The sequence below is a fragment of the Paenirhizobium cremeum genome (genome assembly GCF_047553425.1).
Classification (GTDB): domain Bacteria; phylum Pseudomonadota; class Alphaproteobacteria; order Rhizobiales; family Rhizobiaceae; genus Allorhizobium; species Allorhizobium cremeum.
Map to the genome: position 1 here is coordinate 2,511,990 of NZ_CP180217.1, position 228,139 is coordinate 2,740,128.

General features: G+C 62.1%; 209 protein-coding genes, 2 tRNA genes, 1 other RNA gene, 4 pseudogenes and 1 CRISPR repeat array (2 of these 217 only partly in view). Of the genes and pseudogenes, 118 read left to right on the forward strand and 98 right to left on the reverse strand.

The features are described from left to right. The 15 genes from ACLBKR_RS12455 to ACLBKR_RS12525 form a co-directional block, all read right to left on the reverse strand. Nucleotides 1-1,188: the 5' portion of a M24 family metallopeptidase gene (locus ACLBKR_RS12455; RefSeq protein ID WP_414899384.1), read on the reverse strand. It extends 3 nt beyond the left edge of the window; 1,188 of the gene's 1,191 nt are visible here — the first part of the coding sequence; it begins with the start codon at nt 1,186-1,188; the stop codon falls past the left edge of the window. Beyond that, nucleotides 1,185-2,042: an ABC transporter permease gene (locus ACLBKR_RS12460; protein ID WP_112828558.1), complete on the reverse strand. Its 858-nt coding sequence runs from the start codon at nt 2,040-2,042 to the stop codon at nt 1,185-1,187. Before ACLBKR_RS12460 ends, ACLBKR_RS12455 begins: the two co-directional genes overlap by 4 nt. 11 nt (nt 2,043-2,053) lie before the next feature. Continuing rightward, on the reverse strand, nt 2,054-2,971 hold the full coding sequence (locus tag ACLBKR_RS12465) for an ABC transporter permease (RefSeq protein WP_113447571.1): 918 nt from the start codon (nt 2,969-2,971) through the stop codon (nt 2,054-2,056). A 34-nt stretch (nt 2,972-3,005) separates the two neighbouring features. Further along, nucleotides 3,006-4,493: an NAD(P)-binding domain-containing protein gene (locus tag ACLBKR_RS12470; RefSeq protein WP_414901786.1), complete on the reverse strand. Its 1,488-nt coding sequence runs from the start codon at nt 4,491-4,493 to the stop codon at nt 3,006-3,008. Then, on the reverse strand, nt 4,493-5,464 hold the full coding sequence (locus ACLBKR_RS12475; RefSeq protein ID WP_244710063.1) for a LysR family transcriptional regulator: 972 nt from the start codon (nt 5,462-5,464) through the stop codon (nt 4,493-4,495). The genes ACLBKR_RS12470 and ACLBKR_RS12475 overlap by 1 nt, the downstream gene beginning before the upstream one ends. A gap of 265 nt (nt 5,465-5,729) precedes the next feature. Then, nucleotides 5,730-6,614 carry a LysR family transcriptional regulator gene (locus ACLBKR_RS12480; RefSeq protein WP_244710115.1) on the reverse strand — a complete coding sequence of 295 codons (885 nt, stop codon included), beginning with the start codon at nt 6,612-6,614 and terminating at the stop codon, nt 5,730-5,732. Between the two features lie 185 nt (nt 6,615-6,799). After that, nucleotides 6,800-8,293, reverse strand: a complete 1,494-nt coding sequence (locus ACLBKR_RS12485; RefSeq protein ID WP_113340590.1) for a carboxylesterase family protein — start codon at nt 8,291-8,293, stop codon at nt 6,800-6,802. A 7-nt stretch (nt 8,294-8,300) separates the two neighbouring features. After that, nucleotides 8,301-9,095 (reverse strand): ABC transporter permease, encoded by a 795-nt coding sequence (locus ACLBKR_RS12490; RefSeq protein ID WP_112828564.1) that lies wholly within the window; start codon nt 9,093-9,095, stop codon nt 8,301-8,303. A gap of 8 nt (nt 9,096-9,103) precedes the next feature. Next, entirely contained in the window at nt 9,104-9,985 is an 882-nt protein-coding gene (locus tag ACLBKR_RS12495; RefSeq protein WP_113340591.1) for an ABC transporter permease, read from the reverse strand. After that, complete coding sequence (locus tag ACLBKR_RS12500) at nt 9,982-11,049, reverse strand: ABC transporter ATP-binding protein (protein ID WP_113340592.1); 1,068 nt, start codon at nt 11,047-11,049, stop codon at nt 9,982-9,984. The genes ACLBKR_RS12495 and ACLBKR_RS12500 overlap by 4 nt, the downstream gene beginning before the upstream one ends. A 24-nt stretch (nt 11,050-11,073) precedes the next feature. After that, nucleotides 11,074-12,156, reverse strand: coding sequence for an ABC transporter substrate-binding protein (locus ACLBKR_RS12505; RefSeq protein ID WP_113340593.1), 1,083 nt, complete (start codon nt 12,154-12,156; stop codon nt 11,074-11,076). 131 nt (nt 12,157-12,287) lie between these two features. Further along, entirely contained in the window at nt 12,288-13,289 is a 1,002-nt protein-coding gene (locus ACLBKR_RS12510) for a dipeptidase (protein ID WP_414899385.1), read from the reverse strand. After that, nucleotides 13,289-13,924, reverse strand: a complete 636-nt coding sequence (locus ACLBKR_RS12515) for a 2-hydroxychromene-2-carboxylate isomerase (protein WP_113447574.1) — start codon at nt 13,922-13,924, stop codon at nt 13,289-13,291. The genes ACLBKR_RS12510 and ACLBKR_RS12515 overlap by 1 nt, the downstream gene beginning before the upstream one ends. Next, nucleotides 13,917-15,398 (reverse strand): flavin-containing monooxygenase, encoded by a 1,482-nt coding sequence (locus ACLBKR_RS12520; protein WP_113447575.1) that lies wholly within the window; start codon nt 15,396-15,398, stop codon nt 13,917-13,919. The genes ACLBKR_RS12515 and ACLBKR_RS12520 overlap by 8 nt, the downstream gene beginning before the upstream one ends. 490 nt (nt 15,399-15,888) lie before the next feature. Beyond that, nucleotides 15,889-16,521, reverse strand: a complete 633-nt coding sequence (locus tag ACLBKR_RS12525; protein ID WP_162757819.1) for a TetR/AcrR family transcriptional regulator — start codon at nt 16,519-16,521, stop codon at nt 15,889-15,891. Nucleotides 16,522-16,642: 121 nt separating this feature from the next. Here ACLBKR_RS12525 and ACLBKR_RS12530 point away from each other — a divergent pair, with 121 nt between their 5' ends. Then, the gene (locus ACLBKR_RS12530; protein ID WP_414899386.1) at nt 16,643-17,866 is read left to right on the forward strand and encodes a multidrug effflux MFS transporter; all 1,224 of its coding nucleotides are present in this window, start codon (nt 16,643-16,645) and stop codon (nt 17,864-17,866) included. On the opposite strand, the gene ACLBKR_RS12535 is transcribed toward ACLBKR_RS12530, so the two are convergent. Genes ACLBKR_RS12535 through ACLBKR_RS12550 form a run of 4 tightly spaced genes read right to left on the reverse strand, consistent with a single transcriptional unit; the run spans nt 17,849 to nt 22,913 of the window. Next, on the reverse strand, nt 17,849-18,403 hold the full coding sequence (locus ACLBKR_RS12535) for a sarcosine oxidase subunit gamma (RefSeq protein ID WP_414899387.1): 555 nt from the start codon (nt 18,401-18,403) through the stop codon (nt 17,849-17,851). The genes ACLBKR_RS12530 and ACLBKR_RS12535 overlap by 18 nt on opposite strands. Nucleotides 18,404-18,414: 11 nt before the next feature. Next, entirely contained in the window at nt 18,415-21,372 is a 2,958-nt protein-coding gene (locus ACLBKR_RS12540) for a sarcosine oxidase subunit alpha family protein (protein WP_414899388.1), read from the reverse strand. Further along, entirely contained in the window at nt 21,369-21,650 is a 282-nt protein-coding gene (locus tag ACLBKR_RS12545) for a sarcosine oxidase subunit delta (RefSeq protein ID WP_112828573.1), read from the reverse strand. Before ACLBKR_RS12545 ends, ACLBKR_RS12540 begins: the two co-directional genes overlap by 4 nt. 9 nt (nt 21,651-21,659) lie before the next feature. Continuing rightward, nucleotides 21,660-22,913 carry a sarcosine oxidase subunit beta family protein gene (locus tag ACLBKR_RS12550; RefSeq protein ID WP_112828574.1) on the reverse strand — a complete coding sequence of 418 codons (1,254 nt, stop codon included), beginning with the start codon at nt 22,911-22,913 and terminating at the stop codon, nt 21,660-21,662. 239 nt (nt 22,914-23,152) lie between these two features. On the opposite strand from ACLBKR_RS12550, the gene cysQ reads away from it, so the two are divergent. From cysQ to ACLBKR_RS12565, 3 genes are all read left to right on the forward strand, one after another. After that, the gene (gene cysQ, locus ACLBKR_RS12555) at nt 23,153-23,929 is read left to right on the forward strand and encodes a 3'(2'),5'-bisphosphate nucleotidase CysQ (protein WP_414899389.1); all 777 of its coding nucleotides are present in this window, start codon (nt 23,153-23,155) and stop codon (nt 23,927-23,929) included. A gap of 158 nt (nt 23,930-24,087) precedes the next feature. Beyond that, nucleotides 24,088-25,113, forward strand: coding sequence for a DUF2793 domain-containing protein (locus ACLBKR_RS12560; protein ID WP_113447581.1), 1,026 nt, complete (start codon nt 24,088-24,090; stop codon nt 25,111-25,113). Between the two features lie 414 nt (nt 25,114-25,527). Further along, entirely contained in the window at nt 25,528-26,205 is a 678-nt protein-coding gene (locus ACLBKR_RS12565) for a sugar transferase (RefSeq protein WP_112828577.1), read from the forward strand. 255 nt (nt 26,206-26,460) lie between these two features. Here the strand turns inward: ACLBKR_RS12565 and ACLBKR_RS12570 are convergent, their stop codons facing one another. Then, a complete protein-coding gene (locus ACLBKR_RS12570) occupies nt 26,461-27,198 on the reverse strand; it encodes a LuxR C-terminal-related transcriptional regulator (protein WP_113447582.1) in 738 nt (245 codons plus the stop codon). 408 nt (nt 27,199-27,606) lie between these two features. Between ACLBKR_RS12570 and ACLBKR_RS12575 the strand changes: the two genes are divergently transcribed. After that, entirely contained in the window at nt 27,607-27,882 is a 276-nt protein-coding gene (locus tag ACLBKR_RS12575) for a DUF1153 domain-containing protein (RefSeq protein WP_006725852.1), read from the forward strand. 81 nt (nt 27,883-27,963) lie between these two features. Here ACLBKR_RS12575 and ACLBKR_RS12580 read toward each other — a convergent pair whose 3' ends face one another. Beyond that, nucleotides 27,964-28,422: a paraquat-inducible protein A gene (locus tag ACLBKR_RS12580; RefSeq protein ID WP_113424565.1), complete on the reverse strand. Its 459-nt coding sequence runs from the start codon at nt 28,420-28,422 to the stop codon at nt 27,964-27,966. 109 nt (nt 28,423-28,531) lie between these two features. On the opposite strand from ACLBKR_RS12580, the gene ACLBKR_RS12585 reads away from it, so the two are divergent. Further along, nucleotides 28,532-28,822 carry a GNAT family N-acetyltransferase gene (locus ACLBKR_RS12585; RefSeq protein WP_113447583.1) on the forward strand — a complete coding sequence of 97 codons (291 nt, stop codon included), beginning with the start codon at nt 28,532-28,534 and terminating at the stop codon, nt 28,820-28,822. Nucleotides 28,823-28,934: 112 nt separating this feature from the next. Here the strand turns inward: ACLBKR_RS12585 and ACLBKR_RS12590 are convergent, their stop codons facing one another. Beyond that, nucleotides 28,935-29,285 carry a flagellar export protein FliJ gene (locus ACLBKR_RS12590; RefSeq protein WP_112828581.1) on the reverse strand — a complete coding sequence of 117 codons (351 nt, stop codon included), beginning with the start codon at nt 29,283-29,285 and terminating at the stop codon, nt 28,935-28,937. Between the two features lie 443 nt (nt 29,286-29,728). Between ACLBKR_RS12590 and ctrA the strand changes: the two genes are divergently transcribed. Continuing rightward, entirely contained in the window at nt 29,729-30,430 is a 702-nt protein-coding gene (gene ctrA, locus ACLBKR_RS12595; RefSeq protein WP_112828582.1) for a response regulator transcription factor CtrA, read from the forward strand. 143 nt (nt 30,431-30,573) lie between these two features. Here the strand turns inward: ctrA and gyrA are convergent, their stop codons facing one another. Continuing rightward, nucleotides 30,574-33,381 carry a DNA gyrase subunit A gene (gene gyrA / locus ACLBKR_RS12600; RefSeq protein WP_112828583.1) on the reverse strand — a complete coding sequence of 936 codons (2,808 nt, stop codon included), beginning with the start codon at nt 33,379-33,381 and terminating at the stop codon, nt 30,574-30,576. A 188-nt stretch (nt 33,382-33,569) separates the two neighbouring features. On the opposite strand from gyrA, the gene ACLBKR_RS12605 reads away from it, so the two are divergent. Further along, entirely contained in the window at nt 33,570-34,196 is a 627-nt protein-coding gene (locus ACLBKR_RS12605) for a MarC family protein (RefSeq protein ID WP_112828584.1), read from the forward strand. An 8-nt stretch (nt 34,197-34,204) separates the two neighbouring features. On the opposite strand, the gene ACLBKR_RS12610 is transcribed toward ACLBKR_RS12605, so the two are convergent. After that, nucleotides 34,205-34,822, reverse strand: coding sequence for a TetR/AcrR family transcriptional regulator (locus tag ACLBKR_RS12610; protein WP_280519919.1), 618 nt, complete (start codon nt 34,820-34,822; stop codon nt 34,205-34,207). A gap of 236 nt (nt 34,823-35,058) precedes the next feature. Between ACLBKR_RS12610 and ACLBKR_RS12615 the strand changes: the two genes are divergently transcribed. Then, nucleotides 35,059-36,015: a homocysteine S-methyltransferase family protein gene (locus tag ACLBKR_RS12615; RefSeq protein WP_112828586.1), complete on the forward strand. Its 957-nt coding sequence runs from the start codon at nt 35,059-35,061 to the stop codon at nt 36,013-36,015. A gap of 51 nt (nt 36,016-36,066) precedes the next feature. Here ACLBKR_RS12615 and ACLBKR_RS12620 read toward each other — a convergent pair whose 3' ends face one another. Both ACLBKR_RS12620 and chpT read right to left on the reverse strand, forming a co-directional pair. Then, nucleotides 36,067-36,429, reverse strand: a complete 363-nt coding sequence (locus tag ACLBKR_RS12620; protein ID WP_162708212.1) for a response regulator — start codon at nt 36,427-36,429, stop codon at nt 36,067-36,069. Between the two features lie 164 nt (nt 36,430-36,593). Beyond that, nucleotides 36,594-37,238, reverse strand: a complete 645-nt coding sequence (gene chpT / locus ACLBKR_RS12625; protein WP_112828588.1) for a histidine phosphotransferase ChpT — start codon at nt 37,236-37,238, stop codon at nt 36,594-36,596. A 191-nt stretch (nt 37,239-37,429) separates the two neighbouring features. Here chpT and ACLBKR_RS12630 point away from each other — a divergent pair, with 191 nt between their 5' ends. Beyond that, nucleotides 37,430-38,017, forward strand: coding sequence for a DUF1134 domain-containing protein (locus tag ACLBKR_RS12630; RefSeq protein ID WP_112828589.1), 588 nt, complete (start codon nt 37,430-37,432; stop codon nt 38,015-38,017). Between the two features lie 145 nt (nt 38,018-38,162). After that, nucleotides 38,163-39,365 carry a hypothetical protein gene (locus tag ACLBKR_RS12635; RefSeq protein ID WP_113340605.1) on the forward strand — a complete coding sequence of 401 codons (1,203 nt, stop codon included), beginning with the start codon at nt 38,163-38,165 and terminating at the stop codon, nt 39,363-39,365. Nucleotides 39,366-39,393: 28 nt separating this feature from the next. Here the strand turns inward: ACLBKR_RS12635 and ACLBKR_RS12640 are convergent, their stop codons facing one another. Further along, nucleotides 39,394-40,227 carry a TrmH family RNA methyltransferase gene (locus ACLBKR_RS12640; RefSeq protein ID WP_414899390.1) on the reverse strand — a complete coding sequence of 278 codons (834 nt, stop codon included), beginning with the start codon at nt 40,225-40,227 and terminating at the stop codon, nt 39,394-39,396. Nucleotides 40,228-40,236: 9 nt separating this feature from the next. Further along, nucleotides 40,237-40,626, reverse strand: coding sequence for a hypothetical protein (locus tag ACLBKR_RS12645; RefSeq protein ID WP_414899391.1), 390 nt, complete (start codon nt 40,624-40,626; stop codon nt 40,237-40,239). A gap of 178 nt (nt 40,627-40,804) precedes the next feature. Here ACLBKR_RS12645 and ACLBKR_RS12650 point away from each other — a divergent pair, with 178 nt between their 5' ends. After that, on the forward strand, nt 40,805-41,845 hold the full coding sequence (locus tag ACLBKR_RS12650) for an RluA family pseudouridine synthase (RefSeq protein WP_414899392.1): 1,041 nt from the start codon (nt 40,805-40,807) through the stop codon (nt 41,843-41,845). 22 nt (nt 41,846-41,867) lie between these two features. On the opposite strand, the gene ACLBKR_RS12655 is transcribed toward ACLBKR_RS12650, so the two are convergent. Beyond that, nucleotides 41,868-42,740 carry a DMT family transporter gene (locus ACLBKR_RS12655; protein WP_414899393.1) on the reverse strand — a complete coding sequence of 291 codons (873 nt, stop codon included), beginning with the start codon at nt 42,738-42,740 and terminating at the stop codon, nt 41,868-41,870. A gap of 154 nt (nt 42,741-42,894) precedes the next feature. On the opposite strand from ACLBKR_RS12655, the gene ACLBKR_RS12660 reads away from it, so the two are divergent. Both ACLBKR_RS12660 and rpoH read left to right on the forward strand, forming a co-directional pair. Further along, nucleotides 42,895-43,578: a helix-turn-helix transcriptional regulator gene (locus tag ACLBKR_RS12660; RefSeq protein ID WP_414899394.1), complete on the forward strand. Its 684-nt coding sequence runs from the start codon at nt 42,895-42,897 to the stop codon at nt 43,576-43,578. Nucleotides 43,579-43,746: 168 nt separating this feature from the next. Beyond that, nucleotides 43,747-44,649, forward strand: coding sequence for an RNA polymerase sigma factor RpoH (rpoH, locus tag ACLBKR_RS12665; RefSeq protein WP_112828596.1), 903 nt, complete (start codon nt 43,747-43,749; stop codon nt 44,647-44,649). An 85-nt stretch (nt 44,650-44,734) separates the two neighbouring features. On the opposite strand, the gene ACLBKR_RS12670 is transcribed toward rpoH, so the two are convergent. Next, on the reverse strand, nt 44,735-47,110 hold the full coding sequence (locus ACLBKR_RS12670) for a hypothetical protein (RefSeq protein ID WP_414899395.1): 2,376 nt from the start codon (nt 47,108-47,110) through the stop codon (nt 44,735-44,737). A gap of 61 nt (nt 47,111-47,171) precedes the next feature. After that, nucleotides 47,172-48,470, reverse strand: a complete 1,299-nt coding sequence (locus ACLBKR_RS12675) for an adenylosuccinate synthase (protein WP_414899396.1) — start codon at nt 48,468-48,470, stop codon at nt 47,172-47,174. A gap of 194 nt (nt 48,471-48,664) precedes the next feature. Between ACLBKR_RS12675 and ACLBKR_RS12680 the strand changes: the two genes are divergently transcribed. After that, on the forward strand, nt 48,665-49,555 hold the full coding sequence (locus ACLBKR_RS12680; RefSeq protein ID WP_112828599.1) for a DMT family transporter: 891 nt from the start codon (nt 48,665-48,667) through the stop codon (nt 49,553-49,555). 104 nt (nt 49,556-49,659) lie between these two features. On the opposite strand, the gene ACLBKR_RS12685 is transcribed toward ACLBKR_RS12680, so the two are convergent. Further along, nucleotides 49,660-50,235, reverse strand: coding sequence for a transglutaminase-like cysteine peptidase (locus ACLBKR_RS12685; protein ID WP_113340611.1), 576 nt, complete (start codon nt 50,233-50,235; stop codon nt 49,660-49,662). Nucleotides 50,236-50,546: 311 nt separating this feature from the next. Here ACLBKR_RS12685 and ACLBKR_RS12690 point away from each other — a divergent pair, with 311 nt between their 5' ends. Then, nucleotides 50,547-51,344: a creatininase family protein gene (locus tag ACLBKR_RS12690; RefSeq protein ID WP_414899397.1), complete on the forward strand. Its 798-nt coding sequence runs from the start codon at nt 50,547-50,549 to the stop codon at nt 51,342-51,344. Here ACLBKR_RS12690 and ACLBKR_RS12695 read toward each other — a convergent pair. Continuing rightward, nucleotides 51,332-52,324 (reverse strand): LysR family transcriptional regulator, encoded by a 993-nt coding sequence (locus ACLBKR_RS12695; protein ID WP_112828803.1) that lies wholly within the window; start codon nt 52,322-52,324, stop codon nt 51,332-51,334. The two genes, ACLBKR_RS12690 and ACLBKR_RS12695, sit on opposite strands and share 13 nt — an antisense overlap. Before the next feature lie 182 nt (nt 52,325-52,506). On the opposite strand from ACLBKR_RS12695, the gene ACLBKR_RS12700 reads away from it, so the two are divergent. The 8 genes and pseudogenes from ACLBKR_RS12700 (at nt 52,507) to ACLBKR_RS12735 (ending at nt 60,358) form a co-directional block, all read left to right on the forward strand. Next, nucleotides 52,507-53,523, forward strand: coding sequence for an ABC transporter substrate-binding protein (locus ACLBKR_RS12700; protein WP_112828602.1), 1,017 nt, complete (start codon nt 52,507-52,509; stop codon nt 53,521-53,523). A 249-nt stretch (nt 53,524-53,772) separates the two neighbouring features. Continuing rightward, nucleotides 53,773-54,603, forward strand: coding sequence for an ABC transporter ATP-binding protein (locus tag ACLBKR_RS12705; protein ID WP_414899398.1), 831 nt, complete (start codon nt 53,773-53,775; stop codon nt 54,601-54,603). Beyond that, complete coding sequence (locus tag ACLBKR_RS12710) at nt 54,603-55,451, forward strand: ABC transporter permease (RefSeq protein WP_113447592.1); 849 nt, start codon at nt 54,603-54,605, stop codon at nt 55,449-55,451. Before ACLBKR_RS12705 ends, ACLBKR_RS12710 begins: the two co-directional genes overlap by 1 nt. Continuing rightward, nucleotides 55,451-56,770, forward strand: coding sequence for a cytosine deaminase (locus ACLBKR_RS12715; protein WP_113447593.1), 1,320 nt, complete (start codon nt 55,451-55,453; stop codon nt 56,768-56,770). The genes ACLBKR_RS12710 and ACLBKR_RS12715 overlap by 1 nt, the downstream gene beginning before the upstream one ends. Before the next feature lie 32 nt (nt 56,771-56,802). Beyond that, nucleotides 56,803-58,209 (forward strand): FAD-binding oxidoreductase, encoded by a 1,407-nt coding sequence (locus tag ACLBKR_RS12720; RefSeq protein WP_113447594.1) that lies wholly within the window; start codon nt 56,803-56,805, stop codon nt 58,207-58,209. 301 nt (nt 58,210-58,510) lie between these two features. Continuing rightward, nucleotides 58,511-59,092 carry an NAD(P)H-dependent oxidoreductase gene (locus ACLBKR_RS12725; RefSeq protein WP_113340617.1) on the forward strand — a complete coding sequence of 194 codons (582 nt, stop codon included), beginning with the start codon at nt 58,511-58,513 and terminating at the stop codon, nt 59,090-59,092. Between the two features lie 112 nt (nt 59,093-59,204). Then, a pseudogene (locus tag ACLBKR_RS12730) lies at nt 59,205-59,936 on the forward strand (low temperature requirement protein A); the annotation flags it as partial. A gap of 113 nt (nt 59,937-60,049) precedes the next feature. Next, a complete protein-coding gene (locus ACLBKR_RS12735) occupies nt 60,050-60,358 on the forward strand; it encodes a hypothetical protein (protein WP_414899399.1) in 309 nt (102 codons plus the stop codon). Nucleotides 60,359-60,440: 82 nt separating this feature from the next. Here the strand turns inward: ACLBKR_RS12735 and ACLBKR_RS12740 are convergent, their stop codons facing one another. The 6 genes from ACLBKR_RS12740 to ung all read right to left on the reverse strand — a co-directional run bounded on the left by ACLBKR_RS12740 (nt 60,441) and on the right by ung (nt 66,089). Next, nucleotides 60,441-60,839, reverse strand: a complete 399-nt coding sequence (locus ACLBKR_RS12740) for a DUF1236 domain-containing protein (protein WP_113340619.1) — start codon at nt 60,837-60,839, stop codon at nt 60,441-60,443. Nucleotides 60,840-61,001: 162 nt separating this feature from the next. Continuing rightward, nucleotides 61,002-61,391: a RidA family protein gene (locus ACLBKR_RS12745; protein ID WP_113447597.1), complete on the reverse strand. Its 390-nt coding sequence runs from the start codon at nt 61,389-61,391 to the stop codon at nt 61,002-61,004. Then, the gene (locus ACLBKR_RS12750) at nt 61,388-62,296 is read right to left on the reverse strand and encodes a DMT family transporter (protein ID WP_414899400.1); all 909 of its coding nucleotides are present in this window, start codon (nt 62,294-62,296) and stop codon (nt 61,388-61,390) included. Before ACLBKR_RS12750 ends, ACLBKR_RS12745 begins: the two co-directional genes overlap by 4 nt. A gap of 143 nt (nt 62,297-62,439) precedes the next feature. Then, nucleotides 62,440-63,867, reverse strand: coding sequence for an aldehyde dehydrogenase family protein (locus ACLBKR_RS12755; RefSeq protein ID WP_414899401.1), 1,428 nt, complete (start codon nt 63,865-63,867; stop codon nt 62,440-62,442). Between the two features lie 117 nt (nt 63,868-63,984). Next, nucleotides 63,985-65,271 carry an NAD(P)/FAD-dependent oxidoreductase gene (locus ACLBKR_RS12760; RefSeq protein WP_414899402.1) on the reverse strand — a complete coding sequence of 429 codons (1,287 nt, stop codon included), beginning with the start codon at nt 65,269-65,271 and terminating at the stop codon, nt 63,985-63,987. A 113-nt stretch (nt 65,272-65,384) separates the two neighbouring features. Then, nucleotides 65,385-66,089 carry a uracil-DNA glycosylase gene (ung, locus tag ACLBKR_RS12765; RefSeq protein WP_112828613.1) on the reverse strand — a complete coding sequence of 235 codons (705 nt, stop codon included), beginning with the start codon at nt 66,087-66,089 and terminating at the stop codon, nt 65,385-65,387. Between the two features lie 239 nt (nt 66,090-66,328). Between ung and ACLBKR_RS12770 the strand changes: the two genes are divergently transcribed. Next, nucleotides 66,329-67,528, forward strand: coding sequence for a ceramide glucosyltransferase (locus tag ACLBKR_RS12770; protein WP_414899403.1), 1,200 nt, complete (start codon nt 66,329-66,331; stop codon nt 67,526-67,528). 109 nt (nt 67,529-67,637) lie between these two features. Here ACLBKR_RS12770 and ACLBKR_RS12775 read toward each other — a convergent pair whose 3' ends face one another. The 3 genes from ACLBKR_RS12775 to ACLBKR_RS12785 all read right to left on the reverse strand — a co-directional run bounded on the left by ACLBKR_RS12775 (nt 67,638) and on the right by ACLBKR_RS12785 (nt 70,372). Further along, entirely contained in the window at nt 67,638-69,209 is a 1,572-nt protein-coding gene (locus ACLBKR_RS12775; protein WP_112828615.1) for a GMC family oxidoreductase, read from the reverse strand. A gap of 105 nt (nt 69,210-69,314) precedes the next feature. Continuing rightward, entirely contained in the window at nt 69,315-69,845 is a 531-nt protein-coding gene (locus ACLBKR_RS12780) for a gluconate 2-dehydrogenase subunit 3 family protein (RefSeq protein ID WP_113340626.1), read from the reverse strand. 131 nt (nt 69,846-69,976) lie between these two features. Beyond that, on the reverse strand, nt 69,977-70,372 hold the full coding sequence (locus ACLBKR_RS12785; protein WP_113340942.1) for a VOC family protein: 396 nt from the start codon (nt 70,370-70,372) through the stop codon (nt 69,977-69,979). 214 nt (nt 70,373-70,586) lie between these two features. On the opposite strand from ACLBKR_RS12785, the gene ACLBKR_RS12790 reads away from it, so the two are divergent. Then, the gene (locus ACLBKR_RS12790; protein ID WP_113340627.1) at nt 70,587-70,895 is read left to right on the forward strand and encodes a ribbon-helix-helix domain-containing protein; all 309 of its coding nucleotides are present in this window, start codon (nt 70,587-70,589) and stop codon (nt 70,893-70,895) included. An 81-nt stretch (nt 70,896-70,976) separates the two neighbouring features. On the opposite strand, the gene ACLBKR_RS12795 is transcribed toward ACLBKR_RS12790, so the two are convergent. After that, on the reverse strand, nt 70,977-72,308 hold the full coding sequence (locus tag ACLBKR_RS12795) for a dicarboxylate/amino acid:cation symporter (protein ID WP_112828618.1): 1,332 nt from the start codon (nt 72,306-72,308) through the stop codon (nt 70,977-70,979). A 246-nt stretch (nt 72,309-72,554) separates the two neighbouring features. On the opposite strand from ACLBKR_RS12795, the gene ACLBKR_RS12800 reads away from it, so the two are divergent. Next, nucleotides 72,555-74,384 (forward strand): sensor histidine kinase, encoded by a 1,830-nt coding sequence (locus ACLBKR_RS12800; RefSeq protein WP_113437104.1) that lies wholly within the window; start codon nt 72,555-72,557, stop codon nt 74,382-74,384. A gap of 4 nt (nt 74,385-74,388) precedes the next feature. Beyond that, complete coding sequence (locus ACLBKR_RS12805) at nt 74,389-75,738, forward strand: sigma-54-dependent transcriptional regulator (protein WP_113437105.1); 1,350 nt, start codon at nt 74,389-74,391, stop codon at nt 75,736-75,738. 21 nt (nt 75,739-75,759) lie between these two features. Here ACLBKR_RS12805 and ACLBKR_RS12810 read toward each other — a convergent pair whose 3' ends face one another. Both ACLBKR_RS12810 and hpaR read right to left on the reverse strand, forming a co-directional pair. Next, nucleotides 75,760-76,230, reverse strand: a complete 471-nt coding sequence (locus ACLBKR_RS12810; protein WP_113340629.1) for a MarR family transcriptional regulator — start codon at nt 76,228-76,230, stop codon at nt 75,760-75,762. Nucleotides 76,231-76,346: 116 nt separating this feature from the next. Further along, entirely contained in the window at nt 76,347-76,889 is a 543-nt protein-coding gene (hpaR, locus tag ACLBKR_RS12815; protein ID WP_113340943.1) for a homoprotocatechuate degradation operon regulator HpaR, read from the reverse strand. 647 nt (nt 76,890-77,536) lie between these two features. Here hpaR and ACLBKR_RS12820 point away from each other — a divergent pair. The 10 genes from ACLBKR_RS12820 (at nt 77,537) to ACLBKR_RS12865 (ending at nt 88,215) form a co-directional block, all read left to right on the forward strand. Continuing rightward, nucleotides 77,537-78,208 carry a spermidine synthase gene (locus ACLBKR_RS12820; protein WP_414899404.1) on the forward strand — a complete coding sequence of 224 codons (672 nt, stop codon included), beginning with the start codon at nt 77,537-77,539 and terminating at the stop codon, nt 78,206-78,208. 68 nt (nt 78,209-78,276) lie between these two features. Then, nucleotides 78,277-79,230 carry a sugar-binding transcriptional regulator gene (locus ACLBKR_RS12825; RefSeq protein ID WP_112828623.1) on the forward strand — a complete coding sequence of 318 codons (954 nt, stop codon included), beginning with the start codon at nt 78,277-78,279 and terminating at the stop codon, nt 79,228-79,230. 153 nt (nt 79,231-79,383) lie between these two features. Continuing rightward, nucleotides 79,384-80,697 (forward strand): ABC transporter substrate-binding protein, encoded by a 1,314-nt coding sequence (locus tag ACLBKR_RS12830; RefSeq protein WP_112828624.1) that lies wholly within the window; start codon nt 79,384-79,386, stop codon nt 80,695-80,697. Between the two features lie 208 nt (nt 80,698-80,905). Then, nucleotides 80,906-81,778, forward strand: a complete 873-nt coding sequence (locus tag ACLBKR_RS12835; protein ID WP_113457614.1) for a carbohydrate ABC transporter permease — start codon at nt 80,906-80,908, stop codon at nt 81,776-81,778. Nucleotide 81,779: 1 nt separating this feature from the next. After that, complete coding sequence (locus ACLBKR_RS12840; RefSeq protein ID WP_112828626.1) at nt 81,780-82,610, forward strand: carbohydrate ABC transporter permease; 831 nt, start codon at nt 81,780-81,782, stop codon at nt 82,608-82,610. A gap of 11 nt (nt 82,611-82,621) precedes the next feature. Continuing rightward, on the forward strand, nt 82,622-83,620 hold the full coding sequence (locus ACLBKR_RS12845) for an ABC transporter ATP-binding protein (RefSeq protein WP_112828627.1): 999 nt from the start codon (nt 82,622-82,624) through the stop codon (nt 83,618-83,620). Beyond that, nucleotides 83,617-84,393, forward strand: a complete 777-nt coding sequence (locus ACLBKR_RS12850; protein WP_113487446.1) for an L-iditol 2-dehydrogenase — start codon at nt 83,617-83,619, stop codon at nt 84,391-84,393. Before ACLBKR_RS12845 ends, ACLBKR_RS12850 begins: the two co-directional genes overlap by 4 nt. A 46-nt stretch (nt 84,394-84,439) precedes the next feature. Further along, entirely contained in the window at nt 84,440-85,924 is a 1,485-nt protein-coding gene (locus ACLBKR_RS12855; RefSeq protein WP_113487448.1) for a mannitol dehydrogenase family protein, read from the forward strand. Between the two features lie 7 nt (nt 85,925-85,931). After that, entirely contained in the window at nt 85,932-86,609 is a 678-nt protein-coding gene (locus ACLBKR_RS12860) for an HAD family hydrolase (RefSeq protein ID WP_113487450.1), read from the forward strand. Nucleotides 86,610-86,634: 25 nt separating this feature from the next. After that, the gene (locus ACLBKR_RS12865; protein ID WP_113487452.1) at nt 86,635-88,215 is read left to right on the forward strand and encodes an FGGY-family carbohydrate kinase; all 1,581 of its coding nucleotides are present in this window, start codon (nt 86,635-86,637) and stop codon (nt 88,213-88,215) included. 13 nt (nt 88,216-88,228) lie between these two features. On the opposite strand, the gene dgcA is transcribed toward ACLBKR_RS12865, so the two are convergent. After that, complete coding sequence (gene dgcA, locus ACLBKR_RS12870) at nt 88,229-89,215, reverse strand: N-acetyl-D-Glu racemase DgcA (RefSeq protein ID WP_113439429.1); 987 nt, start codon at nt 89,213-89,215, stop codon at nt 88,229-88,231. 202 nt (nt 89,216-89,417) lie between these two features. On the opposite strand from dgcA, the gene mnmA reads away from it, so the two are divergent. From mnmA to ACLBKR_RS12890, 4 genes are all read left to right on the forward strand, one after another. Then, on the forward strand, nt 89,418-90,614 hold the full coding sequence (mnmA, locus tag ACLBKR_RS12875; RefSeq protein ID WP_113439394.1) for a tRNA 2-thiouridine(34) synthase MnmA: 1,197 nt from the start codon (nt 89,418-89,420) through the stop codon (nt 90,612-90,614). 135 nt (nt 90,615-90,749) lie between these two features. Continuing rightward, a tRNA-Met gene (locus ACLBKR_RS12880) sits at nt 90,750-90,826 on the forward strand. A gap of 101 nt (nt 90,827-90,927) precedes the next feature. After that, entirely contained in the window at nt 90,928-91,221 is a 294-nt protein-coding gene (locus ACLBKR_RS12885; RefSeq protein ID WP_113439393.1) for a hypothetical protein, read from the forward strand. A gap of 125 nt (nt 91,222-91,346) precedes the next feature. Beyond that, nucleotides 91,347-91,931, forward strand: coding sequence for a transglycosylase SLT domain-containing protein (locus ACLBKR_RS12890; protein WP_113439392.1), 585 nt, complete (start codon nt 91,347-91,349; stop codon nt 91,929-91,931). Between the two features lie 231 nt (nt 91,932-92,162). Here ACLBKR_RS12890 and ACLBKR_RS12895 read toward each other — a convergent pair whose 3' ends face one another. The 6 genes from ACLBKR_RS12895 to ACLBKR_RS12920 all read right to left on the reverse strand — a co-directional run bounded on the left by ACLBKR_RS12895 (nt 92,163) and on the right by ACLBKR_RS12920 (nt 101,149). Continuing rightward, on the reverse strand, nt 92,163-93,161 hold the full coding sequence (locus ACLBKR_RS12895) for a Tim44 domain-containing protein (protein WP_414899405.1): 999 nt from the start codon (nt 93,159-93,161) through the stop codon (nt 92,163-92,165). A gap of 291 nt (nt 93,162-93,452) precedes the next feature. Next, nucleotides 93,453-95,048, reverse strand: coding sequence for a phosphoglycerate dehydrogenase (serA, locus tag ACLBKR_RS12900; protein WP_414899406.1), 1,596 nt, complete (start codon nt 95,046-95,048; stop codon nt 93,453-93,455). Between the two features lie 87 nt (nt 95,049-95,135). Then, entirely contained in the window at nt 95,136-96,314 is a 1,179-nt protein-coding gene (locus ACLBKR_RS12905; protein ID WP_113340640.1) for a phosphoserine transaminase, read from the reverse strand. Nucleotides 96,315-96,530: 216 nt separating this feature from the next. Then, on the reverse strand, nt 96,531-97,361 hold the full coding sequence (locus ACLBKR_RS12910) for an outer membrane protein (protein WP_113340641.1): 831 nt from the start codon (nt 97,359-97,361) through the stop codon (nt 96,531-96,533). A 291-nt stretch (nt 97,362-97,652) separates the two neighbouring features. Then, entirely contained in the window at nt 97,653-99,974 is a 2,322-nt protein-coding gene (locus ACLBKR_RS12915; RefSeq protein WP_414899407.1) for a methyl-accepting chemotaxis protein, read from the reverse strand. Nucleotides 99,975-100,147: 173 nt separating this feature from the next. Further along, nucleotides 100,148-101,149, reverse strand: a complete 1,002-nt coding sequence (locus tag ACLBKR_RS12920) for an LLM class flavin-dependent oxidoreductase (RefSeq protein WP_113340945.1) — start codon at nt 101,147-101,149, stop codon at nt 100,148-100,150. A gap of 196 nt (nt 101,150-101,345) precedes the next feature. Between ACLBKR_RS12920 and ruvC the strand changes: the two genes are divergently transcribed. From ruvC to ACLBKR_RS12960, 8 genes are all read left to right on the forward strand, one after another. Continuing rightward, nucleotides 101,346-101,858, forward strand: a complete 513-nt coding sequence (gene ruvC / locus ACLBKR_RS12925) for a crossover junction endodeoxyribonuclease RuvC (RefSeq protein WP_113442235.1) — start codon at nt 101,346-101,348, stop codon at nt 101,856-101,858. A gap of 55 nt (nt 101,859-101,913) precedes the next feature. Continuing rightward, nucleotides 101,914-102,177, forward strand: coding sequence for an AbrB/MazE/SpoVT family DNA-binding domain-containing protein (locus ACLBKR_RS12930; protein ID WP_112828638.1), 264 nt, complete (start codon nt 101,914-101,916; stop codon nt 102,175-102,177). Next, on the forward strand, nt 102,158-102,574 hold the full coding sequence (locus ACLBKR_RS12935) for a type II toxin-antitoxin system VapC family toxin (protein ID WP_113447609.1): 417 nt from the start codon (nt 102,158-102,160) through the stop codon (nt 102,572-102,574). Before ACLBKR_RS12930 ends, ACLBKR_RS12935 begins: the two co-directional genes overlap by 20 nt. 12 nt (nt 102,575-102,586) lie before the next feature. Then, the gene (ruvA, locus tag ACLBKR_RS12940) at nt 102,587-103,204 is read left to right on the forward strand and encodes a Holliday junction branch migration protein RuvA (protein WP_112828640.1); all 618 of its coding nucleotides are present in this window, start codon (nt 102,587-102,589) and stop codon (nt 103,202-103,204) included. Between the two features lie 93 nt (nt 103,205-103,297). Next, nucleotides 103,298-104,338 (forward strand): Holliday junction branch migration DNA helicase RuvB, encoded by a 1,041-nt coding sequence (gene ruvB, locus ACLBKR_RS12945; RefSeq protein ID WP_113424532.1) that lies wholly within the window; start codon nt 103,298-103,300, stop codon nt 104,336-104,338. After that, nucleotides 104,339-105,271, forward strand: coding sequence for a metallophosphoesterase (locus tag ACLBKR_RS12950; RefSeq protein ID WP_113439389.1), 933 nt, complete (start codon nt 104,339-104,341; stop codon nt 105,269-105,271). Between the two features lie 31 nt (nt 105,272-105,302). After that, nucleotides 105,303-105,869: a DinB family protein gene (locus tag ACLBKR_RS12955; RefSeq protein WP_113340648.1), complete on the forward strand. Its 567-nt coding sequence runs from the start codon at nt 105,303-105,305 to the stop codon at nt 105,867-105,869. 196 nt (nt 105,870-106,065) lie between these two features. After that, nucleotides 106,066-106,401: an RcnB family protein gene (locus ACLBKR_RS12960; protein WP_112828644.1), complete on the forward strand. Its 336-nt coding sequence runs from the start codon at nt 106,066-106,068 to the stop codon at nt 106,399-106,401. Nucleotides 106,402-106,499: 98 nt separating this feature from the next. Here the strand turns inward: ACLBKR_RS12960 and ACLBKR_RS12965 are convergent, their stop codons facing one another. From ACLBKR_RS12965 to ACLBKR_RS12975, 3 genes are read right to left on the reverse strand one after another with little or no spacing between them, the layout of a single operon-like run. Next, nucleotides 106,500-107,384 carry an NAD-dependent epimerase/dehydratase family protein gene (locus ACLBKR_RS12965; protein ID WP_113439387.1) on the reverse strand — a complete coding sequence of 295 codons (885 nt, stop codon included), beginning with the start codon at nt 107,382-107,384 and terminating at the stop codon, nt 106,500-106,502. Then, on the reverse strand, nt 107,381-108,250 hold the full coding sequence (locus ACLBKR_RS12970; protein ID WP_113439386.1) for a glycosyltransferase: 870 nt from the start codon (nt 108,248-108,250) through the stop codon (nt 107,381-107,383). The genes ACLBKR_RS12965 and ACLBKR_RS12970 overlap by 4 nt, the downstream gene beginning before the upstream one ends. After that, nucleotides 108,247-109,467, reverse strand: a complete 1,221-nt coding sequence (locus ACLBKR_RS12975) for an NAD-dependent epimerase/dehydratase family protein (RefSeq protein WP_112828647.1) — start codon at nt 109,465-109,467, stop codon at nt 108,247-108,249. Before ACLBKR_RS12975 ends, ACLBKR_RS12970 begins: the two co-directional genes overlap by 4 nt. A gap of 124 nt (nt 109,468-109,591) precedes the next feature. On the opposite strand from ACLBKR_RS12975, the gene ybgC reads away from it, so the two are divergent. The 11 genes from ybgC (at nt 109,592) to ACLBKR_RS13030 (ending at nt 121,100) form a co-directional block, all read left to right on the forward strand. Continuing rightward, entirely contained in the window at nt 109,592-110,032 is a 441-nt protein-coding gene (gene ybgC, locus ACLBKR_RS12980; protein ID WP_414899408.1) for a tol-pal system-associated acyl-CoA thioesterase, read from the forward strand. A gap of 254 nt (nt 110,033-110,286) precedes the next feature. After that, nucleotides 110,287-111,006, forward strand: coding sequence for a protein TolQ (gene tolQ, locus ACLBKR_RS12985; RefSeq protein WP_112828648.1), 720 nt, complete (start codon nt 110,287-110,289; stop codon nt 111,004-111,006). Nucleotides 111,007-111,032: 26 nt separating this feature from the next. Then, a complete protein-coding gene (gene tolR, locus ACLBKR_RS12990; protein ID WP_112828649.1) occupies nt 111,033-111,485 on the forward strand; it encodes a protein TolR in 453 nt (150 codons plus the stop codon). A gap of 10 nt (nt 111,486-111,495) precedes the next feature. Continuing rightward, nucleotides 111,496-112,611, forward strand: a complete 1,116-nt coding sequence (locus ACLBKR_RS12995; RefSeq protein WP_414899409.1) for a hypothetical protein — start codon at nt 111,496-111,498, stop codon at nt 112,609-112,611. 22 nt (nt 112,612-112,633) lie between these two features. Then, on the forward strand, nt 112,634-113,941 hold the full coding sequence (gene tolB, locus ACLBKR_RS13000) for a Tol-Pal system beta propeller repeat protein TolB (RefSeq protein ID WP_113340947.1): 1,308 nt from the start codon (nt 112,634-112,636) through the stop codon (nt 113,939-113,941). 156 nt (nt 113,942-114,097) lie between these two features. Next, nucleotides 114,098-114,631, forward strand: coding sequence for a peptidoglycan-associated lipoprotein Pal (gene pal, locus ACLBKR_RS13005; RefSeq protein WP_414899410.1), 534 nt, complete (start codon nt 114,098-114,100; stop codon nt 114,629-114,631). Between the two features lie 160 nt (nt 114,632-114,791). Then, on the forward strand, nt 114,792-115,757 hold the full coding sequence (ybgF, locus tag ACLBKR_RS13010; RefSeq protein WP_112828653.1) for a tol-pal system protein YbgF: 966 nt from the start codon (nt 114,792-114,794) through the stop codon (nt 115,755-115,757). Nucleotides 115,758-115,783: 26 nt separating this feature from the next. Then, nucleotides 115,784-117,100 (forward strand): tRNA lysidine(34) synthetase TilS, encoded by a 1,317-nt coding sequence (gene tilS / locus ACLBKR_RS13015; RefSeq protein WP_414899411.1) that lies wholly within the window; start codon nt 115,784-115,786, stop codon nt 117,098-117,100. 109 nt (nt 117,101-117,209) lie between these two features. After that, on the forward strand, nt 117,210-119,144 hold the full coding sequence (ftsH, locus tag ACLBKR_RS13020) for an ATP-dependent zinc metalloprotease FtsH (protein WP_112828655.1): 1,935 nt from the start codon (nt 117,210-117,212) through the stop codon (nt 119,142-119,144). Nucleotides 119,145-119,362: 218 nt separating this feature from the next. Then, entirely contained in the window at nt 119,363-120,718 is a 1,356-nt protein-coding gene (gene glmM, locus ACLBKR_RS13025; protein WP_414899412.1) for a phosphoglucosamine mutase, read from the forward strand. Nucleotides 120,719-120,794: 76 nt separating this feature from the next. Further along, complete coding sequence (locus tag ACLBKR_RS13030) at nt 120,795-121,100, forward strand: hypothetical protein (RefSeq protein ID WP_112828657.1); 306 nt, start codon at nt 120,795-120,797, stop codon at nt 121,098-121,100. A gap of 79 nt (nt 121,101-121,179) precedes the next feature. On the opposite strand, the gene ACLBKR_RS13035 is transcribed toward ACLBKR_RS13030, so the two are convergent. From ACLBKR_RS13035 to ACLBKR_RS13050, 4 genes are all read right to left on the reverse strand, one after another. Then, nucleotides 121,180-121,926, reverse strand: a complete 747-nt coding sequence (locus ACLBKR_RS13035) for a YebC/PmpR family DNA-binding transcriptional regulator (RefSeq protein ID WP_112828658.1) — start codon at nt 121,924-121,926, stop codon at nt 121,180-121,182. 125 nt (nt 121,927-122,051) lie between these two features. Next, nucleotides 122,052-122,894 (reverse strand): MBL fold metallo-hydrolase, encoded by an 843-nt coding sequence (locus ACLBKR_RS13040; RefSeq protein ID WP_113447823.1) that lies wholly within the window; start codon nt 122,892-122,894, stop codon nt 122,052-122,054. Between the two features lie 131 nt (nt 122,895-123,025). Next, entirely contained in the window at nt 123,026-123,850 is an 825-nt protein-coding gene (locus ACLBKR_RS13045; RefSeq protein WP_113447615.1) for a TIGR00282 family metallophosphoesterase, read from the reverse strand. Nucleotides 123,851-123,869: 19 nt separating this feature from the next. Beyond that, a complete protein-coding gene (locus tag ACLBKR_RS13050) occupies nt 123,870-124,442 on the reverse strand; it encodes a 5-formyltetrahydrofolate cyclo-ligase (protein WP_112828660.1) in 573 nt (190 codons plus the stop codon). Between the two features lie 182 nt (nt 124,443-124,624). Between ACLBKR_RS13050 and ACLBKR_RS13055 the strand changes: the two genes are divergently transcribed. The 3 genes from ACLBKR_RS13055 (at nt 124,625) to ACLBKR_RS13065 (ending at nt 128,779) form a co-directional block, all read left to right on the forward strand. Further along, entirely contained in the window at nt 124,625-126,646 is a 2,022-nt protein-coding gene (locus ACLBKR_RS13055; RefSeq protein ID WP_112828661.1) for a methyl-accepting chemotaxis protein, read from the forward strand. 189 nt (nt 126,647-126,835) lie between these two features. Continuing rightward, nucleotides 126,836-128,080: an SAM-dependent methyltransferase gene (locus ACLBKR_RS13060; RefSeq protein WP_112828662.1), complete on the forward strand. Its 1,245-nt coding sequence runs from the start codon at nt 126,836-126,838 to the stop codon at nt 128,078-128,080. Between the two features lie 69 nt (nt 128,081-128,149). After that, nucleotides 128,150-128,779, forward strand: coding sequence for a LysE family translocator (locus ACLBKR_RS13065; RefSeq protein ID WP_112828663.1), 630 nt, complete (start codon nt 128,150-128,152; stop codon nt 128,777-128,779). 17 nt (nt 128,780-128,796) lie between these two features. Here the strand turns inward: ACLBKR_RS13065 and ssrS are convergent. The 3 genes from ssrS to ACLBKR_RS13080 form a co-directional block, all read right to left on the reverse strand. Next, nucleotides 128,797-128,955: non-coding RNA, 6S RNA (gene ssrS, locus ACLBKR_RS13070), on the reverse strand. Nucleotides 128,956-129,031: 76 nt separating this feature from the next. Continuing rightward, on the reverse strand, nt 129,032-129,406 hold the full coding sequence (locus ACLBKR_RS13075; RefSeq protein ID WP_112828664.1) for a cell division protein ZapA: 375 nt from the start codon (nt 129,404-129,406) through the stop codon (nt 129,032-129,034). Between the two features lie 61 nt (nt 129,407-129,467). Continuing rightward, nucleotides 129,468-129,740: a DUF4164 domain-containing protein gene (locus tag ACLBKR_RS13080; RefSeq protein WP_112828665.1), complete on the reverse strand. Its 273-nt coding sequence runs from the start codon at nt 129,738-129,740 to the stop codon at nt 129,468-129,470. A 338-nt stretch (nt 129,741-130,078) separates the two neighbouring features. Here ACLBKR_RS13080 and tkt point away from each other — a divergent pair, with 338 nt between their 5' ends. From tkt to ACLBKR_RS13115, 7 genes are all read left to right on the forward strand, one after another. Then, nucleotides 130,079-132,061, forward strand: a complete 1,983-nt coding sequence (gene tkt / locus ACLBKR_RS13085) for a transketolase (protein ID WP_113487463.1) — start codon at nt 130,079-130,081, stop codon at nt 132,059-132,061. 81 nt (nt 132,062-132,142) lie between these two features. Next, the gene (gene gap, locus ACLBKR_RS13090) at nt 132,143-133,153 is read left to right on the forward strand and encodes a type I glyceraldehyde-3-phosphate dehydrogenase (protein WP_112828667.1); all 1,011 of its coding nucleotides are present in this window, start codon (nt 132,143-132,145) and stop codon (nt 133,151-133,153) included. Nucleotides 133,154-133,421: 268 nt separating this feature from the next. Beyond that, nucleotides 133,422-135,257 carry a potassium/proton antiporter gene (locus ACLBKR_RS13095; protein ID WP_113340663.1) on the forward strand — a complete coding sequence of 612 codons (1,836 nt, stop codon included), beginning with the start codon at nt 133,422-133,424 and terminating at the stop codon, nt 135,255-135,257. A 77-nt stretch (nt 135,258-135,334) separates the two neighbouring features. Then, on the forward strand, nt 135,335-136,537 hold the full coding sequence (locus ACLBKR_RS13100; protein ID WP_113466512.1) for a phosphoglycerate kinase: 1,203 nt from the start codon (nt 135,335-135,337) through the stop codon (nt 136,535-136,537). 292 nt (nt 136,538-136,829) lie between these two features. Next, nucleotides 136,830-137,726 carry a fructose bisphosphate aldolase gene (locus tag ACLBKR_RS13105; RefSeq protein WP_112828669.1) on the forward strand — a complete coding sequence of 299 codons (897 nt, stop codon included), beginning with the start codon at nt 136,830-136,832 and terminating at the stop codon, nt 137,724-137,726. A 178-nt stretch (nt 137,727-137,904) separates the two neighbouring features. Next, entirely contained in the window at nt 137,905-138,345 is a 441-nt protein-coding gene (locus ACLBKR_RS13110; RefSeq protein ID WP_113487465.1) for a PACE efflux transporter, read from the forward strand. Between the two features lie 30 nt (nt 138,346-138,375). After that, the gene (locus ACLBKR_RS13115; protein ID WP_113447619.1) at nt 138,376-139,284 is read left to right on the forward strand and encodes a PhzF family phenazine biosynthesis protein; all 909 of its coding nucleotides are present in this window, start codon (nt 138,376-138,378) and stop codon (nt 139,282-139,284) included. 6 nt (nt 139,285-139,290) lie between these two features. On the opposite strand, the gene ACLBKR_RS13120 is transcribed toward ACLBKR_RS13115, so the two are convergent. Then, the gene (locus ACLBKR_RS13120; protein WP_162708209.1) at nt 139,291-139,449 is read right to left on the reverse strand and encodes a hypothetical protein; all 159 of its coding nucleotides are present in this window, start codon (nt 139,447-139,449) and stop codon (nt 139,291-139,293) included. Nucleotides 139,450-139,629: 180 nt separating this feature from the next. Between ACLBKR_RS13120 and ACLBKR_RS13125 the strand changes: the two genes are divergently transcribed. The 3 genes from ACLBKR_RS13125 (at nt 139,630) to ACLBKR_RS13135 (ending at nt 141,996) form a co-directional block, all read left to right on the forward strand. Then, on the forward strand, nt 139,630-140,925 hold the full coding sequence (locus ACLBKR_RS13125; RefSeq protein WP_112828672.1) for an MFS transporter: 1,296 nt from the start codon (nt 139,630-139,632) through the stop codon (nt 140,923-140,925). Beyond that, the gene (locus ACLBKR_RS13130) at nt 140,922-141,116 is read left to right on the forward strand and encodes a DUF1192 domain-containing protein (RefSeq protein WP_112828673.1); all 195 of its coding nucleotides are present in this window, start codon (nt 140,922-140,924) and stop codon (nt 141,114-141,116) included. Before ACLBKR_RS13125 ends, ACLBKR_RS13130 begins: the two co-directional genes overlap by 4 nt. A gap of 364 nt (nt 141,117-141,480) precedes the next feature. Then, the gene (locus ACLBKR_RS13135; RefSeq protein ID WP_112828674.1) at nt 141,481-141,996 is read left to right on the forward strand and encodes a DUF1465 family protein; all 516 of its coding nucleotides are present in this window, start codon (nt 141,481-141,483) and stop codon (nt 141,994-141,996) included. A 132-nt stretch (nt 141,997-142,128) separates the two neighbouring features. Here ACLBKR_RS13135 and rpmE read toward each other — a convergent pair whose 3' ends face one another. After that, nucleotides 142,129-142,350: a 50S ribosomal protein L31 gene (gene rpmE / locus ACLBKR_RS13140; protein ID WP_003497640.1), complete on the reverse strand. Its 222-nt coding sequence runs from the start codon at nt 142,348-142,350 to the stop codon at nt 142,129-142,131. Between the two features lie 65 nt (nt 142,351-142,415). Between rpmE and ACLBKR_RS13145 the strand changes: the two genes are divergently transcribed. Beyond that, nucleotides 142,416-144,344 (forward strand): ABC transporter transmembrane domain-containing protein, encoded by a 1,929-nt coding sequence (locus tag ACLBKR_RS13145; RefSeq protein WP_414899413.1) that lies wholly within the window; start codon nt 142,416-142,418, stop codon nt 144,342-144,344. A gap of 2 nt (nt 144,345-144,346) precedes the next feature. Here ACLBKR_RS13145 and ACLBKR_RS13150 read toward each other — a convergent pair whose 3' ends face one another. From ACLBKR_RS13150 to ACLBKR_RS13180, 7 genes are all read right to left on the reverse strand, one after another. Further along, nucleotides 144,347-145,990 carry an FAD-binding dehydrogenase gene (locus ACLBKR_RS13150; protein ID WP_113487467.1) on the reverse strand — a complete coding sequence of 548 codons (1,644 nt, stop codon included), beginning with the start codon at nt 145,988-145,990 and terminating at the stop codon, nt 144,347-144,349. 198 nt (nt 145,991-146,188) lie between these two features. Then, nucleotides 146,189-147,220, reverse strand: coding sequence for a peptidoglycan -binding protein (locus tag ACLBKR_RS13155; protein WP_113447622.1), 1,032 nt, complete (start codon nt 147,218-147,220; stop codon nt 146,189-146,191). Between the two features lies 1 nt (nt 147,221). Beyond that, nucleotides 147,222-148,262 carry a flagellar motor protein MotA gene (locus ACLBKR_RS13160; RefSeq protein ID WP_113447623.1) on the reverse strand — a complete coding sequence of 347 codons (1,041 nt, stop codon included), beginning with the start codon at nt 148,260-148,262 and terminating at the stop codon, nt 147,222-147,224. A gap of 87 nt (nt 148,263-148,349) precedes the next feature. Continuing rightward, nucleotides 148,350-149,150, reverse strand: coding sequence for an inositol monophosphatase family protein (locus ACLBKR_RS13165; protein WP_112828679.1), 801 nt, complete (start codon nt 149,148-149,150; stop codon nt 148,350-148,352). 144 nt (nt 149,151-149,294) lie between these two features. Further along, a complete protein-coding gene (locus ACLBKR_RS13170; protein WP_414899414.1) occupies nt 149,295-150,578 on the reverse strand; it encodes an MgtC/SapB family protein in 1,284 nt (427 codons plus the stop codon). Nucleotides 150,579-150,607: 29 nt separating this feature from the next. Then, nucleotides 150,608-151,750, reverse strand: a complete 1,143-nt coding sequence (locus tag ACLBKR_RS13175) for a tetratricopeptide repeat protein (protein WP_414899415.1) — start codon at nt 151,748-151,750, stop codon at nt 150,608-150,610. Nucleotides 151,751-151,758: 8 nt separating this feature from the next. Beyond that, on the reverse strand, nt 151,759-152,412 hold the full coding sequence (locus tag ACLBKR_RS13180; protein ID WP_113424512.1) for a thiamine phosphate synthase: 654 nt from the start codon (nt 152,410-152,412) through the stop codon (nt 151,759-151,761). A 238-nt stretch (nt 152,413-152,650) separates the two neighbouring features. On the opposite strand from ACLBKR_RS13180, the gene ACLBKR_RS13185 reads away from it, so the two are divergent. Next, the gene (locus tag ACLBKR_RS13185) at nt 152,651-152,911 is read left to right on the forward strand and encodes a metalloregulator ArsR/SmtB family transcription factor (protein WP_113424511.1); all 261 of its coding nucleotides are present in this window, start codon (nt 152,651-152,653) and stop codon (nt 152,909-152,911) included. A 169-nt stretch (nt 152,912-153,080) separates the two neighbouring features. Here ACLBKR_RS13185 and ACLBKR_RS13190 read toward each other — a convergent pair whose 3' ends face one another. Then, nucleotides 153,081-153,257, reverse strand: a complete 177-nt coding sequence (locus ACLBKR_RS13190; RefSeq protein WP_112828683.1) for a YdcH family protein — start codon at nt 153,255-153,257, stop codon at nt 153,081-153,083. Between the two features lie 235 nt (nt 153,258-153,492). Here ACLBKR_RS13190 and ACLBKR_RS13195 point away from each other — a divergent pair, with 235 nt between their 5' ends. The 5 genes from ACLBKR_RS13195 (at nt 153,493) to ACLBKR_RS13215 (ending at nt 156,322) form a co-directional block, all read left to right on the forward strand. Further along, nucleotides 153,493-153,696: a YdcH family protein gene (locus ACLBKR_RS13195; RefSeq protein ID WP_112828684.1), complete on the forward strand. Its 204-nt coding sequence runs from the start codon at nt 153,493-153,495 to the stop codon at nt 153,694-153,696. Nucleotides 153,697-153,716: 20 nt separating this feature from the next. After that, nucleotides 153,717-154,217 (forward strand): 5-(carboxyamino)imidazole ribonucleotide mutase, encoded by a 501-nt coding sequence (purE, locus tag ACLBKR_RS13200; protein ID WP_112828685.1) that lies wholly within the window; start codon nt 153,717-153,719, stop codon nt 154,215-154,217. Continuing rightward, nucleotides 154,214-155,281, forward strand: coding sequence for a 5-(carboxyamino)imidazole ribonucleotide synthase (locus tag ACLBKR_RS13205; RefSeq protein WP_113437124.1), 1,068 nt, complete (start codon nt 154,214-154,216; stop codon nt 155,279-155,281). The genes purE and ACLBKR_RS13205 overlap by 4 nt, the downstream gene beginning before the upstream one ends. A gap of 176 nt (nt 155,282-155,457) precedes the next feature. Further along, entirely contained in the window at nt 155,458-155,583 is a 126-nt protein-coding gene (gene ykgO / locus ACLBKR_RS13210) for a type B 50S ribosomal protein L36 (protein WP_003497670.1), read from the forward strand. 121 nt (nt 155,584-155,704) lie between these two features. After that, on the forward strand, nt 155,705-156,322 hold the full coding sequence (locus tag ACLBKR_RS13215) for a hypothetical protein (RefSeq protein WP_113340673.1): 618 nt from the start codon (nt 155,705-155,707) through the stop codon (nt 156,320-156,322). Nucleotides 156,323-156,417: 95 nt separating this feature from the next. Here ACLBKR_RS13215 and pyk read toward each other — a convergent pair whose 3' ends face one another. Together pyk and ACLBKR_RS13225 are read right to left on the reverse strand one after the other, a co-directional pair. After that, nucleotides 156,418-157,857, reverse strand: a complete 1,440-nt coding sequence (gene pyk / locus ACLBKR_RS13220) for a pyruvate kinase (protein WP_112828688.1) — start codon at nt 157,855-157,857, stop codon at nt 156,418-156,420. Beyond that, nucleotides 157,857-158,249, reverse strand: a complete 393-nt coding sequence (locus ACLBKR_RS13225) for a DUF1036 domain-containing protein (RefSeq protein WP_112828816.1) — start codon at nt 158,247-158,249, stop codon at nt 157,857-157,859. The genes pyk and ACLBKR_RS13225 overlap by 1 nt, the downstream gene beginning before the upstream one ends. A gap of 287 nt (nt 158,250-158,536) precedes the next feature. Here ACLBKR_RS13225 and ACLBKR_RS13230 point away from each other — a divergent pair, with 287 nt between their 5' ends. The 3 genes from ACLBKR_RS13230 (at nt 158,537) to ACLBKR_RS13240 (ending at nt 160,058) form a co-directional block, all read left to right on the forward strand. Further along, on the forward strand, nt 158,537-159,331 hold the full coding sequence (locus tag ACLBKR_RS13230; RefSeq protein WP_113447825.1) for an N-formylglutamate amidohydrolase: 795 nt from the start codon (nt 158,537-158,539) through the stop codon (nt 159,329-159,331). Between the two features lie 17 nt (nt 159,332-159,348). Then, nucleotides 159,349-159,654, forward strand: a complete 306-nt coding sequence (locus tag ACLBKR_RS13235) for a DUF1244 domain-containing protein (RefSeq protein WP_113447626.1) — start codon at nt 159,349-159,351, stop codon at nt 159,652-159,654. Nucleotides 159,655-159,794: 140 nt separating this feature from the next. Next, nucleotides 159,795-160,058 carry a DUF2312 domain-containing protein gene (locus tag ACLBKR_RS13240; protein WP_112828817.1) on the forward strand — a complete coding sequence of 88 codons (264 nt, stop codon included), beginning with the start codon at nt 159,795-159,797 and terminating at the stop codon, nt 160,056-160,058. 82 nt (nt 160,059-160,140) lie between these two features. Here the strand turns inward: ACLBKR_RS13240 and ACLBKR_RS13245 are convergent, their stop codons facing one another. Both ACLBKR_RS13245 and ACLBKR_RS13250 read right to left on the reverse strand, forming a co-directional pair. Further along, nucleotides 160,141-162,033, reverse strand: coding sequence for a DUF882 domain-containing protein (locus ACLBKR_RS13245; protein ID WP_414899416.1), 1,893 nt, complete (start codon nt 162,031-162,033; stop codon nt 160,141-160,143). A 213-nt stretch (nt 162,034-162,246) separates the two neighbouring features. Continuing rightward, a complete protein-coding gene (locus tag ACLBKR_RS13250; RefSeq protein WP_113424508.1) occupies nt 162,247-163,797 on the reverse strand; it encodes a sigma-54-dependent transcriptional regulator in 1,551 nt (516 codons plus the stop codon). A gap of 235 nt (nt 163,798-164,032) precedes the next feature. Between ACLBKR_RS13250 and ACLBKR_RS13255 the strand changes: the two genes are divergently transcribed. The 12 genes from ACLBKR_RS13255 (at nt 164,033) to ACLBKR_RS13310 (ending at nt 176,323) form a co-directional block, all read left to right on the forward strand. Next, complete coding sequence (locus ACLBKR_RS13255) at nt 164,033-165,886, forward strand: M3 family oligoendopeptidase (RefSeq protein ID WP_414899417.1); 1,854 nt, start codon at nt 164,033-164,035, stop codon at nt 165,884-165,886. Nucleotides 165,887-165,906: 20 nt separating this feature from the next. After that, entirely contained in the window at nt 165,907-167,067 is a 1,161-nt protein-coding gene (locus ACLBKR_RS13260; protein WP_414899418.1) for an aminodeoxychorismate synthase component I, read from the forward strand. Beyond that, complete coding sequence (locus ACLBKR_RS13265) at nt 167,052-167,681, forward strand: aminotransferase class IV family protein (protein WP_112828695.1); 630 nt, start codon at nt 167,052-167,054, stop codon at nt 167,679-167,681. The genes ACLBKR_RS13260 and ACLBKR_RS13265 overlap by 16 nt, the downstream gene beginning before the upstream one ends. Then, on the forward strand, nt 167,681-167,965 hold the full coding sequence (locus tag ACLBKR_RS13270) for a YciI family protein (RefSeq protein ID WP_112828696.1): 285 nt from the start codon (nt 167,681-167,683) through the stop codon (nt 167,963-167,965). Before ACLBKR_RS13265 ends, ACLBKR_RS13270 begins: the two co-directional genes overlap by 1 nt. Next, nucleotides 167,962-168,309, forward strand: coding sequence for a hypothetical protein (locus tag ACLBKR_RS13275; protein WP_112828697.1), 348 nt, complete (start codon nt 167,962-167,964; stop codon nt 168,307-168,309). Before ACLBKR_RS13270 ends, ACLBKR_RS13275 begins: the two co-directional genes overlap by 4 nt. Before the next feature lie 69 nt (nt 168,310-168,378). Next, the gene (locus ACLBKR_RS13280) at nt 168,379-169,272 is read left to right on the forward strand and encodes a heme-dependent oxidative N-demethylase family protein (RefSeq protein ID WP_414899419.1); all 894 of its coding nucleotides are present in this window, start codon (nt 168,379-168,381) and stop codon (nt 169,270-169,272) included. Between the two features lie 206 nt (nt 169,273-169,478). After that, nucleotides 169,479-170,921 carry a homospermidine synthase gene (locus ACLBKR_RS13285; protein WP_113340681.1) on the forward strand — a complete coding sequence of 481 codons (1,443 nt, stop codon included), beginning with the start codon at nt 169,479-169,481 and terminating at the stop codon, nt 170,919-170,921. A gap of 207 nt (nt 170,922-171,128) precedes the next feature. Beyond that, nucleotides 171,129-171,494, forward strand: a complete 366-nt coding sequence (locus ACLBKR_RS13290; RefSeq protein WP_112828700.1) for a hypothetical protein — start codon at nt 171,129-171,131, stop codon at nt 171,492-171,494. 210 nt (nt 171,495-171,704) lie between these two features. Next, nucleotides 171,705-173,552 carry a 5'-nucleotidase C-terminal domain-containing protein gene (locus ACLBKR_RS13295; RefSeq protein WP_113447633.1) on the forward strand — a complete coding sequence of 616 codons (1,848 nt, stop codon included), beginning with the start codon at nt 171,705-171,707 and terminating at the stop codon, nt 173,550-173,552. A 126-nt stretch (nt 173,553-173,678) separates the two neighbouring features. Then, entirely contained in the window at nt 173,679-174,713 is a 1,035-nt protein-coding gene (hemH, locus tag ACLBKR_RS13300; protein WP_113447634.1) for a ferrochelatase, read from the forward strand. A gap of 131 nt (nt 174,714-174,844) precedes the next feature. Then, complete coding sequence (locus ACLBKR_RS13305) at nt 174,845-175,861, forward strand: SPFH domain-containing protein (RefSeq protein WP_113447635.1); 1,017 nt, start codon at nt 174,845-174,847, stop codon at nt 175,859-175,861. Between the two features lie 3 nt (nt 175,862-175,864). Continuing rightward, the gene (locus ACLBKR_RS13310) at nt 175,865-176,323 is read left to right on the forward strand and encodes an NfeD family protein (protein WP_112828704.1); all 459 of its coding nucleotides are present in this window, start codon (nt 175,865-175,867) and stop codon (nt 176,321-176,323) included. A 56-nt stretch (nt 176,324-176,379) separates the two neighbouring features. Here ACLBKR_RS13310 and ACLBKR_RS13315 read toward each other — a convergent pair whose 3' ends face one another. Next, nucleotides 176,380-177,375 (reverse strand): KpsF/GutQ family sugar-phosphate isomerase, encoded by a 996-nt coding sequence (locus ACLBKR_RS13315; protein WP_112828705.1) that lies wholly within the window; start codon nt 177,373-177,375, stop codon nt 176,380-176,382. Nucleotides 177,376-177,528: 153 nt separating this feature from the next. Between ACLBKR_RS13315 and ACLBKR_RS13320 the strand changes: the two genes are divergently transcribed. Next, nucleotides 177,529-179,031, forward strand: a complete 1,503-nt coding sequence (locus tag ACLBKR_RS13320; RefSeq protein ID WP_113447636.1) for an outer membrane beta-barrel protein — start codon at nt 177,529-177,531, stop codon at nt 179,029-179,031. A 7-nt stretch (nt 179,032-179,038) separates the two neighbouring features. On the opposite strand, the gene galU is transcribed toward ACLBKR_RS13320, so the two are convergent. Continuing rightward, the gene (gene galU, locus ACLBKR_RS13325) at nt 179,039-179,926 is read right to left on the reverse strand and encodes a UTP--glucose-1-phosphate uridylyltransferase GalU (protein ID WP_112828707.1); all 888 of its coding nucleotides are present in this window, start codon (nt 179,924-179,926) and stop codon (nt 179,039-179,041) included. A 199-nt stretch (nt 179,927-180,125) separates the two neighbouring features. Here galU and ACLBKR_RS13330 point away from each other — a divergent pair, with 199 nt between their 5' ends. Then, entirely contained in the window at nt 180,126-181,337 is a 1,212-nt protein-coding gene (locus ACLBKR_RS13330; protein ID WP_414899420.1) for a lytic murein transglycosylase, read from the forward strand. A 74-nt stretch (nt 181,338-181,411) separates the two neighbouring features. Further along, nucleotides 181,412-182,605, forward strand: a complete 1,194-nt coding sequence (locus tag ACLBKR_RS13335; RefSeq protein WP_113447638.1) for a DUF459 domain-containing protein — start codon at nt 181,412-181,414, stop codon at nt 182,603-182,605. 53 nt (nt 182,606-182,658) lie between these two features. Here the strand turns inward: ACLBKR_RS13335 and ACLBKR_RS13340 are convergent, their stop codons facing one another. Genes ACLBKR_RS13340 through gltB form a run of 3 tightly spaced genes read right to left on the reverse strand, consistent with a single transcriptional unit; the run spans nt 182,659 to nt 189,178 of the window. Next, the gene (locus tag ACLBKR_RS13340) at nt 182,659-184,113 is read right to left on the reverse strand and encodes a glutamate synthase subunit beta (protein ID WP_112828710.1); all 1,455 of its coding nucleotides are present in this window, start codon (nt 184,111-184,113) and stop codon (nt 182,659-182,661) included. Nucleotides 184,114-184,124: 11 nt separating this feature from the next. Further along, a complete protein-coding gene (locus ACLBKR_RS13345; protein ID WP_112828818.1) occupies nt 184,125-184,451 on the reverse strand; it encodes a heavy metal-binding domain-containing protein in 327 nt (108 codons plus the stop codon). 5 nt (nt 184,452-184,456) lie between these two features. Further along, on the reverse strand, nt 184,457-189,178 hold the full coding sequence (gene gltB, locus ACLBKR_RS13350) for a glutamate synthase large subunit (RefSeq protein ID WP_414899421.1): 4,722 nt from the start codon (nt 189,176-189,178) through the stop codon (nt 184,457-184,459). Between the two features lie 422 nt (nt 189,179-189,600). Between gltB and ACLBKR_RS13355 the strand changes: the two genes are divergently transcribed. After that, nucleotides 189,601-190,656 carry a threonine aldolase family protein gene (locus tag ACLBKR_RS13355; protein ID WP_113424496.1) on the forward strand — a complete coding sequence of 352 codons (1,056 nt, stop codon included), beginning with the start codon at nt 189,601-189,603 and terminating at the stop codon, nt 190,654-190,656. On the opposite strand, the gene ACLBKR_RS13360 is transcribed toward ACLBKR_RS13355, so the two are convergent. After that, entirely contained in the window at nt 190,653-191,516 is an 864-nt protein-coding gene (locus ACLBKR_RS13360; RefSeq protein WP_414899422.1) for a LysR substrate-binding domain-containing protein, read from the reverse strand. The genes ACLBKR_RS13355 and ACLBKR_RS13360 overlap by 4 nt on opposite strands. A 99-nt stretch (nt 191,517-191,615) precedes the next feature. Between ACLBKR_RS13360 and ACLBKR_RS13365 the strand changes: the two genes are divergently transcribed. Continuing rightward, nucleotides 191,616-192,614: a bile acid:sodium symporter family protein gene (locus tag ACLBKR_RS13365; protein WP_414899423.1), complete on the forward strand. Its 999-nt coding sequence runs from the start codon at nt 191,616-191,618 to the stop codon at nt 192,612-192,614. Between the two features lie 34 nt (nt 192,615-192,648). Here the strand turns inward: ACLBKR_RS13365 and ACLBKR_RS13370 are convergent, their stop codons facing one another. After that, nucleotides 192,649-193,116, reverse strand: a complete 468-nt coding sequence (locus ACLBKR_RS13370) for an Hsp20 family protein (RefSeq protein WP_112828714.1) — start codon at nt 193,114-193,116, stop codon at nt 192,649-192,651. Nucleotides 193,117-193,528: 412 nt separating this feature from the next. Here ACLBKR_RS13370 and ACLBKR_RS13375 point away from each other — a divergent pair, with 412 nt between their 5' ends. Further along, nucleotides 193,529-194,545: an alpha/beta hydrolase gene (locus tag ACLBKR_RS13375; protein ID WP_113466499.1), complete on the forward strand. Its 1,017-nt coding sequence runs from the start codon at nt 193,529-193,531 to the stop codon at nt 194,543-194,545. A gap of 3 nt (nt 194,546-194,548) precedes the next feature. Here the strand turns inward: ACLBKR_RS13375 and hisN are convergent, their stop codons facing one another. Beyond that, the gene (gene hisN / locus ACLBKR_RS13380; RefSeq protein WP_113447640.1) at nt 194,549-195,325 is read right to left on the reverse strand and encodes a histidinol-phosphatase; all 777 of its coding nucleotides are present in this window, start codon (nt 195,323-195,325) and stop codon (nt 194,549-194,551) included. A gap of 316 nt (nt 195,326-195,641) precedes the next feature. Next, nucleotides 195,642-196,517: an N-formylglutamate amidohydrolase gene (locus ACLBKR_RS13385; RefSeq protein ID WP_112828717.1), complete on the reverse strand. Its 876-nt coding sequence runs from the start codon at nt 196,515-196,517 to the stop codon at nt 195,642-195,644. Nucleotides 196,518-196,714: 197 nt separating this feature from the next. On the opposite strand from ACLBKR_RS13385, the gene cpdR1 reads away from it, so the two are divergent. The 5 genes and pseudogenes from cpdR1 to ACLBKR_RS13410 form a co-directional block, all read left to right on the forward strand. Beyond that, complete coding sequence (gene cpdR1, locus ACLBKR_RS13390) at nt 196,715-197,077, forward strand: response regulator CpdR1 (protein WP_112828718.1); 363 nt, start codon at nt 196,715-196,717, stop codon at nt 197,075-197,077. A 94-nt stretch (nt 197,078-197,171) separates the two neighbouring features. After that, nucleotides 197,172-197,246, forward strand: a tRNA-Val gene (locus ACLBKR_RS13395). A gap of 227 nt (nt 197,247-197,473) precedes the next feature. Further along, complete coding sequence (locus tag ACLBKR_RS13400; protein WP_113447641.1) at nt 197,474-197,818, forward strand: tyrosine-type recombinase/integrase; 345 nt, start codon at nt 197,474-197,476, stop codon at nt 197,816-197,818. A gap of 13 nt (nt 197,819-197,831) precedes the next feature. Further along, nucleotides 197,832-198,071, forward strand: coding sequence for a site-specific integrase (locus ACLBKR_RS13405; protein ID WP_113447642.1), 240 nt, complete (start codon nt 197,832-197,834; stop codon nt 198,069-198,071). A gap of 74 nt (nt 198,072-198,145) precedes the next feature. After that, nucleotides 198,146-198,562, forward strand: a pseudogene (locus ACLBKR_RS13410) (IS3 family transposase); the annotation flags it as partial. Between the two features lie 1,047 nt (nt 198,563-199,609). Here ACLBKR_RS13410 and ACLBKR_RS13415 read toward each other — a convergent pair. Next, nucleotides 199,610-200,131, reverse strand: a pseudogene (locus ACLBKR_RS13415) (IS3 family transposase); the annotation flags it as partial. 595 nt (nt 200,132-200,726) lie between these two features. Between ACLBKR_RS13415 and ACLBKR_RS13420 the strand changes: the two are divergent. Next, nucleotides 200,727-201,692 (forward strand): annotated as a pseudogene (locus ACLBKR_RS13420) (CRISPR-associated endonuclease Cas3''); the annotation flags it as partial. Between the two features lie 106 nt (nt 201,693-201,798). Further along, a CRISPR array of direct repeats spans nt 201,799-202,096; the repeat unit is 32 nt; unit sequence GTCGCCTCCCTCGCGGAGGCGTGGATCGAAAC. Nucleotides 202,097-202,217: 121 nt separating this feature from the next. On the opposite strand, the gene ACLBKR_RS13425 reads toward ACLBKR_RS13420, so the two are convergent. From ACLBKR_RS13425 to ACLBKR_RS13465, 9 genes are all read right to left on the reverse strand, one after another. Then, complete coding sequence (locus tag ACLBKR_RS13425; RefSeq protein ID WP_414899424.1) at nt 202,218-202,835, reverse strand: tyrosine-type recombinase/integrase; 618 nt, start codon at nt 202,833-202,835, stop codon at nt 202,218-202,220. A gap of 133 nt (nt 202,836-202,968) precedes the next feature. Further along, nucleotides 202,969-203,187 (reverse strand): hypothetical protein, encoded by a 219-nt coding sequence (locus tag ACLBKR_RS13430; protein ID WP_162708215.1) that lies wholly within the window; start codon nt 203,185-203,187, stop codon nt 202,969-202,971. 116 nt (nt 203,188-203,303) lie between these two features. Then, the gene (locus ACLBKR_RS13435) at nt 203,304-203,726 is read right to left on the reverse strand and encodes a hypothetical protein (RefSeq protein ID WP_113447646.1); all 423 of its coding nucleotides are present in this window, start codon (nt 203,724-203,726) and stop codon (nt 203,304-203,306) included. 56 nt (nt 203,727-203,782) lie between these two features. Beyond that, nucleotides 203,783-204,958, reverse strand: a complete 1,176-nt coding sequence (locus ACLBKR_RS13440; protein ID WP_414899425.1) for an iron-containing alcohol dehydrogenase — start codon at nt 204,956-204,958, stop codon at nt 203,783-203,785. A 28-nt stretch (nt 204,959-204,986) separates the two neighbouring features. Further along, nucleotides 204,987-205,823: an ABC transporter permease gene (locus tag ACLBKR_RS13445; RefSeq protein WP_414899426.1), complete on the reverse strand. Its 837-nt coding sequence runs from the start codon at nt 205,821-205,823 to the stop codon at nt 204,987-204,989. Next, nucleotides 205,820-206,698, reverse strand: coding sequence for an ABC transporter permease (locus ACLBKR_RS13450; protein WP_113487483.1), 879 nt, complete (start codon nt 206,696-206,698; stop codon nt 205,820-205,822). The genes ACLBKR_RS13445 and ACLBKR_RS13450 overlap by 4 nt, the downstream gene beginning before the upstream one ends. Further along, nucleotides 206,695-207,798, reverse strand: a complete 1,104-nt coding sequence (locus tag ACLBKR_RS13455; protein WP_113447650.1) for an ABC transporter ATP-binding protein — start codon at nt 207,796-207,798, stop codon at nt 206,695-206,697. Before ACLBKR_RS13455 ends, ACLBKR_RS13450 begins: the two co-directional genes overlap by 4 nt. Nucleotides 207,799-207,982: 184 nt before the next feature. Continuing rightward, complete coding sequence (locus ACLBKR_RS13460) at nt 207,983-209,140, reverse strand: ABC transporter substrate-binding protein (protein ID WP_162759208.1); 1,158 nt, start codon at nt 209,138-209,140, stop codon at nt 207,983-207,985. Between the two features lie 53 nt (nt 209,141-209,193). Beyond that, nucleotides 209,194-210,537, reverse strand: a complete 1,344-nt coding sequence (locus ACLBKR_RS13465; RefSeq protein WP_414899427.1) for a glutamine synthetase family protein — start codon at nt 210,535-210,537, stop codon at nt 209,194-209,196. A 125-nt stretch (nt 210,538-210,662) separates the two neighbouring features. On the opposite strand from ACLBKR_RS13465, the gene ACLBKR_RS13470 reads away from it, so the two are divergent. Beyond that, nucleotides 210,663-211,451, forward strand: coding sequence for a helix-turn-helix domain-containing protein (locus ACLBKR_RS13470; RefSeq protein WP_113340733.1), 789 nt, complete (start codon nt 210,663-210,665; stop codon nt 211,449-211,451). Nucleotides 211,452-211,481: 30 nt separating this feature from the next. Here ACLBKR_RS13470 and ACLBKR_RS13475 read toward each other — a convergent pair whose 3' ends face one another. Then, on the reverse strand, nt 211,482-212,060 hold the full coding sequence (locus ACLBKR_RS13475; protein ID WP_414899428.1) for a TetR family transcriptional regulator C-terminal domain-containing protein: 579 nt from the start codon (nt 212,058-212,060) through the stop codon (nt 211,482-211,484). Between the two features lie 146 nt (nt 212,061-212,206). After that, entirely contained in the window at nt 212,207-212,905 is a 699-nt protein-coding gene (locus tag ACLBKR_RS13480) for a fumarylacetoacetate hydrolase family protein (RefSeq protein ID WP_113424494.1), read from the reverse strand. Nucleotides 212,906-213,145: 240 nt separating this feature from the next. On the opposite strand from ACLBKR_RS13480, the gene ACLBKR_RS13485 reads away from it, so the two are divergent. Next, complete coding sequence (locus tag ACLBKR_RS13485) at nt 213,146-213,604, forward strand: MarR family winged helix-turn-helix transcriptional regulator (protein WP_112828728.1); 459 nt, start codon at nt 213,146-213,148, stop codon at nt 213,602-213,604. Nucleotides 213,605-213,619: 15 nt separating this feature from the next. Here ACLBKR_RS13485 and ACLBKR_RS13490 read toward each other — a convergent pair whose 3' ends face one another. Next, on the reverse strand, nt 213,620-214,603 hold the full coding sequence (locus tag ACLBKR_RS13490) for a zinc-dependent alcohol dehydrogenase family protein (protein ID WP_113424493.1): 984 nt from the start codon (nt 214,601-214,603) through the stop codon (nt 213,620-213,622). 115 nt (nt 214,604-214,718) lie between these two features. Between ACLBKR_RS13490 and mgtA the strand changes: the two genes are divergently transcribed. From mgtA to ACLBKR_RS13530, 8 genes are all read left to right on the forward strand, one after another. Further along, nucleotides 214,719-217,352, forward strand: coding sequence for a magnesium-translocating P-type ATPase (gene mgtA, locus ACLBKR_RS13495; RefSeq protein WP_113466599.1), 2,634 nt, complete (start codon nt 214,719-214,721; stop codon nt 217,350-217,352). A gap of 395 nt (nt 217,353-217,747) precedes the next feature. Beyond that, nucleotides 217,748-219,175 (forward strand): mannose-1-phosphate guanylyltransferase/mannose-6-phosphate isomerase, encoded by a 1,428-nt coding sequence (locus tag ACLBKR_RS13500; RefSeq protein ID WP_113424492.1) that lies wholly within the window; start codon nt 217,748-217,750, stop codon nt 219,173-219,175. 149 nt (nt 219,176-219,324) lie between these two features. Next, entirely contained in the window at nt 219,325-222,651 is a 3,327-nt protein-coding gene (locus ACLBKR_RS13505) for a DUF2126 domain-containing protein (RefSeq protein ID WP_112828731.1), read from the forward strand. An 8-nt stretch (nt 222,652-222,659) separates the two neighbouring features. Further along, nucleotides 222,660-225,068, forward strand: coding sequence for a circularly permuted type 2 ATP-grasp protein (locus ACLBKR_RS13510; RefSeq protein ID WP_112828732.1), 2,409 nt, complete (start codon nt 222,660-222,662; stop codon nt 225,066-225,068). A 4-nt stretch (nt 225,069-225,072) separates the two neighbouring features. Beyond that, a complete protein-coding gene (locus ACLBKR_RS13515; protein ID WP_112828733.1) occupies nt 225,073-225,951 on the forward strand; it encodes a transglutaminase-like domain-containing protein in 879 nt (292 codons plus the stop codon). Between the two features lie 183 nt (nt 225,952-226,134). Beyond that, entirely contained in the window at nt 226,135-227,340 is a 1,206-nt protein-coding gene (locus ACLBKR_RS13520; protein WP_414899429.1) for a vWA domain-containing protein, read from the forward strand. A gap of 2 nt (nt 227,341-227,342) precedes the next feature. Then, entirely contained in the window at nt 227,343-227,618 is a 276-nt protein-coding gene (locus ACLBKR_RS13525) for a hypothetical protein (protein ID WP_162757835.1), read from the forward strand. Beyond that, on the forward strand, nt 227,614-228,139 hold the beginning of the coding sequence (locus tag ACLBKR_RS13530) for a glycogen/starch/alpha-glucan phosphorylase (protein WP_244710110.1). It continues 1,934 nt past the right edge of the window; 526 of the gene's 2,460 nt are visible here — the first part of the coding sequence; its start codon is at nt 227,614-227,616; the stop codon falls past the right edge of the window. The genes ACLBKR_RS13525 and ACLBKR_RS13530 overlap by 5 nt, the downstream gene beginning before the upstream one ends.

The window sequence follows — 228,139 nt, forward strand, 5'->3', positions numbered from 1 at the left end:
GACCTCCAGGTAACCGCCGGCGGAGCGGGTCAGGTATTCACGGCCGGTCTCGGTTATGAGTACCGTGTCGGAAATCTGCGTGGCGCAAATGCCGGGCACACGGATATTGGGCTCGAAGGTGAAGATCATGCCCGGCTCCAGCACCAACGACGAATTGGCATCGAGCGATGAGTGCTCGTGGGCGCCGAGCCCGATGCCGTGACCGATGCGGCCGGGAATATTGGCGCCGTAGCCGCGTTTCGTCAGGCCTTCGCGGGTTTTTTCGAACAGATCTCTGTAGCGGACGCCGGGCCTGATGATCGCGTCAACCTCCTCGCGGATTTCGAGGATGGCGTCGAGCGCCCGACGGTTGACCTCCGGCAGCGGTCCCATGGCCACGGTCCGCTCGTTTTCCGCATGGATGCCGTTGGCGATCGTCCAGATAAGGACTGAGACAGCTTCGCCTCGCTGCGGCTTGCGCTGGGTGGGGTTGTCGCAATTGAAGAACATGCGCGGGCCGGAGAGTACCCAGGTCCAGAGGCCGTTCTGAGCGCCGCCCTCCAGGGAGCCGAAATCGCAGACTTCCACATCGGGATAGTTTTCCGCCCAGAACCTGTTCATCGCATGCATCGAGGCGATCGCGACGTCCCGCTCCGTTCCGCCTGCCGCCAGCGTCTCGACCGCCGTATCCATGCCAAGGTCGGCGATCTTCGCGGCGATGCGCGCCTGTGCGATCTCGTCGGGGTCCTTGATAAGCCGGCAATGGTCTATGAGAGGGCTGACATCGGTGAACGCCGCGTCCGGCAGGGCCTTGCGAAGCTGAGCGAGCCGCTGGATCGAAATGAACTCCTCCTCGATCCCGACAGTCTTCGCGGCAACACCCAGATCGCCGAGAATGGAGGCGAGCGCATCCTGCCAGTTCGGCCCCATTGTCACCTTGGTGGACCATGCGCCGTAGAGGCGGATGTCAGGCACCCAGGCGCTCGCCCGGCCATGATCGTCGCGCAGCGCATGCACGAGCATGATCGGGTCTCGGTCGCGCGCAAGGATGGCGATCACCGGATGCGAATAGATGATCGGGTTGAAGCCGGTGAAATAGAAGCTGTTCTCCGGCTTGAAGGACACGATGACATCGACGTCCTGCTTCGCCATGCCCGCATTGAGGCGTCCGACGCGGGGCGGCAGGCTGGATGGGGATATCTTGTTCATCGCATGGTCCTCAATTTCGGATCGAAATAGTCACGCAGCCAATCTCCCAGGAGGTTGACGCTCAGCACGGTCAAAAGGATCGCCAGGCCCGGAAAGGTGACGATCCACCAGGCCGTCGAGATGTAGACGCGGCCATCGGCCAGCATGCGGCCCCAGCTTGGGTTCGGCGGCTGGACGCCGAGGCCGAGGAAGGACAGCGCCGCATCCATGATGATGATGCGGGCAAGCTCCAGCGTCGCGACCACAAGCGCCGGCGTCAGGACGTTCGGCAGGAGATGCTTAATCATGATGCGCCAGGTCCCGGCCCCGATCGCATGCGCGGAAAGGATGAATTCCCTCTCTCTGAGCGCCAGAACCTGGCCGCGGATGATGCGCGCGTAGCGCAGCCAGCTTGTCAGCGCGAGCACGACGACAAGGTTGGTGGTGGATGGTCCCAGCGCCGCGATCACCAGAAGCGCGAGCAGCATGAGAGGCAGGGCGAGCTGGATATCGACGATGCGCATCAGCACCCGATCGACCATGCCGCGATAATAGCCGGCGACGATGCCGAGAAGCGTGCCGACGATGCCGCCGAGAACGACAGCGGCCGTGGCGATCGTCAGCGTCACCCGGCTCCCGTACACGATGCGCGAGAGGATATCGCGGCCGAGTTCGTCGGTGCCGAACGGATGGGCGCCCGGCGAAAAAAGCCCCGTCCAGGTGGGTGGCGCCATGCGGGCGACGAGGTTGGAGCGCGTCGGGACCGGCAGGCCGAGATAGGGCGCAAACAGCGCGGCCAGAACGAAGACGACGACGAGTACGAAGCCGAACAGTCCGGCGCGGCTTTTCAGGAGGGCGAGGAAGAAGGACTTCATGGACAGCCCCCTTATTGCCGGCTGATGCGCGGATCGAGCACGCCGTAGAGCAGGTCGACCAGCAGATTGATGAGGATGAAGATGGCGGCGACGAGAGCGACGCCCGCCTGGATGACCGGGAAATCCTGGGCCTGGATCGCCTGCATGATGATGCGCCCCACACCCGGCCAAGCGAACACCGTCTCGATGACCACTGAACCGCCGAGCAGCTCGCCGGCGATGATACCGATCATCGTGACAACAGGGATCAGCGCGTTCCGCGCGATATGCCAGAAAAATACCGTGCGCGGCATAAGGCCCTTGGCGCGGGCGGTACGGACGTAGTCCTCGCGCATGATATCGAGCAACGACGACCGCAAAAGCCGGGCAATGGAGGCGGAGACGAACACCGCAAGCGTCAGCCCCGGCAGGACCAGATGGGCGATCGTGCCCGAGCCGCCGGTCGGCAGCCAGCCGAGATCAACCGAGAAGACGAGGATCAGCATGATGCCGAGCCAGAAGACGGGCGTCGCCTGCCCCAGCAGGGCAGCAATCATCACGATGAATTCGGAGATGGTGCCGCGCCTTAGGGCAGCCACCGCGCCGGCGGCGGCGCCGATCAGCGTGCCGAACAGCAATGCGGTCCCGGCAAGCTCGACGGTCGCCGGCATGCGTTCGAGAACGACGTCCATGGCGGGACGGCTATGCTGGAAGGAGATGCCGAAGTCTCCGCGCAACATCGCGAACATGGACAGGGCGTATTGTTCGAGGATCGGCCGGTCGAGACCGAGGGAGACCCGCAGGGCGTCGATCTCCTGCTGGTCGGCTCCGACCGGAAGCAGCAGCACCGCAGGGTCGCCCAGCACGCGGCTGACGAAGAATACGATGGTCACCACCCCCCATATGGCGAGCAGCGCTTCTCCGAGCTTGACTGCCAGGTAGCGGTTCATGGGCAAGGCCCCGCAGCGCTAGGAACCGTGTCTCTCATTCCGCTGCACCCTTTGCGAGATCGTCGAGCATCGAGGCGGAATCGGTCCACTCGTCGCCGAGCAGTTCCGGCGTCTCGTAGGCCACGAGATTGGCGAAATGGGTTTCGCGGTCCGCAACGAAGAGGCTGCGGGCGATGCCGCGCGCCAGCCGGCGTCCGCCGTCGCTGACGGCCGGGATATCGCCCGACAGCTTGCCGTGGCTGAGCGAGGCCGGGTAGTTGAAGCAATGAACAAGACGCAGCGACGGGCAGCTTCCGGGAACCTTTTCAAGAAACTCGAAATCGGGACCGAGATAGGGCGACGTCGCGAGTTCGCCGTTTTCCATGCCCTCTGCGGGAACGTATGTGTCCTGCCAGAATTGGATGAAGGGTGCGAAATGGTGAAGCTCCGGCCGCGCATTAAGGTCCACACGGAAACCGGTCGCGAAGATCACGAAGTCGTATTCCAGGTCCCCGCGGCTGGTCTCGACGACCACCCGGCCGCCCTTCTCATGCAGACCGCGCACCCCCGTCGCCAGGAAGAAACGGCCATTGGGATGGCGCGAGACCCGCAGCGTGGAGTCCCGCGGCGGCGGCGTCTGGGCTCCCAGCACATAGTCCATGAATTTCCACTTCCAGTCGTCGCTCAGGCCCGCAAATCCCTGCACGACGCCCTGGCTTGAAATGCCGGTGAACTTGTTGACGCGCGGCATCTCCTTGCGGCGGATAATCATGTCGACACCGGCGGCCCCTGCTTCGAGAGCCGTCGCGGCATTGTCCATGGCCGAAGCGCCGGCACCGATCACGGCGACGCGCTTTCCCTTCAGTGCCTCAAAGTCGATGGCGTCGGCCGAATGCGCCCAGAACTTGCGGTCCACACCGTTTGCGAAGTCCGGCACGTAGCCACCGCCGAGACCGTCGCGGCCGGTCGCAAGGACGACATGCCGGGCGTATATCCGCTCATTCTCTCCATCGGACAGGTTGGTGGCATCGAGGGCGATCAGTTCGTCGTTGACCGGCGCCATGCCGGTGACGGCGATGCGGTTTCGAACGGGCAGGTCGAGCACCTTGCGATACCAGACCAGGTAATCCATCCATTGTTCTTTCGGGATCTTGCCAAGCGCTTCCCAGGCCTCCGCGCCGAACTGCGCCACATACCAGGCGCGGAAAGTCAGCGACGGCAGGCCGAGGGCCGGGCCCGTCAGTTGCTTTGGCGAGCGCAGCGTCTCCATGCGCGCGAACGTGACCCATGGCCCTTCGAGCCCCTGCGGAGCCCGGTCCAGGCAGACGACGTTGTGGATACCGAGCATCTTCAGCGATGCGGTCGCCACCAGCCCGCACATGCCGGCGCCGATGACGACGGCGTCATAGACACGCTTGCCATCGTATTCGGTCGCCGGCACCCACTCCTTGGGAGGAAGCTCGAGGAGCGAAAGGTCGTCGGCGAGTCTGCTTTCGAGACCTGCGAGACCCGTCGCCGGCTGCTTGGCTTGGACGTTCAAGATCAATGCTCCTGTGCCTGTTGGCCGGCGCCGAACGTGGCATCGGCAACGCGTTCGATATGACCCGGATCATGCGCGATAAAACCGGGCATGCGGGCGGCTGAAATCCTGATAATCAACTGGATGAGTTCGAGGACACCATCCGGAAGCGGCCTGGAGGCCGCCGAGAAAATCCCCCAGAGAAACGGGACATTCATGTCCAGGGGGCGAATTTCGACATTCTTCAGCTCGACGCCGTAGGCGGTCGCGGGCTCGACGATCGCGATGCCGAAGCCTGTCGCCGCGAGCTGCAACGCATTGAGCGCGGCATTGGTGTCCACGATGCGCGACGGCCGGACAGCGGCAACCTCGAGCGCATGGTTGACGCGGCGGCGCAGGCGGAAGGGATTCGCCATGGTAATCAGGCAGCGATCGGCGAAATCATCCATGGAAATCGTCGCCTTCGCGGCCAGAGGATCGTCCACCGCGACCGCCGCCACGCAAGGCGACTGGAAGAGGCCATGCACCTCGAGACCGGGATGCTCGACCGGCAGCGACGCAACACAGAGATCAGCCGTCCGGGCAAGGACGGACTGGACCGCGGCCTCGGCCGAAACGCTGCGCAGATGGATGTTGCGGGGAAGCAGGCTTTCCGGCATCTCGGCCAGCGCCAGGGGAAGAAGGCCGCTCGCGAAAGCCGGGATCGCGGCAATCTCGATGGGCCCCAGCTCCGCGGACGCAATCGTCTTCGCCCGCTCCTGCAACTGGCCGATGCCGGTCAGGAAACGTTCCGCATCGGCATGGAAGGCAATGGCCTTGGACGTCGGCGTGATGCGCGGGCCGTTCCGTTCGAAGAGCGGAAACCCGACGGAAGCCTCCAGTTCCTGGACAAGCCGTGTCACCTGGGATTGCGAACGGTCCAGAAGGCGCGCCGCGGCAGTGATGCTGCCCGCCGACATGACCGCAAGAAAGACTTCGAGCTGCTTGATTTCCATCGCCAACCCATAATGCGCAAATTGCAGCATTGATCTATATCAATTCGTTTAATGCATAATGGAGTTTGAGGCAATAGAAAATCCTGCCTAAAAAAGGTGCTTCGGGATTCGATATTCGGACGCCGGCCTGGCTTTCGGAGCCTCCGTGGATCGGTCAACGCGCTCAAACCAACGAAAGATGCCGGACGCAACCATTGGTTACGCCCGGCATCTAGCGTCGGTTTCAAAGTTGGATGTCACCGTCTGGCGGCAACCATCGTCACGCCTATAGGCTCGGCAGGCTGTCGTACTTGATAAATCTGGTCAGCTTCGATGCCTGATGCTCGATCGCATCGATCAATCGCTGGACGGTCGCAGAGAGCGGAAGTCCCGTCGCCGTAATCACGCCCCAATGGAACGGGACATGGAAGCTCAGGGGGATGACGGAGACGTCCTTGATCGGCAGCCCGCTCAGGGTAACCGATTCGACGATTGCCACTCCAAGCCCCCCGCGCGCCAGCGAAAGCGAGACATAGGTGGCGTTGCTGTCGATGATACCGCCCGGCTGGATGCCATGTTCGGCGAATGCGCGATCGATCCGCATCCGCAGCCGGTACGGATTTGCCGAGGCGATCAGCCGGCGGCCGTGCAGGTCGGCCGGTTGCAGCACGTCCTTCCCCGCCAGTTCGTCGCCAGCGGCCACGATGGCCACGCACGGCACCTCCCCTATCCAGTGGACATCGATCCCCGGATTGTCGAGCGGCAGGCTGGCGACGCCCACATCGGCCGTGCGCGCCAGAACCGCCTGGACGACATTCTCCGAAGCGATGCTCTGCACATGGACATGTTCGGGAAAGAGTTCCGCTGGCAACTCCTGCAACGCAAGCGGGATCACGCTCGCGGCGATCGCCGGGATCGATGCAAGTTCCACCGCCTTCGCCTGGGCCGTCTCGATTTGCCTGGCCCTTTCGCTGATGGTGCGCAGCCCGCTGAGGAACAGCTCTGCCTGCGAGAAGAAGGCGACCCCCTGTTCTGTCGGTGCGATCCGCGGCCCGTTGCGATGCAGGACCGGAAAACCCAGTTCCTGCTCCAGTTCCTGGATAAGCCTCGTCACCACCGGCTGGGATTTTCCAAGCGCCCTGGCGGCACCCGTCATACTGCCGATGGACATCACGGCCACAAAAGCCTCCAATTGCCGCGTATCAAGATATTCCGGAGGCATAGGGTTTCCCGTCTTCGCTCTTACGAGTGACATTCCAGCATTCGTCAACGTGGTTGGTATAGCCATGTTATCCCTGGCAGACCAGTCCGGTTGAGAACGGGCGCTTCTCGGTTTGAGCGGTCGTGCGATCCTTTTCACGCGCTCGCCGTGCTCCAAAGCGCGATACGCCCATCGAAGGGGTCGGAGACGACACGAAAATCCCCGCTATCCATATGGAGCACCTCTGGCTGCAAGGCGGAATAGCAAGGCCAGTCACCGGCCGGCGACTGCGGCAGCTCGTCGCGAATGAAGGAAACCCAGACATCGTGAACAGCCGTCGCGAAATCCGGTTGGGTGACGGCCTGCCGCATTGGCAGATGGCTGACGTCCATGCCGCGCCGGTACCAGACCTCGCCGACTTCGGCGCCGTGCGGCGCCCCGAGCTCATCCGGCTCGATCGGCCCGTATAGGTATTTGTAAACGGGCTGGCGGATCGCATGCAGCCGTGCGAAGCGCGTCGCCGGGTTCTGGAAGACAAGATCGCCTCCGACGGCCCTCCAGATGCCGCGTGGAGAATGATCCGGAAGCGCCTGACGGTAGCGCTCGACGATTTCGGTGCCAGTCAGCCCCATCGGTCGTACGCGTTCGTGCAGCAGGCCTGCGGCGAACTCGAAATCCATGTCTGGCTGCGCCGTCGCATGGGTCACGTATTCGCCGGTCGTGCAGCCGATCATCACCGGCACAGCGACCGTTTCGCCGCCCGCCGCTGCTGCTTCCGGATGCCGAGGAAGCGAGACGCCGTCGATGACCGGGACGAAGGGTACGCCCAGCATCGACGCGGAACCATCGCGATCGAAATCGTGTCGCTCGTAGGATTCGTTGCAGAGATCGCGCTGCGCAACCAGCAGGGCCTCGAAGGAGAGTTCGTGAAGCTCGGCCTCGGTCACCCGCAAAGAGTCGAGCATGCGACGATTGAGCTTCTGCGCATCGTCCATCGTGGAAATGCCGGTGCTCGCTCCGCTTTGCGGCATCGCCTTGGCGAAGAGGCCATGCGCCGCCGGCATGGCCATAACCGCGGCAATCGCGAAGCCACCGGCAGAGCGGCCCGCGAAGGTGACACGCCTCGGGTCGCCGCCGAAGGCCTCGATGTTGTCGCGCACCCATTGAAGTGCGGCGATCTGGTCGAGCAGGCCGCGATTGTCCGGCGAACCGTCGTTCAGATGCAGGAAGCCGAGCGCGCCCAGCCGGTAGTTCACGGTGACCTCGACGACGCCACTGGCCGCAAAGGCGCCGCTTTGCAGAACGGCCTCGTTCGCCGAACCGACGGCGTAGCCGCCGCCATGGATCCAGACGAGGACAGGAGCGGAGCCGGTAACGGACGGCGTCCGGATATTGACCGTCAGGAAGTCCGTGCCGAATTCCAGTCTCGATGCGGCCGCCTTGCCCACGGGACCGTAGGTCGGGATCTGCGGACAGACTGCGCTGAGTGTCGTTGCCGAGCGGATGCCGGACCATCGGGGCACCGGCTGCGGCGCCGCGAAGCGCCGTTCAGGCGTGACAGGCGCAGCATAGGGAACCCCGAGAAAGACGTGATATCCGTTTTCCCGAAACCCCTCGACCGGACCGCCCGTTGTTTCGACAATTGTCACTGCGACCTCATATCGCCCTGCGCAGGCCGACCAGTCTTTCGACCGCGACCACGACGCCAATCGAGATGAGGATCAGGATGACGGAAAGGGCGGCGATCTGCGGGTCGGTCGAATATTCCAGATAGTGATAGATCTCGGTCGGCAGCGTGGACGCCTTGACCGAGACGATGAAGAGCGAAATCGTCGCCTCGTCGAAGGAGATGAGGAACGCGATCACGGCACCGGCGATCAGGCCGGGACGCACCAGCGGCAGGGTGACGCGCCAGAATACCATGGCCGGAGAGGCCCCGTGCACCAGCGCCGCCTCTTCCACCCGCGTGTCGACCGCCATCAGGCTCATGGTGATCGTTCGTACCGTGTAGGGGATCGTGATGCCAAGATGGGCGAGTATGATGCCGGGATAGCTGTCGAGCAGGCCGATCGGCGCGATCACCAGCATGATGCCGACGGCCAGCACGATGTGCGGCACGAGGAAGGGCGCGAGGATGAGGAAATTCACCGCCGCCTTGCCGCGGAACGTGTAGCGCACCAGCGACAACGACAGGAGCATGCCGGCCGAAACCGACACGATGCCGACAATCGCGCCGATCGCCAGGCTCCGCCAGAAGGCCGAGATGAACTTCGCATTCTCGAAGACCTTCACATAGGATCCGAACGAGAAGCTCTCCGGCGGAAAAGCGAGATACTGGCGCGTGTCGAATGAGATGATGAAGACGATGACGATCGGCGCCAGCAGGAAAAGATAAAGCAGCGCGATCAGCGTGTTCCAGGCGACGCGACCGAGGATCGAGGAGTTCTGCATGGCCAGCCTCACACTTCGAGCGCGCGCAGCGCACGTTGGTAGAGAAGGATAATGCTGCTGAACAGCAAGAGCAGCATGACCGAAAGCGCCGCGGCCAGCGGCCAGTTGAGCGTCACCGTCGCCTCGTTGAAGACTTCCGTGCCGAGCACGAAGACGCGCCCTCCCCCCATCAGCCGAGGCGTCACGAAGGAGGAGATCGCCAGCACGAAGACGAGGAGCGCCGCCGTCAGCACGCCGGGCAGGCTGAGCGGCAGGACGATGCGTGTGAACACCTTGAGCCGGTTGGCCCCGAGCATCGCGGCCGCCTCCTCCAGTTGAACGTTCAATCGGCCGAAGCCGCTGAGCATGGCGAGGATCGCATAGGGCATCAGGATTTCGATCAGCGCGACGGTAGCGCCGAAGCTGTTGTTGGTGAGGCGGATGACGCCATCGGTGAGCGAAAGCGACTGCAGCGTGCTGTTGATGACGCCCCGGTCTCCGAGGATCACCATCCAGCCATAGGTCCGCACGACCGACGATGTCAGCAGGGGGGCCACAGCAAGCGCCGTCAGCACACCCCGAAAGCGGCTTTGGGTCCGGACAAGGAAAAGCGCGATCGGATAGGACAGGATCACGGCGAAGATCGCGACATTGAAGCCGAGAACCAGAGTATTCCAGGCTACCCGCCAGTAGAACGGATCGAACAGGACGGTGGTGTAAGCTTCCCATGTCCAGTCGCCGCCGCTCAACGCTCCGACGGCCGAAGAGGCGAATGAGGCGCGCAATAGCCAGAGGAGCGGCAGCAGGAAGGTGATGACCAGCGCGACGAGGCCGGGCAGAAGCAGAAGCAGCAGGATGCCCCGCGAGGTGGTCGGCGCGCCGCTCGCAGGCGCTGTCACGGCGGCGCTCATGCGGCCTCCCGACCGATCAGGGTCACGTCGTCGGGCGCGACGGTCAGGGTGACATCGTCGCCCTTCCTTGGCAGGATACCCGCATGCGTCGGCAGATCGGCCTGCAGCAAGCGCCCGCCGCAGCGCACACTCAGCGTCAGGATCTGGCCGCGATAGACGACATGCTCGACCACGCCGCTGAAGCTGTTCGGCTGGCTGGTATCTCCCGCAAGCAGCAATCGGTGGGGCCGCACCATCAATTTGATCGATGATCCAACCGCGGCTTCACCGGCGAAATGAATCGGAGGCAGGCCGTCGACCTCCGCAAGGCCCGGTCCGGCGACTTTGCCCTTGAAGAATGTTCCCCCACCGATGAAGGACGCGACGAATTCAGTCTGCGGCCGGTCGAAGATGTCGAGCGGGGTTCCGATCTGTTCGAGTTTTCCGGCCGACATGACCGCCAGTCGGTCGGCCATCGAAAGCGCCTCGTCCTGGTCATGGGTCACGAAGATGGAGGTCACGCCGGTGCGTGCCTGGATGTCGCGGATTTCATCGCGCATCTCGTCGCGCAGTTTCGCATCGAGGTTCGACAGCGGCTCGTCGAGCAGCAGGAGCTCCGGCTCGATCACCAGCGAACGAGCAATCGCCGCGCGCTGCTGTTGGCCGCCGGAAAGCTGGCTGACCTTGCGCTCGCCCAGACCGGCAAGCTTGACGAGGTCGAGCGCCTTCCTGACGCGCTCTTCCCGCTCGGCCCTGCCGACCTTTCGCATTTCGAGGCCGAAGGAGATGTTTTCTGCGACCGTCATGTGGGGAAACAGGGCATAGGCCTGGAAGACCATGCCCATGTTCCGCTTGTAAACGGGGATGGAGGAAACGTCCCTGCCATCGAGCCTGATCGTACCCGAGGTGGGAGCGATCAGGCCGGCGATCATGCGCAGGATCGTCGTCTTGCCGCAGCCGGAAGGCCCGAGCAGTGCCAGCATCTCGCCGCGCGGCAGCGAGAAGCTGACGTGATCCACGGAAGGCTTCTGGGCGCCTGGATAGGTCTTCACGAGATTTTCGATGATGACGTGATGATCAGCCATGACGGCCACTTCCCTCAAGATAGATCAGTTGAGCGCGATGACTTCGCGGTTGATGCGCTGGATCCAGGCGGAATATTTGTCCGCAACGAAATTCCAGTCGAGCGACATCTGGGCGGCCTGGGCCTCCTTGGAGCCGTAGATGCGCGCGGCAACCGCGTCCGTCAGGGTCACCTTGGTATTGACCGGTCCGTAGAAGCTCTTCTCGGCGAACGTCGCCTGTGCTTCGGTGCCCAGAGCATAGTTGATGAAGAGCTGTGCCGCCTCGGCATTCCTGGAGTTTTCGACGAGACCGATTGTGTTGGTCTGGCCGATCGAGCCTTCCTTCGGCGCGGCAACAGCGATCTTGCCGCCTTGCGTGTCGTGCAGGTATTGCGCGCGGCCGTTCCAGCAGATGGAGAGATCCACCTCGCCGCTCTGGACGACGGCGTAGCAATCCGGCGCCGGCTCCCAGGTCGAGACGTTCGGGGCGATTTCCTTGAGCATGTCGATCGCCGGATCGACGGTGTCCTTGTAGTCGGCTCCCTTGAGCTTGTCGAGGATCGGCAGCAGGATGACGCCGCGCGTATCGCCGAGTTTTGCAGCGATCTTCCCCTTGTATTTCGGGTCGGTCAGGTCGTTCCAGCTCGTCGGCGGTTCTTTCACATTGTCGGTATTGTAAAGGATCGCGAGATTGTCCTGAGAGAAGGCGATAGCCTTGTCGCCATCGAGGCGGGCCCAGTCCGGCATCTCGGCAAGGCTCGGGACCTTGGCCGGATCGAGCTTGGCGAAAATACCGCTCTTGTTCGCCTTGATGGCGACCGAGACGTCGATCAGGGCCACATCGATCTTCGGGGCGGCCTGCTGAAGCGTCAAAAGGGCGAGCGTCTCTGCGGAATTCTTGCTCTGCTGATAGGTCACCTCGATGCCGGGATATTTCTCCTTGAAGGCCGCGATGATGAACTTCTGATAGTTGTCGGCAAAGACGCCAGAAAAACCGACGATGTTCACCGTTCCCTTGATTGAGGCGTCCTGGGCCTCGGCCGCGCCGGCAAAAGCGGCAAGGCCAGCGGCAAGAATGCCGGCGCGGAGGAAGATCCGCAAAATTCCATTTTGCATGCGTATCGTCATGTCCGTCTCTCCAGTTTGAGGCATGGCATTTGTTCTTTTGTCGCCATGCAGTTCCCTGTTCCCGCAAACGCGGCCTCCTGCTCGATTAGCCGAGGCCGTTTCTTCCCGCCGACAATCCATGTCGGAGAAGATCAGGCCATCGGCGTCCAGGCCGCGTCGAGCACACGCAGCCAGTTCCTGCCGAGAAGCTTGAGCACCAGTTCCTCGCTCCAGCCGCGTGCCAGCATGCGGGCCGTCAGGTTCGGCATCTCGGTCATCCGCTGGATTCCCTTCGGCTTCGATATCTTCACGGAGCCGAATTCGGTCAGCGTCCGCGCAGTGCCCTTGTCCTTGTTGGCCCAGAGCAGCCAGGGGCCGGGCCGCGGCCGGTCGAGCGAGAAGTCCGTGCCGATCCCGACATGATCCTCCCCGACAAGGTCGATCACATAGGCCATGGCATCCAGGTAATCCTCGACCGTCGCGTCGTTGCCGGCCGCGAGGCCCGGCGCAAACAGGCTGACCCCGATCAGGCCGCCCTTTTCCGCGCAGGCGAGAAACAGGTCGTCCGGCTTGTTCCGTTTGACGTCCCGCAGCGCCCGCGGCAGGACATGCGAGATGCAGACCGGCTTTTTCGAATAGGCAATGACGTCGGCGCTGGTCTTGTCGCCCACGTGGCTGAGGTCGCAGAGCACGCCGACACGGTTCATTTCCGCCAGCACTTCCCTGCCGAACCCGGTGAGCCCGCTGTCGACCTCTTCCAGATAGCCCGCGCCGGAATAGTTCTGGGTATTGTAGGTGAGCTGCATGATGCCGACACCGAGATCCTTGAAGATCTCCACGTAGTCGAGCTTGTCTTCCAGCGGCGAGGTGTTCTGCCAGCCGATGATGATACCGGTCTTGCCTTCCGACTTCGCAGCGTGGATGTCGGCGACGGTGCGGACCGGCCGGATGATGTCGTCGTTCTCGCGCAGAAAGCGCTTCCACTCGGAAACGTAACCGATCCCTTCGCGGAAACTCTCCCAAAGAAGGGAGGAGACATTGACGGCTGTCAGCCCCCCGGCACGCATTTCCTCGAAGATCGACCGGCTCCACTGGCAGGTCTGAAGGCCATCCACGATGATCGCCTCGTCATGCAGTTTTCTTGCGTCGGTCATCACGCCTTTTCCTCACGCATATCAGTGGTGTTGCTGGCCTTCAGGGCGCGGTCGACGAATTCCAGGCGATCCTGGCCCCAGAAAAGCTCCGTGCCGACAACGTAAGTCGGCGTCCCGAAGATGCCGAGCCGCTCTGCTTCCGCGAGATTTCCGTGCCACTCCGCGACGATGTCATCCGCCTGCGGATCGGCGACGAGCCCGGTGGCCGCCTCGCCGGCCGTTGCCCGCGCGATCTCGCGGAGCGTGGAAAGGTCGGCGATATCGCGGTCCTCGGCCCAAAGCGCCCGCTGCACGGCGAACGAGAAGGAGATTGCGTCAAGACCCGCCTTCTGGATCGCGATCACCGCCTGCGCGGCGGGCTCGATCGTCCGGCAAGGGTAGAATTTCGGCTTCGGGTTAAGCGGCATGCCGAGATAGTCCCGCCAGCGGCGCAATTCGACCTCGTGGTAGAGCTGGCGCGCATCGGGACGCTTGCGCAGCGGAATGCCGCCATTGGCCTCGATGATGCGGATCGGCCTGAGCCGCACGGCCGCGCCGTTCTCACCGGCAATTGCAACGGCCCGCCGGGCGCCGAAATAGGCCCATGGCGACGAGATGCCGTAGAAAATCTGAAGCTCCGGGCGTCGTTCATCCATTCGCAATGCTGATGTCCTCGTCAATATCCGCATCCGTCCATTCGTCGCCCAGAAGTTCCGGCGTGTCGAAGGAGAGAAAGCGATCGAGATGGTATGTCCGGTCCTCCACGAAGAGCGAGCGCGCGAGGCCCGTCGAAAGGCGCAGCGCACCATCACTGATCGAAGGAATCCCGCTGGTGATCTTCCCGTGCGAGGGAACCGCCGGATAGGCGAAGCAGGCGATCCGCGAGACCGAGGCGGCAACAACGGGATCGAGCCCCGGCTTTGGCAGGAATTCGAAGGAAGGCCCGAGATAGGGCGTGGAACCGATCCCTTCATGCTCCCAGCCGGCAGGCGAAGTATAAGCATCGCGCCAGAGCAGGATCTTGCCGGCGAGCGCAGAAAATTCCGGCCGCTTGCCGAAATCGACCGAAAAGCCGGTCGCGAAGATCACCAGATCGGTCCGGTAACGCCCTTTCGGCGTTACCACGTCCACTGCATCGCCAGCCTCAACGAGATCGTTTATCGGGCTCGCCAGATGAAAGAAGGCGTTCGGATGGCGCGAGACGCGCAGCACGCTGTGGCGCGGCGGCGGAATCTGGGCCCGTTCTCCGGCGACCATATAGGTCCACTTGTCCGCATCCGGCAGGCCGACATATCCGTGCGTCATCCCCTGGCTGCCGACCCCGGTGAACTTGTCGACACGGGGGATATCGGCACGACGCACGAAGATGTCGACGCGCGCCGCGCCCGCCTCCAGGGCGGCCGCGGCGTTGTCCATCGCCGATGCGCCGGCGCCGACGACCGAAACGCGCTTGCCCTTCAAGGATGCCATATCGATGAGATCGGCGCCGTGCCTCACGAAGCGCGACGGTATACGCATGGCGACATCCGGAAGCGTCGGAGCGCCGAGCCCGTCGAGGCCGGTCGCCAGAACCACGCGGCGGGCGAGAACCTGCTCCGTCGTTCCGGCCCCGTCGAAGTCAAGAGCGATCAGGCCATCGTCGCGAAAGCCGATCGCCGACAGGGCGGCGTCGTTGACCACGTCGAGTTCAAGGACCCGCCGGTACCAGACGAGATAATCCATCCACATGGGACGCGGGATGAGGCCCATGTCTAGATAGGCCTGCGGACCGTATTGCGCCTCGAACCAGGCGCGGAAAGTCAGGGAAGGGATGCCAAGCGCCGGCCCTGAGGCATCCTTGCGAGTGCGAAGCGTCTCCATCCGCGCATAGGTGATCCAGGGGCCTTCCCGGCCTTCCGGAGCGCGATCGAAGGCGCGGGCATTGCCGATGCCGATTTTCCTCAAGGCGGCGAGCGTCACCAGCCCGCAGAGACCGGCCCCGATGACAGCGACGTCCAGAACCTCTGCACCGGCGACTTCGTTCCGGGGAAGCCAGGACTTGGGCGGCTGGTTGAGCCAGAGCAAGTCGAGCGCAAGGCGCTTTTCCAGCGCTTCAAGAGAAGCCGGACGGGTTGGATCGTTTGTTCCCACTTGATCGTCTCATTATTTTAAAACGACATTATAGATAGATTATAATGCAAAAATAGAAATGTAAATGGACAAGGTTCAAAATCGATCGGGGCGAGTTGCGGCTCCCCCTCCGCAGTCCGCAAAGGTCGACGGTGTCGGGAGGTCGCTGTCTTCCTGCCCTTCTGGACAGGGACACATGCCGTTGCTTGAGAAGACGCTGTTCATTGCAGCAGCGCTCGCGGCGCCGTGCGCCCCTGGGCCATCTGCGACCGACATGCATGACGCTGCGATGCTGGCATGGCGGGTGACCTCGCCAAGACCGACACCAAGATCCGGCTCGACATGATGACGTATTTCGTCGGCTTCGCCCTCGGCGAGTGGTTCCGCAGTCCGGTCTCGGAGCGTACCGGCAGAAAACCCTTGATCTATGTGGTGCTTGCGATCTTTGTCGTGCCGGCCCTGCTCGGCCTTCTGGCGATCTTCGCCGTGCTACCCCCGCAGCCCAGGCCGGCTATGGATGTTCCACAACGCCCTTCAGCATCGCCGACACGATCTCGACTCGGGCAGCGAGCTCGCGCCGGAGGCTATCCTGATCCATATCCAGCATGAGCGCGCTGATTTGGGCGACGCCGAGCGTCGCCCCAATGAACATATCCGCAATGCGACGGGCCTCCTGCGGGCTTCGTCCGGCAAGGAGCACGCCCTGCCTCAGTTCATGCGTCGCGAAGGCAATGGTCTTTTCCATGCACTCCTTGTGGAAACGCTGCGCGAGATCCGGAGACTTGCGCGCCTCGGCGATGACAAGACGTGTCAGCGCAAGCTGCCGCGGAGAAAGGATGAAGGCGGATAGCTCCAGCAACAGTTGGCGAAATTGCTCCTCCGCCGTCATTCCCTCGCGCGACCGGCTGCTCCAGTCGTCGATCAGCGTATCGTGGCTATCGATCAGGGCGCTGAACAGAGACGCCTTGTCGGGAAAGAACTTGTAGACCGTCTTCTTGGCCATGCCGCATTCGCGCGCCACCTCCTCCATCGTCGCAGCACCATAGCCGAACGCGTCGAAGACACGCTCCGCTGCCTGGAGGATCAGGCCCCTACGCTCCTCGTCCGGCAGAAACGGCGGACGGCCGACGGCAGATGTGTTCACGAAAGCCTCCCTGACGAATTCATTTGACAAAAGGAAACGAATGCGTTTCCTCTCACGATAAGGAAACGATATCGTTTCCAAATATCGATTACAACTATTCCATCTTTCACGGAACCCGTTCATGAACAAGAAGACCCTGTCCATCGCCGCGGCACTTGGGGCGCTGTGCGCCCTCGGGCCATTCGCGACCGATATGCATGTCGCTGCGATGCCACGCATGGCGGGTGACCTCGCCACAACCGATGCCACGATCCAACTCAGTATGATGACCTATTTCGTGGGGTTCACCCTTGGCCAGCTTTTCTACGGTCCGGCTTCTGACCGTACCGGCCGAAAACACATGATCTATCTGGCGCTTGCCGTCTTCATCGCAGGCTCGACCGGCTGCGCCGTTGCCGCCGACGCCACCCAGTTCCTCGCCTTTCGCTTCCTCCAGGGGATCGGCGGCTCGATCGGAATGGTCATAGCAACAGCAACGATCCGCGACCTCTACACGGGCCACGAAGCCGCAAAACTGATGTCGCTGGTCATGCTGGTCCTCGGAATAGCACCGGTCATTGCACCCCTTGCCGGCAGCCTGATTATCCAGACGGGACACTGGCGGACAATCTTTATCGTACTGATCCTGCTCGGCTTTCTCGTGGTCTTCGTCGTGCTGTCGCTGATGCCGGAGACGCGGATGCCGGAACTGCGCGCCAACAGCCGGCCTGTGTCAGCACTGCACTGGTATGGGCGCCTGCTCTTTACCCGCAGCTTCATCCCCTATGCCGGTGCGCTCGCCTTGGCACAAGGCGGCTTTTTCGCCTATATCGCCGGCTCTTCCTTCGTGCTGATTAACGTCTACGGCATGTCGCCGGTGGAATACGCGCTGGTTTTCAGCCTCAACGCGATCGGTATCGGCATCGGAACGCAGATCGGTCCGAGGCTTGCCCGCCGCATCGGCATTCGCGGCCTTGTGAAGGCGTCTTCGGCGATCTATGCGCTCGCCGCCCTCCTGATGCTGGCTCTGGAACTCTCCGGAAACGGCAATCCCCTCTCCATCTGCACACTGCTCTTCGTCATGGTCGTCGCGCTTGGCGCCATCATGCCCTCGTGCAACATCCTGGCAATGGAAGCCCATGGCGCCATATCGGGAACGGCCGCCGCGCTGATGGGCGCGCTCGGTTTCGGCGCCGGCGCGCTCGGCAGTTTCGGCATAGGCCTTCTCGCCGACGGCACTGCGCTGCCGATGCTCTCCATCATCGCGGTCTGCGCCATCGCCACCACCCTGACGACCCACCTGACCTTCGGGCCGTCACGGGTCGCTCATGAAGCGGCCATCCGATCATCAGGCGGAAAGCCCTGATGACATGGCGAACTCGCGACCCATCTCCATCAGTTCGTCGAACACATAACCCGCATAGGAGCGCATCACGACGATCTCGAACTCGTCGTCACCGGTGCGGGCAACATTCGCGCTCACATGGCAGCATAGCATGTTGGCGGATTGCCCGTGCAGGAAGACCTCCGGATGAAGGTCGACGGCAACGCACTTGGCCAGGATCTGGCGGACCTTCGGCCCGGCGATGCGCATGACGACGCGACCGTCGCTCTGCTCGACAAAGGAGGCCCGCCCGGAGCCCAGCGCCGCGAGATCGCGGGCAAGCGCCTCGGCCCCGATGATTTCCGAGACCACAAGCCACTCGCCCGGAGAGACGAAGCGGGCGGAAATCTCCTCCATGGCATCGAGCGCGCCGGCGACATCCGTCTCATGCCCGGCGCACGCCAGCACGGAAAACACCGTCGGCCGCGTCAGAACCGTGAGATGATGGGGATTGGCGTCTCCTTCGAAACCCGCGATGTGGTCCTCGAGCGCATGCCGGTAGGCGAAGGTCGTTGGCATGGTGGCAATCCTCAAAGGTGGAGCTTCTTGTTTTCTGGATCGATGAAGACCGGGCTGCAGACCTCCGCCAGCACTTCCGTGCCGCGCAGGCCGTCCCAGACGACGATCTTCTCGCCCATGCGCTCGCGGCCGGATTTCAGCATGGCGAGCGCGATGAAATGGCCGAGCGACGGCGAGAAGCAGGCCGACGAGACATGTCCCTGGTCATTGGTCATCGACGGCTTGGCGCCTTCCTTCAGAAGATGCGCACCCGCCTTGATTTCCTTGTCCGTCTCCACCGGCTTCAGGCCGACAAGCTGCGGCCGGTCCGCGGCCGTCAGACCAAAGCGGCTCGACATGCGCTTGCCGATGAAATCCGGTTTCTGGGTTGAGAACATGCGGCCAAGGCCGACATCGTCGGGCGTCGTGCGCCCATCGAGTTCGTTATGGGTGACATGACCCTTCTCGATACGCAGCACGTTGAGCGCCTCGACGCCATAGGCGCAGATGCCGTGCGGCTTGCCCGCCTCCATGATCGCATCCGCGACCGCCTCGCCGAAACCGGCGGGCACAGCGACCTCATAGGCGAGTTCGCCGGAGAAGGAGATGCGGAAGAGCCTCGCCTTCAACCCGCCCCTGAGCAAGACCTCGCGGGCGGAGAGGAACGGAAACGCTTCGTTCGAAAGATCCTCGTCCACGAGCTGATCGAGGATCAGCCGCGCCTTCGGTCCGGCTAGCGACATCTGCGCCCACTGGTCGGAGGAGGAGACGAAGCGCACGTCGAGATCGGGCCAGAAGGTCTGGGCGGCGAATTCCATATGCGTCATCACCTCGCCGGCATAGGCCGTCGTGGTGGTGACGAAGAAGTGATCCTCCGAAAGCCGGCTGGTCGTCCCGTCGTCATAGACCATCCCGTCTTCCCTGAGCATCAGGCCGTAACGGGCCTTACCGACGGGAAGCTTGAGGAAGGCGTTGGAATAGAGCCGGTTCAGGAATTCGGCCGCATCCTTGCCGAACACCTCGATCTTGCCGAGCGTCGACACATCGCAGAGGCCGGCATTGGAGCGGACGTTCATGACCTCGCGGTCGACGCTTTCGCGCCACGACTTCTCGCCATTCCTCGGGAACCAGGAGGAACGGTACCAGAGCCCGGCCTCGACGAAGACCGCGCCGTTCTTCTTGGCCCAGCCATGCAGCGGCGACTGGCGCACGGGGCGGGAATGCTCCGCCCGGCTTGCGCCCGCCATCGCGCCGAAAGATACCGGCGTATAGAAAGGCCGGAACGTCGTCGTGCCGATCTCTGCGGGCGAAACCCCGCGCATGCCGGCGATGATGCCGGCCGCGTTCACATTGCCGAGCTTGCCCTGGTCGGTCGCCATGCCGCCCGTGGTATAGCGCTTGGTATGCTCGACATGGCCCATGGCCTCGCGCTGGGAAAGGCTCAGATCCTTGACGTGCACGTCGTTCTGGAAATCGATGAAGGCCTTCTGCTTGGCGCCGGCGACATACCAGAGAGGCGCGAAGGAAGCGTCGTACTCGCCCTCGACCTCGGGCAGTTCTATCGAACCGACCAGCCGACCCTGTGCGGCAATGATGGTATGGGCCCTGTCGGCACCGTCCTTCAGGCATTCCGACAAGGAAGTAAGACCGGCTGCCGAGCCCGCGACCGCAAGGCCCGATCCGACGTCAGGGGCGAGGAAGGCCTGATGCGCATCCGACCAGACCGGCTTCGACCCGCGCTGGCAGGCGAGATGAATGACCGGGCTGAAGCCTCCGGACATCGCCAGCGCATCGCAGGCGATCTCTTCCTGATGCCCGGAACGCTCGACGATCAGGCCGGAAATGCGCCTGCCACCCTTCGTCGCGACAACGGCGCCACCTCGAATGACGCGGACACCGGCCGGTGCCTCATCCGAAGACGCCGCACGTCCGTCGATCACCACCGAAACCCCGATCCCGGCGGCAATCAGATCCTGCGCCGTGCGATAACCGGCTCCGCCATTGGTGAACACGGCCACTTCATGGCCGGGCGCCACGCCGTAACGGTTGAGGTAGGTGCGCACGGCGCCCGCCGTCATCACGCCTGGCTTGTCGTTGCCGCCGAACACCAGAGGACGCTCTTCCGCCCCTGTCGCAAGGATGGCGTTGCGCGCGACAATGCGCCAGAGCCGCTCGACCGGCAGTTCGGGCAAGGGCTGCGCCACATGCTTCTGCACCTTCTCGACAGCGCCGAAGACATTGTCGTCATACCAGCCGAACACGGTGGTGCGCGGCATCAGCGTGACGTTCGGCAGGCGACTCAGCTCGTCCACGACGCGCTGCGCATAATCGACCGCCGAAACGCCGCCGACAGAAAGCTTTTCGGAAAGGAGCGAGCCGCCCAGCCGGAAGCCTTCATCGGCGAGGACGACGCGCAGTCCGGCGCGGCCGGCGGCGAGCGCCGCCGTCAGGCCGGTGGGACCGGCGCCGATCACCAGCAGGTCGCAATGCGCCCAAGACTTCTCGTAGCGGTCCGGATCGGCCTCCATAACCGCCTTGCCGAGACCGGCGGCCTTGCGGATCAGCGGCTCGTAGACCTTTTCCCAGAAGCTCTTCGGCCACATGAAGGTCTTGTAGTAGAAGCCCGCGCCGAGGAAGGGAGACAGCAGGCTGTTGACCGAGCCGATATCGTAGTTCAGCGAGGGCCAGCGGTTCTGGCTCACCGCTTCCAGCCCGTGATACAGTTCCGCAACCGTCGCTCTTGTATTCGGCTCGGTGCGGCCATCCTTGCCGATCGTCACCAATGCGTTCGGTTCGGCCGAACCGGCAGTCACGATGCCGCGCGGGCGGTGATACTTGAAGCTGCGGCCAACCAGCATCTGGTCGTTAGCGATCAGCGCCGAGGCGAGCGTGTCGCCCTCGAAGCCCTTGAATTCACGACCGTCGAAACGGAAGGAAATGGCGCGGCTGCGGTTGACGATGCCGCCGCTCGACAGACGGTAACCGGTCATCGGCCAGCCTCCTTCGCCTTTTCGGCCGCATCGGTCACGGAATAAACCTCATGGCTCATGGCATTGTCGCGCTCGACCACCAGCCAGCGCCGGCAGCCGGCACTGTGATGCCAGTATTCCTGGATACGCCCCTTGGGATTGTCGCGCACGAAGACGTAGGAATACCACTCTTCATCGGAGGCCGCGGGCGACGGACGGGCAACAGAGGCATCGCCACGGATGGAAAACTCTTCCTTCGGACGGACCCCGCAATGCGGGCATTTGATAAGGCTGGCCATGGTCTTGTCTCAGTGAAGATTGGGTTGCGGGCCCTTGCCGCCCTCGTCGATGGCAAAGCCGCGACGGAAACGGTCAAGACGCAGCAGCCGTGCGACGGGATGCGGCTCGTTCTTCGCGATCAGGTGCGCGTAACAGAACCCCGATGCGGGCGTCGCCTTGAAGCCGCCATAGCACCAGCCGCAATTGAGGTAGAGATTGTCGATCGGCGTGCGGTCGATGATCGGCGAGCCATCCATGCTCATGTCCATCACGCCGCCCCAGGCACGCAGCACCCGGACACGCGACAGGCCGGGGATCAGCGAAACGCCTTCCTCGATGGTGTGTTCGACCGTCGCCAGATTGCCGCGCTGGGCATAGGAGGAGTAGTAGTCGATATCCGCCCCGAACACGAGCCCGCCCTTGTCGGACTGGGATATATAGAAGTGTCCGGCGCCGTAGGTGATGACATTGTCGATCACCGGCTTGATGCCTTCCGACACAAAGGCCTGCAGCACATGAGTCTCGATCGGCAGTTCGAGGCCGGCCATGCGGCCGACGGTCGTTGTGTTACCGGCGGCGGCCAGCGCCAGCTTGTTGCAGCCGATGAAGCCTTTGGTCGTCTCGACGCCCAGAACCTTGCCGTTTTCGTCACGCCGGATGCCGGTGACCTCGCAATGCTGGATGAGATCGACCCCACGACTGTCGGCACCGCGTCCATAGCCCCAGGCAACCGCATCGTGGCGGGCCGTGCCCGCCCGCCGCTGAAGGAGACCGCCGAGGATAGGAAAGCGGGCGTGATCGAAATTGAGGTAAGGCATCATCCTGCGCACCTGCTCCCGGTCGAGCAGTTCCGCGTCGACGCCGTGAATGCGCATGGCGTTGCCGCGCCGCGCATAGGCGTCGCGCTGTCCGTCCGAATGGAAGAGATTGATGATGCCGCGCTGGCTCACCATGGCGTTGTAGTTGAAGTCCTGCTCCAGCCCTTCCCAGAGCTGCATCGACAGCTCGTAGAACGGCTCATTGCCCTCGAGCATGTAGTTGGAGCGGATGATCGTCGTGTTGCGGCCGACATTGCCCGAGCCGAGATAGCCCTTTTCAAGGACGGCGACATTGGTGATGCCGTGTTCCTTGGCGAGATAATAAGCGGTCGAAAGCCCGTGGCCGCCGCCACCGACGATGATGACATCGTAATGCGGCTTGGGCGTGGGTTCACGCCACATCGGCGCCCAGTTCCTGTTTCCGGAAAGAGCCTGCCTGAAAATCGAAAAAGCGGAATAACGCATCGGGCACCCTGTCGAGATTTCGATGCACATTCGCATACGCCAGCCAAAGAGCAAGCCAGAATAGGACAGGAAACAACAAGATTGGGACCCGACACATCTTGTTTCCGACCCAACCTTCTCCCGAGCGAAACGTCGGGTTCACCTTTCAGCGGAAAAGCATGAAGAACCATTGGCATGAGCGCGCGCCTGCCGCATAAGCAACGCGACACCAAGCGAATACGGAGCCATTAGAGAGAGGCATGCTGGAAATCTTCGAGAAGGCGGCGCTGGATGCCGGCCGCGCGATCATGGAAATCTGTCGCGCCGGGCCTGAGGTCCGCATGAAGCCGGATCATTCGCCCGTCACCGAGGCGGACGAGTGCGCCGAGCGGATCATTCTCGCCGAGCTCTCCGAAAGTCTTGGTGCGATCCCGGTCGTCGCCGAGGAATCCGCCGCCGCCGGCCATATACCGGAAACCGCCGGCCGTTTCCTGCTTGTCGATCCGCTGGATGGCACCAGGGAATTTGTCGGCGGGCACTGCGACTTCACTGTCAACATCGCGCTCATTGAGGCCGGCCGGCCCGTTGCGGGCTTCGTCTATGCTCCAGCTCTTGGCGTCGCTTACGCTGGATCGGCGGAAGGCGCATTCAAGCTGACCGTCGATGAAGATTTCCGCGTGAGCGAACGGAAGACCATCGCCTCCCGCATCGCTCCGGCGAGCCCCAAGGCACTAATCAGCCGCTCGCATAACAGCCCGGCGACGCTGGAATACCTCGAAGCGAACGACATCGCCGACCGCAGCGTGGTCGGTTCTTCTCTCAAGTTCTGCCTGCTGGCGGAGGGAAGCGCCGATCTCTACCCCCGCTTCGGCTACACAATGGAATGGGATACGGCGGCCGGCGATGCCATATTGAGAGCGGCCGGAGGCATCACGCTGACGCTCGATGGACTGCCACTGAGCTACGGCAAACGGGGCCGTCCGGACCTTCGCGATTTCGCCAATCCCGATTTCATCGCCTGGGGAAAACGGTCGTAAACGTCGGAAGAAATCCCGAAAACTCCAAGCCTTTTCAAGGTCGGGACACCTGTTTCGTCCCCCTCCGCCGCGCCTGCTTCAGGATGGCTCCATAAACGTCGCACCGGCCCCTTGCACAGACGGGGAGCCGGCAAGCAGCCAAGCGGAGCCCCGAACCCATGTCCGATATCACCAGCAATCTCGCCCTGCCCTATCTCCTGCCGTCCCAGGCGCAGAAGCATGTCACCCATAACGAGGCACTTCAGAGGCTGGATGCGATCGTCCAACTGGCCATCGCCGGCAGCCTGCACGAGCCTCCGGCGGAAGTCGCGGAAGGCGAGTGCTATTGGGTTCTAGCGCCGGCATCCGGTGCATTTTCCGGCAAGGACGAACGGCTCGCCTTCCGGCAGGATGACGCCTGGATCTTCATTGCGCCGAGAGCCGGCTGGCGCGCCACCGATCTCTCCGACGGTCGTCTCAAGCTGTTCGCCGAAGGCGCCTGGCAGGATGCACCGCTGCCCGCCGAGACCGAATTTTCCATTCTCGGCGTTTCCACCGCAGCCGATACGACGAATCGCCTCTCGGTCGCCGCCCCGGCCAGCCTGTTCAATCACGTCGGCGGCGACCACCGCATGAAGATCAACAAGGCCGCATCCGGCGACACCGCATCGCTCCTTTTCCAATCCGGCTGGCAGGGCAAGGCGGAAATGGGGCTTGCCGGTGACGACGGCTTCTCGGTCAAGGTGAGCGACGACGGCGCGGACTGGAAAACGGCGCTCGCGGTCTCGCCGGACGGGATCGTCAGGATGAATCATCGCCCCGTCGCACGCGCCGCCCGGTCGGCGGCCACGCTGACGATAGCCGACGGGACCGTGACCGGCTTTCACGACCTATTTCTTTCGGCCGGCGGTTTCGCACTCGGCATGCCCCTTTCTTCCGGCCATGGCAGCGGCCTCGTCCTGCCTGCCTCAGGCCTTTACCTGATAGCGCTCGCGGTCACCGTCCTGTCCGAAACCAGCCATGCCGTTGCCCTCCGTCGCAACGACGCCGAGACGCTGATCGTGGCGACAGGGGCCGCCGGAAGTCGCGCGGCGGTCGCAATCGCAAACCTTGCCGCCGGAGACGTGCTGACGCTGCACCACGCAGGCACCGCCCAACTGCAATTCGGCCCCGCGGCAACCGAGGTGTCCGTCTTCATGCTCTGACGGGCGAATCGCGGCAGACGGAGGACGGCCGCTCCCGCGAGCGTTCCAATTGCCGGCCATGAACGAGGGGAAGCGCAACGCACCGGAAACCGGGCGACGGCGCCCCTCCTGTTTCGGAATGGGACGAAGGGCCGTAGCAGTCATGAAGCCGTTGCATGGCTGCTCCATAATGAGACCAAATTTAGTCGATATCAAATTTCCGCTGGAAACCGGCACCTTATCGACGACCGGTTTAATTCCTGCGTCCAAGAACTGCGACGAGGTTAACCAACAGTTAAAAACAGTAATGACAATGTCGCCAAGCTGTACTATTTATAGGTTCGCGACATCGAGCTGCAATCGAAACTAACGAGCCGGGTAAAGATTTTGAGTTTCCCCCAAGCCCAAAACGACCATGCATCCCGCCGTTTCGCCATGGCGAATCCCGCTATACTTCTCGATGACTACTATCGGGAAGTAGAATTCCTGCCATCAAAAAAGGCAGGACGTGCACATTATTTCATCAAGCGTTGCACGGATATCGCCATTTCCGCAACGGCTCTGATCGTGCTGCTGCCGTTTTTGCTGGCAGTGGCAGCGCTTATTCGCCTCGATAGCCCCGGTCCGATCCTGTTCACCCAGCAGCGTTGGGGAATGGGTTGCCGGAAGATCCGGGTCTACAAGTTCCGCTCCATGCGGACGGACCTCTGCGATGTGACGGGTGTGAACCAGACCGTTGTCGGCGATCCGCGCATCACCAAGATCGGCGCCATTATCCGCCGCACCAATATCGATGAACTGCCGCAACTGCTGAACGTGCTGAAGGGCGACATGTCGCTCGTCGGTCCCCGCTGCCATGCCATCGGCATGCTCGCAGCCGGCATGCCCTATGAGCAGCTGGTGCCGGAATATCACCGCCGCCACGTGATGCGTCCGGGCATGACGGGACTTGCGCAGATGCGCGGCCTGCGCGGTCCGACGGACAAGCCCGGAAAGGCGCGCGCACGAATCGCCTGCGACCTCTATTATGTCGAGAACTTCAATTACTGGCTCGACCTGCGCATCATCGTCGGCACGGTCCTATCCGAACTTAAGGGCGGCAAGGGCTTCTGACGGCACAGAACCGTTTCAGTCTGCCGTGGAAAATGGCAGGCTAATCTTCTCACAGCAGATCGGCGAATTGAGCGGGAAACGGCTCGCGTAAAGGCACGTGTCCTGGAAAAGACCAACGGTCCTTACCCCTGCTGGTTAAAGTCTGCCGCGCAAAAGCGTTGAGCGCTTTTGCGGCTCCGACATGCGATGAAAAGCATACGGAGCGCGCCCGGAAGAACTCGATACGCTTGAGGAAACGATCAGGGGAACCCGGTTTCAAAGCAGACGGAAGCGGCAGGCGCGAGCGACCGCCTGCATGCGATTGACCGAATCGAGCTTGCGCATCGCGCTTTTCAGATAGCTGACGACCGTGTGGCTTGAAATATTGAGGATGATGGCGATCTCGTCACTGCTCTTGCCTGCGGCCGACCAGCGGAGACATTCCAGTTCCCGCGCCGAGAGTTTTTCGCGCGGACCGTCCTGCGGTACCAGCTTGCCGAAACAGCTATCGACCAGCTCCACGCAATCGTAGTGAATCGAGGCGAGCTCCGCTCTTTCCGGCGCCCTCCTCTCTCCGGAGAAGGCAATGAGATAATGCGCCAATGCACGGTCATGCAGGCTGAAAGCCAGAGTTGCGTTCAGGCCGTATCCGCGAAACGAATCCCCGAGCGCGCCTTTCGTATCGTCCAGGACGGCGGAAAAAACTGCGTCGGCGGAAAAGACCGGAACGATCGTCGACTTGAGCCGCGACACAAGGACGCTGGAGGCGAAGACATCGCTCGCACCATAGAGAGCGACAAGTTCGCCGGGCCAGTTGTTGAGCAGGAGGTTGGGAGCAAAGCCCGGCTTGTCGGCATTCGGAAAGGTCGTCACCAGAAAATACGGCAGACCGTGCTCCCGTCCGAGGGCAGCAAATCGCTGGCCGAGCGCGCAAAGGCCGCTTTCATCGGCGGGCACAAGCTTTGACGCCCCGTCATCACCGTCACGACAGACGGCTTCGTTCACCCTGAACATCGCGCTCCTTTCGAGCGATTTACCCTCGCCCGTCCGCTAAAGAATTCTGATCAAACGAGTTTCGCCAGCCAAGCAGGAAACGGGCCATATCCCGGTCCCCCGATCTATCCAGGGTCGCCGATTGACTGTCCTCACTGACGGTGCATAAAAAACGAGCGCGCAGAACTGCTCGGTCCAACGCGGCTTCTACAGCAAATTGAGATCGAATAAATTCCTGAATCAGCATAACTCCTATGCAGATGCCGCAACTTTACGCTGCGTGAACCTGCGTCGACAGGATAACCGCCCCGCATGCCGCGTGGCAACCTGCGAAAATTATTATCAAATGCTTACAATGGGCTTAGGCAAATTTTAAAGGTGGGGAGCTAGGATGCGCTCCTGTGGTCTTGAGTTTGTATAGAGAGTCCAATGACCGAAATGATCCGCCCCCGAGTGAAATATGTCATCGGCCCCGATGGCAGCCCGCTGACCATTGCCGATCTTCCGCCGGCCAATACGCGCCGTTGGGTGATCCGCCGGAAAGCCGAGGTTGTCGCTGCGGTGCGCGGCGGCCTGCTGAGCCTCGAGGAAGCCTGCGAACGTTACACCCTAACGGTCGAGGAGTTCCTTTCCTGGCAGTCCTCCATCAACGATCACGGTCTCCCGGGCCTGCGCACGACGCGCATCCAGCAGTACCGCCACTGACCGGATCGAACGGGGGTGACCCCGCCTTCGACACACGGAACGCTTTAAACGGGCCGCCGCATCGGCCCGTTTCGCATGTCGTCAGGGACTTTGCGAGCGCTTCAGCAGCGCGTGCAAAATCCCAGCCAGCATGGCCGAAGCCGCGTAAAACCACAGGCCCGGCTGGGTGAAAGCCTCCGCCAGCCCGCTGGTTTTCGCCGCGACGATGACGAGGGCGACGAGCAGCACGTCCATCATCGACCACCTGGACAGAAGCGGCACCAGCCTGCGCAACAGGCCACGTTGCTCGGGCGAGGAAACGGGGGCGAGCGCCTCGAGCGCAAGCCCAAGAAGCTTCAACACCGGAAAGACAATGGAAAACAGCGCCACCAGCACAGCGAGAGCGCCGTCTCCCCCTTGCCAGAGCGAAACGACGATATCGATGAGCGACGGCGTCTCGTTGAAAAAATAGAGCCTCTCAAAGCGGACGAGAGGCAGGATCAGGCCAAGGGCGAGCGAAATCGGCGCCGCCACCAGAACGATCGCTTTCAGCCAAAGCATCCCGAAACTCTCTTTCCCGGTAACCGGGCGCGTTGAAACGGCATGCGCTTTGGCTATCATCGCGCAATCGTCCCGCGCAAGGGACCGAAACCGAGGAAGGGTCCGGAAAATGAATATCGTCCATGAAGAGGAGCGGTCCGGCGGCCGCTATGTCGCGCGCGTAGACGGCGTGGACGAACCTGCCCTGATGACCTATTCGCGCGCAAGCCCGAAGCTCATTATTATCGATCATACCGAGGTCCCCGACAGCATGCGCGGCCAGGGCGTCGGCCAGGCCTTGGCCAAACACGCGGTCGAGGAAGCCAGACGCGGCGACTGGCAGATCATTCCGCTCTGCCCCTTCTTTCGGGCGCAGACACTGCGCCATCCCGAATGGAGCGACGTCATCAAGCAGGGCTGACGCAGCCGCCTCCGGAAATCCACGCTGTCGGAAAACGAAAACGGCCGGCAACGGTCGCGGATGACCCGCGCCGTTCCGACCGATCTCCTTCTCGATACGAATGCGGCTTGCCTTACGCCCGCGCCCGCATCTGGCCGTCCCGCTCTTCCAGAGCCGCAGCCTTTGCATATTCGGCCTCGGCTTCCTCAAGCGCGAGTTCCGCAGCCTCCTGCTGAACCCTGAGTTCTCGGATGGAAACCTGAAGGTTGTCCGCCCGCTGGCGCGCCGCCTTGGCAAATGTTGGATAGGCAAAATGACTTGGATCGCTGATCCCGGACTTCTTTTCCTCGATGGCGATCTGGCTTTCCAGCTCCTTCGCCATACGCTCGAATTCCGACATCATTGACTGCAACTGCTGCAACTGCCGACGCTTTTCTGTGACCTGAAATCCTTTCAGGCGCACTAGGCTCTCACGCGACTTCATACGCAATACTCCCGTGATGCGAGACCCCCCGCCACACATTTTAACAAATGCCTTTGCCGCCTTTTCGACGAATCATTCCCGAAAAAAAACGGCGGCGTTAACAAAAAACTACCGTTGGTAACCTTTCGTTTACGGGCATCGTTAATGATAAGGACGATCGTTTAAGGGTCAGTAAATGCCAGGGCCTAAAAAAGCTCATGACAATGATGAGTCAAATGAATCAGTTACGGGTATTTCCTGAAGTTCTGATTCAACAGTGGCGATGCCGGAAACTTGTGAAAAATCAGGAGACTGCAAAAAATGTTTAATGAATTCGATATTCCTTGCCAGAAGGAATCAGAATTTGTTAACCATTTGGTGGCAGCCTTCAAATCAGGCAACGACTGGATCCGTATCGCGTAGGGGGCCAACTCGACCTTTCGGCGGCGGTAAAGGGGATAATTATGCGGGTTCTACTCATTGAAGACGATAGCGCCACGGCGCAGAGCATCGAACTGATGCTCAAATCGGAAAGTTTCAACGTCTACACAACGGATCTCGGCGAAGAAGGTGTCGACCTCGGCAAGCTCTACGACTACGACATCATTCTGCTCGACCTGAACCTGCCCGACATGTCGGGCTACGAGGTACTGCGTACGCTGCGCCTGTCCAAGGTCAAGACGCCCATTCTCATTCTGTCCGGCATGGCCGGCATCGAGGACAAGGTTCGCGGTCTCGGCTTCGGCGCCGACGACTATATGACCAAGCCCTTCCATAAGGATGAACTGGTCGCACGCATCCACGCGATCGTTCGCCGTTCCAAGGGCCACGCCCAGTCGATCATCGTCACCGGCGAACTGATCGTGAACCTCGACGCCAAGACCGTCGAAGTGGGCGGCCAGCGCGTTCACCTCACCGGCAAGGAATACCAGATGCTGGAGCTTCTTTCGCTCCGCAAGGGTACGACGCTGACCAAGGAAATGTTCCTGAACCACCTCTATGGCGGCATGGACGAGCCGGAACTCAAGATCATCGACGTGTTCATCTGCAAGCTTCGCAAGAAGCTCGCAAACGCCGCAGGCGGCGCGAACTACATCGAGACCGTCTGGGGCCGCGGCTACGTGCTGCGCGAGCCCGATGGTGCGGAGTACATGGAAACGGCATAAGCCCTTCCCTACCCGCTGCCTATCCCCCAAAAATCCCGACCTGCCCTTTCCAGGGCAGGTTTTTTATTGTCCGGAAGTCAGAACACAAAAAAGCGGCGGTGCCGTCCCGCACCGCCGCTTTTCCCCTTTATTCTCCAGACTTCCTATTCTCCGGAAGCGTCGGGCGCGTCGGTGACGGCGTCCTGCTCTTCGCCAAGCGGCGCCTCTCCGTCCTCGTCGGATTCCGGTTCGGAGATCCGCTCGACGGAAACGACCTTCTCGTCCTTGGCGGTGGAGAAGATGGTAACGCCCTTGGTGGCGCGGCTCGCAATACGAATGCCGTCCACCGGCACACGGATAAGCTGCCCGCCATCGGACACCAGCATGATCTGGTCGTTGTCTTCTACCGGGAAGGCGGCGACCAGTTCGCCGATCTCGCCGGTTTTCGACGTATCGGTGGCGCGGATGCCCTTGCCGCCGCGACCGGAGATGCGGAAATCATAGGACGAAGACCGCTTGCCATAGCCCTTTTCGGAAACCGTCAGCACGAACTGTTCGCGTGCCTTGAGTTCCTGGTAGCGCTCCTCCTTCAGTTCGCCCTCTTCGGCGACCTCCTCGCCGACCAGCGCGATATCCTCTTCATCGACACCGCTGGCGCGACGCTCGGCGGCCGAGCGCTTCAGATAGGCGGCACGCTCCCATGGCTCTGCATCGACATGGCTGACAATGGTCATCGAGATGATGCGGTCACCATCGGCCAGCGAAATGCCGCGGACACCGATCGAATTGCGGCCCGCGAACACGCGGACTTCATCGACAGGGAAGCGGATCGCCTGACCAAGCGCGGTCGTCAGCAGGACGTCGTCACCGGGGATACCCAAATCATGGTTCGGCGCCGTGCAGGTCTCGACGGAGAGGATCTCATCACCCTCTTCCTCGAGCTTCATCGCGATCTTGCCGTTGCGGTTGACCTGAACGAAGTCGGACAGCTTGTTGCGGCGCACCGTTCCACGCGTGGTCGAGAACATCACGTCGAGATTGTCCCAGGTGCTCTCGTCCTCGGGCAGCGGCATGATGGTGGTGATGCGTTCGCCGGGCTCCAGCGGCAGCATGTTGATAAGGGCCTTGCCCCGCGATGTCGGCGTGCCGATCGGCAGACGCCAGACCTTCTCCTTGTAGACGATGCCGCGTGAGGAGAAGAACAGGACCGGCGTGTGGGTGTTTGCAACAAACAGCCGGGTCACGAAATCCTCGTCGCGGGTCGCCATGCCCGAGCGGCCCTTGCCGCCGCGGCGCTGCGCGCGGTAGGTGGTCAGCGGCACGCGCTTGATGTAGCCGAGATGCGAGACCGTCACCACCATGTCCTCGCGGGCGATCAGGTCCTCGTCGTCCATCTCCGGACCGCCATCGACGATCTGGGTGCGGCGCGGCGTGCCGAATTCGTCGCGAACGGCCGCAAGTTCCTCCTTGACGATGCTCTGGATGCGAAGGCGCGAAGACAGGATATCGAGATAATCCGTAATTTCCGCGCCGATCTTGTTGAGTTCCTCGTCGATTTCGTCGCGACCGAGGGCCGTCAGGCGGGCCAGACGCAGCTCGAGAATGGCGCGGGCCTGCTCTTCCGAGAGGTTATATGTATTGTCGTCGTTGATGCGGTGACGCGGATCGTCGATCAGGCGGATCAGCGCCTCGACGTCATGCGCCGGCCAGCGGCGCTCCATCAACTGTTCGCGCGCCGTCTGCGGATCGGGCGCACGGCGGATCAGATTGATGACCTCGTCGATATTGGCGACCGCAATCGCGAGACCGACCAAGACATGCGCACGGTCACGAGCCTTGCGCAGCAGGTATTTCGTTCGCCGGCTAACGACATCTTCGCGGAAGGCGACGAAGGCGCGCAGCATGTCGAGCAGCGAGAGCTGCTCGGGCTTGCCGCCGTTCAGCGCCACCATGTTGCAGCCGAAGGAGGTCTGCAGCGGGGTGTAGCGGTAAAGCTGGTTCAGGATGACATCTGCATTGGCATCGCGCTTGAGTTCGATAACGACACGATAGCCCTCCCGGTCGGACTCGTCGCGCAGGTCGGAGATGCCTTCGATGCGCTTGTCGCGCACCAGTTCGGCCATCTTCTCGATCATCGTCGCCTTGTTCACCTGATAGGGAATCTCGCTGATGATGATCTGCTCGCGATCGCCGCGCATCGGCTCGATGCGGGCAACACCGCGCATGATGACCGAACCGCGTCCCGTCTCATAGGCAGACTTGATGCCTGCACGTCCGAGGATCAGGGCGCCGGTCGGAAAGTCCGGCCCCGGAATGATCTGCATCAGTTCCGGCAGTTCGATCGCCGGATTGTCGATGACCGCAATACAGCCATCGACGACTTCCGAAAGGTTGTGCGGCGGTATGTTGGTCGCCATGCCGACGGCGATACCGCCCGCGCCATTGACGAGGAGGTTCGGGAACTTGGCGGGGACGACGACCGGCTCCTGCAGGGTGCCGTCATAGTTCTCGCGGAAATCGATGGTTTCCTTGTCGAGATCATCGAGAAGGGCGTGAGCCGCCTTCTCCAGACGGCATTCCGTATAACGCTGCGCGGCCGGCGGATCGCCGTCGACGGAGCCGAAATTGCCCTGGCCGTCGATCAGCGGCAGGCGGAGCGACCAGTCCTGCGCCATGCGGGCGAGCGCGTCATAGATGGCGGCGTCGCCGTGCGGATGGTATTTACCCATCACGTCGCCGGTAACGCGCGCCGATTTCACATATTTCTTGTTCCAGTCGATCCCCATCTCGCTCATGGAGAAGAGGATGCGCCGATGCACCGGCTTCAGTCCGTCTCGGACATCGGGAAGGGCGCGGCTCACGATTACGCTCATCGCGTAGTCGAGATACGACCGCTGCATTTCTTCCATGATGGAAATCGGCTCGATGCCTTGCGGGAACTTGCCGCCGCCGGGAGTGCTTTGCTCAGTCAAATCAGGTCACGATCTCTGTTCGGAATCACTTGGAAGTTTATAGCCGAAAGGGCGCCGCAGCGCCAATTTCACCCCGGGTTTTGAACAGTTTTTAAGGCGACGGAAAGGCAAAACGATCAAGAACTTGCCCTATCGCTTGCCAGTCGCCATCGCCTCACCCTAAAGTTTGCAAAAAAGGAGGACGAAGCATGGCAAACGCAGACGCTCTCGTGAGCGCCTTCACGACGCTGCTCGTCACTGTCGATCCGCCGGGGCTGGCTCCGCTTTTCCTCGGCCTTACCCAGGGGATGAGCGCGCCGCAGAGGCGACAGGTGGCGATTAGAGGCTCGGCGATTGCGTTCGGCATCCTTACCGTCTTCGCCCTCTTCGGCGCAAGCATCCTCGGAGCGCTCGGCATTTCCATGGGCGCCTTCCGCATTGCCGGCGGGCTGATGCTGTTTGCCATTGCCTTCGAGATGATCTTCGAGAAGCGGCAGGAGCGCAAGGAAAAGACCACCGACACCGCGATCACCAAGGATCACATCCACAATCTGGCGGTGTTTCCCCTGGCGATCCCGCTGATCGCCGGCCCCGGCGCCATCTCCGCCACCGTGCTGATCGGCGGAACGCTTGACGGCTGGATCGGCAGGCTTCAACTCATCAGCGTGATCGGCGTCGTACTGGCGCTGGTCCTGCTGTCGCTCGCGATCGCGCAACCGCTCAACCACTTCCTCGGCGTCACCGGTCGGGCGCTGCTGACCCGCCTGCTCGGAGTCCTGCTCGCCGCGCTTTCCGTCCAGTTCGTGGTCGACGGCGTGAAATCGGCGTTCGTTTGAAGCCGGTATCAGGTGCGGCCGAAGCTCGATCTGACAAGGGATCGGTAGGACAGGATCTGCCGTTCCAGGACCGCAGGATCGTGAAGCACCTTGGACATGATGATCGCACCGTCGATGATGCAGGACAGCATGACGGCCAAATCGGCGACCGTGATGCCCGGATTGAGCGGATGAACGGTTTCGATCTCCTCCAGATATGCCTGAAAACGCCCGTTCCAGGAGCGGACGGAATCGGCGCTTAGCTCCCTCACCTGCCGGTCGAAAAGGCGTTCCTGGTAGCAGACCGCGGAAACCAGGCAGCCCGGATGCACGCTCGGCAATTCGCGCATGAGTTCCGCCAAAAGTTTCAGGCCGATCAGGAACGCCTCGAGCGGGTCGTCGCTGAGCTGGCGACCACGTCCGAAAATATCGTCGAAGATCGCGTCGTTCTCCGCGACGTAGCGGCGCAACAGCGCATGCGCCAGTTCGTTCTTGTCACGGAAATGATAGAAGAATCCGCTCTTGGTCAGTCCGGCCTCGGCGATGATCTCCTCAATCGAGGTCGCAGCGAAGCCCTTGGACAGAACCGCGGCCTGCGCAATGTCCAGGATGCGTTCGCGCGTCGCAGCGCCCTTCTTGAGTTCCAGTCGTTCCACGAACTGTACCTGCGGTCTGGTTTTCCCTTCGACAATACCGGTCCACGCGCATGTCCGGGTCTTCACTTCCGTCGATAACATTTTGTATTAAAAAGATTTTTATAAGCCAAAGGAGCGCCGGTACCGCAAGTTCACTGGAAGGCGACATCCCGGATCTGCGACAAGAGGGCCCTCTTGCGGCTGCGCAAACGGCCGCTCGAGACCCAATCTAGCACCGGAGATTTCCAATGGCAAAATACAGGCAGAACCTACCTCAGTTGACCGGCGGCGACTTCCTCGCCGATGGCGGAATGGAAACCACGCTGGTTTTCCACCGGGGGCTCGACCTGCCCCACTTCGCGTCCTTCCCTCTCGTCGATTCCGAGAGCGGACGGGAAGAACTGGTCCGCTATCTCGAGCCCTACATCGCCCTTGCCCATCAACGTGGCGTCGGTTTCGTGCTCGACACGCCGACGTGGCGGGCGAACCCGGACTGGGGCTTGAAACTCGGTTACGACCTTGCCGCCCTCGATGGCCTCAACAGGCGTGCGGTCGACTTCGCCGAACAGTGCCGCGCCCGCTGGGAGACGCCCGGCACGCCGATCGTCATCAACGGCGTGATCGGCCCACGCGGCGACGCCTACAAGCCCGGCCGGTCCTCCGCGCTCGAAGCCATGGACTACCACGGCAGGCAGGTTCGGGCCTTTGCCGCCTCGACCGCGGACATGGTTTCCGCGATCACGATCAACACGGTGGAGGAAGCGACCGGCATCGCCTGGGCGGCGAAAGCGGCATCCATGCCCTGCGTCATCTCCTTCACCGTGGAAACCGATGGCCGGCTGATCGGCGGCACGACGCTGCGGGAGGCGATCGAACGGACGGACGAGGAGACCGGCGGGTCGCCCGTCTACTACATGGTCAATTGCGCTCATCCCACGCATTTCGAGGAGGCCCTCAAGGCCGGAGAAGCGTGGGTGTCGCGGATCGGCGGCATTCGTGCCAACGCCTCGACGAAGAGCCATGAGGAACTCGATGAATCGACGACGCTCGACCTCGGCGATCCACTGGATCTCGGCCGGCGCTACAGCGCTCTTCGCGCCGCATATCCCGCAATCCGGATTCTCGGCGGATGCTGCGGCACCGACCATCGCCACATCGCGGCGATCTGCGAAGCCTGCACGCCGTCTTCGAGCCTCGCCGCCTGAAAAAAAGCCCCGCGGAAGCGGGGCATCATTCGGGGAGGAGTGCTTCGGAGCTCAGGCCGCGATGGCCTTGTCGGTGAAGATCGTCGTCAGGATCTTGCGGTCGAAGGGCTTCAGCAGGAAATCGTTGGCGCCGGCGCGCTTGCCGGCCATCATCGTCTTCAGATCCGCTTCGATGACGCAGTAGTAAATCCGGACGCTCTTGCCTTCGGGCAGCGCCCGGATGTTGGCGATCAAATCCAGGGCGCCGTCCAGGCCGGCATCGATGATCGCGAAGTTCGGCAGTTCGGTTTCGCAGCGCAGCAGGGCATCACGGGCGGAAGCGGCTTCAGAGACGAGGAAGCCCAGTTCGGACAAGATCTTCTTGCCAACCTTGCGAACAACGTCCGAGCCATCCACGATCATCAAGCGCTGCATCATCTACTCCCTGCATCCCCGCTTGCTGCAGAGGGGATTTCGATCATGCAACCGAGCATAGGCGCTTTCAACTAAGGAAAGGTTACCGGAAGCCGCAGCCGGTCATCCCGATTTGGGACGGCCCGATTTGGGACGGGATGACCCCAATCACAAGAACCGCTGTTTCAGGCGGCGATTTCCGCGGTGAAGGCGATGTGGTCCTCGCTGACCACATGCTTCAGTTCCATGCCGCATTCCTCGGCGAGCAGCACGGTATAATAAGGTTGGATCGAATGGGCATCGATCGCCTCCTCGACTGTTCCGTTGCAGATTTCCGCGTATTTCGGCGGCACCCGCATCATCCGGCCCTTGACCACGATCTTGAACTTCGCGTCGTATTCGGGGTTTTCCAGGAAAACATCCAGCGAACCGCCGCGCGGGATCGCGCCATAGGCGACGAGGAAGAGGTTGAGCAGAAGCTTCACCCGGTTCTTCGCGATGATGGCGCGCGGGCCCTCCCAGCTGACTTCCGTCTTCTTTTCGGCGGCAGCGAAGTCCTTGGCGGCCTTTTCCGCCTCGCCGGTATCGATGGAAGCCCCGACCGAACCGGAAGCGCCAAAGGCAAGCCGGGCGAATTTCAGCCGCACCGAGGCGTTAAGCGCGCTGGCGCGAATGAGTTCCATCGCATCGGCATCGGCACCACCCTCGTCGAGCAATTCCAGGCCGTTGTTGATCGCTCCGACCGGAGAGATCACATCATGGCAGACCCGGCTGCACAGCAATGCCGCAAGATCGGGGCCGGCGAGAGTGAGGTTCGGGTTTTTCGGCATCGTCTCTCCTGAAGAACGCAATCCCGACGACGAAGACCGGATATGCCGAATCCCGGCACCCGGCGTGGTCGGATTTCTTTCGGCCATAATGACACCATATTTGGTAAACCGATTATTAAGACGATCCTTTCTAAATAGCCCTATATGCATTGGAGATGCCGATTGCATCGGATTTCGGACGGAGGACCCCTATGCGCCTTGTGAGACTTAGCGCCAACGCCGGCGGCAGGCTGCTGGCAGCCGCCCTCTTCGCCATTGCCGCGCTGGCCCTCGCTCCCCGGCCATCCCACGCCGCCGGCGAATACAGCGTTCAGGAAATCGTCGACGCGGGGCACGGCTTCTTCGGTGAAGCGAGCGGCGGACTGGCCAAGGTGATCGAAAAGGCCTTTCAGCAATACGGCCTTCCCAATGGCTATATTCTCGGCCAGGAGGGCTCCGGCGCCTTCGTCGCCGGCCTGACCTATGGCGAGGGCACCCTCTACACCAAGAACGCCGGCCAGCACGATGTCTTCTGGCAGGGCCCTTCCCTCGGCATCGATTACGGCGGCAACGGCACGCGCGCGATGATGCTGGTCTATGATCTGCCCTCGATCGAAAGCCTCTATGCCCGCTACGGCGGGGTCAGCGGCTCCGCCTATGTGGTAGCCGGCGTCGGGATGACCGTGCTCAAGAGCAGCAATGTGGTGCTCGTGCCGATCAGGACCGGTATCGGTGCGCGCCTTGGCGTCAATGTCGGCTATCTGAAACTCACGCGCCAACCCACCTGGAATCCTTTCTGACGATCAGGCCGTACGGCTCGCGCAAGCTTTCTGGATTTTTCTATGCATTGTGCATAGATTGCTTCGGCATGGATGCCCACTTGCTCCGACAGCCAGTGGGCGTCTATTGATTTCATATGTTCGACAAACCTGAAATGGCGCGCCCGTGATCGAATATGGCCTGCTCTTTGGACTGGGATTTATGGCGGCCGCTCTGGTCGTGATGCTGGTTGCGCCTGCCATTCACAGGCGCATCGTCCTCTACACGGAAAACCGCCTGAAGGCGACGATGCCGCTCAGCCCGCAGGAGATCCGCGCCCAGAAGGACATGGCCCGCGCCGTCTATGCGGCGGAGAATGCGCGCACGACCCAGGAACTCATCCGCGAACGGGAAAAGTCGATCGCGCTGAAGCTGTCGAACGAACAGCTTGGCCACGAGGCCGGTCGCCTGGTCGCCGAAAACCAGGACCTCCACGCGCAGATCAACGAGATGAGCGTGGAAGCCGCCGAATTCCGCTCCAGGCTGCGGCGCGCCGAACTCGAAGCCGACAATCTCAAGGAAGCCCTCAAGCGGACGGAGGAAAACATCGTCGCCAAGGGGCTTGAGATCGAGGCCCAGTCGAAGCGCATGCGACTGATGGCTTCCGAAATCGACAGCATGAAGATCGAGGCGTCGAGCCGCGAAACCGAGATCGAGAACATGAAGATGCGGATACAGACCCTGCGCGACGAGCGCGAGGAGCTGCGCCGCGAAACGAAGCTTCTTACCAAGCGGGCCAAGGATGCCGAAATGCGTCTCGCCCAGGAGGAGCACAAGCTTCTGCGGCTTGACGATCGCCTCGCCCGCCAGATGTCCGAAAATGTCGACAAGGACGCCACCATCGACCGCCGTCTCAAGGAGATCGCCCGCCTCAAGCAGAGCCTGAAGGCGGCAAACAGCCAGCTGCGACAGGTTGCCAAGACGCTGCGGGGAGCCAACCTTCCGGTGCCGGACTTCAAGGCGGTCGAGGCATTGGAGGAAGAACCGGTCGAGACTATTGCCGCATCGCCGGCAAGCGTCGCGCCGGAGATCGATATCGACCGGCTGGCGGAGGAATTGCGCCACCGCCACACGGCGCTCACCGAACGGCTGCTGAAGGCGAAATCGCCGGCGAACGACGACGCGCTGCGCGAGGAGATCGCCGACATCGCCGCCAAGATGATCGTCGTGACCGCCGCACGCGAAGGCGACGCTTCGCCCATCCCCGGCCTGTTGCGCAGCAAATCGGTCAAGGGCGGGAATGCCCATCCGAGCCTCGCTGAACGAGCGCTTGCCCTCGATCCCGGCCTCGCGGTCAAGACGCTCAGTCAACACCCGGCAGCGGAATAAGCCGGCATCGCGGCTCGACGCCGGTCGTTCAGGAAATCCGGCCCATGGCCCGGGCCATGGAATAAAGCGCAATGCCCGCCGCCGTTCCGACATTGAGGCTGTCGATATGGGGCGATTGCGCAATCCGTGCCGTCGCAAAGCGCGAAAGTATCGTGGCCGGCAACCCATCTCCCTCGGTTCCGACGACAAGCGCCATGCGGCCGGCGGCCGTAATGGCGTTCAATTCGGTCGCGCCGGCAGGGGAAAGCGCCCATATCGCAAAACCTGCCTCCGCCAGCGAGGCCAGCATGGCCTCGGACGATCCTCCGCGCGCATAAGGCGTCGTCAGCACCGAACCGACCGACACCCTGAGAGCCTTGCGATAGAGCGGATCGCAGCTCGTCTCGTCGAGCAGCACGGCATCGGCGGAAAATGCCGCGGCATTGCGGAACAGGGAACCGACATTGTCATGGTTGGAAATACCGCAGCCGACCAGCACCAGCGATGTCTCGGGCAGACGCGCGACGAGATCGGCCGGCGCCGCGACGGACAGCCGGCGTCCAAGCGCCAGCACGCCGCGATGCAGGTGAAAGCCGGCAATGGCGTCGAGCACCGGGGCATCCGCGACATAGACAGGGATATCCGCGGGAAAGGCAGCCAGGACATCGCCGACGCCATCCACACGGTTCTTCAGGAGCAGGATCTTTTCCGCCACGAAATCGCCCGCCGCGGCATGCGCCGCCGCCAGCATCCTGAGAACGACGGTGCCCTCCGCGATGAACCGTCCGGAGCGCCCCGTCAGATCCCGCTCGCGGATCTGCGAAAATTCCGCAATCCTGGGGTCCGCCGGGTCCTCGATGGCGATGAAGACGCGTTCCGACACGGAGAACCGTCAGTTTCCGGAGAGCGTGACGTCCGCGACGATGCGGCCGACCGCGATGTCGAAAACATAGGCCTTGCGCTCGCCGCTCGCCATCTCCCCGTAGAAGAGGATCTGGGTGCCGGAAAGCGAGGTGGACAGTACGCGGAAACCGGCAGGCAGCGCAGCCGTCGCAGCAACGGGCTGGTCGGCCGGGACCATGAGGCCGGAAGGAGTCGCGGCGGGCCTCTGCGTGCCGTCCGGACGTGTGACCTTGTAGACGATAGCCGCCAGCACCGCCATGAACATCAGGAGCATGATGCCGCCGGAGACGAGTTGCAGCTTCACCATCTTGCGGCGAACATTTTCCATCGCCGGATCGAGCGGCTTGTCTTCCTGTTCGTCGGGCTCGACATTTGCCATGGCGGGTATCCGGGTCCTTGTCGTTCGCAGGGCTCTTGCATTTTCCCTGCCGCGAACCTTTGTTCAGGGAAAACCGGCCATGAATTTCATGGCCGTCGATTGTGGATCGCATCGGTCTGTGCCAATTGGCAGCAAAACCTCTGCCGCAACGCCGGTGGTAGACACGCGGGATGACAGAATGAACGACCCCTTTAAACAAGCAGAGACGCCAAGAAAAGAGCTGATTGCCGGCGAAGATGCCGAAGGGCGGCTCGACGCCTGGCTGACGACGGCGCTATCGGGCGAATTTTCCCGCAATCGCATCAAGGCGCTGATCGAGCAAGGGGCAATCGCCGTCAACGGCGAAACCGTCACCGAACCGAAGCGCAAGATCAAGCCCGGCGACCGCCTCTCCGTCGTCCTGCCGGAACCGGAAGACCCGGAACCCAAAGGCGAGGATATTCCGCTCGACGTGCTCTACGAGGACGACGACCTGATCGTCATCGCAAAACCGGCGGGGCTGGTCGTCCATCCCGGCGCCGGCAACTGGACCGGCACGCTGGTCAATGCGCTGATCCACCATTGCGGCGACAGCCTGTCGGGTATCGGCGGCGTCAAGCGGCCGGGCATCGTGCACCGCCTCGACAAGGAGACCTCGGGCGTCATGGTGGTGGCCAAGAACGACGCGGCACACCGCCACCTCGCCGACCAGTTCGCCGACCATGGCCGCACCGGACCGCTGGAACGTGCCTACCAAGCTATCGTCTGGGGCAGGCCCCGCTCCCTTCACGGCACGATCGACGCGCCTCTAGGCCGCGCCGGCGACCGCACCAAGCGGACGGTCAAGCGCGAGGACAGCGATGACGCCCGCGAGGCCATCACGCACTACGAAGTGCTGGAACGTTACGGCGAGAAGCCGGACGCAACCTGTCTCGCCTCGCTGGTCGAATGCCGCCTGGAAACGGGACGCACACACCAGATCCGCGTCCATATGGCCCATATCGGCCATCCCCTTGTCGGCGATCCGGAATATGGCGCCGCCTTCAAGACCAAGGCGAACCTTCTGCCGGAGCCGGCGAAATCGATCGTCAACAATTTCCATCGACAGGCGCTGCACGCCTATCTTCTACAGTTCGAGCATCCGTCGACCGGCGAGACCATGCATTTCGAAGCGCCGGTCCCGGCCGACATGCAGGCGGTGATCGAGGCGCTTCAGGAGATCGAGGCACAGCGGTCCTGACCGGAAGGGCCTCTCCGCCGCTTCAGGCATTTTCCGCCCGCAGGCCCTGTCTCGCCGCCGCGGCAACATGCAGGCCGACGGCCGCAAGCACGATCGTTCCGCCGACCATGGTTGCGCCGGCGGGCACCTCCCCGGCGAACAGCCAGACCCAGAGCGGCGCCAGCGGCGCATCCATGGCGCCGATCAACGCCGCCTCCACGGGCGGCAGGAGGCGCGAGCCGACGATCAGCAGCACCACCCCGAGCGAAAAGCCGAAGATCGCGAAGAGCAGCACAACCAGCAGATCGTCGCCGGAAACGGCGAGCGGAACCGCAAAGGGTGCGGCGAAGGCAGCGCTCAGGACCGTAGACAACACGGAGCAGGCAAGCACCGGCTTGTCCGGATAGCGACGCACGAGAACGGTCCAGAGCGCGACGGTAACGGTCATCGCGAAAGCCAGAAGATCGCCGAAGATCGATCCCTCCCCTCCCTTGCCGATCATCAGCAACACGCCGGCGATGGCGCCTCCACTGGCGACGAGCGCGCCGCGACCGGGTCGCTCGCCGAGCAACAGGAAGCCGAGGCCGGCAGCGGCGAAAGGGCATGTCGCAAAGATGATGGCGACATGGGCGACAGTCGTCTCGTGCAGGGCGGCAATGAAGAACGAGGCGCTGACGGCCGATGCCACGCAGATGGCCAGACCGGAGAGCCCGAGCCGAGAGAAATCACCATAGGCGGCCCGCCCCCGGAGTACAATCAGGCAAAGGAGCAGGAAGGCGCCACTCATCACGCCCCGCCAGAACAGCAGCGTGGCGCTGTCCATGGCGATGAGGCGGGTCATCAGACCCGCCGTACTCAGCGCTATCGTCGCGAGGGAAACCGCGACAAGGCCGGTGACATAGGAAGACATGTTCATGGATGCCCTGCGGGTTGGAAAGAGCGGCAAGCTGTAGCAGATTGCTGCTGACAGCCTTTTGTCAGCAGCCTCTGTTGCGGCGGCCGGGCCAGTATGCGCTCATGGACGCGCAAAGGCGCCCCGGCTTGTCGAAGCGCGATTTTTGGGGGTAACCATGGTGCAGCCGAGCCGCATGTTCGACATCATCCAGATGCTGCGCACATCGCAGACGCCGCTCACCGCAGAGGCCATCGCCAAGCGACTGGAGGTGACGAAGCGCACCGTCTACCGCGACATCGCCGCCCTGCAGGCGTCCCGCGTGCCGATCGAGGGAGCAGCCGGAATCGGTTACGTCATGCGCCGCGGCTACGACCTGCCACCCCTCATGTTCTCCCCCGACGAGATCGAGGCGATCGCAGTCGGCCTCTCGCTCGTCTCGCGCACCGGCGACTGCAGCCTGGAGGCCGCCGGCCGCAGCGCCGCCGCCAAGATCGGCGAGGTCTTGCCCTGCGACATGGCCGGCATAGACGCGATGCCGCTCTACGTCTCCCGCTGGCACGACATCCCGGAGCCGACGGTCGACCTCGCGACGATGCGCCGCGCCATCCGCGAGGAGCGCAAGCTCCTGCTCACCTCTCGCGACGCGGAGAACCGGGAGACGGAAAGAACGATACGCCCGCTCGGCCTCGTCTATTATGTCGACGGCATCCATCTTGCGGCATGGTGCGAAATGCGGCAAGATTTCCGTCATTTCCGCCATGACAGGATCGAGTGCTGCCGCCTTCTGGAAGACGGTTTCCGCGACGGGAACACGCTCCGGAAGACATGGCGTGAGAACCGGAAACTGTTCGATTACTGAACGTTCCCGACATTACCAAAACGTAATGTCATAACGCTTCCGTGATCGCTTGAAACACCGTTTGGCCGCACTTATCTGTTACCTGGGTTTCTGTGGGGTTTTGGAAATCCACGGAGATCAGGCTTGCCCAGGGATGAAGGGGAGCCGCACTTGAAAAGGGGGTGCTTTATGGCCCGCAATACTTTGCCTACCATTACCGCCGGCGAAGCCGGTCTCAATCGCTATCTCGATGAAATCCGCAAGTTCCCGATGCTGGAACCGCAGGAAGAATATATGCTCGCGAAGCGCTATACCGAACATGGCGACCGCGATGCAGCCCACAAGCTCGTCACCAGCCACCTGCGCCTGGTCGCCAAGATCGCCATGGGTTATCGCGGCTACGGCCTGCCGATCGGCGAAGTCGTGTCCGAAGGCAATGTCGGCCTGATGCAGGCTGTCAAGAAATTCGATCCGGAACGCGGTTTCCGTCTGGCGACCTATGCCATGTGGTGGATCAAGGCCTCGATCCAGGAATATATCCTGCGCTCATGGTCGCTCGTGAAGATGGGCACCACCGCCAACCAGAAGCGGCTGTTCTTCAACCTTCGCCGTCTGAAGGGCAAGATCCAGGCGATCGAGGAAGGCGACCTGAAGCCCGAGCAGGTGGCCGAGATCGCCACCAAGCTGAACGTTTCGGAAGAAGAAGTCGTCTCGATGAACCGGCGCCTGTCCGGCGACGCTTCGCTGAACGCCCCGATTCGCGCCACGGAAGGTGAATCCGGCCAATGGCAGGATTGGCTGGTGGACGATCACGACAGCCAGGAAGACGTGCTGATCGAACAGGACGAACTCGAAACGCGCCGCCGGATGCTGGCCCGCGCCATGAGCGTTCTCAACGACCGTGAGCGTCGCATCTTCGAGGCCCGCCGCCTTGCTGAAGATCCGGTCACGCTGGAAGAGCTTTCGGCCGAATTCGACATCAGCCGCGAGCGCGTCCGCCAGATCGAAGTCCGCGCCTTCGAAAAGGTGCAGGAAGCCGTCCAGAAGGAGGCGCTGGAACGCGCCTCCCAGCTCAGGGTGGTCGAAGCCTGACCGCCTGACGGAAATTGGATGATACAAAAAACCCGGGACTGCGAGGAACCCGGGTTTTTCATTGCCGCAAGACCTGCGGATCTCGTCAGTTGCCGGCCGATCCCAGCGCCGCCCATTCCTTCAGCACCGCGTCGAAGACGGCGGCTCCGGCAGCACCCTTGTCGAGCGTCAGCAGCGCCCGGCGACCGTTGCGGTAGGTGATCGGCATGTCGATCCAGCCGCGCGTGGACAGAAGGTCCAGGTTGCGCTTGATGACATCCTCAAAGTCGTTGAGGGCCACGAGATAGGTGTCTTCCGTCACCTGTGCCGAAACCGCGACCAGCGGGTCGCCGCGATCCTGCTCCGTGCGCTTCATCGCGATTCGCTGAAGGTTGTCGACGGCACCGCCTTCGAAATCAGGCGGTATGGAGAAAACGACCTCGATGATGTGGCTTGCCGGCAGCGAGTTGTCGGTATTGCGCTTGATGGTCATCAGCACCGTCATGCCGCGTTCCGGAATGGCGATCTTGCCCTGGATCTCCGGATTGGGCTTGCCGTCCTCGCCGGTCTCGCGCACCGCGGTCCAGGCGACTGTCCCCGTCACCGCAACAGGCGATGTCTGCCCGAGCTTCTCCTCGTAGAGGAATGCCTTTTCACCCGCAGCCGTGGCGGCGGTGGCGCCGGCTGCCGGAGGGGTCGCGGTCGCCGGCGCTGCGGGAGCGCCCGCATTGGTGCCGACCGGCGGCTGGTCGGTCGGCTCGACGGTCGAAGCGACATTCTGCTCGGAAACAGAGCGGCCTTCAGTGCCGGTGCCCGTCGCCGCAGCCGTTCCGGCGCCCTCGTCGACCTCGGACCCGTTGGCCAGCAGACGCTGGGTGAATTTCCGGCCCTGAACGGCCCCTTCTTCCGGCGGCTTTGCCTCGGGAGCGGCGGCGTCATCGGTCGCCGGTGCCGCATCCGCCGGCTGCTCAACCTGGTCCGTCGCCGGCTTCTCGGCGATGAAGGGTGGTTCGGAACCGGTCAGGCCGCTCACGAACTCCGCCATGGAGGCGCGATAGGTCCATGCGGCGAAACCGCCGCCGGCCAGAAGCAGAATGCCGAGCCCACCGAGCACGATCGGGGCGAAATTTCGCCGCGGCTTCGTCTCCTTGCGATAGGCCGATTGCTGCGCGCTTTCCAGGAAGGCATCGACCTCTTCGTCGGGGGAGGCAGAAGTCGCGGCAGCGGCCGCCATCGGCGCGCCCGGCCTTCCTCCATTGCCATTGCCCGGAGCCGGCAGCGGCTCCTTGGACTTCAGGTCGCCGACATCGGCAAACCAGTCCGAAAATGCGTCAGCCTGCTTCGGGGTGCCGGCGGCTGCATTCGATTCGGGCACCGCCGGAGAACGATATTCATCGACATTCCATTCGAGAAGGTCCGGAACCTCCGTCGAAACGGGCTCGGCGCGGCCGGCGGAAGCGAGACTGCCGAAATCATGGTCCCGGCGCGGCTCCGACGCGGCCGGAGCCGGCTCCTGCCGTTGGACAGCCGGCACGACGTCTTCGGCCGGTGCCGGGTGAGGCGTCGTATCCTCCGGGAAATCCCAAGGCTCGTAGGCGACGGGCTCGGAAACCGGCGCAGGCTTCGCGGTGAAATCGGAGCGGGCCGGCGAAAGCCATTCCTCGGCCTCCTCCGTCAGGGGGGCGGTCTCCCTGGCCGGATGAGCCGGCTCGATCGGCTCCTCTTCCTGGCGAAGACGCGGCTCCTCGTCCCAGACGGGGAAAGGTGTCACGGCATGGGGCGCCTCGGCCGGCGCCGGTTCGGCCTCCGGCAAGGCGGGCTCGACAGCCTCCGGCTCGCGGGCTGCGACGACAGGCGGATAGGAAGGCGCTTCCGGCTCGGCGTCCTGCCAGGGGTCTTCGACCTCTTCGTATTCCACCGACGGAGCGGCGCGAGCAGGCTCGACATATTCTTCTTCGTGCGCGCGATAAGTCTCGTCGGCGGCAGCCGCGACCGGCTCCTCGGCCCATGCGACCTGCGTGGACGCAGGAGTTACGGGAGCAACATGAGACTCGTCTTCGTGTTCGGGGCGAGCAGCCTCTTCAGGCTCTGCCGCTTCTTCCGGTTCCGGCTCGTAGGCCTGCTCCGGCTCATGAACCGGTTCAGGCTCTTCCACGGCCTCATAGGCAGGCGCCTGCCGGGACTCGGAAACACCGGGAACGTGATCCTCCCAGGATGCTTCGGCAAGCGTAGCGGGAGCCTCTTCGGGAAGTTCCTCTACTTCCGGAAGTGCTTCCGCATGCTCGGCCTCGACTTCGTTGATGGCGGCCTCGAGCTTGTCGAGTTGACGGCGCAGCATCTCCTCCGGCGGGCGCGGCGACATGTTCTCGAGCTGCCGCATGACGGCACTGCGAGCCTTGTCATAGACCTTCGCACGCATCTCGGGTGTATTGTTCGACAGCCCATCCACGGCCCGCCGAATAACTGCGATAAAGTCGGCCATCAGTACTTTCTCTTGGTCGCCGGACCGATTCCGACAGACAAAACGTTAACGATTTCTACCATTAATCCTCAAACGGGTCGGTCACAAGTATGGTGTCGTCGCGCTCCGGGCTGGTGGAAAGAAGTGCGACCGGCGCACCGATCAGCTCCTCCACCTGCCGGACATACTTGATCGCCTGCGCCGGCAGGTCCGCCCATTTGCGCGCACCGACGGTCGACTGCTGCCAGCCTTCGAGCGTGATATAGATCGGCTCGACGCGGGCCTGTGCGGCCTGGGATGCCGGAAGATAGTCGATCTCCTGCCCGTCCAGCCTGTAACCGACGCAGATCTTGAGTTCGTCGAGGCCATCGAGCACGTCGAGCTTCGTAAGAGCAATGCCGGTAATGCCGTTGGTGGCGACCGACTGGCGAACCAGTGCCGCGTCGAACCAGCCGCAACGGCGCTTGCGCCCCGTGACCGTACCGAATTCATGGCCGCGCTCGCCGAGGAACTGGCCGATCTCATCCGTCAGTTCGGTCGGGAACGGGCCTTCACCGACGCGGGTCGTATAGGCCTTGGTGATGCCGAGGATATAACCGAGCGAGCCCGGCCCCATGCCCGAACCGGCGGCAGCCTGTCCTGCGACGGTGTTGGACGACGTCACGAACGGATAAGTGCCGTGGTCGATGTCGAGCAGCGATCCCTGGGCGCCCTCGAACAGGATACGCGAGCCCTTGCGACGTTCCTTGTCGAGCAACTGCCAAACGGTATCCATGAAAGGCAGCACGCGGTCGGCGATGGAGGTCAGTTCCTCCATGATCGTCTTGTGCTCGACTTCGGCCGCGCCGAAGCCGCGACGAAGCGCGTTGTGATGCGACAGCAGGCGGTCGACCTTGCCTTCGAGGGCGGTAACGTCGGCAAGCTCCATCAGGCGGATCGCGCGACGGCCGACCTTGTCTTCATAGGCAGGGCCGATGCCGCGGCGCGTCGTGCCGATCTTGGTGCCGCTGTTGGAGGCGGCGTCCTCGCGCATGCCGTCCAGTTCGCGGTGAAGGGAAAGAATGAGGGTGGCGTTTTCCGCGATTCGCAGGTTGTCCGGGGTCACCGACACGCCCTGTGCCTTGAGGCGCTCGATTTCGGCCAGGAGTGCGTGGGGATCGACGACGACGCCGTTGCCGATCACGGCCATCTTGCCGGGCCGCACGACGCCGGAAGGCAGCAGCGACAGCTTGTAGCTGACACCGTCGATGACCAGCGTATGCCCGGCATTGTGTCCGCCCTGGAAGCGCACGACGATATCGGCCCGCTCGGAAAGCCAGTCGACGATCTTGCCTTTACCTTCGTCTCCCCACTGCGACCCTACAACCACGACATTCGTCATTTCCAAATCCTGTTCATTGCGCAGCACCTGCGCCTAACCCAAACCCGCGCATCTATACTGTGTTGTTTTTGGGAAATCGACCTGTTTGTGACCAGCAATTTGGCTTTTTGCGTGACATGGCGCCTCCCGTCGCCTATCCAAACGGCAAATTGCCGTAAAGCACATCCCTTCCCTTATACCATCTGGTGTTGCAGTTGCTTCTTCGAGCCTATTTTTTCCTCACCGTCGCGACGCTTCTCTGGGGCGGCAACACCATGGTCGGCAAGCTTGCCGTCGGCCATGTCAGCCCCATGATGCTGAACTTCTCACGCTGGCTGATTGCCGTCCTTGTCATTTGCGCCATCTCCGTGCCGCAGATCAGAAAGGACTGGCCGCTGCTGCGCAAGAACTGGCTGCTGCTGCTCGCCTATGGCGCGATCGGCTACACGGCCTTCAACGGCTTTCTCTATACCGCCCTCAAATATACCAGCGCCGTCAACGGCGCGATCGAGCAGGGCGGCATTCCGGTCCTGATCTTCATCCTCAACTTCGTGCTCTTCCGCATCCCGGTCTCGCCGGTGCAGATCATCGGCTTCGCCATCAGCTTTGCCGGCGTTGCCCTGACGGCAAGCCACGGCGATCCGATGTCGCTGCTCCACCTCACCCTGAACTACGGTGACGGACTGATGCTGCTCGCCGTGCTCGCCTATGCGATCTACACCATCGCGCTGCGCTGGAAGCCGCCGGTGCACTGGAAGAGCCTGATGGCCGGCCCGGCGCTCGGGGCAGCGCTGACCGCCCTGCCGCTGGTCTTCTGGGAACGCGCGAACGGTGGAATGATCCTGCCCGATGCAACAGGATGGGCGATCATCGCCTATGCCGGCCTGCTGCCGTCGCTGGTCTCGCAGATCTTCTATATCAAGGGTGTCGAAGGTATCGGCGCCAACCGGGCCGGCCTCTTCATCAATCTGGTGCCGGTGTTCGGAACGCTTCTTTCGCTCTTCCTGCTCGGCGAGGCGCTTCAGCCTTTCCATGTCCTAGCACTCGCCCTCGTCCTCGGCGGTATCGCCATCGCCGAATGGGGCAAGCCGCTGAACAAGACCTGACACAAAGGAAAAGGCCCTGACGGTGGTTCACACCATCAGGGCAAATCGGCAGTACAGACAGAAACATTCAGCCGGACGGAAAACTCTCCGCCCCGAAGAATTCCTTAAAGCCCCATCGGGCGAATGCTTGCGGTCGGGATCTCGACGCGCTTCCACTTCTTGATCGCGTTCGAGCGGTCGTCGAGCGCGTAGTCGCCCTTGTTGGTGGTGACCACGAGAACCACCCGGCGCTCGCCGTCGGCCGTGCGGCCGGTGGCAATCGTCAGCGCCTCCGGCGACCAGCCCATGGCGATCAGCATCGCGCGCTTGGCGCCGGCAAGATCGGAACCGAAGTTTACCGGGCTGGAAATCTTCAGAACGTCGCGGCGACCGAACGAAAAGAAGTCGTTGATAAGCCGGACCGAGGCGTTCACCGTGGCGTTGACACGTTTCAGCTGGCTTTCGCGATACGAGGTGAGGACGAACGTGTAGGGGCGCTCAATAGCAAGGCAGTCCTCCTGTGCATCGGCGCAGAGCTTCGCGTCGCTAGACGCAACCCGTTCGCCGGAAATGACGAGACGCATCGTCGGCGCATCGGTGAGATTGCGGGCGAAACCGCCAGGCCCGAAAGCATGGGCCGGATCGGACAGGACGAATGCCGTCGCCGCGACGACGGCGGTTGCGAGAAGTTTCTTCAGCATATCCTCAGGTCCCCGTTCAGAACTCTTTCTTTTGACGGCGCCGGAACAGTTCCTCCGGCTTCCTTGTGTCTCGAACCTACACGGGGTGTTTTTCGGTGCGCTTAAACAGATGCCGACAATTTTAGCGAATAGCGTCTTTTTCTCGAATCGATACACGCATGCTTCCTGCGGCAGGCGGGACCGGTTAGCGCCGTTCCGCCCGAAATGTCTCTGCGCGACCTTTAAGGCATCAGCCTGCACGCAATATGATGCTTTTCTCAGCCCGCGTTATTTCCTAAGCGAATAGGCAAGGAAACAGCGAGGATGCGGACATGGCCAGGCCATTTTTCTGGAACGAACTGAACACGGGCGATTTCGCCGGCCTCAATCCGGAAAAGACCATCGCCATCCTGCCGATCGCATCGACGGAGCAGCACGGTCCCCACCTGCCGATTGCCACCGATGTCGCCATTGCCAACGGCATGCTCGCCGAGCTTCGCAACCAGCGGCCCGACGATCTCGATTTCCTCGTTCTGCCGACCCAGGAAATCGGCAAGGCAAACGAACATGTCTACGGTCCAGGCACCCTGTCCTTCGGTCCCGAAATCCTCATTCCCGCCTGGACCGCGATCGGCGCCAAGGTCGCCGAAGCCGGCATCCGCAAGATGGTGATCGTCAATTCCCACGGCGGCAATGTCGACGTCATGAGCATCGTCGCCCGCGAGCTGCGCGTCCGCCACAAGATGGCGGTCGTCTCCACCCAGTGGGGCCGCTTCGGCAATCCGGAAGGCATGATCTCCGAGCATGAAAGCCGATACGGCATTCACGGCGGCGAGGTCGAGACCTCCCTGATGCTTTACTTCCGGCCCGATCTCGTTCGCATGGAAAAGGCGAAAAACTTCGTCTCCCGGGCCGAGGAAATGCGTGCCAACTCGAAATTCCTGACGCCGCTGCCGCCCCATTCGCTGGCATGGATCGCCCACGACCTGAACCCGAACGGCGTCGTCGGCGATGCCTCCAAGGGCACGGCCGAAAAGGGCGAACTCATCTGCAAGCATCAGGTAGAAGGCTTCGTCGAGCTTCTGCGCGACCTCGCCGCCTACCCGCTTTCCAACCTCTATTCGCGCTGATCCCGGTCATCCGGCGCATCGGCTGCGCGATCTGCCGCCTTTTCACCCGCCGGCAGATGCCCTTTGGAGCGCAGTTCCTGGATCAGCAGAAGCAGCTCCTGCATCAGATATTCGACGAAAAGGCTGGTCGCCGCATCGAGCGGCGCCCTCGCCCGGGCAAAAAGCCGCATCGGCTGATGTCTGACATGCGGCTCGAAAAGCGGCCGGAACACCAGTTCGCCGGCCCGGCATTCGCTGATGACGTCGAGCGGATTGAGCAGCGTCAGCCCCGTGCCGCACTTTACCAGCTGCTTGATGAGCTCCGACGAGTTGGTCTCCAGCAGCGGCTCGACCGGCAGCGGCAGCGGCGACAGCGCGAGGTCTATGATATTGCGCAGGCTGGTTCCCGATTGCGCCAGCACCAGCTTTTCCTGCACCACGTCGACCAGATCGATCGGCCCCTCCTCCTGTGCGAGCGGATGGGAAGGCGGCAGCACGACACCAACGGGCACATCGAAATTGGCCAGCGTCCGGATGCCCGGCGTCGCCGGAATATTGAAGCCGAGACCGATATCCACTTCCCCCGTCAGAACCGGATTGACGGTCGTGGAGCCGCTGTCGTTCCTGAGCTTGATGCGCACGCGCGGATGGCTCTCGAGAAAACGGGCAAGGATCGGCGGCAGCGGACCGGAGGCAAGCCCCACCGTCGTCACCAGCGTCACCTTGCCGGCCTGGGGCATCTTCAGTCCGCGAATGCGGGTCTCCAGGCGCTCGTAGTTCTTGAGCACATCCCGGATGTGCTCGACGCAAAGCTCTCCCGCGGCCGTCAGCCGCAAGCCCCTCGGCAGGCGCTCGAAAATCGGCGCGCCGAGCTCTTCCTCCAGCGCCAGGATCTGGCGATTGACCGCCGATGAGGCCACATTCAGCCGCGCAGCCGCCTTGCGGATGGAACCGCAGCGGACGATTTCGTTGATGTAGAGAAGTTTTCGGGAATGCAGCACCGGCCCACCATTGCGCAAAATTTATTCAGAAAGCATTATTTGTGCAGCCGCCCCTGATGCAGTGCAAAAAAGGCATCAATGCGGACGAATTTTGATGCTTTTCAAAGAGCAACGCAATCGCTCAAATGTCAAAAACGGCCAGTCTCACGATGCCGCAAGGTTTAACAGGGGAACTCATAAATATGCATAGCTCTTTGAAACTGAAGGCTCTCGCACTTTCTCTTAGCCTCTCCGCGGCGTTTTCGCTGGCCGGCCAGGCTTATGCACTGGACGAGGTCAGCTACGGCACCAACTGGCTCGCCCAGGCCGAGCACGGCGGCTTCTACCAGGCGGTCGCGGACGGCACCTATGAGAAATACGGCCTCAAGGTCACCATCGTCCAGGGCGGCCCCCAGGCCGCCAACCGGGCGCTGCTGATCGCCGGCAAGGTCGAATTCTACATGGGCGGCCAGCTGCAGGGCCTGGACGCGGTCAAGGAGGGCGTTCCGCTGGTCGACGTGGCGTCCATCTTCCAGAAGGACCCGCAGATGCTGATGGCCCATCCCGACCAGGGCATCGAGACCTTCGCCGATCTCGCCAAGCTCGACACGCTGTTCATGGGCAAGGACGGCTACATCACCTATTACGAGTGGATGAAGAAGAATTTCAAGGGCTTCACCGACGAGAAATACAAGCCCTACACCTTCAACCCGGCCCCCTTCATCGCCGACCCGAAATCCGGACAGCAGGGCTACCTGACCTCCGAGCCCTACGAGGTGGAGAAGCAGGCCGGCTGGACGCCGAAGGTCTTCCTGCTCGCCGACAATGGCTACTCGCCCTATTCGACGATGATTACCACCAGCGCCGAACTGGTCGAGAAGAACCCGGATCTCGTGCAGCGCTTCGTCGATGCTTCGATCGAGGGCTGGTACAACTACCTCTACGGCGATAACAAGGCCGCCAATGACCTGATTAAGAAGGACAATCCGGAAATGACGGATGGTCAGATCGCCTATTCCATAGAGAAGATGAAGGAATACGGCATCGTCGAATCCGCCGAGGCGCTCGACAAGGGCATCGGCTGCATGACGGATGAAAAATACAAGGCATTCTTCGACGCCATGGTCCAGATCGGTGTCGAGCCGGCCGACCTCGACTACAAGAAGGCCTATACGACGAAGTTCGTCTGCAAGGGCGTGGGCATGGCGTTGAAGAAGTGATCTCCCATCTACCTCTTAAGGGGGAGGTCGCAGCGAAGCTGCGGGTGGGGGTGATCGACCGGATACCGTTGAAGTCACCCCACCACGGCGCTGCGTGCCGACCCTCCCCCTCAAGGGAAGGGTAGAAGCCACCGGATTCCGACCTCCCTCTTGAGGGGAGGATGCCCGGCAGGGCAGCGGGGTAACCAATCGCGCAACGCCAACCCTGCCGCAACACCAGAATGCAACGCGGATGTAACGCGAGACAGAATGACCAGTTTGCCATCGACGGAAGACCCCATCACCCCTCCCCCCGAACAGCGCCGGGCGCTTGTGGTGATGAAGGACGTGTCCAAGGTCTTCTCCAGCGGCACGGTGGCGCTGACCGGCATGTCGCTTGCTGTCAACAGCGGAGAATTCGTGAGCCTGCTCGGCCCTTCCGGCTGCGGCAAGTCGACGGCGCTCAGGATCATCGCCGGCCTCGGCGACGTATCGAAGGGCACGATCGACTGGCCGAGTTCGCGCATCAATTCCAGGGGACTGCCGGAAGGCGACATTTCCTTCGTCTTCCAGGAGCCGACGCTGATGCCCTGGCAGACCGTTTTCGGCAATGTCTACCTGCCGCTCAAGCTGCGCGGCATCTCCAGGGCCGCGGCCCGAGACGACATCATGACCGTACTCGCCACCGTCGGCCTCGGTGACTTCGCGAACGCCTATCCGCGCGAGCTCTCCGGCGGCATGAAGATGCGCGTCTCCATCGCGCGTGCGCTGGTCACCAAGCCGAAGCTGCTCCTGATGGACGAGCCCTTCGCCGCGCTCGACGAGATCACCCGCCAGAAGCTCAACGACGACGTGCTGCGCCTATGGAGGGAGACCGGCATCACCGTCATCTTCGTCACCCATTCGGTGTTCGAAAGCGCCTATCTCTCGAGCCGCATCGTCGTGATGAAGGCCAGGCCCGGCCGCGTCCATGCCGATTTCCCGCTGAAGACCAGCCTCCTACGGGACGCCCATTACCGTACCTCGGAGGAATACCGGCAGGCCTGCGAGACCGTTTCTGAAACCCTTCTCGAAGCCATTGGCGGAGAGGACACACACTGATGTCAGACACGATCGTCAGCGCTTCCGGCACCTCTTCCGCCGCCACCGGTTGGTTCGCCCGCCATGGGGAAACGCTGCTGCGTATCCTCGTCCCCGTCGCGGTCGTCGCCGTCCTGATCGGCCTCTGGCAGGTCGGCGTGACGGTGACCGGCGTGCCGCAATACATCCTGCCGAGCCCGGGCGCCGTCGCCATAGCCCTGTTCAAGGACTGGGGCATTCTGGTACCGGCGCTCTGGGTCACCACCCAGATCACCATGGCCTCGCTGGCGCTGGCCCTGATCGGCGGCGTCGGCATCGCGATCTTCCTCGTTCAATCCAAATGGATTGAGACGGCCTTCTATCCGATCACCGTCATCCTTCAGGTCACGCCAATCGTCGCGATTGCGCCGCTGATCCTGATCTATGCGCCGTCCACCCAGGTGGCACTTCTGATCTGCGCCTTCCTCGTCGCCTTCTTTCCGATCCTTTCGAACATGGTTCAGGGCCTGAAGAGCGTCGACCACAATCTCCTGAACCTGTTCGACCTCTATGGCGCGTCCCGCTGGCAGACGCTGCTCTATCTCAAGCTGCCGGCCTCTCTGCCCTATTTCATGACAGGCCTGAGGATCGGCGGTGGTCTGGCGCTGATCGCGGCGGTTGTTGCAGAATTCGCGGCGGGTTCCGCCGGGGCCGGTTCCGGTCTCGCCTTCCGTCTGCTCGAGGCCCAGTACCGCCTCAACATTCCGCGCCTGTTCGCCGCACTCTTCCTGCTCTCCTGCCTCGGTGTGCTGATCTTCGCCATCACCTCTTTCATCTCCTGGCTGGCGCTGCATCGCTGGCATGAAAGCAGCCTCAAGCGAGAAAACTGATGCCCGCATTTCCTCCCCGCCTGCCCGTTGCCGATCGCTTCGTCCTTGCGAATGCCACCCTTCCCGCCGTTTCCGTCGACGGCTTCGATGCGCCCGCGCGCGAAGGGCTGGTCGGCTCCGACCTGGTGATCGCCGGCGGCAGGATCGAGGCCATCCTGCCCGCAGGCACCGCGGCCGCCGAACTTCCGAAGGCGGATCTTGACGACGGCATGGTGTGGCCCTGCTTCGTCGACATGCATACCCATCTCGACAAGGGTCACATCTGGGAACGCAAGCCGAACCCGACCGGAGACTTTCCCGGCGCCCTCGATGCGGTCCGCACCGACCGCGAAGCCCGCTGGAACGCGGACGACGTTCGCGCCCGCATGGAATTCTCCCTCAGGACGGCCTATACGCACGGCACGAGCCTGATCCGCACCCATCTCGACAGTCTGCCGCCGCAGCACCGCATCTCCTTCGAGGTCTTCTCGGAGGTCCGGGACGCCTGGAAGGACCGGATCGCCCTGCAGGCCGCGGCGCTCTTCCCCTTCGAACTGATGGATGACGAAGCCTTCTTCAAGGATCTGATTTCCGTGGTGAAGGCGAATGGCGGCCTGCTCGGCGGCGTCACCCAGATGCTACCCGACCTGAACCAGCGGCTCGATACCCTCTTCCGCGCCGCGGCCGACAACGGCCTCGATATCGATCTGCATGTCGACGAGACGCAGGATAAGGAAGTCCTCACCCTGAAAGCCATCGCCGAAGCGAAGCTCAGGAACCGTTTCGAGGGCTCAGTCACCGTCGGCCATTGCTGCTCGCTTGCCCGCCAGGACGAGGATATGGCGAAACAGACGATTGACAAGGTGGCGGAAGCCGCGATCTCGGTCGTTTCGCTGCCGATGTGCAACATGTATCTGCAGGACCGCAGCAACGGCTCGACACCGCGCTATCGCGGCGTGACGCTGTTTCACGAACTGGCGGATGCCGGCGTCGCGACAGCCGTGTCCTCGGACAATACCCGCGACCCGTTCTACGCCTATGGCGACCTCGATGCCGTCGAGGTCTTCCGCGAGGCGGTGCGCATCATCCATCTCGACCACCCGCTGGATACCTCGGCCCGCGTCGTCACCCGCTCGCCGGCCGATATTCTAGGTCGACCGGACAAGGGCCGCATCGCCGCGGGCCTTCCAGCCGACCTCGTGCTTTTCGGCGCCCGCCGCTGGAGCGAATTCCTTTCCCGTCCGCAGGCTGACCGCATCGTGATGCGGAATGGCATGGGCATCGACCGCAGCCTGCCGGATTATCGCGACCTTGACCCGCTGATGCGTGATCCCGGCTGAGATCATGCAGTTCAAGAATCTGGAGACCGACCGTGCCTGACTACCAACAGATCAGACAAGAACTCGAAGGGATCGCCGTCGAGGACAATCCGGCGCTCGTCAAGCAGAAGAGCCGCGACTTCTATTGGTACTCGCCGATCCTGAAGGCCCAGCTCGACAACGTGACCGCCGACCTCGTGGTCTCGCCGAAGAGCGAGGAAGAGGTGATCCGAACCTTGAAGGTGGCCTATGCCCACGGCGTCCCCGTCACCCCGCGCGGCGGCGGCACCGGCAATTACGGCCAGGCCATGCCGCTTTCCGGCGGCATCGTGCTGAACCTGATGAGCATGAACAGGATCAAGGAAATCCATCCCGGCCGCGTGATCGCCGAGGCCGGCATCATCACTGCTGAATTGGATCGCCAGACGAAAGCCCATTCCGGCCAGGAACTGCGCTTCCATCCGTCCACCACCGGGACCGCGACGCTCGGCGGCTTCATCGCAGGCGGCTCCGGCGGCGTCGGCTCGATCACCTGGGGCGGCCTGCGCGACCTCGGCAACATCCTGCGCTTGCGCGTCGTCACCATGGAGGCTGAACCCCGCGTTCTGGAACTTTCCGCCTGGGATCTGCAGAAGGTGAGCCACGCCTACGGCACCAACGGCATCATCACCGAGGTCGAGATGCCGCTGGCACCGGCCTATGACTGGGTCGACGTCATCATCGGCTATGACGACTACATGGATGCCGTCCGCTTCGCCGACGCGCTGACCCATCGCAACGGCATTCTGCTCAAGGAAGTCGCCCCTATCTCCGCCCCGATCCCGTACGACTACTTCACCCGCCACAAGCCGTGGCTGAAGGAAGGCCAGTCGGTCGTCGTGCTGATGGTCGCGCCGCACTCCATGGCACCGCTCGTCGCCTATGCCGAGAAGATGAAGGGCGACATCCGCTTCCGTTCCGACAAGGTTGAGAGCATGAAGGGCATCCCCCATGCCTATGAGCTTGCCTGGAACCACACGACCCTTCGCGCCCTGAAGGTCGATCCCGGCATCACATATCTGCAGGTGCAGTATCCGGGACCCGATCATGTCGAGAAGGTCGGCAGGCTGGTGAAGATCTTTGGCGACGAGGTCATCAGCCATCTCGAATTCATCAAGTTCGACGGCGCCATCCAGTGCTCCGGCCTGCCGCTGGTCCGTTACACGACGGAAGAGCGGCTCGAGGAGATCATCAAGATCCACGAGGACAACGGCTGCCCGATCTTCAACCCGCACCGCTATACGCTGGAAGAAGGCGGCATGAAGCAGACCGACACCGTCCAGCTCGCCTTCAAGAAGGAGACCGACCCGAAGGGCCTCCTGAACCCGGGCAAGATGATTGCCTGGGACAATCCCGACTTCGACTTCAAGTCCGGCAAGAATTACCTTTTCCCGGGCCTTCAGTCTTTCATGGAGGCCTGATACCGCCTGAAGCAATTCCAGCAAAAGCGTGAAGCGGTTTTGCGTTCGCAATTGTTTGAAAACAAGGAGATAGAGTATCGGCGGCAACTCGGTTTCCGCCGATGCTTCAGACCAAAACGACTTCCGAAGGTACTCCCGGCCGGGCAAGACGATTGCCTCAGGCGCATGGAACAGACCATGGTGATGACAGGACCGGCTATGGCGGCGGCCTACCCATCATCGGGACAAACGGCGCGGAAAATTTTCAATCGACGCCCGGCGAAGCCTTTTCACCGGGCCAAGACATGGAGCTTTTCTCGACATGCGCGTACTTGTCCTGCATTCCCATCCCCTCGATGAAAGCTATGGCCGGGCGCTTTACCGCCAGACCTGCGAAAGCCTGACGAGAGCCGGCCACGAGGTCGACGGCTGCAATCTCTACGAGGAAGGCTTCGACCCGGTTCTCTCCGCCCATGATCGCCGCGTCTATCACGACTTTCCGGAAAACACGGTGCTGGTAAAATCCTATGTGGAACGGTTGCAATCCGCCGAAGCGCTGGTGATCGTCACACCCGTCTGGAACTTCGGCTTTCCGGCCATGCTGAAAGGCTATTTCGACCGCGTCTGGGTCAAGGGCGTTTCCTTCGACCTCGAAGACGGCAAACTGACGCCGACGCTTCGCCACATAAAGAAGCTGGCCGCCGTCATGACCTATGGCGCTACGCCGTGGCGCGCCTTCCTGGTCGGCAATCCACCGAAGAAGATCGTCACCCGCGTGCTGCGCGCCCAGATCAGGATCGGCGCACCGGTGAAATATCTTGCCCATTACGACATGAACAACTGCACGGAACAGACAAGGGCCGCCTTCCTGGCCAAGGTAAAGCGCGAGATGGAACGCTTCTGACGCGCCTCCCGGCTTGTTGAGCCCTTCGTTTCCTGCGAAAAGATCGTGGGGAACCAACAAAGAGACCGATATGACCGCCGGGCATCCGCTCTACCGACGCATCGTCGCTCCCATGCGGCCACGCAACCCTGATGAGCATCATCGCGTGGCAACGCCTCTGGAACTTCTGTTCGACCTTGTGACAGTGATTGCGGTCGCCTCAGCCGCCGCCGGCCTCCACCATGGCATTTCGGAGGGCCATGCGCTTCAGGCGCTGCCACTGTTCGGCATGGCGTTCTTCGCCATCTGGTGGGCCTGGATGAACTTCACCTGGTTCGCTTCGGCCTACGACAACGACGACACCCTTTACCGGCTCCTCACCATGGCGATCATGGCCGGCTCGCTCGTCATGGCGGCCGGCATTCCGAACCTCTTCGCGGGCGAGCCGAATTTCACCCCGGTCATTCTCGGCTATGTGGTGATGCGTCTCGCAATGATCGTTTTGTGGTTGCGCGCGGCCATCGCTGATCCTGTCCATCGGAAAACGGCCGTCGCCTATGCGGTCGGCATCGGCGTGGTGCAGGTCTACTGGGTGATCTTCCTTCTGGTGCAGCCGCTCTCGACGGGCATCGCCTACGGCATGTGGATCGTCGGCGCGCTTCTTGAAATCGCCGTTCCCGCGATAGCGGAATCGCTGACCTCGAATACGCCGTGGCACCGCCATCACATCATGGAGCGTTACGGCCTGCTCAACATCATCGTGCTCGGCGAAACCCTTCTGGCCGGCACGATGGCGCTGCGCGAAACGGTCGAGCATTTCGACATCATGCTGGTCCACACCGCGCTTTCCGCGCTGGTGATCGTCTTTTCGCTCTGGTGGGTCTACTTCGCGCCGGACGAACACCTGCCGACGCGTTCCCTGAGGAGGTCTCTCATCTGGGGTACGGACATTTCTTCATTTTCGCATCGGGAGCGGCCGTGGGTGCCGGCTTTGCCGCGCTCGTCGATGTCATTACCCATCATGCCGAAATTCCGCTCCTGGCGGGCGATTATGCGGTCGCCATCCCCGTCGCGACCTATTTTTCCGCTCTCTGGATCGTCCGGGACCGTTATGCCGGAAACGGCCTGGCAACGGCGGTCCTGCCCCTCTTCGCCGCATTGGCGCTTGCCGCGCCCGTGGCGGGGCTCGGTCTGGAGGGCGTCGCAGCCATGGCTGCACTCTGCGCGGTTTCGCGCTCGTGGTTGATGCCCCGACAAGCCTCGAAAGCGGAAGAACATCGCCACTGAGGCAAGAATCCACGCCTTGGATCGGCATATGAAAACCGGCCGGTGTTCACCGGCCGGCCCACTCATCCGCTACATGCTCCACCTACTGCAGCACCCGAACCACCACATAGGTTTCCGGATCGACGATCACGCGCTGGTTGTTCACCACAGCATAGGCATAGGTCGGGTCCTCCGGCACCGGAGTGAGTACGACCTCCGGCGGCAAGGGTTCACCGATCACGACCGGCTGCTGGATGACGATCGGCTGCGGCGGCAGGGGCTGCTGTTCCACATAGGTGACGACGCGCTGCGGTGGCGGATCGACAGCCGTGCCGGCAACCGCGCCGACAACACCGCCTACCGCCGCTCCGACCGGGCCGCCCACGATGGCGCCGGTGACGGCGCCGCCCGCGGCCCCCGTTACGGTGCCCTCCTGCGCCAGTGCCGGCGCGCCGACAAGCGCAAGTAATGCTGCAGAAGCAGCAAGAATCTTCATGGTCATGGCGAGTTCCTTTCGTTTCTGTCATGCCAATGAAGAAACAACACCAATCACAGAGATTTGTTCCAGCGAGGTTCACCCCGAAAAATAGGTAGACAACGCCTCATTTTCCGGACGAAGCAAAAGATATTTTCAGTTTCAACTCAAAGATACAAAGAAACGAAATCAGAACACCTTTGCCGCCGTCACTTCCACCTCGACCAGGAAATCGGCGCGGGTGAAGCCGCCGACGACGATGAGGGTGGATACCGGCTTTGGCTCCAGCGTGTAGCGGTCACGAACGGCCATATAGGCGGGAAAATCCTCGCGCTTCGTGACGAAGCCGGAAATGCGGATGACATCGGCAAAACTCATGCCGGCTTCATCGAGGATCGCCTTGATTGCCTCAAAGCAGAGTTCCGCCTGGCCGGTGACATCCGGGGGAATGCTGTCGTCGACGGCAATGCCCAGCTGGCCGGAGGTTACCAGCAGGCTGACGCCCGGCGGCACCAGCAGGCCGTGATTGTAGTTTCCGAACGGCGGTCGAACGGATGGCGGATTGAAGATACGTTTCACGGGGTTTCGCTCCTTTGGCTCGCAGCGGCATCGCTCCGGTTTCGCCGGACTTCGTAGAAGATATGGCCGAACAATGCCGCCAGCACGATCGGGCCGCCCGCGAGCGTCGCTGCCGAGGGCGTTTCACCGAGGACCAGCCAGACCCACAGCGGCGTCAGCGGCACCTCGAGCGAAGTCAGCAGACTGGCATCCGCAGCCGGAAGACGGCGCGAACCGGCGGTATAGAGGATGAGACCGAGCGCATTCTGCACCATGCCGAAGACGACGATAAGCCCCATATCTCCGGCGCTGACGGAGAAAGGCGCGGCGAACCAGAAGGTCATCAGCGAGCAGAGCCAGGCCGAGCCCGCCATCGCCGGCAGCATGGGCACGCCGCGATGCTTGCGCATGACGGTTGCGAGAGCGGCGACGGAGAGCGTCATCAGAGCGGCAAGCCCCTTGCCGAAAAGCCCACCCTCTTCGCCGCCGCTGTCGGCCAGCATGACCAGCACGCCGCAGACCGCGACAGCGCTGGCGATCAGCGTCGAGCGCGTCGGCTTTTCCCCGATCCAGAGATAGGCCACCGCCGCGGTGACGAAGGGCACCGTGGCATAGATCACCATCGCATCGGCGACCGAGGTGTAATACATCGAGCCGATGCCGGTAATCATGCTGATGGCGGAAAAGAACATCGCGAGAAGCGATGGGGAGCGCATGCGCCGAAGGATCGAAAACGCCGCGCCACGCTCCAGATAGAAGAACAGGAGGAGCACGCAACTCCCCGACACCAGGCCCCGCCAGAACAGCATGGTCATGACGTCGGTCGTGATCGATCGGATAAACAGGCCGGACGAGGACCAGGCAAGTGCGGACGTCGCAACATACATCACGCCGAGACGATATTGCCGGGGGTCGTCGAGGGTCATGGAAAAACCAGTCTGAATGAAATGCGTGAAGGAGTATCGCGGCTGACCGGCAGCGGCAAGCGCGGGCTGCGGCGGTTTCGGTCGCGGAAAGAAGAAAGGCCCGCCTTCGCGGCAAGCCTTTCTTCGCCGCCGAAGCGACGGCCTCAGTCGCCGTAGCCGACGATGCCCTTTATCTCCAGGAAGTCATGAATGCCCCAGTCGGCATATTCGCGGCCGTTGCCGGACTGCTTGTAGCCGCCGAAAGGCGCAAACGTATCCCACTCCGGATAATTGAGGTAAACGGAGCCCGCCCGCATGCGGGCTGCCACCTTTCGGGCATGGGCGATGTCCTGCGACTGCACATAGGCCGCAAGCCCGTAAACCGTGTCGTTGGCGATGGCCACGGCCTCTTCCTCGTCCCTGTAGGGCAGGATCGACAACACCGGCCCGAAGATTTCTTCCCGTGCGATCGTCATGTCGTTGCTGACATTGCCGAAGACGGTCGGACGGACATAGTAGCCGCGATTGAGGTTTTCCGGGCGGCCGGGACCGCCCGTCACCAGCGTCGCCCCCTCCTTGATGCCGGCCTCGATCAGCCGCTGGATCTTGTCGAACTGCAACTGGCTGACCACCGGACCGAGCACGGTCTCGTCCGAACGCGGGTCGCCGACCACGAATGTTTCGGCTTCTGACTTGGCATAGACCAGGGCTTCGTCGTGACGCTCGGCCGGCACCAACATGCGGGTCGGGGCATCGCAGGACTGGCCGGAATTGCCGAAGCAGCCCTGAACGCCCTTTCGCACCGCCGTCTCGAAATCCGCGTCCGGCAGGATGATGTTGGCCGACTTGCCGCCAAGCTCCTGTGCCACGCGCTTGACCGTATCGGCGGCCGTCTTGGCAACGATGATGCCGGCGCGGGTAGAGCCGGTGAAGGAAACCATGTCGACATCGGGATGACCGGCCATGACCTGACCGACATCGGGACCGGTGCCCTGCACCATGTTGTAGACGCCCTTCGGCACGCCGGCGGCCTCCATCACCTCCGAGAAGACAACACCCGAAATGGGAGCGATCTCCGACGGCTTCAGCACAACCGTGCAGCCGGCCGCAATCGCCGGAGCCACCTTGCAGACGATCTGGTTGAGCGGCCAGTTCCACGGCGTAATCAGCGCACAGACACCGATCGGCTCCTTGACGACCGTGGTAGAGCCGCGCTTTTCGCTGAACTCATAGGTTTCCAACGCCGCGATGGTGGCTTCCATATGCGCGCGACCGGCCCAGGCCTGCGCCTCGCGGGCGAAGGAAAGCGGCGCGCCCATTTCCTGGCTGACGGCCTGGGCGATATCCTCGAACCGTTCGTTATAGACTTCGAGAATTTTCTTCAGCAGCGCCAACCGCTCCGCCACAGGCCACAGCGAGAAGGAAGCGAATGCCCGCTTTGCAGCAGGCACGGCCTTGTCGACATCGGCCTTCGAACCCACCGAAATCTGCGTGTAGGCTTCTTCCGTCGAAGGGTCGATCACATCCAGGACCGAGGGCACGACGGGATCGACCCATGCGCCGTCGATAAAGAACTTCAGATGATGGGACATGCCGGGCTCCGTCAAAAAGGAAAGGGGGATTTGTCGCGGCGAACTATCGGTCAAGGCAGGGTGGACCGCAAGACGGGCGTGTCACAGGCTGGAAGATTCTCCAGCGATGAAGGGGACTTACTTCTCCAGACTGTCGAGCAGCCGATACCAGGCGATCGCCGCCGCCACGCCGATCTGTCGAAGGCTGTGCAAGGGAATGGGATGGATAGCGGACACCGGCAGCGGCAAGACGGCCCGGTCCCCGGTCTCGATGTATGTCGCAAGATGCGGCCCCATCGCCGTCATCAGTCCGACGCCGCGTCCCTGGCAGCCGGCCACCATCAGCAGACCCTTTTCCGGTTCGTGCACATGCGGCAGGTGGTCCGGCGTCACGGCAACCCGTCCGAACCACCGGCGCTCGACCGGAATGCCCGCGAGATCCGGAAAAATGCGCAGCATTGCCCGTCGCAGATGATCCCAATCCTCCTCGCCCTGCGGCTCGGACATGCGGCCCCGCCCTCCAAGCACCAGTCGCCCGTCCGGGCTTTTCCGATAATAGACGAGGATGCGGCGGCTGTCCGAAACGGCCTGCCCGTGCGGCAGAATGATCTCCTGCTGCGCCTCGCTCAGCGGTGCGGTGGCGATCTGGAAGGAATGCAATGGCACGATGCTCTGGGCCAGCCCCGGCACGAGCCGGCCGGAATAGGCATTCGTCGCAACCAGAACCGCCCGGGCTGAAATGGAATGACCGCCGGAGAGCAGGACCGTCCAGGCGCCGCTCTCCTGTCGCAGATCCGTAACGGTCTCGTTCGTCGCGATGCGCGCACCGGCAGCGATTGCTAGACGCGCGAGTTCGCAGACGAAGGCGAGCGGGTTGATAACCCCGGCCCGTCGGTCGAGCCAGCCGCCGAGATAGCCGTGCGCACCGGTCATCAGCGCGATATCGGATGCATTGAGCAGCGTCACGTCGGCGCCGCGAGCGCTCCACTGCGTGGTGCGCTCCTCGGCATTGTCCATGGCGGTGTGGGTATGGGCGGCCTGTATCCAGCCATTGCGCAGATATTCGACATCGAGCCCCTCGCCCTCGATGAGATCGAAGACGGCATCCGCCGTGCGCGACGCGAAATCGATCAGGCGCTCGCCCTTTTCCTCTCCGAAGCGGGCGATCAGCCATTCGGGATCGTATTTGAGACCGGGAATGACCTGCCCGCCGTTCAGTCCAGAAGCACCTTCACCGATGTCTCGGGCCTCCACGACCCTGACGACCAGTCCGTTGCGGGCCGCCGCAAGCGCCGTCGACAATCCCTGGAAACCCGCGCCGACGATGACAAGATCCACCACCTCGCGCGACCTGACCGGCGCGACAACGATCCGCTCACGGTCGGGCCGCCTCCATACAGGGCAGGAGAACTGCGACGGCGTCATAATCAATATCCTGAAAATATATCAAGTAACTGCCGCGCAGACTGAACGCGGCACTTTTCAAAATCAATAGATTTTTAGGGAGCATGCACCCTATCAACAGACACCGGAGGATATCAGTGCGGGCTCTCCGCCCGCTCCGGAAGTCGCCAGTCGATCGGTTCCAGCCCGCGCGACTGCAGGAACTCGTTGGCCTTGGAAAAATGCCGGCATCCGAAGAAGCCGTTATGGGCCGAAAGCGGCGACGGATGCGGCGCCTTTAGCACCAGATGGCGGTTGCGGTCGACAAAGGCGGCCTTCTTCTGTGCATAGGAACCCCAGAGCATGAAGACGACATTTTCACATTCGTCATTGACCGCCCGAATGACGGCGTCGGTGAAGCGTTCCCAGCCGTGTCCCTGATGGGCGCCGGCGCGCGCCTCCTCCACCGTCAGCACGCTGTTGAGCAGCAGCACACCCTGCTGCGCCCAGCTTTCGAGAAACCCGTGACGGGCCGGCGCAATGCCAAGGTCGGTTTCCAGTTCCTTGTAGATATTGACGAGGGACGGCGGAATACGGACGCCGGGCTGCACGCTGAAGCAGAGGCCATGCGCCTGCCCGGCGCCGTGATAGGGGTCCTGGCCGAGGATGACCACCCGGACGTTCTGCAACGGCGTCAGATCCAGCGCGCGGAAATATTCGCTGCCCCTCGGGAAAATGCGCTTGCCGTTCGCCTTCTCGGCAATCAGGAAATCCTTCAACTGTTGCATGTAGGGGCTGGCAAATTCCGCTCCCAATACCCGCTTCCAGCTTTCCTCAAGCCTGACATCCGACGAAGTCATGTAATCTCACTGTCCTGCGTTTCAGTTCCGAAGCGATTGAAGGACGAATGACGGAACTGTCAATCCCGTAAAGGGCGATACCGCCGGTCGCGAAGGCGGAGAGCGCAAATCCCCTCCCCGACCATGCCAATATAGAGGAAGCAGCGCAGTATATTAGTTCCGAAAAATCAATAACAGGCATATTTGCCAAACTGTCACAAGCCGATGCTATGCCGAATCTTCTACGGTGAGGTTGTGCCATGACTCTGCTGATATGGTTCTGCGCGTTAGCCCTTGTTGTCCATCTGCTCAGCATCGTTCTGGTGCTGATCTGGAGAAGCCACGGACGGGAAGAGCCTCTTCCCGCCAGCCGTCCCGCCGTGACGATCGTCAGGCCCGTCTGCGGGCTTGAGAACAATCTCGAAGCCACGCTGTCATCCGCCTTCCGGCTCGACTGGCCGGACTACGAGATCGTGTTCTGCGTCGCAACCGCCGGCGATCCGGCAATTGCCGTCGCCCGACGCTGCATGGCATCCCATCCGCATATCCCGGCCCGCCTGCTGGTCGGCGAGGACAGGATCAGTGTCAACCCGAAGCTGAACAACGTCGTCAAGGGATGGCGCTCCGCCAGGCACGACTGGATCATCGTCGCCGACAGCAACGTGCTGATGCCGCAAGACTATATCCAGAGACTCTTCGCACGCTGGCTTCCCGGCACCGGCCTCGTCTGCTCACCGCCGGTCGGATCGTCGCCCGAAGGCGTCTCGGCGGAAATCGAATGCGCATGGCTGAACAGCTTTCAGGCGCGCTGGCAATTGCTGGCCGATGCCCTCGGGCTCGGCTTTGCCCAGGGCAAGACCATGCTGCTCAACCGCCAGATCATGGCGCGGGCCGGAGGATTCGAGCGCCTGGGCGAGGAAGTGGCCGAGGACGCGGCGGCAACGGCGCTCATCCGGGAAATCGGACTGAAGGTCAGGCTGGTGAAGGAGCCATTCTTTCAGCCGCTCGGAGAGCGCAATCTCGCCTCCGTCTGGAAGCGCCAGCTGCGCTGGGCTCGCCTGCGCCGAGCATCCTTCCCGCTCTACTTCGTGCCGGAACTCTTTACCGGTTGTGCCTTGCCTCTCCTAGCGTTGATGGTTCTCGTCGCCTCCGGCACCTGCACGGCATTGAGTGCTTTCCTCTATGTCTCCGCCTGGTATTCCGGGGAAATCCTGCTGAACCGCAGCTTCGGCTGGCATATGGGCAGGCTCAGCCTGCCGGCCATGGCGATGCGCGATCTCGCGCTTCCGGTTCTCTGGATCGCCGCATGGTTCGGCAACGGCTTCGTCTGGCGCGGCAACGCCATGTCGGTAGCGTCAGCCGAGGAAACCGAAACGTCATCGGCCAAAACCCGTATCCGCCGTGTCGTCGATAAGACCCGGGAGCGTGCGAGAACGCTCACGGCGGCATTCCGGCATTAGGGCAGCGCCCGCTGACACCTCCGCCGCTTGCAGGAAACGCAACGGATGAAAGGCGCCCTGCGAGCGGAGGCGATGCCGAAGCGCCACCCCCGCCCGCAGGGAGGTTTCTTCAGATCACGCCCGAGCTCATTTCGCCGGCGATGTATTCGGCCTGCCGGATCGCCAGCGTCACGATGGTCAGCGTCGGATTCTCCGCTCCGCCTGTGGTGAACTGGCTGCCGTCCGAGATGAACAGGTTCTTGATGTCGTGCGTCTGGCCATGCTTGTTGACCACGCCGTCCTGCGCCTTTTCGCTCATCCGGTTGGTGCCGAGATTGTGCGTCGAGGGATAGGGCGGTGTCGGGAAGGAGCGGGTCGCCCCGACCGCCTCGTAGAGCGCCATGCCCTGTTTGTAGGCGTGGTTGCGCATGGCGTCGTCGTTCGGATGATCGGTGAACCAGACATCCGGGATCGGCATGCCGTACTTGTCCTTCAGTTCCTTGTGCAGCTTCACCGCATTCTGCTCCTGCGGCATGTCCTCGCCGACGATCCACATGCCCGCCATGTTGGCGTAATTGTCGAGCGCCGAGGTGAACGAACGACCCCAGCCGCCGGGATCGAGGAAGGCCGCCATGAAGGGAAGCCCCAACGACAGCGTTTCCAGCTCGTAGCCGCCGACGAAGCCGCGCGACGGATCGTGCTTCGCCTCGTCGCGGATGATGCCGGCCATGGTCGTTCCGCGATACATGTGCACCGGCTTCTCGAACACAGCATAGACCGAGCCGGTCGTGTGGCGCATGTAGTTCTTGCCCACCTGACCGGACGAGTTGGCGAGGCCGTCCGGAAACATCGAGGAATGCGAATTGAGCAGCAATCGCGGGCTTTCGATCGAATTGCCGGCGACCGCGACGATGCGGGCTTTCTGGCTCTGCAGCTTGCCGTCCTTGTCGGCATAAACGACCGCGGTCACCTTGCCGGACTTGTCATGCTCGATCTTCACCACATGGGAATTCGGCCTGACTTCCAGCTTGCCGGTCGCCTCGCCTTTCGGGATTTCGGTGTAAAGCGTCGACCACTTGGCGCCCCACTTGCAGCCCTGGAAACAGAATCCCGTCTGCTGACAGCCGACACGGCCGTCGCGGTCGGCGGAGTTGATCGCCATCCGTCCGGTATGGCACTCCTGATAGCCGAGCTTGTCGGCACCCGCCTTGAAGACCTTGAAGTTGTTGTTCCCCGGCAGTCCCTCGATGCCGTTGGTGCGGGTCACGCCCATTTTGTCTTCTGCCCTGGCATAATAGGGTTCGAGGTCCGCGAGCGTGATCGGCCAGTCGAGAAGGTTGGCGCCCTCCACCTTGCCGTAATGGGTGAGCGTCTTGAACTCATGTTCCTGAAAACGCAGCGAAGCGCCCGCCCAGTGGGTGGTGGTGCCGCCGACCGCCTTGACGATCCAGGCCGGCAGGTTCGGAAAGTCCTTCGCCACGCGCCAACCGCCGCCCGTGGTGCGATGATCGAGCCAGGCGAGCTGGGCGAAGCTGTCCCATTCGTCATTGATGAAGTCTTCGTGCTCGATCCGGTTACCGGCCTCGAGAACGACGACGTCGATGCCCTTCTGGGCAAGTTCGTTGCCGAGCGTTCCGCCGCCGGCACCCGAACCGATGATGACGACCACGCTGTCGTCGTTGAGATCATAAGGCGCTGCCATGGTTTCCTCCCAGGAATATCAGTCGGGAATGTCCTCAATGCGCCGCCGCCCCGCTATCGGCGGGTCTCCTCGGGCGGCTTGCATCGTCGGTATGCAATCGGGGCGTCAGAGCCATTCGAGATCGTCGAAGCCGCGGTGGATATAGCCGCCCTTCGAGAAGGACTCGCCCTCGTAGCCGAAGATCGGCCACAGCTCCTTCTGGTTATAGAGGCTGACCACGAGGTCGCCCCGCACCGCCTGGAAGAAGGGCGTCTTCTCGATGTCGCGCAGGATCGCCACACGCTCATCCTCCCAGCCAAGGCCGAAGTAGCCGCCGGCGCCGGCGCGCTTGTCGAGATCGGCGATGCCCTCCTCCACCAGCTTCTTGTGCGCGGGGTCCTTTGCCGCGAGATCGTCCTGCCCCTTGACGGCGATCGCATAGAAACGGTCGGCAAGCTGGTCGTGCGGATAGATATCGCGGGCGAGTTTGATGAGCGTCGCCATGGTTTCGGGCTTGAGGGCCTTGGCTTCGAGCGCCCAGGCCGCCTGCGGACAGATCACCGCCGAACCGCTGATGACGAGCAGCGCGCCCACGCTGCCGGTCTTCAGCAGGTCGCGGCGCGAAAGCCCGTCGGTCTTTTCGTAAAGCGTTACCACGTCAGTCTCCTCCCAAGGTCTTGTGGCAATCGACGGACCCTCATCCTCCGGCCCGTCGGGAGCGGCGCGCGAACGCGCCGCTCGATGTCATCGTACGGCCGGAAAGTCCTCCAACCCTCCGGCGGCACGGGTCACTTGAACCGTCCGTGACGTTGCAGGACCTCGATCTTGTAGCCGTCCGGATCGGTGATGAAGAAGAAGCGGGCGAAGAGCGCGCCGTCACGGTTGAACTCGACGATCTTGTTCGGGTTGAGCCCGAGATCCGTGAGCCTCTTGTGCTCGGCATCGAGATCGGTGACGCTGACGGCCAGATGGCCGTAGCCGTTGCCGAGCTCGTAGGCTTCCTCGCGGCCCTTGTTGACGGTGAGCTCGAGCTCGAATTCCGTCTCCGCATTGCTGAGATAGACCAGCGTGAAGGTGTCGAAATCCAACCTTTCGGCAATCTGCAGTCCGAAAGCCTGTTCGTAGAACGCGACGGAACGGGCTTCTTCCAGCACCCGGACCATCGAATGGATCATCTTCGCCAAGGGCAACTCCTGATTCATGCATTTCATCGATGCTGAAGAGTTTCCTATGACGGCGGCAAATCGGGTAGCAGCCCACTACCGCATGCATGATTTCGAGTGGTTTTTTTCGTATTCTTTCCGTTTGAGGGAAAGCGTTACGGCGATTTGCGAAATTGACCGCGGTCACGCCCGGTCCCATAATGGCTCAAAACAAGAAACGCCGGAGGAGCATGCCATGTGTGAAGTCTTTGCCGGACAGGACCCGGCCCGCTACCGCGCAGTCAACCGCTCGGTAAGGATCGGCGGCCACTCGACCAGCATCCAGATCGAGGCAGCCTTCTGGGACCTGATCGACGAGATCGCGGCGGGACAGTCGATGTCGACCTCGCGCTTTCTCTCTACACTCTATGACGAAGCGCTGGAGCGGAACGGCACGGTGTCCAATTTCGCCTCGCTTTTGAGGACAAGCTGTCTGATTTACCTGATGGGCAAGGCCCAGCAGCCGGATGTGCAGCAGCCCTTCCACATCATCGCTGCGGAATAGGCAATAAAAAACGCGGCCCGCTTCGAGGTCGGGCCGCGCTTTGCATTCGGTCGCCGTCTTGGGTTGGCGCCGAACGAACGCTTACTCCGCTGCCTGCAGCTCGGGACGCTTGACATCGTCCTCATAGACGACACCGCCGAGAGCCGCATGGAAGAGCTGCTCGTCGAGCTCGCCTTCCCAACGCGCAACGACGACGGTCGCAACCGCATTGCCGATGAAGTTGGTGAGCGCTCGGCATTCCGACATGAAGCGGTCGATGCCGAGGATCAGCGCCATGCCGGCAACCGGAACGGACGGGACGACCGAAAGGGTCGCGGCAAGCGTGATGAAGCCGGCGCCGGTGATCCCGGCAGCACCCTTCGAGCTCAGCATCGCAACGGCAAGCAACAGGATCTGGTCGCCGAGCGACAGGTGGATGTCTGTCGCCTGGGCGATGAACAGCGCGGCAAGCGTCATGTAGATGTTGGTGCCGTCGAGATTGAAGGAATAGCCGGTCGGAATGACGAGACCGACGACCGAGCGCTTGCAGCCGGCCTTTTCCATCTTGTTCATCAGGCCGGGAAGCGCTGCTTCGGAAGAAGACGTGCCGAGAACCAGAAGCAGCTCTTCCTTGATGTAACGGATGAGCGCGAGGATCGAGAAACCGTTGTAGCGGGCGACCGCACCGAGAACCACCACCACGAACAGGATGGAGGTGAGGTAGAAGGTGCCGATCAGCATGGCGAGGTTCGCGACCGACGCGATGCCGTACTTGCCGATGGTAAACGCCATCGCGCCGAAGGCGCCGATCGGGGCGGCCTTCATCAGGATGGCAACCAGCTTGAAGACCGGGTTGATGACGGCATGCAGGAAGTCGGTGACCGGCTGGCCGCGTTCGCCGACCAGCGCCAGCGAAATACCGAAGAGCACCGAGAAGAACAGCACCTGCAGGATATCCCCATCGGCAAAGGCGCCGACGATGGTCGTCGGGATGATGTTCATCAGGAAGCCGATGATACTCGAGTCATGGGCCTTTTCGGCGTAGGAAGCGACCGCCTTGGCGTCAAGCGAGGCCGGATCGATATGCATGCCCGAACCCGGCTGGATGACGTTGGCGACGATGAGACCGACAACCAGCGCCAGCGTTGAGAAGGTCAGGAAGTAGAGCATCGCCTTGCCGGCAACGCGACCCACCTTCTTCATGTCGGTCATGCCTGCAATGCCGGTGGAAACCGTCAGGAAGATGACCGGCGCGATAATCATCTTGACGAGCTTGATGAAGGCGTCGCCGAGCGGCTTCAACTGCGTGCCGATATCTGGATAGAAATGGCCGAGCAGGATGCCGGCTACGATCGCCGCCAGAACCTGGACGTAGAGATGCTTGTACAAAGGCTGCTTGCCCCCGGAAATCGGGGCCGCGGATGGGATATTCATGATGTCCTCCGTTTCGTACCCTGTCGGAACGAGTTCCGGCCTCCCGGGCACAGCGATATGAACGATAGCAACGGTTCAGCGTTGTATTTACCGAGCAGCAAGACTTGTGCCAGAATTGCGAAATATCGAATAAGCCATTGATATAAATGAGATTAAGCATTCACAGAATTGCCACAACCTCATGAAGAGTGCGATTTTCCGCACAAATCTCTTGGCTTTCCGTGCGATTTGACGCACAGTGAAGCCATGTTCTCTCGCCTCAAGATGAAGGATCGTTCCGCCTGGGCTGTCTTTGCCCTTGTCGCTGCGCTCATTCTCGCCGGCGGCTCCTATTATGCGGGCCGCGTCGGCCGCGACGAGGCCCTGGTGACGCTCTCGGAAGACGCCGGCAACGACGTGGCGCTGAAGAGCGCATTGCTCCAGGCCGTTCTGGAGCGGCCGCGATCCCTGCCGCTGGTGCTGGCCGACGATGCCGAGCTGCGCAGCGCGCTTTTCACCGAAAGCGAGGGCGCTATCGCCCATCTCAACCGGAAACTCGAAAAACTGGTCGAGGACAGCCAGGCCGCGGTCATCTACGTCATCCCGCCGAATGGCATCGCCATGGCGGCCAGCAATTGGCGGCAGACGGACAGTTTCGTCGGCAACGATTACAGCTTCCGGGAATATTTCACCCGTGCGATGGCGACGGGCAGCGGCGAGCACTACGCGCTCGGAACCGTGAGCAAGCGGCCGGGCCTTTACATTTCCCGCCGGGTCGAAAGCGGCGATGGCAGGGCGCTCGGCGTCGTCGTCGTCAAGGTGGAATTCGATGGACTGGAAAAGGACTGGGGTCTTTCCGGAAAGCCGACCTTCGTCACCGACCGCAACGGCATCGTGCTGATTACCAGCAGGCCGGAATGGCGTTTTTCCTCGATCGCCGCAATCCCCCCCGAAAAGCGCGAGGAGATCCGCGAGAGCCTGCAATTCGGCGAGGCCTCCCTGATGATGTTGCCGATTGCGCCGCCGCTTCAGGCGGGCGGCACGCCCCTCGTCAGGGTCAATGCCTCCGGCATGAGGGAAACCGGACGTTTTCTGGCGCTCGCCTTGCCCGTACCGACCACGCCATGGAGCCTGCACCTTCTGGTGCCGGCCGACGCCGCACTGAAAGCGGGCGCGCTGCAAGGCCGCCTGCTGGCGCTTGCCGGATTGCTGCCGCTTGTCGGCCTTGCCGCCTTCTGGCTTTTCCGCTCGCAGCGCACGCGCCAGCGCGAGGCGGAAGAGAGGGCGGCCCGGGACGAACTGGAGCGCAAGGTCAGGGAACGGACGGGAGAGCTCAGCCTCGCCCGTGACCGGCTGGAAACGGAAATCGAGGAACATCGCGCTACCGAAACGCGACTGCAGAAGGTGCAGCAGGAACTGGTGCAGGCAAACCGCCTCGCCATTCTCGGCCAGGTCGCGGCCGGCGTCGCCCATGAGATCAACCAGCCGGTCGCCACGATCCGCGCCTATGCCGACAATGCCAGCACCTTCCTTTCGCGCGGCCAGAGCGAACCGGCTGCGGAAAATCTTGCCTTCATCGCCAGGCTCACCGAGCGTATCGGCACGATCACCGACGAACTCAAGACCTTTGCCCGCAAGGGTCGCGCGGCTCCGGAGCCCGTGGGGTTGAAAACCGTGATCGACGGCGCGCTGCTGCTGCTCAGGAGCCGGTTCTCCGGTCGCCTCGACATGCTGCGTGTCGCCGATATCCCCGCCGACGTTCAGGTGCTCGGCAACCGTGTCCGGCTGGAACAGGTGCTGATAAACCTCTTCCAGAACGCGCTCGAAGCCATAGCCGGCCGCGCCGATGGCCGCATTGATGTATGCCTCGGCGAGAGCAACGAAGGCGAAGCCGCAATCGTCGTCACCGACAACGGCCCCGGCATCCCGCCCGAAATCCTCAAAGGTCTGTTCACGCCGTTCAACACCTCCAAGGAAGGCGGCCTCGGCCTCGGGCTGGTGATCTCCAAGGATATTGTCGGGGACTATGGCGGACGCATCGCCGTCGACAGTGGCCCGAACGGCACAACCTTCACCGTAACCCTGAAACGAGCCTGAGACGATGCAGGACAAGACCGACATCATCCTCATCGACGACGACGCCGACCTGCGCCGGGCCACCCGGCAGACGCTGGAACTGGCCGGCTTCGCAGTGGAGGATCATGCCGACGCCAAGTCTGCCCTCGGCGTGCTTTCGGCCGCATCTCCCGCCGTGGTCGTGACCGATATTCGCATGCCCGGCATGGATGGACTGGAGCTCTTCGCCCGCCTCAAGACCATCGATCCGGACCTGCCCGTCATCCTGATTACCGGCCACGGCGACATCGCCATGGCCGTACAGGCGATGCATGACGGCGCCTACGACTTCATCGCCAAGCCGTTTCCGGCGGACCGGCTGGCGCAGACCGTGCGCCGTGCGGTCGAGAAACGCCGTCTGGTGCTGGAGAACCGGGCGTTGCGGAAGGCGGCGGAGGAAAGCAGCGACGACTTGCCGCTCATCGGCCAGACGCCCGCCATGGAACACCTGCGCCAGACACTCCGCCAGATCGCCGACACCGATGTCGACGTGCTGATCGCCGGCGAGACGGGAAGCGGCAAGGAGGTCGTGGCAACCCTGCTGCATCGCTGGAGCCGCAGGCGAAGCGGCAATTTCGTCGCCCTCAACTGCGGCGCGCTGCCGGAAACGGTGATCGAAAGCGAACTGTTCGGTCACGAGGCCGGTGCTTTCACCGGCGCCCAGAAGAAGCGCATCGGCCGCATAGAACATGCAAGCGGCGGCACGCTTTTCCTCGATGAGATCGAAAGCATGCCGGTCGCGACACAGGTGAAGATGCTGCGCGTTCTGGAAATGCGGGAAGTAAGCCCGCTCGGCACCAACGAGGTGCGTCCCGTCGACCTTCGGGTGGTCGCCGCGGCGAAGATCGATCTCGGCAATCCGGCGGAGCGCGGCGATTTTCGCGAGGACCTCTATTATCGCCTCAATGTCGTGACGGTTTCCATTCCTCCGCTACGCGAGCGGCGGGCGGACATCCCTCTCCTGTTCTCCCACTTCCTGACCCGCGCCGCCGAACGCTTCCACAGGGAGGTGCCGCGGCTGACATCCGCCGTGCACCGACATCTCGAAAGCCATTCCTGGCCGGGCAATGTCCGCGAACTCGCCCATTATGCGGAGCGGGTGGCCCTCGGCCTCGCCGAGGCGCCCGCGCTCTCCTCGACCGCGGGCGCAATGGCGTCCAACGGCCATGCAAGCCTGCCGGAGAGAATGGAACAGCACGAAGCCGAATTGATCCGCGCGGCGCTGATCGAGAACGGCGGCGACGTCCGCCGCACGATCGAGGCGCTGCAGATTCCCCGCAAGACCTTCTACGACAAGCTGCAGCGGCACGGCATCAATCGGGCGGACTATGAATAGGAATGCTCCAAAGGACGCCCGCTATTCGTCGTCGATGCGCAGCGGCGCGCGACTGTGCTCGTTGCTCGCCTCCGCCGCCTTGTAGAGAAGCTTCACCAGCACCTCGCCTTCGCCGACCGAAAGCCCGGCGAGAATGCGTTGCTGCACCTTCTCGACCAGCGGCTCGATATCGTTGCGAACACGCTTTCCCTCCGCCGTGAGATGGAGTTGCTTGGCGCGCCGATCCTGGCTGCTGGTGCCGCGATGCACCAGTCCCTTGTCGACCAGCCGGCTGACCACCCCGCCTATGGTGGCGCGGTCATAGGCGATACGTGCCGCAAGCGTCGCCTGATCGATCCCGGGCGCGACCTCGATCTCGGCCAGGGCCGCATATTGAACCGGCGTAAGGTCGTATCCCGCCCGGCCGACCTCTTCGAGGAAGAGCGAGACGGCCGCCTGGTTCAGGCGGCGGATCAGGTGTCCCGGGCTATGCGCGATTTTCGATATGCTCATACCGGCCTCCGGGCCTCATCCGCAGAGCCCCGCGGAACCGCTGGACGTCATCTGAGGCGCTTAGATAGGGCGGAAATAACCGGCTGCCACAGGGGATATGCCGGAAGAAGACAGGTTCAATCGTCGGCGACGAAGCCGGCGGCGGCATCCACTTCGGAGACATCGACCTGCGCCATGGCGCCCTCAAGCTCTTCGAGAAGCTTCTGCAGGTCGCGCATCCGCTCGGCCCCGTAGGCATGGATGATCTCGCTGTAGATCTCGTCGGAATGACGGGTCATCTTCTCGATCAGTTCGAGGCCTGCCGCGCTGATCGAAATGCGGGCACGGCGCAGATCGTTTTCGTCAGGATGGCGCTCGATCAGGTGGCGGCCTTCGAGTTCCTTGAGAATCCGCGACAGGCTTGGCCCGAGCAGGAACGTGGCGCGCGCCAGTTCCGTCACCTCGATTTCCTTCACCGAGACCAGCGCACGCAGGATGCGCCACTGCTGCTCGGTGATGTCGTACATGCGTAGCGCATTGCGGAAATGCTTCATGACGGATTCACGGGCTCGCAACAGGAGCATCGGCATGGACCGCGAAAAATGGCGCAGCCGCAATCGTTGCGCGCCCGCGCCGCCATCCCTCTGGCCCTCGTCACCCTCTCCGTATTTGTCCACCATGCCGTCCCCACGGAAATCCCGCCGCCGCATCGAAAGAGATGCAAGGACGGGCCCCCTTATAATTTCAAGAATAACTCATATGCCCTTGCTTGGCGTCTCTATACCAATCATTGCCCGCCACCGGCAAGAATGCGCATCCACCGGGAAAACGGGATTGGTCGCGCGGACGGCGCCACCGCAGCCAACGGCATCCGCCCGGGACCGAAGCACCGTTATCCACACATGATTAACACGTTAATCATTAAAGCGCAGCTTCGCGATTCAACCCCTTGACAATCTTCTCCGAATGCCATCTTATTAACTTGTTAAGTTCGCTTTCACCCCTCGAGGAGGCCGTCTGCTGCACCTGGTGCCGGACGGGAGGGGGCTTCAAAAACTCCGGGAGGGAGGAGAGTGCCGGTTGGCGTGGGAGGACGCCATTACCGGCATTTCTCGTTTAAGGGCACGCAAATGCCGCCTGCCTTCAAAGACCGAATCGCCCGGTCGATACGGCGGCTGTCCGCTCCCATCAAAAGCCACCCGAAACGTCCGCGACGGGATCGCCGGCAGAGTGAGCGACAACATCGCCGCTCGTCCCTCGATTGAAGTATGGCATCTGCTCGTGATAGGAGAGCGCGACACGCCCGCAGACAGCAAGAAAGACCGGCATGATCCCCTGGAAGCAGCTCGATATCGCCAGCATTCCGGGCGGCGGTGAATTGCGTCTCAAGCAGCGGGGAACCGAATTCTCGATCATGCTCGGCACCAACGAGCTGATGAACAGCCGTCTCAGCGGCTCGGAAGAGGCGCTCGCCACGCTTTCCTGCGAGCATATCAAGGACAAGAAACGCCCGGCCGTGCTCATCGGCGGGCTTGGCATGGGCTTCACCCTCCGTGCGGCGCTTGCCGTCCTGCCCGAGGATGCGGAAATCACCGTCGCCGAACTCGTGCCGGCCGTCGTCGCGTGGGCGCGCGGCCCGATGGCCGAAATCTTCAAGGGCAGCCTCGACGATCCGCGCGTTCGGGTCCATGAAGGCGATGTCGGCGCGCTCATCCGCACGTCCCCCGGCAAATTCGATGCCATCATGCTGGACGTGGACAACGGTCCGGATGGCCTGACCCGCACCTCGAATGACGGTCTCTATGATTTCGGCGGCCTGAATGCGTCGAAGACCGCGCTTCGGGCAAACGGCGTGCTGGCCGTCTGGTCGTCGGGCCCCGATGCCGGCTTCACCCGCCGCCTGCAAGGCAGCGGTTTTGCCGTGAAGGAAGTCAATACCCGCGCCAACGGCAAGCGCGGCGGCGCCCGCCACGTCATCTGGCTGGCGAGCAAACGGTGACCTCCCCGCAACCGCCGAATTGACACCAAACGGCTGCAACGCTACTCAAAATCGAGCAAAGGATTTCGATGGCGAAAAGAGCTGGCAATCTCGGACGGCTTGACGATGCGGCCCGCGCCGGCTGGCTTTATTATGTCGCCGGTCGGACTCAGGACGAGATCGCCGCCGCCATGGGCATTTCCCGCCAGAGTGCCCAGCGCCTCGTGTCTCTCTCCGTCGCCGAAAAGCTGATTAAGGTCCGTCTCGACCATCCGATCGCGGTCTGCATGGAACTCGCGGAAGCGGTGAAGCAGAAATATGGACTGCGACAGGTCGAGATCGTCCCCACCGACCCCGGTTCAGATGCGGCCCCGACCGGTGTTGCCGAAGCCGGTGCCGCCGAACTGGAGCGCTGGCTGAAGCAACCCGAACCGCTCATCATCGCCATGGGCACGGGACGTACGCTGCGCGCCGCCGTCGACCAGTTGTCGCCGATGGAGTGTCCGCAACACCGCATCGTGTCGCTCACCGGCAATATCAGCCCCGACGGCTCCGCTGCCTATTACAACGTCATCTTCTCCATGGCTGACGCGATCAAGGCGCGCCATTTTCCCATGCCGCTGCCGGTGCTCGTTTCCTCCCGGGCCGAACGGGAACTCCTGCACCAGCAGGCGCTCGTCCGGCCGACCATCACGCTCGGCACAAAGGCCGATGTGACCTTCGTCGGCATCGGTGAAATCGACCCGCAGGCCCCTCTCCTGCTGGACGGCTTCCTGCAACCGCAGGAAGTGGAAAGCCTGATGCAGGCGGGCGCGACCGGCGAGATCTGCGGCTGGACATTCGATGCGGACGGCAGGCTGCTCGACAACCCCGTCAACGAGCGGGTGGCCAGTATTCCGCTGCCTTCGCGGGAGACCTCCTGCGTCATCGGATTGGCCCGCGGCAGGCGCAAACATGCGGCCATTCGCGCCGCGTTGCGTGGCGCCCATATCAATGCGCTCATTACGGACGAGGATGCAGCCCGCTTTCTGCTGCTTCCCTGACATCCCCGATAACAACATTTTTCCTTTCAAATCAAGCGACTTAACCGTCGCCTTCGGCGCTGCAGCATGGAATCGGCATTGACTCTGTCCGCAGCAAAGTGAGAAATTGCTCACGAGCAAAGCGAATGCTCATTTTTCTTCTGGGAGGAAGATATGACATTGAAGACGATCCTGCTGGGCGCCTGCTCGGTATTGGCCATGGCTGGCCTGGCTTCCGCCGAAACCCTCACCATCGCCACCGTCAACAACGGCGACATGATCCGGATGCAGAAGCTGACGGACGACTTTAAGGCGAAGAATCCGGACATCGACCTCGAATGGGTGACGCTCGAGGAAAACGTGCTGCGCCAGAAGGTGACGACCGATATTGCCACCAAGGGCGGCCAGTTCGACGTGTTGACGATCGGCACCTACGAGGTTCCGATCTGGGCCAAACAAGGCTGGCTCCTGCCGCTCGACAATCTCGGCGCCGACTACGACGTCGACGATCTCCTGCCGGCGATCCGCTCGGGTCTGACGGGAGAGGACGGCAAGCTCTACGCCGCGCCCTTCTACGGCGAAAGCTCGATGGTCATGTACCGCAAGGACTTGATGGAAAAGGCCGGCCTGACCATGCCCGACGCTCCGACCTGGGACTTCATCGCCGATGCGGCCCGCAAGATGACCGACAAGGCCAACGAGGTCTATGGCATCTGCCTGCGCGGCAAGGCCGGCTGGGGCGAGAACATGGCTTTCCTGACGGCCACGTCCAACGCCTTCGGCGCCCGCTGGTTCGACGAGAACTGGAAACCCCAGTTCGATCAGCCGGAATGGAAAACCACTCTGGACTTCTACGTCAATCTGATGAAGGACGCCGGTCCTCCGGGCGCCTCCTCCAACGGCTTCAACGAAAACCTGGCACTCTTCCAGACCGGCAAGTGCGGCATGTGGATCGATGCAACGGTGGCAGCCTCCTTCGTCTCGAACCCGAAGGAATCCACGGTCGCCGACAAGGTGGGCTATGCGCTCGCTCCCGACGCCGGCCTCGGCAAGCGCGGCAACTGGCTCTGGGCCTGGAACCTCGCAATCCCGGCAGGCACTCAGAAGGCGGGAGCCGCCGAGAAGTTCATCGCCTGGGCAACCGGCAAGGACTACCTGAAACTGGTCGCCGACAAGGAAGGCTGGGCCAACGTTCCTCCGGGAACCCGCACCTCGCTCTATGAAAACCCGGAATACCAGAAGGCAGCACCCTTCGCGAAGATGACGCTCGACTCGATCAACGCCGCCGATCCGAAGAACCCTTCGGTCAAGCCCGTTCCCTATGTCGGCGTGCAGTTCGTCGCCATTCCGGAATTCCAGGGCATTGGCACCGCCGTCGGCCAGCAGTTCTCTGCCGCCCTCGCAGGACAGGTCAGCGTCGACCAGGCGCTCAAGAATGCCCAGCAACTGACCGAGCGCGAAATGATGAAGGCCGGTTACATCAAGTAAACTCCCGTGGACTGTGGTCGGACGACGAGAGCGTCCGGCCCGCCTGGAGCGGGAGAGAAAGAGAAGCCTCAGCTCTCCTCCTTTCTCCCGCTTCTTTTTTTACCGGCGACATCGAGGAACCGGGCGATGGCTCAGTGTCCCTCGCCGACGTGGACCGGCATGGGTCGCCGAGAGTTGAACACCGAGATCGAGAAAGCGCGGAACCGTCATGGCGACTACGCACACCCACTCCTCGGCGCGCCTGATGATGGCGCCCTCCGTTCTGCTCCTGCTGGCATGGATGATCGTGCCGCTGGTGATAACGGTCTACTTCTCCTTCCTGCGCTACAACCTGCTGATGCCGGGGATGGAAGAGTTTGCCGGTTTTATGAATTACCGGTTCTTCCTGACCGACCCTGCCTTCTTCGCGGCCTTGACCAACACCCTGCTGCTCGTCGGGGGCGTTCTCGCCATCACCGTGATCGGCGGCATTGCCTTCGCCCTGCTGCTCGACCAGCCGATGTTCGGCCAGGGCATCGTGCGCATTCTGGTGATCGCACCCTTCTTCATCATGCCGACGGTTTCCGCGCTGGTGTGGAAAAACATGCTGATGAACCCGGTCAACGGGCTCTTCGCCTGGATCGCCAAGCTCTTCGGCCTGCAGCCGGTCGACTGGCTCGCCAATTATCCGCTGCTGTCGATCGTCATGATCGTCGCCTGGCAATGGCTGCCCTTCGCCACGCTGATCCTTCTGACCGCGCTGCAATCGCTCGACGAGGAACAGAAGGAAGCCGCCGAGATGGATGGCGCAGGCCCCGTTTCCAAACTCGTCTATATCATCCTGCCCCATATGGCCCGCGCCATCACGGTGGTGATCCTGATCGAGACGATCTTCCTGCTCTCGGTCTTCGCCGAAATCCTCGTCACCACCAATGGCGGTCCCGGCTACCAGAGCACCAACATCACCTATCTCGTCTATGCCCAGGCGCTGCTGCAGTTCGACGTGGGCGGAGCATCCGCCGGCGGCATCGTCGCCGTGGTGCTCGCCAACATCGTCGCCTTCTTCCTCATCCGCCTGATCGGCAAGAATCTGGAGAGCTGACATGGCACGCGCTATTTCCACCCGCCGCAAAGTCGCCTGGACCGCCATCGCCTGGACGCTCGGCATCCTGATCTTCTTCCCGATCCTCTGGACCTTCCTGACAAGCTTCAAGACGGAAGCCGAAGCCATCGCTTCGCCGCCCTCCTTCCTGTTCTTCGACTGGACGACGGAGAACTATGCGGAAGTGCAAAGCCGTTCGAACTACTTCCGCCACTTCATGAACTCGGTGGTGATCTCGTTCGGCTCCACTCTGCTCGGCCTCATCATCGCCATTCCAGCCGCCTGGGCCATGGCGTTTTCGCCGACGAAGCGCACCAAGGACATCCTGATGTGGATGCTCTCCACCAAGATGCTGCCGCCGGTCGGCGTGCTGGTGCCGATCTACATCCTCTTCCGCGACTTCGGCCTGCTCGACACCCGGACCGGCCTCGTCGGCGTGCTGACCCTCATCAACCTGCCGATCATCGTCTGGATGCTCTACACCTACTTCAAGGAAATCCCCGGAGAGATCCTCGAGGCGGCCCGCATGGACGGCGCATCGCTAATGAAGGAAATCGTCTACGTGCTGACGCCGATGGCCGTGCCTGGCATCGCGTCCACGGTGCTCCTCAACATCATCCTCTCCTGGAACGAAGCCTTCTGGACGCTGAACCTCACGGCTTCGAAGGCAGCACCTCTCACCGCCTTCATCGCCTCCTATTCCAGCCCCGAAGGGCTCTTCTACGCCAAGCTCTCCGCCGCCTCGACCATGGCGATCGCGCCCATCGTCATTCTCGGCTGGTTCAGCCAGAAACAGCTCGTCCGCGGTCTGACCTTCGGCGCCGTCAAATAAGGAACACGCACATGGGTAGCATCAAGCTCGAAAATGTCTCCAAGTCCTTCGGCGAGGCGACCGTCATTCCCTCGATCGACCTCGAGATCAATAATGGCGAATTCGTCGTCTTCGTCGGTCCTTCCGGTTGCGGCAAGTCCACCCTGCTCCGCCTGATCGCAGGCCTCGAAGATGTCTCCGGCGGCCGCATCCTGATCGACGGAAAGGACGCGACCGAAAAGGCGCCCGCCCATCGCGGCCTTGCCATGGTGTTCCAGTCCTATGCGCTCTACCCGCATATGAGCGTGCGCTCCAATATCGGTTTTCCGCTGAAGATGGCCGGTGTCGACAAGGCCGAGATCGACCGCAAGGTGAACGATGCCGCGCGTATCCTGAACCTCACCGACTATCTCGACCGCAAGCCCCGCCAGCTTTCGGGCGGCCAGCGCCAGCGCGTCGCGATCGGCCGCGCCATCGTCCGCTCGCCGGAATGCTTCCTGTTCGACGAACCCCTGTCGAACCTCGATGCGGCGCTCCGGGTCAACATGCGGCTCGAAATCTCCGAGCTCCATCATCAGCTCAAGGCCACCTCGATCTATGTCACGCACGACCAGATCGAAGCCATGACCATGGCGGACAAGATCGTCGTCCTGAACAAGGGCCGTATCGAACAGGTCGGCTCGCCGCTGGAACTCTATCGCAATCCGGCCAATCTCTTCGTCGCGGGTTTCATCGGCTCGCCCCGCATGAACCTGATCTCCGGCCAGACGGCAGCGGCCTACGGCGCCCACACCATTGGCATACGGCCGGAACATGTGACGCTTTCGACCGAAAGCGGAACATGGAAGGGCAAGGTCGCGGTCGCCGAACATCTGGGTTCCGACACCTTCCTCCACATCACGGTGGATGGCATCGGCCAGATCACCGCCCGCGCCGGCGGCGAGTTCGCGGCAAGGAGCGGCGACACGGTGTTCGTCAGCCCCGACACCGACCGCATCCATCGCTTCAATGACAAGGGACTTGCAGCATGACCGGCAGACTTCAGGGCAAATCGACGCTGATTACCGGATCGGCGCGCGGCATCGGCCGCGCCTTCGCGGAAGCCTATGTCCGCGAAGGAGCAACTGTCGCCATCGCCGACATTAACTTCGAACGCGCCAGCCAGACTGCCGCGGAGATCGGGGATGAGGCCTATCCGGTGCTGCTCGACGTCACCGAGCAGGCCTCGATCGACGCCGCTGTCAAGGCGGTGGAGGAGAGGACCGGCGGCATCGACATTCTCATCAACAACGCCGCCCTTTTCGACCTTGCGCCAATCGTCGAAATCACCCGCGAAAGCTATGACAGGCTCTTCTCGATCAATGTCGCGGGCTCGCTCTTCACACTGCAGGCCGTCGCGAAATCGATGATCGCCCGCGGCAAGGGCGGCAAGATCGTCAACATGGCAAGCCAGGCGGGGCGGCGCGGCGAAGCGCTCGTCGCCGTTTACTGCGCCACCAAGGCCGCGATCATCTCGCTCACCCAGTCAGCCGGCCTCGACCTCATCAAGCACGGCATCAACGTCAACGCCATCGCACCTGGAGTCGTCGACGGCGAACACTGGGACGGCGTCGATGCGCTCTTCGCCCGCTACGAGAAGCGCCCCATCGGGGAAAAGAAGCGGCTCGTCGGCGAGGCCGTTCCCTTCGGTCGCATGGGCCGGGCCGAGGATCTCACGGGCATGGCGATTTTTCTCGCCACGGCGGAAGCCGACTACATCGTCGCCCAGACCTATAACGTCGACGGCGGCAACTGGATGAACTGAAGATCGCCTTCAAAGACAACATGTCTCGCTTTCGAGGACGACCGAAATGACCTGCAAGCTATCGCTGGCAAACCTTGCCGAAATCTCCAGGAACGCAGCCGTTCCGGCCTATCGCCGCGAACAGTTGAAGGCCGGCATCCTGCATTTCGGTGTCGGCAACTTCCACCGCGCCCATCAGGCCGTCTATCTCCACGAGCTCTTCAACCAGGGCCGGGACATGGATTTCGCCATTCTCGGCGCGGGCGTCCTGCCGTCCGACCGAAAGATGAAGGAAACTCTGGAGGAGCAGGATTATCTGACGACGGTTGTCGAACAGGACATCAACCGCAGCTCCGCCATGGTTACCGGCCCGATGACGGGTATGATCGCCGCCCCGGATTTCGGCAATATCATCGCTGCCCTTTCGGATCCGGCGATCCGCATCGTGTCGATGACCATCACCGAAGGCGGCTATTTCATCGATCCCGCAACCGGCAAGTTCGACTCCGGCCATCCGGCCATGGTGGCCGACGCCGCCAATCCCGGAGAGCCGAAGACCGTGTTCGGCCTCATCATCGCCGGTCTGAAGGCGCGCAGGGCCAAGGGCATTCCGCCCTTCACCGTCATGTGCTGCGACAACATTCCCGGCAATGGCGAAGTGACGGAGGCCACCGTCACCGGCCTTGCGAAACTATCGGATGTCGACTTCGCCCACTGGATCCATGAAAACGTGGCCTTCCCGAATTCCATGGTCGACCGCATCACGCCTGCAACCGGCGAACGCGAAATCGCCATCGCCCGCGATACCTACGGCATCGAGGACGGCTGGCCGGTCTTCTGCGAGGAATTCAAGCAATGGGTACTGGAGGACAATTTCCCGCTCGGGCGTCCGGCGCTCGAAGCCGTCGGCGTCACCTTCGTGCCGGATGTCGCGCCCTACGAACTGATGAAGCTGCGCATCCTGAACGGCGGCCATGCGGCCATCGCCTATCCTGCCGCGCTGATGGACATCCACTTCGTTCACGAGGCGATGGAAAACGCGATGATCCGCGCCTTCCTCGCCAAGCTGGAGAGAGACGAAATCATCCCCGTTGTGCCGCCGGTGCCGGACACCAGCCTCGAAGACTATTTCCAGCTCATCGAACGCCGCTTTTCCAATCCGAAGATCGGCGACACCATTCCACGTCTCGCCCAGGACGGCTCGAACCGCCAGCCGAAATTCATCTTGCCCTCCACCGCCGACCGCCTGAACAAGGGACTGGATGTCGTGGGGCTGGCCCTCGTCTCGGCGCTCTGGTGCCGCTATTTCGAGGGCAAGTCGGACAGCGGCAAGGCCATAGCCTTCAATGACGCAAGCGCCGAGCGCCTGCAGAAGGCAGCGCTCGCCTCCCGCGACGACCCGAAGGCGTTCCTGGCGCTTGGCGACATCTTCGGTGCGGTCGGCCAGAACCCGCTATTCATCAGGCGCTTCAGCCACGCACTGGCGACGCTCCGCGAGGTCGGCACGGCGGAGACGCTGAAGCGCTATCTCGACGGCAGGCTTGCGGCCTGATCCCGCCATGGAGAAACACGAAAACCGGCTGGTCATCTTCGATTGCGACGGCGTGCTCGTCGATAGCGAGCCGATCTCGCTCGCCGTTCTCGTCGATGCCTTCCGGCAGGCCGGCGTGACAATCGATGCCGACTATGCCCATCGGCGTTTTCTCGGCAAGAGCCTTGCGGCGGTGATTGCGACGGCACGCGACGAATTTTCGCTCGAAATCGGAGAACCCTTCCTCCTCGACCTGAGGAACGCCCTCTATGCAAGATTCCGCAGCGAGCTCAAACCGATGCCCGGTATTGCGGAAGCGCTCGATGCGCTGGCCGCAGCCGGTATCCGCTGGTGCGTTGCCTCGTCCAGCCAGCCGGAGCGTATCGCCCTGTCGCTGACGGTCACGGGTCTGATGGACCGTTTCTCGCCACATCTCTTTAGCGCGACGATGGTCAAAAACGGCAAGCCGGCGCCCGATCTCTTTCTCCATGCCGCCGCAGCCATGGGTTTTGCCCCCCGCGACTGCGTCGTGATCGAAGACAGCCCCGCCGGCATCATGGCCGCAAAGGCAGCCGGCATGACCGTCTTCGCCTTCACCGGAGGCTCGCACACGACGCTTGCCGCCTATCGCGACGAAATTGCAGCCCTTCGACCGGACCGGCAGTTTGACGACATGGCCGAATTGCTCCACCTTGTGCAAAAATGAAAAAACGGGACGGAAACAGGCCACGATGCGCGACCACGTGATTGCGGTTGATGTCGGGACGGGCAGCGCGCGCGCCGGTATCGTCGACAGACAGGGCCGGCTGCTTTGCCGCAGGGAACACCCGATCGAGATGCGGCGTCTCGGCGACCACATTGCCGAATACGATTCCGAACAGATATGGAGCGCCACCTGCATGGCCGTCCGCGAGGCGCTCGCAGCCGCCGACCTGCCGGCTGAACGCATCGCTGCCCTTGCCTTCGACGCCACCTGCTCGCTGGTGCTACGCGATACCAGGGGCGAGCCGTTGGCGCTAGCTCGCGAAAGCGGCGCCACCTTCGACACAATTGCCTGGCTCGACCATCGCGCCAGTCGCGAGGCCGCCGAGATCAGCGCGACGCGCCACCCCTTGCTCGCCTATGCCGGCGAGGCGATCTCGCCGGAGATGCAGATCCCGAAGCTGATGTGGCTGAAGCGGAACCGGCCCGATCTCTGGGCGATATCCAGCCATTTCTTCGATCTTGCCGATTTCATGAGCTGGCGCGCCACCGGCAGCACCGGCCGGTCGCTTTGTACGCTCACATCGAAATGGAATTTTCTCGCCCATGAGAAAAGCGGCTGGAGCCCCGATTTTCTCGACAGGATCGGCCTCGGCGACCTTCTGGCGCGGGGCGGCCTGCCGCAACAGGGTGTGGCCGTCGGCAAGGCGGTCGGCCCGCTGACGGAAAAGGCCGCGACAGAGCTCGGTCTCGACCGGGCCGTCGTGGTCGCCGCCGGCATGGTCGATGCCTATGCCGGCGCGCTCGGCGTGCTGGGCTCCATCGCCGAGGAACCGCAATCGCTGGAAAAGCGGATCGCGCTGATCGGCGGAACCTCGAGCTGCCTGATTTCCTTTGCCGCCGCGCCCCATTTCGGCAAGAGCCTCTGGGGTCCCTTCCTCGACGCGGTGTTTCCCGGTCAATGGCTGGTCGAAGCCGGCCAGTCGGCCACCGGCGGCCTGCTCAATCATCTGCTGCGGCTGCATGCGGAAGGCGGAGAACCCACGCCGGCCCGGCATCGACAGGTCATCGAACGGGTGCAGGCCCTCAGGCAGACGGAAGGGCCGGATTTTGCCGCCCGCCTCCATATCCTGCCCGATTTTCACGGCAATCGCTCGCCCTTTGCCGATCCGGATCTCACCGGCGCGATCTTCGGCCTCACGCTCGACAGCTCGTTTGACGGCCTCTGCCGCATCTACTGGCGCGCCTGCGTGGCGATTGCGCTGGCGCTCCGCCAGATCCTCGAAGCGATGGAGAAGAGCGGCATCCGGCCGGAACGGCTGCATCTCACCGGCGGGCACGTCAAGAACCCGCTGCTGGTCGAACTCTATGGCGATGTCACCGGGCGCGAACTGGTCATCCCCGAAACCGACGACGCCGTGCTCGTCGGCACCGCCATGAATGCGGCAGCCGCCGGCGGGCTCTATCCCTCGCTTGCCGCCGCAGGCGTCGGCATGGCCGCATCCTCGCTGACCCGGCGGCCCGATGAAGCCAAACGCCCCCTCTATGAGCGCGACTATCGGCGCTTCCTTGCCATGCAGCGCCATCGCGCCGAACTGGATGCATTATAGAGTCGAGACGCCATCAACCCCAAAGCCTCGCCGCGGGCGGCTGCATCATAGACCCCTCATATCGGACCGGATCGTCGCGGTCGGCGGCGAGCAGCAGCGGCCCGTCGAGATCGACGTAAGGCGCGCCCTGCGCCACCAGAAAGGCCGGCGCCATGGCGAGCGAGGTGCCGAGCATACAGCCAACCATGACGTCGAAACCGGCGGCAAGCGCCGCCTCCCGCATTGCCAGCGCCTCGGTCAGGCCACCCGTCTTGTCGAGCTTGATGTTGACGGCATCGTACTTGCCAACGAGCCTGGCGAGCGAAGCGCGGTCATGGCAGCTCTCGTCGGCGCAGACGGGCAGAACCCGCTCGATATCGAGAAGGGCATCGTCCTTGCCCGCCGGCAGCGGCTGTTCCACGAGCGCCACGCCGAGCTTGACCAGAACGGGCGCAAGCGCCTGATACTCATCGACCGACCAGCCTTCATTGGCATCGACGATGATCCTCGAGGCAGGCGCGCCCGCCCTCACCGCCTCGATCCGTTCGATATCGCCCTCTCCGCCGAGCTTCACCTTGAGGAGCGGCCGCGCAGCATTCTTCGCCGCAGCCTCGCGCATGCTTTCGGGCGTCCCGAGCGACAGCGTGAAGGCGGTCTCGACCGGCTTCGGCGCAGACAGGCCGGCAATCTGCCAGGCGGGCCGTCCACCGCGTTTTGCCTCGAGATCCCAGAAGGCACAATCGAGGCCGTTGCGCGCGGCCCCCGCCGGCAGCCGCGCTTGCAGTGCCTCGCGCGTCATGCCCGTCTTCAGGTCCGCCGCACAGGAAAGAATGGTCGCGATCACCCCGTCGACGGTCTCGTCATAGCGGGCATAGGGCACGCACTCGCCTCGCCCGGTGAAACTGCCGTCCGAAAGCGTAACCGTCACGACGTGGATTTCGGTGCGCGACCCGCGCGAAATGGTGAAGCTGCCGGCGACCGGAAAACGCTCTTCCGTCGCAGTCAGAATGAGGCCTGTCATCGTCGTCCATTCCTTTGCCTGCAGGGCCCTTGCCGCCCCTCCCGAATCGCCGCCCCTTGCGCGGAACGGCAATCCTTTCTATATCCGTCAACAATCTGGTCGAGGTCTTCGCGATCCATAATCGCAATTTGCCGCATTCCGATGGCGGAATGCCGGCCGCATGCCTCGCCTTTCTAACGCATGAAATTGGCGGACAAGCCCCGTGAATACGCTGGATTTTGACAAGAAGCCTGAAGATACCCGCGTCGTTGTGGCGATGTCGGGCGGCGTGGATTCCTCCGTTGTCGCCGGCATCCTCAAACGCGAGGGCTACGACGTCCTCGGCATCACGCTGCAACTCTACGATCACGGCGCCGCCGTGCATCGCGCCGGCTCCTGCTGCGCCGGTCAGGACATCGACGATGCGCGCCGCGTCTGCGAAACGCTCGGCATTCCCCATTACGTCCTCGACTACGAACAGCGCTTCCGCGACACGGTCATCAACCCGTTCATGGAAAGCTATGTCGCCGGAGAAACGCCGATCCCCTGCGTTGCCTGCAACCAGACCGTCAAGTTCGCCGACCTCTTGGCGACCGCCAGGGAACTCGGCGCCGACGCGCTCGCAACCGGCCATTATATCCGTTCCAAGGCGACGCCCCTTCCCGGCAATCCGGGCCATCGGGCGCTCTTCCGCCCGATCGATAGCGAACGCGACCAGAGCTACTTCCTGTTCGCGACGACGCAGGAACAGATCGATTACCTGCGCTTTCCGCTGGGCGGCCTCTCCAAGGCCGAAACCCGGGCGCTGGCCGAGGAAATGGGCCTCGTCGTCGCCCAGAAGGCGGACAGCCAGGACATCTGTTTCGTGCCGCAGGGCAAATATGCCGACATCATCACCAAGCTCCGCCCCGATTCAGCGCTGGGCGGCGATATCGTGCATCTCGACGGCCGCGTGCTCGGCCGCCATGAAGGCATCCTGCATTACACCATCGGACAGAGGAAGGGCTTGGGCGTCGCCACAGGCGAACCGCTCTACGTCATCTATCTCGATGCCCGCTCGCGCCGCGTCATCGTCGGCCCGAAGGAAGCGCTGGAAACCCACCGAGTCTACCTGCGCGACATCAACTGGCTGGGTGACCGGCCGCTGGCCGACGAAGCCCGTGATGGCTTCGCCTGCTTCGCCAAGGTCCGTTCCACCCGCCCGCCGGCACCGGCTGTGCTGCATGCCGACGAAAACGGCGTCTATGTCGATCTGGAGATCGGCGAAGCCGGCATAGCGCCCGGACAGGCCTGCGTCCTCTACTCGGCGCCGGGCGCAGATGCCCGCGTCTATGGCGGCGGCTTCATCGATCGTTCGGAGCGCGCAGCAGAGGCGGAAGCCTCCCTGAAGGCGCTTCTTTCCGCTCCCGTTGCCGCCTGAAGGCAACGCTTTCCAACGCCGGTGAAAAGCTTCGGTTTTTGCCTGTCACGCGCTTGACACTAACGGGAGCCTCGCCTTATAAGCCGCCCATCGTTTCGGGCGGCTTTGATTTTTCAAACGCCTCGGCCGATGTGTGGCGGGATAGCTCAGGTGGTTAGAGCGTGGGATTCATAACCCCAAGGTCGGCGGTTCAAGTCCGCCTCCCGCTACCAAATTTCTCTTTCCTCGACATATGATTTTGAGCGCCTCCCGGCGTATATTGTTCACACACGTTTTCCGTGCAATGAATTCCGTGGAAACATGGGAGAGCTTTATGTGGACGGCATTCAGGAATCTATTTTCTTGGCCGGACAGATTTGACGGGCTGTTCGGCGACGTTGCATTCAGAACCGAGCAGGAGACCGGCCAGTTCCAGCATTCCTTCCTAGAGTGGCGGGTCAAAAAAGGATTGAACAGCGGTAAACTGCTGATCGGCCTTGCCATGAAACCCGATGGCTACGCCGGACCGGAAAGCTCAGTAACGAACTACATCAACTTCGATCTGGAAACGGCCGTGAGATTGCGCGACAAGCTCGACGAGTGCATCGAATTCGCCAGCAGGCGATAAAAAGATCTGCACCGAGACTGCGGCGTGCGGATCTTTTTCCCTCGGTCCCTATCACCCATAAAGGTCAGAAAACTTTTCATTAAATTTTAAGGAATAGACTGGGCGCTCCAAGAGAGGTCTTTGTCATGCGTACCGCCCTTGTCTCTACGCTCAGCGTCATGCTGATCCTGTCTGCCTGCGCCAAGCCGCCGAGCCAGACGCGCAATGCCTGCGCGATCTTCGAGCAGCGCGACGGCCTGTTCAACAACTGGCGAAGGGCGGCGCAGAACACCGAGCGCGAATATGGCGTGCCGGTGCCGATCCTGATGGCGACGATCTATACGGAATCCGGTTTCAAGGCCAATGCCAAGCCTCCGCGCACCAAGCTCTTCGGCTTCATCCCGTGGAAGCGCAGGTCGACCGCCTACGGCTATTCCCAGGCGCTCGACGGCACCTGGGATCGTTATCAGCGCGAAACCGGCCGTTACGGCGCGCGCCGCACCGACTTTGCCGATGCCATCCAGTTCATCGGCTGGTACCACCGCCAGAGCAACATCAAGAACGGTATTCCGCTGAACGAACCCTATCAGCTCTATCTCGCATACCATTCCGGTCATGCCGGCTACTCGCGCGGAAGCTACCGCAGCAACAGCGAGGCGCTGCAGGGCGCCAAGCGCTTCACCAACATCGCCTATACCTACTCCCGGCAGTTGCAGAGCTGCCCGAACTGAATTCGGGCTTCAAGTCGAAGACACGAAAAGGCCCGCGAAAGCGGGCCTTCAGCTTGTTGAGAAAGGTCTTTGTTGCAAGCCGATTCATCCTTTTCCGTCATGCCGGACCTGTTCCGGCATCCAGCGGCGCGATGTCCATCGCGCGCAAGACTCTTTTACGATCAAGGACTTGATCGCGCTGGTTCCCGGCTCAAGGCCGGGAAGACGGCAGTAAGCGAAGCGCCATCGAATTCACTCGGGGTCGCCGACCGCCTGGATTGCCGAAATCTGCCAGTCCGTGCCGGGACGGCGGACGAAGGTCCAGATCTCCGTCGATTCCGAGAGATGATCGGGATCGCCACTGACGACCCGGCCCGTCGCGCGGTCGCGCAGGTAGTCGATGCTCTCGTAGCGCATCGCGACGGTGGCGTAATCGACATTGCCTTCCTGCCAGGCCTCGGCGACATCGCCCTGCACCAGATGCACGTCGCGCACTTCGTTCTTGATGCCGCGGGTCGCGTTCTCGCTCAGTTCCTCGGCGAGATAGGACATCGCCTCCGGCGTGGTGATCCGGCGGAGCGCCGAATAGTCTTCCGCGGCATAGGCCGCCTGCATGTCCTTGAGCAGCGCCTCGAAACGGTCGAGGTCGGACTGACCGACGCCGATTTCATCGGCATTGCCGTTGCGGGGTGCCGCCGGCGCAGCCGAAGCTGAACCGCCACCCATGCGCGGGATTTCGAAAGACGGACGCGACTGCGACGGCTGCGCATTGTTGCGCGCCGTGCCGCCTGCGCCGGAAAGCGCCGGCTGGTTATTGGCGAACATGCGCATGAGGAAACGCACGACGAAGAAGATCAGCACCATCTGCAGCAGCAGTCCGAGGAAGCCGAAACCGCCGCCGAAACCGGAGCCGAGCAGCATGCCGAACAGGCCGCCCATCAACAGGCCGCCGAGGATACCGCCACCCAGGCCGCCGAGAAGTCCGCCGAACAGGCCGGGGCGCGTGGCGTTCTGGCGCGACTGGGCAACCGAGGGCTGGGTCTGCGTGGCGCCGGTGTTCGGTGTCATCGACCGCTCGATAGGGGCGGCCGGCGCAGGCGCGGTGCGGGTGACGGGCGGAGCGGAATAGGTCCGCGTGCCACGGCTGCCGAAGCCGCCGCTTGCCTTGCGTGCTTCCGCCATGTCGGCAACGCTCAGCGCAACCGCCATACCGATTGCCAGAACTCCGAAAAACTTACCGTATCGCCCCATGGTCCGAACCTGTCCCTTTCCTGGCCTTCTCCGGCATGAGCGCCGGAATCCGATGCCCCTCATATGGGACGGCTTCGCGAAATATTGAAGACGGACCATGCGCTTTTCCCGCTTGTGCTACCGAGACACCCCGAATTTCAGGCGTTCGGCAGCGGCATTCGTCTTCACGTTTTGGTGAGGCGCGAACACAGCGGTCCGCGAATACGAACAGGCCCGCGACAAAAATAGAGAAAAGCCCGGCAGGATATCGCCTGCCGGGCTTTCCGGATCTTTCTCTTGGGAGGAGAAACCTTATTCGACGCTGAAGGTCAGCGGCTTGGCCTGCTTGATCGCCGGATTGGCCGTCAGTTTGTCGAGAACCGCCTGGTCGACCTGGCCGTCCACATAAAGGAGAGCGATCGCGTCGCCGGCTTCCTTTTCGCGTCCGAGCTGGAAGTTGGCGATGTTCACGCCGGCATTGCCGAGCGTCGTGCCGATGAAGCCGATCATGCCGGGAACGTCGGTGTTGGTGATGTAGATCATGTGCTGGCCGACATCGGCATCCATGTTGATGCCCTTGATCTGGATGAAGCGCGGCTTGCCGTCGGAGAAGACCGTACCGGCAACCGAACGGGTCTGCCGCTCGGTCGTGACAGTGAGCTTGATGTAGCCGTCGTAAACGCCGGTCTTGTCGCGCTTGACCTCGGACAGGATGATGCCCTTTTCCTTTACCATGACAGGCGCCGACACCATGTTGACGTCAGCCACCTGCGGGCGGATGAGACCGGCGAGCAGAGCCGAAGTCAGCGCCTTGGTGTTCATGGTCGCGGTCTGGCCGTCGTAGAGGATTTCGATTTCCTTGATCGGGCCTTCGGTGACCTGGCCGACGAACGCGCCGAGGACGTCGGCGAGCTTGATGAACGGCTTCAGGATCGGGGCTTCCTCCGCCGTGATCGACGGCATGTTGATGGCGTTGGTGACGGCGCCTTTGACCAGGTAGTCCGACATCTGTTCGGCCACCTGCAGGGCGACGTTTTCCTGCGCTTCCGTCGTCGAAGCGCCGAGATGCGGCGTGCAGACGACGTTCGGCAGGCCGAACAGCGGGCTTTCGGTCGCGGGCTCGACCTCGAACACGTCGAAACCGGCGCCGGCGACGTGTCCCGACTTGATGGCTTCCGCAAGGGCGACCTCGTCGACCAGCCCGCCGCGGGCGCAGTTGATGATGCGAACGCCGGGCTTGGTCTTGGCAAGGGCTTCCTTGTTGAGAATGCCGCGGGTCTTGTCGGTCATCGGCACGTGCAGCGTGATGAAATCGGCCTTCGCCAGCAGTTCGTCGAGCTCGACCTTGGTCACGCCCATTTCCTCGGCGCGTTCCTTCGACAGGAAGGGGTCATAGGCAAGGACATGCATCTTGAGGCCAATGGCGCGCGAGCAGACGATGGAACCGATATTGCCGGCGCCGATGACGCCGAGCGTCTTGCCGGTGATTTCGACACCCATGAACTTCGACTTTTCCCACTTACCGGCCTGCGTCGAGGCGTCGGCAGCCGGAAGCTGGCGGGCAACCGCGAACATCAGGGCGATGGCATGCTCGGCGGTCGTGATCGAATTGCCGAACGGCGTGTTCATGACGATGATACCGCGGCGCGATGCAGCCGGGATATCGACATTGTCGACGCCGATGCCGGCGCGGCCGATGACCTTCAGGTTGGTCGCGGCTGCGATCAGCTTTTCCGTTGCCTTGGTCGCGGAACGAATGGCAAGACCGTCATAGTTGCAGATGATTTCGGCGAGCTTGTCCTTGTCCTTGCCGATCTTCGGCTGGAAATCCACTTCAACGCCGCGATCGCGGAAAATCTGGACGGCGGTTTCCGACAGTTCGTCGGATACGAGAACGCGAGGTGCCATTGCGAGGCCTCCTTCAAAGAGTTCGTGTCGATGAATGCTGGGAATTTTCAAAGAGGCTCCGCCTTTTGACGGCGGAGCCGGAAAGCCTCAGGCCGCAGCCTTGGCAAGCGTGGCCTTCTGGGTCTGGTAAGCCCATGCGAGCCACGGCATCAGCGCTTCCATGTCGGCCTTGTCGATGGTGGCGCCGGCCCAGATGCGCAGACCGGACGGAGCGTCACGGTAAGCGCCGATATCGAGAGCGACGGCCTCCTTCTCGAGGAGAGCGACAACACCCTTGGCGAAAGCAGCCTGTGCATCTGCGTCGAGCGCCGCCACGTCCTTGTCGACGATCTTCAGGCAAACGGAAGTGTTGGAACGGGTCTCGTCCTTGACGGCGAGATTGGCGATCCAGTCGTTCGCCGCGACGAAGTCGAAGATGACCTTGGCATTGGTGTCGGCACGGGCCATCAGCGCATCGAGACCGCCGATCTGCTTCGCCCAGAGCAGCGCGTCGATGTAGTCTTCGACGCAGAGCATGGACGGCGTGTTGATAGTTTCGCCGGTGAAGATGCCCTCGATCAGCTTGCCGCCCTTGGTCATGCGGAAGATCTTCGGCAGCGGCCATGCCGGCGTATAGCTTTCCAGCCGTTCGACGGCGCGCGGAGAAAGGATCAGCATGCCGTGACCGCCCTCGCCGCCCAGAACCTTCTGCCAGGAGAAAGTGACGACATCGAGCTTGGCGAAGTCGAGGTTCTGCGCGAAAGCCGCCGAAGTCGCGTCGCAGATGGTCAGGCCCTTGCGGTCGGCCGGGATGAAATCGGCGTTCGGAACGCGAACGCCCGATGTGGTGCCGTTCCAAGTGAAGACGACATCGCGGTCGAAATCGACGGCAGTAAGATCGGGGAGTTCGCCGTAGTCGGCTTCGAACTTTCTGACATCCTTGAGCTTCAACTGCTTGACGACGTCGGTGACCCAGCCGGCGCCGAAGCTTTCCCAGGCCAGCATGTCGACGCCGCGCTCACCGAGCAGCGACCAGAGCGCCATTTCGACGGCGCCGGTGTCGGAGGCCGGAACGATACCGATGCGGTAATCGGCCGGAACCTTCAGAATTTCGCGGGTAAGATCGATGGCCTGCTTCAGCTTGGCCTTGCCGACCTTGGCGCGGTGCGAACGACCGAGCGGAGCATCGGAAAGAGCTTCAAGCGTCCATCCGGGGCGCTTGGCGCAGGGGCCAGAAGAAAAATGAGTATTCGCCGGACGCGCGGCGGGGGCGACGATATCAGCCATATAGATACCCTTCCAGGTAATTAGCCTCTCGTTGGGGAGAGGTGTCCCGCCGTCGGAACTACGCCTGTCGGGATTTCCCGTCAAGCGAATTTCGTGTCGCTTTCGGAAAATTTTCCGCCGCTGGCGGATCATGCCGGAAAAACGGATTTGCACGCAAAACGCGAAAAGCCGCCCGGCGACCGGGCGGCTTTGAAAATCGAAGTAAAACGATATGTATTACTTGTAGACGATCGGCTGCGGCGGCGGTTCGTAGGCAACCGGCTGCTCGCAGGCGCCGAACACATAGCGGGCGCCGGCGCGGATTTCGTGGCTGTAGAAACCCTTGTCGTAGCCCGGGCCGCCGTTCAGCTGATAGCCGAACATGTCGCCGCCGAGCGTGTGGCGGAACCGATAGCCGACATCGGCCTTGACGTTGCAGGTGAGGTCGATCGAGGCACCGGCCATCAGCTGGTAGGCGAAGCGCCATTCGCCCTTGCCGCCATGCTCGACCGTATCGTCGCAACCGCTGCCATCGTCGGCACAGGAGGTGTTGCGCAGCTTGTCCCACTTGACGTAGGAACCGCCGATACCGCCACCGACATAAGGCGTGAACAGGCCGTAGGTGCCGAGATCGACATAAGCGTTGGCCATCAGCGTGTAGGCGCGCATGGCCGAAACGTCGGAGGAAGTGCAGGCGGAGGAGACGCCGCAGCTACCGATCGTCGAGCCGTCGAAATCCGACTTGAACATGTAGTCGAACGTCAGATCCGTGCGCAGGTAGTTGTTGATCTGGTAACCGACACCGGCGCCGACCGAGAACGCATCTTTCAGTTCGGCATCTTCGAAATCGACCAGATTGGCGTTGGAACCCTGATAGTATTCCGCCCCGCGCAGATGATTGAAGGAATAGCCGACATCGCCGCGCAGGTACCAGCCGGACGCCTCGGCTACGGTCACCTCCGGAGCCTCCATGATCGGAGCCGGCTCAGGCTGATAAAGATCTGCCGCATAGGTTGCGGTCGTGCTGACAAGCAGTACGGCCGCCGCAGCGAGAAGGCTCGTCTTCATGGTTAGGTACTCCAAAATCCATCGTTGAGGCATCGGACCCGCATGGCCGACTGGTGATTTCTCTTGGATAATGAAGGAAAAAAGTTAAGGTCGGCTTAACTACGTCTGTTTACCGTTTTTGCTGTCATTTTACTTACCATAGACATATAGCCCGAAGAAAAAGCACCTGCCGAAAGACCAAAAAATCGCCTTTTGGTTGCGCGCCCTTTATCCACGGCTCCCCCGGCAAACGAAAAAACGCGGCAGGATCGACCCGCCGCGTTTCGACTGGAACAGAGAAGCCTGTCGCGACTAGCTTGCCCGTCGCACTTCGTAGGAACCGGCGTGGCGCGGAGCGGCATCCTGTTCGCCGAGCGTGAACTGCCCGAGCTGCTGGTCCATCTCCGCAGCCTCGCTCGCCAGCCGGTGAATGGCGGCGGTGGTTTCCTCGACCATCGCGGCGTTCTGCTGGGTCATGACGTCGAGGGCATTGACCGAACCGTTGATCTCGGAAAGCGTCTGCGCCTCCTCACGGGTCGAATGCATCATCTCGCCGATCTTCGCGTTGATGGAGAGCACCCGTTCACCGATGCCCTGCAGCGCGCTGCCAGCCTTTTCGACCAGGCCGACGCCATGCTCCACCTCGCCGGTCGACTTCGCAAGCAGGCTGGTGATCTGCTTCGCAGCCGTTGCCGACCGCTGGGCAAGTTCGCGTACTTCCTGGGCAACGACCGCAAAGCCCTTGCCGCTCTCGCCGGCCCGCGCCGCCTCGACGCCGGCATTGAGTGCCAGAAGGTTGGTCTGGAAGGCGATCTCGTCGATCACGCCGATGATCTGATTGATCTCCTGGGACGAGCCGCGGATGGCTTCCATCGCCGCAATCGTCTCGCGCATGATGCGGCTCGACTGCTCCGCCTCGTCCTTGGCATTGCGTGCGATCCGCTCCGCATCCTCGCCGCGGGCGATCTGGGTCTTGACCGCATCGGTCATCGCCTTGATTGCGCTCGCCGTTTCCGTCAGCGCCGCGGCCTGGCGTTCCGTGCGTTCGGCCAGTTGGTCGGCGCCGGCGCGCATCTCCTCGGAGCCGCCGCGCACCGCAAGCGAATTGCCGCCGATGCTGGAAAGCGTGGCGCTCAGGGTCGAAAGCGCGTTGTTGAAGTTGATGCGCAGGGTTTCGAGTTCGCTCGGGAACGGCTGGCGGATTTCGAAGGCGAGATCGCCATGGGCAAGACGATCGAGACCCTGATCGAGAGCGGCAACGACGCCCTCAAGCGTGCGGGCCTCGGCTTCCCGTTCCGCGAAGCGCTGGCGACGCTCCGCTTCTGCCTGCTCCCGCTCCTCGTTCGCCCGGCTTTCCAGCTGCTGCTGCTCGATGAGCGCGGTCCGGAAGCGTTCCAGCGCTCGGGCCATGGTGCCGATTTCATCACCGCGGTTCTGGTTGGCGACGGGGTTGTCGAGCTGGCCATCGGCCACCTGGCCCGTTACCACGGCAAGACGGGTCAAAGGTGCGAACAGACGGCGGGTGATAACACCTGTGGCAATCGCCATGACCACCAGAGCTGCGACAGCGATTGCCGTGAGTGTCAGGGCGATCTGCAGCGAGCCGGCGCCGAGTTCGGCCAGCGTCAGGCTCTCGACCATCAGGTATTTCCCGCCGCTGAATTCCACGGCGCGGCCATAGGCCCGCGCGGCGCCGTCCTCCCGATCGAAATCGCTGATGACGATGCCGCCATTGCCCTGCATGGCCTCCGGCGCAAAGCCGAAGGGTGCGGCGGCGATGTCGACAAGCCTGCCGTCGGCGCCGAGACTGATGCCGGTGCCGTCCTCGGAGAGAACGGCCGCCCGCTCGACGCTGTCGGCGGCGATCCCCTTGGACAGCAGGCTGGTGATGGCCGTATCCTGCAACTGGAACAGGATCGAGCCCTTGAAGGCTCCGAACTTCACGACCGGCACGGAGAAATAGATGTCCGGGGACTGCGCGTCACTGCCGGTCTTCAGACCCGAAAAGGTCGTCGGCGCAGCATCCTCGACCGCCTTGGCGGCGACCTCGACGCTACGGGCGAAGGCCCGGCCAAGGCCGCTGCCTGCGAGGTTTCCGCCGGTGACATTTTCCGCGAACACCGGCCCCTTGCGATAGGAGTAGATCACATTGCCCGCCGGGTCGACCATCAGCAGGTCACGGAACTGGGTGCCCTTGAGGTAGCCGGCCACCAGATTCTGGGTCGCCTCGTGGTTCGAATAATAGAAACCGCTCGGCCCTTCCGGTTTCAGCAGCTTTTCGCGTTCACCCGCGGGATAGGGGTTGTTTTTGACGAAAACCGTCTGAAGCTCACCCTTCGCATCGCCGGAATTCTTGACGATGGTGTTCCAGCCGCTCTTCATCGAGGTGAACGACTGCTGGAGACCTTCGATCTTGGCGATGGAGGTCGCCTGGTTTTCCAGTTGCTGCAACTGTTCCTTCAGCATGTCGCCCCGGAACGTCAGCGTCCCGTGCATGGCACGGTAGGTTTGCTTGTCGAAAAGCGAGCTGGAGGTGAAATAGGCGAGGACATTGAGTATCCCCACCGACAGCGCCGTCAGCAGCAGGAATATCCCGATCACCTTGGAAGAAAGCGAGTTGAAACGAAAAACCATAAGCGAATCCCCGCGGCCGCCGTCGCCTGTTCTTGAATGCGGCGGTCTTTTTTAAAGCCATGCCAGGCGGAACCGCGTTCATGCGGCCACCCTGGAGACCGCATCATTCAAGGTGTTGTTTAAACGCCAGTTAAGGGGAACGGCAATTTCTGGTGGGCGACACCCCCGAAATTTCAGCTATTGCAGGAGACTTTTTCCATCAGGCCGCCGAAGATCTCCACCGAGCGCAGGCGGGCATCGAGATCGTGGATCGGCATGGAAACGATGAGCTCGTCCGCGCCCGTCTCGTCGAGAAAATCCTTCAACTTGCTTTCCACTGTGGCGGGAGATCCCACCACGGCATAGCGCAGCGTATGTTCGACGCCCATGCGCTCCATGTCGGTCCATATGCCATCCATCGTGTCGACGGGCCGAGGGAAAGGACGCCGCACATTGCGCCGCAGATTGACGAACTGCTGCTGGGAGGACGTGAAGAGATATCGTGCCTGCGCATCGCTGTCGGCCCCCACCCCCATGACGCCGACCATCACATGCGGCTTGTCGAGTTCCGCCGAGGGCTCGAACCGCTCGCGATAGATGGCGATCGCTTCCAGGAGCGAATCCGGCGCGAAATGCGAGGCAAACGCATAGGGCAGCCCGAGGGCGGCGGCGAGATGGGCGCTGTAAAGGCTGGACCCGAGGAGCCAGATCGGGACATGGCTTCGCGCACCCGGAATGGCGAGAAGGGCCTGATCCTCGCCCGGCTCGCCGAGAAGACGCTGCAACTCGATGATATCATGGGGAAAACTCTCGGCGCCCGCCTCAAGATTGCGGCGGAGAGCCCGCGCCGTGCGCATATCTGTGCCGGGCGCGCGGCCCAGACCGAGATCGACACGGTCGGGAAACAGCGCCGCAAGCGTGCCGAACTGCTCGGCAATCACCAGCGGCGAGTGGTTCGGCAGCATAATGCCCCCGGAACCGATGCGAATGCGCTTCGTCGCGGCCCCCACATGGGCGATCACGATGGATGTTGCGGCGCTGGCGATCCCCGGCATGCCGTGATGCTCGGCAAGCCAGAAACGCTTGAAGCCCAGTTCTTCTGCCTTCTGCGCCATTCGCCGGGAAGCGTCCAGCGCCTCTGTTACGGTATGTCCCTCGGCGATCGGTGACAGGTCGAGGATCGAAAAGGGTATCATGCGCGGCATCCTATTCTGGTCTTGCTATGCACTCATATGTAGAGACCCGCCGAGGCAATACCAGAACGAAATGACGATCCGGAGCAACCGTCACCACAATCTTTTTGAACCGATGTTGTGGACTCTTGAACCGAATGTTTTTGGTTTGTTCACTTTTCGCTGGCAGAGCCGTAAGACAGCCAGCTAGGATAGCGCCATGCGAGATACGATTCGGATTATCGGCATAGACCCCGGCCTCAGGCGCACGGGATGGGGCATCATCGAGACGCTCGGCAACTCGTTGCGCTTCGTCGCCTCCGGCACTGTCACCTCCGACGGCGACATGGACCTCGCCTCGCGCCTTCGCCAGCTGCACGACGGACTGGAGGACGTGGTTCACAACTATCGGCCCCACGAAGCCGCCGTCGAACAGACCTTCGTCAACAAGGACGCGGTGGCAACCCTGAAGCTCGGGCAGGCCCGCGGCATCGCCATGCTGGTTCCTGCCCGCGCCGGCCTGCCGGTTTCCGAATATGCGCCGAACGCAGTGAAGAAATCGGTGATCGGCGTCGGCCACGGCGAAAAACAGCAGATCCACATGATGCTGAAGATCCTGATGCCGAAGGCCGAGTTCAAAGGCAACGACGCCGCCGACGCGCTGGCCATCGCCATCTGCCACGCCCACAATCGCGGCGGCGATCGCATGCGGAAGGTGCTGGCATCCGCCTGATTTGTTCTTGACTTGTTCTCATTGGCTCGCTAGGTAATACCTGAGAGGTATTACCATGCGTGTAACGGAAAAAGGTCAGGTGACCATCCCCAAAGACATTCGCGACCGGCTCGGTATCGTCCCGGGTTCGGAAGTGGAGTTCGTCGCGGATGAAAAGGGAGCAAGGCTGGTCCTGATCGCCGGCAATACCGATCAGAAGCCGGCAGACTTCGAAGCTTGGCTGAACAGCGTAAGCGGCTCTTTCGACACCGGCGGCATGAGCACCGACGAATTCATGCAATGGCTCAGGGGACCGCGCGATGACCTCGATCCTCGTTGATACCAATATCTTCATCGACGTGTTCGGTCCGCCGAACGTATCGCGGGATTGGTCAGCCGGCCAGCTTGCATCGTGGAAGCGGCGCTCCCAGTTGATTCTTACCCCGATCGTTTGGGCCGAGCTGGCCAGCATGACGGCAAGCGAGGCAGATCTGGCCAACCTGTTGGCACGTCTGGATCTTGTGCGAGAAGTCCTGCCGTTTTCCGCCGCCTACGAGGCCGGCAGGGCCCACGTCGCCTACAGACGGAGCGGCGGTCTGCGTGAGCGAACCTTACCGGATTTCTTCATCGGGGCGCATGCATCCGTGCGAGCACACCGGCTGCTGACCCGCGACCCTCAGCGCTACCGCTCCTATTTTCCGGATATCGACATCATCTCCCCCGAAACCCATCCCTGACGGACACACTTCATGATCGGCAAGCTCAAAGGCACCATCGACGAAATCGGCGACGACCACGCGCTGATCGACGTGCATGGCGTCTGCTACATTGCTCACTGCTCCTCGCGCACGCTGTCCAGGCTCGGTTCGCCCGGAGAGGCCGCGGTCCTGTTCATCGAGACCTATGTCCGCGAGGACCAGCTGAAGCTCTTCGGTTTCCTCACCGCGCTCGAACGCGAATGGTTCAACCTCCTGCAGAGCGTGCAGGGCGTCGGCACCAAGGTGGCGCTCGCCGTTCTCTCGACATTGACTCCGTCGGAACTTGCCAATGCCATCGCGCTGCAGGACAGGACCGCCGTTTCCCGCGCGCCGGGTGTCGGACCGAAGGTCGCTGTCCGCATCATCACCGAACTGAAGAACAAGGCGCCCGCCTTTGCCGGCGAGGCCGCCGCCACGATCGGCCTGAAGCAGGAACTCGGCGAAGGCGTTGCCGCGGCTCCGGTCGCGGATGCCGTCTCAGCACTCACCAATCTCGGCTATTCGCGCGAGCAGGCGGCCAATGCCATCGCCGCGGCACTGAAGAACGGCGGCGAAGGCGCGGACAGCGCGAAGCTGATCCGCCTCGGCCTCAAGGAGCTGTCGCGGTGATACCGCGCTTTACCCCTTCTACTGAATCTGGTCAAAGGCGCTTGAGCGGTCCTCTCCGCCCTGCCAAGATGGCCGCCAACCGGAAGTAATGTCATGAGTGAAGCCGACCGTCTCATCTCATCGGAAAAGCGTGGCGAGGATATCGACACCGCGCTGCGTCCGCAGTCGCTCGACGAATTCACCGGCCAGGCCGAAGCCCGCGCCAACCTGAAGATCTTCATCGAGGCCGCCAGGAATCGCGGCGAAGCGCTCGACCATGTGCTGTTCGTCGGCCCGCCCGGTCTCGGCAAGACCACCCTTGCCCAGATCATGGCGAAGGAACTCGGCGTAAACTTCCGCTCGACCTCAGGCCCCGTCATCGCCAAGGCCGGCGATCTGGCCGCTCTGCTGACCAATCTCGAGGAGCGCGACGTGCTCTTCATCGACGAAATCCACCGTCTGAACCCCGCGGTGGAGGAAATCCTCTATCCTGCGATGGAGGATTTCCAGCTCGACCTCATCATCGGAGAAGGGCCCGCCGCCCGCTCGGTCAAGATCGATCTCTCCAAGTTCACCCTCGTCGCGGCAACCACCCGCCTCGGCCTGCTGACCACGCCGCTTCGCGACCGTTTCGGCATTCCGGTCCGGCTGAATTTCTACACGGTCGAGGAACTGGAACTGATCGTGCGCCGCGGCGCGCGCCTGATGGGGCTCGGCATGACCGACGAAGGCGCCCGCGAAATTGCCCGCCGCGCCCGCGGCACGCCCCGCATCGCCGGTCGCCTCCTGCGTCGCGTACGCGACTTCGCGGAAGTCGCCCGCGCCGAAGCGGTCACCCGCGAGATTGCCGACGAGGCGTTGACCCGCCTGCTCGTCGACAATATGGGCCTCGACCAGCTCGACAAGCGCTATCTCAACATGATCGCCGTCAACTTCGGTGGGGGCCCGGTCGGCATCGAGACCATCGCCGCCGGGCTTTCCGAGCCTCGCGATGCGATCGAGGATATCATCGAGCCCTACATGATCCAGCAGGGGTTCATCCAGCGCACGCCGCGCGGCCGCGTCCTCACGACCATCGCCTGGAAGCATCTCGGGCTTCAGCCGCCCAAGGATCTGGAAGCCGCGCAATTCCGGCTATCGCTCGAGGAGGATTGAATGATCGCGCGGCGCGGGTTCCTCAAGCTTCTCGGCAGTCTGCTGATGGCCGGCTTTGGAACCAGCACGTACGCGGTCGGCGTCGAGCCCTTCGCCCGGCCCCGCGTCACTCAATATTCCGTCCACCCACGCGCCTGGCCACGGGATCTCAGGCTCCGGCTTGTAGTGCTGGCCGACTTCCATGCCTGCGAACCATGGATGCCCGCCGAGCGGATTGCGGCGATCTGCGATCAGGCCAACGCCCTTGACGGAGATATCGTCCTCCTTCTCGGCGACTACATGACCAGTATGTGGTTCAACACCGGCTACGTCGAACCGGCGAGATGGGCGGAAGCGCTGGCCCGCCTGAAAGCGCCGCTCGGCGTTCATGCCATCCTCGGCAATCACGACTGGCTGAACGACCCTGCGGCCCTTGCCGCAAGACGCGGACCGACGCTCGCGCACAGGGCGCTCGGCAATGTCGGCATCCCCGTCTATGACAATCTCGCCGTCCGGCTCGAAAAGGACGGACGCGGCTTCTGGCTCGCGGGCCTCGCCGACCAGCTCCAGCCGGGCTATCCGGCGCCCGACGGGTCGGGCATCATCCACGGTCTCGACGATCTCTCCGGAACCCTGACGCAGATCAGGGGAGATGAACCCGCCATCCTCATGGCCCACGAACCGGACATTTTCGTCGAGGTTCCCGGGCGAATCTCCCTGACCCTGTCGGGACACACCCATGGCGGCCAGATCAGGCTTTTCGGTTTTTCGCCGCTGGTGCCCTCGCGCTACGGTAACCGCTATGCCTATGGCCACATCGTCGAGGATGAACGCCATCTCATCGTTTCCGCCGGCTTCGGACTGTCCAACCTGCCGGTTCGACTCGGCGCTCCGCCTGAGATCGTCGTGGTCGAACTCGGCGGAACCGGAGCGGCGGAAATACCGGCCTCATGAACGAGGATTCCAGAGAGAGGAAGGGCAGGCCATGACGGAGGAAATCGACCCCTGCCGCGTGTTTCGAAAGCTCGCTCGCAACAATGCGCTGGCCAATCTCAGGCTGCACGATGCCGTGGCGCGCCTCCGGCCCGGTGAATTCGAGGCGGAGCGCACAAGCTTCTTTCCCTCGATTCGGGCAACGCTCAACCACATCCTCGTCATCGACTGGTTCTATGTCGATGCATTGGAAGGTGGAACCCTCGGCCCCAGGGCCTGGGAAAACGACATGCCCTTTCCGGACCCGGAAACCCTGCACGCTGCGCAGGCGGCTGTCGACCGGCGACTGCTTGCCTTCTGCGATGGACTGAAGCCGGAAGACCTCAGCCGCGTGGTCGATATTCATCGCGGCAGCCGTATCCAGCACGACCGCTGCGACGATGTCTTGAGCCACCTCTTCCAGCATCAGACCCATCATCGGGGACAGGTGCACGCCATGCTGGCCGGCACCAGCGTCAGGCCCCCGCAGCTCGATGAATTCATTGTCGGAGACGATGCATCGGCACGGAAAAGAGAGATGGCGGCAATCGGCTGGAACGAGGCGGAGCTCATGCGCTGAGAGCGTTGGACGCAGGGGCTGCAACGCGGAAACCGGAAGGCCCCATACAGCCGCGTCGCGTTTTCCAAGCCCATCCAGCACAGATGAAAAGCATACTCATCTAGCTGTTTTCATTACAAATTGTTAATTACAGCATTCATATTGCATTCACCTCTCGGGGTCTAGCGTCGGGTCATAGACAACGAGGTACAAGACCATGAAGAAAGCATTCCTGATCGCACTGGCCAGCCTGATGATCGCCGCTCCGATGGCCCAGGCGCAGCAATACCGCCCGGATGACCGCCGTCCGCCCCAGCACCATCAGCCGGTCAAGCCGCAAAAGCCCGTTGCCAGCAAAGTCGCGCCTAAGCCCTATTACTGGAAGAAGGGCCAGCGCATGAACGACTGGAGGCGCCATCAGGCAATCAACGATTACCGGCGCTACGGCCTTCACAAGCCGGGTCGCGATCAGCGCTGGATCAGGATCGACAACCAGTATCTCCTGATCGGCGTCACCACCGGCCTGATAGCCGGCATCGCAAACGCCCGCTAGATCGGCCTATCCTCACAAACCGGAGCCGCGGGCGTCCCGTCGCCAGCGGTTCCCTCAAGGCGGAAAAAGACGGTGGCACTGTTGCCCGGCGCGTCTTCTCAATAGCTTTCCGCCAGGAAGCGGACCGTGCTTTCAAACAGCGATTGGCCACCGGGCTTCCAGCCAAGCCCCCTGATCTTGTCGGTCGGCATCGCCCGCACCGCCGCCTTGTCTGCCGGAGGAGGCAGCGGTCGCGAACACGGGACCGCCGACCGGAACATCCCCAGGATATCGCGACTGTCGGCGACGATATCGGAAACGTTGAAGGACTGGCCGCTGACCTTCGCCGCCTCGGTGGTCAGCATCAGCCGCACGGCCTGCCCCACGTCCCGGCCATGAACCTCCGAACCGGCTCGCGCCGGAAGATCCCGCCCGGCAAGATAGTCGGCGAAGAGCGCGTCCCACTTGTTCGGCCGGGCACCTCCATAGATACCCGTCACCCTCAGGCTCGCCGTCACGAAACCGGGCGCGGCGAGATCCGCCAGAACCCGCTCGGCCAGCAGCTTCACTTCGCCATAAAGGCTCGACGGCTTCAGAAACTGCTCTTCGGTGAGCGGCGTCTCGACGGCAAGTCCGTCATAGACCGCCCGGCTGGAGAGGAAAACGGCCCGCCGGACACCGGCCTGCTTTGCGGTTTCAAACAGACGGATGGTGCCGTCGAGGTTGAGTTTGCGAAAGCCGTCGGGATCGGCCCCCTCCCCGCCTCTGTACTTTCCGGGCAGATGGTCGAAGGCCGCATGCACGAAGAAATAGGCATCGTCGAAAACCTGCATCTGGTCGTCCCGAGGATCGAGCGACAGACGACGGAATTCGACAGCCTGGGAAAACAGCCGCTCCGCCGGCTCATGCCGCGCCCCGACGACCACGCTATAGCCGGCGGCAAGCAGGTCCTCGACGATATAGCGTCCGACCAGCCCGGTTCCGCCGGAGACCAGGACTTTCATGCCGCCGCCCGCTCGGGCTTGGAGAGCGATCCGACATCGGGGATGCCCTGGCCGGTATAATAGGCGTTCCACAGGTCGATGAGGGGTTTCAGTGCCGCCGCCTTGGGATGATCCTTCTCCCAGGGCTTTTCGTACTGGTAGTGCAGGATGCCGATCTGCCGCCAGTCCCAGAGCTCCGGCAGGTTGAACCACACATATTGCAGCATGTTCATGAACACCGGCAGGCCATGCCAGTCCGGAAAATAGCTTTCAAGGAAGGTCTGGTCGGTGCGGCGCCAGAAGACCTCAGGCTGGTCCAGCCGGCGCAGCATATCCTCGAAGGTCGCAAGCGAGGGGCGCGCAACGAAGACGCCCGAATTCAGCCTGTGGAAATCAGCAAGGCTTTCATAGACGTTCGGCGCAGCGGAGAACTCGGGATAATCGAACAGCCGGTCGACGTTGCGCAGTACAATCGCATCCGCATCGATGAAGACACAGCTCTCATAATCGATCAACTGCCACAGCCGCAGCTTGCAGAAATTGTCGAGCGGCGAATGGAAGGCCGGCTTGCGCCCTTTGGTGAAGGGTGCGTTGGCATGCAGGTTGCCCCGCGCGTGCCGCTGGTTGAAGCCGTCGGACAGCGGCAGGTGCTCGACCTCGACGAGCCGGCAACCGAGCCGGTCTAGCGGCTCCAGCGCATCGGCCTCCCCCCCGCCCGTATAGAGCACGACGACATCGGCGGAACTGCCCGTCAGGCGGATGGAACGCACAAGCGCGGTCGCGCCCATCGCATAATCGCGATTGGTCACCAGCGTGACATAGGCCTCCCGCGAGCCGGCAGTCGTGACCGGCCGGATGCCTTTCAGCAGTTCGGCCCCCATCATCATGACACCGATTTCAGCTTCTTGCCTTCCGGATCGCGGTTGATCGTCCGGGCGATGTCCTTGGTCCAGGCGGAAACGGCCGGCACGCGGGAACGGTCGACGCGATAGGCGAACTTCTTCGCAACGTCGACGATTTCCTCCAGCAGGCCGCCCTCAAGCGTCGTCGGCTTCAGCCCGAGCCCCAGGAACTTCTCGTTCCTGACGATGAGGTCGTTTTCCGGCGCTTCCTTGCGCGGATTGGGCAGCCAGGCAATCTCGGCGCCCGACATTTTCGCAATCATCTCGGCAAGGTCGCGCACCCGATGCGTTTCCGTCATCTGGTTGAAGATCTCGACCCGCGACCCACGCGCCGGCGGATTGTTCAGCGCAATCTCGATGCAGCGGACCGAATCCTGGATATGGATGAAGGCGCGGGTCTGCCCGCCGGTGCCGTGCACCGTCAACGGATAGCCGATTGCCGCCTGGATCAGGAAACGGTTGAGAACCGTTCCATAATCGCCATCGTAATCGAAGCGGTTGACGAGTTGCGGATGACGGCGCGTCTGCTCCGTATGGGTGCCCCAGACGATGCCCTGATGCAGGTCGGTGATCCTGAGACCGTCGTTCTTTGCATAGAACTGGAAGAGCAACTGATCGAGGCATTTCGTCATGTGGTAGATCGAACCCGGATTGGCCGGATAAAGGATCTCCTGCGAGACCGTCTCGCCCTGTGTGGTTTCGATGCCGACCGGCAGATAGCCTTCCGGGATCGCCGCCCCCACCGTCGAATAACCGTAGACACCCATCGTACCGAGATGGACCAGATGCGCATCGAGCCCGATTTCGACGAGCGCATTCAAGAGATTGTGTGTCGCCGAGACATTGTTGTTGACGGTGTAGTTCTTGTGCCGGTCGCTCTTCATCGAATAGGGCGCGGCGCGCTGCTCGGCGAAATGGATGATGGCGTCGGGGCGCTCCTCGGCCAGCCACTTTTTCAGAAGCTCATAGTCCTTGGCGAGGTCGATCAGGTTGAAATGGATGCGGCGGCCGGTTTCCGCATGCCAGATGCGGGTCCGCTCCTGGATCGAATCCATCGGCGTCAGCGACTGCACGCCGAGTTCCGTGTCGATCCAGCGGCGTGACAGGTTATCGAGAATATGAACATCGTGGCCGGCATCGGAAAGGTGCAGGGATGTAGGCCAACCAACGAAACCGTCTCCGCCCATGACTGCGATCTTCATAAGATGGTCTCCTTTGCCGATGAGGTATCAATCCTGATAATGCCGATTTATGACAGAACTACAATCAGCGTCGAAAAGGTTCCGGACAGACCTTGAAGACTTCTCGCCGCGCAGGGATAACATGATGACGAATATGGATTTTTTGCTTTCCGGCCACCTTGTGGAACACGGACATCGGCTCGTTCAGCGGGTCTATTATGAAGACACCGATTTCTCCAGCCTCGTCTATCACGCCCGCTATCTGCACTTCCTTGAGCGCGGCCGCACCGACTACCTGCGCTGCCTCGGCGTCGAACAGAGCGCGCTGATCGGCATCGACGAGGAAGGCCTCGTTTTCGTCGTCCACCGGATGGAAATCGACTTCAAGTCGCCGGCTCGCATGGACGATATCCTGGAAATCCGCACCACCACCACCAAGGCCGGCGGCGCCAAGATGGTGCTGGAACAGGAAATCCGCCGCGGCGACGACCTTCTGATCGCGGCGAAGGTGGTCATCGCCGTGGTCAACCGCCGCGGGCGCCCGCGCCGCCTGCCGGAAGACCTTGCGGCCCAGTTTCTCTCTTGAGACCGGGTCCCGGTTTTATCATTGCCGACATATCGGGATGATAACGGTCCTTTAACGATAATGATGTCTTACTTCGATTATGGAAAATTGTGCGTCGCACGCCTTCCTTTGACCAAATTTCGACGCAAGAAGGCAATCTGGGAGCTTGATGCGGGATAGGGCGTTCGGCGATGGCTACCGCAAATTTCCGGCAATAGAGCTTTTTCACCGCCCGGTCATGCGCCGGGCGTTTGGATTTCGGGGATAAGAGAGCGATGGAAGAAGTTGGATTGGCAGCAGCGACCCATGACGTGAGCCTCTGGGCCCTGTTCATGCAGGCCGGCTTCGTGGTGAAACTCGTGATGCTGGGACTGATCGCGGCCTCGGTGTGGACCTGGGCGATCGTCATCGACAAGTTCATGAGCTACTCGCGCGCCCGCAGGCAGTTCGACCAGTTCGAACAGGTGTTCTGGTCCGGCCAATCGCTGGAAGAACTTTACCGGACCCTGGCGGAACGCAACAACAGCGGCCTTGCGGCGATGTTCGTCGCCGCCATGCGGGAATGGAAGAAGAGCTTCGAGCGTGGCGCCCGTTCGCCGATCGGGCTTCAGATGCGTATCGACCGTGCCATGGACGTCACACTGGCGCGTGAGTCGGAAACGCTCGAAGCCCGCCTCGCTTCGCTCGCCACCATCGGTTCGGCCGCCCCCTTCGTCGGTCTCTTCGGTACGGTTGTCGGCATCATGACCTCTTTCCAGGCGATTGCCGGTTCGAAGTCGACCAACCTGGCCGTCGTCGCCCCCGGTATCGCGGAAGCGCTTCTGGCAACGGCCATCGGCCTCGTCGCCGCTATCCCCGCCGTTATCGCCTACAACAAGTTCTCCGGCGAGGCCGGCAAGCTGACGGCCCGCATGGAAGGCTTTGCCGACGAGTTCTCCGCCATTCTTTCGCGCCAGATCGACGAGAAACTGCAGCCCCGTCAGGCGGCGCAGTAATCGGTCCGACTTAGGAGACGCAAGCAATGGGTATGTCTGTTGGATCGAGCGGTGGCGGCGGTGGACGTCGTGGCAGGCGCGGCGGCCGCAAGGCCCCGATGAGCGAGATCAACGTGACGCCGCTCGTCGACGTCATGCTCGTGCTGCTCATCATCTTCATGGTCGCCGCCCCGATGATGACCGTGGGCGTTCCCCTGGACCTGCCCAAGACCGGGGCCAAGGCGCTCAACTCAGAAACCCAGCCGATCACCGTTTCCATCAAGGCCGACGGATCGGTCTTCCTTCAGGAAACCCCGATCTCGACGGACGAGATTGCAGCCAAGCTCGCAGCCATCGCCACCACCGGCTACACCGAACGCATCTTCGTGCGCGGCGACGGCGCAGCACCTTACGGCGTGATCGCCGACGTGATGGCACGCATGCAGACCGCAGGCTACACGAATATCGGCCTGGTGACCGAGCAGAAAACGGATAACTGATCGTATCGCAATGAGAGGCAGTCTCGCGACATCGGCTGTACTGCACGCACTGGCGCTCACCTGGGCACTGGTCTCCATCGGCGCGCCCGAAACTTTCGACGTCGCCAATGTCGAGGCGCTGCCTGTCGATCTCGTGCCGATCGAGGAACTGACGCAGATCCAGCAGGGCGACCAGAAGGCGCCGAAGGCGGAAAAGGCAGCCCCCGTTCCGACCAAGAAGCCGACCTCCGTCGACAATTCCGAAAACCTCGGCGACAACAAGGTCGACCTGAAGTCGGTTCCGACGCCGAACGCCAAGCCGAACGCCAACGAATCCTCTGCGGCACCGGAAAAGGTCGAGAAGGTCCAGCCGAGGCAGGACAACGAGACCAACGACATCAAGGACATCATCAAGGAAGACACGGTCGCCGAGCCGCAGAAGGAAGTGGCCAAGGCCGAACCGCCGAAGCCGCAGGTGACCGAGCCGCCGGCCCCCGAGAAGCCGCCGGAGCCTACGCCGCAGCAGCCGGACGAGACGGCCGAAATCCCGCTGCCGGAGAAGGCGCCCGTCCCGTCCGTCCGCCCGAAGCCCGAGACACCGAAGCCGGTCGAGCCCAAGACAGCCGAGGCCAAGCCGACCGAAAGTCAGTCGGAGAAAGCGCCTGACAAGAAGAAGGACACCAAGACCCAGGAAGCGGCCAAGTCGAAATCCACCAAGGAAAGCGACTTCAACGCCGACGAGGTCGCTGCCCTCCTCAACAAGAACGACCCGACCGCCGGCGGCGCCAAGGCTTCGCAGGACAAGGCTGCATTCGGCGGCAAGAAGACCACCAGCGGCACGAAATTGAGCCAGACCGAAATGGATGCACTAAAGGGCGTCATTCAGAACAACTGGTCGTTCATCCCCGGCCTTGCCGGAATGGAGGGCATGGTCATCACGGTTCGCTTCAAACTGGACGAAGCCGGAAATCTGATCGGAGAGCCAGAGGTCAGCGCCAAAGGCGGAGAAGCTTCCACCCAACAGGTGATGATGGGTAGTGCAAGGCGCGCCGTTCTGCGCTCCGCTCCCTTCACCAATCTTCCACGCGACAAATACGACGCATGGTCTGAGGTCATCGTAAACTTCGACCCCAGCGAAATGATGTAAAAGCTAAAAAGGCTTGGAACTCATGATGAAACTCAATCTTCTTCGATATCTGGCGGTGATCGTCGGCCTTGCCGGCGCCTTCGCCACGCCGGCCCACGCGGTCGTCGAGATCAACATCAACAAGGGCAATGTCGAGCCGTTGCCGATTGCGATCACGGACTTCGTTTCCGGCAACGGTATCGGCGCCAAGATTTCGGCGGTGGTCGAGGCGGACCTCAAGCGTTCCGGTCTGTTCGCCCCCGTGAGCCGTGCGGCCTTCATCGAAAAGAACAGCAATCCGGACCAGACGCCGAACATGCAGAGCTGGACGGTGCTGAACGCCCAGGCGCTCGTCGTCGGCCGCATCACGCAGGAAGGCGACGGACGTCTGCGCGCCGAGTTCCGCCTGTGGGACACCTTCGCTGGCCAGCAGATGGCCGGCCAGCAGTTCTACACCCAGCCGGAAAACTGGCGCCGCGTCGCCCACATCATCGCCGATGCGATCTATGAGCGCATCACCGGCGAGAAGGGCTACTTCGACACCCGCGTCGTCTTCGTCGCGGAAAGCGGCTCCAAGCAGGATCGCAAGCGGCAGCTTGCCATCATGGACCAGGACGGCGAAAACGTCCGTATGCTGACCAATAGCAAGGACATCGTCCTGACGCCGCGCTTCTCGCCGAGCCGTCAGGAAATCACCTACATGTCCTTCGAGGGCCAGCAGCCGCGCGTCTACCTCCTGCAACTGGAATCCGGCCAGCGCGAAGTGGTCGGCAACTTCCCGGGCATGACCTTCTCCCCCCGCTTCTCGCCCGATGGCCAGCGGGTCATCATGAGCCTGCAGCAGGATGGCAACGCCAATATCTACACGATGGACCTGCGCTCGCGCACCACGACGCGCCTGACCTCCACGGCCGCGATCGACACCTCTCCCTCCTACTCGCCGGACGGCAGCCGCATCGTCTTCGAAAGCGACCGCGGCGGACGCCAGCAGCTCTATGTGATGAATGCCGACGGCTCCGGCCAGCAGCGCATTTCCTTCGGCGACGGCTCCTATTCGACGCCCGTATGGTCTCCGCGCGGCGACCTGATCGCCTTCACCAAGCAGTCCGGCGGCAAGTTCTCGATCGGCGTGATGAAGACCGACGGTTCGGGCGAGCGCATCCTGACCACCGGCTTCCACAACGAAGGCCCGACCTGGGCGCCGAACGGCCGCGTCATCATGTTCTTCCGCCAGGGTGCCGGCGCAGGCGGTCCGCAGCTCTATTCGATCGACCTGACCGGTTACAACGAACAGCTCATCAAGACACCGGGCTACGCCTCCGACCCGGCCTGGTCGCCGCTGCTCGAATAGGGCGCGGAAAAACGCCTCTTTCTTGCCGCAATGTGTTGGGAATCGGCGCATTGCGGCAGTGTTTTGACAGTTTGTTAACCATGTTCGTTCGAAGCCGGTTAACCTCGAATGGTTAGAGTCCGGCAACCCTAACGGAAAGAATCAAGGAGACCGGCGATGAGCCGCATTCAAACTCCGGCGAAGAGCCGCATGCAGCAACTTGCAAGCAACCCCGCCATCGTCGCAATCGCGATGACGCTGGCGCTTGCCGGCTGCGCCTCGAAGAAGAACCTGCCGAACAGCGCTTCCGAACTCGGCCTCGGCGCCGGCGGCGCCGCAACGCCGGGCTCGACCCAGGACTTCACCGTCAATGTCGGCGACCGCATCTTCTTCGACACCGATTCGACCTCGATCCGTGCCGATGCCCAGCAGACGCTCGACCGTCAGGCTCAGTGGCTCGCCAAGTACCCGAACTACGCCATCACCATCGAAGGCCATGCAGACGAACGCGGCACCCGCGAATACAACCTCGCGCTCGGCGCTCGCCGCGCTGCCGTCACCCGCGACTACCTCGCCTCGCGCGGCGTACCGGCAAGCCGCATGAAGACCATCTCCTACGGCAAGGAACGTCCGGTCGCCGTTTGCGACGACATCTCCTGCTGGTCGCAGAACCGCCGCGCCGTCACCGTTCTCGGCGGCGCCGGCCTCTGATCCGGCCGGTCCCTCAAGCTTATGTGAAGGCGGCCGCTCGGCCGCCTTTTCTTTTCTCCACACTTTGGCCGAACTTGAGTTGCTTTTTTACGGTCAATTGTAAAAATCCGCCATGTGCGCCATCCGGCGTGACGATTCAAAGGATAACAGGACGAACCATATGAAGAGACTTGTCATGGCCGCATTGCTTGCGACGGCCTCGCTGGCAGGCCTGAACGGAACGGCAAGCGCGCTGCAACTGTTTCCCTCGCTCAACAAGAGCCAGCCGGCGCCGGCCGCAAGCAGCCGCCAGCCCGTGCAGCTCGCGCAAAGCGCCGATCCCTCGATCCGCGTGCAGCAGCTCGAGGAGGAGATCCGCAGCCTCAACGGCCGTATCGAGGAAATGAGCTATCAGTTGCTGCAGATGCAGGAACAGATGCGCAAGACCCAGGAAGACAATGAATACCGTTTCCAGGATCTGGAAAAAGGCGGCGCCAAGAAGAGCGGTTCGCTCGACAGGCCGGTGAATGCCGGCGCGACGCCGGAGGATTCGGTCGCCGAAATCATCACCCAGGAACCGGCGCCCGGTGGAGACATCGGCGCCTCCTCCTCGTCGCTCGGACAGCCCGAGCAGACGCTAGGCTCGATCGAGCTCGATTCCAGCGGCATGCCGCAGACGGCCACGATCAATCAGGACGCGGTCAACAAGTCCTCCGCACTGCCCGGCGTCAGCGCCCCCGCGGCGACCCAGACCGCCTCCACCGGCTCGGAAAGCGACGTCTACCAGGTCGCCTATGCGCATGTGCTTTCCGGTGACTACGGCATGGCGGAAAACGAGTTCCGGGACTTCATCGCCCGTTACCCCAAGAGCTCCAAGATCGCCGACGCCAACTTCTGGCTGGGCGAAGCGCTCTATTCCCAGGGCAATTTCAACGAAGCCGCCAAGACCTTCCTCAATGCCCACCAGGCCTATAGCTCCTCGCCCAAGGCTCCCGAAATGCTGCTGAAGCTCGGCATGTCGCTCGCCGCGCTCGACAATACTGACACGGCCTGCGCAACGCTGCGGGAAGTGACGAAGCGCTATCCGAAGGCCTCCCGCGCGGTGGTATCCAAGGTGGCGAGCGAACAGAAGCGCCTCCGCTGCTGACCCGCGTCCACCCGGCCACCCCTGCCGTGGACCACGCCCCATCTCCCGAGGATGCAGCCGCAAGGCTTCTTGACCGACTGTCCGGCACCCGCCGGCTTCTCGTCGCCGTTTCCGGCGGCAGCGATTCCACCGGCCTGCTGATCGCCCTCGATCGCGCCGTGACCTCGCGTCGCCTGCCCCATTCGCTCATCGCAGCCACGGTCGATCATCGGCTGAGACCGGAGAGCACTGCCGAGGCCGAAGCCGTCGCAACCCTTTGCGCATCGCTCGGCGTTCCCCATCGCATTCTCGCCTGGACCGGACCGAAGCCGGAAACGGGAATATCTGCCGCAGCCCGCGACGCGCGTTACCGTCTGCTTTCCCAAGCGGCCGCAGAGGCCGGCACGGATCTTATCGTCACCGGCCACACGCTCGACGACCAGGAGGAGACCGTCGCCATGCGCGCCGCCCGCGCCGCCGGCGACAATCTCGGCCTCGCCGGAATGGCCGAGGCGACGCTTCATGACCGGCGTTTCTGGCTTCTCCGTCCCTTCCTTGAGATCCGGCGGCAGGATATCCGCGATTATCTCCGCCGGCTCGACACCGGCTGGATCGACGATCCGAGCAACGAGGATCGCAAGTACGAACGCGTGCGGGTGCGTCACGATCGCGAGGCCATGGATACGCAGAGCATCCGCTCTGCGGGTACCGGCCGAACCGCACTGTCGCGACAGGCCGCAGCCCTCCTCCAAGCCCATGCGACCGGCTACGCCTCGCTCTCGGTGAGAGTGGCCCCGGAAGCCCTGGACCTTCGGTCGCCCGCTCTCCTTCATGCCCTCTCGACACTTTGCGCCGTCGTCGGCGGCCGGTCCCACCGGCCGGGCCGGGACAGCATGGATCGGCTGGCATCTTTCCTCGCCTCAGGTCGACAGGGTCGCATCACCCTCTCCCGCGCACTCGTCGAACGGCACAGGGACGGCCTGTTCCTCATGCGCGAGAGCCGCGATATTTTGCCGCTGGAGATCCCGCCCGGCGAGTGGGCGGAATGGGACGGACGCTTTCGCATCACCAATCGCGGGCCGGAAACCGCCTTCGTCACAGCCGGCCGAATGACCCCGCCCATGCATGGCCCTCAGTTTCTCCCCGACGGCCTCGTCCGCCATCTGAACCGGACCGGCCCCTCGGCGGCCCTCGGTAAAGCAAGTGTAATGCCCGCGGCTGCACCGGCCGGCTCCGTCGAAATCGAGCCTTCCCTGCCCTTGTTCGATCGCTTTTTACCCGCCTTCGACCTCGATTTGGCCAATGCCATCGCGCGTCTCATGGGACGGAAGGACTATTGCCCTCTCCCGTTTAATCCTTATTGACGGAAAAAGCAGCCAAACCGCCGCTTTGCCTTGGCAAGGCCGCAGTGCAATCCTATGTTAGTCGATAATCCGGCGGGCATTATCCCGCGCATCTTATTCGGGGAGTTCGATGAACCCAAATTTTCGGAACTTTGCGCTATGGGCGATCATAGCCCTCCTGCTGATCGCATTGTTCAGCATGTTTCAGACGACTCCGTCGCAAACCAGTTCGCGCGAAATTCCGTATTCGCAGTTCCTTCGCGAAGTGGATTCCGGCCGTGTCCGTGACGTGACCGTCACAGGCAATCGCGTTCTCGGCACCTATGCCGAAAACGGCACTGCCTTCCAGACTTACGCACCGGTTATCGACGACAACCTGCTCGAGAAGCTGCAGTCGAAGAACGTGATGATCGTCGCCCGTCCCGAGACGGACGGGTCTTCCAGCTTCCTGAGCTATCTCGGCACGCTGCTGCCCATGCTGCTGATCCTCGGTGTCTGGCTCTTCTTCATGCGCCAGATGCAGGGCGGTTCGCGCGGCGCGATGGGCTTCGGCAAGTCCAAGGCGAAGCTTTTGACGGAAGCCCATGGTCGGGTCACCTTCGACGATGTCGCCGGTGTCGACGAAGCCAAGCAGGACCTGGAAGAGATCGTCGAATTCCTGCGCGACCCGCAGAAGTTCCAGCGCCTCGGCGGCAAGATCCCGCGCGGCGTCCTGCTCGTCGGCCCGCCCGGCACCGGTAAGACGCTGCTCGCCCGCTCTGTCGCCGGCGAAGCAAACGTGCCCTTCTTCACCATTTCCGGTTCGGACTTCGTCGAAATGTTCGTCGGTGTCGGCGCAAGCCGCGTCCGTGACATGTTCGAGCAGGCCAAGAAGAATGCGCCCTGCATCATCTTCATCGACGAAATCGACGCCGTCGGCCGCCATCGTGGCGCTGGCCTCGGCGGCGGTAACGACGAACGCGAACAGACGCTGAACCAGTTGCTCGTCGAGATGGACGGCTTCGAAGCGAATGAAGGCATCATCCTGATCGCTGCGACCAACCGCCCCGACGTTCTCGACCCGGCGCTGCTGCGTCCCGGCCGTTTCGACCGTCAGGTCGTCGTGCCGAATCCCGATATCGTCGGTCGCGAGCGTATTTTGAAGGTCCATGCCCGCAACGTGCCGCTGGCACCGAATGTCGACCTCAAGGTTCTTGCCCGCGGCACGCCCGGCTTCTCCGGCGCGGACCTGATGAACCTCGTCAACGAAGCCGCCCTCATGGCCGCCCGCCGCAACAAGCGCGTCGTCACCATGCAGGAATTCGAGGACGCCAAGGACAAGATCATGATGGGCGCGGAACGCCGTTCGTCTGCCATGACCGAGGCAGAGAAGAAGCTCACCGCCTATCACGAGGCCGGCCATGCGATCACCGCGCTCAACGTGCCGGTCGCCGACCCGCTTCACAAGGCGACCATCATCCCGCGCGGCCGCGCGCTCGGCATGGTCATGCAGCTGCCGGAAGGCGACCGCTACTCGATGAGCTACAAGTGGATGGTCTCCCGCCTCGTCATCATGATGGGCGGTCGCGTCGCCGAGGAACTCACCTTCGGCAAGGAGAACATCACCTCGGGTGCATCCTCTGACATCGAGCAGGCGACCAAGCTTGCCCGCGCCATGGTCACCCAGTGGGGCTTCTCCGACGAGCTCGGCCAGGTCGCCTACGGCGAAAACCAGCAGGAAGTCTTCCTCGGCCATTCGGTCTCGCAGACGCGCAACGTCTCGGAATCGACCGCCCAGAAGATCGACAACGAAGTGCGCCGCCTGATCGACGAGGCCTATACCGAGGCCCGCCGTATCATCTCGGAAAAGCACGACGAGTTCGTGGCTCTGGCCGAAGGCCTGCTGGAATACGAAACGCTCTCCGGCGACGAGATCAAGGCGCTGCTGAAGGGCGAAAAGCCCGCCCGCGACCTGGGGGACGACAGCCCGACCAGCCGCGGTTCGGCGGTTCCCTCGACCGGCCCGAAGAAAGATCAGCCGAAGGGCGGCGAGCCCGAAAGCGGTCTGGAACCGCAGCCGCACTGATCCACAGGTTCAGAACAGGATAGAGAGCCACCCCCGGCAACGGCGGGTGGCTTTTTCATAAGCGGTAACGGGATGTAATGGTTTTTTGCGCTAATTTACGTGTCCTGTTGCGGTTTTTGTGGCAAGAGCAGCCCAGTCGATATCGCGCTCGCCGCCTCCGGCGGCGCTTCCGTCGAACAGACGGAAGTAAGCGGCAAACGGAGCATTTCGGGAAACACATGACACGTCGTTATTTTGGCACGGATGGCATTCGCGGACAGTCCAACCAGTTTCCGATGACGCCGGACCTTGCGATGCGGGTCGGCATCGCGGTCGGCACGATCTTCAGGCGGGGCCATCACCGTCACCGCGTGGTAATCGGCAAGGATACCCGCCTCTCCGGTTACATGCTGGAAAATGCTCTGGTCGCCGGCTTCACCGCAGCGGGCCTCGATGTCTTCCTGCTCGGCCCGATCCCGACGCCAGCAGTCGCCATGCTCACCCGCTCGCTGCGCGCCGATATCGGCGTCATGATCTCGGCGTCCCACAATCCCTTCGCCGACAATGGCATCAAGCTTTTCGGACCGGACGGCTACAAGCTCTCCGATGAGATCGAGGCCGAGATCGAAAACCTTCTCGAACAGGACATCTACGGCCAACTCGCACCGGCCCAGGAGATCGGTCGGGCAAAGCGCGTCGAGGGCGACATCTATCGCTACATCGAATTCGTCAAGCGCACCCTGCCCCGCGACGTGACCCTGCACGGCCTGCGCGTCGCCATCGACTGCGCCAATGGCGCAGCCTACAAGGTCGCTCCGCTGGCGCTTTGGGAACTCGGCGCCGAAGTGGTGACGATCGGCAACGAACCGAACGGCACCAATATCAACCTCGACTGCGGCTCGACCCACCCCGCCGCCCTGCAGAAGAAGGTGCATGAGGTACGCGCCGATATCGGCATTGCGCTCGACGGCGACGCCGACCGCGTCATCATCATCGACGAAAACGGCGCGATCGTCGACGGCGACCAGTTGATGGCGGTCATCGCCGACACATGGGCGCAGGACCAGATCCTGAAGGGTGACGGCATCGTCGCCACCGTCATGTCCAATCTCGGGCTCGAACGCTTCCTCTCCGGCAAGGGTCTGTCGCTTGCCCGCACGAAGGTCGGCGACCGCTATGTCGTCGAACACATGCGCCAGCACAATTTCAATGTCGGAGGCGAACAGTCCGGCCATATCGTTCTTTCGGACTTCGGCACGACCGGCGACGGTCTCGTGGCCGCGCTCCAGATTCTGGCCTGCGTCAAGCGCACCGGAAAGACCGTCAGCGAAATCTGCCACCGCTTCGATCCGGTGCCGCAGCTCCTGCGCAACGTCCGCTATTCCGGCGGCAAGCCGCTGGAGGATGCGTCCGTCAAGCAGGCGATTGCCGATGCCGAGAGCGAACTGGCCAGGAACGGCCGCCTCGTCATCCGCCCCTCCGGCACCGAGCCCCTGATCCGCGTCATGGTCGAAGGCGACGACCGCAGTCAGATCGAGCGCATCGTTAACGACCTCGTCGACGTTATCGCCAGCGTACGCAGCGAGGCGGCCTGAGACGCGGCAATACTCCGCGCCGCACAGTTGTATTTCCATGGGCTTGCCGCTACTTTCTAACAGAAAGGCGAAGCTTATGACCCAAGAAACCGTTGATCTCAGTTTTCTGGCAAAGCTCAACCAGAAAAACAACGAGGAACTGAAAGTGCTTCGCAAGGAAATTGCGGAGATAAGAACTCTTTCCTTGCAGACATATGAATATATGAAGCGGGTCGAACGACGTCAGAGCGAGCTTCGCGACGATCTCGAGATTGCCATCAAGATGGAAATTGGCGGCGGGCTTACACACCTTCAAGCAGTTCTTGAGAACACTTTATCCAGAATCGAAGGCAAGGTCGATGAGGCAATGGATCGGGTAACAGCCATCGAGCGGCGCCCGTGAAGCGCGATCGAAGAAGCTAAGACAAAAAAGGCCCGGCCGCCATTGGCGCCGGGCCTTCATTTTGAAACGTATACCGACGTCAGGCCGAAAGCTTGGCCATGATCTCGTCGGAAACTTCGAAGTTCGAATAGACGTTCTGCACGTCGTCATCGTCTTCCAGTGTGTCGATGAGCTTCATCAGCGACTGGGCCTTTTCCTCATCGACCGGAACGGTGTTCTGAGGCTTCCAGATCGCCTTGATGGATTCGGCTTCGCCGAGGGCTGCTTCCAGCGCCTTCGAGACTTCGTTGATGTCCTCGAAGCCGCAATAGATCGTGTGGCCGTCCTCGTCGGTGACGACGTCTTCGGCGCCGGCCTCGATCGCCGCTTCCATCACCTTGTCCGCATCACCGACGGAAAGCTTGTAGGTGATTTCGCCGACACGGTCGAAGGAGAAGGAAACCGAACCGGTTTCCCCGAGGGCGCCGCCAGCCTTCGAGAAGGTCGAGCGCACGGAGGAGGCGGTGCGGTTGCGGTTGTCGGTCAGCGCCTCGACGATGACGGCGACGCCGCCCGGACCGTAGCCTTCGTAGCGGACTTCTTCGTAGTTCTCGCTGTCTGCTCCGGATGCCTTCTTGATGGCGCGCTCGATGTTGTCCTTCGGCATCGACTGCGCCTTGGCGTTCTGAACGGCAAGACGAAGACGCGCATTCATGTTCACGTCGGGAAGGCCGGTCTTGGCCGCGACCGTGATTTCACGCGCGAGCTTGGAGAACATTTTCGACCGCACGGCATCCTGACGGCCCTTGCGGTGCATGATGTTTTTAAACTGTGAATGGCCAGCCATGGCACCCCTGATCAGGTCTAAATATTGGGAATGGGCGCCTTATACGGATGAAAACCTCCGCGTTCAAGGGGAAGGAGGGGAAAACGGAAGTCCGTACGGGTCCGGCACGGCCCCGCGCAAAGGCGTCACATCCCCTGCATCACCAGGATCAGCGGCTTGCGCGGCAGGGTGCGCATCGAAACCGTAACGCCCCGGCTTTCGGAGATCTTCACGTCGAAGCTCTGGTCGAACATGGCGATGAAATCGCGAACGGGAGGGCCGGTGCGATGCATCGGCAGGATCAACGCCGAGCGCAGTCGCTTGATCGTGCGGCTCATGCTGTCGGCCCCCATGGTGAGCCCCCCGTCGACAGGCACCATCACGATGTCGAGTCGACCGATCTCGGCGTAATGCCCATCCGTCAGTTCATGATGCAGATGGCCGAGATGCCCGATGCAAAGCCCGGCCACTTCGAAGATGAAGATCGAATTGCCGTTGCGCTCGAAATCGCCGCCCCAGGTACGAATATCGGTCGAAACATTGCGGATATAAGCGTCGCCGACGACCAGCCGGTGCTCGATCTTCTCGCCCGGCTTTTCGTCGTTCCAGCCATGCAGCACATTGACGATCGCCGGATCCGGGGAAAGCGTGTAGTGGCTGGAATGCGCCTTGTTCATGGTCACGACATCGGGAACCCTGGGCATCCGAAGCCAGCCGTTGAAGTCGGTGGCGATGGAGATTCCGCCCGGCGTATCGATCTGAAAGGTCGAATGGCCGAGAAAGGTGATCGTCACGTTCTCCGGAAGCGCCGCGAACTGCCGAGAAACAATGTCCTCGGATGGCTTGTAAGCAGCGAAGCTCGCCGACGGCAATGTCTCCGCGATCAACTGGCACTGGCTCGCCGGCGGACGGCTGTCCTGGGCGCCAGCGCCAGCGCCAGCGGCGGCAAACATCAGGGAAATGAACGCCATCGCAAGTCGCAGCAGCATCGCGCAGGCCCCGCTCATCGATCCGAGACCTCAGGATGCGACAGGCGGCATGTCAGGTAAAGCGCCCTGCAGGGCAGACACCGTCACATTAGCGTGAGAGCAAGGCAAAATCCGGCCGAAGTGGCGTTACTCTAAACCCAGAAATCCGGAATACTCTCCGCCAGCCGCGGCCCGATCCGGAGCGGTGCGATCTTCTCGGCAAGACCGGTACTGTCGGAGATTTCGACGCCGACGCCGCAGATCGTGGCGGGGCCGTGGGCAGCCTCGAAACGGCCCTTCGGCATCTTGGAGATGAAGCGGTTGAGCGGTTCTTCCTTCTCCATGCCGAGCGAGGAATCGTAATCGCCGCACATGCCGGCATCCGACATATAGGCCGTGCCGCCGTTGAGGATCTGGTGGTCGGCGGTCGGCACATGGGTATGCGTGCCGACGACGAAACTCGCGCGGCCGTCGACGAAGTGGCCGAAACACTGCTTCTCGCTGGTTGCCTCGGCGTGGAAGTCGAAGACGATCGCATCCGCCTGTTCCTTCAGCGGGCAAGCGGTCAGGATGGCCTCCGCCGACTTGAAGGGATCGTCGAGTTCGGGATGCATGAAGACCCGGCCCATGATGTTGGCGACGAGCACACGGGCGCCGTTGCGCGCGTAATAGATGCCGGAGCCACGGCCGGGGGTTCCGGCGGGATAGTTGGCCGGCCTGAGGAATTGGTCGTGGCGCTCGCAGAACACCACGGCCTCCTTCTGGTCCCAGACATGGTTGCCGGTCGTCACGACGTCGGCGCCGGCATTGATCGTTTCGAGATAGATGTCCTCGGTAATGCCGAAACCGCCAGCCGCGTTCTCGCCGTTGACGATGACGAAATCGAGCTTGAGGTCGGAGATCAGGCCGGGCAGCCGCTCCCATACCGCCGTGCGTCCCGTCTTGCCCACCATGTCCCCGAGAAAAAGCAGCCTCATTCGCCCTGTCCAGTCTCCGTCAGAATTGCCTGTAGCCGCTTTCCGTCAGAACAGCCTCCAGCTGGACGTCATGCGGTTCAAAGGGCACTTCTGCCACCTCCTGACAGTCGAATGCAATGCCGATCAGCCTGGGGTGGCGGCCTTTTTCTCTCAGCCGGGCGATGGCGCGGTCGTAATGGCCGGCGCCGTAGCCGATCCGATGGCCGCGACCGTCGAAGGCCGAAAGCGGGACAAGCATGATTTCCGGATCGAGGACAGCGGCATCCGGACCCGGGCCGCGGGTGCCGAAACCGGTATCGACAAGTTCAGCGCCTGTCACCAGCTCGCGGAAAACGATGGTTTCCCGGTCCTGGATGATCGGCAGGCAGAGCCGCGCACCGCGGGCTTTCAGATGCGCCATCAGCGGTCGGATATCGGCCTCCGAACGGATCGGGAAAAAACCGGAAACGATCGTCCCCGGCGAAAATGCCAGGCGATCGCCGCCGTGGTCGGCCATCGCAAGGCTGAATTCCGTCCTGACATCGGCGGGAATAGCATCCCGGGCTGCCAGCCGTTCACGGCGAATGATCGCCTTCCGTTCCCTGTTGCTCATATCGCGATTGTATCCTTCGGGGCGAGCGGACCATATCCGAGATCGTTTTTTTTGCAATCGCCGGACGGCCTCGGCGTCCATCGGCACCCCCAAAGCGCTTTTGATCCGGATTTCTCGGGTTTTTCAAAGAATGAATTAACACTCGTCAATTATGATGGCGGCAATTCAACAAGGGATCTTTCATGAAGATTTTCTCACGTTACGGCATCGTCAAGACCGTCACCGCGGCGACCGTTCTCGTTCTGATGACTTCGCTCGCGGCAGTGTCTTGGGTCATCTCGGAAAGCATCGCCGCCCGCATCGCCGAACAGGCGGTGGCGAGCCAGAACGCCAGTCTGAGGACGGCGGCAACCATCGTCGAACGCGACCTTCCGGGCACCACGGTTACATGGAGCAAGGACGGCAACGTCCAGCGCATCGTAACCACTGCGATCCCTGCGGAATTCTCTTCTCACGATATGATCGACACCATTGGCCGCATGACCGGCCAGACGGCCACGATTTTCGCCTGGGACCCGGCCAGCAAGGATTTCTGGCGTAGGACGACGAACATCATCAAGCCCGATGGCAAGCGCGCCGTGGGCACCGCGCTCGGACAGACGGGCGCTGTCTATCCCGTCGTCACGAAGGGCGAAACCTATCGCGGCGAGGCCGTCATCCTGGATGTGCCCTATTACACCATCTATCAGCCGATCTTCACCCCCACCGGTGAGGTCACCGGCATCCTCTATGCCGGTGTCCGCGCCGCCGAAATCGACAGCATGGCGCAGCAGATGGCATGGGCAATCGGCGCGACCGCTCTCGTGACCCTGTTGCTCGGAACCCTTGTCACCGCCTTCATCGCCCGCCGGATCATCGGCCCGCTGCCCCGGCTGACAGCGGTCGCCGACGAAATGGCCGCCGGCCATCTGGATGTCGTCGTACCCCATCGCGATCTCGGCAACGAGATCGGTGCCTTGGCGCAAGCCCTCGACGTCTTCCGCGAAAGCGCGCAGCAGAAGATCGAACTGGAGCGGCAGGCCGCGGAGAACATCGCCCTTGGTGAACAGGAGCGCCTCGAACGCGAAGCCCTCGAAGCCCAGAAAGCGCGAAACACGCAAATCGCGGTCGATGCATTGGCGACCGGTCTGCGCCGCCTCAGCGAAGGAGACCTTACCATTCGCCTCGAACAGAGCTTCGAAGGCGAACTCGACCGGCTGCGCACGGACTTCAACCATTCCGTCGACAAGCTGAACGGCACGCTTTCGCAGCTTCGCAACGAGACGCTCGGCATCGAGGCAAGTTCGTCGGAAATGCGCGCGGCGAGCCTCGATCTTTCAAAGCGCACGGAACAGCAGGCTGCGTCGCTGGAAGAGGCCTCCGCCGCACTCGAGGAGATCACCTCCACCGTTCGCGGCTCCTCCGCCAAGGCCGACGAGGCCTCCACCCTTGCCATGGCCGCCCGCAAAAGCACTGAGGGTTCGAGCAAGGTCGTCTCGGACGCCGTGGAAGCGATGAACCGGATCGAGAACGCATCGAGCGAGATTTCCAAGATTATCAACGTGATCGACGAGATCGCCTTCCAGACCAACCTTCTGGCGCTCAACGCCGGTGTCGAGGCCGCCCGCGCAGGCGAGGCCGGCAAGGGCTTTGCCGTCGTCGCCCAGGAAGTGCGCGAACTCGCCCAACGCTCCGCCAACGCTGCCAAGGACATCAAGGCGCTCATCACCAAGTCGGGCGAGGAAGTCGGCGGCGGTGTCTCGCTGGTACGTGAAACCGGCAAGGCGCTGCGAGAGATCGCCGGTCAGGTCGCCGCCATCAACGATCACATCCATTCGATCGCCACCGCCGCGCGCGAACAGGCGACCGCCCTGCACGAGATCAGCGCCTCGGTGAACCATATGGACCAGTTCACCCAGAAGAATGCCGCGATGGTCGAGGAAACGACGGCGGTGACGCACCGTCTCGCCGACAGCACCTCGACGCTTTCGGGCCTTGTCGCCCAGTTCCGCACATCGGAAACCGACCCGGTCACGGCCCCCGTCCGTCGTGCCGAACCGGCATCGGCTCCGGCCGCCGCAACCGCACGCATCGCTCCGCGCGCCGCCGCCCCGGCCTCACGGGCGGTCTCCTCCCCGGCCCGGGCCATGGCCGGCCAGCTCGCCAGGGCATTTCCCGCAACCGGGACGACGGCGGCGGCGGCTGCCGATTGGGAAGAGTTCTGACCTGACCTCCGACCCCGCCGCCCCCATGAGGCGAGGCGGTCCATATTAGAATAAACGGCGCCGGTGCAGCCACAAGCTGCACCGGCGCCGTTTTTGCGATCATCTGCACACCTCTTCCATTTCGGGATGCGCGCGCCGCCATTTCCGCTAACATGCGGAACTGAACGCTCGACTCGCTATGAGGTGTACATGTTCCTGCTGTCGCACATGTTGACGTCATTCATCCGCAAGGGCCAACTCACCGTGATCGACGCCGAGGGCAAGCGCCACGTATTCGGCGGAATGGAACCCGGCCCGCAGGTCACCATGCGGCTGACCGATCCCAAACTCTATCGCAGTCTGGTCTTCAAGGCCGAACTGGTGGCCGGCGAGGCCTATATGGACGGCACCATGCGCTTCGAGGAAGGCTCGACGCTGCGTGATTTCCTCATGCTGTTTTCGATAAACCGGCTGTCGCTCGGCAAGTACCCGATCCAGAAGGTGCTGCGGGCGCTCAAGATGCGCTTCCGCAAGCGTCTGCAATCCAACAAGAAGGGCGAGGCCCAGCGCAACGTCGCCCACCACTACGATCTCGGCAACGATTTCTACAAACTCTTCCTCGATGAAAACATGCTCTATTCCTGCGCTTATTTCCGCGAGGAAAGCGAGACGCTGGAACAGGCACAGCGCAACAAGCTGAGACTGCTTGCCGCCAAGCTGGACCTGAAGCCGGGACTGAAGGTGCTCGATATCGGATGCGGCTGGGGTGACCTCGCCCTTTACATGGCACGGCTCGAAAACGTCGAGGTCGTCGGCGTCACGCTTTCGAAGGAACAGCATGCGCTGGCAACGCAAAGAGCGGCCGAAGCCGGGCTTTCGGATCGCGTCCGCTTCGAACTGAAGGATTACCGCGACGTCACCGAAACCTTCGACCGCGTGGTTTCGGTTGGCATGTTCGAACATGTCGGCGTCCAGCACTACGACGAATTCTTCAAGCAGTTGAACGCGCTGATGCCCGATGACGGGCTGGCGGTCATCCACTCCATCGGCCATATGAGCCCGCCCGGCATGACCAGTCCGTGGATACGCAAGTACATCTTTCCCGGCGGTTACTCGCCCGCCCTTTCCGAAGTGCTCGCCGTTACCGAGCAGAACAGCCTCTGGGTCACCGACATCGAGGTCTTGCGCCTGCACTATGCCATGACGCTCGCCCATTGGGGCCAGCGTTTCGAGGCCAACCGCGACAAGGTCGTCGCCATGTATGACGAACGCTTCGCCCGGATGTGGGAATTCTACCTCGTCAGTGCGGAGATGACCTTCCGCGCCGGAAGCCAGATGGTCTTCCATCTCCAGCTTTCCCGCAAGCGCGACGGAGCCCCGATCGTGCGCGATTACGTCACAGACCGTCAGCGCGCCTATATCGAGAAGGAAAAGGAACTCGGCCTGAGCATCTGAACGGGCCGTTGCCTGAACTGCGGCGACATATTAACGTCCCGCCTCAAAGAGCCTTTCCGGGACGACAAAATGACCACCGACACCATACTATGGTTCATCCCCGCTTGCTTCGCGCTCAACATGGCGTTCGGCCCCAACAACCTTCTGGCGCTGACCAACGCCATGCGCGTCGGCATTCCTGCAGCGCTTCTCGCCTCGCTCGGTCGCATCCTCGCCTTCGCCATCATGATCGCCATCACCGCGCTCGGCCTCGGCGCATTGCTCATCGCGTCCGAAATCGCCTTCTCGGCGGTCAAGTGGGCGGGGGCTGCCTATCTGGTCTGGCTCGGCATCAAGCTTCTGCGCGCCGGTGCGCCGAAAATCGGCGGCCTCGACGCGGCACGGCCGGTTCGAACGACCGCAAGCCTTGCCAAGCAGGAGTTCTGGGTGGCGATCGGCAATCCCAAGGCAATCCTGATCTTCACCGCCTTCTTTCCGCAGTTCCTCGACCGCGGCGACTATGCAACGAGCTTCGCCGTACTTGGCGCGATCTTCCTTCTGCTGGAAATGGCGGCAATCGCCGTCTACGCCTTTATCGGCAGCCATCTCGGCCGCTTCGCCGGCAATTCCAGCGTCTTTGCCTGGATGAACAAGGCCAGCGGCGGCCTGATGATCGCCTTCGGCGCCATGCTGGCTCTCGCCCGCCGGCCCGCGGCATGATCTGAAGAAAAAGGAAAGTGCGATCCACGGCAACCGATGGATGATTACGATCCTGGGAGCCTACAAAGTAGGTGGGCGCCGTATGACCAAGCCCACGGACCTGGTCAGGGACAGCTCCCTTAGGATCGGGTATGGCCCCAGGGATTGTGTGTTCCTGTCGAGAGGCGCAGACCGCAGCCGCAATATAGGATGAAACCCCGACCTCCGCCAGAGGCGGCGGAACCGTTCCGCGGAAATTTTGAAGATCGCGGGTCAGGCTTCCGCCGAGGGTCGCGCAGTCAGCTTCCGGGTAATCCCGTTCAGCCGGTCGGTGAGTTCGCCGATCGCCTGGGTGAGCATTTCCTCGCGCTCTCGTGCGCCATTGACAGCCGAATCCTGGCCCGCGCGGAAGGAAGCGACTTCGCCCTCCAGCGCCGCCAGACGGCGATTGAGCTCCGACAGTTCGTCCATCACCATGATGCCCGCCATGACGGTCAGGCGCAGATCGCCGATCTCGCCGAACTGGGACTTCAGATGGCCGACATAACGGTCGAACTGGTTGGCAAGATCGGTCAGATGCCCCTCCTGCCCCTCGTCGCAGGCCATGCGATAGGCTTTGCCGTCGATCGTTACCGTCACCTGTGCCATCGAACTTCCCAACTGGCGCCACGGCGCCGGGTTTGCATTTCCATCAACGCCCGAGCCGGTCTCAGCGATCCAGAACCGCCCTGATCGTTTCCATCGCCGTCACCAGCCGGCGCGAAACCTCACGGTTCACCTCTTCCAGCCGGTTGGCCCGGAATTCGGACTGGTCCAGCTCCTGGGCGAGCCGCGCACGATCGGCATGCACGCGCTTGACCTCGTTCTCGACCTCGCTGTGCTCCCGCTGTGCCTCGATCCGCATGTCTATGGCGTTCTCGAGGCCGGTTATCGCCTGGCGAAGGGCGATCAGCGCTGTGTCGAACGAACTTTCCGTCGGCATTTCCTAGGCCCCTGCTTTCCAGAAAAAGTGACTCGAATCGCCCTCGAAGACATGATGAATTGAAGGCGGACAGTATGCGGCGGTATTGTCGCCCGTCAATAAACAGCCCCCGTCCCCGGACGGCCTATCTTGTGGACGAAGCCTCCATCCTTTCCGGGAATGGAACGACACTGTGCAGCGCATAGAAAAGAGGCAGAAACGTGATTTTTGACACCATAAACGCCAGAATACAGGGCATTTGTTGACTTGCGCGATTCACCTGCTAAGGATCAGCCGCTTTCAAACGACCGCGTGGACACGCGCGCCGTCTCCCACGACCCGGAACAAGCGGAATAGCCATGATTTCTCCCGATAAACATAACCGGATGGCGAATGCGATCCGATTCCTTGCCATGGACGCAGTGGAAAAGGCCAATTCGGGACATCCCGGCATGCCCATGGGATGCGCCGATGTCGCGACTGTGCTCTTCACCCGCTTCCTGAGCTTCGACCCCAAGAACCCGCTCTGGCCCGACCGCGACCGTTTCGTTCTGTCGGCAGGCCACGGCTCCATGCTCCTCTACTCGCTGCTCTATCTCACGGGCTACGAGGACATGACCATAGAGGACATCAAGCAGTTCCGGCAGATGGGGGCAAAGACCGCCGGCCATCCGGAATACGGCCATGCCTCCGGCATCGAAACCACCACCGGTCCGCTCGGCCAGGGTATCGCCAACGCCGTCGGCATGGCGATCGCTGAAAAGAAGCTGTCCGTCGAATTCGGCTCCGACCTGCAGAACCACTATACCTACGCATTGGTTGGCGACGGTTGCCTGATGGAAGGCATCAGCCAGGAAGCGATTTCGCTTGCCGGCCACCTGAAGCTCAACAAGCTGATCGTGCTGTGGGACAATAACGGCATTTCGATCGATGGCGCGATTTCGCTCGCCGATTCGACCGACCAGCATGCCCGCTTCCGTGCGTCAGGCTGGAACACGCTCGCCGTCGACGGCCACAATCCGGAAGAGATCGCAGCGGCTCTGGAAACTGCCCGCAAGTCCGACAAGCCGACCATGATCGCCTGCAAGACGGTGATCGGCTTCGGCGCCCCGAACAAGGCCGGCACCCACAAGGTTCACGGTTCGCCGCTCGGTGCCGACGAAATCGCCGCGGCCCGCAAGGCGCTCGGCTGGGAGGAAGAGGCCTTTGTCGTGCCGGCCGACGTGCTCGATGCATGGCGTCTCGCCGGCCTGCGCTCCACCAAGACCCGCAAGGATTGGGAGGAGCGCCTGGCGCATGCGGACCCGGAGAAGCGGGCCGAATTCACCCGCCGCTTTGCCGGCGATCTTCCGGGCAGCTTCGACGGCGCCATCGACGCCTACAAGAGGAAGCTTGCTGAATCGAAGCCGACCGTCGCGACCCGCAAGGCATCCGAGGACGCTCTCGAAGTCATCAACGGCGTCCTGACCGAAACCCTCGGCGGTTCGGCGGACCTGACCGGCTCGAACAACACCAAGACCAGCCAGACCAAGTCGATCACGCCCGACGACTTCTCCGGCCGCTACATCCACTACGGCATCCGCGAGCACGGCATGGCTGCCGCCATGAACGGTATCGCGCTGCATGGCGGCCTGATCCCCTACTCCGGCGGCTTCCTGATCTTCTCGGACTATTGCCGTCCCTCGATCCGCCTTGCCGCGCTGATGGGCATCCGCGTCATCCACGTGCTGACGCATGATTCCATCGGTCTCGGCGAAGACGGCCCGACCCATCAGCCGGTCGAACAGATGGCGGCGCTACGCGCCATCCCGAATCTCCTGATGTTCCGTCCGGCCGACGCCACGGAAACGGCGGAATGCTGGCAGGTTGCGCTCGAGAACAAGCACCGTCCGTCCGGTCTGGCCCTGACCCGTCAGAACCTCGTCGCCGCCCGCACCGAATACGAAGAGAAGAACCTCAGCGCCTATGGCGCCTACGAGCTGGTTTCCGCCAGCGACGCCAAGGTCTCGATCTTCGCCTCCGGTTCGGAAGTCGAGATCGCGCTGAAGGCGCAATCCATGCTCGCCGGAAAGGGCATCGCCGCCCGCGTCGTTTCGGTTCCGTGCTTCGAACTGTTCTTCGAACAGCCGCAGGCCTACCGGGATGCGATCATCGGCAAGGCGCCCGTCAAGATCGGCGTGGAAGCCGCCGTGCGCCAGGGCTGGGACAGCATCATCGGCTCCGACGGCATCTTCATCGGCATGAAATCCTTCGGCGCATCCGGGCCTTACAAGGAACTCTACAAGCATTTCGGCATCACCCCGGAAGCGGTGGTTGCCGCAGCCGAGGCCAAGCTCGCCTAAAGTCCCAATTGACGAAGGGCGTCTGCGGGCGCCCTTACGCATCATAATCCGAAGCTCTGTTTTAAAGCGGGAGTGCAAGCAATGACTGTGAAAGTTGCCATCAACGGTTTCGGCCGTATCGGGCGTAACGTACTGCGCGCCGTCGTCGAGTCGGGTCGCACCGACATCGAGGTCGTGGCCATCAACGACCTGGGTCCGGTCGAAACCAACGCCCACCTGCTGCGTTACGATTCGATCCATGGCCGCTTCCCGGCCGAGGTGAAGGTCGAAGGCGACTCGATCGTTGTGAACGGCGGCAAGCCGATCAAGGTCACCGCCATCAAGGACCCGGCAACCCTTCCCCACAAGGACATGGGCGTCGACATCGCCTTTGAATGCACGGGCATCTTCACCGCTCGCGACAAGGCCGCGGCACACCTGACCGCCGGCGCGAAGCGCGTCATCGTTTCCGCTCCCTCCGATGGAGCCGACCTGACCGTCGTTTACGGCGTCAACCACGACAAGCTGACCAAGGACCACCTGGTCATCTCCAACGCTTCGTGCACCACCAACTGCCTCGTTCCGGTGGTCAAGGTGCTGAACGACCTCATCGGCGTCGATCACGGCTTCATGACCACGATCCACTCCTACACCAACGACCAGCCGTCGCTCGACCAGATGCACAAGGATCTGTACCGTGCCCGCGCTGCCGCTCTCTCCATGATCCCGACCTCGACGGGTGCCGCCAAGGCCGTCGGCCTCGTGCTGCCGGAACTGAAGGGTAAGCTCGACGGTTCCTCGATCCGCGTTCCGACCCCGAACGTTTCGGTCGTCGACCTGAAGTTCGTTGCCAAGCGCAACACGACCAAGGAAGAGGTCAACGAAGCGATCAAGGCCGCGGCCAACGGCCCGCTCAAGGGCGTTCTCGGCTACACCGAAGAGCCGCTCGTCTCCCGCGACTTCAACCATGATTCGCATTCTTCGATCTTCGCGATCGACCAGACCAAGGTCATGGAAGGCAATTTCGTCCGCATCCTGACCTGGTACGATAACGAGTGGGGCTTCTCCAACCGCATGCTGGATACCGCAGCCGCCTTCGCCAAACTCATCTGAGCCTGACGATTTCGGATCGCATAACGAAAAGGGCGGATCGGATCACCGGTCCGCCTTTATATTTTTCATATTTCGCCCTACTCTCATCACGATTGACGACGATAAGTTTGTTCTCGTCTTTTGGCAGTCCTGCCTGATCGTTCCATTGATCCGTCGCCGCGCCCGTCGCGGCTACGCAACGCCGCTGTGGCTTACGTCCGGCGGCGCGCATGGGATAGTTGTGCGTGCTGCCCGGGCTTGGCATCGCATGTGAGAGGGGATTGCGGGGTTGGACGAATTCTACGCCATAACGCTGGTGGCAACCGCCCTTGTCCTGCTGGCCGCCTTCTCCAGCCTGATCGCATTCCGCTTCGGGGCACCCCTGCTGCTGCTCTTCCTCGTCATCGGCCTTCTGACCGGCGTGGACGGGCTCGGCATCGAATTCTCCAACAACAGGCTCGCCTACGTGCTCGGCTCGATCGCCCTTGCGATCATCCTCTTCGATTCGGGGTTCGGCACACCGCTGCAGTCCTTCAAGCTGTCTGCGGTGCCGTCGCTGACGCTTGCGACCGTCGGCGTCCTCCTGACCGCAATGCTGTTCGGCGTCGCCGCCCATCTGCTGCTCGGCTTCTCCTTCATGGAGGGACTGCTGCTCGGTTCCATCGTCGCATCGACGGATGCGGCCGCCGTCTTCTTCCTCCTGCGCATCGGCGGTATCAACATTCGCGACAAGGTTCGCTCGACGCTCGAGGTCGAGTCCGGCACCAACGACCCGATGGCAATCTTCCTCACCATGGCGCTGGTGCAACTGCTGTCCACCGGCAAGGGCTATTCCGGTTTCGACATGGAACTCGTCCGGCTGTTCATCGAGGAAATGGGGCTGGGCCTTGCGCTCGGCCTGATCGGCGGCGCCATCATCGTCTTCGTCCTCAAGCGTCTGTCGGTCGAGCGCGGCCTTGCTCCGATCTTCATGCTGGCGCTGGCGCTGCTGGTCTTTTCCTACACCGGCGCAGTCGGCGGCAGCGGCTTTCTCGCCGTCTATGTCGCCGGCATCTATGCCGGCAGCCAGAAGATCCCGGCGCGCGCCTCGATCACCCGTTTCCAGGATGGCCTGACCTGGCTTGCCCAGATCGTCATGTTCCTCGTTCTCGGCCTGCTTGCCACCCCCTCGCAGTTTCCTGCGATCCTGCTGCCGGCCATCCTGCTCGGCCTCTTCCTGGTTTTCGTGGCCCGTCCCCTCGCGGTCTGGATCTGCCTGCTGCCCTATGACTACACCCAGCGCGAGACCGGCTTCATTGCCTGGGTCGGCTTGCGCGGCGCGGTCTCCATCCTCCTTGCCATCCTGCCTATTCTCGGCAATCTCGAGGACGGGCAGCTCTATTTCAACACCGCCTTCATCGTTGTGATGATCTCTCTGGTGATGCAGGGCTGGACCATCAAACCCGTCGCCCGCCGGCTCGGCCTCATTATCCCGCCGCGCATCGGCGCCATCGACAAACTCGAACTCGACCTGCCGGGCGCCGCCCATCATGAACTTCTGGCCTACCGCGTGGTGGCGGACAGTCCCGTTCTGCGCGGCGAGCGCATTCCGCGCTGGGCCGCTCCCTCGCTGGTCATCCGCGACGGCAAGTCCATGCGCTACCAGTATGCCGGGCGCCTGCGCGAAAACGATCAGGTCTATCTCTTCATCGCCCCCGGCTACTCCAGGCTGCTGGACCGCCTGTTTGCCAGCAAGGCCCCGGTGGCCGAGGACGACAGCGAGTTCTTCGGCACCTTCGCGATTTCGCCTTCAACCCGCGTCGAGGATCTCGACCGCGCCTATGGCCCGTTGCTGGTCACCGAGGCCGAGCGGCAGAAAACCGTCGCCGAACTCATAGCGCAGCGTCTGGGCGGCAGCGGCGATTATGCCGACCGCGTCCGCCTCGGCACTATCGTGCTGATCGTGCGCGACATCGATGAATCGGGACATATTGCCTCGGTCGGCGTTTCGCTCGAACCCGTCGCTCCGGCGACCAACCTTCCTATCTTCTTGAATATCCGTGAACTGGCCCATGCGCTGCGAGACTATCTGCGCAAGAAACGTGCGGAACGCGCCATGGCGGCCCAGGGAGAAAATAATAAGTGATCGCCTTGCGTCGCCAGACAAGCGATGTAAAGGTCCGGCCCGTCAGCCCAGTTAACAGCAAAACGACGGGTATTATCATGCCGGCTTTCAAGACTCTCGACGATCTCACCGATATCGCGGGCAAGCGCGTTCTTGTCCGTGTCGACCTCAATGTTCCTGTCACCGACGGCAAGGTCAGTGACACGACCCGCATCGAGCGCGTTGCTCCGACGATCAAGGAACTGTCGGAAAAGGGCGCCAAGGTCATCCTGCTTGCCCATTTCGGCCGCCCGAAGGGTGAGCCTGTCGCCGACCAGTCCCTTTCGCTGATCGCTCCCGCCGTCGAGGAAGTGCTCGACCAGAAGGTCGCCTTCGCCGCCGACTGCATCGGCCCGGTCGCGGCAGACGCCATCGCCAGGATGGAAAACGGCGATATTCTGCTCCTGGAAAACACCCGCTTCCACAAGGGCGAAGAAAAGAACACGCCGGAGTTCACCGCCGAACTCGCAAAGAATGGCGATATCTTCGTCAACGACGCCTTCTCGGCCGCCCACCGTGCCCACGCCTCCACTGAGGGCCTCGCCCACCACATGCCCGCCTATGCCGGCCGCACCATGCAGGCCGAACTCGAGGCGCTGGAAAAGGGCCTCGGCAATCCGGCGCGACCGGTCGTCGCCATCGTCGGCGGCGCCAAGGTGTCCACCAAGATCGACCTCCTCTCCAACTTGGTGAAGAAGGTCGACGCGCTGGTGATCGGCGGCGGCATGGCCAACACCTTCCTCGCCGCCCAGGGCATCGATGTCGGCAAGTCGCTCTGCGAACATGACCTTGCCGAGACCGCGAAACAGATCCTCGCCACCGCCAAGGATGCCGGCTGCGCCATCGTGCTGCCGGAAGACGGTGTCGTCGCCCGCGAGTTCAAGGCAGGCGCCGACAACGAAACGGTCGACATCAAGGCCATCCCGGCCGACGCCATGGTGCTCGATGTCGGCCCGAAGTCTGTCGCGGCGATCAATGACTGGATCTCCAAGGCGTCGACCCTGGTCTGGAACGGTCCGCTCGGCGCCTTCGAAATCGCCCCCTTCGATGCAGCCACGGTTTCGGCCGCAAAACACGCTGCCGAAGAGACCCGCGCCGGCAAGCTCGTCTCCGTCGCAGGCGGTGGAGATACAGTTTCGGCGCTCAACCACGCAGGCGTGGCCGACGATTTCAGCTACGTCTCGACGGCAGGCGGCGCTTTCCTCGAATGGATGGAAGGCAAGGAACTGCCCGGCGTGGCGGTTCTCTCCTCCTCCAAATAAGCGCATTGTCGCAGGCGGCAGATTTTTGAATCTGCCGCCATTAACTTTAAGTATTTTTTATTGAATTTTAAAACGATTGAAGTGATTTCAATCGTTTCAATAGGTTAGGCTGCCATTTTCCTGTCGTAGAAGTTCTGTTATCGCCGATGTCATCTTGGTTTTGAGAGGCTGAGAAGACCGAACGTCTCGTAGAGAACGATCCGGTGATTGACCTCGGCATTGCCGATCGGTCGTCAAATCACAGAACTTACGCGCGCGCGTGATGCGCCATTTTTAGGGATAGGAGTGAAGTATGGTGGACGCGAAGATGTTGAACAAGATCAGCTCGGCGCCTGGTTTCATTGCGGCGCTGGATCAGAGCGGCGGTTCAACTCCCGGAGCTTTGCGTCTCTACGGCATTGCCGAAACCGAATACCAGGGTGACGAGGAAATGTTCCGCCTGATGCACGCCATGCGCGTCCGCATCATGAGCGCGCCCGCCTTTTCGGGCGACAAGGTTATCGGCGCCATCCTGTTCGAGCGGACCATGGACGGCGACGTCGACGGTCAGGCCGTTCCCTCCTATCTCTGGGAAAAGCGCGGCGTTGTGCCCTTTCTCAAGGTCGACAAGGGTCTTGGCGCCGAAGAAAACGGCGTTCAGCTGATGAAGCCGATGCCGGATCTGGACGCGCTTCTGATCCGCGGCCGCGAAAAGGGAATTTTCGGCACCAAGATGCGCTCGGTCATCGCCCATGCCGACAAGGCCGGTATTGCCGCCGTCGTCAAGCAGCAGTTCGAGGTGGCCCGCCAGATCATCGGCCAGGGCCTCGTCCCGATCGTCGAGCCTGAAGTTTCCATCAAGAGCCCGACAAAGAGCGAGGCCGAAGCCATTCTGCGCGACGAGATCGCCGGCCAGCTCGACAAGCTTCCCGCAGGCGAAAGCGTCATGCTGAAGGTCACGATCCCGACGGTTGACGATTTCTACGCTCCTCTGGTCGCCCACAAGTCGGTCGTCCGGGTCGTCGCCCTTTCCGGCGGCTACAGCCGCGCCGATGCCTGCGAAAAGCTGAGCCGGAACCACGGCATGATCGCGAGCTTCTCGCGCGCCCTGACGGAGAACCTGCGCGTCACCATGACCGACTCCGAGTTCAATTCGAGCCTGGCCGAGACGATCGAAGAGATCTACGCAGCAAGCGTGAACAAGGCCTGATCGGCGCGTTTACCAAAGATCTTCGGAGCCCTGCCGCAAGGCGGGGCTTCTTCGTTCTTGCATGGTAACGCTTGCCACCCCGGACGGAAAAACTATAATCGACACCGCTGAGGACGACCTCTCCCTATAATGGGCATTTGACCGGGACGACCCGAAATACCCTCTACGGGAGACAAAAATGCGCTCGACCAGCGACCGAATCCGTCACGCCATCAGCTTCGAAGTCATCGCCCTCGGCATCATTACCCCGCTTGGCGCCTGGGTCTATTCCCTTCCGTTGCACGATATCGGCGTCATCAGCGTCGGCAGTGCGACCATCGCGATGCTGTGGAACTACGTCTACAATCTCGGCTTCGACCACGCCATGCAACACCTGGCCGGCGGCACGGCCAAGACTGTCGCGATCCGCATTCTGCATGCGGCCCTGTTCGAGGCGGGCTTGCTCCTCGTACTCGCCCCCTTGATCGCCTGGTATCTGGTTGTGAGCCTCTGGCATGCCGTGGTGATGGACGTCTCCTTCTCGCTCTTCTACATGGTCTATGCCTTCGTCTTTAACTGGGCCTACGACCGTATCTTCCCCATTCCGCAATGGCGGTACTGGGACCAGGCGGCCGGCTGAAACAAAGTGCTGAAACCTCGGGAGATAATCATGCGTTCCATCCCCTTCGTCACCGTCGATGTGTTCACGGACACGCGTTTCGCCGGCAATCCGCTGGCCGTCATTCCCGATGCACGCGACCTGACGGACCGGGAGATGCAGCAGATCGCCACCGAATTCGGCTATTCGGAAAGCACCTTCGTCCTGCCGCCCCGCGATGAGACCGATACCGCCGAGGTCCGGATCTTCACGCCCACCACGGAAATTCCCTTCGCCGGTCATCCGAATGTCGGCACCGCCTTCGTGCTCGGCCGGCAGGGCGTCGTCTTCGGCAGGCCCGCCGGCTCTGTCATGCGTTTCGAGGAGAAGGCCGGCCTGGTCGAGGTCGCGCTGGTGAAGACCGGGGCGAATGTGACCGGCGCAACCATTCGTGCGCCGGGTCCTCTCGTCGTCGGTTCCAGCGTCGAGGCGGCAGCACTTGCCCCTTGCGTCTCGCTGCACCCCTCGGACATCGCCACTGCCAGCCATCTGCCGAGCTTCGTTTCCGTCGGCCTCAAGTTCATCGTCGCCGAAGTCACAAGCCTCGACGCCTTGGGCCGGGCGGTACCGAATATCGACGCAGTCAGGGCGCTGAAACAGGCTTTTCCGCATGAGAAAAGCGATTGCTCCACCTTCCTTTACACCCACGCCGGCAAGGATCACATCCGCGCCCGCATGTTCGCGCCACTGGACAATGTCCCGGAAGATCCGGCTACCGGCAGCGCTTCCGCCGCCCTCGGCGCCTATCTGGCCATGCTGTCCAACGCAACGGGCCGGCGGCACCTGCTTATCGAACAGGGTGTCGAAATGGGCCGCCGCAGCCTGATCCGTCTCGATATCGAAAGCCGGGAAGGCGTCCTGAAAAACGTCCGGGTCACCGGCGGCTGCGTCGAGGTCATGCGCGGCGCGATTTCCCTCTGACGGCCCTTAAGGCCGGATCAGCAGCGTCACCGACCAGATCACGAAGGCGATCACCGCAATCTTCCAGAAATCCGCGCGGCGGCGCAGACCGGGGAGGCCCAGCGGCTTGATGACCTGGATCGCCATGGCAAGCATCAGAAGGACGGCGATCAGCTTGTTCACCACGCTCGATAAACCTTTCGTGCAGCCGAATCCGGCACGGTCACAACGGCGACACTTTTGCCCGCCAGAAATTTCTGTCGCAAGCACTATATCGTTCAGATATCGCTAGGGACCTTGCGCTAGACTGCGATGTTACAGATCCTTCCTTCAATCCATAAAGCATAACCGACCGACAGAGACGCCATGCGACGAAATCTCCTGCCTGTCATGGCCCTTCTCATGGGCACCCTCTTCCTCTTTCTCGGCAATGGCCTGCACGGTCTGCTGCTGCCTGTGCGCGGCGCGGAGGAAGGCTATTCCAACGAGATCCTCGGGTTTCTCGGAACCTCCTGGGCGACGGGCTTCGTGCTCGGCTGCTTCATCGCACCCAAGCTGGTCATGCGGGTCGGCCATGTCAGGGCCTTCTCGGCTTTCGTTTCTCTGATTTCGCTGATCGCGCTGCTGACCGGCATCGTCGTCGACGACTATTGGTGGGTGGCCCTGCGCGCCATCACCGGCTTCTCTACGGCCGGCACCTCGATGATTATCGAAAGCTGGTTGAACGAGCGCGCGACCAACGAGACGCGCGGAACGATCTTCTCCTTCTACATCTCCATTACGCTGATCGGTGTCGTCGGCGGTCAGATGCTGGTCGGCGTCTTCGATCCGTCGACCACCATCCTGTTCATGATCTGCGGCATGCTCTATTGCGTGGCCGTGCTGCCGACCACCATGTCGACAGCCGCAAGCCCCCAGCCGCTCAAATCCGTCAGCCTCGATCTGCCGACGCTCTACCGCAACTCCCCGGTCTCCTTTGTCGGCATCCTGCTGATCGGCATCGCCAACGGTGCATATGGCACGCTGGGAGCCGTGTTCGGCGCCCGCGCCGGCCTGTCGCCGAGCGTCATCGCGATCATGCTGTCGATCACCATCTTTCTCGGCGCGATCATGCAGTTTCCCTCCGGCAAGGCGTCGGACAGGACGGACCGCCGCTATGTACTCGCCGCCCTGTCCGCCATGGCGGCGCTGGCGGCACTGGTGCTCGTCGTGTTTCGCCCGGCAGATCCGGTGATGATGATCGTCTTCGTCGCCTTTTATGGCGCAGCCGCAAACGCGCTCTATCCCATCGCCGTCGCTCATGCCAACGACTTCGCCACGACCGACGATTTCGTGAAAGTGTCCGGCGGCCTGCTGCTGCTCTACGGTATCGGCACCATTATCGGCCCGACCATCGGCGGTCCGGTTATGACTCAGCTCGGCCCCTATGCGCTGTTCGCGGTTACGGCCACGGCCCATGTCCTGCTCACCGCCTACGCTATCTACCGCAGCCGCCTGCGCGCGGCGATTCCGGCTGCCGATCGCGAAAACGTCCCGAACATTCCGGTGACCGCCTCGCCGATGAGCACGCCGGAAAGCCTGACGCTCGATCCCCGCGCCGCACCGCTGCAGGAACCGCATGAGACCGGCGGCAATCCGCCGCCGAAGGAGGCAAACCCATGACATTCGACGAGGAACGCCCCAGGAAACCCGTGATCCACGAGATCGGCAGCGACCTTTCCAGCGTTTCCGCAGAGGAACTGCGCGCCCGAATCGCAGCCCTGCTGGAGGAGATCGCGCGGATCGAGGCGGAGATCGCCCGCAAGGACGCCGGCAAGCGCGCAGCCGACAGCTTCTTTCGACCTAAAGTATAATACTGCGTATTTTGCCTCTATTTTGTACCGAACCGGGAAATTTCAGAGCTTCAACTTGGAATTAACCTTTCGTTAAGCCTTTTGCGCGAATGTAATTCCATCCAGTTCTTCTGGATTCAGGCCATTTCTCCACGTGGCGAATTCGTCTGATTTTTCTCCCTGTTTTACCTTGAGAGCCGCTTTTGCGGCTCTTCTTTTCCGTTGCGCCCGGTTTCCGCAAAATTGTGGGAATTAACCCTTCTTTAAGAAACGGCTTGCGCGTTTGCGGTATTGGTAGCATCGTAGCGTCATGAAAGACGGCGGGAACAAGTAAGTTACACCTCCGTTCATGATAAAAAGTGATGCGTAAAACAGGGGTGAATCGATGTCTGAACTCGGATTGAATACCGTGAGCTTTGCGGGCCGTGCTGCCGCATCGTCTCAGTTCAAGGCGACCTATGCCGAAGGCATGGGACTTGTCGAAGAAACCGCCGCCTATCTGGATGGCCCCGGTCGCGCCGCCGCAAAGGTTCTGCCGCGCATGGCGTCCGTCCTCTACGCTGCCGAATCCATGCGCCTCACCACCCGCCTGATGCAGATGGCCTCCTGGCTGCTGCTGCAGCGCGCCGTCAACAACGGCGAGATGAGCCGCGAACAGGTCTTGTCTGAAAAGAGCAAGGTGCGTCTTGACGGCTTCAACGTCGATCGCAATGCGCCGGGCTGGAACGACCTGCCGGAATCCTTCCGCGACCTGGTCGAGCGCTCGCTTCGCCTGCAGAACCGCATCGCCCTGCTCGACCGCGAAATCTATCGCCCGTCGGATGCGACGATCGTGCCGGACAACGAAAACAGCGTCCAGGCCCAGCTTGATCTTCTGCGCACGGCATTCAGCACCAACTGACAACCGATCCACCGCAGCGAATACTTGCCCGGCATGCTCACCGCATCGCCGGGTTTTTCTTGTTTTGCCGCCTGGCGGACATAAAAAAAGCCCGGACGAACCGGGCCTTTCGAAACGATCTTGAAGCGTCGATCAGAGACCGAGGCCGCCGAAACGCTTGTTGAACTTCGAAACGCGACCGCCACGGTCCATGAGCTGCTGGTTGCCGCCCGTCCATGCCGGATGCGACTTCGGGTCGATTTCGAGGTTCATGACAGCGCCTTCCGAACCCCAGGTCGAACGGGTTTCGTATTCGGTGCCATCGGTCATGACCACTTTGATGGTGTGGTAGTCGGGATGGATGTCAGCCTTCATAACTTTCTTCCTGCTGTGCCGGAGGTCCATTTGACGCAATTGCGCCTTGCGGTCCTATTCAATAAATGAAGCCGCAGTCCGATCAGGCCACGGCTTCCCAATTCGATGGGGTGCCTATACATGAAGGGCGCGAGGATAACAAGAGCCATGGCGCTAAAGCGCTCTCGCGCGCATTGGTGGAGAAGAGTGAAGTGTCAGCAATCGACGAAACCGAAGCAAAGAAGCGCCGTTCGCTAAAACCGCTGGCGCAGTTTCTGCCCTATCTCGCGCGCCACCGTTCGCTGGTCGTCGGTGCAATCTTCTTTCTCTGCCTTGCCGCAGCAACCATGCTCGCGCTCCCGCTTGCCGTTCGCCGCATGGTCGACCACGGCTTCAACGCTGCCGATAGCGGCTTCATCAACAACTATTTCGGCATGCTGATGATTATGGCCATGGTGCTGGCAGTGGCAAGCGGCATGCGATACTACTACGTCATCACCATCGGTGAGCGCATCGTCTCCGACCTGCGCCGGCAGGTCTTCGCCCATGTCGCGACGCTTTCCCCTGCTTTCTTCGACGTCAACCAATCCGGTGAGATCGTCTCGCGCCTGACGGCGGATACCACGCAGATCAAGGCCGCGGTCGGCTCCACCGCCTCCCAGGCGTTGCGCAACTCCATCCTTTGTCTCGGCGCGATGGGCATGATGATCTACACGAGCCCGCGGCTCTCCGTGCTGGTGCTCATCGCGATCCCGATCATTGTCTTCCCGCTGGTCGCTTTCGGCCGCTCCGTGCGCAAGCGCTCCCGCGCCGCGCTGGACCGCCTCGCCAGCGCCTCCTCTTTCGCGGCCGAAACCATCGGAGCGGCACGCACGGTGCAGGCCTTCAATGCAGAGAAAGCAGCAACGGCGCGCTATGCACAGACGGTCGAGGACGCCTATGAGGCCGCTCGCGCCGCCATCAAGTCGCGCGCGCTTTTGACCGGCATCGCCATCTCGCTGGTTTTCGGCAGCGTCGTCGCCGTTCTCTGGTTCGGCGCGCAAAGCGTGCTTGCCGGAACCCTGTCGGCCGGCACGCTCGGCCAGTTCCTCCTCTATTCCGTGATCGCCGCAGGATCGATGGGCACGCTCTCGGAGATCTGGGGCGAACTCTCGCAAGCCTCCGGCGCGGCCGAGCGTCTGACCGAACTGCTGCAGGAACGCTCCGCCATCACCGCACCGACCGCCCCGCTCCCCCTACCCCAGCCGCCGCTCGGCCAGGTCACCTTCGAGGATGTGCACTTCGCCTATCCCTCGCATCCCGGAAAATCGGCGCTCAAGGGCCTGTCCTTCAAGGTGGAAGCGGGCGAGACGGTCGCCATCGTCGGCCCCTCCGGCGCCGGCAAGAGCACGGTCTTCTCGCTGCTTCTGCGCTTCTACGATCCGGCACGCGGCATCGTCCGTCTCGACGGGCTCGACCTTCGCGACGTCGATCCCCATGCTCTGCGCGACCGCATGGCCATCGTGCCGCAGGACGTCACGATTTTTGCCACCTCGATCCACGAGAACATCGCCTTCGGCTCGCCGCAGGCGACCCGGGAGATGGTGGAGGCGGCGGCGGAGGCAGCGCAGGCGAGCGAATTCATCAGGCGTCTCGAGTGCGGTTTCGAGACCGAGGTCGGCGAACGCGGCATCATGCTCTCCGGCGGCCAGCGCCAGCGGATCGCGATTGCCCGCGCCCTGCTGCGCAATGCCCCGGTCCTTCTCCTCGACGAGGCAACATCTGCGCTGGATGCCGAAAGCGAGACGCTTGTGCAAAAGGCTCTCGACGGGCTGATGCGGAATCGGACCACCATCGTCATCGCCCACCGCCTCGCAACCGTTCTCAAGGCCGACCGCATCCTGGTTCTCGATGACGGGCGGATTGTCGAGCAAGGCACCCACCAGAGCCTGATCCAGCAGGGCGGTCTCTATGCCAAGCTCGCCCGGCTCCAGTTCGAAAGCGGCGCCGCAGACTTCATGGCAGCCGCCAAATAGCACTACGCGCCGACCGAGCGGCCGGCGATCCGTCCGGAAAACAGGCAGCCTCCGAGGAACGTGCCTTCCAGCGCGCTGTAGCCATGCACGCCGCCACCGCCGAAACCGGCGACCTCGCCAGCTGCAAAGAGCCCTGGCACCGGCCTGTTGGTCTTGTCCAGAACACGCGCCGAAAGATCGGTGTGCAGCCCGCCCAGTGTCTTGCGCGTCAGAATGTGAAGACGCACGCCGATCAGCGGTCCGGCGTCGGGATCGAGCAGGCGATGCGGCTTCGCGGTCCGCATAAGCCGATCGCCCAGGAAGCGGCGGGCGCCGCGGATGGCCGTCACCTGCGCGTCCTTGCCAAATCCGTTGTCGATCTGTCTGTCGCGTGCCTCGATCTGCGCCCGGATGTGATGAATGCCGAGGCGATGTTCGCCGCTGAGTTCGTTCATCCCGGCCACCAGATCCTCAAGCGTATCGCGCACGACGAAATCCTCGCCCTTGTCCATGAAGGCCTGGACCGGTCCGGGCGGGTTGCGACCGAGACGCTTGAGCAGGAGCCGGATATTCTTGCCCGTCAGGTCCGGATTCTGCTCGGACCCGGAAAGCGCGAATTCACGCTTGATGATCGCCTTGTTGAGGATGAACCAACTGTAATCGTCCCCTCGCGCCCGGATCGCCTTCAGCGTCGCCAGCGTATCGAAGCCGGGCAGCGCTGGCGCATCGAACCGATTACCATCGGCATCGCACCAGAAGGACGAGGGACCCGGCAGGATGCGGATGCCGTGGTTCGGCCAGATCGGGTCGAAGTTGCGCAGTCCTTCGGTGTAATGCCACATCCGGTCGCCGTTGATGACCTCGCCACCCACAGCTTGCGCAATCGCGATCATCCGGCCATCGACATATTGCGGGACACCCGCCACCATGGATTTCGGTGCAGGGCCAAGGCGCGCGACCGGCCAATTCTTGCGCACCAGATCGTGGTTGCCGCCAATACCGCCGGAAGCGACGATGACCGCTCCCGCGGCAATCTCGAATTCGCTCTCCGGAAAGCGTGAGGTCGCAGCCCCACGCGGCGCTCCGTCCGCGGCGAGCACGGTGCCGCGCGCGCCGGCAACCACGCCGTTGGTGACGACAAGCTGATCCACCTGATGGCGGAAGCGAAAGAACAGGAGCCCCTTTCCCTCGGCCTCCCGCACGCGGCGAATGAACGGCGCCAGAACCGCCGGACCGGTTCCCCAGGTGATGTGAAAGCGAGGAACCGAGTTTCCGTGTCCATCCGCGCGCGATCCTCCACGTTCAGCCCAGCCGACCACCGGAAACCAGCGCATGCCCTGCTGATGCAGCCAGGCGCGCTTCTCCCCGGCGGCAAAGTCCAGATAGGCATCCGCCCATTGGCGCGGCCAATAATCCTCCGGACGGTCAAAACCAGCCGAGCCCAGCCAGTCCTGCCGCGCCAGGTCGATAGTGTCGCGAATACCCATGCGACGCTGCTCGGGACTGTCGATGAAGAAAAGCCCGCCCAGCGACCAGAAGGCCTGTCCGCCGAGATTCTGTTCTCCCTCCTGATCAATCACGCAAACCCTGAGACCGCGATCCGCCGCCTCCGCCGCTGCCACAAGACCGGCAAGTCCGGCTCCGATCACCAGTACGTCGCAATCCATCCGCGCAATCCTCCCCGATCGCCTCGATGAATTTACCTTTACGGGCACGTAAGGAGTTGCACAACCTGTGAACTTTAGGGGCACCCCATCGGGGCATGCGAGCTTCAGGCATTGCTCAATTTTTCGGAAGTGACCGGAAGGAGCCGCAAGGCCCGATCCTGGCCGCCATCATGAAAGCAAATCGCGTCGGCGGAGCGCTCAGCGCTCGGTCAGCTTCAGTTCGATACGGCGATTCTGCGCGCGCGCCTCGGGACTGTCGCCTTCGGCAATCGGCTGGTATTCGCCGAAACCAGCCGCCACCAAGCGGTCAGACGGCACGCCCTTGGAGATCAGATATTTGACCACCGAAATGGCGCGGGCGGCGGAAAGCTCCCAGTTGTCGGCGTAACGGCCCGCACCCGTCAGCGGCACATTGTCGGTATGACCGTCGACCCGCAGCACCCAGTTGATCTCCGCCGGAATCTCACGGGCAAGATCGAGCAGGGCGGTCGCGAGCTTCGCCATCTCGACCTCGCCTTCCAGGTTGAGTTCATTGCTGCCCGAGGAGAAAAGAACTTCCGACTGGAAGACGAAACGATCACCGACGATGCGAATGTTCTCACGATCGGAAAGAATCTCGCGCAACCGGCCGAAGAAGTCGGAGCGATAGCGGTTGAGTTCCTGAACCCGCTGGGCGAGTGCAACGTTCAGGCGGCGGCCAAGATCGGCGATCTTGGCCTGGGACGCCTGATCCTTGGCTTCGGATGCCTGCAGCGCCTCCTCGACGGCGGCGATCTGCGCCCTGAGGGCTGCGATCTGCTGGTTGAGCAGTTCGATCTGGCTCATCGCCCGCTCGCTGACCTGCTTTTCCTCAAGGAGTTCCTGGGTAAGCCGGCCAACCTTCTGGTTGGCGACGTCGGAAGCGCCGGCGCCGCTGGCCAGCAATTGCTGCAGCCGGGTGCGCTCGCTCTCGGAGGCGGACAGCGACGATTGCAGCGAAGCAAGCGTGTCCTCGAGATCCTGCTTGCCGCTCTTCTCGAGCGCAAGCAGCTGGGTAAGTTCCGCGATCTGGCTGTTCAGCCGGTTGAGCACTTCGTCACGGCCGGAAATCTCGCGGCTGAGAATGAACTGCGCAACCACGAAAACCGTGAGCAGGAACATGATTGCCAGAAGCAGCGTCGACAACGCATCGACGAAGCCCGGCCAGTAATCGACGCCCCGTTCGCGGCGGCGGTTGCGGGCGAGCGCCATGTTACTTGCCCCCGCCGATCTTCTCGTTCAATTTGTCGAGGGTCTTGCGCATGGCCCGCGCCTCATCCTGCTGCGCCTCGATCCAGTCGCGCAGCATCTGCTGCTCGTTGCGCATGTTCTTGACGAGGCCCTGTATGCCCTCGGCCAGACCGGCAATGGCGGAAAGCGATTTGTCACTCTCGACGACGCCCTCCCGGTCGGCGATCCTAGCGAGCTGGTCGATCAGCCGCGCCAGTTCCTCTGACTGCGGCACGCCGCCGTTTTCGAAAGGAGTGACCATATCGGAATCGACATCGGTCACCGAGGAAAGCCAGTTTTCCAGCTCCGTATAGAAGCGGTTCTGCGCGCGCCCGGCCTGCAGATCGAGAAAGCCGAGAATGAGCGAGCCGGAAAGACCGAGCAGCGACGACGAGAACGCGGTGCCCATGCCGGCCAGCGGGGCGGTAAGGCCGCTCTTCAACGCCTGAAGAACGTCGTTGCTATCGCCGGAACCTGCAGGATCGAGCGACTGGATCACGGAACTGATCGAACCGATGGTGCCGAGCAGGCCCCAGAAGGTGCCGAGCAGGCCGAGGAAGACAAGCAGCCCGATCAGGTAACGGGAGGTATCGCGCGACTCGTCGAGGCGGGTTGCGATCGAATCGAGAATCGACCGCAACGCCGTCGTCGAAATCGCCACCGAGCGGCGACGGCCGATCAGGGCGCGCATCGGCGCAAGCAGCCTCGGCTCGCGTCCGGCCTTCTCGATCCCGCCTGCGGCGCGGAACGAGTTGAACCAGCGCACCTCCGGCCTGAGCGCAAGGACATGATTGAAGACGAGGATGATGCCGATTGCCAGAACGCCGAGAATAAGGCTGTTCAGGCCCGGATTGGTGACGAAGGCGGCATGGGCCTGCCGGTAGAGAATGGCGGCGATGAAACCGACGATGATGAGGAAAATCACCATGGTGGTGAAGAATGGCATCGGGCTGGACAGCTTGTGGCCGTCGTCCCCTGCCCCGGTTTCGGCCGCTTCCAGGTCCGCCAGCTTCACTTTCGCCATGTCTTCCTCAGCCTCCGGGAATCTCGCAACGCGAAGCTAGCGGAAGATTGAGACGAATTGAAGCCGCGCGGACGGCGAAGGCACAGATCAGTTCTTCGGCACCGGACGGCCGAGAACCTCGATCAGTTCCTTGCGGATATATTCGTTGCCGGCCACCACAGTACCGGTGTGGAACATTTCCGTGCCGCCATGCATGTCGCTGACGAAACCGCCGGCTTCGCGGATCATCAGCAGGCCGGCCGCCATGTCCCAGGGAGAAAGTCCGGCTTCCCAGAAGCCGTCGAGCCGGCCCGCGGCGACATAGGCAAGGTCGAGCGCGGCAGCGCCCATGCGGCGAACGCCTGCCGCCTCACCCATGACATGGCGCAGTTCGACGAGGAACTTGCCGTGCGCGCCGCGGCCGAGATGCGGAATGCCGCAGCCGATGACACTGTCGGACAGAACCTTGCGCGCAGCCACACGGATGCGGCGGTCGTTGAGGAAGGCTCCGCCGCCCTTTTCGGCGGTGTAGAGTTCGTCGGTCGCGGGATTGAAAATGACACCGGCGACGAGTTCGTCATTGCGCTCGAGCGCGATAGAGACGGCGAACTGCGGAATGCCGTGCAGGAAGTTGGTGGTGCCGTCGAGCGGATCGACGATCCAACGATGCGCGCCATCGGTTCCCTTGATCTCCTCGCTTTCCTCGCCGAGGAAGCCGTAGGTTGGGCGAGCCTTCATCAATTCGTCGCGCACGAGCTTTTCGGCCTTCAGGTCGGCCTGCGAAACGAAATCGCCCGGCCCCTTCACGGAAACCTGCAGGTTCTGCACCTCGCCGAAGTCGCGCGCCAGGGATTTGCCTGCCTTGAGGGCAGCCTGAACCATGACATTGAGAAGAGCTGAACGGGCCATTGATCGATATCCTTGAAAAGCGGCGTGGCGCCGGATGACGGCGGCAGGAGCGCGCGATTGCTCGCGGCGGCAGTTGGGGCGGTTCAAGACCACAATTGCGGCCAAAATTCAAGGGGCTTGGGCCAAGGGACCGGAAGAAGCGCTTCAGACCGCCGCCTGCAGTCGCTCGGCGGCAAGACCGGCGCCGACGGCGAGGAGCGTGGCGAGGAAGACGTGAACGGCGAAGCCGCGCTGACCGAAGGCGAAGGCATAGGCTGCCTTGGCGACCATGTTGGTCACCACGGCGATACCGATCGCACGGGCCGCCAGCGCCATATCGAGAGACGGAAGCATGCCCGCGACCGTCACCGCGACGGCATCCACATCGGCAAGGGCTGAAATAGCCGAGGCGGCAAGAAGACCGGCATTGCCGAAATGGGCGGTCGCCGCCCGGGCCAGAAACGCGACCGCCGTCAGCAGCGCCGCCATTTTAGCGACGGCCGTCAATTCGAAAGGATTGCCGAGCGACCGCTCGCCCGAGGCACCTTGTTGCCGGCGGGCAAGCAGGAAGGCGTAGACGCTCATCACGGCGGTCGAAAGCCCGAGTGGAACCAGAAGTTGGGGCAGGACGGAGGATGCGAGAGCGCCGATCAGGAAGACGGTCCGCAAAAGCGAGACTGCGCCCGCGGCAACCGCGCCCGCCGCCAGCGATGTGACGCCCCTGCCGTCGTGCCCGGCGACCTCCCGGCTCCGTCTTGCGAATTCGACAGTGGTACCGGTCGAGGAAACCAGGCCGCCGATTGCGCCGCCGACGAGATCGCCGCGCGAGGCGCCGAGTGTGCGGACAGCGATGTAGCCGACGAAGGAGATCGAGGCGAGCGTAATTGCCAGCAGCACGAGGCTGCGAGGCACGACACCGCCATAGGGCCCGACAGGATCGGAAGGGATGACCGGCAAAAGCACGAAGGTCATCGTCAGCAGGATGATCGCGGAGCGCAGTTCGACCCACCGCATCTGCCGGATCGCGCCATGCAGGAATTCACGCCCGGCAAGGAGCGCTGCAAGCGCGGCGCCGCCGGCGGATGCCAGCACCATGTCGCCCGTGACCGCAAGCGCCCCGAGGCCATAGGTCAGGATGGCGACGATGACCGAGGTTACGCTATAGGACTGCTGGGCGATTGCCTCGCGCAGCTCGAAGATCGCCATGACGATGGCAATCACCACCAGGAAGCCGACAATGACCGCGCCCGGATAGGAGGCGCCGGCGCCGAGGCTGCGTTCCAGAAGGCCGGCGACGCCGCCGGCCATGCCGATCATTGTAAAGGTACGGATGCCCGCCGTCCGGGCGCCTTCCGGTTCGTCACGCTCCCGCCAGTGCCGCTCGACACCGACGGCGGCCCCGATGGCGATCGCCAGCCCCAGCCGCTCGAAGAGCTCGACATTGTCCACCTCTGCCTCCCCCGCCCTCTGGAGCGCGATTATCCCCGGCGGAATTTGTTCGCCGCGTCGATGGCCTTCTTCTGCTCCTCATCGGTCAGGCCCAGATAGAAGTCCTCGAGCGCGGGGTCCTTCAGGCCGGCGCGCCTGGAAAGAACATACCACTTTGCGGCCTCGATCGGGTCCGGTTTCGTGCCGAGCGCGTTGATGTAGAGATGCGACAGCCGGTTCTGCGCCACCGCATTGCCGCGTTTAGCCGCAATCGACAGCCAGCGGAAACCCTTCTCGTAATCGCGTGGCCCGCCGACGCCGTTGACCAGCCAGATGCCCATGTCGAGCTGAGCCGTGTCGAAGCCGGCCCGCGCCGCGCGGGCAAGCCATTCGCGCGCCTTGCTCTTCTTTTCTTCCGGCAGGTCCTTCATCACGCTGTAGATCTGCGCAACCGCATATTGGGCGTCGGCGACGCCCTGTTCGGCCGCCTTCTCGTAATAGGGCAAGGCAAGTGTCAGTCCCCGCACGCCGGGATTGTCGGCAACGAGAAGCTGGGCCCAGTTGAACTGCGCCGAACTGTTGCCCGCATCGGCGGCCTTGCGCATATATTCGTCGGCCTTGGCCTTGTCGCGGGGAACGTCCCGGCCCTCCATCAGAAGCAGCGCATACTTGAACATGGCAGCGGGATCGCCGCCGGCCGCCGCCTGACCGTACCAGAAGGCGGCCCCCTTGGTGTCCTTCTTGACGCCGAGACCGCGCGCCATCAGCTCCGCCAGCAATGTCTGCGCAGCCGGATCGCCGAGTTGCGCTCGCGGCAGGGCCTTGTCGATGGCAGTCGTGAACAGGCCGCGCTGATAGGCGCCATAGGCCTCGTCGACCGGTCCCTTATATTCCTTTTCTGCCGGAGCATCCGGCAGCGGCGCGCCCATGCGGGCAAAGATGTTGATGCCCTGCGGATCGTCTTCCGCTTCCGCCTTCCCGTCTTCCGCGGCTCCGTCCTTTTTATCCCCGGTCGTTTCCGCCTCCGTCGACGGTCTCGGACCGCGGTCGAGAGCTCCCGCATCGGACGGCGTGAGCGGCCTCATCGTCGGCTGATCCCCGGCTTGCTGCGCGACGGCGGCAACCGGCAGGCCGGCGGAACCCGCTACAAGCATGGCGAAAAGGACAGGAAGGCGAAGAAGACGAGTGCGCATATCGCGTATCAATCTTCAAACCGTGGCGCTTTTTCGTCAAGCTCCGCATTGATCCGGGCAATGACCGCCGCCGCCTGCGCCGGATCGGAAAAAACCGCGTCCCGCAAGGCCACGAACTCGACGCCGGTCTCCGCTACGGCGATGGCTGAAGCCGGATCGCTCCCACCCATCACGATGCAGGGAATCGCAATCATCGACGACCACCATTCGCCGAGCGCAAGGTTCTTCGAATGCGCCTCCGGCTTGATATCGCCGTCGAGACGGCCGAAGAACACATAGTCGGGCTGCACCTCGCCGATCTCCAGCGCGTGATGGCGGTCCATCGCATTGCCGCCGCCGACGATCATTTTCGGAACGTGTTTCTCCACGGCTTCCGCAAGCGCCTCGGCATTGCCGGTAACGTGAAGGCCGTCTGCCTTCGCCCGGCCCGCGACGCGGCTGTTGTCGGCGATCAGCGCCGCCGCGCCGGCATCCTGGATCACGGGAACGAGCAGTTCGGCATGACGCTGGAAGGCCGCATCGTCGAGCCCGTATTGCGGCACGATCACCGAGGCGACGTCGCCGCCCTTCAGCGCATCACCGACGATCCGCGCCTTCTCCTCGCCATCGGCGATATCGGGAGCGATCAGGACGAGACGGCAGCGGTTTTCGGGCATGGTCATGGAGCGATCCGTTCCGGGAGAACGTGCCCCACTGGCAGCCCCTCCCTCGTTTTGTTCAAGCAAATCCGATAGACGGGTCTAGCAGAAGGATCAACAGAAACAAAGGATACCGGGTATCGTCTTTAACGTCCTCCCCGGTATTGGCCCCTTTTCCCGCCGCCCTCCGCGACCCATGACCGCAGGTTGCAGCCCATTGGTTTACTTGCCGCGCACGGCCGATTGACGTAACCTGCCGGGCATGTCGACCACAGACCCCTTTGCCGCGATTGCCGATCCGAACAGGCGCCACCTGCTCGAGGAACTGCGGCGCGCGCCGAAAACCGTCAGCGATCTCGCAAACGGCCTGCCGATCAGCCGGCCCGCCGTTTCCCAGCACCTGAAGGCGCTGCTCGACTGCGAACTGGTCTGCGTGACCTCCGAGGGCACGAAACGCATCTATTCGGTCAACCGGCACGGCTTCGACAAGCTCAACCTCTGGCTCGACCAGTTCTGGTCCTGACCTGTCGCGGAGACACGTCCCCGCCTCCGATAAAATCCCATTCAAAAAACAAGAACCCCGGAAATCGGCCTGATTTCCGGGGTTCTGCTTGGGAGTTGGCTGCTTACTCTACACATCGGGCGGGACCTGCTCTTCATGGCGATCCCCGGCCGGCGCAGCCTTTCGATCTTTAATGTCGGGTCGACGCTCTCAGGCGTTCCATTTCGTCCTTGATACGCAACTTGAGTCGCTTCAGCTCGGCAATGTGATGGTCGTTCTTGGAGGGAGAGACAAGAGCGTCATGGAGCTTCTCCTCAAGCGCGCCATGCTTCTTTTCCAGCGATTCAAGATGAGCCTGTATGGTCATTTGATGCGTCCTTCCTTTCGCCTACTTCCAGCCCTCTATCGCTGGAGTTTCAGGCTTTGCAAAAGTAATGTGACACGAACAATGCGGCTTGTCGAAGGCGAAATCGTCATTTCGGCACTGCAAAAACGCAGAAAAGGATAACTTCCCGTTACCGGTATTTGATGATAGGAGCTTGCGGGAATCTTCGGTGCGCCTCACAAACGAAGGCGTAAAGAGCGAGAGTGGGGACAGGACAATGCCCGATCAGGAACAGGCCGATATCCGGCTGGCGCTGGCGCGGCTCCGGCAGGAGCACGAGGATTATGATGCCGCCATCAACGCGATGATCGAGACGGGTTGCGAGGCCCTGCGCATCCAGCGCATGAAGAAGAAGAAGCTGGCCATCAAGGACAAGATGACCAAGCTGGAAGACCAGATCATTCCCGACATTATCGCGTGAACAGCCTGCAAGGAGCCCCGATGCCCGAAGAGCGCCCGCCTGTCGCCATCATCATGGGAAGCCAGTCAGACTGGGAGACCATGAAGAATGCCGCCGATACGCTCGAGATCCTCGGCGTCGACTATGAGGCCCGCATCATTTCCGCGCATCGTACGCCCGACCGGCTGTTCGCCTTCGCCAAGGGCGCGCGCGACGAAGGCTTTAAGGTCATCATTGCGGGCGCCGGCGGCGCGGCCCATCTTCCCGGCATGACGGCCGCCATGACGCCCCTTCCTGTTTTCGGCGTGCCGGTCCAGTCCAGAGCGCTGTCCGGCCAGGACAGCCTGCTGTCGATCGTGCAAATGCCAGCCGGAATTCCGGTCGGAACGCTTGCCATCGGCAAGGCCGGCGCGGTCAACGCCGCCCTTCTGGCGGCCTCCGTTCTCGCCCTCTACGACGACGACCTCGCCGAGCGTCTCGACGAATGGCGCGAGCGCCAGACCAATTCCGTTGCAGAATATCCCCTGGACGATACGCCATGACCGCAAGGACGATCGGCATCATCGGCGGCGGCCAGCTCGGTCGCATGCTCGCCATGGCCGCGGCGCGCCTCAACTTTCGCACCGTGATCCTTGAACCGCAGGCCGACTGTCCGGCAGCCCAGATGGCCAACAGCCAGATCGCCGCCGCCTATAACGATCCGGTCGCGCTCGCGGAACTCGCGGCCGCCTGCGATATCGTTACTTACGAATTCGAAAACGTTCCCGTCGAGGCCGCCGAAACCCTCGCGCGCAACGTGCCCGTCTTCCCGCCGCCCAAGGCGCTGGAGGTGGCACAGGATCGCCTGACGGAAAAGCGCTTCCTCAACGGATGCGGCATTCCGACTGCCCGTTTCCACGCCGTCGACAGCCAGGAGCAGTTGGAAGCGGCCCTCGCCGATTTCGCCGGCGCCGGCGTGCTGAAGACCCGCCGCCTCGGCTATGACGGCAAGGGACAGCGCGTATTCCGCTCGTCCGCAGACAGCCCGGCTGGCGCCTTCGCCGACCTCGGCGGCGTTCCCCTGATCCTCGAAAGCTTCGTACCCTTCGAGCGCGAGATTTCCATTATCGCCGCGCGTGGCACCGATGGCGCGGTCGCCTGTTACGATCCGGCCGAGAACGTGCACCGCAACGGCATTCTGGACACCTCTACCCTGCCCGCCCGAATCGGCACTGCAACGGCGGACGCGGCGCGCGATGCCGCCCACCGGCTGCTTGCCGCCCTCGATTATGTCGGCGTCGTCGGCATCGAGTTCTTCGTGCTAGCGGACGGCAGCCTGATTGCCAATGAAATCGCCCCGCGCGTCCACAATTCCGGCCACTGGACGGAAGCGGCCTGCGTTGTCTCCCAGTTCGAGCAGCATATCCGGGCGATTGCCTCGCTTCCCCTCGGCAGCCCCGCCCGCCATTCCGATTGCGTGATGACCAACCTCATCGGTGACGACATCGACCAGGTGCCGGCATGGCTCGCCAAACCCGACGTGCTCGTCCACCTTTACGGCAAGACGGAAGCCCGTGCCGGAAGAAAGATGGGGCATGTTACGGAATTGACGCCGATCGGGCCTTGAAGAATCGGCAAAATTGCCGGTATCTGGCGCGGAAAGCCGGGGAACCGGTTGACACGAGGGGTCTGGTCGGAGTATTTGCCACCAACCCTTTAGGAGCGCGCCCCGCGGCGCGCTTTTGATTGTTTGAGACAGCGGGTGAATGTGACATTCCCCGGCAACAGTTGCGGACCAGGAAAATGAAGATCAAGAACTCGCTGAAAGCGCTCAAGGCCCGTCATCGCGACAACCGTCTGGTTCGCCGCAAGGGCCGCGTATACATCATCAACAAGCAGAACCCGCGCTTCAAGGCTCGTCAGGGCTGAGGCATACCATCGCCCTCGGGCGATGGCGGATTTGCAGATCGTTTCCGGCGCTTTCGCCGGAGACTGTTGATAGCAAAGATTTGAATATGAAAGCTGGCGCAGGCGGGGTAATCTAACCGCTATGCGCCGCTTTCGTTTTTACGGACTGTTTTTTGTCGCGCCACTCGTGGCGATGACTTCGATTGTGGCTCCGGCCGGCCAATTGCTTGCCCAGCAGGCGGAAGAACATGCCGCCGTTGCAAAGCCCGAGACCGACGCAGCCCGTACCATCGATCAATTGCTGACCAGCCTGAAGCGGGAACGAGACCCTGATGCGGCCAACCGTATATCGGCCGAACTCATGGGAGCCTGGAACGATTCCGGCAGCCCCACGGTCAATCTGCTGATGCAGTGGGCCAACACCGCCATCTCCGAGAAGCGCAATCCCGCCGCCCTCGACTTCATCGATCAGGCCATAGTTTTGAAACCCGACTTCGTCGGCGCATGGAACCTCCGGGCCACGCTGAACTACACAATGGGCAATTACCGCAAATCGGTTTCCGACATCAATCATGTCCTGGCGTTGGAACCGCGGCATTTCGGTGCGCTGGCAGGCCTTGCCGCAATCCTCAGCGAACGCGGCAGCGAGGAAATGGCCCTCAAGGCCTGGGAACGCTACCTCGACATCTACCCCGCCGACCGCGACGCGCAGAACATGGTCAGCAAGCTCTCGGAAAAGCTCGCCGGCAGCCGCACGTGATGCAGTCCTCCCCGCAAGAGTAGACCCACAAGGAGAAGACAGACACGAAAAAGCCGCCCGAAGGCGGCTTTTGCACTGTTTGGGCTCCGGAACGGTCAGATCCCCGAAAGGCCGTCCGAGCCGATATAGGCGATGCGCAGCATATTGGTGGAGCCCGGCGTGCCGAGCGGTACGCCGGCGGATATGATGACGCGGTCGCCCGGCTTGCCGAATTCTTCCTGAACGACGATGCGGCAGGCCCGGTTCACCATGTCGTCGAGGTCCGTCGGTTCCTCGGAGACAACGCAGTGCAGACCCCAGACCACCGACAGGCGGCGGGCGGTCTGAATGACCGGCGACAACGCGAGGATCGGCACCTCCGGACGCTCGCGGGAGGCGCGAAGCCCCGTATTGCCCGATGACGTGTAACAGACGATCGCCTGCAGCTTCAGCGTCTCGGCGATCTGGCGCGCGGCAAGCGAGATGGCGTCGGCACCGGTGGCTTCCGGCTGCGCGCGCTGGGCGTAGATGATGCCGGGATAATGCGGCTCACGCTCGACAGTGTGGGCGATGGACGCCATGGTGGCGACGGCTTCGACCGGATACTGGCCGGAAGCCGATTCCGCCGACAGCATGATCGCATCCGCACCCTCGAAGACCGCGGTCGCCACGTCGGAGACTTCGGCGCGCGTCGGCACCGGCGCGGAAATCATCGATTCCAGCATCTGGGTAGCAACGACAACCGGTTTGCCGGCGCGGCGGCAGGCGCGGATAAGCTGCTTCTGCAGGCCCGGAACGGCCTCCAGCGGCATTTCCACGCCGAGGTCGCCGCGCGCCACCATCAAGGCGTCGGAGAGTTCGATGATCTCGTCGATCCGCTCGATCGCCTGGGGCTTTTCGATCTTCGACATCAGGCCGACGCGGCCCCGCGCCACCTTGCGGACCTCGGCGAGGTCTTCCGGGCGCTGGATGAAGGAAAGCGCCACCCAGTCCACTTCGCCGGTCGCCAGAACGGCGTCGAGGTCGGCGCGGTCCTTGTCCGTCAGCACGCCGGTCGCAAGCAGCGTATCCGGCAGGCTCACGCCCTTGCGGTCGGAAATCTTCGTTCCGGAGACCACGGTCGTGACGATGCTTTTGCCGTCGCACTTTTCGGCGCGCAGATGCAGCTTGCCGTCATCGATCAGCAGACGGTGGCCGGGTTTTACGGATTCGAGGATTTCCGGATGCGGCAGGTAGACGCGGGTGTTGTCGCCGGGCTCGTCCTTGTTGTCCAGCGTGAAGGTCTGGCCGGGCACCAGATCCACGGTGGTCGTGGCGAACTTGCCGACACGCAGCTTCGGCCCCTGAAGGTCGCAGAGAATGCCGATCGGCCGGCCGCAGGCGGCTTCGACGGCACGGATCTTGGCGATCAGCCCGCGCATCAGGTCATGGCTCGCATGGCTCATGTTGATGCGGAAAAGATCGGCGCCCGCTTCGTGAAGCTTCCGGATCATCGCTTCATCGGATGAGGCCGGGCCCAGCGTGGCGAGGATCTTCACTTTGCGGTTACGCTTCATCAGTTCTGGCTTTCCTGTGGTGTTCCTGGCGTATCGGAAAGCTGGACCATCCAGCTGCCCTGTCGGCCCGTGTCATATTCCTTGAATCCCATCTGCTGGTAACCGCGCGCGAAGCAGTCCTTCACGCCGACGATCTTGAACTCGTTTTCGGCGACGCACATGTTTATGTCGCCGGTCCAGCGACCGCCACGGGCGGCGTCTTCAGCATAGAGATAATAGTAGCGAGACTGCAGCTCGCCTTCGATCAATGTCGCGCACGTCGCGGCGGGCACCTGCCACCATCCCTCGGTGATCCAGCCTTCTTCGGCACGATAGCCGATTGCCACGCCGACGAGGTTCTGGGTGCCGTTGCAGACCCTGAATTCCGCATGGGCGGCACCGGCCGCGAGCATGGGGGACAAAAGTGCGCCGGCGATGAAGAGAGGGCGCAAATGACGCGCGGCCTTGCCGGCGCGAGGAAATTGAATTTGCTTCAGCACGGTTTCCGCCGGAACTCCATCTTTGCGCGTCGACAGCCTTCTTGCGATGATGAACCAAGAATGTCAACGCAACTCTAATCGATTGTAATCATGGCCTGAACCATCGGGGCGGATCTTGGCACAAACGTGACCGAGACGAAAGCTTGCGCTCGCCTTTCCCCCATGTCATCAAGCCGTCATTCCTTTTCCGGCAGCGCTTCATGCAAGAGTTCAATCCGTACGAAATCATACCCGGCGATTATGACAGGGCGTTGGTCCTCCTCGGCGACCATGCGATGAACCACCTGCCGGAACGCTATGGTCGTCTCGGCCTTCCCGAGACCGCCTTCTCGCGCCATATCGCCTATGACATTGGCATCGAGGCGCTGACGCGGCGACTTGCTTCCATGCTCGGCGTGCCGGCCGTCATGAGTTGTTTCTCGCGCCTGCTGATCGATCCGAACCGCGGCGAAGACGACCCCACCCTCATCATGAAGATCTCGGACGGCGCGATCATCCCCGGCAACCACCCGATCACGCAAGCCGAGTGGAGCGAGCGGATCGCCCTCTACCACCGACCCTATCACGAGGCGGTGAGCCACACGATTGCAAAGACGGCAAAAGCATCCGGCAGGGCGCCGCTGGTGCTGTCGCTTCATTCCTTCACCCCCTTCTGGAAGGAAGTGCCCCGTCCCTGGCACGCCGCCGTGCTGTGGGACAGCGACAGGCGCGCCGCCGGACCGCTGATCGACAGGCTCCGCCAGCCGGGAGACATACTGGTCGGCGACAACGAACCCTATGACGGTGCGCTCCGGGGCGATACCATGTACAGGCATTGCATGATGACGGGCATTCCGCACGCGCTTCTCGAAGTGCGGCAGGATCTGATCGGCAGCGAGGAAGGCGTGGAGGCATGGGCCGCCCGTCTTGCCCCGATCTTTGAGGCGCTCAATGACGATCCGGCACTGCATGCCTACGAGGTTCACCAATCGCGGACCGGCCCCTACCCCGCCTGAAGACAGGAAGCACCGAGATGACCAAGCCAGATGAACAGCAGCAGCAGGAATTCGAGGCGGCGGCTTTCCGCCGTCTCGTCGCCCATCTGCGCGACCGCAGCGACGTCCAGAATATCGACCTGATGAACCTGGCCGGATTTTGCCGCAATTGCCTGTCCAACTGGTATCTCGACGCCGCCCAGGCGGCGGGCGTCGATCTGACCAGGGACGAATCCCGCGAGATCGTTTACGGCATGCCCTACGAGGAATGGAAGACACGTCACCAGAAGGAGGCGAGCGCAGCGCAGAAGGCCGACTTCGAGCGCAACAGGCCGAAGGAGTGATCCCCGCCCAACCTTCGGCACAATCTTGCTCTCTTTCCCCATTCCGACCGGGGGAATCCTGCTGCGGGTCTTGACGAAGCCCCGGCTTCGCGGCAGGTCAGCCCCACGAATGAATCCCGAAAAATCCAAGGAGACCACCAATGTCTGATGCCCACGGCGTCGCCCGCGACCAACTCCGCGCCTTTGTCGAGCGCATCGAGCGCCTGGAAGAAGAAAAGAAGACCATCGCCGACGACATCAAGGACGTCTACGGCGAAGCCAAGGCCATGGGCTTCGACACGAAGATCCTCAAGAAGGTCATCGCACTGCGCAAGAAGGACGAGCAGGAACGCATGGAAGAGGACCTGATCCTCGATACCTACCTGCACGCTCTCGGCATGATCGAGACCCCGCCGGAAGGCTGAGCCTCTAGATATCGCAGGCATCAAAAAACCCGCCGGTCGGCGGGTTTTTTATTGTCCAGGGAGAAAAGAGGCGCCTCGTCTTTCAGGGAGTGCCGAAACGGTTCGGGTCCACGCCATTCCCGCCCTGCCGGAAGCCGACCGGATAGACCGTCGAAGGCGTGGTCAGCGATCTGCTGACGATGCGCGGCGCCTTTACCGGCTTCGCCACAGTTTCGAAACGATCCTTGTTCAGCGCCCACTGGGTGAGCATGTTCTTGGTCAGCGGCGTGCCGCCCGTCATGGCCATGCGAGCCTGTTCGGCCTCGACCTTGCTCGGACGGCCACCCTTGGCGGGCAGGCCGGCCTCGACGCCGCTTTCTGCCGGCTTCAGCGCGACGAAGGCGTCGCCGAAGTCGACGGTGCGTGAAGCGGACGACTTCTGTTTCGGCTCGATGGAAGCGACCTGCGTTGCCGCGGCTTTCGGAGCCGACGGCTTGGGCTGGATCGCAGCCGGTGCGGCCGGCGCGGCAGCGGTTGCGGCAACCGGCGCAGCCTGCGGTGCGGGAATGGCGGTGGCGGGAGCAGCGGTCAACTCGGCCTCGGCCGGACGTTCGACAGGCGTCGGCATATCGTCCTGCGCATTGCTCTGCTCGAGTGCGGCAGCGGCTTCCGGCGAAAGGATGGCCTGTTCGACCTCGTCCACCTCAGCCTCGGAATCTGCGTCCGCATTGGCAAGCAGTGCCTCGGCGACCGTAGGTCTTGCCGTCGGCAGAGGAATGTGGTCGTCCTCGACCATGCCGGGATCGATGGAGGCGGTCATGACGCCGGCTTCGGGGGTGCCGCGATTGCCGAGCAGAGTCGGAACCGGAACCTTCATGGATTGCAGGTCGGCGAAATTCTCGCCGGTGGTCGGCGTACCGGCCGCGACCTGCGACAGGGCGTCTTCGGCTGCACTTCGGTTAGGCGAATAGAGCGCCACGGCAAGGCTGGTATCCGCCGGTCTGAGCGACGGCCTCGATTGCGGCACCGGCGCATTGAGCGCCAACTGCGTTTCCGGCGGTGCGGCCGTCTCGACAGGCTGTGCCGTCGTGACGCCCGGAGGAGGAGCCGCCATCGCAACCATCGTCGGTTCCGCAGCCGTCACGACAGGCTGCGGCGCGACGGAAGGCCGTTCGGCCGGAACTCCGACATCTTCTTCCTCGTCCTCGTCGCCACCGCCTCCGAAGAGTGCGGCGAGGAAGCTCTTGCGCTTGCCGGTCTTGGCTTCGGCGATCAGGATCTGGTTGGAACTGGCGCGCTGCTTGTAATCTGCCAGCGCCTGCTGGTAGCCGGGCAGCGGCTTGCCATCGGCGGGAATGTGCAGGGTCTTGCCGTCAGGAAAAAGGCGCACGAGTTCCTGCCGAGACATGCGCGGCCAGGCGCGGACGGAAGCGACGTCCATATGCACGAAAGGCGAGCCGGAATTCGGATAGTAACCGACACCGCCCACCTGCATCTTCATGCCGATTTCGCGCAGCGTCTTGAGCTGCACGCCCGGAATGTAGAAATCCATCGCCGTGCCACGCATGTGCTGGCTTTCCTTGGCGACACCCTTCGAGCGGGAGCGGAGCATGGAATTGGTTTCGGGCGAACGATAACCGGAGACGACGTTGATATAGCCGGAACCGCCGGAACGCCGATAAACCTCCCAGACGAGATCGAACAGGCGGGGGTCCATCTTGGTTGGCTGGTTGCGACGCCAGTCGCGCAGGATGTAGTTCAGCTGCTTCAAGCCGTTCGCGTCGTAGCGACCGTTGCGCTTGAAGGTGATCGCGGCCTTTTCCCCGGTGTGGACGAAATGGATCTTCAGCGTCCTGGTTTCGGCATGGGCGGAAGACGAGGCGCCGAACAGCATGAACGTGCTGACGATGAGAACGGCGAGGACTGTAAGGCATAATTGAGCGGCGGAACGCACACGTGCAACCCGATGGCTGTGCCCTATTTTCACGATAGGCACGCTTGTTTCATGCGGATTCTGCAATTCTATCCCCGTCCGAAAGACTACGTCCCACGCCAACTCACATGGATGTCAAATGCGGTAACACCATGGCAAATCTGCCACAGATGCACAAGCAATCCATATATAGTGAACGATTGTCTAACAAGTCATTCACTCTTCGTAAGGGAAGTTCTTTACCCAACCGTTAACGATTGGGCGCTTTTCGGCGGTTCAGGCGGCATGTTTTTGAGGATCGTCAGGATCAATGCCGTAATCCTTCAGCTTGCGGTAAAGGGTCGAACGACCGATGCCGAGCTTGCGCGCCACCTGGCTCATCTGCCCGCGGTAGAACTTCAGCGCGAAACGAATCAGTTCTTCCTCGACATCCGCCAGCTTGCGCACATTTCCGGCCTCGTCCGTGCTGACGATGATGTTGCCGAACTGGTTGGAGACCGGCGTTGCGGATGCCGTCGGTTCGATCTTCCTGACATGGGCATCCTCGCCGGCCACGGCAACCGGTGCCGCCGTCGACGCGCCGAGCCGCTCCTCGATCTGCCCGCGCTGGAGCGCAACGGTAAGGCCGCTGTCGCGCGCCTCGGAAACCTGCGCGGCGATCTGCGGGAAGGACGCCTCGGTCAGCACCGTCCCGTCGGACAAGACAACGGCGCGGAATACCGCGTTTTCGAGCTGCCGGACATTGCCCGGCCAGTCGAAGCCGGTGAGCATGGCAAGTGTGGCCGCGTCGATCGTGAGCGGCTTGACCAGACGCTGCTCGGCCGAAAAACGCTCGACGAAAGCCCGCACGAGATGCGGAATGTCCTCACGCCGGCGGCGCAGAGCCGGAATGGTGATCGGGAAAACGTTCAGCCGATAATAGAGATCTTCCCGGAACCGCCCGGACTTGACCTCCTCGATCAGATCCTTGTTGGTCGCCAGGATCAGCCGGACATTGATCTTGCGCGGCTTGCGGCCCGCAGGCGACTGGATTTCCCCGGATTGCACGACATCGAGCAGTCTGGCCTGGAGATGAAGCGGCAGTTCACTGACTTCCTCGATGAACAGCGTGCCGCCGTCGGCTTCTGCGAACTTGCCGGCATTGCGCTCGCCGAGCGTGGAATGAGTAGCGCCTTCCGGCCCGAAAAGCTGCGCCTCCATCATCCCATGCGGAATGGTCGCGCAGTTGAACGACACGAAGGCGCGCCCCGAACGCTCGCTGGCGCCGTGTATCGCCCGCGCGAGCATTTCCTTGCCGACGCCTGCCTCGCCTTCCAGCATGACCGGTATCGTCGACTGGCTGGCGCGGCGTCCGAGATCGACGGCCCGCGCCATGGCGGCGCTCGCAGCGACGATATCGTTGAAGCCGACCGCACCGGCGCGCGAGCGCCGCACCGGACGCCCCTCGGAGCCGTAGCGGCCGTATTTCAGTGCACTCTCGATCGCGCCGAGGAGCCGTTCCGCCGAGATCGGCTTGACCAGAAATTCGAACGCTCCGGCGCGCATCGCCTCGATAGCGAACTGGGTTGCTCCCTCCGCCGTCTGAACAATGACGGGCGCAACGCTATGCAGGTCGCCGAGCGCATTCAAGAAACCGGCACCGGCGCGAACGGGATCGCTAAGGTCGACGAGGATGACGTTGATCTCGCCGCGATGCTTGCGAAAAATGTCGAGCCCCTCGTGATCATTTTCCGCTGTATGGACCAAATGGCCCTGCGCCTCTATCCCGGTCTTGAGCAGGCGGCGCTGCGCCGGATCTTCGTCGATAAGGAGGATATGCGCGTTCAATGTCTGGCTCCCGGAATCATTCTGAGTTTCATCTGGTGCGTCATGCACCCGAAGGGTCATGTTTCCGCGCAGGCTGCCAGAAAGGACTGAAGATCCTGTTTTGAGAAAAGCTCGCATTTTAGCGAACCATATAAGACGTTTCGTCATTCATTTTTTAAGCCGGCCGTTCGGCTTGCCCCCTCCGCCCGGACTGACTACATCTCTTGCCCAACACTGAATGAAGAGGAAAATCGCCATGCCGAGAGACTTCACCCCCGTACACGCACCGGCGGACACCCGGTCGACGCTTGCGGAAACCCGGCAGCTCGGCGACCTGCCGGTCTGGAGGCTTGAGGATCTCTATCCCTCGAAAACCTCGGCCGCCTTCCTCGGCGATCTCGATAAGGCCGCAGCCGACGCGCTCGCCTTCGAGGCGCGATGGAAAGGCAATCTCGCGAAAGCGACGGACAGCATCGGCAAGGACGGTCTTGCCGCAGCTCTCGCGGAGATGGATGCGCTCGAAGACCTTCTCGGACGCATCGCCTCCTATGCCGGCCTCACCTATTACTCTGACATGACCGATGTCGAGAACGGCAAGTTCTTCGGCGATATCCAGGCGAAACTGACCGACATCTCCTCCCGCCTGCTGTTTTTCGCGCTTGAACTCAACCGCATCGACGATGCGGCCGTGGATGCCGCCATGGACCGCGACCCGGCTCTCGCCCACTACCGCCCGTGGATCGTCGACCTGCGCAAGGACAAGCCGTTCCAGCTCGACGACCGGATCGAGCAGTTGTTCCTCGAAAAGTCGATGACCGGGGCCGCCGCCTTCAACCGCCTCTTCGACGAGACGCTCGCCTCGCTGCGCTTCAAGGTCGGCGACAAGGAACAGACGCTCGAACCGACGCTCACCATGCTGCAGGACGCCGACCCCGCGGTCCGCAAAAGCGCGGCCGAAGCCCTGTCGCAAACCTTCCGCGACAATATCCGCATCTTCGTGCTGGTCACCAATACACTGGCCAAAGACAAGGAAATCTCCGACCGCTGGCGCGGTTTCGAGGACATCGCCGACAGCCGCCATCTTTCGAACCGCGTCGAGCGCGAAGTGGTGGATGCGCTGGCGGCTGCCGTGCGCGAGGCCTACCCTCGCCTCTCCCATCGCTATTATGCGATGAAGGCGAAGTGGCTCGGCATGGAGCAGATGAATTACTGGGACCGCAACGCGCCGCTCAAGGAAACCCCCGACAGACTGATCCCCTGGACGGAAGCGAAGGAAACGGTGCTATCCGCCTATGGCAGCTTCGCGCCTGAGATGGCCGAAATCGCCTCCCGCTTCTTCGATGGCGGCTGGATCGACGCGCCGGCGCGCCCCGGCAAGGCGCCCGGCGCCTTTGCCCATCCGACGGTTCCCTCCGCCCACCCTTACGTGCTCCTCAATTACCTCGGCAAACCGCGCGACGTCATGACGCTAGCCCACGAACTCGGCCACGGCGTTCATCAGGTACTCGCCGGAGCCCAAGGCGCTCTAATGTGCCAGACGCCGCTGACGCTGGCCGAGACAGCCTCCGTCTTCGGTGAAATGCTGACCTTCCGGGCGCTGCTCGACCGCACGACCGACAAGCGCGAACGCAAGGCCATGCTGGCGCAGAAGGTCGAGGACATGATTAATACGGTCGTGCGCCAGATCGCCTTCTACGAATTCGAGCGAAAGGTGCATACCGCTCGCAAGGAAGGCGAACTGACGGCAGAGAAGATCGGCGAGCTGTGGCTCTCCGTCCAGTCGGAAAGCCTCGGTCCGGCGATCCGGATTTCCGAAGGCTACGAGAGCTGGTGGGCCTATATTCCCCACTTCATCCATTCGCCCTTCTACGTCTATGCCTATGCCTTCGGCGATTGCCTGGTGAACTCGCTTTATGCCGTCTACCGGCAGGCCGAGCAGGGTTTCCAGCAGAAGTATTTCGAGCTTCTGAAGGCCGGCGGCACCAAGCACCACTCCGAACTTCTCGCGCCTTTCGGCCTCGACGCCACCGACCCGTCGTTCTGGGCCAAGGGCCTGTCGATGATAGAAGGGCTGATCGACGAGTTGGAGGCGCTTGATAAGGCGTCCTGAACCGGAGAACGCCCAGCCCCATGGCTGACCATTCCGCCTATGCGCTGTTCCGCGACGACCGTCGCGGAACGAGCCTGCTGTTCGCCGAACCGCGCGAGATCGTCACCGCGCGGAAAGCCGAAGATGTGTTGCCAGCCTTCGCAAGGCTGGAAGAAGCGCGCCGGGCAGGCAAATGGCTGGCGGGCTACGTCTCCTATGAGGCAGGCTACGTCTTCGAGGAAAAGCTCCGTCCGCTGGTCGTCGACGACAGGGAAACACCGCTTCTTTCAATTGGTGTCTTCGATGCCCCAGCCCGTGCCGATCATCCACTGGCATCCGCGCCCGACGAACCGGCAGCCGACCCCTTCCTGACCGACCCTCGCGCCGCCTGGGATTTCGAAACCTATCTCGAGCGCTTCGACAAGCTGCACCGGCATATCCGCCGGGGCGACTGCTATCAGGCAAACCTCACCATGCCGGTCGAAGCCCGTTGGTCCGGCAGCGCCCGCGCGGCCTTCTGGTCTCTCGTCGCCCGCCAGCCGGTTCACTATGGCGCGCTGATCGAATTCGGTGGCCCGATCATCCTGTCGCGCTCGCCGGAGCTCTTCTTCTCCGTCGATGGCGACGGCTGGATCGAGACACACCCGATGAAAGGAACCGCCCCGCGCGGCAGGTCGCCGGAAGAGGACGAGGCGATCGTCGCCGCCATGCTGGCCGATGAGAAGACGCAGGCCGAAAACAGGATGATCGTCGATCTGCTTCGCAATGACATATCCGTCATCAGCGAGGTCGGCACGCTGTCTGTGCCGAAACTCTTCGACGTCGAGACCTATCCGACCGTGCATCAGATGGTCAGCCACGTCAGGGCGAAACTTCTGCCCGATATGGGCCTGCCGGAAATCTTCCGGGCCCTCTTTCCCTGCGGATCTGTCACCGGCGCCCCGAAAATGTGGGCGATGCGCATCCTGCACGAACTGGAAGCCGGGCCGCGGGACGTCTATTGCGGCGCCATCGGCTATTGCGATCCGGCCGGCCCCATGCGGTTTTCCGTGGCCATCCGCACACTGGCACTTTTCAACGACCACCGCGCCGTCTTCAATGTGGGCGGCGGCATCGTCTTCGATTCGAAAGCCGAGGCCGAATATGAGGAATGCCTGCTCAAGGCACGCTTTGCGGTAGGGGACCAATGGATTTCTCGCTGATCGAGACGATGCGCTGGCAACCGGAGGAAGGCTTCGTGCGGCTCGACCAGCACCTGCGCCGGCTCTGCCGTTCCGCCGACGCGCTGGGCTTCCGTCAGCCGCAGGACGCGGCCGGCAAGCTGAACGCCGCTGTCTCCGGCGACAGGCCGCTGCGCGTCCGGCTGACGATGAGCTTCCGCGGCAGGATCGAGATCGCCACCTCCCCGTTTGAACCCGTGGCGGAAGGAACCGTCTGGAAACTCAGGATCGCCACGAACCGGCTGAAATCCGACGACGCGCTCTATCGCCACAAGACTTCGCGCAGGGAGCCTTATGAGGAGGCTCGCGCCGAATTCAGGAAGGAGGAGGCCGACGAAGTCCTGCTCCTCAACGAGCGCGGCGAAATCTGCGAAGGCACCATCACCAACCTCTTCGCCGAGGCCGAGGACGGCATGTTCGTGACCCCTGCGCTGTCGAGCGGCCTTTTGCCCGGCGTCTTGAGGGCGGAACTCATTCGCGAGCGCAAGGCGAGAAGCGAGGTGCTGAAGCCTGAAGACCTGAAGTTCCGCAAGCTTTTCGTCGGCAACTCCCTGCGCGGCCTGATCCGCGCCGAACTCGTTGAAAGCGATACCTGATGTTCATTCTCTCCCTCACCTACAAGAAGTCGAACGAGGAAGCCGACCGCTTTATGGAGCCTCATATGGCCTGGGTGAAGCAAGGCTATGACAGCGGCATGTTTCTCGCCTCCGGCCGCAAGGTCCCCCGCACCGGCGGCGTCATTCTCGCGGTTGGAGACCGGGCCGCGATAGAGGCTTTCGTCGCGGCCGATCCATTCACGATGGAGGGTGTGGCGGTCTATGAGGTAAACGAAGTGGCTGTAACGAGGACGGCCGAAGGGCTCGAAGGGCTAAAAGGATGACTCTAAAGCTTGCGCGACAAGTATTGCATATGGAGGAAAAGTCTCCGATCGCAGGCCCGCTTCAAGCACTTGGCATAATCTTCCTAATCGTTCTGAGCGTGGCATTTCTTTCCGAACTGACGGGATGGCTTTGGGGATGGGATGCCGATCTTGTATTGGCCATCCTTTCTGTTCCGACGATAATATTCATAGCGCTTCCACTGTTCGTGACCTTCTCCTTACTCCTTGGCATCTATTGGCAAATTTTGATGTACATTTTTGCCGCAAAGAGGATTGCCAACCCACAGCGTGCCTTGATGAGAAATTTTATCGGATACCGCAACAATTCACCCACTGGCAACTGAACGGCATTGCCGGCGGGCATGTGGTTTAGGACACCCCACCAAAAGTAACGAACCGTCCCTGGACTCGGCATGACGTCTTTGATCTACACACCTTATGACGGTTCCTCGAAGCCCTTCTCCATCGGCCTCACCCCTCTCGACCTGAACGAGTGGATAGAACCCGACCGGGATCTTGGCGTGTTTCTTTCCGAAAAGAAGGCGCTGGAGAAAACGCATTTCGACGACATCTTCCGTGCGGCGCCGGAATCGCACGACGCCCAGCAGGAGACGCTGGACCTGCTCGTCGACCACCTGACCACACGTCATTCCGATCTCTACAGCCGCCGGGGCGATCTCGTCGAAATGGCCGGACATTCGGTCGACCTTTCCAATGAAACGAGACCTCCGCTGCTGCGCGCCGGTTCGCTCGTGCAGGACGATCTCCTGATCCTCCGCCGGAAGGAGGACGGCTGGACGCTGGTCGCAGCCCACCTCGCCTTCCCCTCCTCCTGGTCGCTGGCGGAAAAGTTCATGAAGCCGATGGACCAGATCCATGCCGGAGTCCCGGGCTTCCAGGGCGGCACTCGCAACGCCGCCCTCATCAACCGCATGTTCGACAAGCTGGATGTCGGCCAGCCGGTCAAGCGCTACAACTGGTCGGTCAACTGGCGCTACGCGCTCTATCATCCCCGCCCGGAGAGGATGGCGGTCGAGCCGACCTCGCCCGGCGTCGCCGCGGCCAATGCGATTATCCGCATCGAGCGCCAATCGCTGAGGCGGCTGCCGGAAACCGGCGATCTCCTGTTTACCGTCCGCATCTATCTGGACCCGCTGAAGGCCATCATGGAGGCGCCGGGGGGCACGCGCCTCGCCGCGGCGATGGCCGCGCAACTGGAGGCGCTGGAGGACGATCAGGTCAACTACAAGGGACTGGCGGAAAAGCGGCGTGAACTGATCGACTGTCTGCGCGCCGTCGGCCGGTAGGAACCCTGCCGGCACAGCGGTAGCGATCGGCCCACGAGACACCGACATCGGCTTGATTTCGTCCCTTGACCATAGGGTCACAAATTCGCGAAACAACCGTCATAAACACACGTTACCGATCGCTGAGCGCCCTTTATTATGTCAGCAATCTGTGATCTAGAGCGCCAACGTCGGAAAGCCCGATCGCTGCACCCAAGGAGAACCAAATGACCAAAGAAGCCTATCCGGTTTACGGTGAGATCACCGGCCCGATCGTCATGATCGGCTTCGGCTCGATCGGCCGCGGAACACTGCCCCTGATCGAACGCCACTTCAAGTTCGACAAGAGCCGGATGGTGGTCATCGATCCCCGCAACGACGAGGCCGAGCTGCTGGCCAAGCATGGCGTCCAGCACATCCAGGCGCATGTCACCAAGGACAATTACAAGGAACTGCTGAAGCCGCTGCTGACCGCCGGCGAAGGCCAGGGCTTCTGCGTCAATCTCTCGGTCGACACCGGTTCGCTCGACCTGATGAAGCTCTGCCGCAAGCTTAACGTTCTCTATATCGACACCGTTGTCGAGCCTTGGCTCGGCTTCTATTTCGACAAGAACCTGAAGAACGCCGACCGCACCAATTATGCGCTGCGCGAAACCGTCCGTCAGGAAAAGAAGAAGAACCCGGGCGGCGCCACCGCCGTTTCCACCTGCGGCGCAAATCCGGGCATGGTCTCCTGGTTCGTCAAGCAGGCTCTCGTCAACGTCGCGCACGAAGTCGGTGTGAAGTTCGACGAGCCGGCGGCGGATGACCGCGAAGGCTGGGCGAAGCTGATGAAGAAGGTCGGCGTCAAGGGCGTCCACATTGCCGAGCGCGACACCCAGCGCACGAAGAACCCCAAGCCGCTCAACGTCTTCTGGAACACGTGGTCGGTCGACGGCTTCATCTCCGAAGGCCTGCAGCCGGCCGAACTCGGTTGGGGCACCCATGAAAACTGGATGCCGAAGAACGCCAAGAAGCACAAGAAGGGCTGCAAGGCGGCGATCTATCTGGAGCAGCCGGGCGCCAACACCCGGGTTCGCACCTGGTGCCCGACCCCCGGTCCGCAATACGGCTTCCTCGTCACCCATAACGAGTCGATCTCGATTGCCGACTACTTCACCGTCGAGAAAGACGGCGAAGTCGTCTACCGCCCGACCTGCCACTATGCCTATCATCCGGCCAACGATGCCGTGCTTTCGCTGCATGAAATGTTCGGCAATGGCGGCAATGCGCAGCCGGTCCTGCACGTTCTCGACGAGAACGAACTGGTCGACGGCATCGATGAACTCGGCGTACTACTCTACGGCCACGACAAAAACGCCTACTGGTACGGTTCGCGTCTGTCGCTCGAGGAAACCCGCCGTATCGCGCCCTACCAGAACGCCACCGGTCTGCAGGTAAGCTCCGCCGTTCTCGCCGGCATGGTCTGGGCGCTCGAAAACCCGAGCGCCGGCATCGTCGAAGCCGACGAGATGGACTACAAGCGCTGCCTCGAAGTGCAGTCGCCCTATCTCGGCCCGGTCGAGGGACATTATACCGACTGGACACCGCTCGAAGGCCGTCCGGGGCTCTTCCCGGAAGACATCGACACCAAGGACCCCTGGCAGTTCAGGAACATCCTGGTTCGCTAAGCCAAGAGCCCGCGCTCAAGAAAGCCCGTCGTCCCGCGCGTCGGGCTTTCGCGTTTTCGAAGGCCGAGTATCGGCAAACGGGGCCGAATAAAGCGTGCTGACAATCGCTGCGGCCTTGCTTTCACCATGTCTTCGCGGCATGGTTCGGCGAAATCCATGTTACGGCTCGCATGCGGGGAGTCGTTGAATATCATGCTGGAGACAACAATGAAAAAGACTACCGTGGTGGCTCTTCTGGCCTGCGCAACGACACTCTCGGCCTGCTATTCGAGCGGTCCGCGGCCGTTGCCGGCGGTAAGCCAGGCTCCGACCGTCGAAGGGAACTGGATGGACCAGAACGGTCTGGTCTCCACATTCTCGGCGGGCCGGCTGGAAACCCGCACCACCGATGGCAGCAACAAGGTCATGGCGACCGGCACCTACATGATGGAAGGCGCCAACCTCGTCCAGATCACGCTCTATTCCAACCTCAAGCAGACGACCACAAAGGCGGCATGCGCGCTGGTGACGCCGACCCAGCTCAACTGCACGTCCGATACCGGCGCCCAGTTCTCGCTCAACCGCCAGGTCTGAGACAGCGTCCTTCATACTCCGATTTTCCGATGAAACCGGCCAGCGCCATGCTGGTCGGTTTTTCGGTTTTTCCGCCCCACGACAACACGCATTTTCTCTTGCAGTCGCATCCACTTGATGAAAACATCCGCCCGGCTCCAAGACACGAAAAAACCTACAGGATTGCGGAGTAGCATGCGTTTGTCGATTTACGAAAACAGGAGAAAAGCGATGTTGAGACACCTTCGGTTCGGCCTCTTGAGCGCATCCGCGCTCGCGATCTCGGCCACCGGCGCCTTTGCCGATTTCGAGCTGAATATCCTGCATATCAACGACTTCCATTCGCGCATCGAGGCGATCAACAAGTTCGATTCCACCTGCTCGGAAGAAGAGGCCGCCAAGAACGAATGCTTCGGCGGCATCGCCCGCATGAAGACGGCGATCGATACCCGCCGCAATGAACTGGCCGGCAAGAACATCCTGACGCTGGATGCCGGCGACCAGTTCCAGGGCTCGCTGTTCTACACCACCTACAAGAGCGCACCGATCGCCGAATTCATGAACGGCATCGGCTTCGACGCCATGGAGATCGGCAACCACGAATTCGACGACGGTCCGGAAGAACTGGCCAAGTTCATCGACGCACTGAAATTTCCGATGATCTCCGGCAACACGCTGGCCGGCCTCGACACACCGGTCGCCGACAAGTTCAAGCCGTACATCGTCAAGGAATTCGGTCCGGAGAAGGTTGCGGTCGTTGGCGTTCTCGCCACCGACACGGACGAAACCTCGTCGCCCGGCGACAGCATCCTCTTCGCAGAACCCATCGGTTACCTGAAGGAAGCGGTCAAGGAGATCGAGGCCCAGGGCATCAACAAGATCGTGCTGCTGTCGCACGTCGGTTACGAGGAGGACAAGCGGATCGCCGCTGCCGTCGACGGTATCGATGTCATCGTCGGCGGTCACAGCCATACCCTTCTCTCGAACACCGACGAAAAGGCCGCAGGCCCCTACCCGACCCTGGTCAAGAACCCCTCGGGCAAGGACGTGCCGATCGTCACCGCCTATTCCTATTCCAAGTATCTCGGCGACCTGAAAGTCGTCTTCGATGATGCCGGCGCCGTGAAAACGGCCGAAGGTGCGCCGAAGCTTCTGGACGCCTCGGTCACTCCGGATGCCGGCTATACCGCCAAGGTCGCCGAGCTCGCCGGCCCGATCGAGGAGCTGAAGAAGAAGGAAATCGGCGAGACCGCCGAGGTGATCGAGGGGTCCCGCGAAGTTTGCCGCGTCAAGGAATGCACCATGGGCAACCTCGTTGCTGACGCCATGGTCGACCGCGTCAAGGATCAGGGCATCACCATCGCGATCCAGAACGGCGGCGGCCTGCGTGCATCGATCGATGCCGGCACGGTCTCCATGGGCGAAGTGCTGACCGTCCTGCCTTTCCAGAACACGCTCGCCACTTTCCGGCTCAAGGGGTCCGATATCGTCGCGGCGCTTGAAAACGGCCTCAGCCAGATCCAGGATGGCGCCGGTCGCTTCCCGCAGGTCTCCGGCCTGAAATATTCCTTCGACAAGTCGCAGGAGCCCGGCAAGCGCGTCGTCTCCGTCGAGGTAAAGGAAGGCAACGCCTTCGTGCCGCTGGACCCCGAAAAGGTCTACGGCGTCGCCACCAACAACTACATGCGCGCCGGCGGCGACGGCTACAAGATCTTCGCGACGGCCGGCCAGAACGCCTATGACTTCGGTCCCGGCCTCGAAACGGTGGTTGCCGACTACATCGCCAAGAACAGCCCCTACAAGCCCTATGTCGACGGCCGCATCACCGAGGTTGCGTCCGCGGCGGCACCGGTCGAGACGCCAGCCGCTGCCGCGCCCGCTGAGACCGCAGCGCCGGCCGCAGCCGCCGCAGCGGCAGCCGCCACTGTCTACAAGGTCGTTGCCGGCGACAGCCTGTGGAAGATCGCCGTTGCGACCTATGGCGACGGCATGCTGTGGACGAAGATCGCCGAAGCCAATGCGCTGAAGAATCCCAACGTCATCGGCGTCGGCAAGGAACTGCAACTGCCAGCCAAGTAAGCAGGGCAGTTTGCCGCATGAGCGGAACCGGTCCGGGCTTCCCCGGGCCGGTTTTTGCTTTTAAGAACTGATCCTGGCGCCCTCTGCATTCGTATTGCATCCGGTGCAACCAGCAGGAACAACGACATGACCGCAGACACCTCCCACCTGCCTTCCAATCACCCGACCGTCCGTTTCGGCAAGGTAGGCGTGCTTCTCGTCAATCTTGGAACACCCGATGGCACCGACTACACCTCAATGCGCCGTTATCTGAGGGAGTTCCTGACCGACAAGCGGGTCATCGAATGGTCGCCCTGGAAATGGTATCCGATCCTGTTCGGCATCGTGCTCAACACCCGCCCGCAAAAGGTTGGCAAGGCCTACGAAGCGATCTGGAACAGGGACAAGGACGAAAGCTACCTCAGGACCTATACGCGCAGCCAGGCGGAACTGATGTCGGCGGCGCTCAAGGACCTGCCCGGCGTCGTCGTCGAATGGGCAATGCGCTACGGCCAGCCCTCCATCGCCTCGAAGATCGATGCGCTGCATGCCGCCGGCTGCGAGAAGATCCTTCTCTTCCCGCTCTATCCGCAATATGCGGCATCGACCACGGCAACCGTCAACGACAAGGCCTTCGAACATCTGATGAAGTTGCGCTGGCAGCCGGCGCTGCGCACGGTTCCCCCCTATCACGACGACCCCGCCTATATCGATGCGCTCGCGACATCGGTCGAAAAGAAGCTGGCGACGCTCGACTGGGAGCCGGAACTGCTAATCACCTCGTTCCATGGCATTCCGCAATCCTATTTTCACAAGGGCGACCCCTATTACTGCCACTGCATGAAAACCGGTCGCCTGCTGCGCGAGAGGCTGGGCCTTGCCGAAGACCGTTTCATGATTACCTTCCAGTCCCGTTTCGGGCCGGAGGAATGGCTGCAGCCCTACACCGACAAGACGATGGAAAAGCTCGGCAAGGAGGGTGTGAAGCGCATCGCCATCATGAATCCCGGCTTCGTGTCGGACTGCCTGGAGACGCTCGAGGAAATCGCCGGCGAAGCGGGCGAGATCTTCCATCACAACGGCGGCGAGAAATTCGTGCACATTCCCTGCCTGAACGACAGCACCGAGGGCATGAGCGTATTGGAAAAGGTCGTCCGCCGGGAACTGCAGGGCTGGGTCTGAGCCGATTGGCACCTGCCAAAATGATCGCACCCTCCACGGCCTTGACCTTGCAATGGAAACGCCGTCATCCGATGTTAGAAAGACACCGAAACGCATTATAAAGAACGCGTTCGGAAACAGGAGGGCACATCATGGGGTTCGCAGGTCCCGATATCGTCGTTATCGCGCTTGTCGTACTGGTCATTCTCGTTCTCTTCGCGGGGATCAAGACGGTACCACAGGGATTCCGCTACACCATCGAGCGCTTCGGCCGCTATACCCGCACACTCGAGCCCGGCCTTAACCTCATCATTCCCTTCATCGAACGCATCGGCGCCAAGATGAACGTGATGGAGCAGGTGCTCGACGTTCCGACGCAGGAAGTCATCACCAAGGACAATGCCAGCGTCTCGGCGGATGCCGTTGCCTTTTACCAGGTGCTGAATGCCGCCCAGGCTGCCTATCAGGTCGCCAATCTGGAAAACGCCATCCTGAACCTCACCATGACCAACATCCGTTCGGTCATGGGCTCAATGGATCTCGACGAACTGTTGTCGAACCGCGAGGCGATCAACGACCGGCTGCTGAAGGTCGTCGACGAAGCCGTCGGCCCCTGGGGCATCAAGGTCACCCGCGTCGAAATCAAGGACATCCAGCCACCCAAGGATTTGGTCGACGCCATGGCCCGCCAGATGAAGGCCGAGCGCGAGAAGCGCGCTCAGGTGCTGGAAGCCGAAGGCTTCCGAAACGCACAGATCCTGCGCGCCGAGGGCGCCAAGCAATCGGCGATCCTCCAGGCGGAAGGTCAGCGAGAGGCAGCCTACCGCGAGGCCGAGGCCCGCGAGCGCCTGGCCGAAGCCGAAGCCAAAGCGACACGCTTTGTCTCGGACGCAATCGCGGCGGGCGATGTCAATGCCATCAACTATTTCGTCGCCCAGAAATACACCGAAGCGATGGCCGCGATCGGCACGGCTTCCAACGCGAAGATCGTGCTGATGCCGATGGAGGCTTCCAGCCTGATCGGTTCGCTCGGCGGCATCGGCGCGATTGCCCGCGAAGTCTTCGGCGATGCCGCTGGGCCCGCTCCGGCTCCTCGTCCACGTCCTGCCGCTCCAGCCACCCGCTCGACGCCGCCCGTGCCCCCCTTCGGCCAGACTCCGGAGGGCTGAGTGATGCTGAGCCGCATGATCGTCGAACTCGGTCCCTGGACATGGTGGCTGCTCGGCCTCGTTCTGCTGGCCGCGGAACTCCTCGTGCCCGGCGTCTTCCTCGTCTGGATCGGCATCGCAGCGCTGCTGACCGGAGCCCTGTCGCTGGTTCTGTGGGAGGTCTCGCTCTGGACCTGGCAGGTCCAACTGGTGCTGTTTGCCGTGCTCGCCGTGGTCTCCACCCTGCTCGGCCGCCGTCTTCTCGGCACCGGCCACGTCGTAACCGACGAGCCGCTCCTCAACCAGCGCACGGCAAGCCTCGTCGGACGCACAGCGACGCTGGCCGAGCCCATCACCGAGGGACGGGGACGGATCAGGCTGGACGATACCTACTGGCCGGTTCAGGGACCGGACCTGCCGGCCGGCACCAAAGTGAAGGTCATCGCGGGCAACGGCCGCGACCTGACGGTGGAAAAAGCCTGACGGATCGGCGTTCTTGCTCTTCTGCGCGCCCGAGTGGAGGCGCAGGAATGCGGAAGTCAGGCAACCCCGATCCGCAAGAGATCGTGGAAGTGAACGAGGCCGATCGGCCGGTTGTCTTCATCGACGACGATCAGCGCGCCGATGCTGTGCTCGTTGAGCGTGGCGAGAGCCGCGGTCGCAAGCGTCGTCGGCTTGATGGTCTTAGGCGTGCGGGTCATGACGTCATCGACACAGAGTTCGGCGAGGTTGCGCGACAGGTTGCGCGCCATATCGCCTTCCGTAACGATGCCGCAGAGCTTGCCGTCATCATCCAGAACCGCGACGCAGCCGAAATGCTTGTGCGACAGAGTGACGATCGCCTCCGGCATCGGCGTGCCCTGCTTGACCAGCGGCAGCCGGTCTCCCGTGTGCATGATGTCGCGCACGTGGGTAAGGCTCGCGCCCAGCTTGCCGCCGGGGTGGAAGATGCGGAAATCGCTCGGCGTAAAGCCGCGGGCTTCGAGAAGAGAGATCGCGATCGCATCGCCCATGGCTAGCTGCATGACGGTGGATGACGTCGGCGCAAGCCCGTGCGGACAGGCTTCCTGAACCTTCGGCAGCAACAGAACGATATCCGCTTCGCGGGCAAGCGTCGAGGTTTCGCCCGCCGTCATCGCGATCAGCGGGATGGAGAAGCGACGGGAATAATTGAGGATGCCCTGCAGTTCCTGGCTCTCTCCGCCCCACGACATCGCAAGGATCGCATCGTCGCGGCCGATCATGCCGAGGTCGCCGTGATTGGCTTCGACAGGATGCACGAAGAAAGCGGGTGTACCGGTCGAAGCGAAGGTCGCGGCAATCTTTGTGCCGATATGGCCGCTCTTGCCGACGCCTGTGACGATCACACGGCCGGAAATGCCGCCGATGATGTTCACTGCATTGCAGAAGGGACCGGCAAGGCCATTGGTCAGGGCGGCTTGCAGCGCCTCCAGAGCATTGCGTTCGGTCGTGACGACCCTGAGAGCCGATTCGACGGCTCCGGCTTCGACGAGATTGACAGCGCGCTTAATCATGGCGGTCCTATACTGCTTTTGCTCCATCCTGTCCACACGGCGAAACTGCGGCCTCTTGTCGTTCCGTCCCCTGCCCTCGGACAGCTCGGCAACCAAACATTAACCACATGACTTTACGTTTGGGTAAGCATTCAAGCTTCGAGCAACAACCCGATGGTTCAGAATAAGAAGACCGGAACGGCGCACGCCCGTTGCCGCAGGACCCGCCGCCTCGCCGGCGTCCTGGCGGCAAGCCTGTTCGGCCCTGCATCGCCATCGCTCGCCCAGACAGTCCTCCCGCCCCAGACAGCGACACCGGCCGGTTCGTCGTCTTCAACGCCCCTGCAGCAACCGGGAGCGGCGACGACAACACCCCAGGCCACAGCCACCACCGGTGCAACTGCAACCGACCCGCTTGCCACCGGCAGCACGACCTCTCCCGACTTCACCGACGCCGACCTTGCCGCTCCGGAAGACGATTTCGGCCGCATGAACCTGCGCGAGACGACGCTTGACGACGCCACCGCCCAGCGCATCCGGCGCGAAGCGGAAGAAACGGACGGCATCCGGCTCGGCACCATGGTGCTGCGCCCATCCATCATCCAGCGATTCGGCAGCGAAACCACCGACGACAGCGAAGGCCGCGAGACCCGCAACTATATGGAAACAGGCCTGAAAGGCAGTCTCACCTCCGACTGGTCACGCCACGAACTGACAATCGGCGGCGAAGGCTATTGGCAGAGGAATATCTCCGGCCACGGAGCGACCGATCCGAACGCAAACGTCAATGCCGACCTCAGGCTCGATATCTCCCACGATACAGTCGCCCACATCACGGGCGGCTATTCCTTCAGCCGTGAAGACACCAACGATCCGAACGCCATTTCGGGAGCCGCCGTGCAGTCAGGGGTCCATATGTACACCGGCGGCGTTTCGGTGGAACACGATTTCGGCAGGCTGCGCGGCACGGTCGGTGCAGACCTGGAACGCTGGCAATATTCCGATGCGGAACTTTCCGACGGCACCATGGTCTCGCTCAGCGACCGCAACCGCCTCTCGGGCACCTTGCGCGGTCGCATCGGCTACGAGGTGTCGCCGGCGCTGACGCCCTTTACGGAGGTCTCGGTCGGTCGCGTCACCTATGACGAAAAGACGGATTCGGAGGGTTATCGCCGCTCCGGCGAGTTCTACGCGGCCAAGGCCGGCATCGCCGCCGATTTCGGCGAAAAGCTGCGCGGCGAAATCGGCCTCGGCTACCGTCAGCAACGTTTCGACGACGAACGGCTGAAGGAAATCGGCGCCATGACCATCGATGGCAACGTCTACTGGTCGCCACGGCAGGGCACCGACGTTAATCTCGGGCTGACGACCACGATCGATCCCTCGACCACAGCGGGACTGAGCGGATCGGTCATCTATGCCCTCAATGCCGAAGTCGAGCATCGGTTGCGCAGCAATCTCGTTGCCCGCCTGTCGGGATCGTCACGCTGGACCGAATATCAGGATGACACCGCTCCGCCCGACACGGTGACCTATACCACCGGTGCCGGACTGACCTGGAGCGTGAACCGCTATCTCGATCTGGCGGCGGACCTCAGTTACGAAAGAACCGAATACAAGTCCGCCGCCGATAGCAATGTGATGCGCGCGATGGTCGGTTTGACCACCAAGCGCTGAGCCTCTCTTATTTGAGCGCCGCGATAAGGGCCTTGAGCGGCTCCTCGACGGTCGGGCGGATGTCCGCACGATCGAGCGCGAAGGCGACGTTGGCGAGGATGAAGCCATCCTTGGCGCCGCAGTCGAAGGTATCGCCCTTGAAGTGATAGCCGGCGAAGGCCTGTTCCTTGGCAAGTTTCAGCATGCCGTCGGTCAGCTGGATTTCGTTGCCGGCGCCGCGCTCCTGGGTTTCGAGAATCTTGAAGATCTCGGGCTGCAGGATATAGCGGCCATTGATGAAGAAGTTGGAGGGAGCGGTTCCCTTGGCCGGTTTTTCGACCATTTCTGTGATGCGGAAGCCGCCGTCCAGCATCTCGCCGACACCGACGATCCCGTATTTATGGGCCTGTTCGGGAGCGCATTCCTCGACGGCAATGATATTGCCGCCGGCCTTTTCGTAAAGCTCGACCATGCCTTTCAGGCAGCCCTTTTCGCCGCGCATGATCATATCGGGGAGGAGAAGGGCAAAAGGTTCGTCGCCGACGATATCCCGGGCGCACCATACGGCATGGCCGAGGCCGAGCGGCTCCTGCTGACGGGTAAAGCTCGCAGTGCCCGCCTTGGGAAGCAGGCCGGAAAGCAGCGTCAGCTCGGCATTCTTGTTACGGCTCTTGAGGGTCTGTTCCAGTTCGAACTGAATATCGAAATAGTCTTCGATGACGGCCTTTCCGCGACCGGTGACGAAGACAAAATGCTCGATGCCTGCCTCTATGGCCTCATCGACAACGTATTGAATGACCGGCTTGTCCACGACGGTCAGCATTTCTTTCGGAACGGCCTTGGTCGCGGGAAGGAAACGCGTGCCCAGACCGGCAACGGGGAAAACGGCTTTTCGGAGTTTATTTCGTTGAACCACACATTCCTCCTGGAGGATGACTTGTAAGGCGCCTTCTATACGCCAATGCCAACTAGTATATCTTTACTACGGTTTCGCAAAGGCTACCCTCGACAGGCGGTCGATGGTAAAGAATTTGTTGACGCTATAGCATTAACCTAGGGTGAACAGCCGCCGACGCGGCCTGAAAGCGAACCGTAAATTTGACGGGGAGATGCCCATGAACCGAACCAGTCGCAAGCTTTTTGGCGCCCTTGCTTTTTCGATCGTAGCCGGCCTTCTGCCGGTCGAAGCCCGCGCGGATGCCGGCTTCAAGAAGTGGATCAACGGCTTTTACGCGACGGCCGCGCAGAACGGCATCAGTCAGAAGACCTATAACCAGGCCTTCGCCGGCGTCAGCGAGCCCGATGACTTCGTTCTCGAAAAGGCCCGCTATCAGCCGGAATTCAAGTCGCAGATCTGGGACTACCTCGATTCGCGCGTCAATCCCTACACCGTGAAGGTCGGCCGCGAGATGGCCGCCAAATACGGTCCGACGCTCGCTGCTATAGAGCGCCATTTCGGCGTCGACAAGAACATCCTTCTGGCGATCTGGTCGATGGAATCGAATTACGGCGCGGCTCTTGAGACGCCGGAAAGGCTGCACCACGTGCCCCGGGCGCTGGCAACCCTCGCCTACGCCGATCCGAAGCGTTCGAAATACGCGCAGAAACAGCTGATTGCCGCGCTCAAGATGCTGCAGAGCGGCAACGTCACCTCCAAGGGGCTGATGGGGTCGTGGGCCGGTGCCATGGGGCATACCCAGTTCATTCCGTCGAGCTACCTTCTTTATGCGGTCGACGCCGACGGCAATGGCAAGAAGGATATCTGGCACTCCGTCCCGGATGCGCTCGCCACCTCGGCCAACCTGCTGCAGAAGAACGACTGGCAGACCGGAAAGACCTGGGGCTACGAAATCGTCGTCCCGGCGGGCGGCGCCGCCCATGCCGGCAAGACCAAGACGCTGGCGCAATGGGCAGCCCTCGGCTTCACCCGTCCGAGCGGCAAGGGCTTCAAGAACGGCGCAGAGCGCGCCGAGTTGAAGATGCCGGGCGGACCGAACGGTCCGGGCTTCCTGATGACCAAGAATTTCTTCGTCATCAAGCGCTACAATGCGGCCGATTCCTATGCCCTGGCGGTCGGTATGCTGGCCGACGAAATTGCCGGCTACGGCGGCGTGCAGCAGGCCTGGCCGCGCCCGCACAACAGCCTGGACATCAAGGAGAAGTTCGAACTGCAGACGCGGATGCAGGAACTCGGCTATTACGACGGCAAGATCGACGGCAATTTCGGTTCCGGCTCCAAGGCCGCGATCGAAGCGATCCAGTCGCGGCTCGGCATGTCGGTGGACGGACAGCCGTCGCGCGTATTGCTCGACGCCCTGCGGAATTGACAAGCATCGCGACGCGATCCACATATCGATTGATCTCGCGACGGCGGTGAGGCAGGCAAGAGGCGACGAAGCGGATGCGCGGGGTAAACCAGCAATCGAAGACCCGGCGAAGGACCGTCGTCCTCGCCCTGTCGCTTGCGGCCTCTCTTGCCATGGCTTTCGACACGGCGGAGGCGCAGCAATATGGCGAGCGCCGCACGCTGCTCGATCTTCTGTTCGGCACGCGCGAACCTCGCTATGTGGAACCGCCGCCGGTGCCGCGCAAGCAGGTCAAGATCCCGCGTGCGCGCAAGAAGCCGACCTCCCCCAGCGTCACGACGATAACAACGACGGCTCCGGCCCCGCCGCCGCCCGTGGCCAAGCTGGAGGATGCGCGCAAGATCCTGGTGGTCGGCGACTTCGTGGCCGATGGCCTGGCGGAGGGCCTGCAGGAGGCCTTCGCAACGTCTCCCGGCGTCATTGTCGAAGAACGCAGCAACGGCTCTTCCGGCCTCGTGCGTGGCGACTATTACGACTGGCAGGCGCAGCTTCCTGCCATCCTCGATGAGGTAAAGCCCGCTCTCGTGGTCATCGAGATCGGCGCCAACGACCGCCAGCAGATGGAGACGGCGGAAGGAAAACTCGATTTCCGCACCGACGGCTGGTTCAAGGAATACGAGAGGCGCATCGTCGCCCTCGGAAATACCGTCAGGCAGCGCCAGTTGCCCTTGATCTGGGTCGGCCTCCCCGCCTTTCGTCCGCAGAACATGACGGCCGATGCCCTGAAGCTCAACGGCGTCTATCGCGCCGCAGCCGAAAAGATCGGCGCCGAGTTCGTCGATGTCTGGGATGGCTTCGTCGATCAGGACGGCCGCTTCATCGTCACCGGCTCGGATATCAACGGCCAGCAGGTGCGCCTGCGCGGCACGGACGGGATCGGCCTGACGCCTCCCGGAAAGCGCAAACTCGCCTTCTACGTCGAAAAACCGGCCCGCCGCTACTTGGGCGACCTGACCAGCCCGGATCTCGTGCGGCTGGATGCAAGCAACCTGCCTGTCCTCGTCGACCTGCCGCCGGCGGAGATACAGAATGTCGTAAGGACACCGCCGATCGACCTGTTCGACCCCGAACTCGATGGCGCGACCGAATTGCTCGGCGCAGCGCCGCTGCCTGTTGCCAGCATTCCCTCTCCCCGCGAACAGCTTGTCAAGAACGGCGTGCTGCCCCCGCCGCCGGCCGGCCGCGCGGACGACGTGCGTATCATCACCACCGGCTCGACCAGTCCGTAAACGCAAAAAGGGCCGCGTCACCGCGGCCCCTTCATCTCGTTATCCGCTGACAATCAGCGCGGCAGAACGCTCGATCCCATCAGCGCCTCGTCGATGGCGCGGGCGGCCTGGCGTCCCTCGCGGATGGCCCAGACCACCAGCGACTGGCCGCGACGCACGTCGCCCGCCGTCCAGAGCTTGTCGACCGAGGTCTTGTAGTCGTTGGTGTTTGCAACGACGTTGGTCGAACCACGGCTGTCGACATTGAGCTTGAGCTTGCCATCGAGTTCCTTCAGCACGCTGTCCTTGAACGGGCCGGAGAAACCGATGGCGATGAATCCGAGGTCGGCCTTGATGATGAACTCCGTGCCGGCGATCGGCTTGCGGCGATCATCAACCTGGCAGCACTTCACACCCGTCAGCACACCGTCTTCGCCAACGAATTCGAGCGTGGCAACTTGGAATTCGCGGATCGCGCCTTCGGCCTGCGAGGAAGAGGTCCGCATTTTCGTCGCCCAGAACGGCCAGACGGCGAGCTTGTCTTCCTTTTCCGGCGGACGCGGGCGGATGTCGAGCTGGGTGACCTTCACCGCGCCCTGACGGAACGCGGTGCCGACGCAGTCGGACGCCGTATCGCCACCGCCGACGACGACGACATGCTTGCCGCCGGCAAGGATCGGATCGGACGGCCAGCCGGTCGAATCGATATTCTCGCGGCCGACGCGGCGGTTCTGCTGCACCAGATAGGGCATGGCGTCATAAACGCCGTGCAGGTCGACGCCCGGAATGCCGGCCTCGCGGGGCGTTTCCGAACCGCCGCAATAGAGCACGGCATCGTAGTCCGCCAGCAGCGTCTCAACCTTCACGTCGACCCCGACATTGACGCCGCAATGGAAAGTAACGTTCTCGCCCTTCATCTGTTCGACGCGGCGGTCGATGAAATTCTTCTCCATCTTGAAGTCCGGAATGCCGTAGCGCAGCAACCCGCCGGGCTTGGACTCGCGCTCGTAGACATGGACCTCGTGACCCGCGCGGCCGAGCTGCTGGGCAGCGGCGAGACCGGACGGCCCCGAACCGATGACGGCGACCTTCTTGCCGGTGTGAACCGTCGCCGGCTGCGGCACGATGAAACCCAGCTCATAGGCCTTGTCGGCAATTGCCTGCTCGACGGTCTTGATCGCGACAGGCGTGTCCTCGAGGTTCAGCGTGCAGGCTTCCTCGCACGGCGCCGGACAGACGCGGCCGGTAAATTCCGGAAAGTTGTTGGTGGAATGGAGGTTGCGGATCGCCTCCTCCCACTTGTTGTTGTAGACGAGATCGTTCCAGTCGGGGATCTGGTTATGGACCGGGCAGCCCGTCGGGCCGTGGCAATAAGGAATGCCGCAGTCCATACAGCGCGCGGCCTGCTTGGTGACCTCGGCATCCGACATCGGAATGGTGAATTCGCGGAAATGGCGGATGCGGTCGGAGGCGGGCTGATACTTCGCCACCTGCCGGTCGATTTCCATGAAACCTGTAACCTTGCCCATCGTGCTTCCCCTTACCGTGTCACTACTGCGGTTCCGGATGCAGACACCATCAGCATGGAGCCGCTGGACCCGGTCGAAATGTTCTCATAGTCGATGTCGACGCCGACCACTGCATCGGCGCCGAGGCTTCTCGCCTGCTCTTCGAGTTCGCGAAGTGCCGTTTCCCGGGCCTCGCGCAGGACCTGCTCGTAGGAAGCAGAACGGCCTCCTACGAGATCGCGGATACCCGCGAACAGATCCCGGAAGATATTCGTCCCGAGGATCGCCTCGCCTGCGACGATGCCCTTGTATTCGACGATCGTCCTGCCCTCGAGCGTGCTCGTCGTGGCAATGGTCATCCCGCTCATTCGGCAGCCACTCCCATGCGCATGCGCTCCATTTCCTCAAGCGCGCGCCGGTATTCGACCGGCATGACCTTGCGGAACTTCGGACGGAACTCGGCCCAGCGGTCGAGCACTTCCTTGGCGCGGGCCGAGCCCGTGTAGTGCAGGTGGTTGGAGATGAGCTGATAAAGCCGCTCCTCGTCGTGGCGGGTCATGTCGCCCGACACGTCGACCAGCCCCTTGTGCATCAGGTCGCCGCCGTGGTGGTGCAGCTTCTCCAGCATGTCGTCCTCTTCCGGAACCGGTTCGAGTTCGACCATCGCCATGTTGCAGCGGGAAGCGAAATCGCCGCTCTCGTCCAGCACATAGGCGACACCGCCCGACATGCCGGCCGCGAAGTTGCGACCCGTTCCGCCAAGCACGACGACGACGCCGCCGGTCATGTATTCGCAGCCATGGTCGCCCACGCCCTCGACGACGGCGACCGCCCCGGAATTGCGCACGGCGAAACGTTCGCCGGCGACGCCGCGGAAGTAGCACTCTCCGGCGATGGCGCCATAAAGCACCGTGTTGCCGACGATGATCGAGTTCTCGGCGACGATCCGCGTGTCTTCCGGCGGACGCACGATGATGCGGCCGCCGGACAGCCCCTTGCCGACATAGTCGTTGCCGTCGCCAACGAGATCGAAGGTGATGCCACGGGCAAGGAAGGCGCCGAAGGACTGACCGGCCGTGCCGTTCAGCGTGACATGGATGGTGTCGTCCTTGAGGCCCTTGTGGCCGTGACGCTTGGCAAGCTCGCCCGAAAGCATGGCGCCTGCCGAACGGTCGACGTTCTTGATGTCGACGTCGAACACGACGGGCTGCTTGCTTTCGAGAGCCGGCATCGCCTTCTCGATCAGCTTGCGGTCGAGCACATCGTCGATCGGGTGCTTCTGGCGGGTCGTCCAGTAGGTCGCTTCCTTCGGAGCCTCGACCTTGTGGAAGATCTTGCTGAAGTCGAGCCCCTTCGCCTTCCAGTGCGCCAGCATCTCGTCCTTCTCCAGCAGTTCGGAAGCGCCGATGATCTCGTCGAGCCGGGCAACACCCAGCGAAGCGAGGATCTCGCGCACTTCCTCGGCCACGAAGAAGAAGTAGTTGATGACGTGTTCCGGCGTGCCCTTGAAGCGCTTGCGCAGGACCGGGTCCTGGGTCGCAACGCCGACCGGGCAGGTGTTCAGGTGGCACTTGCGCATCATGATGCAGCCGGCGGCGATCAGCGGCGCGGTGGCGAAGCCGAATTCGTCGGCCCCGAGCAGCGCACCGATGATGACGTCGCGGCCGGTCTTCAAACCGCCATCGACCTGCAGCGCAACGCGCGAGCGAAGGCCGTTCAGCACCAGCGTCTGCTGGGTTTCGGCAAGGCCGATTTCCCACGGAGAACCGGCATGCTTCAGGGAGGTCAGCGGGGAAGCTCCCGTGCCGCCGTCGAAGCCGGCAACGGTGATATGGTCGGCGCGCGCCTTGGCGACACCGGCGGCAACCGTGCCGACACCCACTTCCGACACCAGCTTGACCGAGATATCGGCCACCGGATTGACGTTCTTCAGGTCGAAGATCAGCTGCGCCAGATCCTCGATCGAGTAGATGTCATGATGCGGCGGCGGCGAGATCAGGCCGACGCCCGGCGTGGAGTGACGGGTCTTGGCGATCGTCGCATCGACCTTGTGGCCGGGCAGCTGACCGCCCTCGCCGGGCTTTGCGCCCTGCGCGACCTTGATCTGCAGCACATCGGCATTGACCAGGTATTCGGTGGTCACGCCGAAGCGGCCCGAAGCCACCTGCTTGATGGCGGAACGTTCCGGGTTCTTCGAGCCGTCGTAGAGCGGCGTGTACCGGTCGGCTTCCTCGCCTCCCTCGCCGGTGTTCGACTTGCCGCCGATCCGGTTCATGGCGACGGCGAGCGTCGCGTGCGCCTCACGGCTGATCGAGCCGAAGGACATTGCCCCGGTCGAGAAGCGCTTGACGATTTCGGCTGCCGGTTCGACGTCTTCCACGGGGATCGGCTTGCGGCCGAGTGCTTCCGCGGACTTGATGTTGAACAGGCCTCGGATGGTGTTCATCCTGAGCGAGCTCTCGTTCACCAGCTTGGCAAATTCGCGGTAGCGGTCCTGACTGTTGCCGCGAACGGCGTGCTGCAGGGCGGCAATCGAATCCGGGCTCCAGGCGTGGTTTTCGCCACGCATGCGATAGGCATATTCGCCGCCGATAGCGAGCGTGTTGGCGAGAACCGGATCGCGACCGAAGGCCGCGCGATGGCGGGTAACGGTTTCCTCGGCGATCTCGGCAAGGCCGATGCCCTCGATGGTCGTCGCCGTCCCGAAGAAGTACTTTTCGACGAGGTCCGAAGACAGGCCGACGGCATCGAAGATCTGCGCGCCGCAATAGGACTGGTAGGTCGAGATGCCCATCTTGGACATGACCTTGAGGATGCCCTTTCCGACAGCCTTGATGTAGCGATAGACGACTTCGTCTTCCGAGACTTCCTTCGGGAACTCGCCATGCTTGTGCATGTCGAGCAGCGTGTCGAAGGCGAGATAGGGGTTGATCGCTTCCGCGCCGTAGCCTGCGAGACAGCAGAAGTGGTGCACTTCGCGCGGCTCGCCCGATTCCACGACGAGGCCGACCGAGGTACGCAGCCCCTTGCGGATCAGGTGGTGATGCACGGCGGCAGTCGCCAGCAGCGCCGGGATCGCGATGCGGTCCGGGCCGATCTGGCGGTCGGACAGCACGATGATGTTATAGCCGCCCTTGACCGCCGCTTCCGCCCGCTCGCACAGACGGTCAAGCATTTCCGGCATGCTTTCGGCGCCGCGCTCCGCATCATAGGTGAAGTCGAGCGTCTTCGTGTCGAAGCGGTCCTCGGTGTGACCGATTGAGCGAATCTTCTCCAGATCGCCATTGGTCAGGATGGGTTGACGGACTTCCAGACGCTTGGCGTGTGCGGCACCCTCATGGTCGAGCAGGTTCGGCCGCGGTCCGATGAAGGAGACGAGGCTCATGACCAGCTCTTCGCGGATCGGATCGATCGGCGGGTTGGTAACCTGTGCGAAGTTCTGCTTGAAATAGGTGTAGAGCAGCTTCGACTTCGACGACATCGCCGAGATCGGCGTGTCGGTGCCCATCGAGCCGATCGCTTCCTGGCCGGTCGTTGCCATCGGCGACATCAGGAGCTTGGTGTCCTCAAGCGTGTAGCCGAAAGCCTGCTGGCGGTCGAGCAGCGACACGTCGCGGCGCAGCGCGCGCGGCTCCACCGGCTTCTGCTCTTCAAGGATGAGCTGGGTGCGGTCGAGCCATTCACGATAGGGATGGCTGTTGGCAAGATCCGACTTCACTTCCTCGTCGGAAATGATCCGTCCCTTGTTCATGTCGATGAGCAGCATCTTGCCCGGCTGCAGGCGCCACTTCTTGAGGATACGCTCCTCCGGCACCGGCAGGGTGCCGGCTTCGGAAGCGAGGATCACGCGGTCGTCGTCGGTAACCAGATAGCGGGCCGGACGCAGGCCGTTGCGGTCGAGCGTGGCGCCGATCTGGGTGCCATCGGTGAAACAGACCGCAGCCGGTCCGTCCCACGGCTCCATCAGGGCTGCATGGTATTCGTAGAACGCCTTGCGCTCCTGGCTCATCAGCTGATTGCCTGCCCAGGCCTCCGGGATCAGCATCATCACCGCATGGGCCATGGAATAGCCGCCGCGGATGAGGAATTCGAGCGCGTTGTCGAAACAGGCGGTATCCGACTGCCCCTCGTAGGAGATCGGCCAGAGCTTGGAAATGTCGGCGCCGAAGAGCGGCGAGGAAACCGAAGCCTGGCGAGCCGCCATCCAGTTGACGTTGCCGCGCAGCGTGTTGATCTCGCCGTTATGGGCAACCATGCGATAGGGGTGCGCGAGCTTCCACGACGGGAAGGTGTTGGTCGAAAAGCGCTGGTGCACAAGCGCGACGGCGGACTCGAAGCGCGGATCGGAAAGATCCTTGTAATAGGCGCCGACCTGGAACGCCAGGAACATGCCCTTGTAGACGATGGTCGAGGACGACAGCGACACCGGATAGAAACCCGTTTCCTGCCCGCCAAACTCGTCATAGATGCGATTGGAGATGACCTTGCGCAGCAGGAAGAGGCGACGCTCGAACTGCTCCTGCGTCGCAGCGTCCTGACCGGCGCCGATGAACACCTGGATGTGGCGCGGCTCGGTGGCGGCGATATGCGGCGCCTTCGACAGGGACGAATTGTCGACCGGTACGTCGCGATAGCCGATCAGGTTCTGGCCCTCGTCATGACAGACCTCGGCGATCACCTTCTTGAAATGCGCGATCTGCTCTTCGTCCTGCGGGAAGAAGAAATGACCGACGGCGTATTCGCCCGCCTTCGGCAGGGTAATACCCTGCTTCGCCATTTCCTCGCGGAAGAAACGGTCGGGAATCTGCACGAGAATGCCGGCGCCATCGCCCATCAGCGGATCAGCGCCGACGGCGCCGCGGTGGGTGAGGTTTTCCAGAATGAACAGACCGTCCTTGACGATCTGGTGCGACTTCTCGCCCTTCATATGGGCGATGAAGCCGACGCCGCAGGCATCGTGCTCGTTCGCTGGGTCGTAAAGGCCCTGCTTGGCGGGAAGACCGTAAGCGGCCGTGCGGCCGGCCCGATTCTCGGCGTCATCGCCAAGGGGCTTCACGATCTCTTCGGATGGCGTCATCTCAGTCATTGCCTTCCCTCCAATTGGCCCGGATATCCGGGCAAAATTCGCCAGAACCGCTGGCGCCGACGGCCGGCGCAGCCGCCGCATTCTGGCAAGATCAGCTCTCACCAGCATGACAAGCGAACCGAACCGGCTCGAAAATTCCGAATTAGGTCAATTCTTCTGACCTATTTTCCGTTTTTCTATGACAGAAAGCACATACAAGCGCAAGGGCACGAGAGGAAAAATTAACGCTCTGAGCGACGCTAAATTGCCACGGCGGAAAGCCAGGCGTAATTAAATTTCGCAACCCACCCGCATCTTGCTGATTTTCTTGCGCTCTTCATGGATGCGACATCTTTCGACGCGGCATGGATTGATCGGACCGGCGAAATGCCTACTCTCCTCATCGCCCTTTCTCCCCCAACCCGTCATTGGAAAAATGTGACATGTTTTTTGCCTCCGACAACTGGGCCGGCGCCCATCCCAAGATTGCCGAAAGCCTCACCCGCGAAGCCTCCGGCTATGCCGCTGCCTATGGATCGAGCGACCTCGACAAGCGGATCGAGGCCCGTTTCAACGAGCTTTTCGAGCGGGAGGTCGCGGTCTTCTTCGTCGGCACGGGCACCGCGGCCAATTCGCTGGCGCTCGCCAGCGTCGCGCGCGCCGGCGGCGTCACTTTCTGCCACTTCGACGCCCATGTGAATGCCGACGAGGGCGGCGCTCCGGAATTTCTGACGGGCGCCTGCCGGCTCTATCCAGTCGAAGGCGAAAACGGCAAGATAGATGCCGAGGCGTTGCACGGCCATGTTTCGCGCTTCGATGTTCCCTCCGTCCACCAGGGGCGCCCGATGGCGGTCACGCTCACCCAGGCGACGGAGTCCGGCACCATCTATTCGCTGGAGGAAATCGCCGAGGTCTGCGCGATTGCAAAATCGAAGAACCTGCCGGTCCACATGGACGGCGCGCGTTTCGCCAACGCGCTCGTCGCTCTTGACGCCACCCCGGCGGAAATGACGTGGAAACGCGGCGTCGACATCCTTTCCTTCGGCGGCACCAAGAACGGCTGCTGGTGCGCCGAGGCGATCATCTTCTTCGATCCTGCCATGGCCGAGGAGATGCCCTATATCCGCAAGCGCTCCGCCCAGCTTTTTTCCAAGACCCGTTTCGTCTCCGCCCAGTTCGAGGCCTATCTGGAAGACGGACTCTGGCTGGAGCTCGCCGGCCACGCCAACGCCATGGCCGATCGGCTGCGCTCCACGCTGAAGACCGGAAATCGCGCCCGCCTTGCCTGGGAAACCCAGAGCAACGAGGTGTTTGCGGTCTTCGACAAGGCGCTCGCAGAGGAAGCGAAGGCCAAGGGCGCCGAGTTTTATGACTGGCTGGTTCCGCGCGATATGCCCCATCTCGTCTCGGAAAATGAAGTGCTGGTTCGCCTCGTCACCAGCTTCGCCACCACCGACGAGGATGTCGACCGCTTCCTCGACATCTGCACCGGCGCCTAATAGGCCTCGCGCGACGGTGGCATGATACGGGAGCGGATCTGCCCGGACAAGGCATCGACAAGGGCCTGATCCGCGCCGCGTCGCGGCACCAGTACAAACTCGACGTCCTCGAGCGGCGGCAGGTCGCCCTCCACGATCTCCCGGAGACCGGAGGGCGCCATGCTGCGCGGCTGGACCAGCACGCCCATGCCGGCGCGCGCGGCGGCGGTAAGACCGCTGAGGCTGCCGCAAGTGCAGACCACTCTCCAGGCGATCCCGGCCCGGTTCAGTGTCTCCTGCGCCACCTTCCGTGTAATGCTCGGAGGCGGGAAAGCGATCAGCGGCAGGAAATCGGCGCGTGACAGCACGAACTCCGGATCGCGCGCCAGCCAGACCAGCGGTTCGCGATAGAGCAGCTTGCCATGCGTCTCGTCCAGTCGGCGCTTGGCAAGAACCAGATCGAGCTCCCCCGCCTCCTGCATCTGGTAGAGAACCGCACTCAGCGCCACCGTCAGTTCCAGATCGACCAGCGGATGGAGCCGGACGAAATCCTCCAGGATGCCGCTTAAACGGTTGGCGACCACATCTTCGGAAATGCCGAAACGAAGCCGGCCGCGAAGCCTGCTTTCCCCGAAGAGCGCCGTCACCTTGCCGTCGATTTCCAGCATGCCGCGGGCATAGCCGAGCAGTGCCTCGCCTTCCGTTGTCAGGCTGACGCGGTGAGTATCGCGGGCGACGAGTTGCCGGCCGAGCGACTTTTCCAGCCGCTGGATATGCTGGCTGATGGTCGACTGACCGATACCGAGCCGATCCGCAGCCAGGGTGAAACTGCCGGTCTGCTGCAGCATCACGAAACTGGCGAGGTGGTGAAGATTGAGCATATCATCGCATTTCAGGATAATTGTTAGTGTTTGCATCCTGCTTCATGATAACGCACAGGTAAAGCCCGCTTGGAGAAAGATGAGATAGAGGAATAGCAAATGAAGCGCTTTCTGCCCGACCGCTTTACCGTCATGCTGATCTGCACGGTGCTTCTTGCATCCGTCCTACCGATCAGCGGCAAGGCCGCCGACTATTTCAGCATTGCCACCAACATTGCGATCGGCCTTCTCTTCTTCCTTCACGGCGCCCGCCTTTCCCGCGACGTCGTGCTTGCAGGCCTGTTGCATTGGCGGCTGCATCTGGCGATCCTCTGCTCCACCTTCGTGCTGTTTCCGCTGCTGGGCCTTGCCGCCGGTCTCGTTCCCGAGAGCCTGCTCAACCCTTCGCTTTACGCCGGCATCCTCTTCCTCTGCCTTCTGCCTTCCACGGTTCAATCGTCGATCGCCTTCACCTCCATGGCCGGAGGCAACGTCTCGGCGGCCGTCTGCGCCGCATCCGCTTCAAGCCTTCTCGGCATGTTTTTCACGCCTCTGCTCGTCGGCTTGACGATGTCCACCGCCGGCGGCAACGGCTTCTCTCTGGATTCGCTGGAGAAGATCCTGCTGCAACTGCTCGTGCCCTTTGTCGCCGGCCAGCTGCTGGAACCCAGGATCGGCAGGTGGATCCGCGCCCGCAAGCAGATCCTTGCCCCTGTCGACCGAGGCTCCATCCTGATGGTGGTTTATCTCGCCTTCAGCGAAGCCGTTTCCGAAGGTCTCTGGCACACCTTCTCCGCCGCCGATATTGCCGTCGTCATCGTGCTCGACATGCTGCTGCTGGCGATTGCGCTGGCGGTCACCATGTATGGCAGCCGCCTTCTCGGCTTCTCACGGGAAGATGAGATCGCCATCACCTTTTGCGGTTCGAAGAAGAGCCTCGCCAGCGGCGTTCCCATGGCGAACGCCATCTTCGCCGGCCAGAGCATCGGCGCCATCGTCCTGCCGCTGATGCTCTTTCACCAGATCCAGTTGATGGCCTGCGCCGTCATCGCCCAGCGCTATGCGGCTCGCAGGGACGGAGTGGCTCCGATGGCCGCGCAAACGAAAAGCCCCGCCTGAAAGCGGGGCTTCGAGCATTCCGGTCCGGAAGACCTTAGTTGATATGAGCCTCGATGGCCTTCGGCTGGGCAGCGGCATCTGCGGTGATCGCAATGCGGCGCGGCTTCATGGCCTCGGGAATGTTGCGCAGGAGATCGATGTGCAGAAGGCCGTTCTTCAGCGAAGCGGCGGTCACTTCCACATGATCGGCAAGCTGGAAGCGGCGCTCGAAAGCGCGCTTTGCAATGCCGCGATAAAGGAACTCGGTCTGCTCGACCTTGTCTTCCTCGGCCTTTTCACCCTTTACGGTGAGCACATGCGCATGGGCTTCGATCGACAATTCCCGTTCGTCGAAGCCGGCAACGGCCATGGTGATGCGGTAGGTGTTCTCGCCGGTACGTTCGATGTTGTAGGGCGGATAGCTCTGGGCCTGTTCCGGCTGGCCGAGACTGTCGAGCATCGTGAAGAGGCGGTCGAAGCCGACGGTGGAACGGTAGAGCGGAGAAAAATCAACGTGACGCATGGTGTCCTCCTTGGGAAGCGACGGATTGCGGTTTTCTCATCCGGCACCCCTTGCTGGCCGTACCGGAACGGAATGCGGTCCCTTTCCGGCGACCGCATGCATGAGATGGGAAAGGCTTTCGGGCAATTCAAGAGCTTTCCTGTGCCCAAGCGATTGAAGACAAAGGTGAAGGCCGGATGAACGGCCGCTTCAGTCGTCATTCAGGGCCACGGCGCTAAAACTTCAGCATCGGATGTCTCGAACCCGATGGCCGGAGAATATCGTCCCTTCCTCTCCGGTCTCATTTCGCCGGAACCGCCAGCGCCTTACCAAAAAGCGGTTCCGGCTTTTTTCTTTGACCTTGCACCGCCTTCATCCTATCCGAATCCGTATTGGGGCGCGTGCGCCCGCTGACGATTCGGCAGATGCGAGCATGGACACGATCCTACACGCCACCCCCCTATACGCCACTCCAGGAAACCCCATTCCCGGAGACCCGGTCGCCGGCTTCTTCAAGGGTCATCGCGGCGTGATGCTGCGTTATGCGATCTTCCGCTGCGAGCAGCCGGCCCGGGGAACGGTCGTGCTTCTTCACGGCCGCAACGAGACCATCGAGAAATATTTCGAAACCATCCGCGACCTGAACGCCGCCGGCCTTTGGGTCGCCACCTATGATTTCCGCGGCCAGGGTGGATCGCAACGGCTTCTGAAGAACACCCGCAAGGGCCACGTTCACCGTTTCTCGGACTATCTCCGCGACCTCGACATATTTCTGCAGCAGATCGTGCTTCCGGATACACGCCTGCCCTTCTTCCTGCTGGCGCATTCGACCGGCGGGCTGGTCGCGCTTGCGGCCGCTCCGCGCCTTGCCAATCGCATAGAGCGCATGGTGCTGATGTCGCCGTTTGTCGGCTTGGGCGGCCAGAAGCTTTCGCCGAAGAATATCTACCGTCTGTCAGCCCTCATGAGCTTCACGGGCTTCGGTCGCATGTGCCTGACGGCAGACGAGCCGATCAAACCCTTCGACGGCAATCCGCTGACCTCGGACCAGCGCCGTTTCGAGCGCAACAATGCGATCTTTGCCGCCCACCCCGAATTCGCGCTCGGCCCACCGACAGCGCGCTGGCTCTATGAGGCGCAGAAGACCATCGCAAAGGTTTCCGACCCGAAACACCTCGCCTCGATCACCGTGCCCACGGTGATCGTCGCGCCCGGCAACGACCCGATCGTCCCCTTCGCCTTTCCGGAAAAGCTGTCGCAGTATTTCCGGGCGGGTCAGCTCGTCCCCGTCCCTGGCGCTCGGCATGAAATCCTGCACGAGCGGGATCGCTATCGCGCCCAGGCTCTTGCCGCCTTCCACGCCTTCATCCCCGGCGGAGACGAAAACCCTGAGGAAGAGGCTACCGGGAAGGACTCCGAAATGCTGGAAGTGCAGACCCTGGAGGAATGATCCTCACCGTCCGTTGAGGATCGCCATCGCCTGCGCATGCACGGCGGCCGAGCCTGCCGCGATGATCGAGCCGCCGTTTTCCGGACGTCCACCGTCCCACGTGGTAATCACGCCGCCCGCCTGCTCGATGATCGGGATGAGCGCGCCGACGTCGTAAGGCTTCAGCACGGTTTCGATCACCAGGTCCACATGCCCCGCCGCCAGCAGCGCATAGGCATAGCAATCGATGCCATAACGGAAGAGCTTCACCTTGTCCTGCACCGCCTGGAAACGCTCGACTTCCCAGCCCTTGAAAAGATGCGGCGATGTGGTGAAGAGGATCGCATTCTCCAGCGAACCGCAATCGCGCGTCTGTATCTGCCGCTCGCCATCCGGCCCGAAATACCAGGAACGCTCGCCATCGGCGAAATAGCGCTCGCCGGTGAACGGCTGGTCCATCAGCCCCATGCGGGCACGCCCGTTTTCCTGGAAACCGATCAGCGTTCCCCAGACAGGAACGCCGGAAATGAAGGCGCGCGTGCCGTCGATGGGATCGATCACCCAGACATGCTCGCGGTCGGTGCCGACATTCTCGTGTTCTTCTCCAAGGATGCCATGCTCGGGGAATTTCGCCTCGATCAGCGCCCGGATGGCGGCTTCCGCCCTCTGGTCGCCTTCCGTCACCGGATCGAAGCCGATGGCCTCCTTGTTGACGACGTTAAGCGGCGAGCGAAAGCGCGGAAGGGTTTCCGCCCTGGCTGCTTCGGCGAGACGAAAGAAGAAATCGCGATCGGGACGCATGGAGGGTTCCGGCTGGCAGGAGGAAATCGGCGCGCCCGTCTTAAAACATCGGCCCATCAAATGGAACAGCCGCCGCCAGCGATTTTACCGTTCAGGAAGCTTCGCCACAGACTCCGGGCACGCCCATGAGGCAATTGCACAAAAAATGACCTTGCCCAAAAATAAGACAAAAAATTCTTGACATTTGTGCGTCGCAACAATACAGTCAAATTACAGTCTTCTGACTGTAAATACCCTCCTTGGGTGTTTCCTCCCTAGACTTAGCCGCGCCGTTGGGCGCGGTTTTTTTTGCCCGGTGAGATCGGGAGGAAAGCTGCTATTCAGCTGCGAGCGCCGTGGTGCCGGCATAATCGGCGACAAAAGCCGCCATCTGGCCCATGAAAACAGCGATGGAACCTGCCAGGGCATGAAAATCCGCCCGCTTCTGCAGCGTCGCCTCGTCGATATAGAGCGCCCGGTTCACCTCGATCTGCAGCGCGTGCAGCCCGCGGACCGGCCGTCCGTAATGCTCGGTGATGAAACCGCCGGCATAGGGCTTGTTGCGCACGGCGTTGAAGCCGAGATCCTCGAGCATCTGCAAGGCGGCATGGGAAAGCTCGACCGAGGCACTGGTGCCGTAACGGTCGCCGATGATGAAATCGGGACGGACGCCGTTGCCGCCGACACGGATATTGCCGGGCATGGAATGGCAGTCGATCAGCACCCCGAAGCCGAAGCGGGTATGGGTTCGGGCGATCAGCCGGCGCAGGCAGGCATGATAGGGTTTGTAGACATTCTCGATCCGGTCGAGAGCCACGGAAACGGGCATGCGGCGCCCGTAGATTTCCATGTTTTCCGCAACGATCCGGGGAATGGTGCCGAGACCGCCGGCGACACGCACCGAATTGCTGTTGGCGAAGGGCGGCAGGGGATCGGAAAACATCCGCGGGTCGAGTTCGTAGGGCTCGCGGTTGACGTCGACATAGGCGCGCGGGAAATGCGCCAGCAGCAGGGGCGCCCCGAAATCGGGCGCCGCGCCGAAGAGTTCATCGACGAAATGATCTTCCGACCGCCGGATCGCGAGACTGTCGAGCTGGGATTGATCGAGGAAATCGACCGGATAGCGCCGGCCGCTATGGGGCGAGTTGTAGACGAAGGGGATCGATTGCGTTTCCGGTTCGCGGACTTCGAACAGCTCGCAATCGTCTGTCATTCCGTTCACGCTGCCCCTTCTTTACCAAGTCACAAACTTGTTGTGGAACCATGTTGCCAGTTGGCTATGCGGAAGTCCATACTGCCAGAAATGGCGATATAAGCCGTTAATAGGTTCTTCACCGGATGTTTACTGGAAAAGACCTACCCTAATCGGCCGAAAGCCATAACCGAAATTCAGTAAGCAGCGGTTCCTCAATGAGTCAGAAAATCCTTCTCGCCGAAGACGACAACGATATGCGCCGGTTCCTCGTGAAGGCGCTGGAAAAGGCGGGCTACAAGGTCTCTTCCTTCGACAACGGCGCCAGCGCCTACGACAGGCTGCGCGAAGAACCCTTCTCGCTTCTCCTGACCGACATCGTCATGCCGGAGATGGATGGGATCGAGCTGGCGCGCCGCGCCACCGAACTCGATCCGGACCTCAAGGTGATGTTCATCACCGGCTTCGCAGCCGTCGCGCTCAACGCCGATTCGAAGGCTCCGAAGGACGCGAAGGTCCTCTCCAAACCTTTCCACCTCCGCGACCTCGTCGACGAGGTCAACAAACTCCTTGCTGCGTAAGGGGTTTCTGAGCGGCTGTAAAAAACTCTTCACAAAACCCCAAAAACCCTATTGACGGGACGGAGGGTTTTGTGGTCTTAAGCCGCCATCGGATGGGCGTGTAGCTCAGCGGGAGAGCACTACGTTGACATCGTAGGGGTCACAAGTTCGATCCTTGTCACGCCCACCATTCGAATTCAAGCACTTAAAAGCCGGCTCGTTGTAGCCGGTTTTTTTGTCAGTAAGCACATAGTAAGCAAAAAAACGGGAATTCGCAGGAACTGCCCGGCCAGCTTTCAGCACGATAGAATACCCAGCTATCGGCGGCACTCTTACGCAATCAATGACTGCATTGACAAAATTTACAATCTTAAATATAAATGCATCATGTTTTCATCGCGTCGGTTGATTTAACCCATGCGAGGCGGTCAGGCAAAACTCCTTTCCGACCTCGACCTGAAGCGGCTTTTGAACGTCGCAGGCCAATCCCGACATCCCCATCGTAAAAAGGTCATCGTGCTGCTCAGCATTCGTGCCGGGCTGCGTGCGTCAGAGATCGCCCACCTCGACTGGTCGATGGTCACCGATGGCGGCGGCGGCATCGCCAACCTGATCGAATTACCGGGCCGGGTGACCAAATACGGGCGCGGTCGGCGCATACCCCTGCATGCCGAACTGAAACGCGCCTTGAGGGCGCATTCACCGCAGCCAGGGGGCACCCAAGGCCGGACCGGTCATCGCCAGCGAGCGGTGGCTGGGTGACTGCTACGCCCCCATGACCCCAAAGGCCGTCGTCAATTGGTTCACCGCCGCCTATCGGCAAGCGGGGCTAGCGGGCTGTTCGTCACATTCAGACCGGCGCACCTTCATCACCAAGGCCGCCCGCCTGATCGCCAAGGCCGGCGGCTCGCTGCGCGACGTGCAGCAGTTGGCGGACCACCGCTCCATCGAAACAACGCAGGCCTATATCGACGGCGACGCGGAGATACAGCGGAGGATCATTCGCACGATGTAGCGTGTTTCCCACCTTGTCCCGCCCGACCGGTTCCGTGCGGTCGCCGCCTTGGGTGAAGGGCCTTGAAACCGTACGTCATCGACCTCTATTCGCGTCGTGTGATAGGTTGGGCACTGCAGAGCCGCCAAACCACGGATGTCGTTCTGCTGGCTCTACTTATGGCCGTGTGGCGACGCAAGCCGAAGGAAAAGGTGCTGATCCACTCAGACCAGGGCTCACAGTTCACCAGCATGGACTGGGCCTCGTTCCTGAAGCACCACAATCTGGTTCACTCGATGAGCCGACGCGGCAACTGCCATGACAATACGGTGGCCGAGAGCTTCTTCAATCTTCTGAAGCGAGAGCGGATACGCCGCAGAGTCTACCGCTCACGCGATGAAGCTCGCCAGGACGTGTTCGACTACATCGAAATGTTCTACAACCCGAAACGCAAACACGTCAGGAACGGGATGCTGTCACCCGTCGAGTTTGAAAGGCAGCAGAAAATCTAACCCGAGGGTGTCTACGAAACTCGGGGCTATTCAGTCCCGACCCCCGGGATGTTATTAGGATCATCTTTCATCGCTTCACGCATTAGATCAACGCCTGCAGACGCTCCAGCCAAAGCGTTTGCTTGCTCGCCCACTACATCTCTGGGAGTTTTCTCAGCCATATTCACTTATTGCCTTTTTCGGGAAATTCATCACGATTATTTTCTTTATCATCCCTTACCCAAGACGATAAATATGTCTTATCTATAATTAAACTCCTACAAATCGCAATGTATACAAAAATAAGAAACAGATTAATCCACTCGGGAAAGGACGTTATAGCGAAAATCGCAACCAAAAACAACGAGCCGAAAATTACAACCATATAAACGAATGGCCTATTCACCACATCACCAACATATTTCTTCTTTTTATTCGACCCATTCATCTTCATAGTTTCCGATATTTTTCCCGCACCAACATCAGCTTTCAGATTGCTTAAAACCTATCTCTAGCAGATATCGCGCACCTCTAACCTAAAGACACATCTTTCCACCCGCACATTGCGGCCCTCGAACTTAACACCATCAGAACCTGCTCCAGATCGCCCTTTTCTTTCTGCTGCATGCGCATCCAATCTGACTCCTGCCCCACCAGCTTAGATAGCCCCCCTACTCAGCAAGAAGTCGCAAACAACGCAAATTCTCCCTTTGCGACCAGCCGTTGCCAAGCGGAATTAATCGACAGCAGACAACAGAAGACTTGCCTCAGGGAATCTAGCAATAGGCCATACGACTTGATACAAGTAGTTCCAGAGCACTAGATTACAAACGGTCTACTGGAAAATACAAAATTGTTCGAAAATCCGCCGTATTGTATTTCCGAAATTATATAAGCATTGAAACATGTATAAAATATCTCCGATGCAACCGTTCCAAAAAAATATCCAATCAACTCAACGCCAGACAATCCTGACCAAATAATCGACAACGAGCGAAGAAGTCCCTAAAAGTAACTGCGATCATGAACAATGACATGTGGCCTGCTGCCGGTTTTTCGGACACCGAGTTAGGCTAATCCGACCTTGTTTTCAAATTCCATCGGGCTGCGGTAGCCCAGTGTCGAATGCCGACGCTTCGGATTGTAGAAGCGCACGATGTAGTCGAACACGTCCGCCTTTGCATCGTCCCTGGTCCTGTAGACTTTGCGAGCTGTCCTTTCCGTTTTGAGTGATGAGAAGAAGCTTTCCATCGCAGCATTGTCCCAGACGTTGCCTGACCGGCTCATCGAGCAGGTGATGCCGTGATCGGTCATGAGACGCTGGAACTGCTCGCTGGTGTATTGGCTCCCCTGATCCGAATGGTGGAGAAGCGCATCCGGCTTGCCTCTGCGCCAGATTGCCATGATCAGCGCATCTGTAACGAGCTGGGCCGTCATGTTGGCATTCATCGACCAGCCGACGACACGGCGCGAGAACAGGTCGATTACGGCAGCCACATAGAGCCAACCCTCAGCCGTCCATAGATAGGTAAAATCGGCCACCCACTTCTGGTTCGGCCTTCCCGCCGAGAACTGACGGTCCAGAACATTCGGCATATTGACCGGGTGTTGATTTCCACTGAGAGCTGACTCCAACGCCGGGTCAGCTCTCAGTGGAAATCAACACTGAAATATCAATCCGTGATACCATGCTGGGAGACGGTGGCGGTCTTTCCCGGACCGGCTTTGCACCGTTCTGCTCGATGATTTGGGCGTTTAGCTATATTAAAGAAGATAAAGAGGGATAAGGCAACTTTACCGCGCTACACCCTTCACAAGGCAGCATTGGCCGGTTGAAACCACGTTGCCGACGATGACGGTTGAGAACAAGATCCGCGCGGGGTTGTGCATACGGGGAGGTTATTCATGGCAAAAGTGCGAAAATGCCACAAGTGATACCAACGAGCAATGATCCCGGGCACCGATTGCCGAACGGCGATAACCCACCTCGCGGCCGCAACGCGGAAACATTAGATACTTCGTTTTCCGAGCGACTTCCAACTTCTTGGGATGCTACCTTGCAATAGGCATTCGATAGAGGGGAACAGGCATGCACTATTTTGCCCACTCAGGAAGACAGCCGGACAAAGGCGATTGGCAACTGCTCTCGGATCATCTTTTCGCCGTCGCAGCGCTGGCGGCCAAAATGGCGGCCTCGCTCGGCCTGGAGAAGGCGGCATTTCTTGCCGGCCTGTTTCACGATCTCGGCAAATATACCGCCGCCTTCCAGAAGCGGCTGGATGGCGGCCCGTCCATCGACCATGCGACGGCGGGAGCCGTGATCCTGCCGGAACGCGTCGCCGGGCAGGACAGGATGATCGCCGATCTGATCGCCTATTGCATCGCCGGACACCACGCCGGACTGCCGGATCGGCTGAACGAGACGCAGGCCTGCCTCGATCGTCGCATCGAACGTTTCAGGGAAGGGCCCAACGGACTGGAGCCGATATGGGAAAGAGAACTCGCCGCCGATATGACGGGCCTCGTGCCCGGCTTCATCTCACGCATCACGCCACCCAATGCGGCATTTCAGTTCTCCGTCATGGTGCGGATGATCTTCTCCTGCCTCGTCGACGCCGATTTCAAGGATACGGAAGCCTTTTACCATGCTCTCGACGGCCGGGCATCAGATCGCGACTGGCCAGCCTTGCAGGACCTGCTGCCGCAATTCATCGCCGCCTTCGATGCGCATATGGCCGGAAAGGGCAATGCCGATACCGACCTCAATCGCCTACGCGGTAGAATTCTGTCGCATGTGCGTACAAAAGCGGCGAACGAGCCAGGGCTCTTTACGCTGACGGTCCCGACCGGTGGCGGCAAGACGCTCTCCTCGCTCGCCTTCGCGCTTGACCACGCAAAAGCGCATGGGCATTCGCGCATCGTCTACGCCATTCCCTTCACATCCATCATCGACCAGACGGCAGAGATATTCCGGAACATCCTCGGTGAAGACAATGTGCTCGAACATCATTCGGCGATCGACGACGAGAAGCTCGACAAGGAGGCGAACTGGGAGAGCCGCGACAAGCTGAGGCTTGCCACGGAAGACTGGGCAGCGCCCGTCGTCGTCACCACGAATGTGCAACTGTTCGAAAGCCTGTTTGCGGCAAAGACCTCGAAGGCGCGCAAGGTGCACAATATCGCAAACAGCATCATCATCCTCGACGAGGCGTGGATCGAAACTGCTCCACATCCGTGGCCCAGCTGGAAAGCGCCGTGTCGCCTCCCTCGCGGAGGCGTGGATCGAAACAACGTCGTGTCCCGGTACTGCACCGGCACCACGAAGTCGCCTCCCTCGCGGAGGCGTGGATCGAAACGCGTTGGTGATGTTCTTGCTGATCCACGAGAAGTAGTCGCCTCCCTCGCGGAGGCGTGGATCGAAACGGCGCACGGTGCGGTCGTCCAGGTATCGGCCCGGTCGCCTCCCTCGCGGAGGCGTGGATCGAAACACCGCATCGGGAGCCGCCGCGCAGGCGGCCCTCAAGTCGCCTCCCTCGCGGAGGCGTGGATCGAAACCTTTACCACACGCCATCGCATCGCCATCTCTAGGGGAAGATAACCAAGGGAAATGGTCAAAAATGAATGGTGTTCGCTGGCGGATGGGGATCGTACGTATGGAAGCACCAACAAGTCCGTCTTATTGAAGCTTCCTGGCAATACTGGCTGCGATCTCATCAGCCGCCGCCCGTATGGGATCGAGTGCCAGATGCGCATATCGCTGCGTTGTCTGCGGTTGGCTGTGCCCAAGCAATTTGCCAGCAATGTAGAGGCTTAGCCCCGACGATACGGCCGTACTTGCAAAGTTGTGACGGAGGTCATGGAGCCTGACGTCCTCTAATCCCGCTTTCTGGCGTACCCTGCCCCATATTTTCTGAATACTGAGCGGAGTCGTACCGCCAGATGCCGATGGAAAGACCAAAGGCGACCCTTCCACGTGTGGCAGTATTTTTAGAAACTCCAGAGCCTCCTTGCCGAGGAGCAGCACTTTCTGCCCCGTCTTGCTATCGGGCAGCTTTACCAGATTGTGTTGAAAATCAATCCATTCCCACTGCATGCTCAGTGCTTCGCTGCGACGGCAGCCAGACAAGGCAAGAAAGCGTATCGCCGCGATGGCAAATGCACTCGCACCCTCGGCCTCGACGGCTTTCAAAGCAGCTCCGAGCCTCTCCAACTCGGCAACAGAAAGGTAGCGATCATGCTTCACAAGCTTATGCTTCTTCACTCCTTTGGCGGGATTGTCTGCACGAACATTCAAATCAATCGCGTAGGAGAAAATTGCAGATAAAAGGTCAAGCGTTCTATTTGCTGTTCCGTTTCGGACCGATTTTTCCGCAGCCTTTCATGTAGATAGCGCCCCCCCTCATTTGACCCCAAGGAGCGGGCCGGGTTCAGGCCGACGGCCTGTTCTGGTCCGGCACGTTGGGCCAGGGTGTAACAGCGAACACCCATAGGCCGATGAGATTGGCCAACGGCACGAAACTCAGCAAAACCCACCACCCCGAAAAGCCGGCCCTCCGCAGGATCTTCGCGATCGGCCAGCCAAACAGCAGGAACCAGAAGGCAAAGGCAACCAGCCAGTGCCAGAGACTGTAAGACCCCATCATCATGCAACTCTCCCTGAAAGCGGAGGGCAGGACGCCCTGCGGCACAACAGAGGGTCGCCGAACGGATCATGTCCGTCAACAACGCAGCAGGAGCCGAAGCCCGCCACGCGCCCGCGGCCTCAATCGCCCGCGATCACGGAAAGCGCGTCGCCGGCATAGACGATCACATAGCCGCCTTCGGCCCGCGCCTGCCTCGCCCATGCCTGCAATTGGCCGAGATAGGGCTCGCGACACCAGGCCTGCGGATACTGCGGATCGACCAGTACGGTGAGTTGCATGCCCTGCCGGTAGACCATCATGTGGCATCTGGCGGGCTCCCAGGCCTCGTCGATCCTCGCATCCGACATCCATGCGCAGAGAAAATCGCGGCAGGTGGTGGGCCGGGCCTCATAGGCGGAACAGCCCTTGCCGGCGATGCAGGCGCGGCAGAACGTATTGGCGGGTTTGTCGAGTTCGTCGATATCGGGCAGGTAGCAGCAAAGCGTGCAGGAACCGCAGGCCCGGCCCGTGACGACAATGGCCGCATCTGTCACGGCGGTCATGTGATTACCTCCTTCCGTCACCTAACGGACTGCAAACGGTCCATCGACGGCGTCTTTCAGAAGCGGCCGGTCATGGCGGCCTGCAGGATCACGGAAAGCTTGGCCGCATCGAGCGGAACCGGATTTCCGCCGGCGCAGGGATCGACCGCCGCCATCGCCGCAACGCGCTCCACGTCGATCTTGCCGAGACCGATGTCGCGAAGGGTCGCGCCGATGCCGACCAGACGGCGCAGCGCATGCAGCCACTCGACAACCGCTCCGGCCCCCTCGTCCGGCAATTCCAGGACGCGGGCGAGCAAAGCGAGCTTGTCTGCAATCGCCGGCGCGTTGAATTGCACCACATAAGGCATGAGGACCGCATTCAGCAGACCGTGGTGGGCGTCATAAAGCGCGCCCAGCGGGTGGGCGAGCGCATGCACCGCGCCAAGACCCTTCTGCAGCGCGACGCATCCCATGCCGGAAGCGACCAGCATCTGCGAGCGCGCCTCGATGTTCAAACCGTCGGCGACCGCCACCGGCAGCCACTGCCGGATGATCCGCAGCGCATTGAGCGCAACCCCCTCCGCCATCGGATGAAAGGCGGGAGACGAAAGCGCCTCCAGCGCATGGCTGAGCGCGTCCATGCCGGTGGCAGCTGTGATATGGGCAGGCAAACCAAGCGTCAGTTCAGGGTCCATGATGACCGCCACCGGCATCATGCGCGGATGAAAGATGATGACCTTGCGATGTTCGCGCTCGTCGGTGATGACCGAGGAGCGCCCGAGTTCCGAGCCGGTTCCGGCCGTTGTCGGAATGGCTATGACGGGAGTGAGATGCGAGGTATTCACCCGCTTCCAGTTGTCGCCGATATCCTCGAAATCCCAGATCGGCCGGTCCTGCGTCGCCATCAGGGCAATAGCCTTGGCGGCATCCAGTGCGCTACCGCCACCGACCGCCACCACGGAATCGTAGCCGCCCGCCCTGAGCTTGGCGACGCCGTTTTCCACATTGCTACCGGTTGGATTGGGCTTCACCTCGGTAAAGAACCCAGGCCCCAGCCCCACACCGATTAATGCCGCGAGCGTCGCATCAACAGGAGGCAGAAGCTTCAGCCCCGCATCGGTCACCACCAGCGGCCTCGATAGCCCCAGGCCGGTCAGCACCGATCCCAGTTCGGCTATGCGGCCCGGGCCGAAACGCACGGCTGTCGGGAAACTCCAGTCGGCAGGATGCGAAAAAGGCACCTCCGGCATGATGCACGTCTCCTTCGGTTACGCAGTACTATTCGCTCGCTCCGACAAACTGCTGTCGCTTGAGCGCGCGCCGACGCATCACCTCGGCAAAAACAACCAGGCCGAGGGCTGGCAGAAAGTTCAAAGTGGCAAGCGCCGGGTAGATCGGAGACGAACCGACGGCAATGCCGCTGTAGACGAAGACGGGAAGCGTTCTCGCCGTGCCCGCCAACGAGTAGGATACATAGAAATTCCCCCATGACAGCAGGAAGGCGAAAGTCGCGGCGGAAAGAATACCGGGCCAAAGCAGAGGAAATGTCACCTCCCGAAACATCTCGTATCCCGTCGCTCCCGCATCACGCGCCGCGTCCTCCAGCGTGTCGTCGAAACCGTATACCTGGACGGCAACGACGACCAGCGCGAACGGCGTGATATACACAACGTGACCGATAACGACGGTTGCAAGACCTGTGGAAAAACCGAGCCAACTGCCGAGCACGGAGAACCACAGCAGCATGACTACGCCAAGCAGCAGTTGGGGGAAAAGCAGCGGCGCGAAAGTCAGCGCCTGAAAGGCCCGCTGCATACGGAAGCGATAGCGCATCCAGGCGATAGCCCCGGCCGTTCCGAGCAGCGTCGCGAAAACGGTGGTGGTCGCCGCGACCACGGCCGAATTGATGACCGCCGGCAGGAAGTCCGGTTTCCGCCACAACTCGCCATACCATTCGAGCGACAGGCTCTCGATCGGCAGCGTCAGCACACGGCTGCTGGTGAAGGAAAACGCCACCAGCGTCACGATGGGGATGTAGAGGAAGACAAGCAACGCCAGCATCGAGCCGACAAGCAGCGCACTGATGGCCCGGTTCTTGAAATGCTCCGGCATCATAGGGGCACCTCCACGCTGCGCGCCTGCCGCAACTTCAGGATCGCAAGCACCAGCATCAGCGACACGGCGCCGATGGCGATCAGCACCAGCGTCAGCGCCGCACCGAGCGGCCAGTTGACACGGGTCTCGAAGCTCTGGCGGATCAGCTCCGAAGCCAGCGGCGAGGTGCCGCCGCCGAGCACCTTCGGCTCGAGGAAGACGCCGAGGCTGAGAACGAACACCAGCACTGCCCCGGAATAAAGCCCCGGACGCGAAAGCGGCAGCGTCACCTCGAAAAAGGTGCGGATACGCGAGGCGCCGGCATCGTAGGACGCGAGCATCAGGTCGCGATCGATCCTGACCAGCGACAAGTAGATGGTGAAGACGGGATAGACCGCCAGATTATAGACCATGCCGATCATCGTCGCCGTCTCGCTGAAGAGCAGGTTTGTCGCCTCCGGCCCCAAACCGAGATGGGCCAGAAGCCAGTTCAGCACTCCGTTCTTGTCCAACACCAGTATCCAGCCGAACGTCTTCAGCACGGCATCCGTCAGGAAGGCGAAGATAATCAGGATCTGGATCTGTGCGTTATAGGCCTTAAGGCGCGTCGCCAGCGCATAGGCCGCGGGATAGGCGATAAGCAGGCACAGCACGACGCAGATCAGCGCCATGCCCACTGTGCGCATCATGATCGTCCAGTAATGCGGCTTGGAAAAAACCTCCGTCCAGACCTTGAGATCCCAGGTCCAGTTGAGGCGATAAAACTGCGTCGTCTGGAAGGACAGGACCGCGGTCATGGCAAGCGGAATGACGAAGAAGACAACCATCACGACCGCCAGCGGCGCGACGGCAGCAATCAGAACCGGATCGTTCCAGGTCTTGGTTTGTGTCTTCATGCCTGCCCCGCCAGAAGGAAAGCCTGCGCGGGCTGGAAGCCCACCTGCACGGCCTCGCCGACCTCGGCCGGCAGTTGCAGAGAACCGGCAAGATCGACCACCAGCGGCGCATCGAGACCCGCGATGCGGACACGATACTGGGTGGACGACCCCTTGATGAAATATTCCTCGACGATGCCGGCAATGCGCCATTCGCCCGCCATGGCATCGCCGCGCACCAGCCGCAGTGTCTCCGGACGGACCAGCAGCAAGCCGGCGTCGCCGGAGAAGGCGGGAGAGACATTGCCCTCAGCCAATGCTACCGGAGCATTGCCGGCAATCGGGCTTGCAATCGTTGCCGAACCGTCGCTGCCACGGGTCACGGACACCGGCAGGAAATTCGTTTCGCCGATGAAGCCGGCAACGAAGGTATCGACGGGACGGTAATAGATGTCGGAGGGCGTGCCGATCTGTACCACGCGACCGCCGCGCATGACGCAGATGCGGTCGGCAAGCATCATCGCCTCTTCCAGATCGTGCGTCACCAGAACGAAGCTCGTTCCGAGTTCCCGGTGCAGCTTCTTCAGCTCCGCCTGCAGCGACTTCTTGAGCTTGGCATCGAGCGCGCTCATCGGCTCGTCGAGCAGAAGCACGCCCGGACGCGATACCAGCGCACGCGCGAGCGCCACGCGCTGCTGTTCGCCGCCGGAAAGCTGGGCCGGATAGCGGTTCAAATACTCAGGCTTGAGATGCATGAGGTCGAGCATCGCCCGCACCCGCGTCGCGATCTCGGCCTTGTCCGTCCTGGCAAGCTTCAGCGGAAAGCCGATGTTCTCCGCCACGGTCTTGTGCGGAAAGAGCGCCAGCTTCTGGAACACCATGCGGGTCGGCCGCTTGGCCGCGGGCACGCCGGCCATGTCGCGTCCCTCGATGGAGAGCGCGCCATCGGTCGGGTCCTCGAAACCGGCGAGGATTTTCAGGAGCGTGGTCTTGCCGCAGCCGGAGGGTCCAACGAGCGCGACGAACTCACCCTCGGCAATCGAAAGCGAGACGCCGTGCAGCGCGCGCGCCGTCCCGTAATCCTTGACGATGTTCGCGGCATGAATGATCGGATTGGCCAAACTTCAGCTTCCCTGTCTCTGGAGTATCCAAGGTTGACGCGGGTCACGCCCGAGATTCTCCATCTCTCTGTTTCTGCGCAATCCCGAACGGTAAGCCGTCACGGACTTTTCTTGGACTGCGCCGGATTTCGACAAACGAAAGCGACCCGCAGCGGCAGCCGCAGGTCGCGATCTTTGGACGGGCTCAGCGCGCGGCGAGCTCTTCCTGCCAGATGGCCAGCATGTCATCGACATTCGGCGCAACGGTGTGGAACTGGCTGTTATCCCAAGCCGTCCACATATAGTCCATCTGCAGGGCCTTCTTCTCGGCGTCGGAGAAGAGGGCCTCGGCCTTCTGGTTCGGCACGAGGTTGCAGGTCGCTTCCGTGATCGCGAGTTGCTTGGCGACTTCAGGCGAAACGATGTATTTCAGGAAGTCGGCCGCGACCTTGCTGTCCTTGCCGTTCTCGATGAGGCCGGTCGCCTCCATCCAGATGATGCCCTGCTTCAGGCCGTTCTTCGGCTCGGGAACAATCGACTGGATGTAGTCGTGCCCCTGCAGGCGCAGCGATGAGGTGCAATAGGTGCCGCCGCCGATCAGCGCGCGGAACGAGCCGTCGATCAGGCCCTTCTGGGCGACCGCGAGGTCGGCGACGATAGCGCGGGTGTTCTTGAAGGCTGCACGCAGCACCTTGCGAACCTCGTCGAGTGCGGCCTGGTCCAGTTCCTCGTAAGGGTTGATACCTGCATAAAGTGCGAGCGGCATGATCGGCCAATCGCCCCAGTCCAGCAGGCAGATCTTGTCCTTGTAGGCGCTGTCGAACACCGGCGCGTAGGACGACCAGGTCTCGAGCTTGTCGAACTTGGTGTTGACGGTCGGGCCGACCCAGCCCCAGCGCGTCGGAAGACCCGTGGTCTTGCCGTCGAACTGCAGCGGCTCGAACGGCGCTCGGAACTGCGGGTAGAATTCCGCATATTGGTCGGCAAAGTCGGCATCGTCGATATAACGGCAAATGCCGGCCGGTCCCATGCGCGCGATCCACGGGCTGTCGGAGGATACGAGGTCGAAATCCTTCGATGCGCCGGCTGCGAGCTTGGCAAAGCCGCCGGCGGAGTCGGTGATGAGGTCAACCGAGATGGAAACGCCCTTTTCCTTCTGGAAGGGTTCGAGGATGGACGGCGCGTTATAGCCTTCCCAGCACATGTAGTTGATGCTTTCGGCCGCCTGCGCGCCGCGCGGCATGCCGAAAAGCCCGCCACCCGCCGCGGCGAGCCCGAGGCCACCCATGCCCTTGAGCACGGACCGGCGGGAGACCGAGCCCGCCATCAAAGAATTGCCGATGTCTGCTGTTCCTTTTGTCATTGTCCTTTTCCCTCTTTTTTGAATTTGACGATGCTGTGGCGCGCGAGGGGACCTCAGACGACGCCGAGATATCGCCGGATCTCCCATTCGCTGACCTGCTTCTGGTATTCCCGGTATTCGAACCGGCGGCCGGTCACGAAACTGTCGATGAAGGTGTCGCCGAAGATCTCCCGCGCAATGACGCTGCGGTCGAGGCGCTCCGCCGCCTGACCGAGATCGCCCGGCAAGACGGCTTGCGGCTCGGGTGTCGCGAGATAGAAGTTCTCGTCGCTCGCCGGCGGCGGCTCGATCTCGTTTCGGATGCCGTAAAGCCCCGCGCCCAGGCACATCGACAAGGCAAGATACGGATTGGCGTCGGCGGAGGGCACGCGGAATTCCACGCGGGTCGCCTCCGGGCTGTCATTGATGATGCGCACCGCAGACGTCCGGTTCTGCACGCCCCAGTTCGCCGCGGTAGGCGCCCAGGCGCCAGGCACCAGCCGCTTGTAGGCGTTGACCGTGTGCGAGCACATGGCAAGCGTTTCCGGCATCAGCTTCAGGAGACCGCCGACGAAATGCCGGCCCGTGCGGCTGAGACCATCCGGAGAATCCGGGTCGGAGAATGTTGGATTGCCATGCTTGTCGCGCATCGAGACATGCAGATGGCCCGACTGGCCCGGCAGATCGGGAGAAAGCTTCGACATGAAGCCGGCTGTCAGCCCGTTGCGGGAGAAATAGGCCTTGGCGAAATTCTTGAAAAGTACAGCGTCATCGGGCGACTTGATGCCCCTGGCATAGGTCAGCGGCACTTCGAAACAGCCGGGGCCAAGCTCGGTGTGGATGGCATCGAGCCGGATCTCCATGGCGTTCATCGCCTGCGCCAGTCCCTCCATCAGGTCGCCGTGAAGGGCGGCCGTCTGCAGCGAATAGGTGCGGTTGCCCTGCGCGAAGCTGGTAAGGTCGCGATACTTCTTCGCCTTCAGCGTCTCCGGCGTCTCGGCAAACAGGAAGAACTCGTATTCGAAGGCGGAAGCCACCGAAAAACCCATGCTGTCCGCCTCGTCCAGAAGACGAAGGCAGAGGTTGCGCGGCGAACGCTCGCCGAACTCTCCGGAAAAATCCGCGATGCAAAGCGCGGATGCCGGCGAGAAGGGATAAAGACGCAGCGTGTCGGTGAAGATCTCGGCCGGACGGTCGATGAAGGCGCTTTCCGCATAGGTCTTCTCGGCGATATCCCAGAAGTAGAGCACTTCGCAGAAGGGATAGCCGGATTTGGCGAGCTTCACCGCCTTCTCGGCCGGGACGAGCTTGTCGCGGAATTCGCCTTCCGGATCGATCATGCCGATATGAACGGACCTGGCGCCCATTTCGGAAAGGGCCGCCTCGAACTCAACCGAATTGTTTCGGGCCTTGTGCATCGGGTTCCTGCCATTATTGTTTTGTCGAACGCTACCGCCCGGCCAAGAGACAAGAAAATATCCCGTTAGGGATAGAAGGTGCAGAATGTGGGGGCGGACGGCGCGGCCACAGGCTTGGAGGAACAGTGAAGAGCGAGTTCGCAAGGTGGAATGAAAAGGTAGGAGGCTTCATCCGCGCCATCGGGACGCCGGACCTGCCGCGCAAGCTGTCGTCCGCGATAGCCGAGGAAATACCCTTCGATATCGCCATGGCCTTTGCCTACCAGGGCACGCAAAATCCCGTTTGCCTGTATCACAACATCGACAAGGAGCGGGCAAAAACGGTCATCACCGCCTATGCGCAGGGGCCCTACCTGCTCGATCCCTTCTATCTTGCCGCAATCGATCCGAAGATCACCGGCGTCCGCCACCTGCGCAAGATGGCGCCGGACCAGTTCTACAGCACGGAATATTATCGACAACACTATGGCCGCACCCGCATCCGCGACGAGATCGGCGTCGTCTGCCGCCCTCCGGGCGCAGGCGCCGTCGTCATCAGCTTCACCCGTCCGGGAGACGCACCCTTCTTCGGGCGGCGCGATTTCAACGCCATGCGGGCGATCGAACCGGTTGTGCGCGCCGTCATCGAGGCCCACTGGTGCAAGGGTGGTGCGGCCGCGGAAACGACCAAACGCAAGGCGGAGGACCCGATCAACCAGACGCTGGACGTCATGGCCGACGGCATACTCACCCCGCGCGAGATCGAGATCACCTCGCTTATCCTGCGCGGACACTCCAGCCGGTCGATCGCGGAAACCCTGAGCATCGCCGAGGGAACCGTCAAGATTCACCGCAAGAACATCTATCAGAAGCTCGGAGCCTCAAGCCAGTCCGAGCTCTTCTCCATGTTCATCGTGCAGCTGTCGAAGCAGTAGCCTCAGAGCCACGCATCGCAGCAGGAACGCTCAGGCCGAGGCGCGTGGCGCAGAGGCATCGAGAAATACATCGGTCCAGCGTTCGCAAAGCCCGATCGCCTCTTCCGGCGTGAAGGTTTCGGGATTGAGGCACCATTCCAGCCACAGACCGTCGAGCATCGCCAGCAGGCCGATGGCCGCCAGGCGAACGTCGGGCTCCGGCCAGCCGCGCGCTGCGAAGAGATCCTTCAGCAGGATTTCCAGGAGGCGGCGATATTCCGCATAGGTGCGGTCATGCACATCCGTCATCGCCTTGGAGTGTTCGACCATGCCCCAGAACACCACCCATGTCCGAAGCGTGCTCCGCTCCAGGATCGGAGCCGAAAGCGTCGCACGGAAATAGGCCCCGAGCCGCGCGCGCGGATCGTCGCTCGCCTCGGCGATCCGGCTGCGGATATTGTCGAGCAGCGACAGGGCAAGGGTCTCATAGGCATGGCCGACGAGATCGTCCTTGCCGCCGTAATGATGGTTGATGAGGCCGATCGATATGCCGGCCTCCTTGCTGATCTTGCGGATCGAAAGCCCGGCATGCCCCTCCCTCGCCAGACAGGCGAGCGTGGCGTCAATCAAAGTGCGCCGCCGATCCTCGGGTAATTTGCGTTCGAATTTGCCTGGTTCCGCCATGCCGCGAATCGAACTCCATCTGTTTTGAAAGATGTACCACGTTGCCAGCCGACACATGAATGCGCGTCGGAGCGACATGTTTTGGGAGGTTGCTACTCGGCGGGGCCGATCGTCAGCGCAATTTCCCGCAGTCCGTCGATCCCGCCGGCCATAACGTCGCCGGCCACCACCGGACCGACACCAGCCGGCGTTCCGGTATAGATCAGGTCGCCCGGCGCCAGATGATAAAAGCGCGACAGGTGGCTGACGATCTCCGGAACGGACCAGACCATGTCGGAAAGATGCGAATCCTGCTTCAGTTCGTCTCCAACCTTCAGCCAGATGCGTTGCGGACCGATCGCCGGGAAATCCCCTGCCCGCGTGATCTCCGAGATGATCGCCGATCGTTCGAAAGCCTTGGCGAGATCCCAGGGACGCTGTTTGACCCGCGCCGCCTGCTGCAGGTCGCGACGGGTCATGTCCAGCCCGCAGGCATAGCCGAAAACCGCCTTATGCGACTCTTCCACCGGCACCCGGAAGGCCGGTGCGCCGATCGCCACCACCAGTTCCATCTCATAGTGGAAATTGGCCGTGCCAGGCGGATAGGGAATGACCGAGCCGGTCGGCGTAATCGCACTTGCCGGCTTGGTGAAGTAGAAAGGCTCCTCGCGGTCGACCTCGGCGCCCATCTCCGCGGCGTGGGCAGCATAGTTGCGGCCGACGCAGAAGATACGGTGAACCGGATAGCCGCCGGTCTCTCCCCTGACCGGAACGAGAGGTGTGGCAGGAACGTCGAAAAGCGGTTTCAGCATGCTCGATACTCTCTCTTGCCCATGGCGGCCCCTTGCCGATCCGGTCCGAAAACCACACCGGAAATCTCCCTGCCTGCTTATGTCGGCAATCCGCCCGCTGCAAGGCCGACCTCGATAAAGCGCCCGGATGGACAAGCCTATCGCCGGTAGACGTATCCGCGGCATCACCCGGAATGGGCGCTTTTTCCCTTCTCCGATAAGCGCTAGACAGAGCATCTGATTGCGGGGGAGCGCATCGCGATGCTGGAAATCTATGAAATGCCGGGACATCTGATCCGCAGGCTCAACCAGACGTCCGTTTCCATTTTCATGGAAGAGACAGCGAAGAAGGGTTTCGACCTGACACCGGTGCAATATGCCGCGCTGAACGCCATCGAGGCGTCTCCCGGCCTGGACCAGGCAACGCTCGCCAGCCACATCGCCTATGACCGGGTGACCATCGGCGGCGTGGTCGACAGGCTTGTCCAGAAGGAACTCGTCCGGCGCGAAATCAATCCGAACGACCGGCGCGCCCGCACGCTTTATCTGACCGACAAGGGGGCCGATACACTCAAGCAGATCCGCCCCGTCGTCAGGGAAAGCCAGACGGTATTGCTGAGCGGGCTCACGGATGCCGAAAGAGAACAGTTCGTCAGCCTGCTGCAAAAGGCTTGCGAGGCCGTGAACGAGCGGAGCCGTGCGCCCCTGCGGATCACCTGAACGGCGCCCGCGACGTCAGGGTACCAGCACCGCCGCGCCCTGGAAGCGGCCGGCGCGCAGATCGTCCAGCGCCTCGTTCGCCTTCTCGAGCGGATAGACCGTTGTGGTGGTCTTCACCCCGGCGCGCGGAGCAAGATCGAGGAACTCCACCGCATCCGCGCGGGTCAGATTGGCGACCGAAAGCACCTGCCGCTCTCCCCAGAGTATCGAATAGGGAAATTGCGGGATATCGCTCATATGGATGCCGCCGCACACGACACGCCCGCCCTTGGCGACGGCGCGGAGCGCCGCCGGCACCAGCGCACCGACCGGCGCGAAGATGATGGCGGCATCCAGAGGCTGCGGCGGCGTCTCGTCCGAGCTTCCGGCCCATGCCGCCCCGAGCGAACGGGCCATGGCCCGCGCCGCCTGATCGCCTTCCCGGGTGAAGGCAAGGACTTCCCGCCCCTGGTGCACACAGACCTGCGCGATGATATGGGCCGCCGCCCCGAAACCGTAAATGCCGATGCGGCGGGCATCGCCGGCCATCTTCAATGACCGCCAGCCGATCAGCCCGGCGCACATCAGCGGCGCGGCCGCAACGGGATCGGAAAAACCGTCGAGCGGAAATGCGTAGGAGGCATCGGCGACGACATGGCTGGCAAAACCGCCATCCCGCGTATAGCCGGTAAAGCCGGGCGTATCGCAAAGGTTTTCCCGGCCGCTCTCGCAGTAGCTGCAACAACCGCAGGTGTGGCCAAGCCACGGTATGCCGACCCGCCTGCCCGGTCGAAGGTTCGTGACGCCATCGCCGCAGCGCTCGACGACGCCGACGATTTCGTGTCCCGGAACGAGCGGAAGCTTCGGCTCCGTCAGGTCGCCGTCGATGACATGCAGATCGGTCCGGCAGACGGCGCAGGCCTCGACCCGCACAAGGATCTCGCCCGCGCCCGGAAGCGGATCGGGCCTCTCCTCGAACTGCAACGGCCGCCCGCTGGCGTATAGCACCATGGCTTTCATTTTTACGATCTCCTTCGCCGCCGACAATGACGATGTCGCAGGGATGGACTATGTTGGGGAACGCAGGGCAATCTCAAGATCGGAATTGCCTCAGCCATTCCTGAAGAAGCCGCACATGTCCCTCACCCCCGGCAACTCTGTAAACGACGCCTCACATCGGACTGCCTACTGGAGCCTGACGCTCGACGAACTGCTCGCTCAGCTTCATTCCCGAAGGGAGGGTCTGACAAGTACTGAAGCCGCCGAACGGCTGCGGCATTTCGGCCCGAACACCGTGAAGGACGAAAGCCGCTGGAGCGGCCTGCGCATATTCCTCTCCCAGTTCGAAAGCCCGCTGGTGCTGATCCTCGTGGCCGCCGCGGCGATATCGATCGTGGTCGGTGAATGGCGCGAAGCCATCATCATATCGCTGATCGTTCTCGCCAGTTGCATCTTGAGCTTCTACCAGGAATATTCCGCCTCCGTCGCCGTCGAGAAACTGAAGGAGCGGATCGGCTTCAAGGCCCGCGTTCGCCGCGACGGACAATTCGTATCGATCGCCGCGGCCGATGTGGTGCCGGGCGACGTCATCGCGGTCTCCGCCGGCGACCTCATCCCGGCCGATGCCATCCTGATGTCCGCGACGGACCTCTTCGTCAGCCAGTCCGCGCTCACGGGGGAGACCTTCCCGGTCGAGAAGCGGCCGGGAGAGCTTGCCGCCGAAACGGCGCTGGCCAACCGCACCGGCATGCTTTTCACCGGGGCATCCGTGCGCAGCGGCATGGGAGAGGCCGTCGTCGTCGAGACCGGGATCGAAACCGAAATCGGCAGGATCACCGCCCACCTGCAGGAGGAAACGCCGGAAACCGATTTCGCCCGCGGCATCCGCCAGTTCGGCTATCTGATGACGCGCGTGGCACTCATCATGGTGGTGGTGATCTTCGCCGGAAACGTCCTGCTTCAACGCCCTCTGGTCGATTCTCTCCTCTTTTCGCTGGCGATTGCCGTCGGCATCACGCCCGAATTGCTGCCTGCAATCGTCAGCCTCACGCTGTCGAGCGGTGCCCGCCGCATGGCCGCCGGCGGCGTCATCGTACGCCGGCTCGCGTCCATCGAAAACCTCGGCAGCATGAACCTGCTGTGCACCGACAAGACCGGAACGCTCACCGAAGGCGTCGTCAACCTGGACAGGGTCGAGGGACCGCTGGACGGCGCACCCGAAGGACTGCTCCGGCTCGCCAGTCTCAACGCCCGCCTCCAGAACGGCATGGCCAACCCGCTCGACGATGCCATCGGCAAGGCCGCAGCAGCCGCGGCTATTCACACGGACCCCTCCTCCAAGGTCGGTGAGATTCCCTATGATTTCGTTCGCAAGCGGCTCTCGGTGATCGTTCGCGACGACGATGGCGACCTGCTGATCGCGAAAGGGGCGCTTGCCAACATTCTGGAGGTTTCGACCCATTTCATTCACGCAGGCGCGTTGCAGGCGCTCGACGAAGATACCCGTGCGACGCTTGCCCGCCGCTACGCTCAGTGGAGCGACGAGGGCTTTCGCGTGCTCGGCCTCGCCATTCGCCGGTTCTCTCCGGCCCGCGAGCGCTACGGTCATGGCGACGAGACGGATCTCGCCTTCGCCGGCTTCCTGCTCTTCAGCGATCCGCCAAAGAGCGGCATCGCCGAAACACTGGCCGCCATGACCCGCCGCGGCGTGAAGGTCAAGGTCATCACGGGCGACAACCGTTTTGTCGCCGCCCACCTCGCCCGCGCGATCGGGCTGCCGTCCAGCCATATCCTGACCGGCGAAGAGTTGCCGAAGCTGACCGATGAGGCCCTGGCCGCGCGGGCCGTGCATACGGATCTCTTCGTCGAGATCGACCCGAACCAGAAACAGCGCATCGTCGCCGCCCTTCGCGGCAGGGGCCATGTTGTCGGCTATCTCGGAGACGGTATCAACGATGCGCCCGCCCTGCATGAGGCGGACATCGGCATTTCCGTCGAAGGGGCCGCAGACGTCGCCCAGCAGGCCGCAGACATGGTGCTGGTCGACAAAAGCCTCGACGTGCTGCTGGAAGGCATAGACACCGGCCGCAAGACCTTCGCCAACACGATGAAATACGTATCGAGCGCCATCAGTTCCAATTTCGGCAATATGATTAGCATGTCCTTCGCATCCTTCCTGCTGCCGTTCCAGCCGCTGCTCGCCAAGCAGATCCTGCTCAACAACTTCCTCGCCGACATTCCCTCGATGGCGATTGCCAGCGACAATGTCGATCCCGAGGCAGTCATGCATCCGCAACGCTGGAACATCGCCTATGTCCAGCGCTTCATGATCGTCTTCGGCCTCATCAGCACGTTGTTCGACTTCCTGACCTTCGGCCTCCTGCTGGCGCTGACCGGGGAACAGGCCGCGATTTTCCAGACGGGGTGGTTCGTGGAATCGCTGGTCACCCAGCTCTCGACGGTCCTCATCATCCGCACGAAGGCACCTTTCTTCAGGAGCCTCCCCGGTCGCTGGCTGCTGTTGTCGACGCTGGCGGTGTCGGCGCTTGCGATCCTTCTGCCCTATATTCCCGGGGCGGACTGGTTCGGCTTCGTGCACCTGCCCCTCGGGGTTCTGGCCGGCCTCGCGACGATCACTTGCGCTTATCTGGTCACAACGGAAATCGCCAAGCACTGGTTCTTCAAGAGATCGCACGACCGCTTCTTTCACTGGAAGCGGCACAGCCGGAGAACCGGCCTTGATGGGCGGAACCACCGCCAGGGGCGATAAAAACGACCGCTGAACTTTTTTTATTTTTCTTCGGAACAAACGGTCCGGAAGAACGTTTGAGCGGGATTGTGAACCTATTCAACTGGAAAATGTCGTCCCATGCGCGTCGTTTCCGTCAGCTTTTCCTATGAGATCACCGTATCCGACAGGACAGCCTTGCCGGATGTGACGCCCTCTCCCTCAAGCACAGGCCCGGACATGGCCGTCTTCGCTCCCTGGTCCATTGGGCCGGACGGTCTGTGGACTTGGAGAACCGGGCAAAAAATGCAACAAGCCATATCGATGCAAGGCGAAGCGTCGCAGGCAGCGGGAGGACGAGCGCATACGCGTAAATATCCCTTCTGAGCACTGCCTTTCGCACCGCCAAAAGCGCCCAACCGAAAGGCAGAGCAGACATGACCTCGAAGATCGTACCCGTCATCATGGCCGGTGGAAAGGGAACGCGCCTGTGGCCGCTGTCCCGAGCGGCCGCGGCCAAGCAGTTCATCCGTTTCATCGGTGACAAGACCCTGTTTCAGGGCACGCTGCTTCGCGTCGGGGATACCGATCTCTACGAACCCGCAATCGTCATCACCAACGAGGAATTCCGTTTCCTCGTCGCGGAACAGGCGCGCGAACTGGATGCGCAGCTCTCCGGCATCCTGCTGGAGCCGGAAGCGCGCAACACCGCCGCCGCGGTTGCCGCCGCCGCTGTCGCCGTCGCGGATCTCTATGGCGAAGACGCCATTCTCCAGATTCTCCCATCCGACCACGACATCGTCGTCGACGATACCTATGTGAACTGTGTCAGGGCCGCCGCCAAGGCGGCGAAGGTCGGCAAGATCGTGACTTTCGGCATCACGCCGACCGAACCCGCGACCGGTTACGGCTACATCGAGCTTGGCAAGGAAATCGGCGACGGCGCTTTTGCCGTCAAGCGTTTCGTCGAGAAACCGAAAGCCGAAATCGCGGAGAAGATGCTGGAGGCCGGCAACTTCTACTGGAATTCCGGCATGTTCGTCTTCACCGCAAAACAGATCGTTGCCGAGCTGGAAAAATTCGCTCCCGACGTCCTGGCCGCCGCGAAGGCCTCGGTCCGGGCTGCGGCAAAGGATCTGGACTTCACCCGCCTCGACAAGGAGGCCTTTGTCCAGAGCCCGAGCATTTCCATCGACTATGCGGTGATGGAAAAGACGCCGAACACCGTCGTCGTGCCTGCCGCGATCACCTGGTCGGACCTCGGCAGCTGGGATGCCGTCTGGAAGATCGGCGCTCCGGATAAGGATGGCAACGTCGTTCACGGCAATGCCACCGTGGTCGACACCCGCAACTCGCTCGTCATGTCCCGCGACAGCCACATCGCCGTGCAGGGCATGGACGGCGTCGCCGTCATCGCCAGCGAGGACGCCGTCTATGTCGGACGTCTCGACGAAAGCCAGAAGGTCGGCGATCTCGTGAAGCTCCTTGCGTCGCGCAAGGAAACCGCCAACCTGACGGAAAACCATCCGACCTCGTTCCGACCCTGGGGCGGCTATACCTCGGTACTCAACGGCGAACGTTTCCAGGTGAAGCGGCTTTTCGTCCATCCGGGCAAGAAGCTCTCGCTGCAGAAGCATCATCATCGCGCCGAACACTGGGTATGCGTTCGCGGCGCCGCGGAAGTCACGATCGACGACAAGGTGACGATCCTGCACGAAAACCAGTCGATCTACATTCCGCAGGGCTCCGTGCACCGGCTTGCCAATCCCGGCAAGATCCAGCTCGAAATGATCGAGATCCAGACGGGCTCCTATCTCGGCGAGGACGACATCATTCGTCTTGTCGATGAATTCGGCCGGAGTTGAAAGCCGTAGCTAAAATATGACATCTGCAAAAAACGCAGGCCCCGGACACATAAGCGTCCGGGGCCTGCTTGCTTTATGGCGCTGCATTGCACAAGATTGATTTTAACCCGGAAAACGGGATCGATAAGGGAACAGGGCAAGCAGCACGAATGTCGATCAAGGCCAGCATCTATCACCTCACCCATTATCTTTACGACAAACCGGTGAGGCTAGGGCCGCAGATCATCCGCCTGAAACCCGCCGCCCACTCGCGCACCAAGGTACTCAGCCATTCGCTGAAGGTGACGCCGGCCAATCATTTCGTGAACCTGCAGCAGGATCCCTACGGCAACTATCTCGCCCGCTTCGTCTTTCCCGATCCGGTGACGGAGTTCAAGATCGAGGTCGACCTCGTTGCCGACATGACGGTCTACAACCCCTTCGACTTCTTCACCGAGGAAGAAGCGGTGAAGTGGCCCTTCCGATATCCGGCCGATATCCGCGAGGATCTCGCGATCTACATGACGCCCGAACCGGATTGCCCGGCGCTCGATGCCTTCATGAAAACCATAGACAAGACGCCCGGCCAGGGCACGGTGGACATGGTGGTCGGCCTGAACGCCCGCCTGCAGCAGGAAATCGGCTATGTCATCCGCATGGAGCCCGGCGTCCAGACGCCGGACGAGACGCTGACGCTCGCCAGGGGCTCCTGCCGCGATACGAGCTGGCTGCTTGTCCAGATCCTGCGCCGCCTCGGTCTCGCCGCACGCTTCGTCTCCGGTTACCTGATCCAGCTCACGCCGGATCTGAAGGCGCTGGACGGTCCTTCGGGCACGGAGGTGGACTTCACCGATCTCCATGCCTGGGCGGAAGTCTATATTCCCGGTGCAGGCTGGATCGGCCTCGACCCCACCTCCGGTCTCCTGACCGGCGAAAGCCACATACCGCTTGCGGCAACGCCGCACTACAAGAACGCCGCCCCCATCTCCGGCGGCTATTTTGGCGAGGCCAAGACGGAATTTGCCTTCGACATGCAGGTGAAGCGCGTTTCCGAACACCCGCGCATCACCAAGCCTTTCTCCGACGAAAGCTGGGATGCGCTGAATGCGCTTGGCCAGAAGGTCGACCGTGCCTTGCTCGCCGGCGACGTGCGGCTCACCATGGGCGGTGAGCCGACCTTCGTCTCGATCGACGATTTCCAGTCCGACGAATGGAACACGGCAGCCGTGGGCCCCACCAAGCGACAGAAGGCGGACGACCTCATCCGCCGTCTGCGACAGCGATTCGCGCCGGGCGGTTTCCTTCACTATGGCCAGGGCAAATGGTATCCCGGCGAAAGCCTGCCGCGCTGGACCTTCTCGCTCTACTGGCGTCGCGACGGCCTGCCGGTGTGGAAGAACCCCGACCTGATCGCCGTCGAAAGCCGCGACCACAAGGTCACCCACGAGGACGCCTCGCGCCTTCTGCAGGCAATCGCCGTCGAACTGGACATCCAGCCTGAAAACGTCGTGGCGGCTTATGAAGATCCGGCGGAGTGGATCGTCAAGGAAGCGAACCTTCCGGAAAACGTCGACCCGTCCAACTCGAAACTCAAGGACCCCGAAGAGCGCAACCGCATTGCCAAGGTCTTCTCCAACGGACTGACGACGCCTGCGGGCTACGTCCTGCCGGTGCAGGCCTGGCAGGCGCGCGTTTCCGGCCGCACCTGGGTCAGCGAGAAATGGCGCACCCGGCGCGGCCGTCTCTATCTCATTCCCGGCGACAGCCCGGTCGGCTTCCGCCTGCCGTTGAACTCCCTGCCCTACATCTCGCCGTCCTGGTATCCCTATATCAATCCGGTCGATCCAACGGTGGAGAAACCGCCGCTGCCCGATTTCTCGACGGAAAAGGGCCGCGGCATGCCGGAACACTCCTTCCAGCCGGACATCGCCCAGCAGACCCGCATGCCGCAATCCTACGAGGAGATTGGCGGACGTGTCCGCACCGCAATCTCGGTGGAGGTCCGCGACGGCCGGCTTTGCGTCTTCATGCCGCCAACGGCAGCGCTTGAGGAATATCTCGACCTTCTCGCCTCCGCCGAACGCGCCGCCGCTTCCCTGAACCTGCCGATCCACATCGAAGGCTACACGCCGCCGCACGACGAACGCCTGAACGTCATCCGCGTCGCCCCCGATCCGGGCGTCATCGAGGTCAACATCCACCCCGCCTATAACTGGCAGGACTGCATCGACACCACCACCGCGATCTACGAGGAAGCGCGGCAGGCACGCCTCGGCGCCGACAAGTTCATGATCGACGGACGGCACACCGGCACCGGCGGCGGCAACCACGTCGTCGTCGGCGGCGCAACGACCAATGACAGCCCCTTCCTGCGCCGGCCGGATCTCCTGAAAAGCCTTGTCCTGCACTGGCAGCGCCACCCCTCGCTGTCCTACCTGTTTTCGGGCCTGTTCATCGGCCCGACCAGCCAGGCTCCGCGCATCGACGAGGCGCGCCACGACAGCCTCTATGAGCTCGAAATCGCCCTTGCCCAGATCCCGTTGCCGGGCAATGGCCAGTTGCCGCCTCTGCCGTGGCTGGTCGACCGGCTGTTCCGCAACCTGCTGATCGATGTCACCGGCAACACGCACCGCTCGGAAATCTGTATCGACAAGCTGTTTTCGCCCGATGGACCGACCGGCCGCCTCGGCCTCGTCGAGTTCCGCGGCTTCGAAATGCCGCCGAATGCGCGCATGTCGCTTGCCCAGCAACTGCTCATCCGCGCGCTCATCGCCCGCTTCTGGAAGAATCCGATCACCGGCAATTTCGTCCGCTGGGGAACGGCGCTGCACGACCGTTTCATGCTGCCCTATTACGTCTGGCAGGATTTCCTGGAAGTGCTCGCCGACCTGCGTGACAACGGCTTCGACTTCAAGCCGGAATGGTTCGAGGCCCAGCTCGAATTCCGCTTCCCCTTCTATGGCGAGGTGGAATACGGCGATTCGCGGCTGGAACTGCGCCAAGCGCTGGAGCCCTGGCATGTCATGGGCGAGCAGGGCGCGATCGGCGGCACCGTGCGTTACGTCGATTCGTCGGTGGAACGGCTGCAGGTGAAGCTCGACACGCCCAATCCGGCCCGTTTTGCGGTTGCCTGCAACGGTCGCCGCGTGCCCCTCACCCCGACCCGGACCAATGGCGTTGCTGTCGCCGGCGTGCGTTACAAGGCATGGCAGCCGGCCTCAGGTCTGCACCCCGTCCTGCCGGTCAACACACCGCTAACATTTGATATTTATGATACATGGTCCGGCCGTTCGATCGGCGGGTGCGTGTATCATGTGGCCCATCCCGGCGGCAGAAGCTACGACACCTTCCCTGTGAACGGCAATGAAGCGGAAGCCAGACGGCTTGCGCGTTTCGAGCCTTGGGGCCATACAGCGGGCAGTTATCCCTTGTGGCCGGAAAGCGTGGCACCCGAATTTCCGCATACATTGGATCTGAGAAGACCCCAGGGCATGTGAAAGAGGATATGACAAACCCGACGGTGGCGGAAAAGCTGGAAGACGAAATCAGCGAGGCGCGAAGCGTGAGTTATCGGGCATTGCCGGGCGCGGCCGACGAGATGCTGGATAATAACGGCGCCATTCGTCCGGTCTGGCAGCCGTTCGTCAATGCCATAGACCAGTTGTCCGAACATGAACTGCACGAACGCTTCGCCCGTGCCGACCGCTACCTGCGGGATGCTGGCGTCTTTTACCGGGCCTATGGCGCAAACGGCTCGAGCGAGCGGGCCTGGCCCTTTTCCCACATCCCGGTCCTGATCGACGAGAAGGAATGGCAGGTGCTGGCCGAAGGTCTGGTGCAGCGCGCCAACCTGCTGGAAGCCGTGGTCTCCGACATCTACAACGACAACCGGCTGGTGCAGGAAGGCTTCCTCCCGCCGCAGCTCATCGCCGCCAATCCGGAATTCCTGCGTCCCCTGGTCGGCATCAAGCCGGCCGGCGGACACTATCTCCATTTCTGTTCCTTCGAGATCGGTCGCGGACCTGATGGAAACTGGTGGGTGCTGGCCGACCGCACCCAGGCGCCGTCGGGTGCCGGCTTTGCGCTGGAAAACCGCGTCGCGACCACCCGCGCCTTCTCCGACATCTATGCGGAAACCCATGTTCACCGGCTCGCCTCCTTCTTCGGGGCCTTCCGTGACGCGCTTCAGTCGCGCAAGCAGCATTCCGACGACCGCATCGCCGTCCTGTCGCCCGGCCCGGCCAACGAGACCTATTTCGAACACGCCTATATCGCCCGCTATCTCGGCATCATGTTGCTGGAGGGCGAGGACCTGGCCGTCGTCAACGGCCGCGTCATGGTGCGCACCGTCGCCGGGCTGAAGCCGATCAGTGTTCTGTGGCGCCGCCTGGATGCGGCCTATGCCGATCCTCTCGAACTTGACCAGAATTCCCATATCGGCACGCCGGGCATGGTGCAGGCGCTGCGCAACGGCGCCGTGACCTTCGTCAATGCGCTCGGCTCCGGCGTTCTGGAAACGCGCGCGCTGCTGGCCTTCATGCCGACCATCTGTCGCCACCTGCTCGGCGAGGATCTGGCGCTCCCCTCGATCGCCACATGGTGGTGCGGCCAGAAGTCCGAACGCGAACAGGTTGCCCGCAACCTCGACCGCATGGTCATCGGCCCGGCCTATTCACGGCTTCCCTTCTTCGATGACAGCGGCCGCTCGCAACTCGGCGCCTCGCTGTCCAAGCCCCAGCGCAAGGCCATGCTGGAACGCCTCGAGGTCGAGGGCGGCAAGCTCGTCGGACAGGAAGTCGTCACCCTCTCGACCACCCCGGCATTCGTCGATGGCCAGCTCACGCCGCGGCCGATGAGCCTGCGCGTCTATGCCGCCCGCACCCGCGATGGCTGGCAGATCATGCCCGGCGGCTTCGCCCGCATCGGCAGCAGCAACGACGTCGCGGCCATCGCCATGCAATCGGGCGGCAGCGCGGCGGATGTGTGGATTGTGTCCGGAAAGCCGGTCGACCGCACCTCGCTTCTGCCGGCGGAGGAAAGCTTCACCCGCAACATGCCGGGCAGCCTGCCGAGCCGCGCAGCCGACAATCTCTACTGGCTCGGCCGCTATATCGAACGGGCCGAAGGCGCATTGCGCATTCTGCGCGCCTGGCATGGACGTTTTGCCGAATCCGCCGACCCGAAACAGCCGCTTCTGGCCTATGTGACGCGCTACCTCTCGCATCTCGACGTCGACATGAAACACGGCGTCCCGGAAAGCATGATGCGCAACATTGACAGCGCCGTCTATTCGGCAAGCAACATCCGCGACCGCTTTTCACCCGATGGCTGGCTGGCGCTGAACGATCTCGCGAAGACCGCGCGGCGCTTCCACGATACCGTCCGGCACGGCGACGACGCGGCCCATGCGATGACCATCCTCCTGCGCAAGCTCGCGGGCTTTGCCGGTCTGGTGCACGAAAACATGTACCGCTTCACCGGCTGGCGCTTCCTGACCGTCGGTCGCTTCCTCGAACGCGGCCTGCACATGACCCGGCTTCTAGGCCACATGACCGCCGACGAGGCTCCCGACGGCGCGCTCGACATGCTGCTGGAGATCGGCGACAACGTGATGACCCATCGCCGCCGCTACAACGTCAACACGGCGAAGCTGACAGTCACCGACCTTCTGGCGCTCGATCCTCTCAACCCGCGATCCATTCTCTTCCAGCTCAACGAAATCCGCATCGAACTGGAGCAATTGCCGAACGCCTTCGTCAACGGCCAGATGTCGCCGCTTTACCGGGAAGCGATGCGGCTTCATTCCGGCCTCGCGGTGATGACGCCGGAGACGATGACGCCGGAAGTCTATTCGACCCTTGAGCGCGAGCTCGAAAAACTGTCCGACATCCTTGCGAACACCTATCTCGGATAGACCGATGCTCTACGACCTGACGCTCCATATCGGTTACATCTACGACGTTCCCGCTTCCGGGTCCCATCACATCCTGCGCCTCCTGCCCCTGTCCCTGCCCGAACGCCAGAGGCTGGTCGCGGGCTCGGTCAAAATCGAGCCGCATCCGGACGAGACCTCCAATTTCACCGATTTTTTCCACCACCCGGCAACCTACATCATGCTGAGGGCGCCCCACGAGAAGCTGGACATCCGCATGCAGGCGCGCGTCATGGTGCAGCCGCAGCCGCTGACGGCCGACTTTTCCCCTCTTCTCGAGAAATTGCCGGAAGAACTTGCGGACTACTGGTCCGCCGAGCCGGGCTCCCCGCATCACTTTCTCGGCGCCAGTCCCCGCCTGGGCGAGGTGCCGGAAATCGCCGCCTATGCCCGCAAGGATCTGAAGTCCGGCCTGACGGTTCACCAGATCGCGGAAAAGATCTGCGCGCGGATCCATGCCGACTTCAAATATGATTCGAGCGCGACCACCGTCGACACGACGCCCGCCGAAGCCTTTGCCCTGAAGCGCGGTGTCTGCCAGGATTTCGCCCACGTCATGATTATTGCGCTGAGAAGCCTCGGCATTCCCGCCGGCTATGTCAGCGGCTTCCTGCGAACGATACCGCCGCCGGGCAAGGAACGACTCGAAGGGGCGGACGCCATGCATGCATGGGTCCGGATCTGGTGCGGCGAGACCACGGGCTGGATCGAACTCGATCCGACCAACAACATCGCCGTCAGCAGCGATCATGTCGTGGTCGCCTATGGCCGCGATTATTCGGATGTCGCCCCCGTCATCGGCGTCCTGAAAAGCTATGGCACCCACCAGACCGCCCAGTCCGTCGATGTCGTGCCCGTGAAATAGCCGCGCGCGCAGCCAATGGGCCGAATGCTAAAATTCTAGCGTCCCTTTTAAACCGAACATCAGTTTTTTCAGATATCCCGACGGTCAAGGTGCTCCCTTGCATGGATGGATATGATGCCCGGTACCATAAGAAAGCACGCCTGTTTCCGCCGGTTCATGATGGAACGCAGCGGAAACTTCGGCATGATGACGGCGATATTGCTGCCCGTCACGCTCGCCGTCGCAGGTCTCGCGATGGACATGACCAAAGTGATACAGGTCAAGGCAGCCCTTCAGGATGCGGCCGACTCCGCCGCCCTTTCCGCGGCATCGGCCCTGGCGAGCGATAACAGCCTGACGGACGAACAGGCGATCGAGCGCGCCCGCAGGTTCATGGCGGCACAGTTTGCCAATACCGCCGGCTCCGACAATGCCACAGAGGACGAAACCCAGAGCGGCACGTCCGACGAGCTTGGGGAAGATACCACGGCGATCGTCCAGCGCACGACCGGCAGCAGCGGCTCCAGCAATGTCTACGACGTCACTGTCTCGGGATATTACGACGTCCCGATGAATGCCTTCACCCGCCTGCTCGGCCGCGAGAGCATGCGGGTGTCTGTGACCAGCAAGGCCGAGAGCACATCCGAAACGCAAAGTGCGCTGTCGATGTATCTGGCTCTTGACCGTTCGGGTTCCATGTCTTTCGTGACCGATACGGTCGACACGACGCAGACCTCCTGCGTGAACTACACCGCATCGAACTGGGCCTACAAGGACGTGAAGCAGGGGCAGAAGAATTACATCAAGCCCACGAAGCCCTGCTACGTGCGCAAGATCGATGCTTTGAAGACCGCCGCCGGCGTCCTCTTCACCACGCTCAACGAGGCCGATCCCGACGCGGAAGGCGTTCGTGTCGGCGCCGTGTCCTACAACGACACGACCCAGTCCCCCTCCGCCATCGCCTGGGGCACGACATCGGCCGCAGCCTATGTCAGCGCGCTGCCTTCCGTGCCAACCGGAGGCACCAACGCAAGCGGCGCCATGAAAGTCGCTTATGATGCGCTGAAGGCGGCAAACGCCACCGAAGCGAACGCGCAAGCAGCCAAGGACAACAAGAAGTTCGAGCGTTACATCCTGCTGATGACCGACGGCGAAATGACCGGAACGGGCTCCAGTTGGAACGCATCCATCGACAGCCAGGTCCGGAGCTATTGCGACCTGGCAAAGACCGACGGCATCAAGATCTTCACCGTCGCCTTCATGGCGCCCGACAAGGGGAAATCCCTGCTGAGCTATTGCGCCAGCGCCGCCGACTATTACTTCGAGCCGGAAGACATGGACACGCTGGTCAGCGCCTTCCAGGAAATCGGCAAGAAGGCGGCCGACATGACCACCCGCCTCACGAATTGAGGATGGGCAAGATCCGGCCGGAAGGTGGGATAAAAGCCGTGGCAGCGATCGCCACGGCTTTTTTTATTCAAAATCCGGCCGGTGACATAAATCCTGAAAATTCAGCGCTTTATAAACAACGTCGTGCGCGCGCCCCCAATCTGGCATTTGCCGATTTCCTGTGTTGCAAGTGTTTCATAACGGTGCGTAAACTACGAAAAACGGACCATGCGCCGACACCACCGGAATCGGCGGGTAGCCCGTTAAAACGATCCAACTGTTGGCGGAACTATGATTAAGACACTCAGCAAAGCCGACCTGCCCCTGCCCAAGCCGCGCGTCTCCGACCCTGAGGTGCTCGCCGCTGAAATCATCGAGCGACTGACCTACGGCATCGGCAAGGACGCCAAGGTGGCAACGCCCCATGACTGGCTGACGGCGACGATCCTCGTGGTGCGCGACCGCATCATCGACAAGTGGATGGAATCGACCCGCGCCACCTACGCCGACAACGCCAAGCGCGTCTATTATCTCTCGCTCGAATTCCTCATCGGCCGGCTGATGCGGGACGCCATGTCCAATCTCGGGCTGATGGAGGAGATCCGCCAGGCGCTCGCCTCGCTCGGCGTCGAACTCGACGTCATCGCCGGCCTTGAGCCCGATGCGGCGCTCGGCAACGGCGGTCTCGGACGTCTCGCCGCCTGTTTCATGGAATCCCTGGCGACCGTCGATATCCCGGCCTATGGCTACGGCATCCGTTACGTCCACGGCCTCTTCCGCCAGCAGATGGCCGAGGGCTGGCAGGTGGAACTGCCGGAAA

Coding starts and splice junctions, on each gene's coding strand:
- ACLBKR_RS12960 (WP_112828644.1), top strand. CDS start 106,066: ATGAAGAAAGCATTCCTGATCGCACTGGCCAGCCTGATGATCGCCGCT.
- ACLBKR_RS12495 (WP_113340591.1), bottom strand. CDS start 9,985: ATGAGCGCCGCCGTGACAGCGCCTGCGAGCGGCGCGCCGACCACCTCG.
- ACLBKR_RS12820 (WP_414899404.1), top strand. CDS start 77,537: ATGATCCCCTGGAAGCAGCTCGATATCGCCAGCATTCCGGGCGGCGGT.
- ACLBKR_RS13240 (WP_112828817.1), top strand. CDS start 159,795: ATGTCTGATGCCCACGGCGTCGCCCGCGACCAACTCCGCGCCTTTGTC.
- ACLBKR_RS12530 (WP_414899386.1), top strand. CDS start 16,643: ATGAACAAGAAGACCCTGTCCATCGCCGCGGCACTTGGGGCGCTGTGC.
- ACLBKR_RS13075 (WP_112828664.1), bottom strand. CDS start 129,406: ATGGCACAGGTGACGGTAACGATCGACGGCAAAGCCTATCGCATGGCC.
- ACLBKR_RS12770 (WP_414899403.1), top strand. CDS start 66,329: ATGACTCTGCTGATATGGTTCTGCGCGTTAGCCCTTGTTGTCCATCTG.
- ACLBKR_RS13305 (WP_113447635.1), top strand. CDS start 174,845: ATGGGGTTCGCAGGTCCCGATATCGTCGTTATCGCGCTTGTCGTACTG.
- ACLBKR_RS13125 (WP_112828672.1), top strand. CDS start 139,630: ATGCGACGAAATCTCCTGCCTGTCATGGCCCTTCTCATGGGCACCCTC.
- ACLBKR_RS13155 (WP_113447622.1), bottom strand. CDS start 147,220: ATGGCGCTCGCCCGCAACCGCCGCCGCGAACGGGGCGTCGATTACTGG.
- ACLBKR_RS12510 (WP_414899385.1), bottom strand. CDS start 13,289: ATGACCGACGCAAGAAAACTGCATGACGAGGCGATCATCGTGGATGGC.
- ybgC (WP_414899408.1), top strand. CDS start 109,592: ATGACGAATATGGATTTTTTGCTTTCCGGCCACCTTGTGGAACACGGA.
- ACLBKR_RS12465 (WP_113447571.1), bottom strand. CDS start 2,971: ATGAACCGCTACCTGGCAGTCAAGCTCGGAGAAGCGCTGCTCGCCATA.
- ACLBKR_RS12490 (WP_112828564.1), bottom strand. CDS start 9,095: ATGCAGAACTCCTCGATCCTCGGTCGCGTCGCCTGGAACACGCTGATC.
- ACLBKR_RS12655 (WP_414899393.1), bottom strand. CDS start 42,740: ATGAACATGTCTTCCTATGTCACCGGCCTTGTCGCGGTTTCCCTCGCG.
- ACLBKR_RS13045 (WP_113447615.1), bottom strand. CDS start 123,850: ATGAGGCTGCTTTTTCTCGGGGACATGGTGGGCAAGACGGGACGCACG.
- ACLBKR_RS13130 (WP_112828673.1), top strand. CDS start 140,922: ATGACATTCGACGAGGAACGCCCCAGGAAACCCGTGATCCACGAGATC.
- ACLBKR_RS13135 (WP_112828674.1), top strand. CDS start 141,481: ATGTCTGAACTCGGATTGAATACCGTGAGCTTTGCGGGCCGTGCTGCC.
- gltB (WP_414899421.1), bottom strand. CDS start 189,178: ATGACTGAGATGACGCCATCCGAAGAGATCGTGAAGCCCCTTGGCGAT.
- ACLBKR_RS12630 (WP_112828589.1), top strand. CDS start 37,430: ATGCGCCTTGTGAGACTTAGCGCCAACGCCGGCGGCAGGCTGCTGGCA.
- tolB (WP_113340947.1), top strand. CDS start 112,634: ATGATGAAACTCAATCTTCTTCGATATCTGGCGGTGATCGTCGGCCTT.
- ACLBKR_RS12910 (WP_113340641.1), bottom strand. CDS start 97,361: ATGAAGACGAGCCTTCTCGCTGCGGCGGCCGTACTGCTTGTCAGCACG.
- hemH (WP_113447634.1), top strand. CDS start 173,679: ATGACCGCAGACACCTCCCACCTGCCTTCCAATCACCCGACCGTCCGT.
- pyk (WP_112828688.1), bottom strand. CDS start 157,857: ATGAAGCGTAACCGCAAAGTGAAGATCCTCGCCACGCTGGGCCCGGCC.
- ctrA (WP_112828582.1), top strand. CDS start 29,729: ATGCGGGTTCTACTCATTGAAGACGATAGCGCCACGGCGCAGAGCATC.
- ACLBKR_RS12580 (WP_113424565.1), bottom strand. CDS start 28,422: ATGCTTTGGCTGAAAGCGATCGTTCTGGTGGCGGCGCCGATTTCGCTC.
- ACLBKR_RS13060 (WP_112828662.1), top strand. CDS start 126,836: ATGTTCCTGCTGTCGCACATGTTGACGTCATTCATCCGCAAGGGCCAA.
- ACLBKR_RS13440 (WP_414899425.1), bottom strand. CDS start 204,958: ATGCCGGAGGTGCCTTTTTCGCATCCTGCCGACTGGAGTTTCCCGACA.
- ACLBKR_RS12800 (WP_113437104.1), top strand. CDS start 72,555: ATGTTCTCTCGCCTCAAGATGAAGGATCGTTCCGCCTGGGCTGTCTTT.
- ACLBKR_RS13520 (WP_414899429.1), top strand. CDS start 226,135: ATGATGACGGCGATATTGCTGCCCGTCACGCTCGCCGTCGCAGGTCTC.
- ACLBKR_RS12670 (WP_414899395.1), bottom strand. CDS start 47,110: ATGGCCGACTTTATCGCAGTTATTCGGCGGGCCGTGGATGGGCTGTCG.
- ACLBKR_RS13180 (WP_113424512.1), bottom strand. CDS start 152,412: ATGACCATGCCCGAAAACCGCTGCCGTCTCGTCCTGATCGCTCCCGAT.
- ACLBKR_RS12930 (WP_112828638.1), top strand. CDS start 101,914: ATGCGTGTAACGGAAAAAGGTCAGGTGACCATCCCCAAAGACATTCGC.
- glmM (WP_414899412.1), top strand. CDS start 119,363: ATGACACGTCGTTATTTTGGCACGGATGGCATTCGCGGACAGTCCAAC.
- ACLBKR_RS12505 (WP_113340593.1), bottom strand. CDS start 12,156: ATGACGATACGCATGCAAAATGGAATTTTGCGGATCTTCCTCCGCGCC.
- ACLBKR_RS13225 (WP_112828816.1), bottom strand. CDS start 158,249: ATGCTCGCGGCCGGTGCCGCCCATGCGGAATTCAGGGTCTGCAACGGC.
- ACLBKR_RS12615 (WP_112828586.1), top strand. CDS start 35,059: ATGGCAAAATACAGGCAGAACCTACCTCAGTTGACCGGCGGCGACTTC.
- ACLBKR_RS13165 (WP_112828679.1), bottom strand. CDS start 149,150: ATGGCCCGTTCAGCTCTTCTCAATGTCATGGTTCAGGCTGCCCTCAAG.
- ACLBKR_RS12905 (WP_113340640.1), bottom strand. CDS start 96,314: ATGGCTGATATCGTCGCCCCCGCCGCGCGTCCGGCGAATACTCATTTT.
- ACLBKR_RS13260 (WP_414899418.1), top strand. CDS start 165,907: ATGGCTGACCATTCCGCCTATGCGCTGTTCCGCGACGACCGTCGCGGA.
- ACLBKR_RS13435 (WP_113447646.1), bottom strand. CDS start 203,726: ATGACCGCCGTGACAGATGCGGCCATTGTCGTCACGGGCCGGGCCTGC.
- dgcA (WP_113439429.1), bottom strand. CDS start 89,215: ATGACAGGCCTCATTCTGACTGCGACGGAAGAGCGTTTTCCGGTCGCC.
- ACLBKR_RS13295 (WP_113447633.1), top strand. CDS start 171,705: ATGTTGAGACACCTTCGGTTCGGCCTCTTGAGCGCATCCGCGCTCGCG.
- ACLBKR_RS13400 (WP_113447641.1), top strand. CDS start 197,474: ATGCGAGGCGGTCAGGCAAAACTCCTTTCCGACCTCGACCTGAAGCGG.
- ACLBKR_RS12795 (WP_112828618.1), bottom strand. CDS start 72,308: ATGAATATCCCATCCGCGGCCCCGATTTCCGGGGGCAAGCAGCCTTTG.
- ACLBKR_RS13160 (WP_113447623.1), bottom strand. CDS start 148,262: ATGGCGAAAGTGAAGCTGGCGGACCTGGAAGCGGCCGAAACCGGGGCA.
- ACLBKR_RS13490 (WP_113424493.1), bottom strand. CDS start 214,603: ATGAAAGCCATGGTGCTATACGCCAGCGGGCGGCCGTTGCAGTTCGAG.
- ACLBKR_RS13360 (WP_414899422.1), bottom strand. CDS start 191,516: ATGCTCAATCTTCACCACCTCGCCAGTTTCGTGATGCTGCAGCAGACC.
- ACLBKR_RS12775 (WP_112828615.1), bottom strand. CDS start 69,209: ATGGCAGCGCCTTATGATCTCAACGACGACAGCGTGGTCGTCATCATC.
- ykgO (WP_003497670.1), top strand. CDS start 155,458: ATGAAGATCAAGAACTCGCTGAAAGCGCTCAAGGCCCGTCATCGCGAC.
- ACLBKR_RS12950 (WP_113439389.1), top strand. CDS start 104,339: ATGATCGCGCGGCGCGGGTTCCTCAAGCTTCTCGGCAGTCTGCTGATG.
- ACLBKR_RS12480 (WP_244710115.1), bottom strand. CDS start 6,614: ATGTCCATCGGCAGTATGACGGGTGCCGCCAGGGCGCTTGGAAAATCC.
- ACLBKR_RS13500 (WP_113424492.1), top strand. CDS start 217,748: ATGACCTCGAAGATCGTACCCGTCATCATGGCCGGTGGAAAGGGAACG.
- ACLBKR_RS12565 (WP_112828577.1), top strand. CDS start 25,528: ATGGCGAATCCCGCTATACTTCTCGATGACTACTATCGGGAAGTAGAA.
- tolQ (WP_112828648.1), top strand. CDS start 110,287: ATGGAAGAAGTTGGATTGGCAGCAGCGACCCATGACGTGAGCCTCTGG.
- cpdR1 (WP_112828718.1), top strand. CDS start 196,715: ATGAGTCAGAAAATCCTTCTCGCCGAAGACGACAACGATATGCGCCGG.
- ACLBKR_RS13525 (WP_162757835.1), top strand. CDS start 227,343: ATGGGCAAGATCCGGCCGGAAGGTGGGATAAAAGCCGTGGCAGCGATC.
- ACLBKR_RS13100 (WP_113466512.1), top strand. CDS start 135,335: ATGCCGGCTTTCAAGACTCTCGACGATCTCACCGATATCGCGGGCAAG.
- ACLBKR_RS12650 (WP_414899392.1), top strand. CDS start 40,805: ATGAACGACCCCTTTAAACAAGCAGAGACGCCAAGAAAAGAGCTGATT.
- ACLBKR_RS12805 (WP_113437105.1), top strand. CDS start 74,389: ATGCAGGACAAGACCGACATCATCCTCATCGACGACGACGCCGACCTG.
- ACLBKR_RS12995 (WP_414899409.1), top strand. CDS start 111,496: ATGAGAGGCAGTCTCGCGACATCGGCTGTACTGCACGCACTGGCGCTC.
- ACLBKR_RS13145 (WP_414899413.1), top strand. CDS start 142,416: ATGAAGCCGCAGTCCGATCAGGCCACGGCTTCCCAATTCGATGGGGTG.
- ACLBKR_RS13345 (WP_112828818.1), bottom strand. CDS start 184,451: ATGACCATTGCCACGACGAGCACGCTCGAGGGCAGGACGATCGTCGAA.
- ACLBKR_RS13175 (WP_414899415.1), bottom strand. CDS start 151,750: ATGCGCACTCGTCTTCTTCGCCTTCCTGTCCTTTTCGCCATGCTTGTA.
- ACLBKR_RS12750 (WP_414899400.1), bottom strand. CDS start 62,296: ATGACCCTCGACGACCCCCGGCAATATCGTCTCGGCGTGATGTATGTT.
- ACLBKR_RS13310 (WP_112828704.1), top strand. CDS start 175,865: ATGCTGAGCCGCATGATCGTCGAACTCGGTCCCTGGACATGGTGGCTG.
- hpaR (WP_113340943.1), bottom strand. CDS start 76,889: ATGGTGGACAAATACGGAGAGGGTGACGAGGGCCAGAGGGATGGCGGC.
- ACLBKR_RS13450 (WP_113487483.1), bottom strand. CDS start 206,698: ATGAAGACACAAACCAAGACCTGGAACGATCCGGTTCTGATTGCTGCC.
- ACLBKR_RS13195 (WP_112828684.1), top strand. CDS start 153,493: ATGCCCGATCAGGAACAGGCCGATATCCGGCTGGCGCTGGCGCGGCTC.
- ACLBKR_RS12460 (WP_112828558.1), bottom strand. CDS start 2,042: ATGAAGTCCTTCTTCCTCGCCCTCCTGAAAAGCCGCGCCGGACTGTTC.
- ACLBKR_RS12575 (WP_006725852.1), top strand. CDS start 27,607: ATGACCGAAATGATCCGCCCCCGAGTGAAATATGTCATCGGCCCCGAT.
- ACLBKR_RS13505 (WP_112828731.1), top strand. CDS start 219,325: ATGTCGATCAAGGCCAGCATCTATCACCTCACCCATTATCTTTACGAC.
- ACLBKR_RS12855 (WP_113487448.1), top strand. CDS start 84,440: ATGACCTGCAAGCTATCGCTGGCAAACCTTGCCGAAATCTCCAGGAAC.
- ACLBKR_RS13150 (WP_113487467.1), bottom strand. CDS start 145,990: ATGGATTGCGACGTACTGGTGATCGGAGCCGGACTTGCCGGTCTTGTG.
- ACLBKR_RS13055 (WP_112828661.1), top strand. CDS start 124,625: ATGAAGATTTTCTCACGTTACGGCATCGTCAAGACCGTCACCGCGGCG.
- ACLBKR_RS13190 (WP_112828683.1), bottom strand. CDS start 153,257: ATGACCATACAGGCTCATCTTGAATCGCTGGAAAAGAAGCATGGCGCG.
- ACLBKR_RS13330 (WP_414899420.1), top strand. CDS start 180,126: ATGAACCGAACCAGTCGCAAGCTTTTTGGCGCCCTTGCTTTTTCGATC.
- mgtA (WP_113466599.1), top strand. CDS start 214,719: ATGTCCCTCACCCCCGGCAACTCTGTAAACGACGCCTCACATCGGACT.
- ACLBKR_RS13385 (WP_112828717.1), bottom strand. CDS start 196,517: ATGACAGACGATTGCGAGCTGTTCGAAGTCCGCGAACCGGAAACGCAA.
- ACLBKR_RS12845 (WP_112828627.1), top strand. CDS start 82,622: ATGGGTAGCATCAAGCTCGAAAATGTCTCCAAGTCCTTCGGCGAGGCG.
- ACLBKR_RS13510 (WP_112828732.1), top strand. CDS start 222,660: ATGACAAACCCGACGGTGGCGGAAAAGCTGGAAGACGAAATCAGCGAG.
- ybgF (WP_112828653.1), top strand. CDS start 114,792: ATGAAGAGACTTGTCATGGCCGCATTGCTTGCGACGGCCTCGCTGGCA.
- ACLBKR_RS13105 (WP_112828669.1), top strand. CDS start 136,830: ATGGTGGACGCGAAGATGTTGAACAAGATCAGCTCGGCGCCTGGTTTC.
- ACLBKR_RS12840 (WP_112828626.1), top strand. CDS start 81,780: ATGGCACGCGCTATTTCCACCCGCCGCAAAGTCGCCTGGACCGCCATC.
- tolR (WP_112828649.1), top strand. CDS start 111,033: ATGGGTATGTCTGTTGGATCGAGCGGTGGCGGCGGTGGACGTCGTGGC.
- ACLBKR_RS12690 (WP_414899397.1), top strand. CDS start 50,547: ATGGCCAGGCCATTTTTCTGGAACGAACTGAACACGGGCGATTTCGCC.
- ACLBKR_RS12970 (WP_113439386.1), bottom strand. CDS start 108,250: ATGATGATGGGGGCCGAACTGCTGAAAGGCATCCGGCCGGTCACGACT.
- ACLBKR_RS12700 (WP_112828602.1), top strand. CDS start 52,507: ATGCATAGCTCTTTGAAACTGAAGGCTCTCGCACTTTCTCTTAGCCTC.
- ACLBKR_RS12860 (WP_113487450.1), top strand. CDS start 85,932: ATGGAGAAACACGAAAACCGGCTGGTCATCTTCGATTGCGACGGCGTG.
- ACLBKR_RS13480 (WP_113424494.1), bottom strand. CDS start 212,905: ATGCTGAAACCGCTTTTCGACGTTCCTGCCACACCTCTCGTTCCGGTC.
- ruvC (WP_113442235.1), top strand. CDS start 101,346: ATGCGAGATACGATTCGGATTATCGGCATAGACCCCGGCCTCAGGCGC.
- ACLBKR_RS12725 (WP_113340617.1), top strand. CDS start 58,511: ATGCGCGTACTTGTCCTGCATTCCCATCCCCTCGATGAAAGCTATGGC.
- ACLBKR_RS13050 (WP_112828660.1), bottom strand. CDS start 124,442: ATGAGCAACAGGGAACGGAAGGCGATCATTCGCCGTGAACGGCTGGCA.
- ACLBKR_RS12675 (WP_414899396.1), bottom strand. CDS start 48,470: ATGACGAATGTCGTGGTTGTAGGGTCGCAGTGGGGAGACGAAGGTAAA.
- ACLBKR_RS12570 (WP_113447582.1), bottom strand. CDS start 27,198: ATGTTCAGGGTGAACGAAGCCGTCTGTCGTGACGGTGATGACGGGGCG.
- chpT (WP_112828588.1), bottom strand. CDS start 37,238: ATGCCGAAAAACCCGAACCTCACTCTCGCCGGCCCCGATCTTGCGGCA.
- rpoH (WP_112828596.1), top strand. CDS start 43,747: ATGGCCCGCAATACTTTGCCTACCATTACCGCCGGCGAAGCCGGTCTC.
- ACLBKR_RS13430 (WP_162708215.1), bottom strand. CDS start 203,187: ATGATGATGGGGTCTTACAGTCTCTGGCACTGGCTGGTTGCCTTTGCC.
- ACLBKR_RS13255 (WP_414899417.1), top strand. CDS start 164,033: ATGCCGAGAGACTTCACCCCCGTACACGCACCGGCGGACACCCGGTCG.
- ACLBKR_RS12685 (WP_113340611.1), bottom strand. CDS start 50,235: ATGCTGAAGAAACTTCTCGCAACCGCCGTCGTCGCGGCGACGGCATTC.
- ACLBKR_RS12755 (WP_414899401.1), bottom strand. CDS start 63,867: ATGTCCCATCATCTGAAGTTCTTTATCGACGGCGCATGGGTCGATCCC.
- serA (WP_414899406.1), bottom strand. CDS start 95,048: ATGGCACCTCGCGTTCTCGTATCCGACGAACTGTCGGAAACCGCCGTC.
- ACLBKR_RS12915 (WP_414899407.1), bottom strand. CDS start 99,974: ATGGTTTTTCGTTTCAACTCGCTTTCTTCCAAGGTGATCGGGATATTC.
- ACLBKR_RS12850 (WP_113487446.1), top strand. CDS start 83,617: ATGACCGGCAGACTTCAGGGCAAATCGACGCTGATTACCGGATCGGCG.
- ACLBKR_RS12660 (WP_414899394.1), top strand. CDS start 42,895: ATGGTGCAGCCGAGCCGCATGTTCGACATCATCCAGATGCTGCGCACA.
- ACLBKR_RS13080 (WP_112828665.1), bottom strand. CDS start 129,740: ATGCCGACGGAAAGTTCGTTCGACACAGCGCTGATCGCCCTTCGCCAG.
- ACLBKR_RS13335 (WP_113447638.1), top strand. CDS start 181,412: ATGCGCGGGGTAAACCAGCAATCGAAGACCCGGCGAAGGACCGTCGTC.
- ACLBKR_RS13110 (WP_113487465.1), top strand. CDS start 137,905: ATGCGCTCGACCAGCGACCGAATCCGTCACGCCATCAGCTTCGAAGTC.
- ftsH (WP_112828655.1), top strand. CDS start 117,210: ATGAACCCAAATTTTCGGAACTTTGCGCTATGGGCGATCATAGCCCTC.
- ACLBKR_RS12835 (WP_113457614.1), top strand. CDS start 80,906: ATGGCGACTACGCACACCCACTCCTCGGCGCGCCTGATGATGGCGCCC.
- ACLBKR_RS12975 (WP_112828647.1), bottom strand. CDS start 109,467: ATGAAGATCGCAGTCATGGGCGGAGACGGTTTCGTTGGTTGGCCTACA.
- ACLBKR_RS12550 (WP_112828574.1), bottom strand. CDS start 22,913: ATGCGTTATTCCGCTTTTTCGATTTTCAGGCAGGCTCTTTCCGGAAAC.
- ACLBKR_RS13355 (WP_113424496.1), top strand. CDS start 189,601: ATGTTTTTTGCCTCCGACAACTGGGCCGGCGCCCATCCCAAGATTGCC.
- ACLBKR_RS13115 (WP_113447619.1), top strand. CDS start 138,376: ATGCGTTCCATCCCCTTCGTCACCGTCGATGTGTTCACGGACACGCGT.
- ACLBKR_RS12890 (WP_113439392.1), top strand. CDS start 91,347: ATGCGTACCGCCCTTGTCTCTACGCTCAGCGTCATGCTGATCCTGTCT.
- ACLBKR_RS12535 (WP_414899387.1), bottom strand. CDS start 18,403: ATGCCAACGACCTTCGCCTACCGGCATGCGCTCGAGGACCACATCGCG.
- ACLBKR_RS12760 (WP_414899402.1), bottom strand. CDS start 65,271: ATGACGCCGTCGCAGTTCTCCTGCCCTGTATGGAGGCGGCCCGACCGT.
- ACLBKR_RS13370 (WP_112828714.1), bottom strand. CDS start 193,116: ATGCGTCACGTTGATTTTTCTCCGCTCTACCGTTCCACCGTCGGCTTC.
- ACLBKR_RS13040 (WP_113447823.1), bottom strand. CDS start 122,894: ATGCTGCTGCGACTTGCGATGGCGTTCATTTCCCTGATGTTTGCCGCC.
- ACLBKR_RS13270 (WP_112828696.1), top strand. CDS start 167,681: ATGTTCATTCTCTCCCTCACCTACAAGAAGTCGAACGAGGAAGCCGAC.
- ACLBKR_RS13465 (WP_414899427.1), bottom strand. CDS start 210,537: ATGCACAAGGCCCGAAACAATTCGGTTGAGTTCGAGGCGGCCCTTTCC.
- ACLBKR_RS12710 (WP_113447592.1), top strand. CDS start 54,603: ATGTCAGACACGATCGTCAGCGCTTCCGGCACCTCTTCCGCCGCCACC.
- ACLBKR_RS12545 (WP_112828573.1), bottom strand. CDS start 21,650: ATGGCCAGCCTTATCAAATGCCCGCATTGCGGGGTCCGTCCGAAGGAA.
- ACLBKR_RS13375 (WP_113466499.1), top strand. CDS start 193,529: ATGGACACGATCCTACACGCCACCCCCCTATACGCCACTCCAGGAAAC.
- ACLBKR_RS13485 (WP_112828728.1), top strand. CDS start 213,146: ATGCTGGAAATCTATGAAATGCCGGGACATCTGATCCGCAGGCTCAAC.
- ACLBKR_RS13340 (WP_112828710.1), bottom strand. CDS start 184,113: ATGGGCAAGGTTACAGGTTTCATGGAAATCGACCGGCAGGTGGCGAAG.
- ruvA (WP_112828640.1), top strand. CDS start 102,587: ATGATCGGCAAGCTCAAAGGCACCATCGACGAAATCGGCGACGACCAC.
- ACLBKR_RS12830 (WP_112828624.1), top strand. CDS start 79,384: ATGACATTGAAGACGATCCTGCTGGGCGCCTGCTCGGTATTGGCCATG.
- pal (WP_414899410.1), top strand. CDS start 114,098: ATGAGCCGCATTCAAACTCCGGCGAAGAGCCGCATGCAGCAACTTGCA.
- ACLBKR_RS13290 (WP_112828700.1), top strand. CDS start 171,129: ATGAAAAAGACTACCGTGGTGGCTCTTCTGGCCTGCGCAACGACACTC.
- ACLBKR_RS13280 (WP_414899419.1), top strand. CDS start 168,379: ATGACGTCTTTGATCTACACACCTTATGACGGTTCCTCGAAGCCCTTC.
- ACLBKR_RS12705 (WP_414899398.1), top strand. CDS start 53,773: ATGACCAGTTTGCCATCGACGGAAGACCCCATCACCCCTCCCCCCGAA.
- ACLBKR_RS12620 (WP_162708212.1), bottom strand. CDS start 36,429: ATGCAGCGCTTGATGATCGTGGATGGCTCGGACGTTGTTCGCAAGGTT.
- ACLBKR_RS12500 (WP_113340592.1), bottom strand. CDS start 11,049: ATGGCTGATCATCACGTCATCATCGAAAATCTCGTGAAGACCTATCCA.
- ACLBKR_RS12935 (WP_113447609.1), top strand. CDS start 102,158: ATGACCTCGATCCTCGTTGATACCAATATCTTCATCGACGTGTTCGGT.
- ACLBKR_RS13365 (WP_414899423.1), top strand. CDS start 191,616: ATGAAGCGCTTTCTGCCCGACCGCTTTACCGTCATGCTGATCTGCACG.
- ACLBKR_RS13230 (WP_113447825.1), top strand. CDS start 158,537: ATGCAAGAGTTCAATCCGTACGAAATCATACCCGGCGATTATGACAGG.
- ACLBKR_RS12965 (WP_113439387.1), bottom strand. CDS start 107,384: ATGAAAGTCCTGGTCTCCGGCGGAACCGGGCTGGTCGGACGCTATATC.
- ACLBKR_RS13460 (WP_162759208.1), bottom strand. CDS start 209,140: ATGACAAAAGGAACAGCAGACATCGGCAATTCTTTGATGGCGGGCTCG.
- ACLBKR_RS12475 (WP_244710063.1), bottom strand. CDS start 5,464: ATGGAAATCAAGCAGCTCGAAGTCTTTCTTGCGGTCATGTCGGCGGGC.
- rpmE (WP_003497640.1), bottom strand. CDS start 142,350: ATGAAGGCTGACATCCATCCCGACTACCACACCATCAAAGTGGTCATG.
- ACLBKR_RS12585 (WP_113447583.1), top strand. CDS start 28,532: ATGAATATCGTCCATGAAGAGGAGCGGTCCGGCGGCCGCTATGTCGCG.
- ACLBKR_RS12590 (WP_112828581.1), bottom strand. CDS start 29,285: ATGAAGTCGCGTGAGAGCCTAGTGCGCCTGAAAGGATTTCAGGTCACA.
- hisN (WP_113447640.1), bottom strand. CDS start 195,325: ATGCGTCCCGATCGCGATTTCTTCTTTCGTCTCGCCGAAGCAGCCAGG.
- ACLBKR_RS12740 (WP_113340619.1), bottom strand. CDS start 60,839: ATGACCATGAAGATTCTTGCTGCTTCTGCAGCATTACTTGCGCTTGTC.
- ACLBKR_RS13445 (WP_414899426.1), bottom strand. CDS start 205,823: ATGATGCCGGAGCATTTCAAGAACCGGGCCATCAGTGCGCTGCTTGTC.
- tkt (WP_113487463.1), top strand. CDS start 130,079: ATGATTTCTCCCGATAAACATAACCGGATGGCGAATGCGATCCGATTC.
- ACLBKR_RS13320 (WP_113447636.1), top strand. CDS start 177,529: ATGGTTCAGAATAAGAAGACCGGAACGGCGCACGCCCGTTGCCGCAGG.
- ACLBKR_RS13030 (WP_112828657.1), top strand. CDS start 120,795: ATGACCCAAGAAACCGTTGATCTCAGTTTTCTGGCAAAGCTCAACCAG.
- ACLBKR_RS12790 (WP_113340627.1), top strand. CDS start 70,587: ATGTGTGAAGTCTTTGCCGGACAGGACCCGGCCCGCTACCGCGCAGTC.
- ACLBKR_RS13265 (WP_112828695.1), top strand. CDS start 167,052: ATGGATTTCTCGCTGATCGAGACGATGCGCTGGCAACCGGAGGAAGGC.
- ACLBKR_RS13405 (WP_113447642.1), top strand. CDS start 197,832: ATGACCCCAAAGGCCGTCGTCAATTGGTTCACCGCCGCCTATCGGCAA.
- ACLBKR_RS12865 (WP_113487452.1), top strand. CDS start 86,635: ATGCGCGACCACGTGATTGCGGTTGATGTCGGGACGGGCAGCGCGCGC.
- ACLBKR_RS12605 (WP_112828584.1), top strand. CDS start 33,570: ATGGCAAACGCAGACGCTCTCGTGAGCGCCTTCACGACGCTGCTCGTC.
- ung (WP_112828613.1), bottom strand. CDS start 66,089: ATGACTTCGTCGGATGTCAGGCTTGAGGAAAGCTGGAAGCGGGTATTG.
- ACLBKR_RS12885 (WP_113439393.1), top strand. CDS start 90,928: ATGTGGACGGCATTCAGGAATCTATTTTCTTGGCCGGACAGATTTGAC.
- ACLBKR_RS12810 (WP_113340629.1), bottom strand. CDS start 76,230: ATGAGCATATCGAAAATCGCGCATAGCCCGGGACACCTGATCCGCCGC.
- ACLBKR_RS12515 (WP_113447574.1), bottom strand. CDS start 13,924: ATGGATGAACGACGCCCGGAGCTTCAGATTTTCTACGGCATCTCGTCG.
- ACLBKR_RS13215 (WP_113340673.1), top strand. CDS start 155,705: ATGCGCCGCTTTCGTTTTTACGGACTGTTTTTTGTCGCGCCACTCGTG.
- ACLBKR_RS13035 (WP_112828658.1), bottom strand. CDS start 121,926: ATGGCTGGCCATTCACAGTTTAAAAACATCATGCACCGCAAGGGCCGT.
- ACLBKR_RS13315 (WP_112828705.1), bottom strand. CDS start 177,375: ATGATTAAGCGCGCTGTCAATCTCGTCGAAGCCGGAGCCGTCGAATCG.
- gap (WP_112828667.1), top strand. CDS start 132,143: ATGACTGTGAAAGTTGCCATCAACGGTTTCGGCCGTATCGGGCGTAAC.
- ruvB (WP_113424532.1), top strand. CDS start 103,298: ATGAGTGAAGCCGACCGTCTCATCTCATCGGAAAAGCGTGGCGAGGAT.
- ACLBKR_RS12825 (WP_112828623.1), top strand. CDS start 78,277: ATGGCGAAAAGAGCTGGCAATCTCGGACGGCTTGACGATGCGGCCCGC.
- ACLBKR_RS13285 (WP_113340681.1), top strand. CDS start 169,479: ATGACCAAAGAAGCCTATCCGGTTTACGGTGAGATCACCGGCCCGATC.
- ACLBKR_RS12540 (WP_414899388.1), bottom strand. CDS start 21,372: ATGACCGGTTACCGTCTGTCGAGCGGCGGCATCGTCAACCGCAGCCGC.
- ACLBKR_RS13185 (WP_113424511.1), top strand. CDS start 152,651: ATGTCGACCACAGACCCCTTTGCCGCGATTGCCGATCCGAACAGGCGC.
- ACLBKR_RS12645 (WP_414899391.1), bottom strand. CDS start 40,626: ATGGCAAATGTCGAGCCCGACGAACAGGAAGACAAGCCGCTCGATCCG.
- ACLBKR_RS13515 (WP_112828733.1), top strand. CDS start 225,073: ATGCTCTACGACCTGACGCTCCATATCGGTTACATCTACGACGTTCCC.
- ACLBKR_RS13065 (WP_112828663.1), top strand. CDS start 128,150: ATGACCACCGACACCATACTATGGTTCATCCCCGCTTGCTTCGCGCTC.
- ACLBKR_RS13235 (WP_113447626.1), top strand. CDS start 159,349: ATGACCAAGCCAGATGAACAGCAGCAGCAGGAATTCGAGGCGGCGGCT.
- ACLBKR_RS13205 (WP_113437124.1), top strand. CDS start 154,214: ATGACCGCAAGGACGATCGGCATCATCGGCGGCGGCCAGCTCGGTCGC.
- cysQ (WP_414899389.1), top strand. CDS start 23,153: ATGCTGGAAATCTTCGAGAAGGCGGCGCTGGATGCCGGCCGCGCGATC.
- purE (WP_112828685.1), top strand. CDS start 153,717: ATGCCCGAAGAGCGCCCGCCTGTCGCCATCATCATGGGAAGCCAGTCA.
- ACLBKR_RS12955 (WP_113340648.1), top strand. CDS start 105,303: ATGACGGAGGAAATCGACCCCTGCCGCGTGTTTCGAAAGCTCGCTCGC.
- ACLBKR_RS12715 (WP_113447593.1), top strand. CDS start 55,451: ATGCCCGCATTTCCTCCCCGCCTGCCCGTTGCCGATCGCTTCGTCCTT.
- ACLBKR_RS12560 (WP_113447581.1), top strand. CDS start 24,088: ATGTCCGATATCACCAGCAATCTCGCCCTGCCCTATCTCCTGCCGTCC.
- ACLBKR_RS13275 (WP_112828697.1), top strand. CDS start 167,962: ATGACTCTAAAGCTTGCGCGACAAGTATTGCATATGGAGGAAAAGTCT.
- ACLBKR_RS12920 (WP_113340945.1), bottom strand. CDS start 101,149: ATGATACCCTTTTCGATCCTCGACCTGTCACCGATCGCCGAGGGACAT.
- ACLBKR_RS12895 (WP_414899405.1), bottom strand. CDS start 93,161: ATGGGGCGATACGGTAAGTTTTTCGGAGTTCTGGCAATCGGTATGGCG.